General features: G+C 43.9%; 162 protein-coding genes, 3 tRNA genes and 1 pseudogene (1 of these 166 cut by a window edge). 122 read left to right on the top strand and 44 right to left on the bottom strand.

Features of this window, described 5'->3' with window-relative positions:
• The 14 genes from Q4492_RS05365 to Q4492_RS05430 all read left to right on the top strand — a co-directional run.
• On the top strand, positions 1 to 220 hold the final stretch of the coding sequence (locus Q4492_RS05365; RefSeq protein WP_303416235.1) for a V-type ATP synthase subunit D. It extends 383 nt beyond the left edge of the window; 220 of the gene's 603 nt are visible here — the last part of the coding sequence; the start codon falls outside the window, past its left edge; the stop codon is at positions 218 to 220.
• Complete coding sequence (locus tag Q4492_RS05370) at positions 217 to 2,013, top strand: V-type ATP synthase subunit I (protein WP_303416236.1); 1,797 nt, start codon at positions 217 to 219, stop codon at positions 2,011 to 2,013. The genes Q4492_RS05365 and Q4492_RS05370 overlap by 4 nt, the downstream gene beginning before the upstream one ends.
• Positions 2,001 to 2,447, top strand: coding sequence for an ATP synthase subunit C (locus tag Q4492_RS05375; RefSeq protein ID WP_067862529.1), 447 nt, complete (start codon positions 2,001 to 2,003; stop codon positions 2,445 to 2,447). The genes Q4492_RS05370 and Q4492_RS05375 overlap by 13 nt, the downstream gene beginning before the upstream one ends.
• 9 nt (positions 2,448 to 2,456) lie before the next feature.
• Entirely contained in the window at positions 2,457 to 3,140 is a 684-nt protein-coding gene (locus Q4492_RS05380; protein WP_303416237.1) for an ATPase, read from the top strand.
• Entirely contained in the window at positions 3,140 to 3,829 is a 690-nt protein-coding gene (locus tag Q4492_RS05385) for a DUF2764 family protein (protein ID WP_303416238.1), read from the top strand. The genes Q4492_RS05380 and Q4492_RS05385 overlap by 1 nt, the downstream gene beginning before the upstream one ends.
• Positions 3,829 to 5,640, top strand: coding sequence for a V-type ATP synthase subunit A (locus Q4492_RS05390; RefSeq protein WP_303416239.1), 1,812 nt, complete (start codon positions 3,829 to 3,831; stop codon positions 5,638 to 5,640). The genes Q4492_RS05385 and Q4492_RS05390 overlap by 1 nt, the downstream gene beginning before the upstream one ends.
• A gap of 188 nt (positions 5,641 to 5,828) precedes the next feature.
• Positions 5,829 to 8,681, top strand: coding sequence for a cache domain-containing protein (locus Q4492_RS05395; RefSeq protein WP_303416240.1), 2,853 nt, complete (start codon positions 5,829 to 5,831; stop codon positions 8,679 to 8,681).
• Between the two features lie 144 nt (positions 8,682 to 8,825).
• The gene (locus Q4492_RS05400) at positions 8,826 to 9,620 is read left to right on the top strand and encodes a hypothetical protein (RefSeq protein ID WP_303416241.1); all 795 of its coding nucleotides are present in this window, start codon (positions 8,826 to 8,828) and stop codon (positions 9,618 to 9,620) included.
• Positions 9,617 to 10,675 carry a 4Fe-4S binding protein gene (locus tag Q4492_RS05405; RefSeq protein ID WP_303416242.1) on the top strand — a complete coding sequence of 353 codons (1,059 nt, stop codon included), beginning with the start codon at positions 9,617 to 9,619 and terminating at the stop codon, positions 10,673 to 10,675. The genes Q4492_RS05400 and Q4492_RS05405 overlap by 4 nt, the downstream gene beginning before the upstream one ends.
• Entirely contained in the window at positions 10,672 to 11,391 is a 720-nt protein-coding gene (locus Q4492_RS05410; RefSeq protein ID WP_303416243.1) for a sulfite exporter TauE/SafE family protein, read from the top strand. Before Q4492_RS05405 ends, Q4492_RS05410 begins: the two co-directional genes overlap by 4 nt.
• The gene (locus Q4492_RS05415; RefSeq protein WP_303416244.1) at positions 11,388 to 11,996 is read left to right on the top strand and encodes a MotA/TolQ/ExbB proton channel family protein; all 609 of its coding nucleotides are present in this window, start codon (positions 11,388 to 11,390) and stop codon (positions 11,994 to 11,996) included. The genes Q4492_RS05410 and Q4492_RS05415 overlap by 4 nt, the downstream gene beginning before the upstream one ends.
• Positions 11,971 to 12,387, top strand: coding sequence for a biopolymer transporter ExbD (locus Q4492_RS05420; RefSeq protein ID WP_303416245.1), 417 nt, complete (start codon positions 11,971 to 11,973; stop codon positions 12,385 to 12,387). Before Q4492_RS05415 ends, Q4492_RS05420 begins: the two co-directional genes overlap by 26 nt.
• A complete protein-coding gene (locus tag Q4492_RS05425) occupies positions 12,387 to 13,121 on the top strand; it encodes an energy transducer TonB (RefSeq protein ID WP_303416246.1) in 735 nt (244 codons plus the stop codon). Before Q4492_RS05420 ends, Q4492_RS05425 begins: the two co-directional genes overlap by 1 nt.
• 466 nt (positions 13,122 to 13,587) lie before the next feature.
• Positions 13,588 to 13,848, top strand: a complete 261-nt coding sequence (locus Q4492_RS05430; RefSeq protein ID WP_067863284.1) for a hypothetical protein — start codon at positions 13,588 to 13,590, stop codon at positions 13,846 to 13,848.
• A gap of 183 nt (positions 13,849 to 14,031) precedes the next feature.
• Here the strand turns inward: Q4492_RS05430 and Q4492_RS05435 are convergent, their stop codons facing one another.
• Both Q4492_RS05435 and Q4492_RS05440 read right to left on the bottom strand, forming a co-directional pair.
• On the bottom strand, positions 14,032 to 16,194 hold the full coding sequence (locus tag Q4492_RS05435) for a TonB-dependent receptor (RefSeq protein ID WP_303416247.1): 2,163 nt from the start codon (positions 16,192 to 16,194) through the stop codon (positions 14,032 to 14,034).
• Between the two features lie 145 nt (positions 16,195 to 16,339).
• A complete protein-coding gene (locus tag Q4492_RS05440) occupies positions 16,340 to 16,879 on the bottom strand; it encodes an NUDIX hydrolase (protein WP_303416248.1) in 540 nt (179 codons plus the stop codon).
• 146 nt (positions 16,880 to 17,025) lie between these two features.
• Here Q4492_RS05440 and Q4492_RS05445 point away from each other — a divergent pair, with 146 nt between their 5' ends.
• Genes Q4492_RS05445 through Q4492_RS05460 form a run of 4 tightly spaced genes read left to right on the top strand, consistent with a single transcriptional unit; the run spans position 17,026 to position 18,692 of the window.
• Complete coding sequence (locus Q4492_RS05445; protein WP_303416249.1) at positions 17,026 to 17,631, top strand: CoA pyrophosphatase; 606 nt, start codon at positions 17,026 to 17,028, stop codon at positions 17,629 to 17,631.
• A gap of 11 nt (positions 17,632 to 17,642) precedes the next feature.
• Positions 17,643 to 18,167, top strand: a complete 525-nt coding sequence (locus Q4492_RS05450; RefSeq protein WP_303416250.1) for a gamma carbonic anhydrase family protein — start codon at positions 17,643 to 17,645, stop codon at positions 18,165 to 18,167.
• Positions 18,168 to 18,170: 3 nt separating this feature from the next.
• A complete protein-coding gene (locus tag Q4492_RS05455) occupies positions 18,171 to 18,362 on the top strand; it encodes a DUF1289 domain-containing protein (RefSeq protein ID WP_303416251.1) in 192 nt (63 codons plus the stop codon).
• Positions 18,363 to 18,380: 18 nt separating this feature from the next.
• Positions 18,381 to 18,692 carry an MTH1187 family thiamine-binding protein gene (locus tag Q4492_RS05460; RefSeq protein ID WP_303416252.1) on the top strand — a complete coding sequence of 104 codons (312 nt, stop codon included), beginning with the start codon at positions 18,381 to 18,383 and terminating at the stop codon, positions 18,690 to 18,692.
• Positions 18,693 to 18,737: 45 nt separating this feature from the next.
• Here the strand turns inward: Q4492_RS05460 and Q4492_RS05465 are convergent, their stop codons facing one another.
• Complete coding sequence (locus Q4492_RS05465) at positions 18,738 to 20,009, bottom strand: HlyC/CorC family transporter (protein WP_303416253.1); 1,272 nt, start codon at positions 20,007 to 20,009, stop codon at positions 18,738 to 18,740.
• Positions 20,010 to 20,133: 124 nt separating this feature from the next.
• Positions 20,134 to 20,919 carry an inner membrane protein YpjD gene (gene ccsA / locus Q4492_RS05470; RefSeq protein WP_303416254.1) on the bottom strand — a complete coding sequence of 262 codons (786 nt, stop codon included), beginning with the start codon at positions 20,917 to 20,919 and terminating at the stop codon, positions 20,134 to 20,136.
• Positions 20,920 to 21,157: 238 nt separating this feature from the next.
• On the opposite strand from ccsA, the gene ffh reads away from it, so the two are divergent.
• The 15 genes from ffh to Q4492_RS05545 all read left to right on the top strand — a co-directional run bounded on the left by ffh (position 21,158) and on the right by Q4492_RS05545 (position 36,125).
• Positions 21,158 to 22,561 (top strand): signal recognition particle protein, encoded by a 1,404-nt coding sequence (gene ffh / locus Q4492_RS05475; protein ID WP_303416255.1) that lies wholly within the window; start codon positions 21,158 to 21,160, stop codon positions 22,559 to 22,561.
• Between the two features lie 154 nt (positions 22,562 to 22,715).
• Positions 22,716 to 22,964 (top strand): 30S ribosomal protein S16, encoded by a 249-nt coding sequence (gene rpsP / locus Q4492_RS05480; RefSeq protein ID WP_067862491.1) that lies wholly within the window; start codon positions 22,716 to 22,718, stop codon positions 22,962 to 22,964.
• Positions 22,965 to 22,991: 27 nt separating this feature from the next.
• Positions 22,992 to 23,525: a ribosome maturation factor RimM gene (rimM, locus tag Q4492_RS05485; protein WP_303416256.1), complete on the top strand. Its 534-nt coding sequence runs from the start codon at positions 22,992 to 22,994 to the stop codon at positions 23,523 to 23,525.
• Positions 23,526 to 23,528: 3 nt separating this feature from the next.
• Positions 23,529 to 24,278: a tRNA (guanosine(37)-N1)-methyltransferase TrmD gene (trmD, locus tag Q4492_RS05490; RefSeq protein ID WP_303416257.1), complete on the top strand. Its 750-nt coding sequence runs from the start codon at positions 23,529 to 23,531 to the stop codon at positions 24,276 to 24,278.
• A 17-nt stretch (positions 24,279 to 24,295) separates the two neighbouring features.
• Positions 24,296 to 24,652 (top strand): 50S ribosomal protein L19, encoded by a 357-nt coding sequence (gene rplS, locus Q4492_RS05495; RefSeq protein WP_303416258.1) that lies wholly within the window; start codon positions 24,296 to 24,298, stop codon positions 24,650 to 24,652.
• Positions 24,653 to 24,836: 184 nt separating this feature from the next.
• Positions 24,837 to 26,267, top strand: coding sequence for a hypothetical protein (locus Q4492_RS05500; RefSeq protein ID WP_303416259.1), 1,431 nt, complete (start codon positions 24,837 to 24,839; stop codon positions 26,265 to 26,267).
• Between the two features lie 47 nt (positions 26,268 to 26,314).
• Positions 26,315 to 27,241, top strand: coding sequence for a site-specific tyrosine recombinase XerD (gene xerD, locus Q4492_RS05505; protein ID WP_303416260.1), 927 nt, complete (start codon positions 26,315 to 26,317; stop codon positions 27,239 to 27,241).
• A gap of 77 nt (positions 27,242 to 27,318) precedes the next feature.
• A complete protein-coding gene (locus tag Q4492_RS05510; RefSeq protein ID WP_303416261.1) occupies positions 27,319 to 28,056 on the top strand; it encodes a DsbC family protein in 738 nt (245 codons plus the stop codon).
• Between the two features lie 272 nt (positions 28,057 to 28,328).
• Positions 28,329 to 29,630 carry a homoserine dehydrogenase gene (locus Q4492_RS05515; RefSeq protein ID WP_303416262.1) on the top strand — a complete coding sequence of 434 codons (1,302 nt, stop codon included), beginning with the start codon at positions 28,329 to 28,331 and terminating at the stop codon, positions 29,628 to 29,630.
• 11 nt (positions 29,631 to 29,641) lie between these two features.
• Positions 29,642 to 31,036, top strand: coding sequence for a threonine synthase (gene thrC, locus Q4492_RS05520; RefSeq protein WP_303416263.1), 1,395 nt, complete (start codon positions 29,642 to 29,644; stop codon positions 31,034 to 31,036).
• 103 nt (positions 31,037 to 31,139) lie between these two features.
• The gene (locus Q4492_RS05525) at positions 31,140 to 32,066 is read left to right on the top strand and encodes a YdcF family protein (RefSeq protein WP_303416264.1); all 927 of its coding nucleotides are present in this window, start codon (positions 31,140 to 31,142) and stop codon (positions 32,064 to 32,066) included.
• Positions 32,066 to 33,805, top strand: a complete 1,740-nt coding sequence (recJ, locus tag Q4492_RS05530) for a single-stranded-DNA-specific exonuclease RecJ (protein WP_303416265.1) — start codon at positions 32,066 to 32,068, stop codon at positions 33,803 to 33,805. Before Q4492_RS05525 ends, recJ begins: the two co-directional genes overlap by 1 nt.
• 19 nt (positions 33,806 to 33,824) lie before the next feature.
• Complete coding sequence (locus Q4492_RS05535; RefSeq protein ID WP_067862474.1) at positions 33,825 to 34,007, top strand: hypothetical protein; 183 nt, start codon at positions 33,825 to 33,827, stop codon at positions 34,005 to 34,007.
• Between the two features lie 489 nt (positions 34,008 to 34,496).
• A complete protein-coding gene (locus Q4492_RS05540; RefSeq protein ID WP_303416266.1) occupies positions 34,497 to 35,120 on the top strand; it encodes a hypothetical protein in 624 nt (207 codons plus the stop codon).
• Positions 35,121 to 35,492: 372 nt separating this feature from the next.
• Positions 35,493 to 36,125 carry a hypothetical protein gene (locus Q4492_RS05545; RefSeq protein ID WP_303416267.1) on the top strand — a complete coding sequence of 211 codons (633 nt, stop codon included), beginning with the start codon at positions 35,493 to 35,495 and terminating at the stop codon, positions 36,123 to 36,125.
• Positions 36,126 to 36,794: 669 nt separating this feature from the next.
• On the opposite strand, the pseudogene Q4492_RS05550 reads toward Q4492_RS05545, so the two are convergent.
• Both Q4492_RS05550 and Q4492_RS05555 read right to left on the bottom strand, forming a co-directional pair.
• Positions 36,795 to 37,052: pseudogene (locus Q4492_RS05550) on the bottom strand (GNAT family N-acetyltransferase); the annotation flags it as partial.
• 118 nt (positions 37,053 to 37,170) lie between these two features.
• Positions 37,171 to 37,635: a hypothetical protein gene (locus tag Q4492_RS05555; RefSeq protein ID WP_303416268.1), complete on the bottom strand. Its 465-nt coding sequence runs from the start codon at positions 37,633 to 37,635 to the stop codon at positions 37,171 to 37,173.
• 542 nt (positions 37,636 to 38,177) lie between these two features.
• Here Q4492_RS05555 and Q4492_RS05560 point away from each other — a divergent pair.
• The 3 genes from Q4492_RS05560 to Q4492_RS05570 all read left to right on the top strand — a co-directional run bounded on the left by Q4492_RS05560 (position 38,178) and on the right by Q4492_RS05570 (position 39,215).
• On the top strand, positions 38,178 to 38,504 hold the full coding sequence (locus tag Q4492_RS05560) for a hypothetical protein (RefSeq protein ID WP_303416269.1): 327 nt from the start codon (positions 38,178 to 38,180) through the stop codon (positions 38,502 to 38,504).
• Between the two features lie 43 nt (positions 38,505 to 38,547).
• The gene (locus Q4492_RS05565) at positions 38,548 to 38,874 is read left to right on the top strand and encodes a hypothetical protein (RefSeq protein WP_303416270.1); all 327 of its coding nucleotides are present in this window, start codon (positions 38,548 to 38,550) and stop codon (positions 38,872 to 38,874) included.
• 104 nt (positions 38,875 to 38,978) lie between these two features.
• Complete coding sequence (locus Q4492_RS05570; RefSeq protein ID WP_303416271.1) at positions 38,979 to 39,215, top strand: hypothetical protein; 237 nt, start codon at positions 38,979 to 38,981, stop codon at positions 39,213 to 39,215.
• A gap of 147 nt (positions 39,216 to 39,362) precedes the next feature.
• Here Q4492_RS05570 and Q4492_RS05575 read toward each other — a convergent pair whose 3' ends face one another.
• On the bottom strand, positions 39,363 to 40,127 hold the full coding sequence (locus Q4492_RS05575; protein WP_303416272.1) for an HPP family protein: 765 nt from the start codon (positions 40,125 to 40,127) through the stop codon (positions 39,363 to 39,365).
• 190 nt (positions 40,128 to 40,317) lie between these two features.
• On the opposite strand from Q4492_RS05575, the gene Q4492_RS05580 reads away from it, so the two are divergent.
• The 4 genes from Q4492_RS05580 to Q4492_RS05595 all read left to right on the top strand — a co-directional run bounded on the left by Q4492_RS05580 (position 40,318) and on the right by Q4492_RS05595 (position 44,522).
• On the top strand, positions 40,318 to 41,169 hold the full coding sequence (locus tag Q4492_RS05580) for a LysR family transcriptional regulator (protein WP_303416273.1): 852 nt from the start codon (positions 40,318 to 40,320) through the stop codon (positions 41,167 to 41,169).
• A 94-nt stretch (positions 41,170 to 41,263) separates the two neighbouring features.
• Positions 41,264 to 41,728, top strand: a complete 465-nt coding sequence (locus Q4492_RS05585; protein WP_303416274.1) for an NADAR family protein — start codon at positions 41,264 to 41,266, stop codon at positions 41,726 to 41,728.
• 31 nt (positions 41,729 to 41,759) lie between these two features.
• Positions 41,760 to 42,626, top strand: a complete 867-nt coding sequence (gene nfo, locus Q4492_RS05590) for a deoxyribonuclease IV (protein ID WP_303416275.1) — start codon at positions 41,760 to 41,762, stop codon at positions 42,624 to 42,626.
• An 81-nt stretch (positions 42,627 to 42,707) separates the two neighbouring features.
• Positions 42,708 to 44,522, top strand: coding sequence for a bifunctional diguanylate cyclase/phosphodiesterase (locus Q4492_RS05595; protein WP_303416276.1), 1,815 nt, complete (start codon positions 42,708 to 42,710; stop codon positions 44,520 to 44,522).
• On the opposite strand, the gene Q4492_RS05600 is transcribed toward Q4492_RS05595, so the two are convergent.
• On the bottom strand, positions 44,519 to 46,240 hold the full coding sequence (locus Q4492_RS05600) for a SulP family inorganic anion transporter (RefSeq protein WP_303416277.1): 1,722 nt from the start codon (positions 46,238 to 46,240) through the stop codon (positions 44,519 to 44,521). The two genes, Q4492_RS05595 and Q4492_RS05600, sit on opposite strands and share 4 nt — an antisense overlap.
• Before the next feature lie 142 nt (positions 46,241 to 46,382).
• Here Q4492_RS05600 and Q4492_RS05605 point away from each other — a divergent pair, with 142 nt between their 5' ends.
• The 7 genes from Q4492_RS05605 to Q4492_RS05635 all read left to right on the top strand — a co-directional run bounded on the left by Q4492_RS05605 (position 46,383) and on the right by Q4492_RS05635 (position 53,949).
• Positions 46,383 to 47,021, top strand: coding sequence for an NUDIX domain-containing protein (locus tag Q4492_RS05605; protein WP_303416278.1), 639 nt, complete (start codon positions 46,383 to 46,385; stop codon positions 47,019 to 47,021).
• A gap of 61 nt (positions 47,022 to 47,082) precedes the next feature.
• Positions 47,083 to 47,526 carry a DUF1249 domain-containing protein gene (locus tag Q4492_RS05610; protein WP_303416279.1) on the top strand — a complete coding sequence of 148 codons (444 nt, stop codon included), beginning with the start codon at positions 47,083 to 47,085 and terminating at the stop codon, positions 47,524 to 47,526.
• Positions 47,519 to 48,289 (top strand): phosphodiesterase, encoded by a 771-nt coding sequence (locus tag Q4492_RS05615; RefSeq protein ID WP_303416280.1) that lies wholly within the window; start codon positions 47,519 to 47,521, stop codon positions 48,287 to 48,289. Before Q4492_RS05610 ends, Q4492_RS05615 begins: the two co-directional genes overlap by 8 nt.
• Before the next feature lie 59 nt (positions 48,290 to 48,348).
• The gene (locus Q4492_RS05620) at positions 48,349 to 48,960 is read left to right on the top strand and encodes a YqiA/YcfP family alpha/beta fold hydrolase (RefSeq protein ID WP_303416281.1); all 612 of its coding nucleotides are present in this window, start codon (positions 48,349 to 48,351) and stop codon (positions 48,958 to 48,960) included.
• 86 nt (positions 48,961 to 49,046) lie between these two features.
• Positions 49,047 to 50,939 (top strand): DNA topoisomerase IV subunit B, encoded by a 1,893-nt coding sequence (gene parE / locus Q4492_RS05625; protein WP_303416282.1) that lies wholly within the window; start codon positions 49,047 to 49,049, stop codon positions 50,937 to 50,939.
• A 118-nt stretch (positions 50,940 to 51,057) separates the two neighbouring features.
• Positions 51,058 to 53,334, top strand: a complete 2,277-nt coding sequence (parC, locus tag Q4492_RS05630) for a DNA topoisomerase IV subunit A (RefSeq protein WP_303416283.1) — start codon at positions 51,058 to 51,060, stop codon at positions 53,332 to 53,334.
• The gene (locus Q4492_RS05635) at positions 53,335 to 53,949 is read left to right on the top strand and encodes an SH3 domain-containing protein (RefSeq protein WP_303416284.1); all 615 of its coding nucleotides are present in this window, start codon (positions 53,335 to 53,337) and stop codon (positions 53,947 to 53,949) included. It begins immediately after the preceding gene.
• A 123-nt stretch (positions 53,950 to 54,072) separates the two neighbouring features.
• Here the strand turns inward: Q4492_RS05635 and Q4492_RS05640 are convergent, their stop codons facing one another.
• Positions 54,073 to 54,675, bottom strand: coding sequence for a cysteine hydrolase family protein (locus tag Q4492_RS05640; protein WP_303416285.1), 603 nt, complete (start codon positions 54,673 to 54,675; stop codon positions 54,073 to 54,075).
• Between the two features lie 131 nt (positions 54,676 to 54,806).
• On the opposite strand from Q4492_RS05640, the gene Q4492_RS05645 reads away from it, so the two are divergent.
• Entirely contained in the window at positions 54,807 to 55,751 is a 945-nt protein-coding gene (locus Q4492_RS05645; protein ID WP_303416286.1) for a GlxA family transcriptional regulator, read from the top strand.
• 18 nt (positions 55,752 to 55,769) lie between these two features.
• On the opposite strand, the gene Q4492_RS05650 is transcribed toward Q4492_RS05645, so the two are convergent.
• Entirely contained in the window at positions 55,770 to 57,335 is a 1,566-nt protein-coding gene (locus Q4492_RS05650) for a hypothetical protein (protein WP_303416287.1), read from the bottom strand.
• Between the two features lie 240 nt (positions 57,336 to 57,575).
• Here Q4492_RS05650 and Q4492_RS05655 point away from each other — a divergent pair, with 240 nt between their 5' ends.
• The 15 genes from Q4492_RS05655 (at position 57,576) to Q4492_RS05725 (ending at position 71,230) form a co-directional block, all read left to right on the top strand.
• A complete protein-coding gene (locus Q4492_RS05655; RefSeq protein WP_303416288.1) occupies positions 57,576 to 58,832 on the top strand; it encodes a glutamate-5-semialdehyde dehydrogenase in 1,257 nt (418 codons plus the stop codon).
• 7 nt (positions 58,833 to 58,839) lie between these two features.
• On the top strand, positions 58,840 to 59,490 hold the full coding sequence (nadD, locus tag Q4492_RS05660) for a nicotinate-nucleotide adenylyltransferase (protein WP_303416289.1): 651 nt from the start codon (positions 58,840 to 58,842) through the stop codon (positions 59,488 to 59,490).
• Positions 59,491 to 59,499: 9 nt separating this feature from the next.
• Positions 59,500 to 59,832 (top strand): ribosome silencing factor, encoded by a 333-nt coding sequence (rsfS, locus tag Q4492_RS05665; protein WP_303416290.1) that lies wholly within the window; start codon positions 59,500 to 59,502, stop codon positions 59,830 to 59,832.
• Positions 59,833 to 59,840: 8 nt separating this feature from the next.
• On the top strand, positions 59,841 to 60,308 hold the full coding sequence (rlmH, locus tag Q4492_RS05670; protein WP_303416291.1) for a 23S rRNA (pseudouridine(1915)-N(3))-methyltransferase RlmH: 468 nt from the start codon (positions 59,841 to 59,843) through the stop codon (positions 60,306 to 60,308).
• A 40-nt stretch (positions 60,309 to 60,348) separates the two neighbouring features.
• The gene (mrdA, locus tag Q4492_RS05675) at positions 60,349 to 62,244 is read left to right on the top strand and encodes a penicillin-binding protein 2 (protein ID WP_303416292.1); all 1,896 of its coding nucleotides are present in this window, start codon (positions 60,349 to 60,351) and stop codon (positions 62,242 to 62,244) included.
• Positions 62,234 to 63,379, top strand: coding sequence for a rod shape-determining protein RodA (rodA, locus tag Q4492_RS05680; RefSeq protein ID WP_303416293.1), 1,146 nt, complete (start codon positions 62,234 to 62,236; stop codon positions 63,377 to 63,379). The genes mrdA and rodA overlap by 11 nt, the downstream gene beginning before the upstream one ends.
• A gap of 100 nt (positions 63,380 to 63,479) precedes the next feature.
• Positions 63,480 to 64,691, top strand: a complete 1,212-nt coding sequence (gene mltB / locus Q4492_RS05685) for a lytic murein transglycosylase B (RefSeq protein WP_303416294.1) — start codon at positions 63,480 to 63,482, stop codon at positions 64,689 to 64,691.
• A gap of 8 nt (positions 64,692 to 64,699) precedes the next feature.
• Positions 64,700 to 65,530 carry a septal ring lytic transglycosylase RlpA family protein gene (locus Q4492_RS05690; protein WP_303416295.1) on the top strand — a complete coding sequence of 277 codons (831 nt, stop codon included), beginning with the start codon at positions 64,700 to 64,702 and terminating at the stop codon, positions 65,528 to 65,530.
• Between the two features lie 133 nt (positions 65,531 to 65,663).
• Positions 65,664 to 66,851 carry a D-alanyl-D-alanine carboxypeptidase family protein gene (locus tag Q4492_RS05695; RefSeq protein WP_303416296.1) on the top strand — a complete coding sequence of 396 codons (1,188 nt, stop codon included), beginning with the start codon at positions 65,664 to 65,666 and terminating at the stop codon, positions 66,849 to 66,851.
• Positions 66,852 to 66,974: 123 nt separating this feature from the next.
• Positions 66,975 to 67,829 (top strand): D-amino acid aminotransferase, encoded by an 855-nt coding sequence (locus Q4492_RS05700; protein ID WP_303416297.1) that lies wholly within the window; start codon positions 66,975 to 66,977, stop codon positions 67,827 to 67,829.
• 26 nt (positions 67,830 to 67,855) lie between these two features.
• A complete protein-coding gene (locus Q4492_RS05705) occupies positions 67,856 to 68,134 on the top strand; it encodes a YbeD family protein (RefSeq protein WP_303416298.1) in 279 nt (92 codons plus the stop codon).
• Entirely contained in the window at positions 68,134 to 68,781 is a 648-nt protein-coding gene (gene lipB, locus Q4492_RS05710; RefSeq protein WP_303416299.1) for a lipoyl(octanoyl) transferase LipB, read from the top strand. Before Q4492_RS05705 ends, lipB begins: the two co-directional genes overlap by 1 nt.
• 6 nt (positions 68,782 to 68,787) lie before the next feature.
• Positions 68,788 to 69,768, top strand: coding sequence for a lipoyl synthase (gene lipA, locus Q4492_RS05715; protein ID WP_067866075.1), 981 nt, complete (start codon positions 68,788 to 68,790; stop codon positions 69,766 to 69,768).
• Positions 69,769 to 70,083: 315 nt separating this feature from the next.
• Positions 70,084 to 70,518 (top strand): OsmC family protein, encoded by a 435-nt coding sequence (locus Q4492_RS05720; protein WP_303416300.1) that lies wholly within the window; start codon positions 70,084 to 70,086, stop codon positions 70,516 to 70,518.
• Between the two features lie 166 nt (positions 70,519 to 70,684).
• Entirely contained in the window at positions 70,685 to 71,230 is a 546-nt protein-coding gene (locus Q4492_RS05725) for a lysophospholipid acyltransferase family protein (protein ID WP_303416301.1), read from the top strand.
• A gap of 8 nt (positions 71,231 to 71,238) precedes the next feature.
• Here Q4492_RS05725 and Q4492_RS05730 read toward each other — a convergent pair whose 3' ends face one another.
• The 4 genes from Q4492_RS05730 to leuS all read right to left on the bottom strand — a co-directional run bounded on the left by Q4492_RS05730 (position 71,239) and on the right by leuS (position 75,850).
• Complete coding sequence (locus Q4492_RS05730; RefSeq protein ID WP_303416302.1) at positions 71,239 to 71,571, bottom strand: cytochrome c; 333 nt, start codon at positions 71,569 to 71,571, stop codon at positions 71,239 to 71,241.
• A gap of 119 nt (positions 71,572 to 71,690) precedes the next feature.
• Positions 71,691 to 72,725: a DNA polymerase III subunit delta gene (gene holA / locus Q4492_RS05735; RefSeq protein ID WP_303416303.1), complete on the bottom strand. Its 1,035-nt coding sequence runs from the start codon at positions 72,723 to 72,725 to the stop codon at positions 71,691 to 71,693.
• On the bottom strand, positions 72,722 to 73,234 hold the full coding sequence (lptE, locus tag Q4492_RS05740; RefSeq protein ID WP_303416304.1) for an LPS assembly lipoprotein LptE: 513 nt from the start codon (positions 73,232 to 73,234) through the stop codon (positions 72,722 to 72,724). Before lptE ends, holA begins: the two co-directional genes overlap by 4 nt.
• A gap of 27 nt (positions 73,235 to 73,261) precedes the next feature.
• Entirely contained in the window at positions 73,262 to 75,850 is a 2,589-nt protein-coding gene (leuS, locus tag Q4492_RS05745; protein WP_303416305.1) for a leucine--tRNA ligase, read from the bottom strand.
• A 136-nt stretch (positions 75,851 to 75,986) separates the two neighbouring features.
• On the opposite strand from leuS, the gene Q4492_RS05750 reads away from it, so the two are divergent.
• The gene (locus Q4492_RS05750; protein WP_303416306.1) at positions 75,987 to 76,523 is read left to right on the top strand and encodes a zinc ribbon-containing protein; all 537 of its coding nucleotides are present in this window, start codon (positions 75,987 to 75,989) and stop codon (positions 76,521 to 76,523) included.
• 13 nt (positions 76,524 to 76,536) lie between these two features.
• On the opposite strand, the gene lnt is transcribed toward Q4492_RS05750, so the two are convergent.
• The 5 genes from lnt to miaB are packed head-to-tail and all read right to left on the bottom strand — an operon-like array spanning position 76,537 to position 81,708.
• A complete protein-coding gene (lnt, locus tag Q4492_RS05755; protein ID WP_303416307.1) occupies positions 76,537 to 78,033 on the bottom strand; it encodes an apolipoprotein N-acyltransferase in 1,497 nt (498 codons plus the stop codon).
• Positions 78,034 to 78,038: 5 nt separating this feature from the next.
• Positions 78,039 to 78,875: an HlyC/CorC family transporter gene (locus Q4492_RS05760; RefSeq protein ID WP_303416308.1), complete on the bottom strand. Its 837-nt coding sequence runs from the start codon at positions 78,873 to 78,875 to the stop codon at positions 78,039 to 78,041.
• A gap of 21 nt (positions 78,876 to 78,896) precedes the next feature.
• Complete coding sequence (gene ybeY / locus Q4492_RS05765; RefSeq protein WP_303416309.1) at positions 78,897 to 79,352, bottom strand: rRNA maturation RNase YbeY; 456 nt, start codon at positions 79,350 to 79,352, stop codon at positions 78,897 to 78,899.
• Entirely contained in the window at positions 79,349 to 80,341 is a 993-nt protein-coding gene (locus tag Q4492_RS05770; protein ID WP_303416310.1) for a PhoH family protein, read from the bottom strand. The genes ybeY and Q4492_RS05770 overlap by 4 nt, the downstream gene beginning before the upstream one ends.
• Complete coding sequence (miaB, locus tag Q4492_RS05775; protein WP_303416311.1) at positions 80,338 to 81,708, bottom strand: tRNA (N6-isopentenyl adenosine(37)-C2)-methylthiotransferase MiaB; 1,371 nt, start codon at positions 81,706 to 81,708, stop codon at positions 80,338 to 80,340. The genes Q4492_RS05770 and miaB overlap by 4 nt, the downstream gene beginning before the upstream one ends.
• A 257-nt stretch (positions 81,709 to 81,965) precedes the next feature.
• On the opposite strand from miaB, the gene Q4492_RS05780 reads away from it, so the two are divergent.
• Both Q4492_RS05780 and Q4492_RS05785 read left to right on the top strand, forming a co-directional pair.
• Entirely contained in the window at positions 81,966 to 82,286 is a 321-nt protein-coding gene (locus Q4492_RS05780; RefSeq protein WP_303416312.1) for a DUF1820 family protein, read from the top strand.
• Between the two features lie 70 nt (positions 82,287 to 82,356).
• Positions 82,357 to 83,184, top strand: a complete 828-nt coding sequence (locus Q4492_RS05785) for a M48 family metallopeptidase (protein WP_303416313.1) — start codon at positions 82,357 to 82,359, stop codon at positions 83,182 to 83,184.
• A 53-nt stretch (positions 83,185 to 83,237) separates the two neighbouring features.
• On the opposite strand, the gene Q4492_RS05790 is transcribed toward Q4492_RS05785, so the two are convergent.
• From Q4492_RS05790 to epmB, 4 genes are all read right to left on the bottom strand, one after another.
• On the bottom strand, positions 83,238 to 83,489 hold the full coding sequence (locus Q4492_RS05790) for a TM2 domain-containing protein (protein WP_303416314.1): 252 nt from the start codon (positions 83,487 to 83,489) through the stop codon (positions 83,238 to 83,240).
• Positions 83,490 to 83,500: 11 nt separating this feature from the next.
• Complete coding sequence (locus Q4492_RS05795) at positions 83,501 to 83,809, bottom strand: TM2 domain-containing protein (protein ID WP_303416315.1); 309 nt, start codon at positions 83,807 to 83,809, stop codon at positions 83,501 to 83,503.
• Between the two features lie 103 nt (positions 83,810 to 83,912).
• Positions 83,913 to 85,073 (bottom strand): hypothetical protein, encoded by a 1,161-nt coding sequence (locus Q4492_RS05800; protein WP_303416316.1) that lies wholly within the window; start codon positions 85,071 to 85,073, stop codon positions 83,913 to 83,915.
• Between the two features lie 94 nt (positions 85,074 to 85,167).
• Positions 85,168 to 86,205: an EF-P beta-lysylation protein EpmB gene (epmB, locus tag Q4492_RS05805; RefSeq protein WP_303416317.1), complete on the bottom strand. Its 1,038-nt coding sequence runs from the start codon at positions 86,203 to 86,205 to the stop codon at positions 85,168 to 85,170.
• Positions 86,206 to 86,331: 126 nt separating this feature from the next.
• On the opposite strand from epmB, the gene efp reads away from it, so the two are divergent.
• Together efp and epmA are read left to right on the top strand one after the other, a co-directional pair.
• Entirely contained in the window at positions 86,332 to 86,895 is a 564-nt protein-coding gene (gene efp / locus Q4492_RS05810) for an elongation factor P (protein WP_067986493.1), read from the top strand.
• A gap of 97 nt (positions 86,896 to 86,992) precedes the next feature.
• The gene (gene epmA, locus Q4492_RS05815) at positions 86,993 to 87,961 is read left to right on the top strand and encodes an EF-P lysine aminoacylase EpmA (protein ID WP_303416318.1); all 969 of its coding nucleotides are present in this window, start codon (positions 86,993 to 86,995) and stop codon (positions 87,959 to 87,961) included.
• Between the two features lie 64 nt (positions 87,962 to 88,025).
• Here epmA and Q4492_RS05820 read toward each other — a convergent pair whose 3' ends face one another.
• The gene (locus tag Q4492_RS05820; RefSeq protein ID WP_303416319.1) at positions 88,026 to 89,177 is read right to left on the bottom strand and encodes a MalY/PatB family protein; all 1,152 of its coding nucleotides are present in this window, start codon (positions 89,175 to 89,177) and stop codon (positions 88,026 to 88,028) included.
• A 309-nt stretch (positions 89,178 to 89,486) separates the two neighbouring features.
• Here Q4492_RS05820 and Q4492_RS05825 point away from each other — a divergent pair, with 309 nt between their 5' ends.
• From Q4492_RS05825 to Q4492_RS05840, 4 genes are read left to right on the top strand one after another with little or no spacing between them, the layout of a single operon-like run.
• Positions 89,487 to 91,028 (top strand): 2-isopropylmalate synthase, encoded by a 1,542-nt coding sequence (locus Q4492_RS05825; RefSeq protein WP_303416320.1) that lies wholly within the window; start codon positions 89,487 to 89,489, stop codon positions 91,026 to 91,028.
• Positions 91,029 to 91,055: 27 nt separating this feature from the next.
• Complete coding sequence (locus Q4492_RS05830; RefSeq protein WP_303416321.1) at positions 91,056 to 91,979, top strand: hypothetical protein; 924 nt, start codon at positions 91,056 to 91,058, stop codon at positions 91,977 to 91,979.
• 1 nt (position 91,980) lies between these two features.
• Positions 91,981 to 92,433 carry a ribosomal protein S18-alanine N-acetyltransferase gene (gene rimI, locus Q4492_RS05835; RefSeq protein WP_303416322.1) on the top strand — a complete coding sequence of 151 codons (453 nt, stop codon included), beginning with the start codon at positions 91,981 to 91,983 and terminating at the stop codon, positions 92,431 to 92,433.
• Between the two features lie 32 nt (positions 92,434 to 92,465).
• Complete coding sequence (locus Q4492_RS05840) at positions 92,466 to 93,134, top strand: energy-coupling factor ABC transporter permease (RefSeq protein ID WP_303416323.1); 669 nt, start codon at positions 92,466 to 92,468, stop codon at positions 93,132 to 93,134.
• 14 nt (positions 93,135 to 93,148) lie between these two features.
• Here Q4492_RS05840 and Q4492_RS05845 read toward each other — a convergent pair whose 3' ends face one another.
• Both Q4492_RS05845 and Q4492_RS05850 read right to left on the bottom strand, forming a co-directional pair.
• Positions 93,149 to 93,679, bottom strand: coding sequence for a response regulator transcription factor (locus Q4492_RS05845; RefSeq protein WP_303416324.1), 531 nt, complete (start codon positions 93,677 to 93,679; stop codon positions 93,149 to 93,151).
• Positions 93,672 to 94,925 (bottom strand): ATP-binding protein, encoded by a 1,254-nt coding sequence (locus Q4492_RS05850; RefSeq protein WP_303416325.1) that lies wholly within the window; start codon positions 94,923 to 94,925, stop codon positions 93,672 to 93,674. The genes Q4492_RS05845 and Q4492_RS05850 overlap by 8 nt, the downstream gene beginning before the upstream one ends.
• Positions 94,926 to 95,187: 262 nt before the next feature.
• Between Q4492_RS05850 and Q4492_RS05855 the strand changes: the two genes are divergently transcribed.
• Positions 95,188 to 95,364 carry a CopG family transcriptional regulator gene (locus Q4492_RS05855; RefSeq protein ID WP_067866145.1) on the top strand — a complete coding sequence of 59 codons (177 nt, stop codon included), beginning with the start codon at positions 95,188 to 95,190 and terminating at the stop codon, positions 95,362 to 95,364.
• A gap of 8 nt (positions 95,365 to 95,372) precedes the next feature.
• Here Q4492_RS05855 and Q4492_RS05860 read toward each other — a convergent pair whose 3' ends face one another.
• Positions 95,373 to 97,115, bottom strand: a complete 1,743-nt coding sequence (locus tag Q4492_RS05860) for a SulP family inorganic anion transporter (RefSeq protein WP_303416326.1) — start codon at positions 97,113 to 97,115, stop codon at positions 95,373 to 95,375.
• Positions 97,116 to 97,215: 100 nt separating this feature from the next.
• On the opposite strand from Q4492_RS05860, the gene Q4492_RS05865 reads away from it, so the two are divergent.
• Entirely contained in the window at positions 97,216 to 97,551 is a 336-nt protein-coding gene (locus tag Q4492_RS05865) for a zinc ribbon domain-containing protein YjdM (protein WP_303416327.1), read from the top strand.
• A gap of 173 nt (positions 97,552 to 97,724) precedes the next feature.
• Here the strand turns inward: Q4492_RS05865 and arsJ are convergent, their stop codons facing one another.
• From arsJ to Q4492_RS05910, 9 genes are all read right to left on the bottom strand, one after another.
• Positions 97,725 to 98,975 carry an organoarsenical effux MFS transporter ArsJ gene (gene arsJ / locus Q4492_RS05870; protein ID WP_303416328.1) on the bottom strand — a complete coding sequence of 417 codons (1,251 nt, stop codon included), beginning with the start codon at positions 98,973 to 98,975 and terminating at the stop codon, positions 97,725 to 97,727.
• A 5-nt stretch (positions 98,976 to 98,980) separates the two neighbouring features.
• Positions 98,981 to 99,991: an ArsJ-associated glyceraldehyde-3-phosphate dehydrogenase gene (locus tag Q4492_RS05875; protein ID WP_303416329.1), complete on the bottom strand. Its 1,011-nt coding sequence runs from the start codon at positions 99,989 to 99,991 to the stop codon at positions 98,981 to 98,983.
• Between the two features lie 100 nt (positions 99,992 to 100,091).
• Positions 100,092 to 100,331, bottom strand: coding sequence for a thioredoxin family protein (locus Q4492_RS05880; protein ID WP_303416330.1), 240 nt, complete (start codon positions 100,329 to 100,331; stop codon positions 100,092 to 100,094).
• 8 nt (positions 100,332 to 100,339) lie between these two features.
• Positions 100,340 to 101,332 (bottom strand): permease, encoded by a 993-nt coding sequence (locus Q4492_RS05885; RefSeq protein WP_303416331.1) that lies wholly within the window; start codon positions 101,330 to 101,332, stop codon positions 100,340 to 100,342.
• Entirely contained in the window at positions 101,332 to 102,354 is a 1,023-nt protein-coding gene (arsB, locus tag Q4492_RS05890) for an ACR3 family arsenite efflux transporter (RefSeq protein ID WP_303416332.1), read from the bottom strand. Before arsB ends, Q4492_RS05885 begins: the two co-directional genes overlap by 1 nt.
• Before the next feature lie 41 nt (positions 102,355 to 102,395).
• Positions 102,396 to 102,743 (bottom strand): metalloregulator ArsR/SmtB family transcription factor, encoded by a 348-nt coding sequence (locus Q4492_RS05895; RefSeq protein WP_303416333.1) that lies wholly within the window; start codon positions 102,741 to 102,743, stop codon positions 102,396 to 102,398.
• Between the two features lie 275 nt (positions 102,744 to 103,018).
• Positions 103,019 to 103,984, bottom strand: a complete 966-nt coding sequence (locus Q4492_RS05900; protein ID WP_303416334.1) for a universal stress protein — start codon at positions 103,982 to 103,984, stop codon at positions 103,019 to 103,021.
• 12 nt (positions 103,985 to 103,996) lie between these two features.
• Positions 103,997 to 105,697, bottom strand: coding sequence for a cation:proton antiporter (locus Q4492_RS05905; protein ID WP_303416335.1), 1,701 nt, complete (start codon positions 105,695 to 105,697; stop codon positions 103,997 to 103,999).
• 237 nt (positions 105,698 to 105,934) lie between these two features.
• On the bottom strand, positions 105,935 to 107,662 hold the full coding sequence (locus tag Q4492_RS05910; protein ID WP_303416336.1) for a potassium/proton antiporter: 1,728 nt from the start codon (positions 107,660 to 107,662) through the stop codon (positions 105,935 to 105,937).
• 924 nt (positions 107,663 to 108,586) lie between these two features.
• On the opposite strand from Q4492_RS05910, the gene arsH reads away from it, so the two are divergent.
• Together arsH and arsC are read left to right on the top strand one after the other, a co-directional pair.
• Entirely contained in the window at positions 108,587 to 109,315 is a 729-nt protein-coding gene (arsH, locus tag Q4492_RS05915; RefSeq protein ID WP_303416337.1) for an arsenical resistance protein ArsH, read from the top strand.
• A 139-nt stretch (positions 109,316 to 109,454) separates the two neighbouring features.
• Positions 109,455 to 109,883, top strand: a complete 429-nt coding sequence (arsC, locus tag Q4492_RS05920; RefSeq protein WP_303416338.1) for an arsenate reductase (glutaredoxin) — start codon at positions 109,455 to 109,457, stop codon at positions 109,881 to 109,883.
• 124 nt (positions 109,884 to 110,007) lie between these two features.
• On the opposite strand, the gene Q4492_RS05925 is transcribed toward arsC, so the two are convergent.
• Positions 110,008 to 110,889 (bottom strand): LysR family transcriptional regulator, encoded by an 882-nt coding sequence (locus tag Q4492_RS05925; protein WP_303416388.1) that lies wholly within the window; start codon positions 110,887 to 110,889, stop codon positions 110,008 to 110,010.
• 97 nt (positions 110,890 to 110,986) lie between these two features.
• On the opposite strand from Q4492_RS05925, the gene Q4492_RS05930 reads away from it, so the two are divergent.
• The 8 genes from Q4492_RS05930 to Q4492_RS05965 all read left to right on the top strand — a co-directional run bounded on the left by Q4492_RS05930 (position 110,987) and on the right by Q4492_RS05965 (position 119,484).
• Complete coding sequence (locus Q4492_RS05930; RefSeq protein ID WP_303416339.1) at positions 110,987 to 112,162, top strand: MFS transporter; 1,176 nt, start codon at positions 110,987 to 110,989, stop codon at positions 112,160 to 112,162.
• A gap of 50 nt (positions 112,163 to 112,212) precedes the next feature.
• Entirely contained in the window at positions 112,213 to 113,127 is a 915-nt protein-coding gene (locus tag Q4492_RS05935) for a TIGR03571 family LLM class oxidoreductase (protein WP_303416340.1), read from the top strand.
• Positions 113,128 to 113,144: 17 nt separating this feature from the next.
• On the top strand, positions 113,145 to 113,948 hold the full coding sequence (dkgB, locus tag Q4492_RS05940) for a 2,5-didehydrogluconate reductase DkgB (RefSeq protein WP_303416341.1): 804 nt from the start codon (positions 113,145 to 113,147) through the stop codon (positions 113,946 to 113,948).
• Between the two features lie 18 nt (positions 113,949 to 113,966).
• Entirely contained in the window at positions 113,967 to 114,941 is a 975-nt protein-coding gene (locus tag Q4492_RS05945) for an alcohol dehydrogenase catalytic domain-containing protein (protein WP_303416342.1), read from the top strand.
• 144 nt (positions 114,942 to 115,085) lie between these two features.
• Positions 115,086 to 116,168, top strand: a complete 1,083-nt coding sequence (locus Q4492_RS05950; RefSeq protein ID WP_303416343.1) for an alkene reductase — start codon at positions 115,086 to 115,088, stop codon at positions 116,166 to 116,168.
• Between the two features lie 51 nt (positions 116,169 to 116,219).
• Entirely contained in the window at positions 116,220 to 116,540 is a 321-nt protein-coding gene (locus tag Q4492_RS05955; protein WP_303416344.1) for a putative quinol monooxygenase, read from the top strand.
• Between the two features lie 491 nt (positions 116,541 to 117,031).
• Positions 117,032 to 118,618, top strand: a complete 1,587-nt coding sequence (locus Q4492_RS05960) for a peptide chain release factor 3 (RefSeq protein WP_303416345.1) — start codon at positions 117,032 to 117,034, stop codon at positions 118,616 to 118,618.
• 68 nt (positions 118,619 to 118,686) lie between these two features.
• Entirely contained in the window at positions 118,687 to 119,484 is a 798-nt protein-coding gene (locus Q4492_RS05965) for a TatD family hydrolase (protein ID WP_303416346.1), read from the top strand.
• Here Q4492_RS05965 and Q4492_RS05970 read toward each other — a convergent pair.
• Together Q4492_RS05970 and Q4492_RS05975 are read right to left on the bottom strand one after the other, a co-directional pair.
• Positions 119,481 to 119,891 (bottom strand): hypothetical protein, encoded by a 411-nt coding sequence (locus tag Q4492_RS05970; RefSeq protein ID WP_303416347.1) that lies wholly within the window; start codon positions 119,889 to 119,891, stop codon positions 119,481 to 119,483. The genes Q4492_RS05965 and Q4492_RS05970 overlap by 4 nt on opposite strands.
• A gap of 24 nt (positions 119,892 to 119,915) precedes the next feature.
• Positions 119,916 to 121,826, bottom strand: a complete 1,911-nt coding sequence (locus tag Q4492_RS05975; protein WP_303416348.1) for a beta-ketoacyl synthase — start codon at positions 121,824 to 121,826, stop codon at positions 119,916 to 119,918.
• 218 nt (positions 121,827 to 122,044) lie between these two features.
• Here Q4492_RS05975 and Q4492_RS05980 point away from each other — a divergent pair, with 218 nt between their 5' ends.
• Complete coding sequence (locus Q4492_RS05980) at positions 122,045 to 122,704, top strand: OmpA family protein (RefSeq protein ID WP_303416349.1); 660 nt, start codon at positions 122,045 to 122,047, stop codon at positions 122,702 to 122,704.
• Positions 122,705 to 122,755: 51 nt separating this feature from the next.
• Here Q4492_RS05980 and Q4492_RS05985 read toward each other — a convergent pair whose 3' ends face one another.
• On the bottom strand, positions 122,756 to 123,970 hold the full coding sequence (locus Q4492_RS05985) for a flagellar assembly protein T N-terminal domain-containing protein (protein WP_303416350.1): 1,215 nt from the start codon (positions 123,968 to 123,970) through the stop codon (positions 122,756 to 122,758).
• 163 nt (positions 123,971 to 124,133) lie between these two features.
• Here Q4492_RS05985 and Q4492_RS05990 point away from each other — a divergent pair, with 163 nt between their 5' ends.
• Both Q4492_RS05990 and Q4492_RS05995 read left to right on the top strand, forming a co-directional pair.
• Positions 124,134 to 124,865, top strand: a complete 732-nt coding sequence (locus Q4492_RS05990; RefSeq protein ID WP_303416351.1) for a FlgO family outer membrane protein — start codon at positions 124,134 to 124,136, stop codon at positions 124,863 to 124,865.
• Positions 124,866 to 124,867: 2 nt separating this feature from the next.
• Complete coding sequence (locus tag Q4492_RS05995; protein ID WP_303416352.1) at positions 124,868 to 125,353, top strand: LPP20 family lipoprotein; 486 nt, start codon at positions 124,868 to 124,870, stop codon at positions 125,351 to 125,353.
• A gap of 36 nt (positions 125,354 to 125,389) precedes the next feature.
• Here the strand turns inward: Q4492_RS05995 and Q4492_RS06000 are convergent, their stop codons facing one another.
• The 3 genes from Q4492_RS06000 to map are packed head-to-tail and all read right to left on the bottom strand — an operon-like array spanning position 125,390 to position 129,214.
• Positions 125,390 to 125,683 (bottom strand): DUF1244 domain-containing protein, encoded by a 294-nt coding sequence (locus Q4492_RS06000; protein ID WP_303416353.1) that lies wholly within the window; start codon positions 125,681 to 125,683, stop codon positions 125,390 to 125,392.
• Between the two features lie 13 nt (positions 125,684 to 125,696).
• Positions 125,697 to 128,396, bottom strand: coding sequence for a [protein-PII] uridylyltransferase (locus Q4492_RS06005; protein WP_303416354.1), 2,700 nt, complete (start codon positions 128,394 to 128,396; stop codon positions 125,697 to 125,699).
• Positions 128,397 to 128,443: 47 nt separating this feature from the next.
• On the bottom strand, positions 128,444 to 129,214 hold the full coding sequence (map, locus tag Q4492_RS06010) for a type I methionyl aminopeptidase (RefSeq protein ID WP_303416355.1): 771 nt from the start codon (positions 129,212 to 129,214) through the stop codon (positions 128,444 to 128,446).
• Positions 129,215 to 129,458: 244 nt separating this feature from the next.
• On the opposite strand from map, the gene rpsB reads away from it, so the two are divergent.
• The 26 genes from rpsB to rpoS all read left to right on the top strand — a co-directional run bounded on the left by rpsB (position 129,459) and on the right by rpoS (position 157,110).
• The gene (rpsB, locus tag Q4492_RS06015; RefSeq protein ID WP_067866207.1) at positions 129,459 to 130,199 is read left to right on the top strand and encodes a 30S ribosomal protein S2; all 741 of its coding nucleotides are present in this window, start codon (positions 129,459 to 129,461) and stop codon (positions 130,197 to 130,199) included.
• A gap of 111 nt (positions 130,200 to 130,310) precedes the next feature.
• Complete coding sequence (gene tsf, locus Q4492_RS06020) at positions 130,311 to 131,171, top strand: translation elongation factor Ts (RefSeq protein WP_303416356.1); 861 nt, start codon at positions 130,311 to 130,313, stop codon at positions 131,169 to 131,171.
• A 97-nt stretch (positions 131,172 to 131,268) separates the two neighbouring features.
• Positions 131,269 to 132,027, top strand: coding sequence for a UMP kinase (gene pyrH / locus Q4492_RS06025; RefSeq protein WP_303416357.1), 759 nt, complete (start codon positions 131,269 to 131,271; stop codon positions 132,025 to 132,027).
• On the top strand, positions 132,017 to 132,574 hold the full coding sequence (frr, locus tag Q4492_RS06030) for a ribosome recycling factor (protein ID WP_303416358.1): 558 nt from the start codon (positions 132,017 to 132,019) through the stop codon (positions 132,572 to 132,574). The genes pyrH and frr overlap by 11 nt, the downstream gene beginning before the upstream one ends.
• Before the next feature lie 40 nt (positions 132,575 to 132,614).
• The gene (gene uppS / locus Q4492_RS06035; protein WP_303416359.1) at positions 132,615 to 133,376 is read left to right on the top strand and encodes a polyprenyl diphosphate synthase; all 762 of its coding nucleotides are present in this window, start codon (positions 132,615 to 132,617) and stop codon (positions 133,374 to 133,376) included.
• A complete protein-coding gene (locus Q4492_RS06040; protein WP_303416360.1) occupies positions 133,369 to 134,181 on the top strand; it encodes a phosphatidate cytidylyltransferase in 813 nt (270 codons plus the stop codon). Before uppS ends, Q4492_RS06040 begins: the two co-directional genes overlap by 8 nt.
• Position 134,182: 1 nt before the next feature.
• Positions 134,183 to 135,544 carry a sigma E protease regulator RseP gene (gene rseP, locus Q4492_RS06045; protein ID WP_303416361.1) on the top strand — a complete coding sequence of 454 codons (1,362 nt, stop codon included), beginning with the start codon at positions 134,183 to 134,185 and terminating at the stop codon, positions 135,542 to 135,544.
• A gap of 48 nt (positions 135,545 to 135,592) precedes the next feature.
• Positions 135,593 to 137,911 carry an outer membrane protein assembly factor BamA gene (bamA, locus tag Q4492_RS06050; RefSeq protein ID WP_303416362.1) on the top strand — a complete coding sequence of 773 codons (2,319 nt, stop codon included), beginning with the start codon at positions 135,593 to 135,595 and terminating at the stop codon, positions 137,909 to 137,911.
• Between the two features lie 10 nt (positions 137,912 to 137,921).
• A complete protein-coding gene (locus Q4492_RS06055) occupies positions 137,922 to 138,419 on the top strand; it encodes an OmpH family outer membrane protein (RefSeq protein ID WP_303416363.1) in 498 nt (165 codons plus the stop codon).
• Between the two features lie 14 nt (positions 138,420 to 138,433).
• A complete protein-coding gene (lpxD, locus tag Q4492_RS06060; protein ID WP_303416364.1) occupies positions 138,434 to 139,471 on the top strand; it encodes a UDP-3-O-(3-hydroxymyristoyl)glucosamine N-acyltransferase in 1,038 nt (345 codons plus the stop codon).
• Between the two features lie 3 nt (positions 139,472 to 139,474).
• Positions 139,475 to 139,912, top strand: coding sequence for a 3-hydroxyacyl-ACP dehydratase FabZ (gene fabZ, locus Q4492_RS06065; protein ID WP_303416365.1), 438 nt, complete (start codon positions 139,475 to 139,477; stop codon positions 139,910 to 139,912).
• Between the two features lie 3 nt (positions 139,913 to 139,915).
• A complete protein-coding gene (lpxA, locus tag Q4492_RS06070; protein ID WP_303416366.1) occupies positions 139,916 to 140,686 on the top strand; it encodes an acyl-ACP--UDP-N-acetylglucosamine O-acyltransferase in 771 nt (256 codons plus the stop codon).
• Between the two features lie 8 nt (positions 140,687 to 140,694).
• A complete protein-coding gene (lpxB, locus tag Q4492_RS06075) occupies positions 140,695 to 141,852 on the top strand; it encodes a lipid-A-disaccharide synthase (protein WP_303416367.1) in 1,158 nt (385 codons plus the stop codon).
• Positions 141,852 to 142,451, top strand: a complete 600-nt coding sequence (rnhB, locus tag Q4492_RS06080) for a ribonuclease HII (RefSeq protein WP_303416368.1) — start codon at positions 141,852 to 141,854, stop codon at positions 142,449 to 142,451. Before lpxB ends, rnhB begins: the two co-directional genes overlap by 1 nt.
• A gap of 23 nt (positions 142,452 to 142,474) precedes the next feature.
• Entirely contained in the window at positions 142,475 to 145,981 is a 3,507-nt protein-coding gene (gene dnaE, locus Q4492_RS06085) for a DNA polymerase III subunit alpha (protein WP_303416369.1), read from the top strand.
• A 67-nt stretch (positions 145,982 to 146,048) separates the two neighbouring features.
• Positions 146,049 to 147,011 (top strand): acetyl-CoA carboxylase carboxyl transferase subunit alpha, encoded by a 963-nt coding sequence (gene accA / locus Q4492_RS06090; RefSeq protein WP_303416370.1) that lies wholly within the window; start codon positions 146,049 to 146,051, stop codon positions 147,009 to 147,011.
• A complete protein-coding gene (gene tilS, locus Q4492_RS06095; RefSeq protein WP_303416371.1) occupies positions 147,001 to 148,341 on the top strand; it encodes a tRNA lysidine(34) synthetase TilS in 1,341 nt (446 codons plus the stop codon). The genes accA and tilS overlap by 11 nt, the downstream gene beginning before the upstream one ends.
• 69 nt (positions 148,342 to 148,410) lie before the next feature.
• Positions 148,411 to 150,036 carry a CTP synthase gene (locus Q4492_RS06100; protein WP_303416372.1) on the top strand — a complete coding sequence of 542 codons (1,626 nt, stop codon included), beginning with the start codon at positions 148,411 to 148,413 and terminating at the stop codon, positions 150,034 to 150,036.
• 58 nt (positions 150,037 to 150,094) lie between these two features.
• Positions 150,095 to 151,390, top strand: coding sequence for a phosphopyruvate hydratase (gene eno / locus Q4492_RS06105; protein WP_303416373.1), 1,296 nt, complete (start codon positions 150,095 to 150,097; stop codon positions 151,388 to 151,390).
• 72 nt (positions 151,391 to 151,462) lie between these two features.
• A complete protein-coding gene (gene ftsB / locus Q4492_RS06110) occupies positions 151,463 to 151,753 on the top strand; it encodes a cell division protein FtsB (RefSeq protein WP_303416374.1) in 291 nt (96 codons plus the stop codon).
• Between the two features lie 3 nt (positions 151,754 to 151,756).
• The gene (gene truD / locus Q4492_RS06115; RefSeq protein WP_303416375.1) at positions 151,757 to 152,791 is read left to right on the top strand and encodes a tRNA pseudouridine(13) synthase TruD; all 1,035 of its coding nucleotides are present in this window, start codon (positions 151,757 to 151,759) and stop codon (positions 152,789 to 152,791) included.
• Positions 152,792 to 152,801: 10 nt separating this feature from the next.
• Entirely contained in the window at positions 152,802 to 153,551 is a 750-nt protein-coding gene (surE, locus tag Q4492_RS06120; protein ID WP_303416376.1) for a 5'/3'-nucleotidase SurE, read from the top strand.
• A 26-nt stretch (positions 153,552 to 153,577) separates the two neighbouring features.
• The gene (locus Q4492_RS06125; RefSeq protein ID WP_303416389.1) at positions 153,578 to 154,216 is read left to right on the top strand and encodes a protein-L-isoaspartate(D-aspartate) O-methyltransferase; all 639 of its coding nucleotides are present in this window, start codon (positions 153,578 to 153,580) and stop codon (positions 154,214 to 154,216) included.
• Between the two features lie 9 nt (positions 154,217 to 154,225).
• Complete coding sequence (locus tag Q4492_RS06130) at positions 154,226 to 155,167, top strand: DUF368 domain-containing protein (RefSeq protein ID WP_303416377.1); 942 nt, start codon at positions 154,226 to 154,228, stop codon at positions 155,165 to 155,167.
• Positions 155,168 to 155,204: 37 nt separating this feature from the next.
• Positions 155,205 to 156,047, top strand: coding sequence for a peptidoglycan DD-metalloendopeptidase family protein (locus Q4492_RS06135; protein WP_303416378.1), 843 nt, complete (start codon positions 155,205 to 155,207; stop codon positions 156,045 to 156,047).
• A 55-nt stretch (positions 156,048 to 156,102) separates the two neighbouring features.
• Positions 156,103 to 157,110, top strand: a complete 1,008-nt coding sequence (gene rpoS, locus Q4492_RS06140; protein WP_303416379.1) for an RNA polymerase sigma factor RpoS — start codon at positions 156,103 to 156,105, stop codon at positions 157,108 to 157,110.
• Between the two features lie 53 nt (positions 157,111 to 157,163).
• Here the strand turns inward: rpoS and mutS are convergent, their stop codons facing one another.
• Complete coding sequence (gene mutS, locus Q4492_RS06145; RefSeq protein ID WP_303416380.1) at positions 157,164 to 159,731, bottom strand: DNA mismatch repair protein MutS; 2,568 nt, start codon at positions 159,729 to 159,731, stop codon at positions 157,164 to 157,166.
• Between the two features lie 183 nt (positions 159,732 to 159,914).
• Here mutS and pncC point away from each other — a divergent pair, with 183 nt between their 5' ends.
• From pncC to Q4492_RS06190, 9 genes are all read left to right on the top strand, one after another.
• Complete coding sequence (pncC, locus tag Q4492_RS06150; RefSeq protein WP_303416381.1) at positions 159,915 to 160,391, top strand: nicotinamide-nucleotide amidase; 477 nt, start codon at positions 159,915 to 159,917, stop codon at positions 160,389 to 160,391.
• A gap of 90 nt (positions 160,392 to 160,481) precedes the next feature.
• On the top strand, positions 160,482 to 161,522 hold the full coding sequence (gene recA / locus Q4492_RS06155; protein WP_303416382.1) for a recombinase RecA: 1,041 nt from the start codon (positions 160,482 to 160,484) through the stop codon (positions 161,520 to 161,522).
• Positions 161,523 to 161,574: 52 nt separating this feature from the next.
• On the top strand, positions 161,575 to 162,075 hold the full coding sequence (locus tag Q4492_RS06160; protein WP_303416383.1) for a regulatory protein RecX: 501 nt from the start codon (positions 161,575 to 161,577) through the stop codon (positions 162,073 to 162,075).
• Between the two features lie 203 nt (positions 162,076 to 162,278).
• Complete coding sequence (gene alaS, locus Q4492_RS06165) at positions 162,279 to 164,873, top strand: alanine--tRNA ligase (protein ID WP_303416390.1); 2,595 nt, start codon at positions 162,279 to 162,281, stop codon at positions 164,871 to 164,873.
• 21 nt (positions 164,874 to 164,894) lie between these two features.
• A complete protein-coding gene (locus Q4492_RS06170; RefSeq protein ID WP_303416384.1) occupies positions 164,895 to 166,136 on the top strand; it encodes an aspartate kinase in 1,242 nt (413 codons plus the stop codon).
• Positions 166,137 to 166,278: 142 nt separating this feature from the next.
• Positions 166,279 to 166,464 (top strand): carbon storage regulator CsrA, encoded by a 186-nt coding sequence (csrA, locus tag Q4492_RS06175; RefSeq protein WP_067867177.1) that lies wholly within the window; start codon positions 166,279 to 166,281, stop codon positions 166,462 to 166,464.
• 60 nt (positions 166,465 to 166,524) lie between these two features.
• Positions 166,525 to 166,614 (top strand) — tRNA-Ser (locus Q4492_RS06180).
• A gap of 9 nt (positions 166,615 to 166,623) precedes the next feature.
• A tRNA-Arg gene (locus tag Q4492_RS06185) sits at positions 166,624 to 166,700 on the top strand.
• 30 nt (positions 166,701 to 166,730) lie between these two features.
• Positions 166,731 to 166,804: transfer RNA gene (locus Q4492_RS06190), tRNA-Arg, on the top strand.
• Position 166,805 lies beyond the last annotated feature (1 nt).

Below are 166,805 nucleotides of genomic sequence, written 5' to 3' on the forward strand. Positions count from 1 at the left end.
ACGAACTGAGATCGAAGTTAAGATCTATCAACAACGGTTAGAGTTGCTAGAGCTAGGTTTACAAAAAACCACACAGCGGTTAAATCTGTTTGATAAGGTTCTGATTCCTGAAGCACAAAAAAATATACGCAAAATTAGAATAGCGCTTTCAGATGCCGAGCGTGCTGGTGTTGTGAGAGCAAAGATTGCCAAAAATAAACGCAGGAGGATGCAGTTGTGAGTATCCTAGCGTTAAAAAAAGCTACCTTAGTTGGGCTCACTGAAGATAAGGCGCAGGTTTTAGATCAGCTCCAATCTTTAGGTGTAATGCATATTATACCTTTACAGGAATTATCCTCTTCGGCCCCCTCTCGGCATACTGAAACAAACTTATTGAAGGTGAGCCCAGAGCAGCTATCTGAAAGTTTACATTATCTTTTAAATTGTAAACAAAAGCGGAAACAGGTTGTTAGTGAACGTCATTTTGACCTGCTATCTGTAGTTCAAGGTGTCGAGAAAAACCGCCGCTTACGTCTCGATCTTGTAGAACGATATGACTTCTTACAAAAAAGAATTAAAGATTTAACGCCTTGGGGAAGCTTTGAGTTACCGGAAGAGAATGAACTTTATGGGCAGCGCTTTTGGTTCTATTTAGTACCCAATTTCCGTATGAAAGAGCTTCAGGATGTTGAGCTCCCTTGGCAGGTGGTTCATCGAGATAACCGCCACAGTTATATCGCCGTTATCTCTGAAAAAGAGCCAGGTATCAATGTATTGCCTGTTGTTCGAACCCACACGGGTGCCGTGCCGCTGGTTCATCTCAAGCGAGAATTAGAGGATATTGAGATTGAACTTGAAACCGTTGAAGCTGAGCGTGAAGGTTATACGCGGTGGATATATTTGTTGCAGCGCTCCATTGCTGGGACTGATGATGCTGCACAGTTAGCGGAAGTCTCTAATCAAACATTAGATAGAGATGAAATTTTCGCAGTTCAAGGCTGGCTTGCTGATGAGCATTTAGCGCAACTCCAGTTATTAGCGCAAGAACAGTGTTTAGCGCTTCAAGTTGAGTCACCTAAAGAGGATGAGCTTCCTCCTACCTTGCTTGATAACCCTAGGGTGATAGCGGGTGGTGAAGAGGTGGTCAACTTCTTCCAGATGCCTGGCTACCGTAGCTGGGATCCTTCTCGTGTTGTTTTCTTCTCATTCGTTTCATTTTTTGCATTGATAATGTCGGATGCAGGTTACTCCTTACTGCTGGCCGCGATTTTGCTTTTCTATTGGCAACGTATGGGCACGACTGAAAGTGGTATGCGCCTGCGCGCTATGGGCTGTGCTTTAGCTATTGCTGGATTTATATGGGGTGTGGTTGTTGGCAGTTATTTTGGTGCTCAAGCCCCATTTGAATGGCTCCAAGGGCTTAAAATGTTAGATCTTAACGACTTTGATAGCATGATGTTGCTCTCGATTACCGTCGGTGCTATCCATCTGATATTAGGCAATTTGATGATGGCTTGGGTACGTAGGAAGTCGCTACAAGCTTGGGCCGCAATAGGCTGGGCAATCAGTATAGCAGTGGCCTTAGCCGGTTGGATTCAAGGCTTTACTGTTCTGCACTGGTTGTTTTTTGCCGCAGGATTAATGCTTGTTCTATGTTTCTCTTCTGCACGTAGTGGCTGGAGTGGGATGAGGCTTGTTGATGGTTTGTTAGCTTTAACAGGTATCACCAAGCTATTTGGCGATGTTTTAAGTTATTTGCGCTTATTTGCATTAGGTTTAGCTAGTGCTTCTCTTGCTATGACTTTTAATAAATTGGCTGTTGATGTTGCGGCTGCTTTGCCTGCAATTGGTCTTCTTTTTAAAGTGCTCATCCTTTTGGTAGGGCATCTTTTGAACTTTTTACTGACTGTAATCAGTGGAGTTATCCACGGTTTACGCCTTAATTTGATTGAATTTTATAACTGGAGTTTGGCTGATGAGGGTTATGCCTTTCAGCCGTTCGCTAAACAGGAGGTTTCACCTTGGATAACCTAATCATTGCTTTGGGTTGGGCTGGTTTGTATGGGCCTATGGCGTTAGGGGCTATTGGTAGCATGATTGGTTGTGCTCTTGCTGGGCAGGCCGCATGTGGTGCTTTATTAGAGACAGAAACAGGCCATGGCCGGTATATAGGTATTGCTGCAATGCCTTCATCACAGTCAATTTATGGGATTGTGGTGATGTTTGCTTTGAACCGTGAGATTACTGTTGATAATGCGCCCGGTTTAGCGGCAATAGGTTTGCTTTGTGGCTTAGCATTATTGTTCAGTGCTGCTTGGCAGGGGCGTTGCTGTGCTTCTGCAATTAATGTTGCAAAAATTCGTCCTGAAATCTTTGGTATGTCGTTAGCGCCTGCTGCAATTGTAGAAGGGTTTGCTGTTTTTGCGTTTATTTTTGCATTAGTTATCAGTGCCGGTGTGCCAGCCTAGGTGGTCAATATGAATAACGAGCATAAAACGCAAGCCTCTTCGGGTGTAGAGGAGCTGATTGAAAAGCTACGTCAGCAAGGGGTACAAAAAGGTCAACATGAAGCCGAACGTTTAGTTGAAGAGGCTGAACATCGTGCGGACTGGCTGCTTGCACAAGCGAAGCAGGAAGCTGATCTTATTTTAAGTAAAGCCAAGAAAGAGGCCGCACAGCTTAAGCAAGCCGGTGAAGATGCATTACGTATTGCTGTGCGAGATATGCATCTTGAGGTGAGAGAAACTTTATCACACTCTTTTACTGATCAAGTTGAGCGGTTAGTCGATACTCAAATGGATAACCCTGCCTTTATGCGTAGCCTAATTTTAGAGCTGGTGGCTAAGGTTAGTACTGATCAAGGTATTACACAGGCGAAAACGATTGATGTTTTACTGCCTGAAGACTTTATCGGTTTAGATGAGCTACGTAGAAATCCTAAAGAGTATCGCGAAGGTAAACTTAGTCAGTTTGTCCAGTCCTTAGCGGCTGAGCAGATGCGGGCAGGGGTTAATTTTGAACTGCATGAAGGTAAGGGCATAAGGGTCTGCTTGAGTGGTCAAGAAGTAGAGATTGATTTAAGTAGTGAGGCGGTTGCTAAGCTTCTATTGAAACATCTACAGCCTCGATTTAGGGCGATCATTGAGGGAGTGATTCGATAGTGTCGGATTACTATACGCTGATGACGGCGCTACCATGGCTGCCGGAACTGGAGCAGTGTACTCAGCTGCCTATTTCGCGGATTGCTTTAGATCGTCGGTTGACCATGTTGTCAGACGAAGACAGTGCGCAGTTGGCTAAAATTGAAGCGCTATTTCATCCGATTATTGATCATTACCTTAGGTTGACGGATAAAGATCTGATTGCTCAGTGGAAGGCCGATATGAGCAAGGTCGAGTCCCCGGTTATGTTGGAGTTGATTAACTATCAGATGGAGCTAAAAACTTTGCTGGCTGCTTTGAGATGTCGGGCCGCAGGTTTAGATGACCCTTCACAGTTTCATGGTGTCGGACGTTGGGTTCAATTGATCAAGAAGCATTGGTTTGAGCCGGGTTTTGGGTTGGATCGTGTATGCCCTCAGCTATTGCAGTTGCAGCGTTTAATGAGTAAAGAAAAGCCAATGCTGTTAGAGCAATATTATAATCAGCAACTATGGATGAGTTTACGTCAGACAGAGCATAGCCATCACTTTAGCTTTGAGGCGCTCGCCTGCTTTGTTTTGCGCTGGGCAATTGCCGAACGCTGTTTACGATATGACGGTGATAAAGCCGTAGGCGCGTTTAATAATTCGCGAAGTGTGTTGTTAGAACTTTCTGGTTTGAATCAGCAGTTATTACAGGGGAATAATTAGTGAATCAGCATATTACAGCGCAGGTTGTGGCGGTAAGGGACGACATTGTTACAATTAAATTGCTTAGAGGTGACGATGGTGATTATTTCCCTATTTTAAAGAATGAAATGGTTCATATTTGCCCTACACGACTTGGTAAGGGAGGGCGGCAAGAAGCGTTGCAGGCTGAGGTTCTCCGTGTACGTCATGGTGAGGCGGATGTGCAAGTTTTTGAGAATACCCGCGGGGTTGCTGTAGGTGATGATGTCACGCAAAGTGGGCATATGCTGTCAGTTACTTTAGGGCCCGGGCTGCTTGGACAAGTTTATGATGGTTTGCAAAATCCTCTTGAGAAGATAGCCTCGAAGCATGGTTTCTTCCTACCGCGAGGTTTGGAAGTTGATGGGATAGATCGACAACAGCATTGGGCTTTTCAGCCTTGCGTGAAGATTGGCGATAAAGTGGAAGCGGGTGATGTTATTGGTCATGTGCAAGAGGGGCGCTTCAAACACCACATCATGGCGCCTTTTGATCTACAAGATTGTGCTGAAGTGAGCTGGATCCAAGAGGGAACATTTACAGTCGATACGCCTGTTGCCCGTCTTCGCGTAACTGATGATGCAGAGGAGATGGAAGTCTCCATGCAGCAAAAATGGCCTGTTCGTGTACCGGTAAGCCAGCCATTGTTAAGAAGTGGTAAAAGTGTACGCCAATATCCTGATAAGCCGCTGTTAACATCAATACGATTAATCGATACTTTTTTCCCTATCGCCCGTGGCGGTACAGCATGTATTCCTGGCCCATTTGGTGCGGGTAAAACCGTACTACAAAGCCTTATTTCTCGTTTTTCTGATGTAGATATAGTGGTTATTGTTGCCTGTGGTGAGCGTGCGGGTGAGGTTGTTGAGACGATTACCGAGTTTCCAAATATGTCCGATCCTAAAGGTGGCTCACTTATGGATCGTACCGTTATTATTTGTAATACATCGTCAATGCCCGTAGCTGCACGAGAAGCATCAATTTATACAGGTATAACCATCAGCGAATACTATCGTCAGATGGGATATAACGTGCTTGTGATCGCCGACTCCACCTCTCGCTGGGCACAAGCTATGCGTGAAACCTCTGGTCGTTTAGAGGAGATTCCAGGTGAAGAGGCGTTCCCTGCGTATCTGGATTCTGCTATACGCGCACTTTATGAAAGAGCAGGTGTTATTCAGAATAATGCAGGTGATTTAGGAAGTCTGACTTTGATCGGTACGGTCTCTCCTGCGGGCGGTAACTTTGAGGAACCGGTTACTCAATCGACCTTAAGAACAGTTAAAGCATTTCTTGGCTTAAGTGCTGAACGTGCTTATAAACGTGCATATCCTGCGGTTGATCCTTTAATTTCGTGGTCTCGTTATTTAGATCAGATCTCTGTTTGGTATAAAGAGAATTTAGGTGAGGGCTGGGTTGATCAAGTCAAAGAGATGCAGCTTTTATTGAGGGAAGGAGAATCTGTTCAACAGATGATGCAAGTGACAGGGGAGGAAGGGGTAACGCTAGATGACTATGTTTTGTACCACAAGTCGATCTGCTTAGATCAAGTTTACCTTCAACAAGATGCATTTGATGATGTAGATATATCCGTGCCTTTGTTGAGACAAAAGGATACTTTTCAATTGCTACGTGCTTGTTTGTTCGCACCAGTAGTGTTTAAGGATAAAACGGAGGTCAGGGATCATTTTGTGAAACTGACAAGCTTGTTTAAGAACTTAAACTATAGCCGCTCTGGAAGCCCAGATTTTCGTCGGTATTATGAGGAGATTGAACGCTTTACAAAGCCCTAGTGGTTTTTGTTGATCTGAGTCAATAAATAAACCGACCATTCATCCTTAGTTTGAATAGCTTCTGGTAGAATCGGCCATTCGGGCCTGCATAAAGCAGATCTAAAACGCGTAGATGATGTGCGTTTCATAGGGTTGTGATCGTAGATACGAAACTAACTGCCTATATCGGATCGGTGTCTCAATAATTTATGCCTCAAAGTCAAATACATGCTTTTCCCCGATTCCTATTGCTTGGAACTGTAGCTATAGCTGTAGCTCTATTGGTGATTGTCGCCTCTCATTTCCTGATTAAAAATCACGAAGATAATAGGCAGCGTTTAGCTGCCCTTGAAGAGGAATTTCTACAAAAAGGCCAAGACCGTTTAGTGCTAGAGATTGACAGTGCGCAAGACTATATACGTTATGTGACGGCTCAAACTGAAAATGTGCTCAAAGAGCAAGCACGGGCTGAAGTATTAAAAGCCCATACCATAGCAACCACCATTTATGCGCGCGAGCATGACCGCCGACCTGAAGCTGAAGTTAAAACGTTAATTACCGAAGCCCTACGTGGTATTCGCTTTTTTAATGGCCGTGGTTATATCTTTATTGATGATAGCGCTGGCACCTGTATCCTATTACCGACCTCGCCTTCGGTTGAAGGCACCTCCCTCTACGACAGCCAAGATGATACGGGCCATTACATTATGCGGGGGTTGCTGTCTGCGGTTGATAATACACAAGGCGAAGGTTACTCCCGTTACCGTTGGTATCCTCCTCAAAACGAAGACCAGATGCTTGAAAAGCTGACGTTCGTGAAAAAATTTGAACCTTATGGTTGGGTGATAGGGGCGGGTGATTATCTTGCCCATATTGAAGGCGACCTAAAAAAACAGGCGATAGAGCGTTTGCAGGCGGTCCATTTCGGTAAATATGGTTATATTTTTGTCATGAGTCAGCAGGGCGAAATACTGTCGACGTCAGGGGTAAGTTATCAGGTTAGTGAACCTCTGAATAAAGAAGCCCAGTTATTAGAAAAACGGATTATCGCTAAGATCCGTAATAAGGCAAAGCAGGGCGGTGGCTTTATTCATTACGACTGGTTTCTGCCAAATGGTGAGGGGCCTTACCATAAAATATCCTTAGTAAAAAACATTGAAGCATTGGACCTGATCCTTATTGCAGGCTTTTACCCGAAGGAGGTTGAAGAGTTACTCCAGGAGCAGAAAGTATTGCTGGCTGAAACTCAGAAAGAGGACCGAGATCAACTGTATTTATTTCTTATATCGGTTGCCGTGATTGCGCTGACTCTGTCTTTTATCCTGTCTCAGTGGATGAAAAGAAAGTTCACGCAGTATCATCGTGATCTTGAGCAAAAGCAGAAAGAGCTTTACAACAATGCGGATCAATTAGAGTTAGCGTCACGGGTTTTTCATAATGCCAGTGAGGGCATTATGGTGACTAACGCCGACAATAGAATTATTGCAGTAAACGATGCATTCGCTGCGATCACAGGGTATAGCTCTGCTGATGTTATGAATAAAAATCCCAACTTTTTGCGCTCAGGACGGCATGATAAAGACTTTTATAGCAATATGTGGACTCAGATTAAAGAGTATGGGCATTGGAGTGGAGAGATTTGGAATCGTAGGAAAAATGGAGAAGTTTTCCCGCAATGGTTGGCAATTAGCACCTTTGTCGATGAGATGGATAATGTCCGCAACTATATAGCTTCGATCGCTGATTTGACGGAAAGAAAAGCTGTAGAGAAAAAGTTAGCGTACCTCTCTGATTATGACCCTTTGACAAACTTACCTAATCGGCGACTTGTTGGCCACAGAGTGGATCAAACGATCAGTGTTAGTAAGCAAAAAGGTGAGCAACACTTTGCGCTGCTTTATATAGATTTAGACCATTTTAAGAATATTAACGATAGTTTAGGGCATGGTTTTGGGGATGAAATCCTACAAAAAATAGCTAAACGTCTGAAGTCTTTACTCAGAGAAGGAGACACCGTAAGTCGTTTAAGTGGGGATGAGTTTGTGATCCTTATGTCAGAGTTAGACCACTTAGAGTCAGCGGTTAGTCTATCGGAACGTATTTTACATGAAGTCTCTAGGCCATTAGAAAATGATAGTCATTTAACGGTCACGCCAAGCATAGGTATTTCTGTTTACCCTAATGATGGATTAAGTTTTGATGAGCTATTAAGAAATGCTGATGCTGCTGTGCATTTTGCTAAAGCTCAAGGGCGCAATAACTATCAATTCTTTACCGCTGAGATGAATCATCAAGCATCTCAACGTTTGCATATTGAAACAGAGCTTCGTAAAGCGATAAAGAACAAAGAGTTTGAATTGTTTTACCAGCCTCAGTTGTGTTTGCAAGATAACCAGTTGGTTGGGTGTGAGGCTCTCATTCGTTGGCAGCACCCAATACAAGGATTGGTTTCACCGGATGCTTTTATTCCTCTATCAGAAGAGACTGGATTGATAATTCAGGTTGGCCGTTGGGTGCTAGAGCAAGCCTGTCTTCAAGCAGCCAAATGGTCAGAACAATATAATGCCAAGATCACGATGTCCGTAAATGTATCTGTACGGCAGTTTAGACCGGAACTGGTTGATGAGGTCCGTAGTGCTTTAAGTGAGTCGGGTCTCGCTGCAAATGCTCTTGTTATAGAAATTACAGAGAGCACATTGATGCAAAATGAAGAAGCGACTTTAGTGTTGCTTCAAGAGCTAAAGAATCTGGGTGTTCAACTGTCGTTAGATGATTTTGGTACGGGCTATTCAAGTATGGCCTACTTAAAACGTTTTAATCTGGATCAGCTCAAAATCGATCGCGCATTTATTAGTGATCTACCCCATGATAAAGATGATGCAGCTATCACATCGGCGATTATTGATGTGGCACATCATTTTGGTTTAGTTACCGTAGCAGAAGGTATTGAAACGATCGAACAGGTGAAGTTTCTGGCTGATGTCGGTTGTGTTGAGGGGCAAGGTTTCCTTTATGAAAAGCCGATTCCAGTTAAGGAGTTTGAACAGAAACACTTCTCTTAAAAAAATATTTAGGGGCTATATCTTATATAGCAGAGCCGTCATTTTCAGACTGTGACTAATTGTCACATGTGGCATTGGGTCACATTTATAATTACTCCTCTTTAGTTAAAATCGCCGCAATTCAACTCTTGTGGCTATTTTTCTATGAGTAAATATCTACCCTCTTTACTTCTCTTTGTAACTACCTCGTCAGTCGCTAATATCTATTGGCAACCGGTAGAGCAAACTCACTCTTCAGGTCATGGCCGTCAAGCTAAGCAGTTTCAGCTGATGGGTGAGCAGCCTGAGTTTAGTTCTGTTATCGAATTTATTCATTCGGATTTAGTGTCCGCTCCCTTAGATAAAAAGAACAGTATCGTTACACTGAAACCGACTGGGAAAGATAGTTATCACGCGCTAGTGGCTCGTCAAAAGAGTGATGATTTTCAGAGCCTAGCGGTTCGATATATTTATAACAACGGCCGTCCAGTTAGTACATCTCCCTCCGATCTTCTCGCTGTTGAATTGGGTGGTTTGCAAATAATCCCCTCTCCCTTGCCAAGAGAGCATTGGCGCTATGAAAGCTTAAAGACGTATAACTTTAATGTGGTTTTGGATGGCACTCCTTTGGCTGATCACCCTTTGCTCGCTACTACCACCTTAGGCAGTAATAAGGTGGTACATACCGATGATGAAGGCCGTGTGCAGCTGTTTATACCGGAAGATTTTCCAGAAATAGTGCCGCTTAAACGTGCCACCCCCGCTGCTGAACTGCAATTGTTTAGTGCGGTGGAGAAAGATGGCGTTACTTATGAGGCAAGTTTAACTACCGCTTACCACGCTAGCGAAACAAGTTGGAAAAGTGTCAGTTTAGGTGCAGGTGTTGCCTTTGCTGGCATTGTTTTTGGTTTTGTTATTAATCGCCGTTTACCTGAGCATAGCAGGAGAAAAGTGAAGTGAATACGTTGAAAAACCTAACGGTGCTGCGGCGTTTTGTGCAGTTATTTATGTTTATTTTCTTGGTTTATGGATCGACGGTTGTTGGTTTCTATGCGGCGGATAAGCTTTCCGGTGCTTTGCCATCATTAAGTTGCGCGTATGATTCTATGAACGCTGATTACTGTGCTCTTATTCCATTACAGCATCAGTTTCATCATCGTTTAGGGCCTGCAGTTGATAGCGGTGATTATTTGAAATTGTTGCTACCGGTGGGTACAACGATCGTTACTTTTTTAATGATGTTTGTACTTCTTAATAAGGCCTTTTGTGGTTGGGTCTGCCCTTTGGGTTTTTTCCAAGAGGTGATGGGGCTTATTGGTCAAAAGCTGGGATTGCGCCAAGTGAAAAGTTTGTCCCACGGTGCTGTGGATAAAGTAAGGCCTATTAAGTGGCTTATGCTCGGTGGATTAGTGTTTGGCCTACCAGCATTGACCAGTTTAGGTTTTCTGAGTGATGAGTGGGGTGATCCCTTCTGCCAAATATGTCCTAGCCGTATTCTGACTACACTGTTTACAGGCAGTGATGAGCAGTTGTTTGTTGATACTTCGACTCCTAGCTATATGGTGCTGTCTATCTTAGGTGATTTTATTTTTGGTTTGGTTATCGCTATGTCCATGACCTTACGTCAGCCGTTTTGCCGTATCTGTCCTTTGTTGGCGATGCATGCCGTGTTTCGCAAGATAGGTTTTGTTCGTTTAGTTAAGAAGGGGTCTTCGCGCTGTGATAAGTGCGGCCTTTGCGCTGAAGCTTGCCCTATGGATATAAAAGAGCTCCAGACAGATCACAATGCAACAGATAAAGCTAAAGATATCACCTTGCCTGACTGTACCTTATGCGGTCGTTGTGTCGAATTTTGTCCAGATAAAGATGTTCTGCAAATCCGTTACCTTAATATCCCGGTGTTTAGCGCTACTCCTCAGTATTTTAAGCGACGTAAAAAAGCCCAAACTCAATGGGAGAAAGTTAAGCTCATTGGTTTTGATCACTCTTTGGCTAAGCCGGTGAAAGTGAAATGATGAGCGCAGACCTATTGCAGTTAGGGTTTGTTGCTGCGACTTTCTCCGCTTTTTTAATCGGCCTTAGCTTTGGTACAGGGCCATGTAATCTAAGCTGCTTACCTTATTTAGGCCCTGTTTTACTTGGGCCTGGCGCTCAGCGACCTTTTGTCGAGGTGGTACTGCCTTTCATGTCCGGTCGTCTTTTGGGTTATCTATGCATGGGAACAAGTGCTGCATTGCTTGGCGGTATTATAAAGAGCTACCTTGCACATCCCTTAGTGTCTATTTTTGCTGCAGTCGTTAGCTTGTGGTTAGCACTAAAAATGTGGCGACAGGCAGGTGAAAAAAAATGTTCAAGTGCCGGTGTTCATCAACCTACTGCGCCTAAAAGTGACAATCTTATCGCTTCTGATGCACAGCCGCTTGATGCACGTAACGCATGGCAGTTGAGTATGCTTGGTTTCTCGTTGGCGTTAAATCCTTGTATCCCTCTACTTGGCTTGCTTGCTGCTGCTGCGCAAAGTGCAGATCCTGTTTGGGGAGGTGCTATTTCTCTTAGCTTTGGTTTAGGCGCCATCGTGATTCCTAGTTTATTAGTCCGTTACGGGGTGGCGTTATTGGGTAAGGAGTTGAGAAATCAATTGGTTCAGTGGCAAGCAGGATTAACACGCACCGGCGCATTAATGTTGGTTCTAGTAGCGGTTAATACGGCATGGCGAGGTATTCCAGGATGATGTGGATAGATAAAGGCGGACCTATAGTATGGATTTTGGTTGCCTATTCCGTTATTGGGTTTTCTATTTTGGCAGGGCGTTACTTACAACTCCTATTTACGCGACGGGTAAAGCTGGAACAGCCTATCTCACAGTGGAAGGAGAGCGCTGAAAAAAGAGTTGTTGTTAAATTACAGCAGAAACAAAAACGGCATGCTCATGGGCCTGAGCTTCGAGCGGCCGCTACCCATCTGATTTATAAAGAGATCAAGGTGTTTGAAACGGGCCTTAAAACTGTGTCTGTTCTAGCGAACACCGCACCTTTGTTGGGTTTGCTAGGTACTATTGCTGGCATGATAAAAGCGTTTCAAGTCATTGAAAATGCAGGTGGTAAGGTGGATGCGACCGCACTAGCAGGTGGTATATGGGAGGCGATGCTTACAACGGGTGTTGGGTTGGCTGTCGCCATTCCGCTATTAATCTTTCTGCACTTTCTTGAGTCCGCTCTGGCACGCTATCACTGGCGATTGCAAAAAGCGGCTGCGCTAGTATTAGATCATCATGATCTGGAGTCGTCGAGCGTTCCTGAGGTGGCTACGGATGAGGGGGCTGTTAGTGCGATATAAGTCTCCTGTTCAACAGCATGGGATCCTAAATTTAACCCCATTAATAGATATAGTTTTTCTTTTACTGGTGTTTTTTATGCTGACCGCGCACTTTGTTGATGAAAAGCAGATTGCGTTACAACTACCTAGCGCGGAAAGTGCGATGGATACCCATGTTGAGGACATTGTTACCGTGAGTATTGATGCGGCGGGAATCTATTTTATTGATGGAGAAGCCTTACATGCTCATATGTTGCGCGAGCGTTTGAAGGTGGAACAGGGTAAAAACCCTGAGATAATCTTGCAGTTAAAGGCCGATCAAGAGGTGAGTTATAGCAAGCTTGTTCATGTATTAGATAGTGCACGCTTGGTGGGAATATCTAGCATAGATATAGTTACAGAGTCTCTTTAATGTCTGTCCCGATTAAACCTTATCACCGCCTTCTTTTTGTCGTAGGCGTTCTTTTTTCACTTGGTATTCATGGGGTTGTTGGCTATAAACTGCAGGATACCAAAGTGGAGCAAACGCAGGAGTTAATGCCAAGTTATGCTGCTGTTCGCATCAATGTTTCCAAACCTATACCCGCCCCCGTACCTAACACCTCTGCGTTAGAAAAATCGGTAGTTCCTGTTGCCGAATTGCCACCTAAAATTGAAAAGCCAAAGCCAAAGCCAAAGCCAAAGCCAAAGCCAAAGCCAAAGCCAAAGCCAAAGCCAAAGCCAAAGCCAAAGCCAGCCGAACCGTTAAAGTCTAAGGATAATCAGGCTGCTCAGCCTCAGCCTCAGCCTCAGCCTCAGCCTCAGCCTCAGCTTGAGTCCATAGTGCCAAATGATCTACCTATTATAAGTAAGGCTGAGCAGCGGGATCGTTTGCTTGCTGAGTTGGTTCGGCGCATAGACAAAAATAAACAGTACCCCAGTCGTGCACTTAAGCGAGGGATTCAAGGGCGGGTGAGCTTCCGTTTAACCTTGAATAACGAGGGCTACCTGCAGAGTTTTGAGTGGATTGATGGAAACCGTTTGTTTTATAAAAGCACTTTAGCTTCGATCAAGCGATCTTTACCTATATCTATTCCTTCTGAGTTGTTAAATGGCGCTGCCTCGTTTAATTATGAGTTGGCGTTGCAGTATAAGATTCTCCGATAGCCTTGGCTGCGCTTTGTTTGTATCTTCCTTTTGAGATACTTGCTCCTTTCAGATTTATCCATCTAACAGATAGACGTTTTTATAGTTGAGCAGCTTCAGCTATTTCGGACTGTTTGTGCCTTATTTTAGTGATTACTTCTTTATTTAATCCCTCTTTTTATAAATTTACAGTTTATTTTTGATTTTTCATAAGTTAATTATGATTATTCGTATAATTACTTTTAATCATTATTCTTCTGTTTTTATTGAAATCTTTTCAAGTCAAAACAAACCTATAAAGTCCTTATATTTCAATGCCTTATATTCTTTTGAAGAAGAGAGTATTGCTCTTCTTGTTTTTTCTTTTTTTCTCTTATATTTCAATAGGTTACATGTCGATAATTATCTTAATTTATTTGTGATTTATCAATATAAAATATATAATTATCATTATAAATTAATGCTTATTCAAAAGGAGTAAATGAAAATGCAAGAAAAGGAAGTGAGGCTTTTATTTAAGGCGGGTGTGTTTGATTCATGCCAAGCAATGCCTATCTCTATGGCACGGGGATGGACGCTTAAATTTGTTACTAAACAGGAGGAGGTTTTTACACTTGAGCTTCAACGTTCTAAAAAAGAGCGAGAATTTAAAAGCTTAGATGGGGCGGCAGCCGTCGCTAAGCGAATTGGGTTTGAATGGTTGAAAGTTCAAATCGGTGATTTGGAATGGCAGGAAAAAGTTAAATAGATCGGTGTGTTTTTTGTAATAAAATTAAGGATCGGTGCTATTCAGATCACTCTTATTAAGTGAGGTCGGAATATTGATGCTCGCTTGGCTCTGATTTGAGTTAGACCGAGATTGTTTCTGAAAAGGGCTATAAAAAAAGCCATCTGTTACGATGACTTTTTGGTGGGGGTTTAAAGGTACGATTTAGAATTGATAACGATAACTCAGCATGGCTGATCGAGGCGCTCCAGGTGAAAAGGTTTTTTCACCACTAGTATCTTTTAGTGCTTCCACAGCGTAACGCTTATCAAATAGGTTTTGGATGTTTAGGCTGATATCGTGAGGACCTTTTGTGTAGCCAATATTAACGCTGGTGACAAAATCATAGCCGCCATATTTTTCGCTATTTGCGTTATCTAGATAATATTCGCCCCAGCTGTCGGCTTGTAAGCGTGCTTTTATGCCAGATGGGTGGGTATAGTTTGCATTGATGCTGTAGTAGTGTTTTGGCACAAAGGGTAGCTGATTACCTGAGCGGTCAAAGTTATCAGGAACGCCCATACTATAAACAATTTCAGAAAAGTCGTTATAGGTGTAGTCGCTATAGGCGTAATTGAATCCGAGTGATAACTCCCCAGGGAGTTGTTTCTCTAATACGTTTAATGCACCGCTAAACTCTATGCCCTTTTTATCTGTGCTACCTGCATTTTGGTAGATGCTTTCGCCGTTCGTGCGGACGTTAATAATCTCATCTTCTACTTCGCTGATATAGGCATTTAAGTCAAACTGCCATCTGGAGGCGCGACCTTTTAAGCCCACTTCAAAACTGCGGCTCGTTGAGTTTTTAAGATCTGAATTGCTCTCGAGCTCGCTTGCAAACGGCACTTGCTCACCTTGCGCCAAGTTACCGAACAGGGTGAGATTGTTATTGAGTTTATAACTAACACCAACGCGTGGTGAGAACAGATCAAAGCTATGTTGCATTTCACTGTTGCCGCCACTACCAGGAATTGTTAGATAACCGCCCATGCCATAGTTATATGAGGTATCGCTATTCCATGTTTCTTGTTCGACTTTGATATGATCAAACCTGAAACCTGCATCAATTAGTAATCTGTCGTTGGGGCGTAGGTTTTCCTGCAAGAAGAATCCGTAAACGGTATTTATTTCATTTTGTTCTTCTAGTAATTCACCCTTTCTATCAGATAGAGTGCTGACTAAGGTGGGGCCTGCTGTAACTATATCGGCGTAAGCATATTTTTGTGCGCCTATATTACGGTCTTGGCGATATGTAATACCGCCGACTAAATTGTCTTTACCTAGCAGATTATGAGCATAAGCAAGTTCTAAATCGGTCCCCCAGATATCAACTCCCGGCGTATCATTAATAATGCCCGTGACGGGATGGAAATGACTCCAGTGGTTATAGTAAACGCGTGGTTTCAATGTGATGGCGCCCAAATCTACATTTAGGCGGCTGTTGAAAAAGAAGATTTCAGAGTTCCGGGCAGAGTTTTTAAAGGCGTCGCTGTTATCTGTTTGTTTACCGGTGCGTTTGTACTCTTCAAACTGGCTTTCGTTCATGCTGCCGGGCAGATTGAGCTGCGCTTTTGTATAGCTGAATTCAGTCTCTAATTCGCTGTTGTCTGATGGGAGGAAGCCGCCCTTTATACTGAACTGGTTGGATTCAAAATCATTATGCTCGCGCCAATCATTATCTGCTTTTCGGTGGGATGCAGTAATGGCGAGTGCATTACCCTCCTCGGACATAAATGATTTACGTAGATGAAGGTTGCTCTGTCCGAATTCACCAGTACCCAGTTTTATTTGATCACGCCTATCATCAAAAACCGATTTTGAAATAATATGGATCGCACCACCGGTAGAGCCCGGTGCATAAATATTGCCTGGGCCTTTGCTGACCTCGATCTGTTCAATATCTTGGGTATCGATAAAATCCATACGCGTGAAGCTATCAGGATCGGTGATAGGTACACCATCCCTAAGCACCATGATCTCTCGTATACCGTACTGTGCTTTTAATCCTGCGCCACGGACTATCATGCGTGAGCTATAACCGCCGCTAGTAGATTCAATTAATACACCGGGTGTGCCTTTAAGTGCATTGGCAATGTTGGTCATATTCTCTTGTTCGAGTCGAGCTTGATCAACAATCGCAATGCTTTCAGGTACTTCAGCTGAGCTTCTTTCTGCTCGGGTAGCTGTGACCGTAATCGTATCTGGAATTATTTCGGGCGTTATTTTTGAGGCTGAGTCTTCATCGGCAAAAACCGAGAGAGGAGCAATCATTGCCGAAATGAGAATAGCTGTTTTTTTGGTGGGGAAGGGGGGCTGACATAGTGACATGTGATTTCCGTCCTAAATATATATTGGCGCGGAAAATAAGTGATTTTTAGTACGCTAACAATGTGGCACAGTGTCGCGCGGCATCCTGCCGCATGCGGCTGTTTGTCACGCTAATAGTGTTGCTATAGTCGGGCTTAAAGGGAAGTTAGTCTTTATTACTATCTATAGTTAGTTCTCTTAAAGGGAACTTTCCTTGTTTTTTATCTTCAAAGTAGAAGTTGAGGGCGTTTTTAATAGTGGAAAAGGCAAGGTCATCCCAAGGAATCTCCTTTTCGCTAAACAGTTCAACCTCAAGGGATTCATTGCTCGGTGCATATTCTGGCTTGTCTAAATGGGCGAGATAGATAAGTTGCACCTGATTAACGTGAACAATAGAGGTTAAGGTATAGAGATGGCTGATTTCGACATGAGCATTGGCTTCTTCATAAGTTTCTCGTAATGCTCCTTCCATAGTGGATTCATTGTTTTCCATAAATCCTGCGGGCAGTGTCCAGTAGCCTTTTCTGGGTTCAATTGCGCGTTTGCAGAGTAAGACCTTATCTTGATAAACCGGTAAACAGCCGGTGATAACTTTGGGATTCTGGTAATGAATTGTCTCGCAGTTATCACAAATATGACGCGGTAAATTGTCTTCGTCGGGGATGCCTAAGCGAAGAGGGTTTGCGCAATTGGAACAAAATTTCATCCTACATCCTTAAGCGTGCTGCTAGTGGTTTGCGAGTCTATAGATTATAAATATCGCAAAGAGATAGAGAGTCTATAAAATCTTACTTAATTTGTCGCTGTGCTTAAGGGTATGATTAAAGCCGAGTGAATAATAATGATATTTATATGATAACGACTATACGAAAACGTTTAACTGGATTAACTCCCGCTCGGTTTTCATCAAACCGACCGCAAGCCAGTGTGCTTATTGCATTAACGGATGATGATGATCCAGAAGTTATTCTAACTAAACGAGCCGCCACACTCTCAACCCATAGTGGGGAGATAGCATTTCCTGGCGGTAAATATGATGAGACCGATACAGATCTATTATTTACCGCGTTGCGTGAAGCTCATGAAGAGGTGGGTTTGCAGCCTTCATTGGTTGATGTTATCGGCCCTTTAGGGCAAGTGCTTTCTAAGCACGGTTTGCAGGTTACGCCTTGGGTGGGCGTTGTGCCTAAAACGGTTGAGCTGGTACCGAACTTAGGTGAACTTGATGAGATATTTAGTGTCCCGCTAAGTTTTTTCTTAGCGGATCAGCGTTACTCAACAGATGAGATACGCTTTAAGGGGAAATCACTTTATGTTCCCGCATGGGAGTATCAAGGGCATATTATTTGGGGCTTAACGGCTTATATGTTGGTTGAGCTTTTAAATGAAGGGTGCGGTGCTGATATTCCAATGAAACCGAGACCTGAATATGCAGTTAGACATTTTTTGCGTGAGTAGGAGAAGCTGTAATGTTGTATTCCCTTGAGGGGCAAAGTGTCAGATTAATAGGTAAAGAGCATTTTGTGGCAGAAAATGCGACGGTTATCGGTAATGTTGAGCTGCATGATTGCAGTAGTGTCTGGTTTAATGTGGTGATCCGTGGTGATAACGACCCCATTATCATCGGCTCAGGTTCAAATATTCAGGATGGTGCAGTTTTACATACTGATCCAGGATTTGCCTTACGTATAGGTTCAAATGTGACGGTGGGGCATCAGGCGATGTTGCATGGTTGTGAGGTGGGAGAGGGTTCTTTAATCGGTATTAATGCTGTTGTTTTGAATGGTGCAAAAATAGGCAAAGGCTGTTTGATTGGTGCGAATGCCTTAGTCACTGAGGGTATGCAAATTCCGGATTATTCGTTAGTGGTGGGATCACCTGCTAAAATAAAGCGCCCCTTATCTGTAGAACAGGTGGCTGAATTGACAAAGAATGCTGAGCATTATGTTGATAATATGCGCCGTTACAATCGTGGTTTAGAGCGACAAGAGTAAGTAATGACAGAACAGATAAACAAACCTATCCCAAATCCTTGTGTCGGTGTATGTGCGCTCGATGAAAATGACCTTTGTATTGCCTGTCAGCGTAGTGGTATCGAGATTGCTGAGTGGGGTGTTTACACTAACGAAGAGAAGGTCGATGTTTGGAAAAAGATCAAACAGCGAGAATCGGGCGATTTTTCAGAATAATTTTAGGGTCTGTTGGTTATGAATGTGATGATCGATATTTGTATTGTGCCTTTAGGGGTGGGCGTATCAGTCTCAAAATATGTAGCGGCCTGTCAGCGTGTTCTAAATGATGCCCATTTGAAACATGAAATGCATGCCTATGGTACCAATGTGGAAGGGGATTGGGATGAGGTGATGGCGGCGGTCAAACGTTGTCATGAGGTGGTGCATGAGATGGGCGCGCCACGGATAACAACCTCAATGCGTTTAGGCACTCGAACAGATCGTGAGCAGACGATGGATGATAAAGTTCAAAGCGTAAGGCAGAAGCTGGAGCGAGAAGAGGGTTGATTGAGCGCCAATTTTTAGCGGCGCTCAATCTTTATATTAAAGGGGTTAGTCTTCCTGCTCTTTTTTGAAAGCTATTATTCGAGCCGTCTTGATTACATTATCACTGATTTGCAGCGTTTCTATATGATAGTGCATTAACTGCAAGCAGACGTTAGCCTCAGGAATGGATTCCAAGGTTTCCGTAATCAAGCCGTTCATTGTTTTTGGGCCATCGGTAGGCAAGTTCCAATCCAATGCTTTGTTAACATCGCGAATATAGGCACTGCCTTCAATGTAATAGCTGCCATCTTCTTGCGGAAATATATCTTGGTCAGCCTCTCTAGGGCTAGACGATAACTCTCCGACAATCTCTTCGAGTATATCTTCTAATGTGACGATGCCTTGTATATCGCCATATTCATCAACCACTAGGCCTATACGTCTATTTTGCGATTGAAAGTGGACGAGCTGGGTTTCTAGTGGCGTACTTTCAGGTACAAAGTAGGGTTCCCGTATCACTTGAAGAATGGCTGCTTTTGTTACCTTCCCTTCATGGAATACCTGCGCAAGGTTGCGCATATGGAGAATACCCACCACTTTGTTTAGTTCACCTTGGTAAACAGGTAGGCGTGTATGCTCGGTATTGCTCAAACGGCCAATAATCGTATCAATATCATCATCTAGGTCGATTCCCATAACTTCGTTACGAGGGATCATGATGTCATTCACTGTTACTTCAGACAGCTCTAGTACGCCGAGCAGCATGCTTTGGTTATTTTGTGGAAGTAGAGCACCGGCCTCATTAACTAATGTTCTAAGCTCTTCAGTGCTCAGGTGGTGATTATTGTCACCGGTGACATTGACCCCAAATAAACGTAGGAAAGTGTTTGTAATGCCGTTTATCACCCATACTAGCGGGTAAGATATTTTAAGTAGAGGCGCAAGAAGATAAGACGCAGGGAAAGCGACTCTTTCCGGATAGAGCGCAGCCATTGTTTTTGGTGACACTTCCGCAAAGATAAGAATAATAACTGTTAGGCCAAAGGTGGCGATCATAATGCCGGTGTCGCCCCATAGGCGTACGCAAATAACGGTCGCGATAGCGGAGGCTAAGATATTAACAAAGTTATTACCTATCAGAATAACGCCAATCAGTCGGTCGGGGCGTTCTAGTAATTTGCTGGCTTTACGTGCTCCACGGTGCTTTTTCTTGACGAGATGTTTCAGTCTATATCGGTTAAGCGACATCATCCCGGTTTCTGAACTGGAGAAAAATGCAGAGCATAAAATTAAGAAACAGAGTATTCCAAGGAGAAATCCTATTGATGCGTCTTCCAAGACGGTATGCCTATCTTATGAATGGAGCGTCATTTTCAAATGTGGCCCCTGACCTGTCAAGGGCTATTACCCCTACATTTTGTCTATTTAGACGAATAGAGGTGGTTATCTGATAGAAGAGGGCTTAGATGAGTAATTCAATCACCATTTTGCTGCCAAAAAATCCGAGCGCGAGAGTGATAAAACTTGCAATAGTCCAGCGTACTGCTGTGTTGCTGCGCCAACCAAAGCTAATACGGCCAAATAATAAGGTTGCGTACAAAAACCAAGCACAGATAGAAAATGCAGTTTTGTGAACTAAGTGTTGTGCAAATAGATCTTCAAAAACAATAAAGCCCGTCACCATCGCAGCGGTTAATAAGACCAAACCAGTCCAAACCATCTCAAATAGCAAGCATTCCATTGTTTGTAGTGGTGGGAGGGATGAGACAAGTCCGCGAGTATGATGCTGTTTCAGTGCTGCTATTTGGAAGGAGAGCAATATAGCTTGTAGTGTTGCTACCGTAAAAATACTGTACGCCAAAATCGATAGCAAAATATGGACGATTACGCCGCCACTATAGATTTTTCCATCAGATACCCCAGTAGCCAGTGTGGCCAATGAAGCGATGGCGGCCATAGGAAAAACACCAATAAAAAGATTATCTATATTTTGGCGCAAGCTACTAAGAAGAACGATACTAGCGACGAGCCAAGAGATAAGTGAGCTAACACTAAAGAAGCTTAAGTTAATCCCATCTGGCTGGTGGAGTACGATATAAAGCGCCAAAGTATGGGAACATAAGCCAAGCACGCCTAGTAGTTGGTTGAAATAACGGGGCTGTTGGCGACTGCCGCGCATAACTTGCCACTGTAGGATTCCAGCAGCGCTATAAAGCATTACGGCAACAAGTGTTGATATAGCTAGCATCTAAGTCTCTTCTGTCCAGCGTTCAAGTAGAACAGTGTTATGGCATGAGGCGCTAGTTTGTCACAGATAGGCGCCGGATTAAAGAAGAGCAATAGAGATACAAAGAGTAATTTAAAGGGGCTGCTCAGGATGGCTCTTGTACGGTATAATGTATCGATAATTAACTTAGTTTATCTTTTTCCCTTAATAATATGCTTATCTATGAAGCGCTTTCGCAGGGGGAAAGTCGAGGCAGGACATGTTTGAGAATTTAACAGAACGACTTACGCACACGTTACGCTCAGTGACCGGTCAGGCGAAACTGACGGAAGATAATATTAAAAGTACTCTGCGTGAAGTGCGTATGGCGCTGCTCGAAGCGGATGTCGCACTCCCTGTCGTTAAAGAGTTTGTTAATAGCGTTAAAGAGCGTGCTGTAGGGACTGAAGTTACTAAAAGCCTGACCCCAGGGCAGGTATTTGTAAAGATCGTCAATGAAGAGATGGTCAAGGTCATGGGGGAGGCGAATGAAAAGCTGAACCTAGCGGTCGTACCTCCAGCGGTTGTTATGATGGCTGGTCTTCAAGGGGCGGGTAAAACCACCTCGGTGGCAAAACTAGGTCGTCACCTACGTGAACGGGAAAAGAAAAAGGTCTTAGTTGTTTCTGCTGACGTATATCGTCCGGCGGCTATCAAACAGCTTGAAACCCTTGCGGCTGAAGTTCAGGTTGATTTCTTCCCATCGTCCGCTGATCAAGATCCAGTTGATATAGCTAACGCGGCAATCGCTCATGCTCGTATTCAACACCATGATGTTGTCTTGGTTGATACGGCGGGTCGTTTGCATGTTGACGAAGATATGATGGGTGAGATTAAGCGCTTACATGAAGCGGTTAATCCGGTAGAAACCCTATTTGTTGTCGATGCGATGACAGGTCAAGATGCGGCAAATACCGCCAAAGCTTTTAACGAAGTATTACCTTTAACCGGTGTTATCCTTACCAAAACCGATGGTGATGCTCGCGGTGGTGCTGCTTTATCTGTACGTCAGATTACCGGTAAACCTATTAAGTTCTTAGGTGTTGGCGAAAAAGTTGATGCCTTAGAGCCTTTCCATCCTGATCGTGTTGCTTCCCGTATCTTAGGTATGGGTGATGTGCTTTCCTTAATTGAGGAAGCAGAGCAGAAAATTGATAAAGCCAAAGCGGAAAAATTTGCCCAGAAAATTAAAAAGGGTAAAGGCTTTGATCTAGAAGATTTCCGTGAACAGATTACCCAGATGAAAAATATGGGTGGTATGGCGGGCATGCTTGATAAACTTCCTGGCATGGGTCAACTGACTCAGGCGGCCAGTGCTGCAAACGCCGAGAAGGGTATGCATCAGATGGAAGCGATCATTAACTCAATGACCGCATTGGAACGTCGTAAGCCCGATATTATCTCAGGTTCCCGCAAAAAACGTATAGCTAAAGGCTCTGGAACCCAGATTCAGGATATTAATCGCCTGCTTAAACAGCATAAACAGATGTCGAAGATGATGAAAAAATTCAGCGGCAAAGGCGGTATGACCAAAATGATGCGCGGCATGAAAGGTATGTTACCGCCGGGCATGGGTGGTGGTCCTGGTGGTATGGGCGGCCCTGGTGGTTTCCCTGGGATGTAAGCCTTTTTAATTAATCGGCGAAAAGACTTTATTAGGGCGGGTAATTCTAGTAGAATTCCCGCCCTAATTTTTAATGGTTCAGTCTGCCTCAAAAACAGGCTGTTTTTCTAACTGTGGGCGATATTAAAACCCACTCAATAAAGGGATCTAACGCATGGTAACTATTCGTTTGTCTCGTGGTGGCGCTAAGAAGCGTCCGTTCTATCACATCTCAGTAGCAGACTCGCGTAATGCGCGTGACGGTCGCTTTATTGAGCGTGTGGGCTTTTTTAACCCAACAGCACGTGGTCAAGAGGAAGGTCTTCGTATCGATCTTGATCGTGTTGAATACTGGCAGAGTAAAGGCGCACAGCTATCTGAGCGCGTTGCTAAGCTAGTTAAAGAAGCTAAAGCAGCTAAGTAATTTTTAGGTTTTTGGTCAGGGTTAAAGATGAGCAGTGATCCAAGTAATGAACATATCATTGTCGGAACGATTTCTGCTGTCTATGGGATTAAGGGTTGGGTAAAAATTTACTCTAACACTGATCCAATAGAAAACATTTTTTCCTACAAACCGTGGTTGGTAAAAGTTAACGGTGTATTGAAGCCTCTCGAGGTGGAAACCGGTAAGCGCCATGGTAAAGGGCTAGTTGCAAAACTGGTTGGAGTAGACGATCGGGATGTGGCGCGTAAATATTGCGGGCTTGAAATCTCGGTTGATGCAAAGCAGCTTCCTAAATTGGACGCTGGTGAGTACTACTGGAGTCAGTTGCAAGACCTATTAGTTTATACCGAGTCCGATCAATTATTGGGCAAGGTAAGCCACCTGTTAGAAACTGGCTCAAATGATGTGCTAGTTGTGAAGGGAACGGCTGACAGTCTCGATCAAAGAGAGCGACTGTTGCCCTATCTTCCTGACCAGGTGATAAAAAATATTGACCTTGAAACAGGTACCATGCGGGTCGATTGGGACCCGGAATTCTGAACCATGTGGTTTGGTGTGGTAACTCTTTTTCCTGAAATGTTTGATGCAATTAGTTGCTACGGCGTTACAGGGCGAGGAGTAAAAAACGGTTTGATACAGATGCAGTGCTGGAATCCTCGGGATTTCACGCATGATAAGCATAAAACTGTAGATGACCGCCCTTATGGTGGCGGCCCAGGCATGTTGATGAAATTTCAACCGCTTAGGGATGCTATTCATGCGGCAAAAGACGCTGCGGGCGACGAGGTAAAAGTTATTTACCTATCCCCACAGGGACGACGTATGGATCATCAGGGTATGCAGGAGCTAGCTTCTCGCAAGAAGCTGATTCTGGTAGCAGGGCGCTATGAAGGTATTGATGAGCGCCTAATAGATGCAGAGATTGATGAAGAGTGGTCGCTAGGCGATTTTGTGCTTAGTGGTGGGGAATTACCCGCGATGACTATGATTGATGCAGTTTCTCGTTTGGTTCCTGGTGTTTTAGGACATCAAGATTCAGCTACTGAGGATTCGTTTTGTGATGGATTGCTAGATTGCCCGCACTACACTAGGCCGGAACAGTATGATGATATGCAGGTACCTGAAGTGTTGCTGAGCGGCAACCATAAAGAGATCAGACGCTGGCGTCTGAAACAACAGCTGGGAAGGACTTGGCAGCGCCGACCTGACCTGCTCGAATCTCTTGAGTTAAACGCTGAGCAAAAGTCATTGTTAACCGATTTTATCCGGGAGACCCAAGGGTCCGAAGGTTGAATGTTTAGGAGCAAGCGATGAGCGGCAAAAACCTAATTATTCAGCAGCTTGAAGCTGAACAAATGAATAAAGAAGTACCAGAATTTGCACCAGGTGATACTGTTGTAGTTCAGGTTAGAGTTGTAGAAGGCGAGCGTACTCGTCTGCAGGCGTTTGAAGGTGTAGTTCTAGGTAAGCGTAACCGCGGTCTGAACTCTGCTTTCACTGTGCGTAAAATTTCTCACGGTGTGGGTGTTGAGCGTACTTTCCAAACTTTCAGTGCTACCGTTGATAGCATCGAAGTTAAGCGTCGTGGTGCTGTACGTCAGGCTAAACTTTACTACTTGCGTGAGCGTAGTGGTAGATCTGCACGTATTAAAGAAAAATTGGGTTAATCACCTACTTTTTCTTTTATTAAAAAAGCGGCTTCGGTCGCTTTTTTTATGTCTAGTGTTTAACTGATCTTAATATCTGTTATAAAGATTGGACAGAGTTGAATATCCACGCCCATAATATTAGGGTTGAAAAGCGGCTAGTTTCGCAAGTTTTGGGTACAGGGAGTTAATCTTAGGTCAGCCTATGAAAAACAAAACCATCAAGCACATTGTTTCATTATGTTTAGTTATCCTAGTTCCCGTCTTACTATTTGCCGGAGCTTATGGATTTGTTTGGTGGAAAGTATCTGAGTTCGCAGATGACTTTGCTCGTGATATCTCTCCTTATGCTGATATGAAATACCAAGATATTTATATCGACCTATTTCAATCTGAGGTTGGTCTGCGTGGCATGAGTTTTATTCCTGCTGGCATGAAAGGCGAAATAGGGATTGATGCTACGACTTTAAAAGCGCCCTCGTGGGGATTTATCCTTAGTTTGAATGAGCAGTTGTCCAAAGGTGAGCTGCCAGAATCATTTAATATTGAGATTACAGGGATAGATCTTAACCTCCAAAGTGGTTATATGCAGGATTGGGGGCGAATGGCCGCCGATGCGCAGCGCCAAGTAGGTCCAAGTTACGACACTTTAGCTTGCGGTGATCTGCATTTCTTTTCGATCGTGGATGTTCGCAAAATGGGCTATAGCCGCATTCGTAGCGATCTCTCTATCCAATATACTTTTGACAAAGTAGACAAGCAGCTCAATTTTGATCTGCAAAGTAAAACTGCGCAGATGGCTGATGCGAGCATCTCTATGAATATTGGTGTCACAAGCGACACGTTAAATATGCAGACAATCGTGTTTGCTCAACCGCAGTTAAAAAGAATTAAAACCCGTTTTTATGACCGCGGATATAACGTCCGTAAAAACAAATTTTGTGCGGCTTTAAATAAAGAACCAGTACAGGATTATCGTCAGCGCTATGCTGAGATGTTAAATAGACGGCTAAATTATGAAGGTTGGACAGTCCCTAAACCTTTGTTTGATGCTATTGATAGTTTAAATAACCCCGGCGGTTCTTTTTATCTGCGTGTTGATATTCCACAAGGGTTCGGTATGCAGTCAATGGCATTAATTCAGCAACCAACGGACCTCTTGGATGCTTTAAATCCATATATGGAATTTAATGGTAAGGCTGTCTCTTGGGAGGGTGTTGCTTGGAATGAGCCTGATCCTGAGGGGGAGCGCTTACTGCATGAGTTGAATGTAGGTGCTGATGAGGTGCTGGAAGAACAAGTATCAAGCGCGCTTCCTGAAGAAGATGCAGAACATTTTGATATGAGTATAGCTATGCCTTCTCCTGTTTATGAGCGCCGTAATCAGCATGCTCTAAAACGATTGAAGCAGCAGGAAAATGAAAAAACCTTTAAGCCCGTCGAACTGTCGAATTTAGAGCCCCACTTAGGTGAGCCGGTGATTTTGTATACCTATTTTGGACGTAAAGTTGAAGGCCGTTTGATTGATGTGAATCCTGATGTGATTACCGTTGAGCATCGTTTAGTGGATGGTCGCGGAACTGCGACTTATCCGATCTCTCGGGATAAAATTCAAAGTGCGCGCCTTTATTATTAATTCCTCTTGCTGTTCTATGTATCTATCTTGTGTTGGATGGAGTGATTGTGTCGTCTTCCATTAAAGCTGCTGTTGTTCTAAGTGATAAAGATAGCCAGCTCATTGATACATATTTAGATGCTATTTGGATGGAAAAAGGCTTGAGTGAAAACACGCTTTCCTCCTATCGTCGAGACCTGAATCAGTTTGGTTTGTGGTTAAATCAGCGCGGAGGACACCTTATCTCCTGTGTTCGATCTGAGTTACAGCAGTATTTAGGCTGGCGAGTTAAAGAGCGCTTACGTGCGAGCTCTACAGCCCGAATGCTCTCATGCTTGAGAGGGTTTTATCGTTATCTGTTACGTGAAGAACTAATTAGTGAAGATCCGGTACTCTTAATAGATAGCCCGAAAAAGGGACGAAGTTTACCTAAAACATTGACGGAAGATGATGTTGAGCGCCTCTTAGATGCGCCGGAACTAAACGATCCTATCCACTTTCGTGATCGTGCTATGTTAGAAGTCCTTTATGCTACAGGGTTACGTGTTACTGAATTAGTCAGTTTGCAGTTATTTGAAGTAAATTTGAATCAAGGTGTGATTCGCGTAATGGGTAAGGGGGGCAAAGAGCGATTGGTCCCGTTAGGTGAAGAAGCGATTAGTTGGGTGCGGCGTTATTTAGTGCAGGTTCGGCCTATTCTATTGGGTGAGAATGTGAGTGATGTGCTGTTTCCTAGCCGGCGAGGGCAGCAGATGACACGGCAAACCTTTTGGCATCGTATAAAACATTACGCCTTGGTTGCGGGTGTTGATAAGCCGTTATCACCCCATGTAATTAGACATGCATTTGCGACACATCTGCTGAATCATGGGGCTGATCTTAGAGTGGTGCAGATGCTATTGGGACATAGTGATCTATCAACTACGCAAATTTATACCCATGTGGCCCAACAAAGATTACAGTCTTTGCATCAAACCCATCATCCGCGGGGTTAATTACTGGAACTTCGCCAGGAAAATAGAGTCCTAGATATAATACGCAATTAGGCAGTTGGAATAGTTAGAGGGAAATGATGAAAAAAATCTTAATATCGACCATGCTGTTAATGAGCAGTTTGAGTATTAATGCCCAAGCAGCAAGTCCTGAGGAGCTGATTACGCAGAACCTGCAAAAGGTTAATGCGCGTCTCCAAGTTGAGACCGTGGTCAAAGCTCCAGTGGATGGAATGTATGAGGTGTTATTGAACACTGGTGAAGTCCTCTATTCCGATGAGCAAGGCAAATATTTCTTATTAGGTAAGTTGTTTCAGTTTAGTGAGTCTGAAGGTTTTATTGATCTGACAGAACAGAAACAGAGCATTATCAGAAAAGAGACCCTTGCCAAAATCGATCCTGAACAAATGGTTGTCTACCCTGCTGAAGGCGAATTAAAAGCGACAATTAATGTGTTCACCGATGTGGATTGTCCTTACTGCCGTAAACTGCATGCCGAAGTGCCTAAATTGACTGCTATGGGTATCCAAGTTAATTATCTGGCTTTTCCTCGACAAGGTGCAGGCACTGCAACCTACAGAAACATGGTATCCATTTGGTGTGCTGAAAGTGCAGACGGCCGTCGGAAAGCGATGGATGCAGCTAAAGGTAACGGAGAGCTAACATCTAAAACTTGTGATAGCCCTGTGATGGAACAGTTTAATATGGGTCAAAGCATGGGGGTTACTGGTACTCCTGCCATTGTTCTATCTGATGGTAGTTTACTGCCTGGTTATGTCCCTGCGGCGCAATTAGCGAAAGCGTTAAAACTGCAGTAAGTTCGTTTATATTCTTAATAATAAGGGAGCCTAGGCTCCCTTATTTATTTGTTGCTACAGAATGATTGCAGAGATAGAGCTATTGCATTGTTTTGGCTATAATACTCGGCTCATTTTTACGGAACTTATGTAAGTGGATCAATTTGCCATGTTTCAATGTTTATTGGCTAAGTTGGTTTATCTGTTTCCGTTAGATTTCTAAATCACAGTTATGACTCAATAGGTATATATACTGTGAGAAATAGTTGTTCAACAGCATGCGAGGTGCAAGTTTGAAACCGGTCAAAGTAGGTATCTGTGGATTAGGTACAGTCGGTGGTGGCACATACAATGTGCTGAAGCGAAATGCCGAAGAGATTGCTCGTCGGGCAGGACGTAAAATCATAGTGGAAGAAATTGGTGCTCGTCACACTAATCCGGACTGTGATACCAAAGGTATACAGCTTACAGATGATGTTTTTGCGGTGGCTAAAAACCCAGAAATTGATGTAGTTGTTGAGTTGATCGGTGGTTATGACGTAGCAAAAGAACTTGTGCTGACAGCTATAGAGCACGGCAAACATGTTGTAACTGCGAACAAAGCCTTAATCGCTGTTCATGGTAATGAGATATTCGAAGCTGCGCAGAAAAAGAATGTCATGGTTGCATTTGAAGCATCGGTTGCCGGTGGTATCCCGATCATCAAAGCGATCCGTGAAGGTTTGTCTGCGAATAAGATTAATTGGTTAGCCGGTATTATTAATGGTACAGGCAACTTCATCATGACCGAAATGCGCGATAAAGGGCGTGATTTTGACGATGTACTCGCTGAAGCTCAAGCGCTGGGTTATGCAGAAGCTGATCCAACCTTTGATGTTGAAGGTATTGATGCGGCTCATAAGTTAACGATTTTAGCCTCTATCGCGTTTGGTATCCCTTTGCAGTTCGACAAAGCCTTTACTGAAGGCATCAGCAAAATTACTCGCGATGATGTGCAGTATGCTGAAGAGCTTGGCTACCGTATCAAACATTTAGGTGTTAGCCGTCATACGGATAAAGGTGTGGAGCTGCGAGTGCATCCAACACTGATTCCTGAGTCTGCGCTTATCGCTAATGTAAACGGTGTGATGAACGCAATTTTGGTTGATGGCGATGCGGTTGGCCAAACTATGTATTACGGGCCGGGTGCTGGCTCTGAGCCAACTGCTTCCGCTGTTGTGGCCGATATAGTCGATGTCGTTCGCACCTTGACTGCTGATCGTGATAATCGTGTACCTCATTTGGCCTTCCAGCCATCAGAGTTATCAGATGCACCGATTCTGCCAATGGAGCAGACAGAAACTGCCTACTATCTACGCATGAATGCCCAAGAGAAACCGGGTGTGCTGGCAATGATTACCAGTATTCTGGGTGGCGAAGGCATCAATATTGAAGCCATTATTCAGAAAGCGACAAGCGAAGACCAAGTGCCGGTTATTATTTTGACCCAGACTGTGGTTGAGCAGAAGATGAATGATGCAATTGCAAAAATCGAAGCGCTAGATGAGATTAACGGTAGTGTTACTCGTATTCGCGTTGAAAATTTTGGCCGTTAAGGAGTAATCCCGTGAAATATATCTCTACCCGGGGAAAAGCTCCGGCAATGAATTTTGAAGAGGTTCTTCTAGCTGGTTTAGCAAGTGATGGTGGCCTATATGTGCCAGAAACATTGCCTACTTTCAGCAAAGAGGAGATCGCCTCTTGGGTCGGTCTGCCATATAACGAATTGGCTTATAAAGTGATAAAGCCATTTGTGGATGACTGCGTAGCCGATGCAGATCTGAAGCAGATGATTGATGAGACCTATGCGGGTTTCAATCATATTGCTGTTGCACCGATGAAAGAGCTAGGCACTAATGAGTGGATCCTAGAACTTTTTCATGGCCCAACCTTGGCATTTAAAGACTTTGCACTTCAGTTGCTAGGTCGCTTGATGGATTACGCACTTGAAAAGCGTGGTGAACATTTAGTGATTATGGGTGCAACTTCAGGTGATACAGGTTCAGCGGCGATTGAAGGCTGCTGCCATAGTAAACATCTGGATATTTTTATTCTGCATCCGCATAACCGCGTATCAGAAGTGCAGCGTCGTCAGATGACAACCGTTATTAAAGACAATGTGTTTAATATTGCCTTAGAAGGTAACTTCGACGATTGTCAGCAGATGGTTAAAGATAGCTTTGCTAATCAAGACTTCCTTAAAGGGATGAAGCTAGGGGCAGTAAACTCGATCAATTGGGCGCGTATTATGTCCCAGATCGTTTATTACTTCTCAGCTTCGCTTGCTGTCGGTGGTCCAGAACGTGAAGTGAGCTTCTCTGTGCCTACAGGTAACTTTGGTGATATTTTTGCCGGTTATCTAGCTAAGCAGATGGGTTTGCCGATCAAGCAGTTGGTTGTGGCTACTAACCGTAACGATATTTTGCACCGTGTTATCTCCGGTAACGATATGTCCAAAGGTGAGTTGGTTCATACCTTATCACCGTCTATGGATATTATGGTGTCGTCAAACTTTGAACGTATGTTGTTTGATGTATACGGCAAAGATGGTGCAGCGATTGATGATCTAATGGCACGTTTCTCGAAAGAATCGGTTGAACTCGATTCTGACCGTTGGGATAAAGTGCGTGAACTGTTTGATAGCTGTGCCGTTGATGATGACGCGACCTGCGAAACAATCAAACAAGTCTACGCTGAGACAGAATACCTACTCGATCCGCATACAGCGATTGGTGTTAAAGCCGCGCGTGAATGCAACCGTGATAAGTCTGTACCGATGATCACTTTAGCGACTGCGCATCCGGTTAAGTTCCCTGAGCCTGTTGTTAAAGCGGGTTTAGAATCCCCTCAGTTGCCAGCCCATATGGTTGATCTTTTTGAGCGTGAAGAAAAGCTAGACGTGTTAGATAACGATCTAAATACCGTTCAGCAGTTTATCGCGAGTCATGTTCATTCAGAATAATTAATTGTTTGAATATGATACTCTCAAAACCCGACCTTGTTTGTGTCGGGTTTTTTGTATCTGGCGATTGATCTTTTTGTGTTAAAGCAAAGGAATAACTGCGATGACTGATCTGTTTTTTTACTTGTCGAAAATATTCTGGGTAGTGGTTCAGCCAGATCATTTTTTGCTACTCATGTTATTTGTTGGCTTACTACTTTGGCGCAGATTATTAGGGGTGTTAATGGTCTGGAGTTCAGTGTTAATTATGCTGGCTTTAAGTGTATTCCCGATCGCTAACTACCTTCTAGAGCCTTTAGAACAACGTTTTCCTAAGCCAGATCTTACTCAGCTTGAAGCGCCTATTGCCGGTATTATAGTGTTAGGTGGAGGTGAAGAAGCGGAGCTGTCCGCTGTACATAATATGCCTCAGTTCAACCGTGCTGCGGAAAGACTTATGATGTTACCGGCTCTGATGTTGCGTTATCCACAGGCTAAAGTTATTTTTACCGGTGGCTCAGGTTCATTATTAAAGCCTGAATATCGTGGTGGTGATGTGGCTAAGCAGTGGCTGACCGAGCAAGGTTTAGGTGCACGGCTTATTGTCGAAAGGGATTCACGAAATACCTTCCAAAATGCAATATATACCCGTGAAATTATTGATGAGCTTAAAAAAACAGATAAAGTAGATGATCTGGTTGGCGGTAAATGGCTGCTTGTGACCTCTGCATTTCACATGCCACGCTCTGTAGGGGTTTATCGTCAGGCGGGTGTTGATGTTATTCCTTACCCTGTTGATTTTAGACAGTTGAATAGTCAGATCCAGCTCAGTCTTAATGCCAATATGGCGGAGCTTAATCAGGTCGTTCGAGAATGGATCGGTTTAGGTGCCTATTATCTGACAGATAAAACTGCTGAGTTGTTTCCCCGTCCTTTAGATGTAAGCGCGTCAAAAACGTCGCAGCAAAATATAGATCAGTCAAAACCGGAACCTGAAAACTCCAACCTTTTACAACCTAAGCCTTTATTGGATGGAACAGCAGAAACTTAATGAAAGAACTGGTTATCACTCAACGTCAAGACACCGACTCTAACTTACCAATATTTAGGCAAACTAATCCCGTTCTTGCACGAATTTATGCCTCTCGTGGTATTCACGATTTAGAGGGGTTAGGGCGCAACTTAAAAGAGTTGCTGCCCGATAGCGGTTTAGCCGGTATGGATGCTGCCATAGAACGCTTAGTGGTTGCGCTTAAAAAGCGTGAAAAAATCATGATTATTGGCGACTTTGATTGTGATGGCGCAACCAGTACAGCGGTGGCGGTACTGGCTTTACGCATGATGGGAGCAGAGGATGTTTGTTACCTTGTTCCTAATCGTTTTGAATATGGTTACGGCCTAAGTCCCGAGATTGTGATGGAGGCGTTAAAGCAAGCCCCTGATCTATTGATTACTGTTGATAATGGTATCTCCAGTATTGAAGGGGTTGCCGCCGCTAACATCGCTAATTTAGATGTAATCGTGACGGATCATCACCTTGCTGGCCAAGAGCTTCCAGCGGCATATGCCATAGTGAACCCTAATCAGCCCGATTGCCGTTTTAGCGCTAAATCGACCTGCGGCGTAGGTGTTATCTTCTACGTGATGATCGCACTAAGGCGTAAACTGCAAGCGCTTAACTGGTTTGAGCAGCAGGGGTTAGCACTGCCTAACCTCGGCAGCCTTCTTGATCTTGTTGCCTTAGGCACTGTGGCTGATGTGGTTCCTTTAGAACAGAATAATCGTGTGCTGGTCTATCAAGGCTTACAGCGCATTAAAGCGGGTCGCTGTCGACCCGGTATCAAAGCCTTAATTGAACTATCAGGTCGCCAACAGCATAAAATAGCGTCCTCTGACTTAGGCTATGCTTTAGCGCCACGTTTAAACGCTGCGGGGCGTTTAGAAGATATGTCGATCGGTATTGAATGCCTATTGACTGAATCTGAGCAGCAAGCAAAAGAACTAGCTGCGACGCTAAATGACCTTAACCAAGAGCGCAAAGGCATAGAGCAGGAGATGCAACAACAAGCCTTAGATCTGTTGGCGCACCTTCAGCTAGATGATGAAGCCTTACCTTACGGGTTATCGCTTTATGAGCCAGAATGGCACCAAGGTGTGATCGGTATTTTAGCCTCCAGAATCAAAGAGAAAACCCATCGGCCTGTTATCGCGTTTGCTCAAGGTGATGAGGGAGAACTTAAAGGCTCGGCCCGTTCAATTCCCGGTTTTCATATTCGAGATGGCTTAGATGCGATCGCAGCGAAACACCCCGCACTTCTGCGTAAATTTGGCGGTCATGCCATGGCAGCAGGATTAACGATCAGTGATAAAGATCTAGGCTTATTTCAGCAAGCCTTTGATAGCGAAGTGAGACGGCAGTTATCAGATGCGGATCTACAACAACAAGTGATTACCGATGGTGCATTAAGTGCCAATGATATGACCATTGAGTTAGCTGAAATGCTCCGTGATGCCGGCCCTTGGGGTCATCAATTTCCAGAGCCATTGTTTGAGGGTGAGTTTTCACTCCTACAGCAACGAATTGTCGGCCATCGCCATCTGAAAATGGTATTGATGGAACCCGCTTCAGGATTAGCGGTAGATGCGATACAGTTTAATGCCGATATGGACCAATGGCCGGATGAATCGAAAACCCATGTACGGGTTATCTATCGTTTAGATGTAAACGAATTCCGTGGCCGCAAAAGCGTACAGATGCTAGTCGATCACCTATTAATCCCCGATCAGTAAAAAGAGTGGAATACTAATTATGAATGAATTTAACTTAGAAGAGCTAAACCTACTTTTAAGCGTATTTGAAAAAGCGGGTATCAGCACTGATCAAGGCGCAGAAGGTGAGATGCTACAACGCTTAAAAGCTGCCCAAGAAACCCGCCAAGAGCTAGAAAGTATGGACTTTGACGACTGCTTAGGCGGCGCCTGTAAGCTATAAGTAAGATACTATCCATTTGACCTGATCGCTCAGGTCAAATGGGTGCGCGCTATCGCCCCTGTACCTGATTATTGTCGACGCCCATCGGCCTGTGTAGGCGCTCACCCTTTGCCCGACGAGAATCAAAGCGAAAGGCTGACGAAAATTAAAAGGGGCAGAGCCCTTTAAATGTCTAATGTAGGAGCTCACCCTGTGAGCGAAGATACTTGTATTACCACCCTGCTTAGGTTAAAAATAGTTATAAATCAGACAGATGGATGTCTGGCATGGGTATATATACGCAGCCTTTTTATATGAGCTATGTATATCAATTGCTAATGCGCATGCTCGTTTTGTCACGGAAGAGTACGATTTAATTCTTTAGCTTCTCCTTCCTTTTCAAATAATTACATCTGTTTTTAATTAATAGCGCTGCGGGTAGATACACGGTCCCCTGTATATACAAATGTTAGGCATCACAAATATCATATCGCGTATTCAGGGAGACTTATGCAGGAATTTTTCAAGCAAGAATACATTCAAATAGGTTTTTATATAATTAGCCCGATAGCAACGTTCTTAGCTGTTGCAACTGCATATTTAGCTATTTATAGACAATCTAAACCCAATATTGTTGTTTACTATGAAACATCTGCAGCTGGATCAGTTATTGACTTAGTTATTTGTAATCATGGAAATGGTACCGCAAAAAATTTAGAGTTTTCTAAAGCATTACCTATAAATTGTTGGGGAATTGAAAACGCAGATAAAGTAAATAAATCAGATTTCTTCAACTCTAAAATACCGCTTCTAGCATCAGGAAAAGAATTACGTTATCAAGCAGGCCAATATGGTGGTTTAAGCTCAGTCATAAAAGAAAGCTACTCACTAGAAGTAACTTATACCTATAAGACACCGTTAAGGAGCAAAAAAGGTGTTGATTCTATAGTTCTCGATATTCGCTATATGAGTCAAATGCAATCTAAGAATAGTGCGGCTCTCGATTTATCAGATGCATTAAAAGGCCGTAATAACACTATATTTAAGGAACTTAATAAAAGTCTAAAATCGATTAACACAACACTAACTAGTATATCTAACAAATTAGATAGGAAAGATGAAAGTGATGCCTAACAAGTGGCTGTTGGCGGACGCACCTGCGCTGGCGCTCCGGTGCGCCGCAAAGCCAAAGCGTTAAATGAGCAATACCGTATTATTTGGCAGAGTTTCTAAAGACTCTGTTAGTTGGGATTGTGATGAATAGTGCTGCCCAAAGGTGGAGCTGGTAGGGTGGGTATCTTGCGTGCGAGGGAAGCGACCCTTACAATCAGTATGAAAAATGCGGGTAGTTAATAATAAATGTGCGAACATTTAGCGCTTTTATAGTAGTTTACGGCCGTCCCAGCCGCAATGATGCATTGCAGTAGTCCGAGTGGGTAGGCTAGAGTAAACGCGAATAGTCAGTTTGTTCCGCTTAGGCTCTTGATAATTAAACGAGGAAATAAGATGAAAACTGCTTTCACGTTTGTTGCCTTTTTATGTTTCACTCATACCACGGTGATGGCGTCGAATGCTGTCATTGATGATATACGTGCGAAAGGAGAGACATGTCGGGCAATGGCTCAAACGGCCGAAGGCCAGAAGCTCGCCCATCTGTGTTTGTCGAGTTGCGCACGCTATGGTGATACGTTAACTCAATATCCTGAATTGTTGAGTGATATTGGGGTGAAAAGATGCCATAGGGATTATGCGAGGGCGCAGAAAGGTTTGACGAAAACGCCACCGCCCGTTAATCGAACACAAAATGCCCCAGCAAAAGTGGAACCTGCTCGCACAACTATGCCGGATGTTGAAGGCCTATGGACGGGAATACTCAGAGGAGAGATGCGAGTGCGGGCTGATGCCCGTACCGACTGGCAACAGATTTGCCGAGGTACAGCGATGGTCATGGCGTTTGCCCATGATTCAACGGATACGATAGAGCAGCAAAAGCAGCGGCGGCTTGATCAAACCGCATTTTTTAAACAGCTTAAACGTAAAGATCAAGTGCGCTTGATTGGCATCACATACGATCCAGCTAGAGCCGGGCAGCAGCTTCATTGCCAAGCTGAGCGGGTTGAGATTATCGGCTCGAATTAAGCTTGCGTATTTTTCGAATAATTGGGGTCAGAGTTAAATTAAGTTTTCAACGTGTTGATATTTAGAGTTAATCAAGTATGACTTTACTCTGACTTCGAACTTAAAAAGCTTTACCCAATCACAATAACTTTTCTAAGTCGAAAACGCATAAGTCTTATGCTCTAAAAAAGTTACGTATTTATTCTAGCGAGCTAGTTTTTTTGTAGTAATATTCATAACCATTAACCGTGTTGAAAACAGATTTTCTGGGTAATATCGCATAACCTAACTTATTGACAGGCTAGCTCAATATAAGGGCAAAAGGGTATATTTATTACTTCAATACAATATATTAGGGCGTTTGCGCCTTATACTAAATGTTAAAGCGTCTGAGTTTTTAAGGGTAAAACATTTAAAATAAAGACTTGTTTAAAACCAAATTCAGTATTTAAAAACAGTAAAAAACAACCAGGCCTGGTAACTTTAGTATTGGTGTTTATAAAAAAGTGTAATGTTACAGGTTAAAAGTACAACAACCACTTCAAGCATCACGCTTTAACAAGCGCTTCCAGCCTGACGCCAAAGACTATGCGTTTTTTGTGCCACTCGCTGCGCTCAAATATTAACACAAAGATACTCCTGTTTTGGTGCAGCTGAAGCGGGCGTTAGTTTGCTAAAGGCAGCGGTTAACTAGCCTAAGCTTGCTCTCACATCAGCAATGGTGATGAAGAGTTTATTTTCAGCGTCTTCAAATGCTATGAAAACCATAGCGTTCTAGCAATTTTTCGCACCGTCTTTGGCATCAACGATAACAACTGGAAATGCAACGCTATCACTAGCAGCTAACAGCTTTCTGAGTGCATCGATAAGCAGCCATTCACCAAAGCCTTTCCCTTTATATCGGTCATCGACAGCAAGACGGGCAATCAGACCACCGGAGGTGGATGATGGGAAACGGTAAGTAAGGACAAGCACTTTTACGTGTTTCGGCAACACCTCTATGGGTGGGGATATTGCCCTTGTCTCTGTGTCGGGGAGACTATAGCCACTTCACTGGCAAAAAGCGCTAATGGTCAGTGTCATCAAAAAAAGTATTCACGTGAGCCATCATGCTGCCCACTACACCAACGCCAGGCTTACCGGCGTCCCGCTTAGCTTGTTGAAAACTGCTTAATCGCTGAATAATTTCGGCTCGCCAAACGGTTCGGGTGGGTGTGTTTTCTAGGTCAATAGATTCAATAATGCTGCAGCAGGTGCTGCGATCAATGTCATCACTTTTAGCGTCAGGATCACCTTGAGCCCATGTATATTCACTAGTGGCTTTCATTTGTATGGCCAAGGCTTGCAATAAGTGGTCGACATCAACTCGGGTAACAGCACCACATGAGTGGGGACTCATCTTAGGGTGCGTCTGTGGATTGTCTATTGCTGTTTTTTCTCGTGATTTTGCTTTTTGCACTAAGCCTACACCGGCGAATACCAGTAGTATCGCCAGCAATAGGAGCCAATCTAACTCGATATCTTTTAACATTCATTACCTTTTATACCGAGACCTTGGGAAAGTCAGTACGGTCAGTCAATTGTCTTATGTCGTTTTAACGACAGCCTTCCATATATTTCACTGCTGGATACCTTCCCCAAAGAAACTAGGGCAGACACTGCCTTTTTGTTTGCAGTAAGAAACTGCCCGACACTCAATGACAACCGAAGCACGCTTAGGGGGAAACTGAGCGCTGACTGTCAGGTAGAACGCTCTGCTCGCGTTTGCTCCGGCCTGACGTTCCTTATTTCAGTACTCATTGAGGGCTATTATGCGGTATCCGTCATATGTATTGGATGGCATAGGGTAGATGGTTTTTTATACATGTTTACTCCACTTTTACCGAATCATCAATGCCTGCGTCATAATCAAGCGTTTTTGTCCGCAAGCGAAAAAACCTAGGCGTCAAAAAATCTAGGGGCAGGTCGTGCTTGTTGCAACAGATGACTAACCTAGCTAGCAGCGGTATTCTTTATTCCCTTTTCGAATGATGTCTATGTCGCAAAGCCACTTATTTATAAGGAATTTTTGATGTGAAGAAAATCATGCTAACTACAGTGCTATCGGTAGTCTTTCTATCTATTGGTTTTATAGGTGGTTGGTGGGCAAATTCGCCAAGCTTTGATTTATTATGCTCAAAGCCATACGTGCATACTCTGGGTAAAGCTATTGAGGCTCAAGGTATGAGTATAGAGGCAGGCACAGAAATTGATTTAAGGTCTTGTGAATATGCTAATCGTTTTACTGTTAGTTTAACGTACGATAAAGGTGCCCATAGAGAGCTATTTATTCCTAAAAATAGTGCGCCAAATATTGGCAATCATGGCGCAAAACAATATAGCATTTCAGATATTAAATAATTCAGAGGGCGGTAGCCTGTATCTCTATTTATCCAGTAATGCTATGAAAAAACTAATTTTTGGCATATCTATTCTGTTCTTTATCGCTGCGCAGTCATACTTTATCTATGGCTTGCTGCAACCGGAAACTGCTGAATCTTTTCGACAGCTTTGGGCTAGCTTCGGTATAAAGCAAACGGCGTATTCGACGTTTGTTTTCCGTACGATTCAATGGTGGGTCGCTTTACCTATTTTATGTTTAGGCTTGGCGGTTTTTGCGTTGCTTCGCTCATCTAAGTTGTTTTTATTTATAACAATTTTGATAGGCTTTGTCGGGACCGTGGCGCTTTATTGGTCAGTCTATGCACCTGCGCTACTTGTGCAGCCTTGAGAGCTAAGTGTTTTTTGTCGTCTGTTTCGAGTTTTTAATGTAACTGAATACAGGGGTTAGGTGCGGTTAAATAAAAGCGCTTTAACATTTAAAAGGAATATTAGATGAAATCATTAATTTTTATATTGGTTGGTTTATACCTTTCGTGGCACTACACGGATCTAGCGTCTGATAGCAGTATTCAAAACGCATTAGCCCCCTTGGGTGTATTCATCTTTCTGATTTTATTGGCTATGTGGTTTGTTTCAAAAGGGGATCGTCGAGGAGGAACGGGTACGAGTGGCGGTTCTGGCGATTACAGTGGGGATAGTTGCTCTGGAGGAGATGGTGGTTGCGATTAGGGCTGCGACCGATAACACCTTTTTCATTAATATCCCTTTTATATCGATAAATAACGTATAGAGCCAGTAGTGACTTAAAAACCGGCAGCTTGGTTGAGCAGGTCTAAATATTTTTTAAAGGCCCCAATCTTTTGAGTGCATGCAGGTTTAGAGTTTTCCTCGCTTTCTTTTGATCGATAAGCGCCGAGCAAGCCTAGGTCGCTTGGCAATAAGTTGTTGCTGACGTGTTTTTGCATTGTTGCTGGCGGTGTTGTAAATGTTCATTAACTCTTCTGCGCTCACATCGATAAACATATCTTCTTTTTCTAGCGCACCGTAAAGATCTTCGATCTCAAATATATGTGTTTCATCGATTTTATTCGCTATTGCCGTGTTTAAAAATGATGGGTAGCGCCGCCAATAGAAGGCGTTATTGATGACAAAAGCCAGTATGAGTAGGGCGAGCAGATTGATGGCTAATGGATAGAGTAAAAACTCATATCCCATGGCGTGTATGCTGTTTCCGCCAACCACACAAGAGAGTGCGGTGGATCCCCCCGGTGGGTGCAGGCAGCGTAGGTAGTGCATAGTGATAATAGATACGCCAACGGCCACTGCTCCTGTAATAAACGATGAGCCAAACGCCTGAAAAAAACTGATACCAATAAATGCGGAGATAAGGTGGCCCATCAGAAAGGGCCAAGGTTGTGATAATGCACCATGGGGGACGGCGAACAATAGAACTGCGCTGGCGCCAATGGAGGAGAGCACCAATAAGGAATCCGGTATAGATAAAAAGGTACGCGAGAAATAAAAGACACTCAGCAGGGCCACAAAAGCCGTTACGCCTGAAATAAGGCGCTCAAAGTGGGAGGTTTTATTTGTTTCTATACCAATGAATTGAGCCGTATTACGATATAAAGAAGTGAGCATTTGGACAGTAGAGCCTTACAAAAATAATAGCTGTTTTAGAGAATAAAAGTAAAAGTACAACCTTGCCCTAAGAACAGTTCACTCTACATTTACCTAGTAACGGCGCCATTTTAATGATTAAAATAGCTTCATGTATAACGAATTTAAATGAGGTTTAAGTGCAATAATATTGCATTTAAAATCAGTAGAAATGGAAATTGATCAAGCTAGAACTTTTTTAGAGATTATTCACGCAGGGACATTTGCGCGTGCGGCAGAGCGATTACATGTTACCCAAACAACTGTGACTGCACGTGTACAAGCATTAGAAGCTGCGCTGAATTATAAGCTGTTTATTCGGAACCGAGCCGGTGCAAAGCTCACCCCACATGGTGAAGCTTTTGTTAAGCAGGCGAAAAATATGATTGAGGCTTGGGAGCAAGCTAAGCAGATCTGTGGACATGGGGAGTATCAAACCCAGCAAAGGTTAAATGTGGGAGGGGAGATAAGCCTATGGAATCCAATCTTAAGTGATTGGATTATCGCCTTGAATGAGGACTTGCCTAATTTAGTTATCAACAGCCGAGTGACAACAACTGATATGCTGTATCAAGCTCTGCAAAAGCAAGAGGTTGAGGCGATTATTGTCCATAGTCCTCGCTACTTGCCGGGGTTGGTTATCGAACAGGTGGCTGAAGAAAAGTTGATACATGTTGCGTCGACGACATGTTCAACACCTGATCTTTTTATTGATTGGGGTGAGGAGTTTTCCCTGCAATTTGATCGTTGTGTGCCTTTTAATCGCCGCTCAGCTATGCAGTTTTCCCTTGGCCCTATGGCACTAAAATACCTATTAGCTAAAGGCGGGAATGGATATTTTAGGACGCGGGTGGTTGATCGATATTTACAAAGCCAGCAATTAACTAAGGTCCGCGGTGCTACGGAATTCACATATCCCATTTATCTTGTTTATCACAAGAATATCGCTTTGCCAGAGGTTTTTGATCAGGCTAAAAAGCTCCTTTTAGAGAACGCGAAAACTTTCTCAAGTTGGTCTATTTAAGGGGCTATCGTATTTTGCTTATAAATTTAATGCTGCCTTTCTAAGGGCGGTTTATATACTATCTTTTGATGACTCTTGGAGATTAGGAACCCGCATGTTTTTTGGCAAAAAAGAGAAAAAACTCTTTACGTTAACAAGGACCGACCCCGAGCATCCGTTGGCCTCATACGCTAAGTATAGCTTTGAGCTGGATGGTCATGAGTGGCCGTCGGTAGAGCATTATTATCAAGCGATGAAGTTTGCTGATATGGATTATGTTGAGCAGATTCGTCTGGCGCCTACCCCAAAAGATGCGGCTGCATTGGGTAAAAGTAAAAAACATCAAAAGCGTAAGGATTGGGATAAAGTTAAATTGATCTTTATGACCCGTGGCACTTACATAAAATGCCGTACTTATCCTGAGGTGGCTCAAATTTTATTGAATACAGGTGAGATTGATATTGCCGATGTGAGTCAGTATGACTATTTCTGGGGTAGTGGGCGTGATATGCGTGCAAATAATGCTTTTGGCAAAATGCTGATGGATATTAGGGATAAGCTTCGAGAAGAGCTTAAGTAATCTTGCATAGTTTTATTGAGTATTATCCTAAATGAATCAACAGCCTTATTATATTGGTGCTCATGTGAGCGCCTCGGGTGGTGTGCAAAATGCACCGCTTAATGCGAAAAAGATTGCTGCTAATGCGTTTGCGTTCTTTACCAAAAATCAGCGGCGGTGGGTTTCTAAACCACTAGAAGAGAAAGCTATTAAGGCTTTTAAGGAGAACTGCGCAGCACTCAATATTTTTCCTGAGCAGATCCTTCCCCATGATTCCTATTTAATTAATTTAGGTCATCCAGAGGCGGAAGCTTTACAAAAATCCCGTGAGGCGTTTTTGGATGAGATTCACCGTTGTGAACAGTTGGGGCTGATTTATCTTAACTTTCACCCAGGTAGTCATCTTCGTACACTTTCAGAGTCCGAGTGCATTAGTAGAATTGCCGATTCTATTAATTGGGCGCTAGCACAAACTCAAGGGGTCACTGCGGTTATAGAAAACACGGCAGGTCAGGGCAGTAATTTAGGTTATAGCTTTGAACAGCTAGCTGAAATCATCGCTCAGGTTGAGGATAAATCACGTATAGGTGTCTGTATCGATACTTGCCACATGTTCGCCGCAGGTTACGATATTCTCACCTTAGAAAGTTGTGCTGAGGTATTTGATCAGTTCGCAAAAGTTGTGGGCTTTGAATACCTTAAAGGGATGCACCTGAATGATTCTAAAGGTGGATTAAACTCCCATCTTGATCGCCATCACAGTCTTGGCCAAGGTGAAATCGGTTTAGAGGTGTTTAAATTTATCATGTCTGATGACCGGTTTAGAGGGATTCCGCTAGTTCTTGAAACCATTGATGAAACAATCTGGGAAGCTGAGATTCAGATGCTAAGGCAGTTTGCCGCTGGGGTTTCGGTGTAAAGGGAATTAAACATTTTCACTCAAATGTAATATAGGGACGTTAGCCTACGCACTACCTTAAATAGTGTGATTGATTAACCTATGTTACGTGCAACTGATGAAGTAGGCGCAGAGATGCGTCGTAAGCTGTTGTTAGAGATTTTAGAGACAGAGTCTCTATATCCACACTTTCAGCCGATTGTTGATTTGAAAAAAAGCGAAGTTATTGGGCATGAGGCTTTAATACGAGGCCCTTCCGGCAGCGCAATGGCCTCCCCCGGCGCTCTTTTTCAAACAGCAATTGAAAATAACCTCTTACATACCTTAGAGCTGCTGTCTCGGCGTTGCTCCTTAGAGCATTTTGCTAAGTTAAAGCCGGGTGGCAAGCTGTTTCTGAATATTAGTGCCTCCTTATTGGGAACGCCTGAGCACACAGAAGGATTTACCTCTGAGTTGTTACAGGAGCTCGGTATATCTATTGCAGATATTGTTATTGAGCTGTCAGAACAACATCCGTTTGATAAGCAAGGGCTGACACATAATGCGGTTGAGTACTACCGCAATATGGGGTTTCAGGTTGCTGTAGATGATTTAGGCACCGGTTACTCTGGGTTAAAGCTTTGGTCTGAGCTCAATCCTGAATATGTAAAAATCGATCGTCACTTTGTCTCTCATATTGATACTGATCCGGTTAAACGTGAGTTTGTGCGGGCTATTTATAATATAAGCACCGCAACGGGCTGTAAGGTTATTGCCGAAGGGATAGAACGCAAGGAAGAGGTCGCAACCCTAATGGAGTTAGGTATTAATATAGGCCAAGGTTTTTATCTAGGTTACCCCAGTCCAGAGCCTCAACCTACATGGAGTGCTGAGGGTATTAGCGATCCGATTTGTAGTGAAGTCATGGTTAATATGGCTCAAGACGAAACAGCGATCTCTCTTTTACGTCAAACTCCAGCAGTTGCGCCAGAAGATACAGTGCTCTTTGTTAGTGAGCAATTTAGATTACACCCAGAAGTCGGTGCGCTGCCTGTTATAAGGGATGGTATCCCTTTAGGTGTAGTGAAAAAATCTGATCTATTGGAGCTGTTTTCTACCCAGTATGGCCGTGCGTTATATGAGAAAAAGCCGGCCTCACGTATTTTGAGTGAAGATGTTCTGCTTGTTGATAGCCAATTAAGTTTAGTGGAAGTCTCGCGCTTAGTGACAGATCAGGAAAGTAGTGCCTTGCAGCAAGATATTATTATTACTGAAAGTGATTGTTACTTAGGTATGGGGAATCTTCGTGATCTATTGAAGCGTTTAACCGCTTTGAAGATCCAAAATGCTCAGTATGCGAATCCTTTAACGTTATTACCTGGGAATGTGCCGATTAATAATGAGGTGGATTCTCTGCTAAAAAGCACCGCAGATTTCCATGTTGCTTATTTTGATCTCAATAACTTTAAACCCTTTAATGATTGCTATGGTTATTCGAAAGGTGACCAAGTGATCCGCTTATTGGGCGACCTGCTCACCCGTTTTATTAATAGCGATAAGAACTTTATTGGACATGTAGGTGGCGATGATTTTGTTGTGATTTTCCGCGCACCGGATTGGCAATTAAGCTGTGAACGTATTATTAGGGAGTTTGATCAAGAGGTAAGAGGGCTTTATCTACCTAAAGATCTTCAGACTGAAGGGATCTGGTCCACTGATCGAAAAGGTGTGCGCTCTTTCTTTCCATTGTTGGGTTTAGCTATCGGAGTTGTGCATCCAGACCCTTATAAATGCGACAGCTATCATGAGGTTGCTGAATTGGCGGCTATGGCTAAAAAAGAGGCAAAACGGGGGGTGGATAGTACTTTATTTGTTTCCCAACGCCGCTCTACCGGCGGCGATCTTAAAAAGTTACCGGTTGCATCATGTGGTATCTAAATGCCTGCAATCTCGCGCATCGCTTGGTCGGTTGTAAAATAGATGTTTCCAGGCGATAACCGTTTAATAAAATGGGTACTGTTTAGCTGATCCATAACAGGCCCTTTTACCTCAGCCACGTGTAATCTGACCCCTTCATCGCGAAGGTTAATAATTAAGTTCTCTAAGGTTTCTAGTGCGCTGGCATCAATAAAATTCACCGCAGTGCAGATGATAATGACATGTTTGATGCTTTTGTTGTCTGCGCATTGTTGCAAAATAAACTCTTCAACAAAGCGTGTATTAGCGAAGTAGAGGCTTTCATCTACACGTAGCGCTAGTGTGCTGCTGTCTGTAGTGACATCGTGTCGGTTAATATTTCTAAAATGTTCGCTGTTACCTACACGGCCTACAATGGCAATATGGGGCTGGCTCGATCGGTAAATAAGCAGGGCGATGGAGATCGCAATGCCCGATAAAATGCCAACTTCAACTCCAGTAAACAGAACTAAGAAGAAGGTGGCAGCTAAGGTTAAGGCGTCCGCTTTATTAAACTGCCAGCACTCTTTAAATGCGGCAATATTAATAAGTGGAATCACAGCCATTACGATTATAGCTCCGAGTACAGCTTTAGGTAGGTAGTAAAATAGTGGGGTAAAAAACGCCACAGTTATTGCTACTAATATAGCGCTAATTGCTGAAGCGATAGTCGTTTGGGCTCCTGCGCTATAGTTGACCATAGAGCGTCCAAATCCACCTGCCACAGGGTAGGTGCCGCTGAATGCAGAACCAATATTCGCCATACCAATCGCCACTAACTCTTTATTGGGGTTGATCCGTTCCTGTTTTTTACTGGCAAGAGCGGTGCCGACAGATACGCTTTCTAAGAATCCAATTAAGGCAATCAGCAGGGCGGGTGTAATCAACTGTTTCCATAGCTCTATATCAATATGAATGGCTTGGAAGTGGGGTAGTCCCTGTGGAATCATACCTACGGTTTTCACCGCTGATGCTTGATCAAGGTGAAAATACCAAACGACGATTGAACCCATGAGTAGCGCAAACATAGGGCCCGCTTTGCTAATCGGCTCGGCCAGCGCTTGTGGGCATTTAAGTTTAATCAGCTGCTTGCAGAGTGTATTTTTGCAGTACCACAAAATAATAAAAGCAACTAAGGAGAGTAAGGCTGTTGCTACATTGGTGTCAGTTAAGTGAGTGCTAATATCGACAAGGCTTTGGTCTATACGTTCGGCGCGGGCTAAGTCTAGCCCTAAAATATGCTTAACTTGGCTTAATGCGATAATAATAGCGGCTGCACTAGTGAAGCCTGTCAGCACTGAATGACTGATGAAATTTACAATACCGCCCAGCCTTATGCAGCGTAGAAATAGAAGGATCAATCCCACTAATAGGGATAAGTTTATAGCGGCATTTAGATACTCCGCACCACCTTGTGGGGCTATTTGGCTAACTGAGGTGTTTACCATAAGTGAGGCGATAGCGACCGGTCCTACAGCAAGGGAGCGGCTACTGCCCAATAGGGAATAGATAAACAAAGGTAAAATGCTAGCATAAAGACCGTATTCTGGTGGAAGCCCGGCAAGGATGGCGTAGGCCATAGACTGGGGAATTAATAATATAGCTACAATCACGCCAGCCATTAAGTCGCTGATAAAAGTTTGGCGTTGATAATTTTTTAACCAGCCTAGAATTGGAAAAACTTCGACCCAAAGTCGCATCTTATAATCTCAGTGACAGCGGTTAGAATTGGTATGCCAATAAAGAATAAGCATATATCAAGTAATTATATAGCTTGATCTAGCCATAAGGCTAGTGATTGCTATAGTGAATTTTTCTGTGGGTCGTAACGGGGATCAATATATGTCTGAAGATTTTACTTCGCAGGGTTGGGAGCCAACCTATCAGCAAAAAGATTTCAGCATTGATAAGCAAGAATCACTTTACGATGGTTTTTTTAAAATGCTGAAGCTTCATCTGACCCATAAAACATTTGCTGGTGATTCGATTAGTATCCAGCGGGAGTTGTTTTATCGTGACGATGCTGTTTGTGTTTTACTTTATGATGCGAACCAACAGGTGGTCGTGTTAGTCGAGCAGTTTCGTGTAGGGGTTTTTGATAATCCAGAGGGGCCTTGGTTGTTAGAGCTGGTGGCTGGGATTGTTGAACAGGGTGAAAGCGCAGAAGATGTGGCGCGGCGCGAGTCTGAGGAGGAGGCTGGAGCTCAGCTGGGAGAGGTGGTGAGTATTAGCCGTTTTGTCCCAAGCTCTGGGGGTACGCGTGAGTATATTGATCTGCTTTGTGCTAGTGTGGATTCGAGGGATGTAGAAGGAATTCATGGTCTTCCCCATGAAGGTGAAGATATAAAGGTACATAAGATCCCGGTTGATAAAGCGTTTGAATTAGTGAAGAGTGGTAAGATTAATAACGCACCGGCAATGATCGCATTACAGTGGTTGCAGCTAAATAAAGCAGAATTAGATCAACGTTGGTCTAATTAAGTTACAACCGTGTTCTAGTCCAATGAGGCTTGTGTCAATTTAAATACGATAGTTGAGATGTATGAAGCGTAAATATATTCCAGATCTAACAAGGCAGATGTCGCAATGTGAAGCTAACTATGTGCGCCTCATGAAGCTTCTGCCTGATCTGGATAGTTGTGATGAGAGAGAGTTCCAAGTTAGTTGGCCCGAGCATTCGGCCTATCTACGTCTTCGGGTTGATGAACGTTTTAAATACACATCTACAGTTTTGGTGAGTCACCGTTATGAAAAGTGTTCGCCTTGGTTGGAATCTCCGGGGTTGGTTGTCCGTCTCTACCATGATGCCTCTATGGCGGAAGTGATCTGTATGCAACGCCGAAAACAGTTAGAGGGTGTCTATCCCTACCCTAATCGTAATATGCACCTGCCTGATGAAAAGCTTCAGCTCAATGAATATTTAGGTGAGTGGTTAAATGAGTGCCTAAGCCATGGTCACTCTATGGAGACAGTATACAGTGGCTAGTGATCGTCCAATTAGGTTGCTGCAAGTGACCGATATGCATCTACAACAGGAGCCTTCTTGTTTGATGCGGGGAGCTAATGTAGAAGCTCGGTTTCAGCAAGTTATTCATCAAATAGAGCAAGAAAATGCAGATTTCCTCCTATTAACAGGGGATCTAACCCATCATGCTCCACCCGCTTATGATCGTTTATCGTCATGTTTACAAGGTTTGCCGTTCCCAGCCCATTGGATTCCGGGGAATCACGATTTAGTGGATGAAATGGCCCGTTTTTCTGATCTTGGTTATAACCAGAAAGTGATTGTAGGTGGTGATTGGCGCATTATCTTGTTGGATAGTACGTCCAATCCTGATGGTAAAGGAGGAGGGGCGTTGTCCGCAGAGGAGCTGGATTTTTTAAATACCCAGCTGGCGATACTGACTTCAGAACAACATGTTTTAGTGGTATTGCACCATCACCCTGTGTCGGTAGAAAGTGAATGGATGGATCAAATTGGTTTAGCAAACAAAGATCGACTGTGGGAATTATTAGCGCACTATTCTCAAGTTAAAGGGGTTGTTTTTGGTCATGTTCATCAAGAATTTCAGCAGCAGCGGGGCAATGTGAAGTTGTTGGCCTGTCCTGCCACGGCGCCACAATTTAAACCATTCTCTGTCTCTGCGGTTACAGAAGACGATCCCCGTTTTATGGGGCCTGCTTACCGTCGTATCCAGCTTTATGATGATGGCGAGATTCAATCAGAAGTGGTTCGGTTAAGATCCTAATTTAGATGGGTATTGCACCAATCTTTCCCCTCCGGTAAGTTCTTGTTCAGAGGACGAAAATGAATAAACCAATCTTTATTTACGTACATGGTTTTAATAGCTCGCCAAAGTCGATGAAAGCTCAGTTATTTTTGCAGTATATGCAAAATAAGGGCTGTGCCGATCAAGTGCTCGTGCCAACCTTATCGCATTGGCCTGCTGAGGCTATGGCGACATTAAAATCCTTAGTAGAGCAGCATCAGCAGCGGCCGGTGATATTATTGGGCAGTTCATTGGGTGGATACTACAGCATATGGTTAACTGAGCATTATGCTCATGTTCGTACTGTCTTAATTAATCCTTCCATTAGACCGTTTGAGCTACTACCCCAGTATTTAGGGGCGAATGAAAACCTTTATAGTGGCGAAAAATATGAGCTGACAGAGCAGCATTTAGCGCAATTGTTAGCGTTTAACTGTGAACAGATTAAGAAACCTGATTCATATCTATTGCTTGTTCAGACTGGGGATGAAACATTAGATTATCGTGAGGCTGTGGATAAGTTCTCTGAAACGCCGCAGTTTGTACAAGCGGGTGGTTGCCACGGTTTTGAACAGTTTGAAAACATGATCCCTAGTATTTTAGCTTTTGCTAAAGGGAGGATTGAGTTGCCAGACGTTAAGTTAGTATGAATTTAATCATCGTGAGTAAAGCTTAGTTTTGGTTATATGAGCTTTAGAGTGATACATAGCAAGCATAGCAACAGGAAATACGATTGATGTCCAAGCAATATGATGCTGGTTCCATTGAGGTCTTAAGTGGGTTAGATCCGGTAAGACGCCGCCCAGGGATGTATACCGAGACGGATCGCCCTAATCATCTAGCGCAAGAAGTTATCGATAACTCGGTGGATGAAGCTTTAGCTGGTCACGCCAAGCAGATCGATGTCGTTTTAAATAAGGACAACTCATTAAGCGTAACTGATGATGGTCGAGGTATGCCTGTCGATATTCACCCGGAAGAGGGGGTGAGTGGTGTGGAGCTGATTCTTTGTAAACTCCATGCGGGGGGTAAATTCAACAACGATAACTACAACTATTCCGGTGGTCTTCACGGGGTAGGTGTTTCAGTTGTTAATGCCCTGTCAAAACTGTTGGAAGTACAAGTGCGCCGCGATGGGCAAGTTTATCGAATTGGTTTTGCCGATGGTGAAAAAGTATCTGAGTTAGAAGTAATTGATACCTGTGGCAAACGTAATACAGGTTCGACCGTTCGCTTCCTTGCGGACCCTAAATATTTTGATTCACCTAAATATAGTGTCTCTCGTTTAAAGCATAATCTCCGAGCTAAAGCGGTACTGTGCCCAGGGTTAAAAGTAACTTTTACCGATCTTACTGGCGCTAAACGCGAGAAAGAGGAGTGGTACTACGAAGATGGTTTGATCGATTACCTAAAAGGTACGACTCAAGTTTTTGAATCTTTGCCTTTGGAGCCGTTTTCCGGATCCTTACAAGGTGAGGAGGACGCTGTGGAATGGGCGGTGCAGTGGCTACCTGAAGGTGGCGAAATGACCTGCGAAAGCTATGTGAACCTCATTCCTACGGCTCAAGGTGGTACTCATGTTAATGGGTTGCGTACAGGGCTTTTGGAGGCGATGCGTGAGTTCTGTGAGTTCCGTAGCTTACTGCCGCGGGGGGTTAAACTTACCGCTGATGATGTGTGGGATAAGTGCTGTTATGTGCTATCTGCGAAAATGCAGGATCCTCAGTTTGCGGGGCAGACAAAAGAGCGTCTATCTACCCGTCAAATTGCTGCCTTTATCTCAGGTACGATTAAAGACGCATTCTCTTTATGGCTTAACCGCCATGTAGAAGAGGGTGAGCAGTTAGCTGAAGTGATCATCGCTAATGCTCAAAAACGTATGCGCTCCAACAAAAAGGTGATCCGTAAAAAGGTTACCCAAGGCCCTGCTCTACCGGGTAAATTAGCCGATTGTTCGGGTGCAGATACTATGCAGTCAGAGCTGTTTCTGGTGGAGGGTGACTCTGCGGGTGGATCTGCAAAGCAAGCCCGTGAACGTGAGTTTCAGGCCATTATGCCCCTGCGCGGTAAGATTCTTAACTCGTGGGAGGTTGATCCTAGCGAGGTTCTTGGCTCCCAAGAAATTCACGATATATCGGTTGCTATAGGCGTGGAACCGGGCTCGGATGATTTAGAAGGGCTGCGCTACGGTAAGGTCTGTATTTTAGCGGATGCGGACTCGGATGGTTTGCACATCGCGACACTTCTATGTGCGCTTTTTGTTAGGCATTTTAAACACCTTGTTAGTGAAGGGCATGTTTTTGTGGCTATGCCGCCACTCTATCGTATTGATGTGGCGAAAGAGGTCTATTACGCGCTAGATGATGCGGAACGTGATGGCATTATGGAGCGTATTCGTGCGGAGCGTAAGAACGCTAAGATCGGCGTACAGCGCTTTAAAGGCTTGGGTGAGATGAACCCTTTGCAGCTACGAGAAACAACGATGTCACCGGATACTCGCCGTTTAGTTCAATTGACGGTGGCTCCAGGTGATGGCACGAACGAGATGATGGATATGCTGCTGGCTAAGAAGCGTTCTGGTGATCGTAAAGAGTGGCTGCAGAGTAAAGGTAACTTGGCGGATATTTAAACCTGCACATTTAGGTTTAATAGTGACTGTCAGAGGAGTGATTTAAAACAGTGGTTGTTTCAGTTTTAAGCCTTCACTCATTAATGAAACAGATATTGATAAGCGGTAACAGGTAGATATGACGGTACAAACAACGTTCGAAGATGGCCATGAGCGCATAGCACTTAAAGACTTTACAGAAAAAGCGTATCTGGATTACTCCATGTACGTCATTCTGGATCGTGCGCTACCTCATATTGGCGACGGCATGAAACCTGTACAACGCCGAATAGTTTATGCAATGTCGGAGCTGGGTTTAAAAGCGACGGCGAAGTATAAAAAATCAGCCCGTACAGTGGGTGACGTACTAGGTAAATTCCATCCCCATGGCGACTCTGCGTGTTATGAAGCGATGGTTTTGATGGCACAGCCGTTTAGTTATCGCTATCCCTTAGTTGATGGTCAGGGTAACTGGGGTTCACAGGATGATCCTAAGTCATTCGCGGCCATGCGTTATACCGAATCACGTTTGTCTCCTTACGCAGAAGTCCTTCTGGCTGAAGTGGCGCAAGGAACAGTGGAGTGGGCGCCTAACTTCGATGGCACAATGCAGGAGCCGATGATTCTACCGGCCCGCCTACCTAATGTACTGCTCAATGGTACAACAGGTATTGCTGTTGGTATGGCGACTGACATTCTTCCCCATAACTTGAATGAAGTGACCCGAGCCTGTATTCACCTGTTAGATAACCCTCGTGCAGACCTTGATGAGCTTTGTGAGTTTGTTCCAGGCCCTGATATGCCAACGGATGCTGAGATTATCACCTCGCGTCGTGATCTTCGACAGATCTATGAGACAGGCCGTGGCTCTGTACGCATGCGTGCAGTTTATGACAAAGAGCAGGGTGAAATAGTTGTCACTGCACTACCCCATCAGGTATCTGGGGCTAAAATTCTGGAGCAGATTGCGGCGCAGATGCAGCAGAAAAAACTGCCGATGGTCAGCGACCTGCGTGATGAATCAGATCATGAGAATCCAACCCGTCTTGTGATTATTCCTCGCTCTAATCGTGTGGATGTTGAACAGTTGATGGCGCACCTGTTTGCCTCAACTGATTTAGAGCGTACTTATCGTGTCAATATGAACATGATCGGTGTTGATGGTAAACCGCAAGTTAAAAACCTACGCCAGATTTTGGTTGAGTGGTTGGGCTGGCGAACCGATATAGTTCGCAAACGTCTACAACACCGATTAGAGAAAGTATTGGATCGGTTGCATATCCTTGAAGGTTTAATGGTGGCCTACCTCAATATTGATGAGGTTATCGCCATTATCCGTCACGAAGATCATCCCAAAGCTGAGTTGGTTAAGCGTTTTGGGCTGACGGAAGTTCAAGCGGATGCGATTCTGGATTTGAAATTGCGTCATTTGGCTAAGCTGGAAGAGTTTAAAATTCAGTCTGAGCAAAATGAACTGGATGAAGAGCGTCAAAAGCTGGAAGCCATTCTTGGTTCTGACAGCAAGATGCGTAAGCTGATTAAGCAAGAGCTAAAAGAAGCAGCAGAGATCTATGGCGATGATCGCCGCTCACCGATTGTTGCCCGCGAAGAAGCGCAAGCGTTCAGTGAGAAAGACCTACTAACCTCAGATCCTGTGACAGTCGTTATCTCGAAACAGGGGTGGGTCCGTGCGGCAAAAGGCCATGATATTGATGGTGCGGGTTTAAATTATAAATCCGGTGATGCCTTTAAGCTTGAGTGTAAAGGCCGAACGAATCTGCCGACGATTCTGTTTGATACGACCGGACGAAGTTTTACGGTTGATACGCATAATCTACCGTCTGCCCGAGGGCAGGGCGAGCCGATTACTGGCCGTATTACCTTGCCAAAAGGCTCTACCATTGATGCAGCAATCGCGGGTAAAGACAGCGATAAGGTCTTAATGGCATCGGATGCGGGTTATGGTTTTATCACTAAGATTAGTGACCTCACCAGTAAAACTAAAAATGGTAAAGCGGCACTCACGCTGCCTAAAAATGCTCAGATCTTAGCGCCCACACTTGTGAGTGATACCTCAAACCTATTGGCAGCAGTGACCAATGAGGGGCGTCTCTTGGTCTTCCCTGTGGCGGAGTTACCGGAGCTAGTGAAAGGTAAAGGGAATAAAATTATTAATATTCCTTCTGCACGAGCAGCAAGCAGAGAGGAGCTGGTGGTTGCCATTGCTATTTTATCGGCGGATGACACCTTACTCGTGCATGCGGGTCGACAACATCTGAAACTGAAACCTTCAGATATTGAGCATTATCGTGGTGAACGTGGCCGACGGGGCAATAAGCTTCCACGGGGTTACCAACGGGTGGATAGTTTAGATGTTGAGCGCGCAGAAGTTGAACCAGTAGAAACGGTGGAATAAGTGCGATTGTGTAAAATTTTTCTAGGTTGTTGGTTTGCCCTGTTTGCTAGTAGCGCTTTGGCTGTGGACTTTTATGTGGTTACGGTGGATGCGCTAAATGTTAGGCAGGGGCCCGATTATACTTGGAATGTAATTGCCAAAGCGCCGCAAAATCAGTTAGTGCTGGAAACCCGCCGAGAGGGTGCTTGGTCAGAAGTTTTTTATCAAAATGCCAACAAAGCTAATGTTAAAGGCTGGGTGTATAGCAAATATATTCAGCCTCAAACATTAACACCAGAGACAGGAAAATCGGCTAAGTTTGCTATAAAAGTTACGGCAGAACAGCCTGTATGTGAGGGTCGTTCGATGATTACTGGAGGCTCTCTATGCTATTTGGATGTTAGTTTTAATGTCCAAAGTAAAACCGTTTCTCAAGAGCGCATAACCGTTAGCTGTTGGGCTGATTTTGTTGTGCCAGGTCGAGAGAGTGTAACGCCTGTACAGGCGACGGTGACGAAAAACTACCTGTTAGACCGTGGTGGCGTTGGGGATACCGTACGTTTAAAGGCAGGGCTTAAACAGCAGTTAGATTTAACAAACTTGAATGTTGCTTACTATAATTGCAGCGTTAACTGACATGGATTGTAATTAAGCCGCTTTGATTGCATTGCCTGTTCAGATGATTAAGAGCTAACCTCGATTAGGTTAGCTCTTGCTACGCTGATTTAGAAATATGCATCAGCGAGGTTTATCTCTTAGTTAGTCAGGTACATTGCTGACAGCGGGAACAACTGCGGATGGCAGATCTGACAGTGCTGCCAGTGCAGCTTCTTGGATTTGAGCCGCTGGAACATCTTTTCCTGTTACTTTTGAAGGTAGGGCTCTTGTCGCTGTTGCTGATGCGACGACTGTCGGGTTGTAACCTAATGTAAACGCTGCACGAGCGGTTGAATTCACGCACATGTGAGACATAAATCCGACCAATATCAGATTCTTAACCCCAGTTTTTTCAAGTAATTCATTGAGCTCTGTTTGTGCAAATGAATTAGGATAGTTTTTAGTGATTACTGCTTCACCCTCTATAGGTGCTACTACCTCAGCAATTTGACCAATATGTTCATTTACATCGTAAGGTGTGCCTGGGCCTGCATCGTGTCTGATGTGGTAGATAGGTCTGCCTGCTTTACGGAAACGCTCTAAAAGCTTTCTACATTCAACTAAGGCTTCTTCTACACCCTCCAGTTTCATTATCCCTTCGCAATAGGTGTTTTGCGCATCAATAATAATCAGAGCGGATTCTTGTACTGAGCTTGCTTCATGTCCTAGACCAGCAAGATCGCGAATAGTGCTTAAGCTTGTCATATAAAATACCCTATCAATTGTTATGGCTGATTTAGTTTTATGTATGGAATAATCATTGGCTTATCGCTGTCTATTATTCGATGATTTTAAATCATATACTGGGGGCATAATTGGCATAAAAGAGGTTGTATATGACAATAAAGCGGATTGAAATAGGTATAGTGCATTATCCTGGTGCTTTATTGTCGGCAGTTCAGGGTATCGCTGAGCAGTTCTATCTGGCGAATCAGATCTGTCAGCAGCATGAGTTGGGTGAAGTGTTTAGTACTTCAATTTGCGTGAGTCAGCAGCTTGATGATGTTGATCATCATGGGGCATTTAAACCGCTTAATATTATTGTTTTACCACCCTGTTTAGATGACAGTTATTATCTTAAGCCGCAGCCCTCTTTATTAGCTTGGTTAAAGCAGCAGCATAAAAATGGGGCCATAATTTGTTCTGTGTGTGCGGGGGCTTTTGTCTTGGCTGAAACGGGTCTATTGGATGGCCGTAAAGTGACGACTCATTGGGCGTTAGCGGATGATTTTGCTAAGCGCTTTCCTAATGTCATGCTTGAGACAAACAAGTTACTAATAAACGATACCGATATTATTACAGCGGGTGGTTTGATGAGCTGGATCGATTTGGGACTGGAGTTGGTTGCGCAATTCACAAACTCAAAAGTGATGCGGCAGCTAGGGAAGTTTCTGATCGTTGATACGGGGCCGCGAGAGCAAAGTTATTATCAGAGCTTTTCGCCAAAATTAGACCATGGTGATGAGGCTATCATTAAAGCTCAGCACCAGTTGCAGCGTAATTTTAAGAATACGATTGTTATTCAACAGCTTGCTGAACATTCCCATTTAACTGGGCGGACATTTTTACGGCGTTTTGTGAAAGCCACGGGGCTGAAGCCTACTCAATATTTGCAGCGTCTTCGTATTCAAAAAGCGTGTGAAATTATTGAGACAAGCACGACCTCTTTTGAGAACGTTGCAGCAGAAGTCGGTTATGAAGATTTAAGTGCTTTTAGGAAAACCTTTACTAAAATTACCGGCCAGACACCTAAAGAGTTTAAGAAACGCTTTGTAAAATAACGCGTTTTACAGTAGCTATCAGGACTTTTTGAAGATTTTTGTCAGAAGATGGTTTGCTTGTTTTTGTAAGAGTGCTTGATGCTTTGGTGTGACTTTAAGCAGCAATACTTTATCTTCATCTTCTCGGCGAATATCCGCTTGTTCCAGCAAGGCGCGTTTTAGTAAAGGCGCTTCGGTCAGGGCTGTATGGCTAATTAGTTCGTTGCTGTTTGTGGTGCGGGTGAGGAAATGAGCTTCCTCTTTGACTAAAGGATATTTGTCATAATGCCCACGTGATAGGGACATTTGTAGGCTAAGAACAGGCTGAAAACCTTTAATTCTTGCTTGGTTGAATCCTTTATATAAGAGACTAAAAAGTATGGCTGCGCATAGTGCGTTTATGCCATGACTATCGTTGCTGTCTCGTAATTCAAAACGTAGCAGTATGTCGTTATTTTCTAGCTGTTCAGACTCGCCATTATAAATTCGCGCGACCTGTTTAGCTAAATGTAAGTAGACATTGAGCAGGGTCGCTTTTTCATCAGGGGGCATATTATCTGAGCTGGCTGTATTGCTATCTATGTAGAACAGGTAAATGGCATCTTGAGGTGCTAGAAATAACTCCAACTCATCTTCAAATGAATAGAGCCCAAGCTGGATCTCTTTTCGCTCGCGCGTTTCATCCGACATTGATTCTTTGAATAGCGGATTTTTGGTTTTTGTTGGGCTTTCGTCGGCATTGCCCTGTTTTTTATCAATAAGCTCCTCTTCAACGGAGAACTCATCTGGGCTTGCAGTATCTTCAGCGGGCTCTAAATCTTGTGGGTGATGCTCGAATTTTGGCATCTGCGGAGCATTACTATGTTCCGGTTTGAGTAGATCAACAAGAGATTCGGTGTGCAGTTGGTCGTCTTGTGCGGCGTCGTTGTAAGAGTCCGCTTCCTCTTCCGGTTGCGTTACCGTTTCTCGCCGGGGGTGGACATTAGCAGTGGTTTCAGGAGTTGTATCTACTTCCTTCAATGCTGATTCTGTGCCGCTTTCTGTCGATATAGGTGTGTCTTTGCTTGAGAGGGGGCTTTCTTCTGTCGCATTAATGTCGCTAAAGCGCCCTTCATTTTGTATAGCTAAAGATTCAGAGAATGTTAGACCGGATAAACGATCAGATGCGGGGTCGTCCGGTGTTTGCTCCTCCTGTTCATCGGCTGCTGGATAGTGCCCAAAGTACCAAATAGCGAGTAATGACAAGAGAGCTATTACACAAGCTAGAAAGAGTAGAGGCCAGAACTGACTGCGTAGAGCTTTTTTGAGTGGGTCAGGGGTTAGCCATAAAGTGACTGTAGCAATGGTTTTCTCTTGCTGTATAAGTCGCTGTTGTAATTTTATGTCGTTTGCTTCGCCGGATCTGGCGATAATTACCCCGGATTGATCGGCTACTTGTAAACCTTTGATATAGGGAATCTGTTGCAGTTCATTTAAAAGGTAATTAAGGCTGACGCGATCATTTGAGAGGAGTAGCGGGCGAATTAAAATATCGCTTTGCTGGGCAAGTGCCTGACCTAAATGTTGGGTTTCACTTTCAGCTTGCCTCGCAGTAGAGAACTGCATGAAAAGGATGCCAAGGCTTAACCCTGAAAATAGAATTAAGCCGACAATAACCAGAAGGTTTTGTCTTGAACGGTTGTTTTTGAATCGGCTTAATGTCACAGGGCAAAATTAGCTCAAAATAGATCGAAAGTCAGATAATAACAGTTCATAACGGCGAGTGTGAATATCAATTGCATTCTGACCATGACCCCGCGTTGTCAGGCAGGTATAATACTGGGCTTAATGATAGGAAGGACGGCGATGAACGTACAAGAATATATGATCGAATTAGGCGAGAACGCACGTGATGCGGCTCGTTTAGTAGCAAAAGCAGATACTAACCTGAAAAATCAGGCTCTGTTGGCCATGGCTGATGCAATCGATAGTAGCCGACCGGAACTACATGCAGCGAATGCTATAGACCTAGAAGGTGGTCGTAATAACGGTTTAGATTCAGCGATGTTAGACCGTTTGGAGCTAACTGATGCTCGAATCGATACAATGATCGAAGGTCTTCGTCAGGTGGCGACACTGCCTGATCCTGTTGGCGCGATTAATGATCTTAAATACCTGCCAAGTGGTATTCAGGTGGGTAAAATGCGTGTGCCTCTCGGTGTCATTGGTATTATTTATGAGTCTCGTCCTAATGTAACGGTTGAGGCGGCAAGTTTGTGTCTTAAATCGGGGAACGCAACGATTTTGCGTGGTGGTTCCGAAGCGATTAATTCCAACCGAGCTGTCGCTAACTGTATCAAAAAAGGTTTAAAGCTAGCAGGTTTGCCTGAAAATGCGGTGCAAGTCGTTGAAACGACTGATCGTGAGGCGGTAGGGCAGATGATTACTATGCCTGAATATATAGATGTTATTGTGCCGCGTGGTGGTAAAGGGCTGATTGAGCGCGTTAGTCGCGATGCGAAAGTTGCTGTTATCAAACACCTTGATGGTATCTGCCATGTTTATATTGATGATCAGGCTGATGCGGGTAAAGCGGTTAATATTGCGTTAAATGCTAAAACTCACCGCTATGGCACCTGTAATACGATGGAAACGCTGTTGGTGAATAGCTCGATTGCTGAGGAAATTCTATCTGAGCTGTCTGAACGTTATCAGGCCGCGGGTGTCGAATTGAGAGGCTGTGAGCGTACCCGTAAGCTGCTTCCGCATATTAAATTAGCGACAGAAGAGGATTGGAGTACTGAGTACCTTGCTCCTGTTTTGTCGATTAAATTGGTTGATAGCATGGATGAAGCTATTCTCCATATTAATCGTTATGGGTCGCACCATACGGATTCAATCGTGACTGAAAACTACACTAAATCACGGGCATTCCTACGTGAAGTGGATTCCAGTTCGGTGATGGTGAATGCATCAACGCGTTTTGCGGATGGTTTTGAATATGGTTTAGGGGCTGAGATCGGTATCTCTACTGATAAGATCCATGCCCGTGGCCCAGTGGGTCTTGATGGATTGACCTCAGAAAAATATGTTGTTCTAGGTGATGGTCATATCAGGCAGTAATGATCATATGAGCGTTAATGCTTACGTGTTTATGGGTGGAACCTTTGATCCTATCCATAATGGCCATTTAAGAACGGCTTTAGAACTTCAACAATGGATGGGAGTAGAGAAGGTATGTTTAATTCCTTCTAGAGATCCTGTTCATCGTAAAACGCCAGGTCGAACAGCTGAACAGCGGCTGGAAATGGTTGAGTTAGCGGTGGCTGATGAGCCTGCTTTAGCAGTGGATAAGCGAGAAGTGCTGTCCACTCAACCATCATACTCATTGCATACATTGGAATCGTTGCGTCGTGAGTTAGGCGAAAACGTATCACTTTGTATGATAATGGGGATGGATGCCTATCAGACATTACCCCATTGGCATGAGTGGCGGCGTTTTACGGATTTTGCACATCTGCTGGTGGTCAAGCGGCCTGGTTACAGCTTGCCCCAATGTGATGTGCTGAATGAATTTACAGAAAAACACCAAACGACAAGTTTACAGCAAGTGTTATCGACCCCTGCTGGTTGTGTGCTTTTCCATGAGCTGACACCTATTGGGGTTTCAGCGACTCAGATTCGCCAAACTATAGCGCAAGGGCACTCCCCGCGTTATCTGTTTCCAGATCAAGTTTGGCAATATATCCAAGACAACCGTCTTTACGGTTTAACTAATTGAAGCGAAATAATGCAAACTGAAAAAGTAATTGAGATTGTTCATAACGCCCTTGAAGATATGAAAGCAAAAGAGATCGTGGATCTTGATGTGCGAGGCCGCTCAACCGTTACCGATTATATGGTTATAGCTAGTGGTACCTCTAAACGTCATGTGGGAGCTATTGCCGAAGAGGTCGGAATCCAAATTAAAGCGGCAGGTCTTCTACCTTTAGGTTCAGAAGGGCAAAGTGTTAGTGATTGGATACTGGTCGACTTAGGTGATGTGGTTGTCCATATTATGATGCCTGATGCGCGTGAGTTTTATGATTTAGAGCGCCTATGGGGCGTTGAAAAAGACGCATAAAACTTTTTATGAAAATTCGGATCATAGCTATTGGTGGAAAGATGCCTTCATGGGTTAATGAAGGTTATCGTGAGTATGAAAAGCGTCTGCCGAATGACTTTCAATTAGAGATGATTGAATTGCCTTTAGGCCACCGCGGTAAAAGCAGTGATATAGCTAAAGCAAAAAAGCAGGAGGGTGACCAAATGCTTGCGGCTATTCCTAAAGGGGATCGGGTTATTGCTTTAGAGGTGCTTGGCAAAAACTGGTCAACGGAGCAACTTGCTGCTCAAGTGGAAGATTGGCGTATGGATGGGCGTAATATTAGCTTGTTGATAGGTGGACCTGATGGTTTAGATAGCCGTTGTTCCGCTATTGCGGATCAAAAGTGGTCCCTTTCTGCATTAACTCTACCCCATCCGTTGGTTCGTGTGATGTTAGCTGAGCAACTTTATCGTGCTTGGACTGTCATTCAAGGGCACCCCTACCATAAATAATGTTTATTAATTTACCTATAGAGAAGAAGCGCTGACGTATATGGGAGCAGAACGCTTAAAAGATCACTCAAAAGAGAGTCGCACATTTAAAGTGCGTGCCGTTTTGGCCTTTTTTGTTGTGGTTGTGATGTTGTGTGTACTCGTTGGCCGACTCTATTACCTCCAGGTTGTAGAGCATGATCGCTACGCCGCTATGTCGGAAGCTAATCGTGTTCAATTGCAACCGGTGCCGCCGACCCGGGGGCTTATTTATGATCGTAACGGTGTATTGCTGGCTGATAACCGGCCTAGCTATAGCGTTACTATTTTAAAAGAGGAGGTGGAAGATCTAGACACCACCTTAACTGAACTACGCTCTTTAATCCCTATGACTGAGCGTGAGGTTGAGAGTTTTAAAAAACGTTTAAAGCAACGTCGTCGTCCTTTTGAATCTATTCCGGTGCGTTTTCGTTTAACTGAGGATGAGATTGCTAAGATCTCAGTGAACTATCACCGTTTACCCGGCGTGCGAGTGGAGGCGGAGCTGATCCGTTACTACCCTTATGGTAAATCTTTGGTGCATGCGATGGGGTATGTCGGACGTATCAATGAGAAAGAACTTGGTCGTGTTGATCCTACTAATTACGCTGCAACCCATTACATAGGTAAGCTGGGTATTGAGAAGTTTTATGAAGATGAACTTCATGGCGAAGTGGGGTTCCAGAAAGTAGAAACAAATGCGCGTGGGCGCGTTATGCGTGTATTGGAGCGCCGTGATCCAAGGCCTGGTAAAGATATTGTTTTAAACCTTGATCTGCGTTTACAGCAAATAACTGAAAAATTGATAGAAGGATATCGCGCATCTATAGTCGCGATTGAACCTAAAACAGGTGGGATTTTAGCACTGGTATCTACACCCGCTTATGATCCAAATATGTTTGTTACGGGGATCTCTTCAAAAAACTATAACGCTTTGCGTGAATCTCCTGACCTACCTTTATTTAACCGCGCGATCCGCGGTCGCTATCCCCCAGGTTCAACTATTAAGCCTATGATCGCATTGTCAGCGATTGATAGTGGCATTGTGACGCCAAGTTATACGATTTTTGATCCCGGTTGGTATTCGTTGACCCATGGCGGTCGTAAATACCGAGACTGGAAAAAAGTGGGTCATGGTCGGGTTAATATGTACGACGCGATTGCCCAATCATGTGACACTTGGTTTTACGATGTATCTCATAAGATGGGGGTAGACCCCATGTCAAAATATTTAGGTATGTTTGGTTTTGGTCAAGTAACAAGTCTTGACCTTCCTGAAGCTTTAGGTGCTATTTTGCCCTCAAAAGAGTGGAAGCGAAAAGCCCGTAAAACACCCTGGTATACAGGTGATTCCCTTAACATGAGTATTGGGCAGGGGTTCTTTGTTGCGACCCCTCTACAGTTGGCAACGGCAATGGCCGTTATTGCTAATCGTGGTGAGTGGGTGCCTCCGCATATGCTCAAGGGGACGAAAAAGATCAATGATGCAGGGGCCGAGGTATTAGAGCCTGCTGATTTCTCTGACGGCAAACCAACCCCCGCCGATGTTGTGTTAAATGATGATAAGCATTGGGATGATATTATCAAAGGTATGCGCGATGTTATGCATTCCAAACATGGTACCGCCAGACGGTCGGGTGCTAATTCCAGTTATGAGATTGCAGGTAAAACAGGGACAGCTCAAGTGGTTGGTATTAAACAGGATGCGGTTTATGACGCTGAAAAATTAGCAGAAATTCACCGTGACCATGCCTTGTTTGTTGCCTTTGCGCCGGTTGATGACCCTAAAATTGCTATCGCCGTTATCGTTGAAAATGGTGGCGGTGGCTCAAGTACTGCAGCACCTATTGCGCGTAAGATCCTTGATGCGTATCTCTTAGGTACAGATCCATTAGTTGAGGATCAAGATGATAAATAATCGCGAGTTTGAGCGTTATATGCCAGAAGCGCATGACCATCTGCGTCAAAGGCCTAGTCTTTGGAGTTACACGCGCTTAGATGGTTGGCTGTTGTTGCTTCTTTTTTTATTGTGTGGATTTGGTTTATTTATTCTATATAGCGCTTCAGGCCAAGATATAGGCTATGTCACGCGCCAAGCGATACGTATGGGTGCGGGTTTTGTTGTGATGGTTTTTTTAGCCCAGTTAACGCCACGTTTTTTTGGCCGCTGGGCTCTTTGGCTCTATGTTATAGGCGTACTATTACTGGTATGCGTAATGCTATTTGGGGTTGGCGCTAAAGGTGCACAACGCTGGATAGCTTTACCTGGGTTCAGATTCCAGCCTGCTGAAATTATGAAGTTGATTCTGCCCCTAACGGTTGCCTATTACTTGGCCCATCGCTCTCTTCCGCCTAGTTTTAGGCATATATTTATTAGTTTAGTGCTGATTGCTGTACCGACTGTGCTGATTATGAAACAGCCCGATTTAGGTACATCCCTACTGATCGCCGCATCTGGGGTGTTTGTTCTTTTACTGTCGGGTATTTTGTGGCGATATATTTTTATAGCTGTAGGTGTTGGAGCCGCGGCATTGCCTGGTTTGTGGGCAGTGATGAAAGATTATCAGAGGCAGCGTGTTCTTACCTTTCTTGATCCGGAGAGCGACCCGTTAGGTTCAGGTTGGAATATTATTCAATCCAAGACGGCTATAGGTTCGGGAGGCATTGATGGCAAAGGTTGGCTAAGTGGCACACAATCCCAGTTAGATTTTTTGCCTGAATCCCATACGGATTTTATTATTGCAGTGGTTGCTGAGGAACTTGGCTTCATTGGTGTACTCATACTTTTAACCTTGTATGTGTTGATCATTGCTAGAGGGCTGGTGATAGCCGCAAGGGCTCCGGATAGTTTCGGACGTTTGTTAGCTGGCAGTTTAACCTTAACGTTCTTTGTGTATGTTTTTGTAAATATAGGTATGGTTAGTGGTTTGTTACCGGTTGTGGGTGTGCCACTTCCTATGGTTAGCTATGGGGGGACATCTATTGTTACGCTTATGGCTGGATTTGGAATGATCATGTCGGTTTATAGCTATAGAACCATGCTTTTAAAGTAAGGATTAGCAAGCGGTATAGTTTAGGTTGTATAAACCTGTGTTAACTGGATCAAGTATCTGAGTTGTGATCTGTTTATGGATTTTTTATTGGGAGTTTAGAGTGAATCAGTCTTTATTATTTACGGTTATTTTGGCGGCCAGTCTGTCTCTCAATGGTTGTGCAACTTCAACGGAGCAATCTGTTGCAACTCAAGATGAAGGTTCGTCGAACAGTGAGGTTAAAAAACAGACGCTAACCCCAAGTAAGGAGGCTGTCGTAACGCCGGTAACGCAAACTAAGAAAGTCGTTGCTGCCCCAGAGAAGCCTGTAAAAGAGTCTGTAGAGAAGGTCGCTGAGCCTTTGTTATCGGGTTCCTATGCAGATTACCCTCAGGCTCAAGCCTTTATCGATGAGATGAAAGCGGAAGGTTTTAGTGAAGCTTATTTAAAAGGTGTTTTGGGCGAAGCGAAAAGGCAGCAATCCATTTTAACGGCGATCTCACGCCCAGCAGAAAAAAGCTTAAATTGGGGTGAGTACCGTAAGATCTTTATACAGCCAAAACGTATAAAGCAGGGCGTTCAGTTTTGGCAAGAAAATCAAGCCGCGTTAGCTTTAGCTGAAAAAACCTATGGGGTTCCCGCTGAAGTTATTGTTTCTATTATTGGTGTAGAAACCCGTTACGGTCGTATTATGGGTAGTTATCGAGTTTTAGATGCGGTGGCGACCCTTGGTTTTGATTATCCAAGACGTAGTGAGTTTTTTCTGGGGCAGTTGAAAGAGTATCTACGTTTGGTGCGTGAAGAAAAAACTGATGTTACCGCGCATAAAGGTTCTTATGCGGGAGCTATGGGATATGGGCAGTTTATTCCATCCAGTTACCGTAGTTTTGCTATAGATTTTGATAATGATGGTCATCGTGATATCTGGAACAATAAGACAGATGCTATAGGCAGTGTAGCTAACTATTTTGCTGAACATGGTTGGGCAAAAGGTGAGCCAGTCATTAGTGGGGTTTCTTTTAGCCAAACGGCGGATGAGGCATGGTTTAGTAAAGGCCGGAAAGGATTGATTCCTGAGTTGACGATTGCTGATTGGCAGCAAAGAGGGGTAGAGCCTGAGTTGACGTTGTCGCCTGAAGGTAAAGCTATTCTAATGAGATTAGAGATAGGTGAAGATGCTCAATATTGGTTAGGTTTACATAACTTTTATGTGATCACTCGCTATAATCACAGCAAGCTTTATGCAATGGCGGTTTATCGTTTAAGTGAGCAGATTAAAATGGCTTATGAGAAATCGCTTTCAGAAAAAACTGTAACGCAAACTAAAAAGTAGAGTGGACTATGTATAACAGGCTCTTTGTTTTTAGTTTGATTGTGTTACTCGCTGGCTGTTCCTCTACGAGTGAAAATAGTGGCCGCTATTCCATGAAGCACGATAAAGCGCCAGATGCCCCCGTTGATGTGTCGCATGTGAAGGATGCAGTGCCTCAGGTAGAACCTAAAAGCAGAGGCGGAAATAAAAGCCCGTATACTGTACTAGGTAAACAATATTATGTAATGCCGAGCGCTAATGGTTACACCGCTACGGGAACAGCATCTTGGTACGGACGTAAATTTCATGGCCATCAAACCTCCAATGGTGAGGTTTATGATATGTATAAAATGTCTGCTGCACATAAAAGTTTGCCACTACCAACTTACTTGCGGGTAACTAATTTAGCTAATGGTCGTCAAGTTATCGTTAGGGTAAATGATCGAGGGCCGTTTCATGATGATCGTTTGATCGATCTTTCTTATGCGGCCGCTTCCAAGCTGGATATGCTCAGTAAAGGCACCGCTCATGTAAAAATTGAAGCGCTTGATCCGCGCGCTTGGCAAAACTCAGAGAACCTTATCTCTTCGCCGGTTGTGAATCATCAAGTTTCTGTGGCGGGGAGATATTTACAGGTAGGTGCGTATTCTAGCCGCGCATCTGCTGAGTATGTTGAAAGTCAGTTAAGACCTATTTTGACCGATCTTGCGGTGATTATTCGTCCACTGACTAATCAGCAGGGAACTGTTTTACATAGAGTCCAAATAGGCCCGCTGAAAAGTACGACCTCTTTGGCAGATTTAACTCAGAAGGTAGAACAAATGGGCTATGCAACTCCGCACTTGGTAGACTTCCCTTAATAGCTTAAGTAGAGTTACCTACGGCGTTAAGTGGACTTAAAGTAACTATGAAAATTAAGTGTGTTATCGCTACTATATTGCAGTATCAGTAGTGGCCTCACTTAGATTTCTTTAATGATTGTTTTGGATGAACATGTTTAATAAGGTTTGGTTTAAAAAGGTGTTTTTAAATAAAGTTTCAAAAGTATTTAGTCTGCTATTTTTGACTATTGCGGTTGTCAATTTTTCATCTGCCGCAAGTTTGATTCCAGCAGAACCTCAGATCGCAGCGACTGCGTACCTTGTTATCGATGCCGATACAGGCAAAATTATTGCCGCTAAAAATGAAAATGAGCGATTTGCCCCCGCCAGCTTGACGAAAATGATGACGGCTTACATCCTCGAATACGAATTGAGTAAAGGGAATGTAAGTACTGATGATCTAGTATTGATCAGTGAAAAAGCGTGGCGTACCCAAGGCTCGCGTATGTTTATTCGTGAGGGTACGCAAGTCCGTTTAGGTGATCTGATGAAAGGGATCGTTATTCAATCGGGTAACGACGCATCGGTTGCGGTAGCTGAACATATAGCGGGTAGTGAAGCTGCTTTTGCTGATTTGATGAATCAGCATGCCAAACTATTAGGTATGAAGAATACAAACTTTATGAATGCCACCGGCCTTCCTGCTGAGGGACACGAATCTTCTGCTTTTGATTTGGCCTTATTAGCTAAAGCAATAATTCAAGATTTCCCTGAGCATTATGGGATCTACTCGGAAAAATATTTTACATATAACAAAATTCGCCAACCTAACCGTAATAAGCTTCTATGGCGCGATAAAACAGTCGATGGGTTAAAAACTGGCCATACAGATGCTGCTGGTTACTGTCTTGTTGCTTCAGCTAAGCGTGATGGCATGCGTTTGATTTCGGTAGTACTCGGCACTAGTGATGAAGAGGCCCGTGCTCGTGAGAGCCAGAAGCTACTTTCTTATGCTTTCCGTTACTATAGAACTCATCAGCTTTATAAAAGTAATGTTGTCTTGAATACCGCTAAAGTTTGGTCGGGTACTCAAGATCAATTACGTATCGGAATTTCTGATCCACTATCGGTAACTATCCCACGCGGTCAAGCGGATAAGCTGCAAGCGATAATGGATGTGGATAGAGTTATTACTGCACCTATAATGAAAGGTCAGGAGTTAGGTAAAGTACGTGTAACCTTAGATGGTGATTTAGTAACGGAAGTGCCTTTAGTTGCAATGGATGCAATTCCTGAAGCAGGCCTGTTAAAACGTATTTGGCACGCGATACTTTTATTCTTTACTAGCCTAATCGGGTAACTGTTTTTAGCGCTAGTCCTTTAATAATTGCATGGATGCCCGCATCTATATTAAATACTGAAGAGCTGTATGTAGCTTTGGTTCGGTTTTTAATATTGATGCGGGTGTTTGCGTTTAGGTTATATGAATACAGTCTATCTCAATGGTGAGTTTTTGCCGGCAGAGGAAGCCAAGGTTTCGGTATTCGATCGTGGTTTTCTGTTTGGCGATAGTGTTTATGAGGTGATCCCTTTTTATCAAGGGGTCGGTTTTCGTTTGCAAGCGCATCTTGACCGTTTACATCACAGTTTAAGAGCGGTGCGTATTAAAAATGAGCAGCATTGGGAAGAAATTTTAGAGTCCCTTGTTGCGCGTAATGGCGGCGGTAATCTATCTGTTTATCTGCAAGTCACGCGCGGTAGTGCAGGTAAACGAAGCCACGCTTACGATGATTCACTAGAGCCTACAGTATTTGCGTGTTGCACACCGATAAAAGATGTCTGGAAAGCGGGTGTTGATAGTGTTGTCCCGCTAAAAGCTATAGTGACGGAAGATTTACGCTGGCATCGCTGTGATATTAAATCAACCTGTCTACTGCCTAATATTTTAGTGTTGCAGCAAGCGAAAGATGAAGGGGCTCAAGAGGCGCTTTTCTCACGTAATGATAAGCTGACAGAAGGTTCTGCTTGTAACCTATTTTTGGTTAAACGCGGCGTTATTTATACACCTAAGCGTAGTTCTGAGATATTAGGGGGAATTACGCGTGAGCTGATTCTTGAATTGGCAGATAAACATGCTATTCAGTTTCAAGAAGTGGATATTGATTATCAGCAGTTACTTGTTGCTGATGAAGTTTGGGTTTCTAGCTCGACGCGCGGGATTGTGCCAGTGGTAGAAGTCGATGGGCATAAGATCGGAAAGGGGCAGTCTGGGCCTGTATGGCAAAAAATGTTTGAGCTTTTCGCAGATTTCCAACGTAAGTTAATGACGGGACTGTGATAGTTAGTGATTAGTGGTATGAATAGATGACAGATAAGCAGCAAGAACCACCTAAAATTGAATTTCCATGTCCTAACTACCCTATTAAGGTGGTAGGCAGAAATGACGATGACTTTCGTGATTTTGTGATCGAGATTGTACAGGTGCATGTGCCTGATTTTGATTTTACCTCGGTTACTCTTCAGGACAGTCGGAATGGTACCTTTCAGTCTGTACGGTTTACTATTACCGCTCAAGGTGTAGAACAGCTTGCTGCACTACATGAAGCATTAATTGCTTCAGAGCGTGTAAAGATGGTGATTTGATGCTTTCAGATCAGCTAATTGTACGAGATTTAGGTTTACTGCCTTATGAACCCACTTGGCAGCGGATGCAGTCCTTCACCAACGAGCGTGGTGAAGATGTAGTTGATGAGATCTGGTCTTTGCAGCATGAACCTGTGTTTACGCAGGGGCAGGCGGGTAAAGAGGAACATTTGTTAAACACAGGTGATATTCCTGTAGTACAAGTGGATCGGGGTGGGCAGGTGACGTACCACGGCCCAGGACAGGCTATAATCTACCTAATGCTGAACCTTAAGCGTAAAAAGTTAGGTGTGCGTGAGCTTGTTTCTATAATGGAAGAGGCGGTTGTTGATACGCTTAACGAATTTCAAATTGACGCTTACCCAAAACCTGATGCACCTGGGGTCTATGTTGAGGGTAGTAAGATCGCTTCTTTAGGTTTGAGAGTTAGACGGGGCTGTTCTTTTCATGGATTAGCACTAAACCTCGCGATGGACTTAGAACCTTTTTTAAGAATAAACCCATGCGGCTATGCGGGTATGGAGATGACACAGTTAGGTATGTTGGTAGAAGACCTTGATCAGGCCGATGCTACCCAGCATTTACTTAACCATTTGATTAGTAAACTCGGGTATGCAGAAGTGACCCGAAAAACCACTCTGGATTGAGTCTAAATGTCTGAACATAATAAAGCTACGGCGAAAAAACGAGTAGAGCAGGGCGTTAAATTACGTGGTGCTGATAAAGTCGATCGTATTCCAGTAAAGGTGATCCCAACTGAGAAAAGCGACATGCTACGTAAGCCAGAATGGTTGCGTGTCAGGATGGGTTCAAATGCTGAAGTACAACGGATTAAAGACAAGCTGAGAAAGCATAAGTTGGCTTCAGTTTGTGAAGAAGCAAGTTGTCCGAACCTAGGTGAGTGCTTTAGTCACGGTACCGCGACCTTTATGATCATGGGAGATATCTGTACACGTCGTTGTCCGTTCTGCGATGTGGCCCATGGCCGTCCAAATGAGCTTGATAGAAATGAGCCTAAAGAGTTAGCGGATGCTATCGCTGATATGGGGCTTCGTTATGTAGTCGTAACCTCAGTAGATCGTGATGATCTACGTGATGGTGGTGCTCAGCATTTTGCAGATTGCGTACGTGAGACCCGCGGACAAGTACCGAGTATTGAGATGGAGATCTTAGTACCTGATTTTCGTGGCCGTATGGATATAGCGATTGATATTCTTACTGAAACGCCACCCGATGTTCTTAATCATAATATGGAAACGGTGCCGCGCCTTTACAAAGCGGTACGCCCAGGATCTGATTATGAGTGGTCTTTACGTCTGCTGAAAAAATATAAAGCCAAAAATCCAAACGTTCGAACTAAGTCAGGGTTAATGGTGGGTATTGGTGAAACCAATGAAGAGATTATTCAAGTAATGAAAGATCTTCGTGCCCATGATGTAGACATGCTGACTATAGGGCAATATCTACAACCGAGCGGTAATCATCTTAAGTTGGAGCGTTATGTAACTCCCGCGGAATTTGATGAGTTTGCTCGGATTGCAAAAGAACTCGGTTTTACTCATGCGGCTTGTGGCCCGCTAGTACGCTCCTCATATCATGCGGACTTACAGGCTAAAGGCGAAAAAGTTAGTTAGAGCCGTAAATAGGGCTCTCTTTATCGGTATGCCCTGCATAAAGACCGTCTCCCACATATGTACCTTATGTGGGAGGCTTCCTTCCTCTTATGTTTTCTATCCAATGTGAGACTTTCCATAAAGGCGTCCTAAGCCGGAGAGGCTTATAGATTGATCAAAACAGCTTTTCTTTGAACCTTCTGTGATTAAGTAACGCTTAGTCTTTCATATCAATGAAATCGTATTATTCTACGTTGTTGATCGCTTCTATATTGTTTTTTACTTTATTAATAATTAAATTAGTATTATCTAATTTAATTATTATGGAGCAGTTCAATGGGTACAAAAACAATCACTGTTATGGCTAATATGGGCTCAGGTTGTGCGATAACTGCGGATATTCGAGAGCATCATGTAGTGATTGATCAGCCAACGGCTAATGGTGGTGGTAATCAAGGGCCAACACCTTTAGAGTATTTTTTGTTCTCATTAGCGGGTTGTATCGGCAGTATTGGGCATATTGCTGCGGGTCAGCAGAAGATTGATCTTAGAGCCATGAGTATTAAAGTTGAAGCTGACCTTAATTCAATGGGCTTACTGGGAAAGCCTACTGAGGATCGTACTGGATTTCAGCAGATTCGCGTTGAAGCTACTATTGATGCTGATCTAACTGACGCTGAGAAGCTGGCGTTTTTAAATGAAGTTTGTGAGCGTTGCCCATTACATGACAACATAAAACTAGCGACTGATGTTGTGCACTGTCTTGTTTAAGTACAAGTTTCATCGCTAAGGCCAGAGAGCTGGGTGTTTTCATCTAGCTCTTTATCCAATCGACCTAACTGTTTGCAGACAATGCCTGTAAAATCCTTCATTATTCCTATTGTTTGAATTTATCTATTTTTAATAAATAGGGGTCTTTAGGATGTGGCGTAATACTATGTTTACAACGCCTGTTATTAGTTCGCTTTTACGATTTTTTTCTCTAGTTTTGCTTAAAATATGTGGCTGGAAGGTGAAAGGCTCTTTTCCAAAAGATATGAAGCAGTGTGTATTAATTGCTGCGCCACATACGACTAATTGGGATATGCCGTTTTCTTTGATGATCGCTTTTGCATTGAGGATGCCGCTGCATTGGGTTGGTAAATCAAGTATTTTTAAATTTCCATTTGGTTTTTTGATGCGTTGGATGGGAGGAATACCGGTCGACCGTGTGAAAAAAAATAATATGGTTGATGCGACCGTTGAGAAATTTAAAACTTATCCAGATCTGAAAATTATGATGGCCCCTGAAGGAACTCGATCTCAAGTAACCCACTGGAAATCAGGTTTTTATCATATAGCGGATGGCGCAGGGGTGCCTATTGTTTTGGGTTTTATAGATTATAAAAATAAACGCGGAGGGATTTTAGGCGTATTTCATACACAGGGTAATTATGAAGATGATTTAAAATTGATCCAAAAATACTATCAGCCTTATATGTGATAAAGGCTTTACCTATTAAGATGTCTTTCAATAAGGTTTACCGTGTACTCAGATACAGCCTCAGCTTGATTGTCCGATAGCTGGGTGAATGTGGTCATGCCGTGTTTAGGCGAGGCTTTGTTGAACTTGATCATCAGCATGACTTTATAAGGTTTTAAGTTTTTTTCCCCAGTATAGCGTTCCATATTGGCGCCGGGGCCTTTCAGCTCGTGACAATTTTTGCAGTAATAGTTATAGAGCTCTTCTCCCGACTGCATGTTCTCAGGGGTCGTTTCCCCATCGCAGCCACTCAGTAAAATGGTCGTTAGGATCAGTGTAGATGCCCGTTGAGATAAGTGCATAGGTAATTATACGCCTTGTGATTTTATAGTTATCATAGTTAATTTTGTCAGGTTGAGCTAATAGATCAAGGGTATAAACTGCAAGCGGTGAATGCTATCCGGCTGTTTTACACTAGGTTTTAATATGTGCAGGCATTGAGAAGGGTTAATGGTTGCCCTGCTAGCGTAAGCGAGATGGAGGTGAGAAGTAGCCAAGCATCACCCGATGCAAGCCCTTTAACAATTTTATCGACTTCGGCACATTGCTGTAGAGCTAAGTTTATCTGTTCAGTTGAAATGCGCTGAGCTGTTTTACGGACAAGAGGTTTACGTTTCCCCCATATTCTTTCCCGTTGGCATACGGCATCGAACGATTGACCATTATGTTGAGCTTGTTGGATAGCAGATAAGCTACGTAGCTCTTTTGAGAGTGCCCATAGAGCAACCGGTGGCTCTGTACCATCCTGCTTAAGCGCCTGAAGTATTTTACAGCAGCGAGCGGCTTGGCCATTTAATGCTGCATCGATCAGACCATAAATATCATATCGAGAGCTATCAGATACTGAGTCGATAACATCGTCAGCGGTAACAACTTGATGAGGGAAGAGTAGGCTTAGTTTATTGATCTCTTGTTTTGCTGCAAGCAGATTGCCTTCAATACGGTCACATAAGAGTTGTATTGCTTCTTCATTCAGTTGTAGGTCTATTTGTGCAGCTCGTTGTCTAATCCAATTAGGTAACTGTTCTGTTTCTACGGGCCAGATCTCTATGATAATTCCGCATTTATCGATGGCTTTGAACCATGCGCTCTTTTTGGCGCTACCATCTAGCTTATTTGCGGTGATTAAAAGGATATTGTCTGGTGCGGGATTATTAAGATAGCTTTGTAGTAGCTCACTGGATTTCTTATTCAGCTTTTGACTACCTAAACGGAGCTCGATAATTTTCTTTTCAGCGAATAGAGATAAAGCGTTGGCGCATTCGAGAAGATATTCCCAGTTAAAACTACCATCTACATGGAGTACTTCACGTTCATTAAAGCCTTGTTGCTGTATGCGGCTACGGAGCAAATCTGAGCTTTCTTCTAAAATAAGCGGCTCATCGCCGGTAATAAAATATACCGGCGCTAGGCCTTTTTTTAGCTGAGCCTCTAGCTGCTCCGGACGTAGCTTCATTCTGACTTATTATTACTGGCTAGATAGCGACGTAATATAGTTTGTGCAATTGAATCGTATAACTCGCCACGTAGAAGTTCTTCTTGCTCTGAACTTGCTGCCGCAGCGTCTGTGTCATAAGTGTAGATTCGCTCGCGCTGAATTTTGATGTTTTGCGTAAGAGGCTGTCCTTGCTTATCGGTTAGAAGCATAGTCACCTCAGCAGAGATCTCATATTCATCTACATCAGCACTGCTACTAATGGTCGCTGCACGGCGTTTATAGCGAAAGTTTGAAAGACGAATCTGGTAGTTCGCATTATCAATTTCACTGATGCCATTAAACTTCATGTTCTGTCGCAGGCTACGGAGTAACTGATTATTAGTGTTACCTGGTATAAGTGTTACGAGTTTCTTATCTTCGGATACGTCTTGTAGTCCTCGAAGTTGGAAACCGCAGGCAGATAAAAGGCTGAATAGGGTTAGTATCAACACGAACTGCCCTATTAATGTTTTCCACTGTTTAATCATGTTTACTCCTTAACCAGCGATTTCGCTTTAACCTACAACAATGTTAACTAAGCGGCCAGGTACAACAATTTTTTTACGGATTGTTTTATCTACCATATGCTTTTGTACGTTTTCATCGGCTAAGGCGGTATGAAGAATCATATCTTCATCTGCATCAGCAGCAACATTGATTTTGGCTCTTACCTTACCGTTGACTTGGATAACGAGTTGCACTGTATCTTGGATAAGCGCTGATTCGTCTATCGTTGGCCATGGGGCGGTAAGTACTTCAGAGTGACCTAGTTCCTGCCACAGCTGATGACTAATATGAGGCACTATAGGTGATAGAAGTAGGACCGCAGCTTCAAGCGCTTCTTGCATAACTGCGCGGCCTTGTTCGCTAATATCAACGAATTTAGCCACTGTGTTAGACAGCTCCATAACCGCAGCAATTGCAGTGTTGAACGTTTGGCGACGCTCCATATCATCACTTACTTTTTGAATAGTAGAATGAACTTTACGGCGCAGTTCTTTCTGCACATCAGTCAAATTGTCTTTGTCGATCGCAGCCGATGAGCCACCTACATTTAGGTGATCATGGACTTGCTTCCAAAGACGTTTAAGGAAACGGTGAGCACCTTCTACACCGGTATCTGACCATTCTAAAGATTGCTCAGGTGGTGCAGCAAACATCATAAATAAACGCACAGTATCTGCGCCGTATTTATCGATCATAATCTGTGGATCGATGCCGTTATTCTTTGATTTTGACATTTTAGACATGCCGTCGTGCTTAAGGCTTTGGCCTGTAGTGCGATGGGTTGCACTGATCACACGGCTTTTTTCATCGGTCTGAATATCAACTTCATTTGGGGCAACCCAAACTTTTCCACCTTTATCATCTTCGTAGCAGAAACTATCGGCTAGAACCATACCTTGGCAAAGAAGACGTTTAAATGGCTCATCACTGTCTACAAGTCCTTCATCACGCATTAACTTATGGAAAAAGCGTGAGTAAAGTAGGTGAAGAATAGCGTGTTCAATACCGCCGATATATTGATCGACAGGAAGCCAATAATTCGCTTTTTCCGGCTCAAGCATGGCGTTATCACTGCTACGTGAAGCATAGCGTGCGTAATACCATGATGATTCCATAAAGGTATCAAATGTATCGGTTTCTCGTTCTGCGGGACCGCCACATTTAGGGCAGGTGGTATTAATGAAGCTTTCCATTTTTTTGATTGGAGAGCCGCTACCATCAAACTCAACATCAGTAGGAAGAACAACGGGTAGTTGCTCTTCAGGTACGGGAAGTGCTCCGCAGCTTGGGCAGTTAATCACAGGGATCGGTGCGCCCCAGTAACGTTGGCGAGATACGCCCCAGTCACGTAAGCGGAAGTTAACCGTGACCTTACCTTTACCTTTAGCTTCTAGATCAGCTGCGATCGCTTTAAAGGCAACGTCAAATTCTAAATCATTATAGTTGCCAGAGTTAACTAAGGCGCCTTTTTCTGTATAGGCTTCAACACTTAGATCAACGGCAGAATCGTCTAGTGGACGGATAACTTGTTTGATCTCTAGACCATATTTGGTTGCAAACTCCCAATCACGCTGGTCGTGGCCAGGTACAGACATGACTGCGCCTGAGCCATAATCCATCAAGACAAAGTTAGCAGTCCAAACAGGTACTTCTTTACCTGTAAGAGGGTGTATAGCGTTAATGCCTAGCGCCATACCTTTCTTTTCCATCGTTGCCATATCAGCTTCGGCAACTTTAATATTTTTGCACTCATCAATAAATGTAGCGAGCTCTGAGTTGTTTGCAGCTGCTTGTTGGGCAAGCGGGTGTTGTGCTGCAACAGCAACGTAGGTAACGCCCATTAGCGTGTCTGGTCGTGTTGTGAATACTTCTAGTGGACCGTAATTAGCAACATCAAAGGTAAGTTCAACCCCTTCAGAGCGACCGATCCAGTTTTTCTGCATCGTACGAACTTGCTCTGGCCACTCATCAAGTTTGTCTAAGTCCGACAGTAACTGATCAGCGTAGTCTGTGATTTTAAGGAACCACTGCGGGATTTTTTTACGTTCGACTAATGCGCCAGAACGCCAGCCTCGACCATCAATAACCTGTTCGTTGGCTAGAACCGTTTGGTCAACTGGATCCCAGTTTACTTCTGCTTCTTTTTTGTAAACGAGGCCTTTATCCATCAACTTAGTAAAGAACCACTGTTCCCAGCGGTAGTATTCTGGATGACAAGTAGCGAGTTCGCGGTTCCAGTCATAACCAAAACCCATAAGTTGCAGCTGGTTACGCATGTAATCAATGTTTTCGTAGGTCCATTTAGCTGGCGCTACGTTATTTTTCATCGCCGCGTTTTCAGCAGGCAGGCCAAATGCGTCCCAACCCATAGGTTGCAGAACATTCTTACCTTGCATACGCTGGTAACGGGAAACTACATCTCCGATAGTGTAGTTACGAACATGACCCATATGGAGTCGACCGCTAGGGTACGGAAACATGGATAGGCAGTAGAATTTTTCTTTCTGCAGATCCTCTTCGCACTTAAAGCTATCGTTATCTTTCCAATGTTGCTGGACCTGTGGCTCAATCTTTTGTGGGCGGTATTGTTCGTTCATGTTCGTAAATCGTGATGCCTTTGATAGAAAAACCGGCATCTTTTGATGCCGGTTAATAAAAGTTTGCTTATTGGGGTATAGCATACAATATATACAGGTAAGCAAACAGAGTTTCCGCTCATAACGAGGTGGTTTTATGTCGCAAAATAATGATAAGCAAAATAAATTAGCTTCTGAGGACTACGATAGGGTCTTGTTACGTCTTACTAAAGACCTAGAGAATTCAAAAGCGGGCTCTTGGGATCTTTTGCAAGAGAAAATCCATGATGCAGTAGAGCTTGAGTTGGCAGCAGAGGAGATGACCCGCGATGAGCTTGATCTACTGAAAGCTTATTTAGCTAGAGATCTGAAGCAGCTAGGTTATTACGCTAATGAAACAGGTGAAGGTTTAGCTGCATGGCTAGGTTTTGATCTGAATATATTAGAACAGACATTGATTGAGCAGTTGAGATTAATTGCAGATCAAACACGTATAGGGCAAGAGCAGCTTCGAGAACGTTTAGATCATACTGATCAGCAGTATATGGCGGGAGAGTTGGCCACAGTAGGCACGCTTGAATGCCTTAATTGTGGGACTCAATTTAATTTATATAAAACTGAAAAGCTCAAACCTTGTTCTGAGTGTGAGCAAGGTTATTTCAAGCGCGTGTCAGCGCCTTGGCCTCACAAGTAAGCTTTAAATGGGCTTACCTGAAATTGGGATAGCGCTTAGCGTTATCTTGATTTCTGCGTTGCCCCATAGATAGAACAGTTAAACCAAGCGCTAGTAGTAACACTGGTAGTGATCCGTAACGCTGAAAAGGGGTTTCCCCTTCCATGCTGTGCGCTGTCCCTCGTAAAACGGCTGCCCGAAATTGTGGTAGTTGGTCTACTATGCTGCCTTCCGAATCAATCAGCGCTGTAATGCCATTGTTGGTTCCACGTATTACCCAGCGGCCATTTTCAACCGCTCTTACACGAGCGATTTGTAGATGTTGTGCGGGTGCAATGGATCTACCAAACCAAGTGTCATTGGAGACGGTGAGTATGATATCTGCGTGCTTTGATGCTTTTCGTACCAGCTCTGGGTAAGCGATCTCATAACAAATGGCAGCACTGAGTTTGACTTGACCAACTTTTAATAAAGGCTGCTGCGCTTTAGGGAGTGAGAAGCTAGACATAGGTAGATTAAAAAAATCAAAAAGCCCTCGAATATAGTTTTCCATAGGTACGTATTCACCAAAAGGAACAAGGCGCTGTTTATGGTAAATACCGCTGCCGCTTGTCAGTACGGCTAGGCTGTTGTGGATAAGGTAGCCCTTAGGATGGTTCTGATCGGGTATAGCGCTAGGCAGGCCACTGATTAATGTAGTGCCTTTTGTATCTAAATCGTTGAGTAGCTCAGCCAGAGGTGTTGCTGCATATCTGAACAGCGAAGGAATGGCTGTTTCCGGCCAGAGCACTAGCTGTGCATCTAAATGGTCTCTTGTGAGCGTTTCATATTGAGTGAGTATATCTTCACGGTAGTTTGTATCCCACTTAACCGCCTGCGCAATATTAGGTTGGACTATAGCCACTGAAAGCGTTTCTTCGTTAGGTGTTGTCCATTGCAGTGGTAATAAGTAGCTGCCGATTAGGGGGAGAGGGGCAATGAGCAGGGGGAGTAGTTTTCGTGATCTTAACAGTTCTGCAATAGCTAGCGCTGTGATTAATATAGCGGCGCTGGCTAACCATATCCCGCCTAAAGAAAGGGTATTCTGGTAAGGGGTATCTAAGGATGCGTTACCTAAATATAACCAAGGGAATCCGGTAAATAACCAGCTTCTTAGCCATTCAAAGAGTAGCCATAAGCCAACAAAGCTAGCGGCTAAGAATCTAGCAGAAAAGAGTTTTTTCCAGAGATAAAGTTGCACGCTAAAAAGTAGAGCGAGAGCTGCTACAAAGAGTGCGGTTAAGCCGATCGCTATAGGTAAAGGCGTTTGGCTATGTTCTGAAATGCTAACAAAAACCCATGATACACCACTACCAAAAAAGCCTAACCCGAAGGCCCAGCCAAGTAGTGCGCTTTGTTTATTGTTTTTTTTGTAGCTTGAAAGGTAAAGAATAGCCGGCGGAAAAAGCGCTAAATAGGGGATATTGAAAGGGGCTAAGCTAGGGGCAATCAGTGCCCCTGCAATTAAACATATAATAAATTGCAGAGGCATAGTGCTTACTCTTCTCTTGAAACCTGTAGTAGTCGAATGCGTCGAGTATCAGCGGATAGGATTTTAAAGTGAAAACCGTCTATCTGTACCGATTCATCTTTTTTTGGAAGATGGCCGAACTGTTGAGTAACTATACCGCCAATGGTATCAAACTCTTCATCGGGGAAGGAGATAGAGAAGTAGTCATTAAAATCATCAATCGGTGTTAAAGCTTTTACAATAAACGCGTTGTCATCGAAAGGTTTGATGTTGCCATCATCTTCTTCGCTGTCGTGTTCATCTTCAATTTCGCCAACAATCTGTTCCAGCACGTCTTCGATGGTGATTAAGCCTGAAACGCCGCCGTATTCATCCATAACAACAGCCATATGATTGCGAGTCACACGGAACTCTTTAAGCAAAACATTTAAACGCTTGGATTCAGGGATAAAAGTAACGTTACGGAGCTTACTTTTTAGATCAAATTGCTCAAGGTTTCCTTCAAGTATTAAGGGTAATAAATCTTTAGCTAGCAAGATCCCTTGTACTTCATCGGGTGTTTCCCCGATAACCGGAAAGCGGGAGTGGGCGCTAGATATAATAATAGGTAGAAATTCTTTCGGTGTTTGGTCCGCTTCAACGACAACCATTTGGGAGCGTGGAATCATAACGTCGCGAACTTGCATGTCAGCGACTTGCATCGCTCCCTCCATAATAGTGAGGGCTTCGCTGTCTAGTAGGTTGTCATCGGAGGCCTGACGTAAATCGGTTAACAGGTCTTCTCGGCTTCTTGGTTCATCACTAAATGCATGGGTTAGTTTGTCGAACCAGCCTTTGTTTTGTCCCGATCGATCTTCGCTCATGGTGTTTATGTTCGTCCTTAGTTAGTTTTCTTCCCGGTAGGGATCAGCAATATCTATGCTGGCAAGAATCTTTTTTTCAAGGCTTTCCATCTCTTCAGCCTCAGCGTCATTTATATGATCGAAACCGATAAGATGCAAGCAGCCGTGTACAACCATGTGGGCCCAATGGTCGAATGGCGCTTTGTTTTGCTCATGTGCTTCTTTCTCAACGACATCGGCACAGATAACTAGGTCACCTAGTAGCTGCAGTGGAATACCTTCTGGTACTTCAAATGGGAAAGATAACACATTAGTGGGTTTATCTTTGCCTCGGTAGGTGTTGTTGAGTGTCTGGCTCTCTTCGGGAGAGACTATACGTATGCATAGCTCACCCTCTTTAATTTGAGTCGATAAAGCGGCTTCTGCCCATTTATTGAATTGAGCTTCAGATGGCAGCGTTCCTTCAATTTCATATTGTACGTCGCAGTCAAAACTCATAAAGGTTTATCCTGAGAGCTGTCTTGTTTTTCGAAACGATCGTAGGCACGCACTATATGTTGAACTAAGGGGTGGCGAACAACGTCCTTAGCGGTGAATTGTGTGAACCCTATATCTTTTACCCCATCTAACACTTGCATGGCATGGATTAAGCCGGATCGAGTACCTTTTGGTAGATCGACTTGGGTAATATCACCAGTGATCACAGCGGTTGTGCCGAATCCAATACGGGTCAGGAACATCTTCATCTGTTCTCTTGTGGTATTTTGGCTTTCATCAAGAATAACAAAAGAGTTGTTGAGTGTTCGACCACGCATAAATGCAAGTGGCGCGACCTCAATCACATTCCTTTCTATTAATTTACCTACTCGTTCAAAGCCGAGCATCTCGTAGAGAGCGTCGTATAAAGGGCGCAGATAAGGGTCGACTTTTTGACTGAGATCGCCCGGTAGAAAGCCTAGCTTTTCGCCCGCTTCGACGGCAGGACGAACCAATAGAATACGGTCAACTTCTTCACGCTCAAGGGCATCTACAGCACAAGCCACCGCTAAATAGGTTTTACCTGTCCCAGCAGGGCCAATACCAAAGTTAATGTCGTGTTGTAGAATAGAGCGGACATAGCCTTGTTGGTTTTCACCGCGAGGACGGATTAATACTTTTTTGGTGCGGATGCTGATATCGATATCTGTTACTGCTGGGTTGCTCGTTATCTGCTCTATACCGCTTTGCTGGATCAGTAGATGAATTTGATCGGGTGATAAGCGCTTCTCTTGAACGGCGTCTTTATAAAGGTTTTCCAGCATTCCAGATACTGTTTTGATAATGTCGATATCGCCGAGCAGTTGGAAATGGTTACCGTGGTTGCGGATCTCAACCCCTAAGCGTTTTTCCAATAATTTGAGGTGCTCATTAAATGGCCCACAAAGGTTTGCCAAAAAATCGGCATTTTCTGGTTCAAGTGTCAGTTTTATTGATTGTGCAGTGCTCAAGCTAAGCCCGCCTTTTGTGGGAAGTTATCGTCTAGTTCCGAACATAGTAGCTCACCTACTAGGGAGTTAGCGTATGCGTCGACGATAGTTACATCGGCAAAATGACCGATTAGATCTGGATTATCGCAGCGGAAGTTCACTACACGATTATTTTCTGTTCTGCCTGACAGTAGTCCGGGATCTTTTTTAGAGTAGCCGTTGACGAGGATACGTTGTGTCGTACCGACCATCTTGCGACTGATCTGCTGTGCGTTTTGAACAATACGGGTTTGCAGTATTTTTAGTCGCTGTTTTTTAGTTTCGTCATCGATATTATCGGGTAGATCTGAAGCGGGAGTGCCGGGACGACGGCTGTAGATAAAGCTATAGCTGTTATCAAACCCTATATCTTCGATCAGTTTCATTGTGGCTTCGAAATCGGCATCAGATTCATTTGGGAAGCCAATAATAAAGTCAGAGGATATTTCAATATCAGGACGTACTTTACGGATACTGCGGATTTTAGACTTATACTCCAGTGCAGTGTGGCCTCGCTTCATCGCCATTAAGATCTTATCAGAGCCACTTTGTACTGGTAGATGAAGAAAACTCACCAGTTCAGGTACTTCTGCATAGGCTTCGACAAGGCTATCTGTAAACTCGACAGGATGGCTGGTGGTAAACCGAATACGGTCAATACCATCAACTGCGGCAACGCAGCGAATGAGTTCAGCTAGATCAGCTGTATCCCCGTCATGGGTTTCGCCGCGATAAGCATTTACGTTTTGGCCAAGTAAATTGACTTCGCGTACACCTTGCTCCGCTAGCTCGACACACTCTGTAATGACATCATCTAGCGGTCGACTGACTTCCTCACCGCGGGTGTATGGGACTACGCAGAACGTACAATATTTTGAACAGCCTTCCATAACGGAAACAAAGGCTTCAGCCCCTTCTACTTTAGGTGCGGGAAGGTGGTCAAATTTTTCGATCTCAGGGAAGGAAACGTCCACAATACCAACGCCGCCTGCATCTGATTCATTAATCATTTCGGGTAGGCGGTGCAAGGTCTGCGGGCCAAAAATCATATCCACATAAGGGGCACGCTTGAGGATATTGTTACCCTCTTGGCTTGCGACACAGCCACCAATACCTATCTTTATATCAGGATTTTTTGCTTTCAGTTTGCGCCAGCGTCCTAATTGATGGAACACTTTTTCTTGCGCCTTTTCACGAATAGAACAGGTGTTAAGCAACAGAACATCTGCCTCATTAGCATCTTCTGTTAGCTCTAGTTCATGACTTTCTCCCAGAAGGTCAGCCATACGCGCAGAGTCGTATTCGTTCATCTGACAACCGTGAGTCTTAATAAATAGCTTCTTCGCCATTGTTCACCTGTATCTAGCGTGTATCGTTGGATTGTCAATAAAGTGACAAGCCTATCAAAGGACCGGGCATTATACTGAAGCGACTAGATAATGAACAGGTTGAAGAGTGGTTGAGGTTAGGCTTTTTTTATCCAGTTGCTTTAGCTTCTGATATAGCGTGGTATATCTTGAAAAAGAGGATCCTGCCCTTACTTTAAGGAGGCAGTTAGTTCTTTTATAGACTCAGTTTTTGATAAAAATATAGCAAAAGGTAGGCTATGGCTAAGGGTGATCGTCTTTATCGTGTTATTTTTGTAAATGAAGATCAAGTGTTTGAGATTTATGCGGAACATGTTTATCAAAGTGATATGTGGGGTTTTTTAGAGGTCGAAGGCTTTGTATTTGGCAACCGCTCTGAATTGGTCGTTGATCCTAGCGAGGAGAAACTAAAGGCAAAATTCAGCGGTGTTAAACGCTCTTTTATTCCATTCAATGGGATTATTAGAATCGATGAAGTCGAGCAAGAAGGTGTGGCAAAAATCACTGAAGCTAAAGGCGTCGTGGCGGCATTTCCTATGCCGCCAGCACCGAAAAGGTAAGAATTAGTTAATATCCACAACTGAGCACTTCATGGTGATATTTATCGCCTTATTACTAAAGGTTTATATTATGTCTTACGGCGATTCTAACAGTTATCAACTCCCTGATTCACATGACCAGCAGGTAAAATCTTTTATGCGCTGGTTGCTGTTAGGTATAGCCCTTTTTATAGGCTTAGTTGTGGCCGTTATCTGGTTTGCTGATCGTTTGCTGATCCATGTGCCATTAAGTGCTGAAGCGCGTTTTGTTAAACCATATGAATCCCTATTTGAAAAATACAATACCCTTGACGCGGAGGAGCAGCGTGTAGAGCGATATTTACAGAATATTGTGGATGATCTCTCCGCTAAAAGTGGGTTTGATGAGCCTGTTCGCATAAACGTTCATTACCTCGACACGCTAGAGATCAACGCGTTTGCGACCTTAGGGGGTAATATTTTTGTTTTACGTGGATTGGTGGAGGCGATGCCCAATGAAAATGCACTTGCAATGGTGCTGGCCCATGAGATCGCACATGTAAAACATAGAGACCCTATTGTGAGCGTGAGTCGTGGCCTTGCTTTACAGGTGGCTTATAGTTTTTTTGCCGGTGATCCCGGCACCGTTTTTAATACAGGTTCTGAGTTGGGAATGCTGGTGTTTAGTCGGGGGCAGGAGGAAAGCGCTGATTTAGCCGCGTTAGATACATTGCAGCGCCATTATGGGCATGTTGCGGGTGCGACGACGTTTTTCACTATTATGCAGGAACAATATGCAGCGAAAGATGAAACTGAAAAGCTGCCGACATGGTTGCTTAGTCATCCAAAACTGCAGCACCGGATTGATACGATCAATGCACGGATCGATATGAAAAATTGGTACAAAGGCCAAGCGGTACCGGAGCAAGTAAATTTGTAATTGAAAGGAAGGTGGCGTTACGTGCTGTATAAGACACGTAGCGCCGAGTTGTATTAGGCTGGCTTGATCGTATGACCGTTTTTGTCTTTGAAAGATCCAACAGCGATCATGATGAAGTCTACAAGCGACCAGATGCCTAACCCACCTAATGTCAGCAGCATAAGTATGCCTGTACCAACTTTTCCTACATAAAAGCGATGAACGCCTAATACGCCTAAAAAGAAGCAAAGTAACAAAGTAGGAACGAAGCCTTTTTCGCTAACGATAACTTCAGGTGCTGCATTTACTGTTGTTGGTTCGGTCATTTTTCTTATCCTTAAAATGGGGTTTTTAGCTTTTGGCCGGGGTAGCAAACGTACTTTCCTTGGCCGTCTTTAAATGATCCTGTTAGGAGCATAATGGTAATAATAAATGTGTGGATACTATCTATCGCAAAGCAAGCGCCAGCCCAGAGCAGTTCACCGTTGGCGTAAAAATAGATGGTCAATACAAAGAGACTAAAATCGATGATGCCTTCAATATATCGGCCAAGATAGAAGTGATGTATACCCATAACACCAAAAATTGCGGAGATAGAAACGGCAATAGCGTAACTTTTTGGTGAGGCTTGAGGGGAGGGCTGCATTCGCGTTTCCTTTGATATCCATATACGCGACGTTCGTATAAGTGCTTTTGATGCTATTGAACATCACTGTTGTCGTCAAGTTAAGATGTTGATTTTTTACATTTTATATAACTAAATCAACTTGTTGTAAGGTTCCAGTATCGCCGCTCTCTGTTAAAAATAGTCCTGTTGCGCGTACTTTACCTGCTATTTCGTCACTATTAGGCCCTGCATTAAGATCCCAATCAGTATCGGTGTAACCTAAATAGAGTGCGCCTACATCTTTTTCTGCCAAGGTAAACAAACTGCTACTACCATCATCATGTTGAACCCAGATACGTAATTTATCCCAAGCGTCATCATTTTCATCAATAAAACCATTGTGATCATCATCATAAGCGGCAAGTTCTTTGAAACCGTTGCCACTGGATGCACCAAATAACTCGCTGCCATCATCAATTTGGCCATTACCATTATGATCAAGTGCGATGTAGCCACTCTGTTCAGATAGTTGGTGAATTAATTCTTGATCACCGTCCATATCTATATCAAAACTAATTTTATTGGCTGTTAATTCTGCTGCTTGACCAGAAAAGTTTATTACTAATGGGTCTTTCAGTGCAGCGCCCATACGTATATGTAGACTTTCGCTTTCACTGGCTGAGCGGCTTAGGTTGAGTTGTAGATCTAAATCGATCACTTTGCCATCCGCTGTTCTCACTTGTCCTTTAGCTTGGAATTGTAGTTGCTCTTGGTGTTCGGTGGTTTCCGTGTAGCGGTAATCTAAACCATATTCAACAGCGCCTACCTCTGTAGCGAGCGATATAGCGGATGGTGTCGAGCTACTCTCTGAGGACGGGTTTTCTATGTTTCCGCTATTAGTGCTTGTATTGGATAGGTCGAGTACGCCGCTGTGGAAGGTTTTTCCTGTTAGATGTTCATAAATTTTTTTTAACAACTCTATCTTCATTTTATCTTCAGGCGTGAGTTCAAAGAGACTCGTGCTATCTCTGCCTGTGATATTAGTCAGTAGCTGGTCTAGCGTATATTTTCCAACGTTCTCTCGTGCAGCGTCTTGCCTGAGATCTGAATAGGTAGGCGTTTCTGTGATCTGGTTTGTTGTTTCTGTTCGTGTTTGTTCTGTATGTGTTCCTGCGATGAGATTGTTTTTACTGAAATTGCTCCCTGTAAGCACGTAGCCTTCAGTAAGTTGTTCCCTGATATGAGTGTATGTTTGGCTGTTAGTTTGTGTATCAAATGAGATATCTGAGGCAGAAATACGCATAAAATCACCTTTTGCACTTAGATAATTTGTTATCGGCAGTATTCTTGGTTTCAGAAGATCTATTTTTGAAGCAAAGCGGTTTTGTTATCTAAGGCTAAGGCTTTAATAAAGTTTTTGAGCCTTTACCTGGGATTTCGCGAGCTAACCTAGGTAGCAGGTAACCTGGGAGTATATTTTGCAGTTTTTCAAATAGTGCAAGGGCTTCCGTATCGCTAATGTTGAAATGTGCGGCTCCCTGAACGGGATCTAAGGTGAAAAGGTAGTAAGGTAAAACACCATAGTGAAAAAGGGTTTCGCTTAGCTCTTGTAATGTATCAACGCTGTCATTGACGCCTTTTAATAGCACTGCTTGGTTAAGTACGGTTACCTGAGCACTTTTTAGTGCTGTGACTATCTTAACTGTCTGCTCGTCTAGTTCATTTGGATGATTTGCGTGTAAAACCATCACGGTATCAAAGCGGCACTCTTTCAGGATTCTTGTCAGTGATGTTGTTACTCTTTGGGGGATCACAATAGGTAAGCGAGTGTGGATACGCAGCCGTTTTAAGTGCGGGATCTGCTCAAGATCTTTAATCATGCGGGCTAAGCGTTCATCGCTAGTGGCTAGCGGATCACCGCCTGAAAAGATAACTTCACTGATGCTCGGGTCGGCTGTCAAATAAGCCAGTATCTCTTGCCATTGTTCAGGGCCTAAACGGTTTTCCTGATAAGGAAAGTGCCGGCGGAAACAGTATCTGCAGTTGATTGCGCAAGCGCCGCTGAGGATGAGTAGCACACGGCCTTTGTATTTATGAATTAAGCCATCACGATGATTAGCGCTCATCTCCGCTAATGGGTCGATAACGTAGCCGGGAATAGCGTCTAACTCGGCATCTAAAGGTAAAATCTGTCGTAGTAATGGATCCTGTGGGTCCCCTTTTTTTATTTTGGCTAGGTAAGGTTCGGGTACTTTAAGGGGAAATTCATTTGCACCAGCGATGGCCCCATCAAGGTAGCTTTCAGAAAGCTCTAGCCTTTGTAATAATGCTTTAGGGCTGTTAATAGTATGGCTTAATAGGTGCTGCCACGGAGTGTTTTCGCCAATCTGAATCGCTGTTTCACTGATTTTGGTCGTTTTTGGGACAGAATTCATAGTGTTTTTCGGCAGAATGGCAGCTGGAAGTTGCTCGCATTCTCCTTTCTAGTAGAATGTCTGTCAATTTTACTGCTGACAGCGATGTTAGTTGAATAGCAAATTATAAGAGATGCGTAGGACATTATGGCGAATTTTTCTTCTAACCAGTTCAAGAACGGTATGAAAGTAATGATCGATGGTGATCCATGTTCAATGGTTGACGTTGAATTTGTGAAGCCGGGTAAAGGACAAGCATTTACACGTGTTAAGTTGCGTAACTTAATGTCGGGTCGTATTTGGGAGCGTACTTTCAAATCGGGTGAAAGTGTTGAAGCAGCAGATGTTATGGATACGACAATGGAGTATTCATACTACGATGGTGAGCTTTGGTACTTTATGGATCCGAATACCTTTGAGCAGGTGGGTGCGGATGAAAATGCTGTGTCTGATGCTAAACCATGGTTAAAAGAGCAGGATTCCGTCACGGTAACTTTGTTTAACGGTAATCCAATTGCTGTGATGCCAGCTAATTTCGTTGAGTTAGAGGTTGTTGAAACTGATCCAGGCCTAAAAGGCGATACTGCACAAGGTGGATCTAAACCGGCAACTTTAGCTACTGGTGCGATTGTTCGTGTTCCGTTGTTTATCAATCAAGGCGAAGTGCTGAAAATTGATACACGTACAGGTGAATATGTTTCTCGTGCGTAATTGATCGAATCGTTAGTAAAAACGGCAGCTTAGGCTGCCGTTTTTATTGGTGCGGGATTTTATGGTTTGTTTTTGTGTAATGATTAAGTGAGAGAGTATGAGTGACTGGCGGCCATCGGCAACAATTGAAAACTTGCGTCATCGGGCGCAGCTTTTTGATCATATTCGCGACTTTTTTAAGCAATTAGATGTGCTAGAAGTTGATACGCCAGTGATGTCGCAGTGTGCCGTAAGTGATCCTTTTATCGATAGTTTTGAGCTTAACTATTGTCCCGTCGTTGGTGTTGATGAGCAAACCTATTATCTTCAAACATCACCTGAATATGCGATGAAACGTCTACTGGCTGCGGGTAGTGGCGCTATCTATCAAATGAGCAAAGTGTTTCGCAATGGTGAGTATGGCAGCCGCCACAACCCTGAGTTTACTATGTTGGAGTGGTATCAGCCCGGTTATGATGATCATCAGTTAATGGATGAAGTAGAAGCGTTAGTGGTACCTATTTTGGGCTTAAAAAGTATAGAGAGAATTACCTACTCAGACCTTTTTATGCGTTATTTAGGTTTTCGCCCAGAGCTGGTGGGAGTTGATCGTTTGGTTGCTGAAACCAAAAAATATGTGGATATAACGCTGCAAGATGATGACCCTGATACGTGGTTGAACCTTTTGATCTCCCATGTAATTGAGCCTCAGCTAAAAAAGGTCGCTGCGATTTTCGTCACTGAATACCCAGCCTCTCAAGCTGCGCTTGCGAAGGTGCGGAAAAATAGTGCTGGTGGATGGGTTGCGGCGCGGTTTGAGTTGTTTGTGAACGGTGTTGAATTGGCTAATGGCTATCATGAGCTGACCGATCCACAAGAACAACAGAAGCGTTTGCAGATTGATCAAACACACCGAGAGCGATTGCAGCTTCCGCAGCGCCCCTTAGATTATCGCTTAGTCGAGGCGCTGGAAGCAGGCTTGCCCGATTGTGCTGGAGTTGCCTTAGGTGTTGATCGCTTATTAATGCTTGCATTAAATGCGGGTTCTATTGCTGAGGTCATCCCTTTTGATTATTCAAAAGCTTAGTGAGTTAGATGGCGAATAAGGGTGGCTCACTTACCGAGTGTGACTTTTCCCTATGCTCTTCGCTTTAAGTTGGCAACTCATTAAGTAAGGCCGTTTTAATACGGTGTACGGCTTCTTCTAATGTACTTCTTGGGCAACCAAAATTTAAGCGCATATAGTTCTCGTCACCAAAGTCACGGCCTGGAGACATGCCAACCCCCGCTTGTTCAAAAAAATGTGCAGGGTTAGTTAACTTAGCACCGGATACATCGATCCATGCAAGATAGGTTGCTTCGATAGGGAGTAGTTTAAGTCCAGGGATCGAGTTGATCTCCTTTTGCAGATAATCACGGTTGCTGCGTAGGTAGTCGAGCTGTTTTTTGTTCCACTCATCCCCATCTTTATAAGCGGCCATTGTCGCGGTATAGCCGAGTAGATTGACATCAGGGACTATGCCTTTGCGCACGTTTATGAACTGCTGGCGTAATTTTTTATCTTTGATAATGGCAAAAGAGCAGCCAAGCCCTGCGATATTGTAGGTTTTGCTGGGTGCCATGAGGGTAATGGTGCGTTGAGCAATCTCTTCATTTAGTGAAGCGAGAGGGGTATGTTTTAATCCCGTTTCTAAGATAAGGTCGCAATGGATTTCATCGGAACAGACATAAAGGTTATGTTTGATAATAAGGCTGGCAAGTGCTTCGAGTTCCTCTTGTCTGTAAACCGTTCCCCCTGGATTATGAGGGTTGCAAAAGAGAAGTAAGCGAGTGCGATCAGTTAAGTTCTTTTCTAGTGCCTCTAAGTCAAGGATAAAGCGTTGATCCACTTTTTTCAGTGGGACTGTGCATACCTCTCTATTGGATAGTCGCGGCGATGAAATAAATGGGGGATAGATAGGTTTTGGTGAGATGACGCTATCACCACTTTTACCAACCGCACGACAGGCAAGGTTTAGTCCGCATACAAGTCCGGGTAGCCAGATGATTGAGTCTGCATCTATTTCCCAATGATATAAGGTTTGCATACGCTGTATGACTAGCTGGTTTAATTCGCTAGGAACGACGGTATAACCAAAAATACCATGATCTATACGCTCCTTCAGTGCGTTGATTACGCATGGAGGAGACATGAAGTCAGTATCGGCAACCCACATTGGCAAAATGTCGCTATCACCGTACTTTTCCCACTTTTGGCTGGCGGTTCCTTTTCGGTTTATTGGGCGATCGAATTCTTTATCCATGATGATCTTCTTTTGTTGTATTAAGAGGTAAACATTGGTTGCAAAACATAGCTCCGGCGCTATAGTGGGTGGTCACTGGGTAACCACGCATATCCCTACTTTTATAGCCAAGTAATAGGCTATATAAAGAGTATTACAACGCAGATTGCTATTTCCATAAGATAGCCAGTTTTAGCTATTAAAAACTATTTTTTGGAACTTAGAGTATAGTTCTCTAGTGCCCTTTTTTGTCCAGTTTTTGTAAAGAATTTAGAGAGTGGCGATAATAGTAAATATTGATCGCTGGTGAGTTGGTTTGGAGCGCTCCTAATGAATAATGATAATCGTGTAATTATATTTGATACAACCTTACGTGACGGTGAGCAAAGTCCTGGTGCGTCCATGACTCGTGACGAGAAACTGCGTATTGCCATGCAGTTAGAGAAGATGCGAGTCGATGTGATTGAGGCTGGTTTTGCTATTGCCAGTCAAGGGGACTTTGAATCGGTTAAGGCGATTGCTGATACAGTAACTGGAAGTCGTATCTGTTCATTATCCCGTGCTTTAGATGCCGATATTGATCGTGCAGGCGAAGCGCTACAAAATGCGGCAATGGGGCGTATCCATACCTTTATTGCAACCTCGCCTATTCATATGAAGTACAAGCTTCAGATGCAGCCTGATCAAGTGGTAGAACAAGCGGTTAAAGCGGTTACTCGAGCACGTAATTTGATTGACGATGTTGAGTTCTCATTAGAAGATGCCAGCCGTTCTGAACTTGATTTTATGTGTCGAATCATCGAAAAAGTGATTGATGCGGGTGCTCGCACTATTAATATCCCAGATACTGTAGGTTATGCAGTTCCGGGTGAGTTTGCGAATACTATAGGACAGCTGATTCAACGTATCCCTAATGCGGATAAAGCGGTTTTTTCAGTGCACTGTCATAATGATTTAGGCTTGGCTGTGGCTAACTCTCTTGCTGCGGTGGGAGCCGGTGCGCGTCAGGTTGAATGTACGATTAATGGTTTAGGTGAGCGGGCAGGTAATGCTTCGCTTGAAGAGATCGTTATGGCGATTCGGACACGTAAAGATTCTTTGGGTGTTTCGACTAATATAGATACCACTCAGATTGTTCCAGCTTCTCGCTTAGTTTCTAGTGTTACTGGTTTTCCTGTGCAGCCAAATAAGGCAATTGTGGGGGCTAACGCGTTTGCCCATGAATCAGGTATTCATCAGGATGGTGTACTTAAGCACCGTGAAACTTATGAGATTATGACAGCTCAGGATGTGGGCTGGAATACTAACCGCATGGTGTTGGGTAAGCACTCTGGGCGTGCTGCATTCCGTAGTCGTTTAGAGGAGTTAGGTACATCGCTGTCCTCTGACCTTGAATTGAATAATGCCTTTTCGCGTTTTAAAGAGCTTGCCGATAAAAAGCATGAGATCTTTGATGAGGATCTGGTTGCTCTAGTGAGTGATACACGTGCAGCAGCAAGCAGCGAGCAATTCAAACTAAGCAGTTTGTCGGTGGTATCACAAACAGGTGAAACGCCAACAGCGACTATAGTGATACAAGTCGGTGATCAAGAGAAAACGGCAGAAGCTGAAGGGAGTGGTCCAGTGGATGCGACGTTTAAAGCGATCGAATCTATCGCTAACTCGGGTGCTAGTTTACAGATCTATTCGGTGAATGCCGTTACTGAAGGCACTGACTCTCAAGGTGAAGTAACTGTTCGTCTTGAAAAAGGTGGGCGTATCGTTAATGGTTTAGGCGCAGACACTGATATTATTATCGCTTCAGCTAAGGCTTATATCCATGCGCTGAACATGCTTGAAGCAAACGTTCAGAAAGCGCATCCCCAAGTATAACAAACAGTGAAGGTTTAGATCGTCAATATGGAGCAAGAGCAGCTTCGTCATCAATATTTAGAGGCCCTAGGGGTCTCTAGTTGGCTGCCTTGTGCTGTATTACCTAATGCTGCTGATTCGGCGGAGTGGGTATCTGATTTTAGATATCCAGCGCCAGATATTCCTTTTGAGTCTGATCGGGTCGCAAGTGCTCGTTCGGCTTTGGGGCAGCAGGGGGCGTCTAAAGGTAGTTCTTCACCTCAAACTCAAACCCGTGGTTCTACCGCTTCTGTGGCAACTGCTCAGCAAGGGATGTCACAAGCTAGAGCTGCTTTAGGACTAGCCGTTGCTGAGCCTGCTGAGAAAACAGCAGCGCCATCTCCTTCTGTTCAGACACCTTCGCTATCACCAGCTGTATCCGCACCTTCGTCACCTATTGTTGAGGTGGGAGTGAGTGAGGATGATGCCGCCGCAAGTGTACAGGTAGATACTGATCTTGAGCCACCACGATTTAAGTTAGCTTATTTCAGGGTTGGAGAGTTGTTAGTGATTGATAGTGTACCTCCTCAAGGAGGGCATTTTGGGGATAACTATCAAGCATTGGCCATCGCAATTGCGGCTGCTCTTGGTTTTAGGGGTGAGCAAGGATCCGCTTTTATGCTGCCTTGGCCTATGTTTGCAAGCAAAACCTTAGATCAAGGCTATAAACAGGCCGCTATTGCGGTACAGCATAAGTTGAGTAAGGAGTTACAGGCGCATCCTGTTAAAGCAGTTTTACTATTTGGTGAGATCGCTGTTCAAATGGTAATGGAGCGTCAAGAGCCACTTGAGCAGCTGAAAGGTATCTGTTTTGAGGTACGGGCGGGTATTAAAGCCATAGCGAGTCATAGTTTGACCGAAGCGATGCAGTTACCTGGCATTAAAAAACAGCTTTGGACCGATTTGCAGCCGTTATTAGCAAAGCTTCCATAACATGATGGCGATTATTCAACCGCTTACGGCCGCCAATTTATCGGCACTTATCCAATTGGAAAACGAGTGTTTTGTAGGGGGGTGGTCTCAAACTCAACTTGTCAGACAGCTGGAACATCCGCGTGGAATCTCTTTAGGGATATTTGCGCCAGATCTTGTCGGGTTTATTTTGCTGAGCACTTTGTTGGATGAGGCTGAGTTATTGCAGATCGCTGTTGATTCTCAACATCGCGGTGAAGGGTTAGGCCAGCAGCTGTTAGCCGCTTGTATGCCCTTACTTGAAGAGCAGCAAATAAAGCGTTTGATGTTGGAGGTTCGAGAGTCAAACCTTGCAGCGCGATCGTTGTATAATAGTTTTGGATTTATTGAAGACGGTCGGCGTAAAGGTTACTACGTTTCGTTAGAGTCTCCTACGGTTCGAGAAGATGCGCTCCTGCTTAGTTTAATGCTGTAACAATCTTAAGCACACTGATATGAAGATATATTATGAGTTTCACTAATGGATTAATAACGGCTCCTTGGTTGTTTCTAGGGGGAGTGGTTTATCTTTTTGCTTTAGGGTTTGCTTTACGCAATACCCCTTGGCGTGTCTTCTTAGATAATAAAACCTTACAGCACATGCTGGGTGGAGCAACCGTTTTATTGGTGGTTCTCTGGTCTATGCGGGCAGGAATTTCGCCGGGTTTAGGGATTCATTTTTTAGGCGTGACGATGATGACACTAGTTTTTGGTTGGGATCTAGCGATCTTATCAGGGACTGTGGCTTTGTTAAGTATGGGAATCATCGGTCGAGAAAGCTGGGATAGTTTGTTTTTAAGTGGCGTGTGTTCCATTCTTTGCCCTGTGGCTATTACCTGTTTCGTTCATAGGTTTGTGGATAAAAAGCTAAGTAAGAACTTTTTTGTCTTTCTTTTTCTTTGTGGCTTTTTCGGAGCCGGTTTATCTTCCGCTGGAGCAGGGTTGCTTGCGAGCTCGGTGTTAGTTTTAGATGGTGTGTACAGTCTGGAAAAGGTTTTCTTAGAGTATCTACGTTATTTGCCGCTTATTATGTTTCCTGAGGGGCTGATGAATGGGATTATTTTGACCGGGATGTTGGTTTTTCATCCTGATTGGGTGAGAGGCTTTGATGCTAAAGCTTATATTGATGATCAATAAGGTTCGCTTAGTGATTAACGTTTGACGGGACGTTTAGCTAATTTCCGTTGTAAGGTTCTACGGTGCATCCCTAACGCGCGTGCCGTGGCTGATATATTGCCTTCATGTTCGTTAAGTACTTTTTGAATATGTTCCCATTCCAAGCGATTAACTGACATAGGTTGTTCAGTAACTTCACGCTCAGCATCGGCTTCCACTTGATCTAAGGCGGCTAAGATTTGCTCAGCGTCAGCTGGCTTGGGTAAGTACTGTGTTGCTCCAAGTTTAATCGCTTCTACTGCGGTCGCTATGCTGGCGTAGCCGGTTAGCATTAGAATCCGCATCTCTGCATTTTTTTCTTTCAGGTGAGGGATAATACTTAAACCTGAACTACCCTCCATTTTTAGGTCGACAGTTGCTAAGTCCGGTATCCAATTCTCGATCAGCAGTGCTGTATCTTCCGCACTTCGTGCGACTTGAACATCAAACCCCCTGCGAGTCATGGCACGGGATAGAACCCGGGTAAATGTTGGATCGTCATCGACAATAAGGAAGCGCTTAGTCATGTTTTTTCCTTATTGGGAGAGTAACTTCTGTTAATGTCCCCCCTTCGGAATGGTTATATAAACGAACATCACCATCATAACGGGCTAGCGTTGTGGCGGTTAAGAATAGGCCAATGCCTAATCCTTTGCCTTTAGTGGTAATAAACGGCTTGCCTAAGTTATCACTTTGTTCAAGGCTAATACCGGGTCCCCAATCATGAATGCGGAAGTAGGTTTGTTGTTGATCCCAATCTAATTCTATTTGAAGATTTTTTGGGTTTGCATCCGCTGCATTATTGAGCAGATTCAGTAATGATTGTTTGAGTGATGTTGTGCAGCTGAGATAGGGTGCATCACCTAGTCCCATCACTGTATAGCTCTTGCTGACCTCAGGGCGCTGCACCATTAGTTGCTCTAAAGTGTCCTCAATAAGCTCAGTTGCTGGGATCCACTGTGTTGTCGAATGTTCATCTTTAACACTTTGAGTCATCTGCTTTAAGCGATCGGCACAGATCTCCGTTTGCTGGTAAAGCAATTGGAGGTCTTCTTGTAATTCGGGGTTTTGCTTATGTTCATATTCAAGTTCTTTTAGTAGCACTTGCATAGTGCTCAAGGGAGTGCCGAGTTCGTGTGCGGTGCCTGCAGCCATGGTTGCTAATGATAATAGCTGTTGATCCTGGATATGCTTTTCTCTTTCTTGTTCCAGCTTTTCCTGCTGGTGTTGCATGGATTGGCGCATTCTAACAATGAAGTAAGTAATCACTAACACTGTCAGTAAAAAGTTAATCCACATGCCTACAATATGTATATCAAAAAGCTCCATAACACGGTGCTGGTGGCTGTCACCTAGTTTGAAAATGGGTTCGTAGTAGAACAGTAAGGAGCTATAAATGACGACGATCATAAGAGCGATAAGCCACACATATCGTTTAGAGAGTGTCGCTGAGGCAATAATAAGCGGGACTAGTAATAAAAAGATAAAGGGGTTTGTTGCGCCCCCGGTATGAAATAGTAGAGCGCCATATAATGACATCTCGGCTATAAGCTGAGTAAAAAATTCAGGTTCAGTAACCGGCCAAGGTGAAAAAAGTCGTGCGTAGGTGATTAAGTTTAGGAGGGCTAAAGTTCCTAAGGTTGAGCTGATTTTCCAAACATTTAAATCTGCGTGTAAGCCATAAATAGCGAAGATAACAGCAAGACACTGACCAAACAGTGTGACTGAACGAATATAAGAAAGCTGTAATAGATTGTCGCGATGATTAGCCATAACGATATTATACCCCAGAGAGGGTTAAGTAAGGCGAGGCAAAATGTCGCAGTTAGGCGGTTTTTTATACCTAGGATAGGGGTAGAGTATTTTTCTACTTCTATAAATTTAGATTTAGGTATAGGTTGTGAAATAGAGAAGGGATTAGGGTTTTTGATTGGCGAAAAGGGGGAGATTGCCATTTTCCCTGTAGTGATAGACTTCCTTTATTTTTGGCTGGATATTATAATCAAATTATAATATCCAGCCAACGGAAACGAATATGGAATCTAAAACTGCTCGCTTTACTGTTCTGCTCGATCCAAGAAAGAAGAAAGCTTTTGAGCAATTATGTGCGTCGCAAGATTTAACCCCTTCCCAAGTTGTTCGTCAACTTATGCGAGGTTACCTTGAGCAGCATGGCGTTGATTATTTGAGTAAAGCTGAGGATGATAGCTAAACCTCAGACTAATCCTTTTTGCCATCTGGTTGGTTACTCGTATCTTCAAAGTATTGGCGGCTAGCGTCTAAAAAGTTGTTCATGATTAATCGGTCATCCTGCTTAATATCGTTCATTTTGAGCAGTTTGCTAATCGCCTGAGTAAAATCACTAAAGAAGTACTCTTCACCTACTAAACTGACAATTCCTGCTTTTTTGAGTTTGCGCTCTACGCGTTTGTTCGCGCCTGACATTAAAACAATGACATTACGTTTATGCAGTGCGCTAATGACCTCTTCTAATGTTTGTAATCCTGTAGCGTCAATAAAGGGAACCCATTTAAGACGAATGATCAAATATTGAGGGTCTGTATGGGTGTTCGCGAGTGATCGCTCAAGTGTTTCAACTGCACCAAAGAAGAAAGGCCCTTCTACAGAGTAAACAAGGACTGAGTCAGGAAGTTTTTGGGTGCCTAAGTGAGTCAGTTCTGCATGAATATCACTAGATTCAGAGACGGATACTTCCACGCTGGATGCCATTCGGCGTAAAAAATGCAATGTGGCAATAATAACGCCAATATTGACTGCAATAACAAGGTCTGCAAAAACGGTAAGGAAAAAGGTAACCAGTAAAATAACAACATCAGCGCGGGGAGCTTTTGTCATGATTTTTGTGAAGTGTCTGACTTCACTCATATTCCAAGCAACCACAAATAAAATAGCTGAGAGAACACAAAGAGGAATATCACTGGCCAGTGGCGCTAATAAAACCAAAATAATGACCAAAACAGCAGAGTGAACAATACCGGCAATAGGGCTGTTACCACCGTTACGGATATTGGTTGCTGTACGGGCAATAGCGCCTGTTGCTGCAAATCCACCAAATAAAGGGGTGAGTACGTTAGCTATGCCTTGGCCAACAAGTTCCTGATTTGAGTCGTGTCGTGTACCTGACATGCCATCGGCGACGACAGCTGAGAGTAAGGATTCAATTGCGCCAAGCATAGCTATAGTGAATGCCGGACCAATTAAGGAGATGACTTGCGGCCAAGTGAAAGAGGGGACTGAAAACTCAGGTAGTCCTTGTGGTATCCCGCCGAATGCACTTCCTATTGTACGTACATCTTCGAATTGAAATATTGCTTGGGTAAGGGTGATAACAATCAAAGCAACTAAAGGACCCGGAACTTTTTTTAATCCAGGTATATGTGCTGTGATAATAACCAAAAATAGGGATAAAATGGCTAAAGCGGTAGTGGCTAAATGGAAATCGGGTAGTAAGTTGAAGAGGCTTATGGCCTTCTCGTGAAAGTGTTGGCCGTCGACTTTAGCTAAGCCAAAAAAATCCTGCCATTGGCCTACCCAGATGATGACAGCGATGCCTGCGGTGAAACCCACAATAACAGGGTCGGGGATAAACTTTATAATGCTTCCCAACCGAGCAACGCCCAAAGCGATGAGAATAAAACCGGCCATTAACGTTGCTATTTGCAGCCCAGACACACCGTATTCGGCGGTGATTCCCGCCAAAATAACGATGAAAGCACCCGTGGGGCCTGCGATCTGCAATCGGCTCCCACCGAAAATAGAAACCGCCAAGCCCGCGATTATGGCTGTATAAATACCCTGTTCCGGCTTGACGCCTGAAGCGATCGCAAATGCCATTGCTAGAGGCAGTGCTACGACGCCAACAATGGTTCCAGCAACAATATTTCTTAACCAGTTTTTATGCGAAAATAGTCCCGCTTGAAAGGCATCTCTGATCGCGATCATATGCTGTATACACTCTAGTAAATCTATTATCATGTGATTATAATAAAATTGTAATGACAAAAGAAGTGATTATCCAAATTTCACCCTAAGAGAGGTCGTAATGAGTCTGCCTAATTGCCCAAAATGTGAGTCTGCCTACGTATATCAAGATCAAGAGATGCTGATCTGCCCTGAGTGTGCTTATGAATGGAATCCGAATGATAGCGGAGAAGAGGAAGCGGTAACCCTTAAGGATGCGAATGGTAATTTATTGGCGGAAGGGGACAAAGTTACTCTGATTAAAGATTTAAAAGTGAAGGGCTCATCTCAAGTACTTAAGATCGGCACAAAGGCTTCAATTAAACGTTTTGTCGATGGCGATCATGATATTGATTGTAAAGTAGATGGTGTTGGCGACATGATGTTGAAATCGAAATTTGTTAAAAAAGCATCGTAATGACTTATAAGAGTCGCGCTTAGGCGGCTTTTAGATTTTCTTTGCATATGATTTTGGAATGAGATTATTTAGCAAAGCGATCTTAGGGGAAAATGACTTAGCAGTGGCATTTTTCTGGATGAAGGCTAGCCAGTTTTATATTGGCTAGCCTTTTTATTAATTGGTGGGATATTCTAGTATTGGATGTTGTTTACCAACGGTTTTGATGTCTGATTTTTAGGTAAGCCTAGAGAAATAAGCGCTGTTAAAATAATAAAAGCGCTAGATATCCATAAGCATGCAGCCATTCCAAAATCTTGATAAATCCAGCCCGATAGCACTGTGCCTATCAGTCTACCCATCGCATTGGCCATATAATAAAAACCAACATCTAGTGATACACGGTCGCCACTGGCATAGCTGACAATTAAATAACTGTGTAAGGCAGAGTTGACGGCAAAGAGCGCCCCAAACGCAAGTAATCCGCTAATCAGAACGATCTGTACATTCCAGTCATAGGTTAAGGCAAGGGCGATAATAGCAGGTGTGATGCTTAGCGCTAATGCCCAAGCAATTGCATGCCTTCCATCAGGCATAAGGTCTTTGTTTTTTCCTGTGATTTTAGGGGCAAGGCTCTGAACTATGCCATAGCCGATGACCCAAAGCGCTAAAAAACCGCCCACATACCAATGATCCCAAGCAAAGGTGTTGGCAAGGAAAACAGGTAAGGCGACAACAAACCATATATCTCGTGCGCCAAAAAGAAACATGCGTGCTGCAGATAGGTAATTAACCGCTCTGCTTTTGGAAAATATAGCTGTGAACTTCGGTTTACTTTTGGCCTTTCCTAAATGCTGTTTAAGGCTGATTAGGCTCAATATCCATACGCCAGTTAATGCAATGGCCATAGTTAATATGGCACCCGCAAAGCCTAAAAGACTTAGCAATGTACCGCCCAGAAAAAAGCCTATACCTTTTAGAGCATTTTTCGAACCGGTTAAAATAGCTACCCATCTATATAACTGGCTTTCAGTGCTTTTTGAATCAGGAACCAATAATTTAATAGCGCTCTTTGCGCTCATTTTATTTAGATCTTTAGCTATACCTGACAGTGCTTGTGCTCCCATAACCCAAGGAACTGTCAACAAACTGGTTGGAACCAGTAGCATCGCGAGAGCGACTATCTGTATAAAGAGACCTATATTCATGGTCCTGTTTAGACCTAGCCTCGCGCCCAGCCATCCGCCAATTAAGTTGGTGATTACACCAAAAACCTCATAGAAGATGAATAGCATTGCGATTTCCAGCGGGCTATAGCCTAGCCCGTAAAAATACAAAATAACCAACATTCTTAAGGCGCCATCGGTCAGGGTAAATGCCCAATAATTACCCGTGACGATTATATATTGGCGAACTTGAGGAGATAGCTGCGCGAGTAATTGCATCTCAGTTACTCTTTGTCTGAGCGGCCAACGAGGCGAACGAGCTCAACCGTACGATTTGCATAGCCCCACTCATTGTCATACCAAGCATAAAGTTTAACTTGGGTACCATTGATAACCATAGTTGATAGCGCATCAATGATGCTAGAGCGAGGATCTGTTTTGTAATCAATTGATACTAAGGGGCGCTCTTCATAACCGAGAATTCCTTTTAACTCGCTCTCGGCCGCTTCTTTGAGTAATTGATTAACTTCTGTCTCAGTTGTGGATTTTCCGACTTCAAATACACAATCAGTTAAAGATGCATTAGCTAATGGAATACGTACCGCATGGCCATTAAGCTTACCTTTAAGTTCAGGGAATATATGAGTGATCGCTGTTGCAGAACCGGTAGTTGTCGGTATCAGGCTCATGCCGCAGGCCCTAGCACGACGTAGATCTTTATGAGGCGCATCTAAGATGGTTTGCGTATTCGTTATATCGTGAATGGTGGTCATGGAGCCGTGTACTATGCCAAGCTTTTCATGAATCACTTTAACAACGGGGGCTAAGCAGTTTGTTGTGCAGGAAGCAGCCGTCACAATTGAGTGTATAGTCTTGTCATATAAGTGCTGATTGACGCCCATAACCACATTGAGCACGCCTTCTTCCTTGACCGGTGCGGTGACAACAATGCGTTTTACACCTTGTTTTAAGTAATCCTGTAAAGCGGCTTTCGATTTCATTTTACCGCTAGCTTCAATGACTACATCACAGTTGGACCAGTCTGTATCAGCGATCGCTTTGTTTTGGGTGCAATGAATAGGTTTGTCGTTAATAACTATATCTGAACCTTCGGCGCGGGCCTCATGGTGCCAGCGGCCGTGCACAGAATCGAAGGTGATCAGGTGAGCGAGTGTTGCAGCATCACCCGCAGGATCATTAAATTGAACAAATTCTACATCATCCCAATCAAATGCAGCACGAAACGATAGCCGTCCCATACGTCCTAAGCCATTGATACCTACTTTAATCGTCATAAAAACCTCAAATCGAATAACGTCTATAAATTAATGCTAAATGTGTCGAAGTTAATGTGCTGCTTTCTTGTATTGATGCACTATGTTTAACGTCGCTGGTTCACCCTTCGCTTAACCATGCTTGGATTTGTTCTGTATGTGGTATCGAGCCGGAGTGAACGAGTTGCTCATCTACAACGACGGCAGGTGTGCTCATTACCCCGTAAGCCATGATAACTTGCGGATCTGTCTCTTTTGTTACATTCACAGAAACGCCTTGTTCAAGCGCAAGCTTGTTGATTAATTCAGCCGTTTTAGTACATTTTTTGCAGCCGCTACCTAGTACTTTTATCTGTTTCATAGATCACCTTATAAAAAAGAAGAGAATGCATTAAATAGCCATCCAACCACAGTGAATGACACGAGTAATAAGAAAAATACGGTGGCTAATAGTCGCCACTGCATGACCTGTTTAAGTAGAATGAATTCAGGGAAGCTTGCGGCAACAGTACTCATACAAAAGGCCAGTGTTGTTCCTATAGGTAAGCCATTAATAATTAAACTTTCCATTACAGGAATGACACCCGTTGCATTGGAATACAGCGGGATACCTAATAAAACCGCTGCGGGAACTGACCACCATTGACCATCTCCGAGGTATTGCTCTATCCAGCCGTCGGGAACAAAACCATGCAGCGCGGCACCCAACCCAACACCGATAATGACCCATTTCCAAACGCGGCCAAAAATCTCGAACGTTTCATCTTTCGCAAATTGATGGCGTTCTGAAAATGGCATAACTACTGGTGTACCTTCATTTTGAGGCTGGTCTTTTTGCTGTCCCTGGACAAGGGCTTTTGCAGCAAAGGACTGTAACCAGCGCTCCGCTTTAATGCTATCAAGGAAAAAACCACCGATTGTGCCTACGCAGATCCCTATGGCGACATAGAGCAGAGTGAACTTCCAACCGAGCAAACTCATCAGTAGTAAGATTGCTACTTCATTAATTAGTGGTGAAGTGAGAAGGAACGACATAGTGATGCCTAAGGGGATACCTGCTGAGGTAAAACCAAGAAATACAGGTATGCTTGAGCAGGAGCAAAAAGGTGTAATCGCGCCAAAACCTGATCCTAGTAGATAGCCTACACCACGGTTTTTTCCCGAAAGGTAATCTCTAACGCGTTCTATATTTAACGACGCGCGCAGGAGCGCAATAAAGTAAATCATGACGATGAGTAGCGCGTAGATCTTGGTTACATCTTCGATAAAAAAGTGTACGGCATCGCCCAATTTTGAATCAGGGGATAAGTTCAAGATTGAATAGGTTAACCAGTCAGCTAATTGTGTAAATATTGCAAACATTAGATCTCTCCAAACCAATGTCTAGTGCGGTTAGCGAACCAAACTAGACTAAGCATAACGGGAACTTCGACGAGCACGCCGACCACGGTTGCCAGTGCTGCGCCTGAGTGGAGGCCGAATAGTGAGATTGCGACAGCGACGGCTAATTCAAAAAAATTAGATGTGCTAATCATGCAGGCAGGTGCTGCAATGTTGTGAGGAAGCTTCATCTTTTTAGCCCATAAATAAGCAAGGGCAAAAATACCATAGGTTTGAATCAGCAAAGGGATCGCGATTAAAGCAATGACCTCCGGTTGAGATAGAATGATCTCTGCCTGAAAGCCAAATAATAATATAACCGTTGCTAGTAGCCCGATCATTGACCAAGGTTTTAGGCTTGCCAGCAAGGTATTCAGTTTGGAATGGTCGTTTTTGTTGTCAATGCTTCTGCGGGTCAATACTCCCGCAACAAGCGGAATGACAACATAGAGAACTACGGATAGAAGGAGAGTATTCCAAGGTACAGCTATATCTGTAACACCTAAAAGAAATCCTGCTATAGGAGCAAAAGCGAAAATCATAATCAGGTCATTAATGGAGACTTGTACTAATGTGTAATTGGGGTCACCTTTAGTTAGTTGGCTCCAAACAAAAACCATAGCGGTGCAGGGCGCAACGCCTAGCAGAATCATGCCTGCGATATATTCAGTTGCTGTTTGTGGATCTACCCAGCTGGCGAAGAGAACTTTAAAAAATAACCAACCAAGAAAGGCCATAGTAAAAGGTTTAATCAACCAATTTATGACTAAGGTGAGTATCAGCCCTTTAGGTCTTGTACCAATATCTTTAATTGACGAGAAATCAATTTGCACCATCATTGGATAAATCATAATCCAGATGAGTACCGCTACGATTAAATTTACATGCGCAAATTCTAAGGTAGCAATGAGTTCGAAGAGGTCAGGGAATATATTGCCTAAAACTACGCCAGCGATAATGCAAAAGCCTACCCAAACAGATAAGTAACGTTCAAAAATGCCCATCAGAATCCTCGTTCTTTAATGTTGCTTATTACAGACTAGCTTTATGCACAGCATTGGCGTGTGCGTTCAGGACGGTCGCCCATTTTATGAAGACGAATTTGATTTTCTTCAATAAATGCGGAGTTATTGTTTAGCGTTTCCGTTAAGACCTTTTTCGCCCAAGAAGGGAGTGCCTGATTAATGCTATAAAACACCCATTGCCCTTGGCGGCGATCAGTGAGTAAGTCGCAATTTCTCAACTGTGCCAAGTGTCTAGAGATCTTTGGCTGGCTTTCATCTAAGGCTTGCATAAGCTCGCACACACACAGCTCTTGCTCAGATTCAATTAATAGTAGGCAGCGAAGGCGTGTCTCGTCTGAAAGGCACTTATAAAACTGGGTAGGGGACATGGAAATTTTAAACTCCTATTATCATGCTGTGGTTATCGTATATGATATTCTATATATATGTAAATACATATATGTGAAAAAGTGTATATTTGGAGCAAGAAGGGTCGCCTGCGAGTGTAGGTTCATCTAACTGATCTCTTTTCACTAAAGAGGGTAGGCGACGATGCGACGTTTTATGGGGAAAGGCTTTAGACGATGTTAGATCCTTAGGTCAAGGAAAAGTGGCTGGTATCGGTAGCCACTTTTCTTGTACTTCGCCTGATGGTGCTCAGTTGCTAGAGTTTAGGGGAGATAAACCCTTCCGGTTTAATTGCGAGGACTGAGCACTTAAGCTGAGATAGAACGGTTTCTGCTGTATTTCCAATGAGTACGCCGGCAATGCCTGAGCGAGCAACGGTTCCCATGACAACTAAATCTATATCCATTTCTGTTGCTAGTTTTGGAATTTCCTCGCCTGCAATACCTCTGACAATATGGGAGTGGGGGGAGACGTATTTATAGGATTCGTCACCTAGTTGTTGCTTCATAGTACTTAAAAGTGAATCCATATTTTGTGTGCGCAAGCGGTGTTCAGATTCAAATAATTTTTGTTCTATTTTGTCGGGCTGTTCAGCCCATAAACTAATAAATCCTGCTTGCGGAACATCGTAAACATTCACTATATCGAGGGAGGTAAAATCTGATAAGGATAGAGAGCTGGCAAGGTCAACAATCATATTGTTAAGATTGTCGTTGCTCTCATTTTGGTTGTCAGTGTCAAAATCAACAGCAGCCATAATACGCTGATAGTTCTCCTTCTCTTCGTCTTTCTTCATTAGCCAGACTGGGCATGGGCACTGACGTAATAGATGCATATCATCACTGACGATTAAATGGTCAAGCCAGTTATATTCGTCAGCCTCTTTGATGACTAAGTCAAAGTTGTGAGATTGGACTGCACGTATGCTTTCGACATATTTCTTACCGGATTTTATGAGAACGTTGAGGTTAATCTCTTTCTCTAAGGATTCCGTGAGTTCTTGCAGGTTGGCGTCTTCTCGCTCTTTAATCATTTTTTGGAGTCGATTTTCATCAATACCAATGCCTTTTGCGTACATTGGTAAAGAGGTATTCGTTTGCATAGAGAGCAATGTTAAATTGGCTTGATTGTTTTTAGCTAAAGAGACTGCACGTGTTAATGAAGCCGATGGTTCATCGTTCTGATTGCTCATGACATACAAAATATTTTGAAATCTATTCATGCTGATCTCCTTTTAATCTCTTTGCTTATTGGCTTGAGCGTCAGGGCTTTCAAGTAGGAGTTCAGAAGCTCTGTCAGCAGCATCTTGGAAAGGTTCTAAGATGAGGTCTACACCAAGTAACTCTAACTCTTCTGTTTCTAGCTTGCTTTGTGACACTGTTGCCAATTTCCCTGTAAAGCCTGCAGAACGTGTTAATTGAATGATGGTTTTTCGAGTATCTTCAGATGAAAGTCCCGTATGGTGGTGGGGAATCGTTGTGACAATCCAGCGTGCATGCCGGAGAGGTAGTTCGGTTATAAATTCGGCATCAGTGACATCACCATACTGAGTATCTAACCCGATTTTATTCCAATGTTTGATCGTGGCAGGGTTAAAGTCGAGCCCTAAAACCTTGACCCCTTTCTCTCTAAGCCGCATCGCTATAGCGGTGCCTAAACGGCCTAACCCAAAGATAATAATAGGGTAGCTGCCACTGGCGTGAGTTTCCTCGGGCTGTTCTCGTGGTGCTCCTCTGCGCTCAAATATACCTAAAACGGGTTCAAGCAGCGTGTATAGCTGGTGGGAGTAGGTGATCATATAGGTTGATGCCGCAATAGTGACGATACCGACAAGTGTAACTAGACCTAGAATATCTTGCTGTAGGTGTCCTAAGCTGATCCCCATCGCAATAAAAATCAGTGAGAATTCACTAATCTGTGCCACGGTTAAGCCAGCGAGAAAGCCTGTTCTCTTACGGTAGCCCATAAGGCCCATAATAATTAAAACAATCAGAGGGTTTCCTATAAGAACAAACAGTGAAAATATCGCTGCGCCCGTTATATGGGAACCAAGGAGAGATAGATCCAGCGTTGCACCTAGTGCAATAAAGAAAAACAGCAGAAGAAAGTCTCGTAGTGGTGCGAGCCTTGCTGCAATACTTTCACGGTAAGGTGTAGAGGCGAGTGCCACACCCGCAAGCAGGCCGCCGACTTCCATGCCTAGGCCTACAAAATTGCCTATTGCTGCGAATAATGTTGCTTGAGCTATAGCATAAATAACTAATAGTTCGGGAATTTTTGCGAGTTTCTCGGTAAGTGGGTTGGCAATATAGCGGACAAAAATAATAACAAATAAAAGTAAGCTGAAGCCGGAGATCGCTACATTCCAAGCTGATGCATCACTGGCATTTCCGTGGCTATCTCCTATACCTATTGCGGCGAGCACAATCATTGCTACGACCACCACTAGATCTTGGACAATTAGAAAGCCGAGTGCGATTTGACCATGTAATGAGTCAATCTCCCTTTTGTCTGACAAGAGCTTAACAATAATAATAGTCGATGAGAACGTGAGTGCGACTGCAACGTAGAGGCTCGTCGTATGGCCCAGTCCAAGCCCAAGTCCTATAAAGTAGCCAATAATGGAGGTGAACGCGACTTGGCCGAGGCCTGTCATTAATGAGACACCACCTATAGAGCGAATAAGCTTTACATCAAGCTTAATACCAACAAGAAATAGGAGTATGGCAATCCCTAGCTCTGAAAGAAGGGTGATCTGCTCTTTGGAATGAACAATATCAAGAATGGATGGGCCCGCAATTAAACCGACAGCGATAAAACTCACGATTAGCGGCTGTCTCATCAATAAACCGATGAAACCTATTACGGTAGCCAAGACCATCAAAGCAGTAATTTCGGTGAAGGTTGATTGGGTTATTAATTCGACTAGACTCATATATTAAAACTCATTCCTTGTATTTGTAATTTATGCTGTTGCCTGTTTTTCTATTCTTTTTTGGGTGGAATTCCTATTAAGGAAATACTGGTTTTATGCAGTGATTTCTACCGTTAATAACATGAGTTAAAGTAATCATGTTGGCTGGCGAATACAATTGACGCCGGTTAAAGAAACAGAGGATAGATAACTAAAATAGAGTATCTATACATCTTTGCTTGCTTTAGATTGTTTTTGTTAGGCACTCAATTTAAGTCCAACAGAAACAATCCGAATACCATCCGTTTCTTTGACGATAATTTTTACAAGTCCAAGTTGAACTCGGTCGCCTACAACGGGCGTACCGTGGAACTGTTTGGTTAAGTACTGTTCAACGGTCATTTCCGCATTTATTGGGTCGAGCTCAAAACTATACTCTTTAGCTAAATCAGCCATTTTGGCGTTAGGTAATAAAGCAAACTCACCAAAAAAGCGTTTAGCTTTAAGCATAGGTGATTGAGTGTCTGGAGCAAAAGTACGTCCTAAAGCTGCTCTTGCCTCACTTGTTGCCAAAATCATTACTTGGTCTTCAGGTATAAGTTTTTGCTCTTCTGTATTGCTTATTAACCGCCCGTGCCTAATGACACCCACCATCTGGCAAGTATCAGTTAAGGGTATATTCGTAGCTGATGTACCAATAACACTGCTTCCCGCTGTTATAGGGTAGATTAAGAGATCTTTATCTAAGTCATGTTTGATAGTGAGATGTAAATAATTGGGCTCGGGTGATGTTGGGGGAAGCTCAATTTTTAGCCATCTCGCCATAGGCGCAATAGTCCAGCCTTGAAGTACCAATGATATAAGTACAACGAAGAAGACTAGATCAAAATATGTTTGTGTATGTTCTAAACCCGCTAAGGATGGGAACAGCGCCAAGATAATAGGGACCGCACCACGTAACCCGCACCAACCGATAAAGACTTGTTCCCTCCACGGGAAATGGAAAGGTAGTAAAGACACCGCTACAGCGAGAGGTCTGGCAATAAAAATAAGCACAAATGCGATAGCGATAGCGGGAATAATGATCGGTATCATATGGCTTGGTGTGATGAGCAAACCGAGCATCAAAAACATACCAATTTGGCTTAACCATGCTATACCGTCATGGAAACGATGAATCTCGTTACTGTAAATAAGTGGGGTATTACCAATGATAACGCCCGCTATAAAGATTGCGAGAAAGCCACTGCCATTAAGTAGGTTGGTTACGCCAAAGATGCAGATGCCGCCGGCTAAAGCGAGAAGTGGATAGAGTGATGATGGAAGTGGCAAACGCTTAAGTAGCTGAGCGACTATATGGCCACCCGCGAAGCCGAAAGCTAGACCTAGCCCCATCTGACTGAGTAGCTCGCTCGCAATTGTCCAGCCTTGGCTACTACTATCGCTAAGTTGAAGTAGTTGCACTAAGGTGATCGTTAAAAAGATCGCTATTGGGTCATTAGATCCTGACTCTATCTCTAGGGTTGCGCTTGTCCGTTCTTTTAAATCTAAACCAGCGCTTCTTATTAAGCCAAAGACTGCTGCAGCGTCAGTCGATCCAACGATGGCGCCTATTAATAGCCCATCGAGGAGCGGTAAGCCTAAAATAATATGCGCGGCATAGCCTGTTATGCCTGCAGTGGCGATAACACCAACGGTGGCTAATGAGAGTGCGGGTTTTAGACTGACACGAAAGCTCTGTGTTTTTGTGCCGAGCCCACCATCAAAGATAATAATGGCAAGCGCGATATTGCCGAAGAGAAAGGCCACATTAAAATCGTCAAACTTAATACCACCGATTCCATCTTCCCCTGCAAGCATACCTAATACTAAGAAAACCAATAAAACAGGCGCGCCAATACGACGAGTCAGTACGCTGGCAACAACACATAGCATTACCAGTAAGCCGGATAAGAAAATGTATTGATAGGTTAGGTCGATGGTCATGCAGTGCCCTTAGTCAAAATTTGTATAGTGGTGGTTTGTAGATTGGCCGACACTCATTAGTGTGATTGATATGAGCGTTATTCCCTGCGTTACTTTGTGGTTCCTCCTTTTTTGCGTATACGGTTCAGTTTTTGTGATGGGGTTGGGACAAAATAGATATAAATGCGCTGCTAAATTTAGAACCTGCATAGGTGTTACACAGATGACTAAGGGTATTGTTTCAGCATTTATTATTGTTTTAGGTGATACGCCTGCAAGCGCTAAAGCCCCAAAAGGGTAAGATCATTATTAACTGATCTGTTTCTAATTACTTATGGGCCCAGTTGAATATTTCAAGGACCTGAGTGGTTATTAATATGCCTATTCTAGCATTTAAATACGGCGCCACAATATGCTTTATAGGGTGGAAGGGAAATCTCAGGGGCTTTATATAAAAGTTTTTATTATTTGATCTGTTTACTTATTTTGTTGGTGTGAACGTGAAATTAACTACAGATGGCCTGCCAGCCTTTGATTTAGTGTTTATTGTTTTCTCTTGGGTAGTTGAATAGATTATGTTTAGTATCTTTTTAGTGATATTTGCCCTTTATTTCTAGGAAATAAATATCTTGATTTGATACTAAAGAATAGGGTGTGTATTCGAGTTAATTTTTTCTATTCGCGTGTTAGAGGGGGTCTGTTTTATCGTTGATAGCGTGTTAAATACTTTCTCCTAATCCGTCTAAATCGGCTTCAGAACTCATTTGCTCGATTGCAAAAAAAAGAATGGAAATATTTTACGCAAGGAGGTGAACGTTTACATTTATTCTTGAGTAAGATAAAAGGCTGTTATTCGTTTAAGAGAATGTAATGGCGTCGTAGGTTGTTTTCTCTGCGGCATTGTAAAACAGGTCTCGTGTATAGAAGTAAAAGGTATTGGCTGATATGAGTGAAGTAAACCTAGAGAGCCCCTCGCTACCCAATATAGATGATGCGTTGCTGGATCTACCATCGTTTGGAAAGTGTATCGGAAAGCAGAGTGAGCATGCGCCGCGTTTGTTATTACTCTATGGGTCTTTACGAGAGCGTTCTTTTAGTCGTTTGGTCATTGAGGAGTCTGCACGGTTATTAACTCGTTTTGGCGCGGAGGTGAAAATTTTTAACCCTGAGGGATTACCTCAGGTGGATGCTGCAGATGAAAATCATCCTAAAGTGCAAGAGTTGCGGGAATTGATGATGTGGTCTGAGGGCCAAGTGTGGTGCTCTCCTGAGCGTCATGGTGCGATGACCAGCATATTTAAAAGCCAGTTGGATTGGGTGCCTTTAAATATGGGAGGGGTTAGGCCGACACAAGGCAAAACGCTTGCTGTTATGCAGGTTTGTGGTGGTTCGCAATCGTTTAATGTTGTGAATCAACTTCGCGTGCTAGGTCGATGGATGCGGATGGTTACTATACCGAATCAGTCCTCTGTTCCTAAGGCGTACCTAGAATTTGATGACAACAATAGAATGAAGCCGTCGCCTTACTACAACCGTATTGTGGATGTTATGGAAGAGTTAATGAAATTCACTTTATTGCTACGTGATAATAAAGACTATTTTGTGGATCGTTATTCTGAGCGTGTAGAAACTGCCGAGCAAGTGAGTGAGCGGGTTAACCAGCGATCGTTATAAATGTGGAGTCTAGGGTTGATTGATCCCTGTTTTTGTTCTGCCGTTTGCGAATGTAGTAGTGTGCAAAGGGTTGAGTATGACGGATGATCGATCATGCAGAGGCAAAGGAATTTTGGTAAATGATGCGTAGAGATAAACGATGATAGTTATCCATCACAATCCAGACTGCGGTACATCGAGAAATGTGCTTAAAATCATCCAAGACTCAGGCTATTCACCGGTAGTGATTGAGTACATTAAAGAGGGCTGGACTAAAGCTCAGTTGCAAGGCTTGCTTGCAGCTGCTGATTTAACCCCACGTCAGGCCCTTAGAACAACTAAGTCTCCTGCGGAAGCCTTAGGTTTGTTAGATGAAGCTGTCTCGGATGAGGTGATTTTTAGCGCAATGTTAGAGCACCCCATTCTAGTCAATAGACCTATAGTGTGTAGCCCAAAAGGCGTTAAGCTGTGCCGTCCGAGTGAAGTCGTGCTTGATCTTTTAGACCGCTGGCCCACAGGTCCCTATTACAAAGAAGATGGGCAACAAGTTTTAGATACCTTAGGGCAACGGTTTATTTCGAGCCAGTAAAGCCTTTTTTCTGGGGCCGCCTTCTACGCTTAACCTTCTGCAATCAAGTTGGTGGGGGGATTTCCTACGTTCAAAGACTCAGTGTTTCTATTTCTGCGAGGCAAGCCGGCTTGATTTCACTGCCTTACAGCTGTATTCGAGGATGGATATAGTCTAGAAACGCAGTAATTCGACTGGAAAGGGTGGTGTTACGGTAGTAGACCGCATGTACCAACTCGCGGTTACTTGGGCTGGTGATATGATTATCTAGCACTTTAACCAGCCGTCCGTTGGCCAAGTCTTCACAAATCATAAACTCGGATAGCAGTGCCAAGCCTTGTCCAGCCAAGCAAAGTTGGCGAATGGTCTCACCGCTGCTACTGCTTAGGGTTGGGGACAGTGCAACATGACGGGTAAGGGGCCAGCGATTCAGGTGGGGTGCATCGGCAAAGCCAATGATTTTGTGCTGTTCTAGCGCTTCGGGGGTTTCCGGTGTGCCTTGTTGAGCAAGATATGAAGGCGAGGCGACGATATGCAACGGGCTGCGTCCGAGAAAACGGGCATGCAAGTTTGAATCCTGTAGGGTACCAATGCGAATTGCCAGATCCGTCTTGCGCTCAATCAGATCAATGATGTTTTCATTGGCTACAAGTTCTAACTCGATCTTTGGATGGCACTCACAAAAGCCTGCTACCAGTGGGACTAACTGGTGCAGGATAAAAGGAGTAGCGGCGTCCACTCTGAGCCGACCTGCCGGTATACCTTTTAAGGTTCTGATCTTTTCTTCCGCCTCTGCCAGCTGATGCAGCCCGTTTCTGACCAGCTCGGTAAAAATGCGGCCTTCTTCAGTGAGTTCCAGCTTGCGGGTGGTGCGATTCAGCAATGTGCAGTCTAAATCCTTTTCTAGTCGGCTGACAGCGCGCGACACCTTGGCAACTTGAATATCTAGGATGCGGGCGGCGGCTGAGAAGCTGCCGCTATCAATTACGGTTAGCAGAATCTCAAGATCTTCAGTACGGGATATTATTGCCATATATGTAAAGGTATTTTGTCACTGATGCTGTTTTTGTAAAAGATAGCAGTAGGCATACTCCGTAGCAACTAAAACATACAAGGAGATTGAAATGCCTATTGCTCTTTTTGCGCTGACACTCAGCGCATTTGCAATCGGTACCACCGAGTTCGTGATTGTTGGTTTGGTACCTACTATCGCCCAAGACCTGGGCGTTTCCCTACCTTCTGCGGGACTGTTAGTCAGTCTTTATGCATTGGGTGTTGCTATTGGGGCGCCTGTCCTTACAGCCCTGACTGGGCGCTGGCAGCGTAAAAATGTGCTGCTGGCGGTAATGTTATTGTTCGTAGTTGGTAACCTGCTGGCTTGGATGGCCCCTACCTACAGCTCACTGATCACTGCGCGTATCTTGACTGGCTTGGCCCATGGGGTGTTTTTCTCAATTGGATCAACCATCGCAACTAGTTTGGTGCCACGTGAAAAAGAGGCCAGTGCTATCGCTATCATGTTTACTGGCTTGACTGTTGCATTGGTCACTGGTGTGCCTTTGGGGACCTGGATTGGTCAGAACTTTGGCTGGCGTGCGACCTTCATGGTTGTGGCTGCTCTAGGGTTAATTGCGCTGATCGGTAGTGCATTGCTTGTGCCAAAGAATCTCAAACAGGCCCCGCCTGCACGTATTGCCCAGCAGCTAAGCGTATTGACTCAACCACGCCTGCTGCTGGTCTATGCCATGACTGCGGTTGGTTACGGTGGCACTTTTACCGCTTTCACCTTCCTTGCTCCGATTTTGGAACAGGTGTCCGGCTTTGAATCGGGTGCTATAGGCCTAATCATGCTGGTCTACGGTGTATCGGTTGCCGTTGGTAATATTTGGGGTGGTCGTATGGCGGATCGTATGGGGCCGATCAAGGCATTACATATAATCTTTACTGCACTAGCGCTTGTACTGTTAGCGTTTACCTTTACCGCCGGAAATCAGATTGCTGCTGTTATCACCATTTTAATTTGGGGAGCCTTTGCCTTCGGCAATGTACCTGGCTTGCAAGTGTATGTAGTTCAATTGGCAGAGAAGTACACACCGCAGGCAGTTGATGTGGCCTCGGGGCTGAATATCGCAGCGTTCAATGTCGGTATTGCATTGGGTTCGATCCTCGGAGGGGTTGTAATAGAAAGAATGACACTGATGGATACCGCTTGGATTGGAGCACTGATCGTTGCATTGGCACTCGTGCTTACTCGACTGTCCGGTTTTCTCGACAAGCGTGACCAGCTACAGACCATCTGAAGACACGAGAGTGCAAGGGCGAAGCCTAGCTTCGCTCGGGAGTTGTTTAAATGAATCTTGAAAAACTGACTCAGGGCGGCTTTTCCATCGGTGTGGAACTGCCTCTAGATAATGACTGGTCAGCAAGCGGCGATGCTAATCGAAAGCGTGATGGACGCCCCTTTGGTGTTCCGGATATGCAGCATCATGCAGAGTTGATTAAACAGGCTGATGATCTTGGGTTCCGTGCCGCTTGGGTGCGTGATGTACCCTTGTATGACCCTGATTTTGGTGATGCTGCACAAATATTCGAAACCTTTACCTATCTGGGTTATTTAGCGTCCCATACCCAAAATATTCTACTGGGAACGGCGGCTGTGGTATTGCCATTGCGTAATCCATGGTTAGTGCGTAAGGCTGCCGTAACGGTACAAACGTTAAGTAATCAGCGTTTGTTGTTGGGGGTTGCTAGTGGTGACCGTCCTAGTGAGTATCCTGTTTTCGGCGTTGATTTTCATAGTCGGGGTGAAAGCTTCCGTCAGGCTGTAGAAATTCTGCGTGGGGAACAGGACAACAAATTGGCCAGTGGTATGCGGGTATTACCGGATGCACCGCAGCCTCCTTTACTGGTTGCCGGTTTAGCCCAGCAAAGCCCCGCTTGGGTTGGGGATAATATGCAGGGCTGGTTGGCCTATCCGGGCGCCCCTGAGGACCATGTTAAACGCGTTGGGTTATGGCGTGACGTTGCCGGAGACAAACCTTATATCAGCTTTATTCATCTTGATCTTGTGGATAACCCGGACGCACCGATTAGGCGCCATCGTTTTGGTGTCAGTACCGGTGTGAAAGGATTGATTCAAGAACTGGAATCCATGAACGCAGCGGGGGTGGATCATATTGGATTACATTTCCGTCGTAACCAGCGACCGCTGGACGAAACCTTTGAACAGATCGGTAAATCAGTATTGCCGCTGTTTCATACCTAAAATAGGAGTTATACAACATGAAAACGATACCATCTTTGGGAATGGGGACCTTCCGACTGGAAGGAGAAGTGGCTTACAACGCTGTTAAAATGGCGTTGGAAACAGGCTATCGTCATATTGATACGGCGCAGATCTACGGTAACGAAGCTGAAGTAGGTCAGGCGATTGCCGACAGTGGTTTGGCTCGGGATGAGTTTTTTCTGACCACTAAGGTTTGGCTAGACAACCTAGGAATGGAGGTCTTCAAATCCAGTGTTGAAGAAAGTCTTCGCAAGCTGCAGGTCGAAGCGGTTGATCTACTGTTGATTCATTGGCCGGATGTCAGTGGCAAAGTTGAAATGGACAGCTACCTTGAGCAACTGCTTGAAGTACAACGGAAAGGACTGACTCGATTGATTGGTGTATCCAATTTTACGAATGCACAACTGGACGAAGCTGTTGAGATTCTGGGTGCTGATGCGATTTTTACTAACCAGGTTGAAGTTCATCCTTACCTGCAAAACCGCCGCGTTATTGATCATTGCCAAGCAAAAGGCATTCAGGTGACCGGCTTTATGCCGCTGGCCGTTGGCAAGGTAATGCAGGACAAAGTACTACAGGCTATTGCGGCCACTCATAACGTGACTGTGGCTGAGGTCGTACTGGCTTGGCAGCTACAGCAGAACCTTGTCACCATTCCATCATCCACCAAACGCGTGAACCTAGAAACCAACTTGAAATCTGTAGAGCTTGTTTTGAGCGATGACGAGATGGCGAAAATTGCCCTCTTGGATAAAGGTGAACGTATTGCCAACCCTGAATTTTCCCCAGAGTGGGATTAAGTAGGAGATAAACTAAGTATGAGTACCATTGAGCCATTGCCGGAACAGATGAAAGCTTGGGTTTGGTCTAAGGAGGCTCGTGTGATCAGCTTATCAGATCAGGCCGTTCCGACATTGGCTCAGCACGATGTCTTGATTATGAACAAGGCGGTTGGACTGAATCCCGTCGACTGGAAGTTTATTGAGACCGATTTGGGTGATCGCTGGTCGCATGGGCATATTCCTGGCGTAGATGGTGCAGGAGTTGTGATCGCGGTTGGTGATGCGTCCAATCAGCATTGGTTGGGAGCCGCTGTGTGCTATCACCAGTCACTATACCGTAGCGGTAGCTTTGCCGAATACACGGCAATTGATGCCCGTACCCTGATTCGTTTACCGAAGCAAATGACTTGGATGGGCGCTGCAGCATTCCCTTGTCCAGTGATGACTGCTTGGCAGGCTATCGAAAAGGTACCAGTCCAGCAGGGAGTAGATATTCTGATTACCGGCGCTGGGGGGGCCGTTGGACGTATATTGGTTCAATTGGCGCGTGCACGTGGCTTCAAGGTGACGGCGCAAGCATCGCGTAAACGCCACAGCGAATTGTCTGAATTGGGGGCGGATTTATGTATCGAGTCGACAGAGCAACTGGCGCAGCCCTTCTATGCGATCTTCGATACTGTCAGTGCTGAGCATGCGGAGCGGCTGGCTTCAGGTGTGGAGGCCAACGGGCATCTGGTCTGCATTATGGGGCGGCTGGAAAAGGCGGCTGTACCGGTATTTTCCACTGCTATATCCCAGCATGAAGTGGCGCTTAATGCTTTGCATGGCACAGGTTCAGTTGTACAGTGGCAACGTTTTACTCAGATGGGTGAAAAGCTGCTCAATCAGTTTTATCAGGGTGAGCTTAAAGGGCCTGATATTCATGTAGTTAAATTCGATCAGTTGGCAGAGGCGTTGCGGGAGTTTAAGAGCAATCGTAAGGCCCTCAAATACACTATTGAACTGGCATAGGAACGCTTTTCTGTTCTATTTTATAACGGTTCTAAGGTGGATCAGGCGCACGGGGCAACTGGGGTTTGATATAATGCCCATGTGCTTTATTTATCAGCTTTTAACCTCAAGGCTTAATGCAAAAATCTAATAGCGAGGATTAATATGGCAGATCTTTTTACACCGGTTCAGCTCGGTGCTCTAACACTGGATAATCGTGTACTGATGGCGCCTTTGACGCGTACTCGCGCTGATGCAGACCATGTTCCCACTGATCTTATGGTCGAACACTATGCCCAGCGTGCTTCAGCGGGCTTGATCATTGCCGAAGCCACCATGGCAATGGAAGGTAACTCGGCATTTTGGCGTGAACCTGGTATCTACTCCGAGGCTCAGGTTTCTGGCTGGAAGAAAGTCACTGACGCCGTACATGCCAAGGGTGGCAAAATTTTCTTGCAGATCTGGCATGGCGGTCGCGCTTGCCATCCCTTGCTGAATGAAGGTCGTGTACCGGTCGCGCCGAGTGCTATGGCTATCACCAATGATGAAGTTCACACGCCAGAAGGGAAGAAGGCTTATACCGTCCCCCGTGAACTGGGTGATGAAGAGATTCCGGCCATTATCGAAGGTTTTCAAGTGGCAGCGGAAAATGCTAAGAGAGCCGGTTTTGATGGTGTTGAAGTACACGGCGCGAATGGTTATTTACTGGATGAGTTCTTGCGTGATGGCGCCAACCACCGTAAAGGTCCTTATGGTGGCCCGATCGAAAATCGTGCTCGTTTGCTGCTAGAAGTTCTAGACGTTGTAACTCAAGTTTGGGGCAGCGACTGTGTTGGTGTGCGTCTGTCGCCGTTGAATAGCTTCAACAGCATGAAAGACAGTGACCCAATTGCGCTGGTTACTTGGTTGGCCAAGCGCCTAAATGACTTTGATCTGGCATATTTACACCTTATGCGTGCTGATTTCCTTGGTGAACAGCAGGCCGACGTGGTGACGCCTGTACGTGAATACTACCGCGGCCATTTGATGCTGAATATGGGCTATACCGGTGTCGAAGCCAACACTGTTATCGCTTCAGGTCAAGCCGATAGTATCGCGTTTGGTGTGCCCTTTATCGCCAATCCTGATCTGCCGGAGCGTTTGCGGAATGATGTAGAACTGAATCAGGCAGACCCTGCTACTTTTTATACTCAGGGCCCCGAAGGCTATATTGACTATCCGATTATCAGTGAATTGGCAAACGCCTGAGGCCGGTGCGGAGGTCTTTAGCCCCCCAGCTTATAGGAGAGATGAATTTAGATGATCCATGTTATCGCCACAATAAAAACAAACCAAGGGTGCAAAAATAAAGTGCTGGAAGCGTTGCTCGCAATTCAACCTAAAGTGCTTTTGGAAGAGGGTTGTCACCAGTATGAGCCACTGGATGATGTGCAAAGCGAACTGCCTAGGCAAGTGTCGTTTCGATCAGACACTATAGTGCTTATAGAACAGTGGGAATCTGTTGAGAATCTTAAAACTCATCTAGCAACACCTCTTTTGAAACAGTATCAGAAAATGGTGGGAGACTGGGTGCAGAACGTCAGTTTACAAGTTTTAAAAAGCGTCGATAAATTATTGTAGTTTTTTAAGGGGATTGACGGTTTAAAGCAGTAGGTGTTGAATCTTTGGAGGTTTTTTGCTGCTATTTTAGCAAATAATAATATGACATGGGTTCTAGCTCTATTGCTGCCTGTCGACCTATACTGCTTATGCTTTACTTGTTTCTTTTTTTGGGGTGGAGTGATTTGTTGCTCGTCTTGACGATGTTAAAGAAATAACTTTTAATCCCCTCCAATACTCGGTATCCCGGCCAACGGCAACTACAACACATCATGTGTGTAAGTCGACAGACGATCATCGTTTTTTGTAGCAAGGAGTGTGTGGTTTAGCCCTAGTTGTTCATGAGCGGGGCGTTAATGGTAACCAATTAAATAATCATTGATTGTTTATAAAGTCCAGATCAGCGAAAATAGCCGCCAATTACGATTAACATAATGGATGTCACACGCAAGGCGCCAAAAAGGGGCTTTCTCAATGTGTACCGCTCCGGTCTAAACTAAAAGAATTTATTAATGGCTGATCAGCATTTTCTCGATGAAGTAAACAAACGCAGAACCTTCGCTATTATCTCGCATCCTGATGCGGGTAAAACGACGATTACTGAAAAGTTGTTGTTGTTCGGACAGCTTATTCAGCAAGCGGGTACGGTTAAAGGTAAAAAAAGTGATCGCCATGCTACCTCTGACTGGATGTCTATGGAGCAGGAACGTGGTATTTCTATCACCTCCTCTGTTATGCAGTTTCCCTATAATGGGCGCATGGTTAACCTGCTGGATACGCCGGGCCACGAGGACTTTTCAGAAGATACCTATCGTACATTAACGGCTGTAGATTCAGCGTTAATGGTAGTGGATGGGGCTAAAGGTGTTGAGGCGCGAACCATTAAGTTGATGGATGTTTGTCGTCTGCGAGATACACCAATTTTTTCGTTTGTGAACAAAGTTGACCGTGAGATTCGTGATCCAATTGATCTGTTGGATGAGATCGAAGAGGTGCTTAAGATTGAATCAGCGCCGATCACATGGCCAATAGAAGTCGGGCCTCGTTTTAAAGGAATCTATAACCTTTATACCGATACCATCCATGTCTTTACTCCGGGTCAAGGCAATACTATTCCTGATGATATTCGTATAGAGGGTTTAGAGAGTGATGAAGCTAAAACGTTGTTAGGTGAGCTTTATGATGACTTTCTTGAAGAGATTGAACTCGTTCGTGGGGCAACTCATCAATATGATCAAGAGGCGTTTTTAGCGGGTAAGCTGACCCCAGTATTTTTTGGTACAGCTTTGGCTAACTTTGGTGTGCGTGAAATGTTGAATGATTTTGTGAAGTGGGCGCCAGCGCCGATTGCACGATCTACCATTACACGCCCTGTTGATCCTGCAGAAGATAAGTTCAGCGGTTTTATCTTTAAAATTCAGGCGAATATGGATCCAAAACATCGTGACCGTATCGCCTTTATGCGTATCTGCTCTGGTAAATATACTAAGGGTATGAAAATGCGCCATAGTCGTATCAATAAAGATGTCAAAATTGCCGATGCGGTAACCTTTATAGCGGGTGACCGTGAAAACGTTGAAGAGGCGTGGTCAGGCGATATCATTGGTTTGCATAACCATGGAACGATCCAGATCGGTGATACATTTACTGCGGGCGAGGATCTGAAATTTACCGGTATTCCTCATTTCGCGCCAGAGATGTTTCGTCGTGTGCGTCCTTTAGATCCTCTTAAAATGAAGCAGCTGCAGAAAGGCTTGCAGCAGCTATCCGAAGAGGGGGCTGTGCAGCTTTTTCAGCCGTTTAAAAACAACGACCTTATTTTAGGGGCCGTTGGTCAATTGCAGTTTGATGTTGTTGTTTTCCGCTTAAAGGATGAATACAAAGTCGACTGTAAGTATGAGCCTATTAGTGTTCAAACTGCGCGTTGGGCTGACTGTGAAGATGAAAAAATTCTGGCAGAGTTCCAGAAGAAAAATCATGATAACTTGGCGCTTGATGGTAGTGGTTTGTTGACCTATCTTGCACCGACACGGGTTAATTTAAGTTTGGCTGAAGAGCGCTGGCCGGATGTTGCTTTTAGAGCAACGCGCGAACACTGATTGTTTCGTAGTTTGTAAAGGCTTGGCGTAAACTTGCGTCCAAGCCTTCCTCCTATTACTCTGCTTTGATGCAGCTTATTGATACCCATTGTCATATCGATTTCCCACAGTTTGAGTCGTCTCGAACTGAGGTGTTAACGCGTGCCGCTGAAGCGGGTATCCGTCATATTATTGTTCCTGGTGTTAATGCGGCGGGTTGGGGTGGTATTGAAGCCTTATTTTTAGCCCATTGTAAGAATAGGCCTCGTCTTCATATGGCGCTAGGATTGCACCCTTGTTTCCTTCATGGACACCAGTCTCAAGATCTTGAGCAGTTGGAACAACTGTTATCGTCTAAACCTGTATGCGCTGTTGGTGAAATAGGCCTGGATCTCTTTATCCCGCAGGCGGATCTGGATGAACAACTCAGATTTTTAAAACCCCAGTTGGCGCTGGCTGAAAAGTATCAGCTTCCTGTTTTATTACATGTTAGAAAGGCCCACGATCAGATGCTTAAGCAGCTTAGGTTATTTAAGCTTACTCGAGGTGGGATTGTGCATGCTTTTTCCGGGAGTGAGCAGCAGGCTCATCAGTATATTGAACTTGGGTTTAAGTTAGGACTTGGTGGGACTGTGACTTATGAGCGTGCACAGAAATTAAGACGTACAGTGCAAGCTATAGCGGTAGAACATTTTGTTTTAGAGACTGATGCGCCGGATATGCCGTTGAGTGGCTATCAAGGTAAGCCTAATGAGCCTTGTCGAGTATTGGATGTTGCCAAGGTCGTTGCGGATCTGAAGGACTGTACGCTAGAGGAGGTTGCTGCAATCACCTCTCAGCAGGCGTTGCAGCTTTTTAATATAGATCAGTCAAGCGTTGTCGATTAACTGCCAGAGTCAAATAGATCGTTTAGGATGCTGGAGAGTGTGTTCCAGACTAGATCAGTCGTGTCGTTTTTAGGTACTTTAAAAAATCGACCCTCATTGCCCACGGGTGTTGCTTTATAACTCCCATCGTTGGGGTTCATGATCATCAACATTAAGGATACCGGATAATTCGGGCCTTTGACTTCTTGGTTGTAAGCCTTTTCGATGGGATACAGTTCGCCACGAGAGGAAACAACCTTAGTCATATCTTTGCAGCGTTTACTGTCCCCTTCACAAAAGAATCGGTATTTAGTATCGATCAAGTAATAGCTAGTATCTGTTTCAGCTTGGAAATCCGGTGTTATAGCATCCATATTAATACAGCCATTAAGACCTATGATTGCTATTAGGGTGATGAAAAAACGCATCGCCAGTTCCTTATAAATTATTAGTTAGCAGATATCGTCAAAAGGGTTATCAATATCCAAGTTAATAGGATTGCTGTAACCCGGCATAGTGATCTGTTTATCACTAATGCTAAGGTCTTCGCCCTGAAGGACATTATGATCATACAAATAGATCGGCTTAGCGTCTCCATGAAGAGAGGCTTGGTCGTATGCAGTAGCTGCCATACGCGTTTTGTCGAGTTTTGTTTGGTAAGCCAATAGCTGAGATTTGCTGTAGCGCTTGTTCAGCATGTTACTTACAATGTGAGGGGCGAGCACAGGTGCAGATGCGTTATTGCCACCAAAACCTTTTGAATTTAAGAAAACGGTATCCACTCCTTGGCTTCCAACCTCAATATGCTGGTTGCTCAAGAATAGATTACTTTGATGTACATCGCTGGCGAATTCATCTGTAGTTAAAATACCGGGAATGTAGCCGTACTTCCAAGTACCTAAAGATAAGCTAAGCTGGTCTCCTCCGGCGGTGCCTTGAGAGTGTCCAATATAGGATTTAATAGCAGCAACCGGCCAGTTTTGTATGCCAAAGGCTTTTGCCGTTTCGTTAATCACATGGGATTCAGTCACGCGATTTTGTGGTGTACTAGTACCGTGAGCTTGGACAAAGCTCCTTTGCTGTAAGGACTCTTCGCCAAGCATTTTTCGAACAAGGGCTGCGGATTTGGCTAAAGTGATGTAATTGCCAATACCTGGTGCGGAGATCGATTTTTTATGTCCATCCGCGCTTACAAATACTTCTGGAACTGCGCCATATATTTCCGCGCCTAATTCAATGGCTAAATCATCGCTCATCAAAAGAACAAATTGGCTGCTTTCACCTATAGTGAAACCGCAGTTATTGCCGAATGGACGGCAGGCTTTGCGGTAATCATCAGCTGTGAGTTCTGATAGATTGTCGAGTGCTAAAAGATCTTTGTCTTCCGCGAGTGCTCCCATGGCTTTGAAGCCTTCAATGACTTCTGGGATTACTGGCGCGTCACTCCCGCCCACGAGGACGACTTTACGGCGTCCTGAGCGAATATCATTGACGCCGCTGCGAAGGTTGTAGAGAAACGTTGCACAAGCACCTAGTGCGCCTCCAGTGGTGCCTACATTGCCTAAGATGTAGGCATTAACAAAATCGGCAGGCATCTGTGCATAGCCTAATGGCATCTGTTTGGATGTTGTGCGCTTCCCTATAGCAGGGAACTTTGTAAGTCCGCCAAAACCAAAATCATCAAGCTGGCCTATAGAGTTACTGGCATAAACCGCAATCTGATCCGGTGCAACGCTGTTGGCTATCGTTTCGAAAGGGATGCCTGTCGAAGAGAGCGCATCGGATGCTGCAAAAACAGTCATCTGAAGGTTGCGAGGATGGTTGCGCGATTGGTAAAGCTTGCCTGGTTCGAAGCCTGAAGGTAACTGACCGGCAGACTGGACAGGGGCAACTTTGTTATCGGGTAAGATAACATCCATTTTTGATGAAACATGGATGTCGAACTGCCCAGGTGCGGTTTCAGTGACTGACCAATTAGAAGGTATCTCTAATGGCATCTGTCTTTTGCGGAGGTGGAATCTGAGTGATCCATCTCCGCAATTTAGAGTGGCAGCTTTGTTAAACATAACGTGGTTTACATCAAAGCTACTTTTTTCAATTCGGCGAATTAAAGTGCTATCAAGCAACTGTTTTTGCAGATCTTTGATTAATTCGGTCGCATTGCACTCAATGCCATCCTGATTTTTATATTTTCCATCAGATGATGTGGCAAGACCTGTCAATATAGCTAGGTCCGTGAGTGTCTCTTGGCGCGAATGCTCGTCGAGTTTCTCTATAATTAATCGGCGATATGCATGGTGAAAAGAAGCGCGCCCAGCAGGGTTTATACCACCAAAACCAACAATGACAGGAAGCTGGGACAATTGAATCTCCTAAAAACGAGTACTACGTAAAATTAACTTATGTTCAATACAGTGAGTGGAGTTTATATGAAACTGCATTGTTGGAACAATACGATTATTTTATCGGTGTTTCGCATGACTGACTAGCGGCAAGTTAGTATTTATCTATTTTTTAGTCAGTGTTTATTCAGCCATAGTAGAGTTATTATGGTGCAATAGTCATTTCTTTGGAGTTAGTTATGAAAAAACTGTTCGCAGTTTGTGTTGCCGGCGTTCTGTTGGGTGGGTGTCAAACAATCGATCCATATACAGGAGAGGAGAAAGTAGGAGGCACAACTAAAGGCGCAGGTATAGGTGCTATTGCCGGTGCTGTGCTGGGTGCAGCTGTTTCCAGTAAATCTGATCGTGGTAAAGGTGCTTTAACAGGTGCTTTGGTGGGTGGCGCTGTTGGTGGTGGTATTGGTTACTACATGGATCAACAGGAGGCACTTCTGCGTCAAGAGCTGCAAGGTACTGGGGTTCAAGTTGAGCGTATTGGTGATTCAATTCGTTTGATTATGCCAGGGAACATTACGTTTGCGCTTAATTCTGATCAGATAGCGAATAATTTTTATCCCGTTTTAGATTCTGTTGTAAAAGTCTTAGTTAAGTTTGATAAAACTGAGATGAATGTGGATGGCTTTACTGATAGTACAGGGTCATTTGAGTATAACCAGCAGTTGTCTGAGCGACGTGCGGCCCGTGTAGCTGACTACTTGGCGAGCTCGGGTATCTCTCGTCTTAGAGTGAATGCGCGTGGTTTTGGTGAGCGTTACCCCGTAGCAGATAACACTACTGAAGCCGGCCGTTCTCAAAACCGCCGTGTTGAAATTAATATCAGTGGTACGCGTACGGACTAAGTTAAATGATGACTCCCTTGTATTGGCAGGGGAGTCGTTCTTTAGGTGTGATTAACGTGCGATCGCTAAGTCTCCCGTCCGTATATTATATGTGGCGGCGGGTGAGCTGATGTGACCTGATGAAAAGCCCATTTGTACATCATCAATAATTAAGGTTTGTTGGGTGTTGGTTAATTGGGTGTTGCTGTTCATTTGTGGTGTAAAAATAGTTGAACTGCGGTAGATAGTGAGCTTGTCACCACGCTTTAAACCATGCTGTTTACCTGCACTGATCCAGATGGTTCGATCTTCAACTTGAGTTATACGAGCACTAAAAGGTTCGCAGCGCAGTTCTGCGGATATTTCTGATGCAATTTTATCTTCGAGCACTTTTACCTTCTGACCGTAGTCTTGCTTAATAAACCCTGGTGTAGCAAACCCCGTTGTTATTGTCCGATCAAGACTCCATAGGCCTGCGGTCTGGTAGTGCTTTTGCGAAACAAGTTGACCTGAGAAACCGTCATGTATAAATAGGTCGATTTCAAAATTCCGTAGGTGTCTTTTACTTTTGAAATCGAGTCTGTTGTAAAGATCCATAAAGTAGTTATTTTCGGCATGAGTGCGAGGATCAACCATAGAGATATCACGGATAACGCCGGAAATTACATAGTTGACGTCGAGCTGACCGATCGTGCTTAGCATGCTTGTTAGCTTGCCGCTATCTAGTTGTGATGAGCTAGCTTGGCTAGGATTAGGGTAGAGGTTAATTAAACCCGCATTGTAGGTGATCGTTTGTGATTTGCTATTAAAGCGTTGGCTTAATTGTGCAGGTAGTGTGCTGCTAATATTATGGAGTCCGCCCAGATTAGCTTGGCTTAATTGTTGAAGCGGAAAAGCGGCAAAGGCTATGGTTTTTTTGTAATTGTTACTACTTCCGTTGCTGCAGCCTTCATCAATCTCTACATTTGCTTTGATTCGAATATGCAGTGTTGAGCCAATGATTTTCTCATCTAGTATTTCGATATTTGAAACTTGGCCCAAAGAGCTGATCTGCATATTGTCTATCTCAAGAATGCCATCTCGTACGACTTGACTGCTAGACACATAAACAGCTGCCTGCATAGATGCTTGTTGAGAAGCATCCCTGATTGCGGCCTCTCTGGCAGCGGTAATATTTTTGTTGGCAATAATAGCTTGCCCCTCGGCCTCAATGACAACTGCTTGGGCTATAGAAGTTAAAGATAGAAATAAGCTAACAATAAGAAAATTCAGCGTTTTATTAAACATATCTGCCTAATGACCGATTACTAAAAGAGGTCGAGTAAATAATTAATCGTTTTCAGAACAGTATTTTATTGTGTGCCTGTTGTAAACGGTTTAAGTCGACTCCCTATGCTTGGTGGATTATGTTAGATTGTCGAGCTTAACCTTTTGAGTTTGGAATATCAGGATGAAAAAGATTTTACTGCTGTTAATGGTTTGCTTTTTAAGCGGATGCTTTCAGCAGGTTAATACCCAAGATAAGCAGCCTGAAAAGGTGCATATTGAAAGTATGAGTCCTGAGGTTGTTGAGCAGTTGCATCAACTAGAGAAAGCGCATATTGCGGAGAAAGAGGCACTGCTGGAAAAAGAGCGATCGATGTTGCAGCGCCAAGTTGTACAAGTTGAGACTTTGCCAAATGGGTTGGATCCTATTAGTGAAGCGGTGTCTCAAATGGCTGTGCAGATGAATGCTGGCTTGCAGGAAAATCGAGTAAAGCGCTTCCCTGTTGCGGTTATTCCATTCACTAACTTACACAATGGTAGGAAAGTTGGTCGTTTTGGTGAGCGATTAGAGCAAGGATTTATCTATCAATTGCAGCAGCACGGTTATAATCTTGTTGATTATCGTGCGGCTGGGCTCACGACTTCGACCAAGCAGCCGTTATCGAAACAAAATCTTTCGGGATTGCGTACGCGTTTTAAGGTTTATTTCTTAGTGACAGGGACTTATGCCCAACACTCAGATGGCTTAGTGATCAATGCGCGTGTTATTGATACAACGACGCGACAAGTATTGGCGACAGGTCAAACCCACATTCCTAACGAACGTTTAGAGGGTGCTATTCCAGGGTATGATCCATTGGAGGCTCTAAATCAGGGGCTTATTATTGAAAATCGCGGTGGTCCTGTTGGTAGGTGATAATGAAAAGAATAATAAGTAAATCTCTAAAGCTGACTGCTTTTGCGCTGTTTTTTCCTATGTTTCTAGTTATTCAAGGTTGTGAAACGGTTGTGGAATCTACGGTTGAGGTGGTGGATGCGTTACCTGATATTAATTTTCCACCGCGTGTGGAGGAGCCGAAAGCGCCAAACTGGGTGCGTGCAACAGGTTATGCCCCTATAAGTTTACAGCCTGGCCAAACGCAGCAGCATAAAGTACTGATGGCTATGCGGGCATCTAAGTTGCGTGCTTACCAAGAGTTGGCAGGTGTTGTTCATGGTCAATATATGTTCGGCACGACAACGGTTAAAGATATGGTTTTACAAAGCGATCAATTTAAAACCGCTATATCCGGTATAGTGCGCGGTGCGAGAGTGGTGAAGACCTTCCCTGTACAGGAAGATACATACGCCACTACCCTTGAGGTGGATATGAATCAAGTGCAACGTGCGTGGGTCAGTAACTAAAACTCTACTGAATCGGTTGATCAGTAGAGTGTTTAGCTATTTGTTTTGCGTAGCTTCAAACGCTGCCATCTGTTCTGGGGTTGCTTTCGCTTGATATTTCTCTTTCCAGCTATCGTAGGGTTCTCCGTAAACTAACTCTCTCGCTGCTTCGTAATCGATCTCTTCACCTCGTTCCTCAGCTTCCGCTTTGTACCATTTGCTTAGGCAGTTGCGGCAAAAGCCCGCAAGAATCATTAAATCGATGTTTTGTACATCCTTCCTTTCATCTAAGTGGGCCAATAGGCGACGAAAGACGGCAGCTTCTATCTCGTTTTGTTTATTCTGATCCATATTGCTCTCAACCCTATTGTTCATGCTGGATAGTTTCATCTAACTGATGGCATATATCTTCTTGCAACTTTTGGCACACATCGGGATCGGAAAGGGGCGTTCCTTCTTCATCAGTGATAAAAAAGAAATCCTCTACTTTTTCGCCGACACTTGTAATTCTGGCCTTTCTAACCGAGAGGTTATGTTCGGCAAAAATGCCACCTATGCGGGCTAAAAGGCCAGGTCTGTCAGGTGTTATAACCTCTAAAACGGTCTGTTGAGAAATTGAGTCGTTGCTTAAATACACTTGTGTAGGTGTCGCAAAGAGTTTCATTTGGCGAGGGACGCGCCGTTGAATGATCTCTGGATAGTCGTCTGGATCATCAAGCTCTTCAATCAGGCGTTCTTTTATCTGAGATAGATGGTCTGGGTTTTCTGATAGGGGAGTGTTGTCATCAGAGAGTACTGTGTAGGTATTCAAAACTTCACCGCAATCAGTAACTATGATGCGTGCATCTTGAATGTTGAGGTGTAGCTGGTCCATTGTTGAAACGGTGGCTGCAAACAGGTTTTTGAAATCTTGGCTGTAGATGAAGATTTCAGTTGCTCCCTCAAATACTCGGTGTGATGTTTGTCTTATTAAAACGAGAGGTTCGTGGGGCCTATCATGTTCAATAATTGCCTTTGTGTGCTCGGCAATGCTTTGTGAGGTTTCACGTAGGAAATAATCATCCCCAATGGATTCCCATAGCTCTTTGAACGCGTCTGCTTCCACACCTTGGCGCTTGAGAATAACGAGCGCTTCGTTTTGTATCTGCTCAATGCGGTCTTCTTTGTTGATTGGGTTTTCTAAGCCGCGCCTTAATGCGCGTTTAGTATCTGTGTACAGCTTGCGCATTAAGGTTGCACGCCAGCTGTTCCAGAGCGTCTGGTTTGTAGCGTTAATATCGGCAATAGTTAATACATAAAGGTAGTCTAAGTGGACAACGTCACAGACTTGTTTGGCGAACCTATGGATGACTTCTGGGTCTGATATGTCTTTTCGTTGGGCTGTCATCGACATTAGCAGATGGTTTCTGACTAACCATGCAACGAGGTGACTGTCCCATTTGCCTAAGTGGTGCTTTTCGCAAAAAGACATTGCATCTTCTGCCCCTAAATCAGAGTGATCTCCACCTCGACCTTTTGCTATATCGTGGAAAAGTGCTGCAATATAGAGAAGTTCAACCTTTGGAAGTTGGTTGACTATTCTGTGAGCTATAGGGAATTCTTCTCGTGCGTCGTTGTGTCTGAATTGTCTACAGTTTTGAATGACCTTCATGGTATGTGCATCAACGGTATAGATATGAAATAGGTCGTGCTGCATCTGACCTATGATTTTACCGAATGCAGGTAAATATCGTCCTAAGATACCGTAACGGGTCATGAGTTTAAGCTGAGTAGAGACGCGTTCAGGTGAGCGCATCAATTCCATAAATAGACTGGTGTTACGTATATCGTTTCTGAAGTCGTCATCTACTCGATGGCGATTGGCGCGCAGAAGTCGGATTGTAGATGCTCTAACACCTGCTATATTTTCGTTTTGCGCGAGTAGTACAAACAGCTCCATTAATGCAAAAGGGTGATGCTCGAAAACCTTGTCGTAAGTGACTTCTATGAAGTCGTTGTGGATCTGAAAGCGGTTGTTTAGAGGTTTGATGACCTGTTCTTCGTCGGCACGAAGGATCGCTTCATCGAAGTGCTGTAACAGTAAGCCGTTGAAGACCGACATTGCCATTGCTATGCGGTAATACTTGCTCATAAACTGTTCAACAGCTAGCTTTCCATCTTTGTCTTGGTAACCAAAGAAACTGGCTAATTCGCGCTGGTGATCAAATAAAAGGCGGTCCTCACGTCGTTTACATAGCATGTGTAGTGCGTATCTTACTGACCAGAGGTAGAGCTCACCTTTGTTTAAAATATCTAGTTCTGATTCGGTTAGAAAGCCATCTTCTACTAAGTCGCGAATATATGTAGAACCAAAATGCCGTTTGGCGACCCATCCGATGGTCTGGAGGTCGCGTAAGCCTCCCGGAGAGTTTTTGAGGTTAGGTTCTAAATTGTATTCTGTGTTATTTGTTTTTGAGTGACGGTCTTTCTGTTCTTTCGATTTGGCAAGGAAAAACTCTTTATCGGTCCAAGCGCCTTCAGAGGTGACTTTGTCGTACATCTCTGAGTGTAAACCTTCATTGCCGATAAGTGTTCTGGACTCAATTAGGTTGGTTGCGATGGTGATGTCATTTTGAGCTTCGTTGTAGCATTCACTTAGTGTGCGGACGCTAGAACCTATATCTAAATTTATATCCCATAGAAACGTTAAAAAACCACTGATTGAGTCGTGATGCTCTTCAGGGTTTAGTTCGTCGCTTAACAGTATCAGCAAATCAATATCAGAATGAGGGTGTAGCTCTCCGCGGCCATAACCTCCAACAGCAATCAGTGCGATTTGGTTTTGAGGCCATTCGAACTGTTCCCAAGCTGTTTGTAGAATGCGATCAATCTCCCATGCGCGTCCATAGACAAGTTTTCTGATGTCTTCGCCAGCTTTGAAGCGCTCATCAAGGTTTTGATTAATCTCTTTTAGTGCATCTTTATAAACAGGAATTTGGGATGTTGCTGAAGCGAGTTTATTTTTGAAATCGCTGAGATTGATAATCTCTGTTTCGGCAAGCTGCTGTTGTAAAGTAATTGGCATTGCATACGACCTTTTATTGAATGCGGCACTAATTTTATAGGTGTAGATTAAATTGTATCATCAGGTCTGAGTGTTAATATTTCATAACCATCGGCCGTCACCAATATAGTGTGTTCCCATTGTGCGGAAAGGCGGCGATCGGATGTTTCCACGGTCCAACCATCTTTCTTTGAAAGCTTAACTTGGCGTTTGCCCGCGTTAATCATCGGTTCAATAGTGAAGATCATCCCTTCTTCTAAGATCTCGCCAGTGTCGGGTCTGCCATAATGTAATACTTGAGGTTCTTCGTGGAACTCCGCGCCTATGCCATGTCCGCAGTATTCGCGTACAACGGTGTAATGGTTTTGTTCCGCATAGGTTTGTATGGTGTGACCAATATCGCCTAGACGAGCACCTGGTTTGACCAATCGAATCCCTCTGTACATGCATTCTAGTGTTACATCGACCAGTCTACGTGCATGTGGAAGCTCCTTGCCAACAAAGAACATCTTGCTTGTATCGCCATGATAGCCGTCCTTAATGACTGTAATATCAATATTAATAATATCGTTATTTTTTAGGGGCTTATCATTGGGGATGCCATGGCAAACGACTTGGTTTACCGATGTGCAGATTGATTTTGGAAAACCATGGTAATTGAGTGGTGCGGGAATAGCTTGCTGTTCGTTGACAATGTAGTCGTGACAGATCTGATTGAGTTCGTCGGTGGTGACGCCGACTTTTACAAAAGGTTCAATCATGACTAAAACATCGGCAGCTAAACGGCCTGCGATGCGCATTTTTTCGATCTCTTCTGGGGTTTTAATCTTGATGCTCATAGCTGCCGGAATATCCTTCTAATTCTTGTGAGTACTGTATGTAAAAAATAACTGGATGGGGATTGTATCAATCAACTGAGGTTAAAAGAAATAAGCTTTATCTCTATGGGCAGTTATGGTATAAATCCGCGCTCAATTTGCATAAGCAAAAATGTCACACACGTGCCGACACAATATTCAGGGTGCCTTAGGGTTGAATGTTGGGGTTCGTGGAGGTCTAACCCAAAACATTTAGGAAAAAACAATGGCTAAAACTACTATGCGTGACCTGCTTAAAGCAGGCGTTCACTTCGGTCACCAGACTCGTTACTGGAACCCGAAAATGTCAAAATTCATTTTCGGTGCTCGTAACAAAATCCATATCATCAACCTAGAGCACACACTTCCTGCTCTTAATGGTGCATTGGATAGCATCCAGAATATGGCATCTAACAAAAATAAAGTTCTTTTTGTTGGTACAAAACGTGCAGCAAGCAAAATCATTAAAGAAGAAGCTAGCCGTGCATCTATGCCATACGTTAACCACCGTTGGTTGGGTGGTATGCTGACTAACTACAAGACTATTCGTCAGTCTATCCGTCGTCTTCGTGATCTAGAATCACAGAGCCAAGACGGTACGTTTGAAAAGCTAACTAAGAAAGAAGCTTTGATGCGTCAGCGTGAAATGGAAAAGCTAGAGCGTTCTATCGGTGGTATTAAAGAGATGGGCGGCCTGCCTGATGCTCTTTTTGTAATCGATGTGGATCATGAGCGTATCGCTGTAAATGAAGCAAACAAGCTAGGTATCCCTGTTATCGGTGTTGTTGATACTAACAGTAATCCTGATGGTATTGACGTTATTATTCCTGGTAACGATGATGCGTTGCGCGCTATTCAGATTTACGTTAAGTCTGCTGCTGATGCATGCCTTGAAGGTTCAGGTGCTGGTGCTGGCGACAAAAACGAATTCGTAGAAGTTGAAGAGACTCCAGCTGCGGCTGAGTAATCGGACTGTAAACACAGTCAATTATTCTCTTTGATGACTTAAAGAGGGGGCTAGGCCCCCTTTTTTGGATTTTTTGATTAACCCACGACTATTTTATTAGGGGTATCGATAATGGCGAAGATTTCCGCTGCAATGGTTAAAGATCTGCGTGACCGTACAGGTCTAGGCATGATGGAATGTAAAAAAGCACTTCAGGGTACTGATGGTGATGTAGATAAAGCGATTGAAGAAATGCGTAAAGCATCAGGTATGAAAGCAGCTAAAAAAGCTGGTCGTACTGCTGCTGAAGGTGTTGTTCTAGTTAAGGTCGCTGATGATAATAGCTACGCTGTTGCTGTAGAGGTTAACTCTGAAACTGATTTCGCTGCGCGCGATGAAGGTTTCTTAGCGTTTTCAAATGTTGTTCTTGATAAAGCATTTGCTGGTAAAGAAACAAACGTTGAAACTTTGATGGCTGGTGAATTGAACGATGCACGTGATGCATTAGTTCAGAAAATCGGTGAAAACATTGGCGTACGCCGTGTGTTCTTAGTTGAAGGTGGTGTTGTCGCTGCCTATGTTCATAGTAATAACAAAATTGCTGCAATGGTTCAGCTTGAAGGCGGTAACGCTGAAACAGCTAAAGATATTGCTATGCACGTGACTGCTGTTAATCCTCAGGTTGTAAGTAAAGATGATATGCCTGAAGATGTAGTTGCTAAAGAGAAAGAAATTATTCTTGCTCAGCCAGATATGGCTAGTAAGCCAGCAGAAATTGCTGAGAAAATGGTTGTTGGTCGTATCAATAAATTCTTGGCAGAGAATAGCTTGGTAGAGCAAGCGTTCGTTAAAAATCCTGAGCTTAAAGTGGGCCAGGTTGCTAAAGATGCTGGTGCGACAGTTAAATCCTTTACTCGTATAGAAGTGGGTGAAGGCATTGAAGTTGAAGAAGTGGATTTTGCTGCTGAAGTTGCTGCTCAGTTGAAAGGCTAACTTGCTGTAAAACCTTCCGATTGCGCATGTTCTGCATGCGCAATCTTCCCTTTTCCTGATACACTATCCTGATCTCAATTTCTGCGGAGATAGACGGATGCCATCTACCGAAAAACGATCCAAGTATAAACGTATTCTGCTCAAGTTGAGCGGTGAAGCCCTGATGGGCGAAGAAAGCTTTGGTATTGATTCCAATGTCCTCAATCGAATGGCGCTTGAAATTGGCCAGTTGGTTGGAATAGGTGTGCAAGTGGGTATGGTGATCGGTGGCGGGAATTTATTCCGCGGTGCCGCACTCAATGCTGCTGGCTTAGATCGAGTTACTGGCGATCACATGGGAATGTTAGCTACGGTTATGAATGCATTAGCTATGCGCGATGCTTTAGAACGTAGCAATATTAATACACGTGTTATGTCTGCAATTCCTATGAGTGGTGTCGTTGATCATTATGATCGTCGTAACGCGATACGTTACTTGAATCAGGGTGATGTAGTTATTTTTGCCGCGGGCACAGGTAACCCATTTTTCACTACAGATTCTGCCGCTTGTTTACGTGGTATAGAAATTGACGCAGACGTTGTGTTAAAAGCGACAAAAGTTGATGGTGTATATACTGCCGACCCAGTGAAAGATCCAACAGCGCGCCGATACCTTCATTTAAATTATGATGAAGTTCTGGAGCAGCAGTTAGGAGTGATGGATCTGACGGCGATATGTTTAACGCGCGATCATAATATGCCTGTTCGTGTATTTAATATGAATAAATCAGGTGCTTTGGCTAACCTTGTTGTTGGTGGTAATGAAGGCACGTTGATTGATTGCAGTGAAACGGTTGGAGAAAAATATGCTGAATGAAATTACTCAGGATGCTTCCGAACGCATGCAGAAGAGCTTAGATGCTCTAGTAAATAATTTTAAAAAGATTCGTACTGGGCGCGCACATCCAAGTATTTTGGAAGGTGTGCAGGTTTCCTATTACGGATCTGATGTGCCTTTAAGTCAGGTTGCTAATATCTCGGTTGAAGATGGTCGTACACTGTCTATTGTGCCTTGGGAAAAACCAATGGTGCCTGTGATTGAAAAAGCCATTATGACATCGAATCTGGGGCTTAATCCTGCTACGGCCGGTGAAAATATCCGTGTCCCTATGCCGCCTTTGACAGAAGAAACACGTAAGGGCTACATAAAGCAGGCTCGTTCAGAAGCTGAGAATGCGCGTGTATCTGTACGTAATGTTCGTCGTGATGCTAATGGTGATTTGAAGGATCTTCTGAAAGAGAAGGAGATTACTGAGGATGATCAACGCCGTGGTGAAGATCAGATTCAGAAGATTACGGATAAGTATGTTGCTGAAGTGGATGCACTTTTGGAACAGAAAGAAAAAGATCTAATGGAAATTTGATCGTAGCAGCGGTGCTGTAAAGTGCCGCTGAACTTATGTCATGAAATCTACTAATAGCTCGTCTAGTCTAGCTGCGAAAACGCCGCGACATATTGCCATTATAATGGATGGTAATAATCGCTGGGCGAAAGAGCGGCGCTTGCCCGGTCTTGCCGGACATAAGGCTGGTGTTGACTGCGTCCGTTCCACTATCGAAGGCTGTATTGAGTCTGGTGTGGAAGTGTTGACGCTTTTTGCGTTTAGTTCTGAAAATTGGAAACGTCCACCCCTTGAAGTTAAAGGGTTGATGGAATTATTTAAATTAGCTTTAGATCGCGAAGCTAAACGGTTACTGAAAAACAATATTCGTTTGCGAGTGATTGGGGATAAGTCTGCTTTTAGCGCTTCTCTACAGAAAAAAATTGAAAAAGTTGAGGTGCTGACCGAAAAATGCACAGGCCTTCAGCTAAATATTGCAGCAAACTATGGTGGTCGCTGGGATATAGTTAATGCCGCTCAACGAGTCGCTGAGCAGTGTGTGCAAAATAAAATATCGCCTGCTGATATTACTGAAGAGTTGTTTTCTGCAGCGGTAACGCTTGATGAACTGCCTGAGCCTGATCTTTGTATCCGCACAGGTGGTGAAAAGCGCATAAGTAATTTTCTTATTTGGCAATTCGCATATACCGAACTTTATTTCTCTGATGCTTATTGGCCAGATTTCGATAAATCTCACCTATTGGCTGCTATTGATGATTTTGGTCGTCGGCAGCGTCGTTTTGGGCGTACTAGTGAGCAAGTAGAGGCTGAGATGAATGCTTAAACAACGCATAATTACGGCGATGGTTCTTGCGCCTCTGGCGTTGTTTGGTGTTTTTGGTCTTCCTTTCTCCTCCTTTGTCTTTTTAATGGATACTGTCATATTGTTGGCTGCATGGGAATGGGCGAATCTCGCTGGTTTTCAAAAGCTTGGGGCGAAATTAGTCTATGTATGCCTTGTGGCTGTCGTTGTAGGTTTGTGCCACTATCAATATCAAAATATAGATGTCTTTTATGTTTTTTCTCTTGCTGTTGCCTTTTGGTTTGTTGCGCTCTTTTGGGTGTATAGATTTCCGCGTGTATCTAGTTGGGGCCCAGTCTTAGCGCGAGGTATGATTGGTTTTATTGTTCTTCTGCCTTGTTGGTTTGCGTTTGTTGAAATGAAGTCCGTAGAACAGGGTGATCAGTTGATTCTTCTACTGTTATTGCTTGTCTGGGGAGCGGATGTAGGTGCTTATTTTGCGGGCAAGCGTTTTGGCCGAACAAAATTGGCGCCCAGTGTGAGCCCTGGAAAGACGCGTGAGGGATTGTATGGCGGCTTAGTCGCGTGCTTAGCTGTTGCGGTTATTTATAGTTTTATTGCTGGGGTGGCATCAGTCAGTATATTTCCTTTAGTTATTATGGCGCTGCTGACGGGGTTGATTTCAGTCTTAGGCGATCTTTTTGAGAGTATGTTAAAACGTCATCGAGGCATTAAGGATAGTAGTCAATTGTTGCCTGGGCATGGGGGGGTACTGGACCGTATCGATAGCATTACCGCCGCTTCGCCATTGTTTATCTTAGGAATGCAGTATTGGGTGTTTGTGTAATATGGAATTTCTGCATACTGTTTTTATCACCATTCTAACCTTAGGTATTTTGGTTACTATTCATGAATGGGGACATTTTTATGTTGCGCGTAGATGCGGCATTAAGGTCTTAAAGTTTTCAATCGGTTTTGGTAAAGCTTTATATACTTGGCGTGATAAGCAGGGCACTGAATTTGCAATTGCTGCTATCCCGTTGGGTGGTTATGTGAAAATGCTAGATGAGGGAGAGGCTGAGGTTCCTCCTGAACAGTTAGATCAAGCATTTAATCGTAAACCTGTCTTGCAGCGGATGGCTGTTGTGGTTGCGGGGCCTGCAGTTAATCTTATCTTTGCTGTTCTTGCTTATTGGTTTATGTATCAATCGGGTGTTTCTACAGTCGTGCCTGTAGTGGGTACGCTTATCGAAGGCTCTATTGCGGATACAGCTAATATACCTGTGAATAGTGAAATTTTATCTGTTGATGGTGATGAAACCCTATCTTGGGATGAAGTAAATTTAAAACTAGCTTCTCGCGTTGGTGAAAGTGGTTCTTTAGTGCTCACTGTGCGGCCAGTGGATAAAGTTAATGCTGTACCTGAAGAGTATGCTGTAGATCTGAAGAAGTGGCATATTGACCTTGAAAATGAGTCGCCATTAACTGCATTGGGTCTGATTCCTTGGCGACCAGAGGTGCCGGCAATTATTGGTCGTTTAGTTGAGGATGGGCGAGCTAAAGCCGCAGGGCTTCAACTAGGTGACAAAGTAGTAAGTGTAAATGCAGATGTAGTTGATGATTGGTATTCTTTAGTTGATGTGGTGAGAGCGAGTCCTAATACGCCGTTAACGCTTCAAGTTCAGCGTGGTGTGGATTTGCGCGAACTGGTTTTATCTCCTGCACTTAAAGTGGATGAAACGGGCGAATCTTATGGCTATATAGGAGCGGCTGCGCAGCCTGTAGATTGGCCACAAGAGTATAAACGTGAGCTTCATTATGGTTTTTTTGATGCTGTGGTTAAGGCATTTAACAAAACTTTACAGATGATTTCTTTGACCCTTGATTCTATCTGGAAGATGATTGAAGGGGTAATATCAGTAAAAAACTTGAGTGGGCCTATAACCATTGCTAAAGTGGCCAGTGCTTCTGCTGCCTCTGGCTTAGAATCCTATGTGAGTTTTTTAGCTTATCTGAGTATTAGCTTAGGTATATTGAATTTATTGCCGATCCCTGTGTTGGATGGCGGGCACCTTCTTTACTACACAATTGAGTTGTTGAGAGGGAAGCCAGTCAGTGAACGAGTTCAATTTTTAGGATTGAAGATAGGGATGGCAATGCTGTTAACGCTTATGTTGGTAGCTCTGTTTAACGACTTTATGCGATTGTGATATTAAGTTACAGTCGGTTTTATTTTTATAATGGGTAAGAAGTACTTCATGAAACGCGCCATTGGACTTCTGGTTACGCTTTTTCTTTGGGCCTCATTGGCTCAAGCAAACACATCATCTTTCGTGGTTGAAGATATTCGCTTGGAGGGGTTGCAGCGAGTATCGCCAGGTATAGTTTTTAGAAACTTCCCTATTACCGCAGGGGATCAGGTCGATCCTTTGGTTCTAGCGGATGCTTCACGGAAGCTGTTTGAATCTGGTTATTTTGATGATATCGAATTGTTACGTGATGACTCTGTTCTGATTTTACAGCTTCAGGAGAGGCCATCGGTCAGTTTGATTCGATTGGATGGTAACAAAGTTCTTGAATCTGATGCGTTGTTAGATGGTCTTAAGCAGACCGGCTTGCAAGAGGGTGATGTTTTTAAGCGTTCCACCTTGGAGCAGATTAAGCAGGATATTGTTCGAGTATACTCATCACAAGGGCGTTATGGTGCAAACGTTGAAACTGATGTTGAAACGCTACCGGGTAATCGTGTTGCTCTAAATATACATATTAAAGAGGGACAGGTTGCGACGATTCAGCATATAAATATTGTTGGTAACAGTGTTTATACTGATGAAGAATTAACTGATCTGTTTTCCTTGAAGCTACCTAATTTCTGGTCTTTCTTTAAAAAGGATGACCGTTACGCTAGACAAAAACTATCTGCGGATATCGAGCGTCTTCGCTCCTATTATCTGGATAGTGGTTATGTGAATTTTTCCATTGATTCCACGCAAGTTTCAATTACACCTGATAAAAAACATGTCTATATAACCGTTAATGTCACTGAAGGTGAAAAATATACTGTTCGCGATGTAGATATTGCAGGCGAGATGGTTGTACCTGAAGCTGAATTGAAGAAAGTTATTCGCGTTGAGAAAGGTCAGACTTTTTCTAGACGCTTAATTACTGAGTCACAAGAAGCGCTGAGTAATAAAATTGGCGATGTAGGTTACATGTTTGCGAACGTATCTCCTGCGCCTGAGTTACATGATGATAATACTGTTACCGTTAAGTTTTTCCTTGATCCGGGTAAACGTACCTATGTGCGTAGGATTGCTATCAGAGGTAATACGCGTACGGCAGATGATGTTATTCGTCAGCACTTAAAGCAGATGGAAGCGGCAGTTGCATCGAATGAGTTGATTGAACAATCTAAGCTGCGATTGGAAAAAACAGGATATTTTAAGGCTGTTAGTGTCGAAACTATCCCTGTTCCAGGGAGTACAGACCTTGTTGATGTGCAGTATTCAGTTGAAGAGCAACAATCGGGTTCCTTCTCTGCAAGTTTAGGTTTCTCTCAAACCTCAGGTATCATTCTGGGCTTCCAGCTGCAGCAGGATAACTTCTTAGGTACAGGTAAAAAAGTCGGTATAGGTATCTCCAATAGTGATACTTTAACGGAATATTCATATAGTTTTGTTGATCCGTACTATACGGTAGATGGCGTAAGCCGAGGTTTTAACCTTTACTACCGTGAACGTGACTTTGACGAAGATAATACGAGTGCCTTCTCAACCGATGAGATTGGTGGTGGTGTTAACTTTGGTTATCCTATTGATGATTATCAGCGTTTGAATTTTGGTCTAAATGTTGAACAGGTCACCATCAATACAAACGCTTCTGAAACGCCTGATGAGATTAATCAGTATCTGCTGGATGAAGGAAATGATTATTTCAATATGAGCTTCACGGGTTCGTGGAGTAGTAACCACCTTAATAGGGGGTATTTCCCAACTAAAGGTTATTCCCAAAGCGCATCTCTTGAGGTCAGTATCCCTGGAAGCGATCTAAGCTATTACAAGGCGTTGTATAATGCTAAATGGTATCGCCCTCTAACTGAAGATCGTAATTGGGTACTCTCAATGAAAGGGCGTCTTGGTTATGGTGGTGAGCTGGGTGACAACGAATACCCGTTTTATAAACATTTTTATGCAGGTGGTTTGAAAACGGTTCGAGGGTACGAGCAGAATACATTAGGGCCTCGTGATACTAACGATGATCCTTTTGGTGGTGATGTATTGATTACCGGTGGTGTTGAGCTTATTTTCCCAATGCCGTTTGTTAAAGATAAATCCTCATGGCGTACGCTTTTCTTCTTTGATGCGGGTAACGTGTTTGATACTAGTTGCTCATCTGCCTCCTTGGCGGGCAACTGTGAAGATGGTGTGAAGTTGGATGAACTACGTTATTCTGCAGGCATTGGTTTGAGTTGGCTTACACCTATAGGCCCGTTATCAGTTGCTTTAGCAACACAGTTAAATGATAAAGCGGGCGATGATACGGAAGTATTCCAATTCGCATTAGGTCAGACTTTCTAAGGGATAAGATATGAATTTTAAAGCGTTGTTAGGTTTTGTTTTAGTTGCAAGTATGAGTTTCTCGGTACATGCAGAGAAAATAGCGGTACTGGGTGTGCAGCAAGCCTTGTTAGCTTCGTCTGCGGCAGCTGACTTTCGTGAGAAGCTTAAAAGTGAGTTTTCTAAAGAGGAGCGTTCACTTTTAGACTTAGAGAAACAAGTGAAAACAGCTCGTGATAAAGTTACAAAGAATAAAGATTTAGCTTCAGCTGACGAGCTGAATAAAATGAAAATACAGTTTCAAAAGGTCTTCGCGGAATATCAACGTAATGGACAAGCGCTACAGCAGAAAAGAATGGAACGGGAGCAAGCTTTCGTCCAAGAGATGCGCCCTAAACTTGATAAAGTGATCCGAGCGCTTATTGAAAAAGAAGGCTATGATGTGGTTTTAGCAAAGCAGGCAACTCTTTTTGCAAAGAAAGAGGTTGATATTACGCCGCGCGTTGTTGAACTTTTAAATAAGCAATAGGCTTATATGGGTTCATGAAAAATCATCATTACACGCTTAGTGATATTGCGACGTTTCTTTCGGCAGAGTTTGTTGGTAATGCTGATTATAAATTGAGCTCAGTATCTACATTGCAGTCGGCATCGTCGGCTCAGCTCTCTTTTATAGCAAATAATCGCTATCAGAAGTATTTGCGTACAACCCAAGCTGGCGCAGTGATTCTGTCGCCAGCAGATCTGGAAAACTATTCAGGCAATGCTATTTTAGTTGATGATCCTTATTTGGCTTACGCTAAAATAAGCCACCTGTTTTCTTCAGCTCAAAAACTATCACAAGAGATATCACCTTCTGCACATGTTCATCCTTCGGCCGTTGTTAGTAAAACGGCCTCTGTGGCTGCCGGAGCTCATATAGGCCCCAATTGTACAATTGGAGATAATGTTACTGTCGGGGCTAATTCGGTCGTAGGCGCAGGATCAAGTGTTGCAGATAATACTGTGATCAATGCTAATGTGACGATCTACCATAATGTGAAAATAGGCGCTAACTGCCTAATTCATGGCGGTGTGGTTTTGGGGGCGGATGGATTCGGGTTTGCTAAAGATGGCGACGACTGGGTTAAAATTGCTCAGTTAGGCGGTGTCTGCATAGGTAATAATGTTGAAATCGGCGCGGGCACAACCATTGATCGTGGTGCTTTAGACGATACTGTTATCGAAGATGGTGTGATTTTAGATAATCAGATTCAAATCGCTCATAATGTTACAATTGGCAAAAATAGTGCATTAGCTGCTTGTACTGCAGTGGCTGGTAGCACTAAAATTGGCGCCCAGTGCACAATTGCTGGAGCTTGCGGAATTACAGGTCATTTGTCGATTGCGGATGGCTCGCATATTACTGCAATGTCGCTTATTACAAAATCCATATTGAAGCCGGGTGTATATTCATCAGGTACGGGAATGTTACCGAATAAAATGTGGAAAAAAAATGTTGTTCGTTTTCGACAGCTGGATCAAATGGCGCGTCGAATTAAGTCTATTGAAGACGAGATTATTGAGATTAAGGGTTCGTAAGAAATGATGGATGTGAATGAAATTCGGGAATATCTTCCGCATCGTTATCCTTTCCTTTTGGTGGATAGGGTGTTGGAGTTAGAAAAAGGAACGTCCATTGTTGCGATTAAAAACGTTACAGTTAACGAACCCTTTTTTAATGGACATTTCCCCGACTATCCTGTGATGCCTGGTGTTTTAATTGTTGAAGCCATGGCACAAGCTGCAGGCCTTCTCGGTTTTAAAACAATGGATAAAACGCCACAAGATGGATCTATCTATTATTTTGTGGGTGCGGATAAGCTACGCTTTAAACGTCCTGTAGTTCCAGGAGACCAGTTAAAGTTAGAAGCGACTGTTGTATCTGAGCGTCGAGGTATTTGGAAATTTGATGTGCGTTCATCTGTCGACGGTGATACGGTAAGTACTGCAACTATTTTGTGTGCTGATAGAAAGGTTTAAGTCTTGATCGATTCTCGTGCTGTTATAGATCCCTCTGCAAAGCTGGCCAGTGATGTTGTTGTAGGGCCATGGTCTCTTATTGGACCTGATGTCGAAATCGGTGCGGGTACAGTTGTTGGGCCTCACGTTGTTATAAAAGGCCCAACGACAATTGGCAAAAACAATAAGATTTTCCAATTTGCTTCGGTGGGTGAAGATTGCCAAGATAAGAAGTATGCAGGTGAGCCGACCAAATTGGTTATCGGTGATAATAATATCATTCGAGAAGGCGTAACTATTCACCGAGGTACTGTGCAGGATGCCGGGGTTACTCAAGTAGGTAGTGATAACCTTTTTATGGCCTATGCCCACGTGGCACATGATTGCATTGTTGGTGATCATGTCATTATGGCTAATAATACTGCTATTGCTGGGCATGTTCATGTTGGTGATTGGGCTGTTCTTGGTGGGTTTACTGCTGTACATCAGTTTTGTCATATTGGTGCGCATGTCATGTGCGGGACTAGTACTGTAGTGCTTAAAGATATTCCTGATTACATTATGGCCAATGGTAATACGGCAGCCCCTCATGGTATTAATGTTGAAGGTTTGAGGCGAAGAGGTTTTTCAGCTGATGCTATTGCCAATTTACGCCGCGCCTACAAGATTATTTACCGTAAAAAATTGACTATTGCTCAAGCGCTAGTTGAGTTACGGGAGCTTGCGGAAAGCTGTCCCGAAGTCCTATCTTTGATTCACTCTATTGAATTATCAAGCCGCGGCATTATTCGCTAGGAGAAACTATGCCGAATCCTCTGCGAATAGGCATTGTTGCGGGAGAAGCCTCAGGTGATATTTTAGGCGCGGGGCTTATCCGATCACTTAAAACCAGATTTCCAGATCTTATCGTTGAAGGTATAGGTGGTGAGCTTATGCAGGCTGAGGGCTGTATATCTCGTTACCCGATGGAACGTTTATCTGTGATGGGGTTAGTTGAAGTTCTTGGTCGATTGTTTGAGTTGCTTAAAGCCCGTAAAGCGCTTATCCAATATTTTATCGATAATCCCCCAGATGTTTTTATTGGTATTGATGCGCCAGACTTTACCCTCCATATGGAAGGTCGTTTAAAAGCGGCAGGGATTCCAACGGTTCATTATGTAAGCCCCTCTGTTTGGGCGTGGAAACGTAAGCGTATTTTTAAAATAAAGCAAACAACGGATTTAGTGTTAGCTTTGTTTCCCTTTGAACCTGCTTGTTACCAAGAAACAGGCCAGAGAATTGAGTTTGTTGGTCACCCATTGGCTGATCAGATTGTAAATGATCCCTCCCTTCGAGACCCTCGAGCTCTATTTGATATTAGCGAGACCCAGCGAGTTGTCGCGTTATTACCAGGTAGTAGAGGGAGTGAGATAAAATATCTGGCAGAGCCCTTTTTACAAACAGCAAGATGGTTAACTGAAAAAGAGCCTGATTTGCTTTTTCTTTTGCCAGCGGCTAATAAGCAACGATTCAATGAGCTTGAAGCTTTACTCGACGAAGGCTTTTCTGAGCTTAATGTTAGATTAGTGCTGCAGCAATCTAGGCAAGTGATGGCTGCTGCTGATGTTATCTTAATCGCTTCAGGTACGGCTACGCTCGAGGCGACTATCTTGAAAAAACCGATGGTTGTCGCCTATAAAATGGCATCATTAACTTATGCTATTTATTCGCGAATGATTAAATCTCGTCATATATCACTACCTAATTTGCTGGCTGATGAAACTTTAGTTCCAGAGGTTTTACAGGATGATGTGACCCCCAGCATTTTAGGCGAGTCGCTATTAAAAGCTCTGAATGATCACTCTTATATTGATTATGTGCAGAAGCGTTTTGAAGATGTTTATACTCAGCTACATCAAGATGCTGATGAGCGAGCCGCATCTGCGATCGTTCAACTGCTTAAGGACAAAGGGGCGCTGTAATGGATAGTTTGGGTTTTGATTTTGGCGATGGGAAGCGGGTAGCCGGTGTGGATGAGGTGGGTCGAGGTCCACTGGTCGGTAATGTCGTAGCTGCTGCTGTTATTCTAGATCCATCGAAACCGATTGTAGGTTTAGCCGATTCAAAAAAATTATCTGAGAAACGTCGAGAATCACTTGATCTTGAAATAAGAGAGAAGGCACTTGCTTGGTGTATTGCTTCTGCATCCCCTGTGGAAATTGACGAGCTGAATATTCTGCATGCAACAATGTTAGCTATGCAGAGAGCTGTCCAGGGATTAGATATAGCGCCTGAATTTGCTTTTATTGATGGTAATCGTTGTCCCCAGTTATTATGCCCAAGTGAAGCTGTGGTTAAAGGGGATAGTAAAGTTGCTGAGATCAGCGCTGCGTCTATTATTGCTAAAGTTGCACGTGATAAGGAGATGCAGGAGCTTGATGTTTTACATCCAGAATATGGGTTTGCTAAGCATAAAGGTTATCCGACTGTTCTTCATTTAGAGGCATTAAAAAAGCATGGCCCGTTAGTTCAGCACAGACGTTCTTTTAAACCTGTACGTCAGTTATTAGAAGAAAATTAACTTAACCCATTAGATTGAGCACCATGTCAGAGCTAGCCTTAAACGATCCTAAATTTATTCATCTACGTGTACATACTGAGTTTTCCTTAGTAGATGGATTAGTGCGTGTTAAAGAGCTTATTGCAGCCGCAAAAGCGAATAATATGCCTGCTGTAGCGATGACAGACCAAACTAATCTTTTTGCTTTAATTAAATTTTTTAAAGCAGCCACAGGTAGTGGTATTAAACCACTATGTGGGGCGGATCTTTGGGTTGAAAATACGGATGAACCTGGAGGCGAGCCTTATCGATTAACCTTCTTAGTGAGAAACTCTGAAGGTTATCTGAATCTCATGGAGCTGATCTCCCAAGCTTATTCTGAAGGGCAAAATATCATTCATGATATGGCGCTGGTTAAAAAAGAATGGGTTGTGGATAAGTCTGAGGGTTTAATCGTACTCTCGGGTGGTAAGCGGGGAGAAATTGGCCGTTCCATTCTGGCTGAAAATGGTCAGGCTGGTGATATTTTACAATATTGGATGGATGTATTTCCTGATTCTTTTTACTTGGAAGTACAACGTACAGGCCGAAGTGGTGATGAGCAGGTGGTTCACGGTTCAGTTGCTTTAGCTAAACAGTATAACTGTCCAGTTGTTGCGACCAATGAAGTCATGTTTATTAAGCCTGAAGACTTTGAGGCCCATGAGGTTCGCGTTTGCATAAACCAAGGACGAGCTTTTGAAGACCCTACTCGCCCTAAAGATTATAGTGAAGAGCAGTATTTCCGTTCTCAAGATGAAATGGCGGAGCTTTTTAGTGATATTCCATCGGCTGTTAGCAATACAGTAGCTATAGCGAAACGTTGTAATATTGAAATTGAAATGGGGACTTACTACCTGCCGAAATATCCCATTCCTGAAGGGATGTTGATGGATGATTATTTTCGCAAGGTCTCCTATGACGGTTTAGAAGAGCGTTTAGCCATTCTTCTTGATCGTGATGATCCTGAATATGACGCTAAACGTCAGCTATATGTTGATCGGCTTGAATTCGAGCTTGAGATCATCATTCAGATGGGTTTCCCCGGCTATTTCCTTATCGTGATGGACTTTATTAAATGGGGTAAGGAGAACGGTGTACCTGTAGGGCCCGGTCGAGGTTCTGGTGCGGGCTCATTGGTGGCTTATGTACAAAAGATCACTGATCTAGATCCACTTGAATACGACTTGCTGTTTGAGCGATTCCTAAATCCTGAACGTGTTTCTATGCCGGATTTCGATATCGATTTCTGTATGGATAACCGGGATAGGGTGATTGACTATGTGGCCAGAACTTACGGCCGTGATGCGGTATCTCAGATTGTTACTTTCGGTACTATGGCGGCCAAAGCGGTTGTCCGCGATGTAGCGCGTGTGCAAGGTAAGCCTTTTGGTTTGGCGGATCGCCTATCTAAGCTTATCCCGTTTGAAGTTGGGATAACGCTGAAGAAAGCGATGGAACAGGAGCCGATGTTAAGTGACTTTGTGAACTCGAGTGCTGAGGCGCAAGAGATCATGGAGATGGCTTATAAGCTGGAAGGGATTACTCGAAATGTGGGTAAGCATGCGGGTGGTGTGGTTATCGCTCCAACCAAACTGACCGATTTTGCTGCAACTTATTGTGATGAAGAAGGTAAAGGCCTTGTTACCCAGTTTGATAAGGGCGACGTTGAAGAAGCGGGTTTGGTTAAATTCGACTTTTTAGGACTGAGAACGCTGACAATTATTGATTGGGCGTTACAAACGATCAATAACATTCGAGAGAAAAATAATGAAGCGCCTCTCGATATAGCGTTAATTGATTTAGAAGATAGAAAAACATTTGATCTTCTGCAGTCGGCTGAAACTACTGCTGTGTTCCAGTTAGAGTCGAGTGGTATGAAGGATCTTGTCCGCCGCTTATTACCCTCTCGTTTTGAAGATATTGTCGCACTTGTTGCACTCTTTCGTCCGGGGCCTTTGCAGTCGGGCATGGTTGATGACTTTATCAACCGTAAGCATGGCCGTGCCGAGATGGCTTGGCCGCATCCAGATTACCAATTAGATAGTTTGCAGCCAGTATTAGAGCCGACTTACGGTATTATCCTTTACCAAGAGCAGGTTATGCAGATTGCTCAGGTTATGGCTGGATATACCCTTGGTGGGGCCGATATGTTGCGTCGTGCTATGGGTAAGAAAAAGCCTGAGGAGATGGCGAAGCAGCGCGCTTTGTTTTTAGAGGGCTCTGAAGCTAATGGTATTGATAAAGACCTAGCAGGTAATATCTTTGATCTTGTAGAGAAGTTTGCGGGTTATGGTTTTAACAAATCCCACTCCGCCGCCTACGCGCTTGTCTCCTATCAGACTGCGTGGCTGAAAACCCATTACCCTGCTCCTTTTATGGCTGCAGTGCTTTCTTCTGATATGCAGAACACTGACAAAGTAGTGATCTTCGTTGAAGAATGCCGTCAGATGAAGATTGCACCAACCTTGCCTGATGTTAATAGTGGCGATTATATGTTCACTGTTAATGATGATGGCGACATCGTTTATGGATTAGGGGCTATTAAAGGGGTTGGTGAAGGGCCGATTGAAGCGATTGTTGAAGCAAGAGCTTCAGGAGAAGAGTTTAAAGATCTGTTTGATTTCTGTCAGCGTGTTGGGGCAAAGAAATTAAATAAACGGGTGCTTGAAGCACTGGTTCGATCGGGTGCGCTGGATAAATTAGGTGCTGAACGTGCTGTGTTATGGAAAGCTATTCCTGATGCCTTGCAGGCTGCCGACCAAACCGCTAAAAATCAAGATGCGGGAATGTTTGACCTATTTGGCGAGGCAGAGGCTGAGTTAGAACGTGATCCTTATGAAGAATATAAAGGTGTTAGGCCTTGGACTGATAAGGAGCGTCTAACGGGGGAGAAAGATACCTTAGGTTTATATTTAACAGGCCACCCAATTGATGAATATGCAGGAGAGCTTAAGCATTTTGTTAGTAAGCGTATTGTTGAGCTGCAACCTGCCCGTGGGCAAGCACAAAAAATTGCTGGTTTGGTTGTAGAGATTAGGCTTAAAAAGACCAAAAAAGGGGATAATCTCTGTTTTGTGACTTTAGATGATCGTAGCGCCCGTATTGATGTGACGCTTTTTGGGGATACCTATGATGAAGTTAGGGAGTCTGTGCAAAAGGATGTAGTTCTGATCGTAGAGGGGGAAGTAGCAGAAGACCACTTCTCGGGCGGTTTGAAAGTGCGTGTTAATAAAGTGTTAACGATTCCTCAGGCACGCTCACAATATGCATCAGGTGTTCAGGTGGTTGCAACGGCGGATCATTTTACCGGTAGAAAGTTAAAAGAGTTCGAAAGTTTACTTAATACCTACAAGATTGGCGGTCAATTGCCGGTCAAAGTACGTTATAAACGAGCAGATGCTGAGGCAGTACTTACCTTGGGTGATAATTGGAGGGTACAAGCCAGTGATGAGCTACTTATTGCATTAATGGAGCGTTTTGGTCACGAATCAGTCTCTTTGAGTTACTAGGTCTGGTTCTTAAAGCTGCAAAAAGGTACACTTTGCACAATTTTTCACTTAAGCATAGATGAGTCATATGAATCCTAACTATCTGGATTTTGAGCAGCCGATTGCGGAGCTGCAGGCAAAAATTGAAGAACTTCGTTTGGTTGGAGATGATACTGCCGAGTTAAATATCTCTGAAGAGATCTCTCGCCTTGAAGGTAAGAGTCGTGCTTTGACGGAATCAATCTTTTCAGACCTTTCTGCATGGCAAGTGTCTCAGCTAGCACGTCATCCTCAGCGGCCCTATACATTAGATTACATTGAATATATTTTTGATGAATTTGATGAGATACATGGCGATCGTCATTTTGCGGATGATCAGGCTATTGTTGGTGGTACAGCACGCCTTGATGGCAAGCCCGTTATGATCATTGGGCACCAAAAAGGGCGTGGCGTTCGTGAACGTCAAAAACGTAACTTTGGTATGCCGCGTCCTGAAGGCTATCGTAAAGCATTGCGCCTGATGGAGATGGCTGAACGTTTTAAAATGCCTATTCTTACCTTCATTGATACACCGGGCGCTTATCCTGGTATTGATGCTGAAGAGCGTGGCCAGTCAGAAGCTATAGCGTTTAACTTGGCTAAAATGTCACAATTTAAAACACCCATTATCTCTACCGTGATCGGTGAAGGTGGATCTGGTGGTGCGTTGGCGATTGGTGTATGTGATGAGCTTATGATGATGAGCTACTCTACTTACTCCGTTATATCTCCTGAAGGTTGTGCATCGATTCTTTGGAAGAGTGCTGACCGTGCAGCTGATGCAGCGAAAGCGATGGGTATTACATCTGAGCGTTTGCATGAACTAGGCCTTGTAGATCAAATTATTAACGAGCCATTGGGTGGTGCACATCGTGACCCAGCTCTAACTGCTGCAAACTTAAAACGTCACTTATTAGGTGTTTTAGATCACTTGGATGAGTTACCGACTGATGAATTGCTTGAACGACGTTATAAGCGTCTGATGGCTTATGGTTTTGGCGGTGAAGAGTAACCCTGAAGCGGTTGCTGTCCTCAAAAAATGTGAGCGCCAATTTTCAAATGCGCTCACAGTTATTTCTTCTTCAAATATAGAGCGTTTCCTTATTGCTCATAGTGGTGGTTTAGACTCTCAGGTCTTGCTAGTGCTAGCTTCTCGCTTGTTACCTTCCTCTAAGATACATGTTGTCCATATTAATCATCATTTACAAAATGAGGCTGATAGTTGGGCTGCTTTTTCGTGTGTTCAGGCTTCTATGCTTTCTCTTGCTCATGAAGTGGTTGATGTTTTTCCTGAAAACTCATCTGAAAACGCTGCGCGAGATGCTCGATACACTGCATTTGAGCAGGTAATAAGGCCTAGGGATTTGTTGTTAATGGGGCATCATGCCGATGATCAGGCTGAAACCCTTTTATTTAGAATGCTGCGTGGAGCTGGATTGCTGGGGTTGTCGGGCATGGCTGCGATGCGTTCTTTGGGGGAAGGGGCTCTGTTTCGTCCATTGCTTAAGTTGAGTCGTGCAGAGTTGGAGCAGGTTGCTGATCTATTGGAACTTGAATATATAGATGACCCGAGCAATCAGGATGAGAGTTACGATCGAAACTTTTTGCGTCATCGTGTGATGCCGTTGTTAAAGCAACGCTGGCCTCATGTGTTGACTCAGTGGCAGAAAAGCGCCGAGCTTATGGCTGAATCGCACTCTTTGCTAGAGTCCTATCTGGAATCTGACCTTTTAGACTGTACCGATCAATGGGGATGCTTAGATTTACAGAAGTTAGAAGGCTTTGAGCCGAACAAGCGTCGAGCGTTATTGCGTCATTGGATCTATGTGAAAACAGGTATTCGAATTAATCAGGAGCAGCTGCAAGTGATTTTTACTGATGTTGTGCTTGCTAAGATTGATGCGAATCCTGTTTATATTTTGGGTGAATATAAGTTGCGGCGGTTTTTAGGTGCACTTTATGTAGATCGTGATGATCTATCCTTGCCTAACTTGTTGTGTGATGGTCTCCCAGCTGAGCGCGAAGGGGAGTACGATCTGGGTGAGGGAACATTGTATATATCCGCTGCGACAATGGGGCTTAAATCCTTATCTGGTGTTGTGGTAAAGCGCCGTAAAGGTGGAGAGCGCTGTCGCCCTCAAGGTAAAAAACACTCAGTCTCTGTTAAAAAACTATTACAAGAAGCAGCGATACCGCCTTGGTATAGGGAGCATTGGCCGTTGCTTTATGTCGGTGATCAGTTGGTTGCAGTGCCTAGTATTTGCGTTTGTGAGGGATGGTACTCAGAAAAGTCTGGCTTTTCTGTTTTATGGTGCTCCTTTTCATTGTCTGAGCGCTGCTAATTTGCTATCTTATAGCGCCATCTCCAACTTAAAATTTCCTCGTTTAATACACGATCAGACAGGTTCTGCATGACGCGATATATCTTCGTCACAGGCGGTGTTGTGTCCTCATTGGGCAAAGGCATCGCATCCGCATCTCTAGCTGCCATTTTGGAAGCCAGAGGGCTGAAAGTAACTATGTTGAAACTGGACCCATATATCAATGTGGATCCAGGGACTATGAGCCCTATTCAACACGGTGAAGTTTTTGTAACAGAGGATGGTGCAGAAACCGACCTCGACCTTGGTCACTACGAACGTTTTATTCGTACGACTATGAGTAAACGTAATAATTTCACTGCCGGGCGTATCTATCAGCATGTACTCCGTAAAGAGCGCCGTGGTGATTATCTTGGTGGTACAGTACAGGTTATTCCTCATATTACCGATGAGATTAAGCGTCGCGTTATTGAGGGTGCTGGTGATGCTGATGTTGCCTTGGTAGAGATTGGCGGCACTGTTGGTGATATTGAATCGCTACCGTTTATGGAAGCTGTTCGCCAACTTAAAGCGGAACTCGGTTCATCTCGCGCTATGTTTATGCACTTAACCTTAGTGCCTTATATTGCTACTGCGGGTGAGATCAAAACTAAGCCGTCTCAGCATTCGGTTAAAGAGCTTCGTTCAATCGGTATTCAACCGGACATCTTGGTATGTCGGTCTGATTTTGCGATACCCGATTCATCGCGCCGTAAACTATCCCTGTTTACTAACGTGGAAGAGCGGGCGGTTATTTCGCTACCTGATGCCGATACTATCTACAACATTCCTCGTATGCTGTCAGAACAGCATCTTGATGACATCGTGATAGAGCGTTTTAATCTTGAATGTGGTGAAGCTAATCTTGATGAATGGGATCGTGTAGCTGATGCACACTTGAATCCAGAAGGTGAAGTTAAGATTGCCATGGTTGGTAAATACATGGAGCTTCTGGATGCTTATAAATCATTGATCGAGGCGCTTTCCCATGCGGGTATCGCCTTGAAGAGACGAGTTAAAATTGAGTGTATCGATTCTGAACGTGTAGAGCGTGAAGGGGTGGGTATTCTTAGTGATGTTAATGCCATTCTTGTGCCTGGCGGTTTTGGTGAGCGAGGCGTTGAAGGGAAGATCAGTGCTGTTCGTTATGCGCGTGAAAACAAGGTTCCATACTTAGGTATCTGTTTAGGTATGCAAGTAGCAGTGATTGAATTTGCGCGTAATGTTGCAGGTCTGGAAAATGCTACTTCGACTGAGTTTGATGCTCAGGCTGAGTATCCGGTTGTTGGTTTGATTACTGAGTGGAGAACATCTGAAGGTGATGTGGAAACGCGTGGTGAAACTGATGATCTAGGTGGAACAATGCGTTTGGGCGCCCAAATTTGTCATTTGGCTGAAGGATCTACGGCGGCTAAAGCTTATGGTTCTACAGAGGTAACTGAACGTCACCGCCATCGTTACGAAGTGAATAACAATTACGTCTCTAAATTAGAAGATGCTGGCCTACGTATCTCTGGACGTTCAGTTGATGGTGAGTTGGTCGAAGTCGTAGAAGTAGCGGATCATCCTTGGTTTGTGGCTTGTCAGTTCCATCCTGAGTTCACGTCAACTCCTCGTGATGGTCACGGGCTGTTTACCGGTTTTATTCAGGCTGCGATAGACCAACAAGCTAATTGAAAAATTATGGACGGGGGCTAAAGCCCCCTGAACGAAAAATTTCTGGAGTTTTTTACCCATGACACAGATTGCTAACATTAAAGCCCGCGAAGTATTGGATTCTCGTGGAAACCCAACTGTAGAAGCTGACGTTATCCTAGCGTCAGGTGTTGTTGGTTCAGCCTGTGCCCCATCTGGTGCATCAACAGGCTCTCGTGAAGCACTTGAACTTCGTGATGGTGATAAAGCGCGTTACTTGGGTAAAGGCGTATTGAAAGCAGTTGCTGCAGTCAACGGTGTTATCCGTGAAGCGCTAATTGGAATGGATGTTACTGATCAGCGTGCGCTTGATAATAAAATGCTTGAGCTGGATGGTACCGAAAATAAAGAAAACCTTGGCGCAAACGCTATCTTGGCGGTTTCTTTGGCGGCGGCTAAAGCAGCGGCTGTAGAGAAAGGTATTCCTCTTTATGCGCACATTGCAGATGTGAACGGCACGCCAGGACAGTACTCTTTGCCTGTGCCTATGATGAATATTCTGAATGGCGGTGAGCACGCGGATAATAACGTAGATATCCAAGAGTTTATGGTGCAGCCTGTTAATTTTGATAAGTTCTCTGAAGGTTTGCGTTGTGGTGCAGAGATTTTTCATGCATTGAAAGCGGTTTTAAAAGCCAAAGGCTTGAATACAGCGGTCGGTGATGAAGGTGGTTTTGCGCCTAATCTAGCGTCCAATGAAGAAGCGCTGGTTGTTATTAAAGAAGCGGTCTCAAATGCAGGTTATGAGTTAGGTAAAGATGTAACTCTAGCTTTAGATTGCGCCGCATCTGAATTTTATAAAGATGGTAAATACGATCTTGCTGGCGAAGGTAAGGTTTTTGATTCCGAAGGTTTTAGTGATTACCTTGCGGTTCTTACTGAAAACTATCCAATCGTTTCTGTTGAAGATGGTTTGGATGAGTCAGACTGGGAAGGTTGGGCTTATCTGACTAAAAGAATTGGCGATAAAGTTCAATTGGTTGGTGATGACCTGTTTGTAACTAATACTAAAATATTGAGCCGTGGTATTGAGCAGAGTATTGGTAACTCAATACTGATTAAATTTAACCAGATTGGTTCTTTGTCAGAAACGCTTGATGCTATCAAAATGGCTAAAGATGCTGGATTTACTGCGGTTATCTCACATCGCTCAGGCGAAACAGAAGATACCACTATTGCTGATTTGGCTGTGGGTACGGCTGCTGGGCAGATTAAGACAGGTTCACTATGCCGTTCTGATCGTGTTGCTAAGTACAATCGCTTGCTTCGTATAGAAGAAGAGTTAGGTGCAGGTGCTATCTATAATGGTCTGAAAGAAATTAAAGGGCAGGGCTAACGTAGTTGTTTGCTCAATAGTCTGATATAAAAAGAGGGCTGTTTGCCCTCTTTTTTTGCTTAAAGAATATCTATGTATCGCTGGTTAATTACTTTACTTATTATTCTCTTGTTGGGACTGCAATACCGATTGTGGTTCGGAGAGGTTAATGTGCGTGATATTTGGGATTTAAATGCCAAGATTGAACTGCAGAAAAGTATTAATCAGGAATTGATCCAAAGAAATAGTGAGCTAGAAGCTGAAGTTCAAGATTTAAAGAAAGGAAAAGCAGCGTTAGAAGAGCGTGCCCGTAGCGAATTGGGCATGATACGTGATGGCGAAACTTTTTTTCAGTTGGTTGAGCCTGCAGAAGAGACTAAATAACACGTGATAAGCCTACCGACAGATTTTAAATATTTATACGGCGTTCCAGAGAGCGAAGCGGTTATTCGTTCAACCCCTGAAGATTTTCAAGTTATAGAGCAGCTTGGCTTTGAACCCGAAGGGCAGGGAGAACACGTATTTTTATATATCCGCAAATGTGGAGAGAATACAGATTGGGTTGCACGTCAGTTAGCTAACTTTGCTCAAGTTAGTCCACGTGATGTGAGTTATGCCGGCAAAAAAGATAGGCATGCGGTTACTGAACAGTGGTTTTGTATTAAATTCCCTATTAAGCGCAATCTAAACTGGAAGCTGTTTGGTGGTGATAGCATTGAGGTGCTTAAGGCGGTACGCCATCCGCGAAAACTTCGCTTAGGTACGCTAAAAGGGAATACATTTAGACTCTGCTTACGACAAGTTACGGATATGGATGCGTTGAAGCGTCGTGTGGCTGTTATTGAAAAAGAGGGTGTGCCCAACTATTTCGGTGAGCAGCGTTTTGGTTTTGATTTTGGTAATTTATATAAAGGCATAGCCCTATTAAAAGGGGAGATTCAGGAGCGGCAGCGGAATAAAAAAGGTATCTATATTTCTGCAGTCCGTTCATGGTTGTTTAATCAGCTTTTGTCTTCACGTATAGAAAGCGGCTTGTGGAATAGCTTAATGGATGGTGATGCTTTGATGATCTCCGGAAGCCAGAGCTGTTTTGTTGAAGAAAAATCGAACGATGAGCTGCAACAGCGCCTTAATAGTGGCGCTATTACGCTTACGGGGCCTTTGTGGGGGCGTGGCGATATGTTACCCCAAGGTGAGGCCGAGGAGTGGGAACGCTCTACTCTTCTACAATGGAAAGATGTTTCCGACCTTTTAGAGACCTTAAGTTTAAATCAGGAGCGAAGAGCTTTGAAGCTGCAGCCTGAAAACCTTAAGCTAGAACAAATAAGCGAGACAGAGTGTTGGATTGAGTTTGGTTTGATGTCCGGTGCTTTCGCAACAAGTGTACTTAGAGAGCTGTGTTCAACTTCTGTGTCAGAGTAACGACGGATATATGAAGATATTAATCTCAAATGATGATGGTGTTTATGCTCCTGGGTTGTCGGCGTTAGTCCGAGCCTTGTCTGATTTAGGGGAGGTTTTAGTTGTCGCTCCGGATAGAAACCGTAGCGCCGCGAGTAACTCTTTAACCCTTGATAGACCATTGGAAATTGTTCACCACGAAAATGGATTTTATAGTATCAATGGCACGCCGACCGATTGTGTTCATATTGGTGGGTCTGGAGTATTAGGCATGGAGCCGGATATTGTAGTGTCGGGGATCAATGCGGGTCCTAATCTTGGTGATGATGTTATCTACTCAGGAACGGTTGCTGCGGCGATGGAAGGGCGGCATTTTCGTTATCCTGCTATTGCTATATCATCAGGCAGCTTTCATCCAGCTTCCTATGAGGCAGCCGCACAAGTAGCCAAAGATATAGTGGCTAATATTCAGCAGTTGAATGTTGCGCCGAGGACTATTTTGAATGTTAATGTGCCTGACTGCTCTGTGGATGAATTTAGCGGTATTCATGTGACCCGTTTAGGGCATAGGTCATGTGCAGATAAGCCTATAGCAACTCATGATCCCCGTGGCAAAGTGCGTTACTGGGTTGCGGGTGCAGGTCTTGCTGCTGATAGAGAGCCCGGTACTGACTTTTATGCGTTAGATGAGCGTTGTGTATCTATTACGCCTTTACATGTGGATATGACGGAATATTCAGGTATGGATAATGTAGGTGATTGGTTGGAGCGTAGTTTTTGAACGATCAGCAATTACGTGGGATAGGAATGACCTCACAGCGAACTCGAGACCGATTAATTAACCGGTTAAGAGAGCAGGGTATAGTTAATGAATCTGTACTCGAAGTGATGCGTCAGACGCCTAGACATATTTTTATTGATGAGGCTTTATCGCATCGTGCGTATGAAGATACGGCTTTGCCTATTGGTTTTAATCAGACCATATCGCAGCCTTTTATTGTGGCGCGTATGACCGAAACCTTATTGGCGGATGGACCTTTAGATAAAGTGTTAGAAGTAGGTACCGGTTCAGGGTATCAAACATCTATTTTGGCGCCTTTAGTGTCCGAATTGTTTAGTGTAGAGCGAATTCGTCCTTTACAAGAAAAAGCGCGAGAGCGGCTAAAGCTGCTAGGGCTCAGAAATGTCCACCTTAAGCATACCGATGGAGGCATGGGGTGGTCAGTCAAAGCACCATTTGATGGGATATTGGCTGCCTGTGCTCCGGAAGAGGTTCCAGAAGAGTTGAAACAGCAGTTGGCTATTGGTGGAAGGCTGATTATTCCTGTAGGTGGAAGTGATAGTCAGGAGCTTAAGTTGGTTATACGTCTCTCAGAAGATGAGTTTTCAACAGAAGTACTTGAGTGTGTGAAATTTGTTCCATTATTAAGCGGTACTGTACGTTAGGGAGTTTAGATGCAAGAAGGGCGTTCACTGCGTGATTATATTGCGCTGTCGGGTAAAGGTATGATGATGGGGGCTGCAGATGCAGTGCCTGGCGTGTCTGGAGGCACGATCGCCTTTATGATGGGAATATATGAAGAGCTTATATTTTCATTAAAGCAGTTTGGACCAGCAGCTGTATTGATGTTGTTTAGAGAGGGGCCTGTTGCTGTATGGAAACATGTAAATGGCTCGTTTCTTTTAACACTGATTTCCGGAATACTATTTAGTTTATTAACTATCTCTCATGTTGTTCTCTATTGGTTGGCGGAATATCCGGAATTACTTTGGTCTTTTTTCTTCGGCCTGATCTTGGCTTCAGTATGGTCAGTCTGTCGGCATATAGATCTATGGGATCGTAATACTTATACCTCTTTTATTGTTGGGGTGGTTACGGCTTACTTTGTTACATCGATGTCCCCTACAAGCTTGGAGGTAACACCTCTGTTTATCTTTTTGTCTGGTATGGTGGCGATCTGTGCAATGATTCTTCCTGGTATCTCAGGAAGTTTTATTCTTTTGCTCTTAGGTATGTATGCGCCGATCTTGATGGCTATTAAAAATCTAGAACTGCTTACCTTAAGCCTATTTGCTGGTGGCTGTGTTGTCGGGTTGTTAAGCTTTTCCCGCGTGCTGAGTTGGATGTTTAGTTCTTTTAAAACCACCACCTTTGCTCTGTTGGGTGGCTTCATGTTGGGCTCACTTAATAAAGTGTGGCCTTGGAAATATACAACAGCCTATACCATTAATCGTCATGGAGAGGAGATACCCTTAGTGCAAGAAAATATCTCTCCGTTTTCTTTTGAGTCGCTTACGGGTGAACCCGCGTTATTAATGTATTCTCTATTATTGATGTTTGTAGGGGTTCTGATGGTTGTAGTGATTGAAAAAATGGGGCGAAAATCAGAGGTATAGTATTGTGCTGCTAAGATGGTTTTTAGCGTTTACTATAATGGGATCGCTTGTAGCATGTGGTGGACACACTTATGCGCCCGTTAGTGAACGTGCTGTGCCTGCAGCTATCCATCCGAATACAGCAGAATACATTGTTAAAAAAGGGGATACGCTTTATTCCATAGCGTTTCGTTACGGGATGGATTATCGGCAATTGGCTGCCTTGAATGGCATTGGCAGCCATTACAGTATTTATCCTGGACAGCCTTTAAGATTAAAGCCAGCAACGGTACCTTCTAAAGAGTCGATCGTTCGCGACTCTTCAATAGTGGCTCCTAAGCCTATAATTACGTCTACTCGACAGACTGTTGCCGCGAATAAGCCTGTATCAAAACCTAAGCCTCAATCCCAGGCCGCAACGAAAAGACCGATTAAGAGCACAGCAAAGCCTTCATCTTCTACGGCTAAGCCGCCAGTAAAAACAACGACTACGAATAAAAAGCCCGAAATTAAAACAACTTCTTCAGGTAAAATTTACTGGAAATGGCCGGCCAACGGTAAGGTTTTAAATACATTTAAAACAAGTGGTGTTATTAATAAAGGGATAGATCTTGCTGGGTCCAGAGGTCTAGCGATTAAAGCGGCAGCGTCAGGTAAGGTAGTCTATGCAGGTAATGGCTTGTTAGGTTATGGAAATCTCGTAATTATTGATCACAATCAGCAATTTTTGAGTGCATATGCACATAATAGTCGTGTTTTAGTAAAAGAAAATGATATGGTTAAAACAGGCCAGAAAATTGCTGAGATGGGTAGCAGTGGTGCGGATAGAGTCATGTTGCATTTTGAAATACGGCGTGATGGGAAACCGGTTGATCCACTTAGATATTTGCCCAAGCGATAGCCAATAATAATAAAAAAATCTGTTTTTTTAGAATGCGACGGTTAGGGAACGGGTTATGGAGAATATGGATAACGACTGCAAATTGGATTTGCAGGGTGCAGCTGTAAGTGATCAGCCGCTTCAAGAAGAACCGGATCAAACAACTGTAGCGTCCGTAGAAAAAAAGGAGCTTTTAAATAGTGGACGGGGGCGGGGTAGTATTGCCCACAAAGATTTATTAAATGCTAAAAATTTGGATGCAACACAGCTTTATCTGAATGAAATTGGCTTTTCTCCACTTTTGAGCGCTGAGGAAGAGGTTTATTTCTCTCGTTTATCACTTAAGGGAGATGAGGCTGCACGTAAACGAATGATCGAGAGCAACTTGAGATTAGTTGTTAAGATTTCTCGCCGTTACATCAATAGAGGTCTTACCCTGTTAGATCTTATTGAGGAGGGGAATTTAGGGTTGATTCGTGCGGTTGAAAAATTTGACCCTGAACGAGGCTTCCGTTTTTCAACTTATGCTACATGGTGGATACGTCAAACTATTGAACGAGCGATTATGAATCAAACTCGTACAATTAGGCTGCCGATTCATGTGGTTAAAGAGTTAAACGTCTATCTTCGAGCTGCGAGAGAGTTAGCGCAAAAGTTAGATCATGAGCCATCAGCTGAAGAAATTGCTGAGTTGGTGGATAAGCCTGTTGAGAACGTAGAGCGTATGTTGGGTCTCAATGAGCGTGTAACTTCAATTGATACCCCGATGGGTAAAGATTCAGACAAATCTTTACTTGATACTATACCTGATACCATTTCGACAGATCCTGCTACTTTACTTCAGAACTCCAATATCAGTGGGAATCTTGATAACTGGTTGAATGGTTTACCTGAGAAGCATGCTGAAGTTTTATCTAGGCGTTTTGGGCTTCGTGGTTATGAAATGAGTACTTTAGAAGAAGTAGGGCGAGAAATTGGTTTGACGCGTGAACGTGTTCGTCAAATTCAAGTTGAAGCGCTGCGTAAACTGCGTGATATTGTAGAAAAAAATGGCTTAAGTGGAGAAGATCTACTTCAGCAATAGATTGTTTTGTACCCCGATTAAAAAAAACCGCCATGGGCGGTTTTTTTTTGTATTTATTTAACGAGTTCCTTTAGTTCGTATAAAAGCTCCAGTGCCTGTCGTGGAGAAAGGTCATCAGGAGATATCTTTTTCAGCTCTTTTACGGCTTTGTGAGTCGGTGCGGAAAACATATCGTTCTGAACCGGCGGTGGTGGCGTTGTCATCTGCGCTGCGACAGTAACATCTTGTTCTAGCTGCAGTAGTTTTGTTTTTGCCTGCTGTATTACTTGTAGCGGTACGCCAGCTAGTTGAGCAACTTGTAAACCATAACTTTGACTTGCAGGACCCTCTTTAACTTCATGAAGGAAGACAATGTGATCATTGTGTTCCACTGCAGTTAAATGAACATTGAATACGCTTGGCGCTTGTTCTGGCAAGCTGGTCAATTCGAAGTAGTGGGTTGCAAAGAGTGTAAAGGCACGGGTTTCTCGGGCAAGGTTTTCTGCACATGCCCACGCGAGGGATAAACCATCAAAGGTGCTGGTGCCTCGGCCCACTTCATCCATTAATACTAAGCTGCGATCCGTTGCATTATGCATAATGTTGGCGGTTTCTGTCATTTCCACCATAAATGTGGATCGACCGCCGGCCAGATCGTCTGAAGAGCCCATGCGGGTAAATATTCGATCTACAATGCCGATTGTTGCTGCGCTCGCGGGTACATAGCTTCCTATGTGGGCCAGTAAAGTGATAAGCGCTGCTTGGCGCATATAGGTTGATTTACCACCCATGTTTGGCCCTGTGATAATGAGCATCTTGCGCTTAGTATCAAGTTCTAAATCATTAGAAACAAAAGGGTCGTCTAAAACGCTTTCAACAACTGGGTGGCGACCTCGCTGGATTTTAATTTGCGGCTCATCTGTCAAAATCGGTGGAACATAGTCAAGTGTTGAGGCGCGTTCTGCTAAATTGTTTAGCGTGTCTAGCTCCGCTATAGCAGTTGAAGAATCCTGTAATTCGGCGAGTTCTGCCGCTAAGGTTTCAAGTAGCTCATCATAAAGTGCTTTTTCCCGTGATAGAGCCCGGCTTTTAGCGGAGAGTGCTTTATCTTCAAACTCTTTGAGTTCTGGTGTGATATAGCGTTCGGCATTTTTTAAGGTTTGGCGGCGGATATATTCCGCTGGGAGTTCTGCTTTTTGGGCTTTGCCTATCTCAATAAAGTAGCCATGAACTCGATTATAACCAACCTTGAGCGTTGTGATGCCAGTACGTTCACGCTCGCGACGCTCGAGTTCAATTAAATAGGCGCCCGCATTTTCGCTTAAGCCACGTAATTCGTCGAGTTCGCTGTCGTAACCTGCGGCTATTACGCCCCCATCACGGATGATGACGGGCGGGTTGTCGATAATCGCTCGGCTAAGTAAATCTGCTAAAGCAGGGAATTCACTGATTGTTTCTGCTAATTCTGTAACTCTAGGGGCTGAGCTTTCGTGTAGTTTACTTTGTAAACTGGGTAATATATTTAATGAGTTACGTAGTCTTTCTAAGTCACGTGGCCGCGCTGAGCGTAAAGCTATGCGGGCTAAAATTCGCTCGCTATCACCTATTTTTTTAAGGTCTTGTTCAATGCTTTCAAAACGATATTCATCTTGTAACCATTGTATAGATGCTTGTCGTGCTAAAAGGGTGCTTCTGTCTTGCAAAGGTCTATGCAACCAGCGTCTCAATAAGCGACTTCCCATCGGGGTTCGGCATTTATCGATCACTTGAGCAAGTGTGTTATCAAAGCTGCCCGATAGATTTTGATCTATTTCTAAATTCTTACGAGTGGCGGCATCAAGGGCCACACAATCGTTGTGGTGCTCAACTTGGATACGACGAATATGGGGGAGTGCGGTTCTTTGGGTGTCTTTAGCGTATTGAAGTAAGCACCCTGCAGCGCTGATGGCCACGCTATGTTGTTCGCACCCAAAGCCGCCTAGATCTTTGACTTTAAATTGTTGGCATAAAAGATTATGAGCGGTATCGGTTTCAAAATGCCAAGATGCTTGAGGGCGTAAACTTTTGCGTGTAGCCAGTAGTGTGCCGAGCGTTGTTTCTTCGTTATATAAGGTTTCAGAGGGACGTAAACGCTCAAGTTCACTTAATAATGAATCTTGTGTATTAACTTCCAGTAAACTAAAGCGGCCAGAGGTTATATCAACAATAGCTAAACCGTAAATATCGTCAATATGGTTGATCGCTACGAGTAAGTTGTCTCTATTTTCGTCGAGTAGAGCTTCGTCGCTGACGGTTCCTGGAGTGATAATTCTGGCGACTGCGCGTTCTACGGGACCTTTACTCGTTGCTGGATCACCAATTTGTTCACAGATTACAACGGATTCACCAGCGCGAACAATTTTTCCTACGTAAGTTTCTGCAGCGTGATAGGGAATACCGGCCATAGGGATCGGTTCCCCTCCGGATTTACCACGTGCTGTTAAGGATATATCGAGTAGTTCAGAGGCTTTTTTTGCATCATCATAGAAAAGCTCATAAAAGTCTCCCATCCGGTAAAATACAAGTTGGTTGGGGTGTTGAGCCTTAATGCGTAGATATTGCTGCATCATAGGTGTATGGGTTGGGGATGCTTTGGTAACCATCTGATTATACTGTCTATTTTGAGGTAAATTAGTTCTGCTTAGGTGCAGATATTAGAGGCATTGTACGTTAAATGGATATGACAACATAGATGCGATTATATATGTGTTCGTGTCTTTTTTTGTGTTGTTTTAGTGAGAAATGAGAATAATAAAAGAGATAAGTTGTGGATAACTGGAGTCTATATGCAACAGCTAGTATGTGAGATTGCTAAGAAAGCGATCGAAAAGAAAGTAATGATAGCGACTGCAGAATCATGCACCGGTGGTTGGATTGCTCAAGAGATAACAGCCGTGGCGGGTAGTTCTGAGTGGTTTGATCGTGGCTTTGTTACTTACAGTAATCAGTCGAAGCACGAGATGTTAGGGGTTTCGGAGCACACCTTGGCACAGTATGGAGCGGTTTCTGAGGAAGTGGTCATTGAGATGGCTGAAGGTGTTCTTTTAAATAGTTCGGCGCAGCTATCGGTCGTTACAAGTGGGATAGCGGGACCGGGGGGTGGTAGTGCAGAAAAGCCGGTTGGTACGGTGTGGTTTGCATGGGCGGTGCATGATAAGCCGACCCGAACGGCAGTTTTTCAGTTTAATGGCGATCGTGAATCCGTTCGAAAACAAGCGGTTAGGGTGGCGCTTGAGGGAATTTTACAGAACTTGGCCATCTGAGGGTTGCAATCCAGAAATGTTATGAAATAATACTGTCCATACATACAGTATATTTCAACGTAATGTGAAATGACTTAGACAGGGTTTAAGATGGACGCGAATCGTAAAAAAGCGCTTGATGCAGCATTAGGGCAGATTGAAAGACAGTTTGGTAAAGGCGCAGTCATGCGTATGGGGGATCAGCCAAGAGAAGCGATTCCTGCTGTATCGACAGGTTCTTTAGGGCTGGATATCGCTCTGGGTATAGGTGGTTTACCTTATGGTCGAATCGTAGAAATCTATGGTCCAGAATCCTCAGGTAAAACTACATTAACGTTACAAGTTATTGCTGAAGCGCAAAAAGACGGTAAGACCTGTGCTTTCGTTGATGCTGAACACGCATTAGACCCTATCTATGCTGAAAAACTAGGTGTTGATGTCGATAATCTTTTGGTCTCTCAACCAGATACGGGTGAGCAGGCTTTAGAAATTACCGATATGCTTGTTCGCTCTAACGCTGTTGATGTGATTATTGTTGACTCTGTTGCGGCGTTAACGCCAAAAGCAGAAATTGAAGGTGATATGGGTGATACTCATGTTGGTTTACAGGCGCGTCTAATGTCTCAAGCGCTACGTAAATTGACGGGTAATGTAAAAAATTCAAATTGCTTGTTGGTATTTATCAATCAGATCCGTATGAAAATTGGTGTGATGTTTGGTAACCCAGAAACTACAACAGGGGGTAATGCACTTAAGTTTTACTCCTCTGTTCGGTTAGATATCCGTCGTACCGGTGCTGTTAAGTTGGGTGATGAGGTTATTGGTAACGAGACGCGCGTTAAAGTTGTGAAGAACAAAGTAGCACCTCCTTTCCGCCAAGCTGAATTCCAGATCATGTATGGTAAAGGTATCTATCATATGGGTGAGGTAATTGATTTAGGCGTTAAAGAGAAGTTAGTCGATAAATCGGGTGCTTGGTATGCTTATAACGGCGATAAAATTGGTCAAGGTAAGGCTAATGCTGCGAAGTATTTAGAAGAAAATCGTGAAATCGCTAATGAGATTGAAACTGAGTTGCGTAAACGTTTATTGGCGGCAGAACCAGAAGTAAAAGAAGAAAGTGATTCTTCAGAAAATCTTGACCTTATTTAACAATATGCTCGGTTAAGATTAAGACCTCCTTCACTTAGTGATGGAGGTTTTTTTGTTTAAGGTCCTAGATTTTGAAGGCAATTTAATGGATAGAGAGATTACTAAAAAAGATCTATGGAATAGAGCGATAGGTTTACTTTCACGGCGTGAATACTCTAAAGGTGAGCTGAGAGATAAATTATCGTTAATGTCGACGGAGCTTGATATTGAGTCTGTTTTATCAGATTTAGAAGCGGCGGGGTATCAATCTGACACTCGGTTTGTTGAAAGCTTTTTACGGATGAGGATTTCTCAAGGTCATGGTTTGATGCGTATCCGCTTTGATCTAAAGCGGAAGGGGGTTGAGGAGTATTTGATTGAAGATGCTGTGCATGCAAATGATGTGGATTGGTTTGAACTAGCTGTAGATCTGTATAAACGAAAGTATGCGCTATCATCGAAAGTGTTAGATTATAAAGAGCGCGCACGAAGAGTTCGTTTTATGAGTCAGCGTGGTTTCTCATTTGATGAAATTCAATATGCTGAAAATGAAGTGTTAAAAAATACAAATTAACGCGTAAATTGGGTATACGCGTTATAGATCCCCATTAATTGTTCTATTAATGGTCATTAATTCAAAAATATTCGAACAATTTCAGTACAGGATATATACTATGGCGCCCATATTTGTGGTTACTTTTTTCTGTCATGGCTATTAGACGGTCATTTGGCAGGTTTACTGGAACGGACACGCAAACGGTTCATCTAATGAAATACATGACAAGCGCTGAAATTCGCCAAGCTTTTTTAGAATATTTTAATAAGCAGGGCCATGAAATTGTAGCAAGTAGCTCACTAATTCCTGCCAATGATCCTACATTGATGTTTACCAATGCAGGAATGGTTCAGTTTAAAGATGTTTTCCTTGGTAGCGATAAACGTAGTTATTCGCGTGCTACTAGTTCTCAGCGTTGTGTGCGTGCTGGTGGTAAGCATAATGACTTGGAAAATGTGGGCTATACCGCTCGCCATCATACATTTTTTGAGATGTTGGGTAATTTTAGCTTTGGTGACTATTTTAAGCGTGATGCTATTCAGTTTGCTTGGAGCTTTCTCACTGAAGTGATGGGGCTGCCAAAAGAGCGATTATGGGTCACGGTCCATCATTCAGATGCTGAAGCTGAGAAAATTTGGAAAGATGAGATCGGTGTTGATCCTGAGCGTTTTTCTAAATTGGATGAAGATAATTTTTGGTCTATGGGCGATACCGGTCCTTGCGGTCCTTGTACTGAGATCTTTTTTGATCATGGTGATGATGTTTGGGGTGGACCTCCAGGCAGCCCTGAAGAAGATGGTGATCGTTACATCGAAATCTGGAACGTTGTATTTATGCAATACAACCGCAGTGCTGACGGTGAAATGACGCCGTTACCTAAGCCATCCGTTGATACGGGGATGGGTTTAGAACGTATCGCGGCGATCATGCAGGGCGTTCATTCAAACTATGAGATTGATTTGTTTCAGAGCTTACTTAAGTCAACGGCAGAGGCTGTAGGCGTGAGTGATCTTGATAATAAATCATTACGTGTAATTGCCGATCATATTCGTTCTTGTTCGTTTCTTATTGTTGATGGTGTTTTGCCTTCTAACGAAGGTGCCGGTTATGTATTGCGACGTATTATCCGTCGCGCTGTTCGTCACGGTAATAAGTTGGGGGCAAGTGGTCCTTTCTTTAATCAATTAGTGGCAGCGCTTGTTAAGGAAATGGGCGAAGCCTATCCCGAATTAAAAGAGAAACAGTCTCAAGTGGAGCGCGTTCTTCTGAAAGAGGAAGAGCAGTTCGCGAAGACGTTAGATCACGGTATGCGTTTACTACAGGAAGCGATTGAGCAGTTAGATGGCTCAGAAATTCCAGGTGAAACGATCTTTAAGTTATATGACACTTATGGTTTCCCATTTGACTTAACTGCCGATGTTGCACGTGAACATGAGCTAAGTGTTGATGAAGCAGGTTTTGAGCGGGCAATGGAAGCCCAGCGTGAACGTGCGCGTGCAGCTGGAAAGTTCTCAGTAGATTATAACGATGCGATCCGTCTTGACGGTTCGACTGACTTTACTGGCTATGAACGATTGAATGATTCAGCCACAGTTGTTGCGTTATTTTCTGACGGAAGTGAAGTGCAGCAGCTTGCTGAAGGTCAGCAGGGTGTTGTTGTGCTGGATAAAACACCGTTCTACGCTGAATCGGGTGGTCAAGTAGGTGATAGCGGCATTTTAACGTCAAATACTGCTCGTTTTGATGTGGCTGACTGCACTAAAGAGGGTAAAAATCACCTCCATCATGGTGTATTAACGTCAGGTTCATTGACTGTAGGTGATCATATTTCACCAGAAGTAGACGCGGTACGCCGTCAAGCGATTGCCTTGAATCATTCAGCTACCCATCTATTGCATGCGGCACTTTCCACTGTATTGGGAGACCATGTGCAGCAAAAAGGCTCTCTTAATGATGATGAGCGTTTGCGCTTTGATTTTTCTCATTTTGAAGCGATGACGGCTGAGCAGATAAGTGAAGTTGAGCGTCTTGTTAATGAGCAGATTCGCCGGAATTCAGAAGTTGTTACTGAAATCATGGCAATAGATGCAGCTAAAGAGAAAGGCGCAGCGGCATTGTTCGGTGAAAAATACGATGAGACCGTTAGAGTCCTATCTATGGGAGGGGATTTCTCCATCGAGCTTTGTGGTGGTACTCATGCTAAGCGTACTGGTGATATAGGTTTATTAAAAATCGTATCTGAAAGCGGTGTGGCTGCAGGCGTTAGACGTATTGAAGCGGTCACAGGTGCAGGGGCTTTTAACTGGTTGAACGAAACAGATTTAACTTTGTCTACTGTTTCAGCGTTAGTTAAAGGTTCGCGCGAATCTGTTATTGATAAAGTTAAAGGTTTGTCTGAGCGAAATCGTCAGTTAGAAAAAGAGCTGGAGCAATTGAAAGCTAAATTGGCTTCTGCGGCGGGCTCAGATCTTCTTGGTTCTGCAATCGAGGTCAATGGCGTTAAAGTGCTTGCGGCTCAATTAGAAGGTGTAGAAGCCAAAGCACTACGTGACACGATTGATCAGTTGAAAAACAAATTAGGTAGTGGCGTGGTCGTATTAGCTACTGTGCAGGATGGAAAGATCGCTTTAGCAGCCGGTGTTACTAAAGAACTGACAAGCCAAATTAAAGCGGGCGATATCATCAAAGACCTGACGGGTAAAATTGGTGGTAAAGGCGGTGGTCGTCCTGATTTTGCGCAGGGTGGTGGTACGGATTTAAATGCATTGTCTGCTGCGCTTGATTCAGTAGAAGATCTTGTTAAGGCAGCGGTTTAATCTGCTCGTAGGGTATTAATTATGGCGCTGTATGTACAAAAATACGGTGGTACATCCGTAGGTAGTGTTGAGCGGATTGAAGCTGTGGCTGAAAAAGTACAAGGCTTCAAGCAGCAGGGGCATGACATTGTTGTTGTTGTGTCTGCGATGAGTGGTGAAACTAATCGTCTTATCGGCTTAGCTAAAGAGATACAACCGCAAACACCAAATCCTCGTGAGATGGATGTGCTGCTCTCTACAGGTGAGCAGGTAACTATAGCTCTACTCTGTATGGCGCTAGAGAAAAGAGGCGTTCCTGCGCGTTCTTATACGGGTAGTCAGGTTAAAATTCTGACTGATTCTTCCCATATGAAAGCGCGGATAGAGGATATAGAAGTCTCATCTATGCAAGCTGATTTAGCTGAGGGGCGTGTCATTGTTGTTGCCGGTTTCCAAGGTGTTGATGTTGACGGCAATATCACGACTTTAGGTCGCGGTGGTTCTGATACGACGGGTGTTGCGCTAGCTGCGGCATTAAAAGCTGATGAATGTCAGATCTATACGGACGTTGATGGCGTATACACTACCGATCCTAGAGTTGTTAGTGGGGCGCAGCGCTTAGATGTGATTACCTTTGAAGAGATGCTAGAGATGGCCAGTCTTGGTTCAAAGGTGTTACAGATTCGTGCAGTTGAGTTTGCTGGGAAGTATAAGGTTCCTTTGAGGGTGCTGCATAGTTTTCAAGATGGGCCAGGTACGTTGATTACCATAGAGGATGAGTCAACCGTGGAAAAACCAATTATTTCAGGCATTGCGTTTAATCGTGATGAAGCAAAACTAACCGTTATGGGGGTGCCTGATATACCAGGTGTGGCTTCCAAAATATTAGGTCCAGTTAGTCGTGCAAATATAGAAGTTGATGTGATCGTGCAGAATGTTGCTGCGGATAACACAACGGATTTTACTTTCACTGTGCATCGCAATGATTACGATGTTGCGCGTAGCGTGCTTGAGAAGGCCTCAGAGGCGCTTGGGGCCCGTGAGGTGGTGGGAGATAACAAAATTGCCAAAGTTTCTATTGTGGGCGTTGGTATGCGCTCTCATGCGGGAGTGGCAAGTAAAATGTTTGATGCTTTGGCAGAAGAGAATATTAATATTCAGATGATATCTACCTCTGAAATTAAGGTTTCTGTTGTTATTGCTGAGAAATATCTAGAACTGGCGGTACGTGCTTTGCACTCTGTTTTTGAGCTAGATGCGAACAACTCTGTAAGTGAAAAATAGAACTTATAGTGAGAAGCTAGTCTATAGTTAGGTTAGCGTTATTATATGGGCAGCGTATTGGCAGGGTATTGGATGAATGCCGGTGTGTAGGTTGTTTTTTTTGAGCAAGCTGGCCTTGGATGTACAAAGGAGATTCTAAAGCATGTTAATTCTTACTCGTCGTGTAGGCGAAACTTTAATGGTTGGTGACGAAGTCACTGTTACAGTCCTTGGTGTGAAGGGTAATCAGGTTCGTATAGGTGTAAATGCGCCTAAAGATGTGTCTGTTCACCGGGAAGAAATCTATCAGCGTATCCAGCGTGAGAAGGAAGAAGAGGGAAATCAGTAATAAATTTCAAATCTTTTCTTTCCTTTTTAAAATCAGTTAGGTATATTACGCGCCGTTGTTGGTGAGCTGGCCGAGTGGCTGAAGGCGCGCCCCTGCTAAGGGCGTATAGGAGAAATCTTATCTAGGGTTCGAATCCCTAGCTCACCGCCATTTGATTAAGCGCCCGTAGCTCAGCTGGATAGAGTACCTGGCTACGAACCAGGCGGTCAGAGGTTCGAATCCTCTCGGGCGCGCCAATCAAATACAACGGTCTTACTTTTTGGAATGCGCCCGTAGCTCAGCTGGATAGAGTACCTGGCTACGAACCAGGCGGTCAGAGGTTCGAATCCTCTCGGGCGCGC

The organism is Neptuniibacter sp. 1_MG-2023, assembly GCF_030547185.1.
In the GTDB taxonomy this organism is placed as follows: domain Bacteria; phylum Pseudomonadota; class Gammaproteobacteria; order Pseudomonadales; family Balneatricaceae; genus Neptuniibacter.

Coding starts and splice junctions, on each gene's coding strand:
- Q4492_RS05905 (WP_303416335.1), bottom strand. CDS start 105,697: ATGAGTCTAGTCGAATTAATAACCCAATCAACCTTCACCGAAATTACT.
- Q4492_RS05555 (WP_303416268.1), bottom strand. CDS start 37,635: ATGTTAAAAGATATCGAGTTAGATTGGCTCCTATTGCTGGCGATACTA.
- Q4492_RS06125 (WP_303416389.1), top strand. CDS start 153,578: ATGACCTCACAGCGAACTCGAGACCGATTAATTAACCGGTTAAGAGAG.
- lpxD (WP_303416364.1), top strand. CDS start 138,434: ATGAAAAATCATCATTACACGCTTAGTGATATTGCGACGTTTCTTTCG.
- Q4492_RS05570 (WP_303416271.1), top strand. CDS start 38,979: ATGAAATCATTAATTTTTATATTGGTTGGTTTATACCTTTCGTGGCAC.
- trmD (WP_303416257.1), top strand. CDS start 23,529: ATGTGGTTTGGTGTGGTAACTCTTTTTCCTGAAATGTTTGATGCAATT.
- Q4492_RS05780 (WP_303416312.1), top strand. CDS start 81,966: ATGGCTAAGGGTGATCGTCTTTATCGTGTTATTTTTGTAAATGAAGAT.
- Q4492_RS05430 (WP_067863284.1), top strand. CDS start 13,588: ATGCAAGAAAAGGAAGTGAGGCTTTTATTTAAGGCGGGTGTGTTTGAT.
- Q4492_RS05795 (WP_303416315.1), bottom strand. CDS start 83,809: ATGCAGCCCTCCCCTCAAGCCTCACCAAAAAGTTACGCTATTGCCGTT.
- fabZ (WP_303416365.1), top strand. CDS start 139,475: ATGATGGATGTGAATGAAATTCGGGAATATCTTCCGCATCGTTATCCT.
- Q4492_RS05790 (WP_303416314.1), bottom strand. CDS start 83,489: ATGACCGAACCAACAACAGTAAATGCAGCACCTGAAGTTATCGTTAGC.
- Q4492_RS05730 (WP_303416302.1), bottom strand. CDS start 71,571: ATGCACTTATCTCAACGGGCATCTACACTGATCCTAACGACCATTTTA.
- Q4492_RS06000 (WP_303416353.1), bottom strand. CDS start 125,683: ATGGATCAGAATAAACAAAACGAGATAGAAGCTGCCGTCTTTCGTCGC.
- Q4492_RS05950 (WP_303416343.1), top strand. CDS start 115,086: ATGGCAGATCTTTTTACACCGGTTCAGCTCGGTGCTCTAACACTGGAT.
- accA (WP_303416370.1), top strand. CDS start 146,049: ATGAATCCTAACTATCTGGATTTTGAGCAGCCGATTGCGGAGCTGCAG.
- Q4492_RS05600 (WP_303416277.1), bottom strand. CDS start 46,240: ATGCGACTTTGGGTCGAAGTTTTTCCAATTCTAGGCTGGTTAAAAAAT.
- Q4492_RS05645 (WP_303416286.1), top strand. CDS start 54,807: ATGACAATAAAGCGGATTGAAATAGGTATAGTGCATTATCCTGGTGCT.
- Q4492_RS05695 (WP_303416296.1), top strand. CDS start 65,664: ATGTTTAATAAGGTTTGGTTTAAAAAGGTGTTTTTAAATAAAGTTTCA.
- Q4492_RS05575 (WP_303416272.1), bottom strand. CDS start 40,127: ATGCTCACTTCTTTATATCGTAATACGGCTCAATTCATTGGTATAGAA.
- Q4492_RS05500 (WP_303416259.1), top strand. CDS start 24,837: ATGAAAAACAAAACCATCAAGCACATTGTTTCATTATGTTTAGTTATC.
- lnt (WP_303416307.1), bottom strand. CDS start 78,033: ATGCCTCTGCAATTTATTATATGTTTAATTGCAGGGGCACTGATTGCC.
- Q4492_RS05945 (WP_303416342.1), top strand. CDS start 113,967: ATGAGTACCATTGAGCCATTGCCGGAACAGATGAAAGCTTGGGTTTGG.
- ccsA (WP_303416254.1), bottom strand. CDS start 20,919: ATGCTAGCTATATCAACACTTGTTGCCGTAATGCTTTATAGCGCTGCT.
- pyrH (WP_303416357.1), top strand. CDS start 131,269: ATGCCATCTACCGAAAAACGATCCAAGTATAAACGTATTCTGCTCAAG.
- Q4492_RS05585 (WP_303416274.1), top strand. CDS start 41,264: ATGTTTTTTGGCAAAAAAGAGAAAAAACTCTTTACGTTAACAAGGACC.
- Q4492_RS05900 (WP_303416334.1), bottom strand. CDS start 103,984: ATGAATAGATTTCAAAATATTTTGTATGTCATGAGCAATCAGAACGAT.
- eno (WP_303416373.1), top strand. CDS start 150,095: ATGACACAGATTGCTAACATTAAAGCCCGCGAAGTATTGGATTCTCGT.
- Q4492_RS06100 (WP_303416372.1), top strand. CDS start 148,411: ATGACGCGATATATCTTCGTCACAGGCGGTGTTGTGTCCTCATTGGGC.
- arsB (WP_303416332.1), bottom strand. CDS start 102,354: ATGGGCATTTTTGAACGTTACTTATCTGTTTGGGTAGGCTTTTGCATT.
- rplS (WP_303416258.1), top strand. CDS start 24,296: ATGAGCGGCAAAAACCTAATTATTCAGCAGCTTGAAGCTGAACAAATG.
- arsC (WP_303416338.1), top strand. CDS start 109,455: ATGATAGTTATCCATCACAATCCAGACTGCGGTACATCGAGAAATGTG.
- rimI (WP_303416322.1), top strand. CDS start 91,981: ATGATGGCGATTATTCAACCGCTTACGGCCGCCAATTTATCGGCACTT.
- Q4492_RS05595 (WP_303416276.1), top strand. CDS start 42,708: ATGTTACGTGCAACTGATGAAGTAGGCGCAGAGATGCGTCGTAAGCTG.
- rnhB (WP_303416368.1), top strand. CDS start 141,852: ATGGATAGTTTGGGTTTTGATTTTGGCGATGGGAAGCGGGTAGCCGGT.
- ffh (WP_303416255.1), top strand. CDS start 21,158: ATGTTTGAGAATTTAACAGAACGACTTACGCACACGTTACGCTCAGTG.
- leuS (WP_303416305.1), bottom strand. CDS start 75,850: ATGAACGAACAATACCGCCCACAAAAGATTGAGCCACAGGTCCAGCAA.
- mutS (WP_303416380.1), bottom strand. CDS start 159,731: ATGGTTACCAAAGCATCCCCAACCCATACACCTATGATGCAGCAATAT.
- Q4492_RS05935 (WP_303416340.1), top strand. CDS start 112,213: ATGAATCTTGAAAAACTGACTCAGGGCGGCTTTTCCATCGGTGTGGAA.
- epmB (WP_303416317.1), bottom strand. CDS start 86,205: ATGAATTCTGTCCCAAAAACGACCAAAATCAGTGAAACAGCGATTCAG.
- Q4492_RS05910 (WP_303416336.1), bottom strand. CDS start 107,662: ATGACCATCGACCTAACCTATCAATACATTTTCTTATCCGGCTTACTG.
- Q4492_RS05880 (WP_303416330.1), bottom strand. CDS start 100,331: ATGAAACAGATAAAAGTACTAGGTAGCGGCTGCAAAAAATGTACTAAA.
- rpsB (WP_067866207.1), top strand. CDS start 129,459: ATGGCTAAAACTACTATGCGTGACCTGCTTAAAGCAGGCGTTCACTTC.
- Q4492_RS05955 (WP_303416344.1), top strand. CDS start 116,220: ATGATCCATGTTATCGCCACAATAAAAACAAACCAAGGGTGCAAAAAT.
- Q4492_RS06040 (WP_303416360.1), top strand. CDS start 133,369: ATGCTTAAACAACGCATAATTACGGCGATGGTTCTTGCGCCTCTGGCG.
- rpsP (WP_067862491.1), top strand. CDS start 22,716: ATGGTAACTATTCGTTTGTCTCGTGGTGGCGCTAAGAAGCGTCCGTTC.
- Q4492_RS05535 (WP_067862474.1), top strand. CDS start 33,825: ATGAATGAATTTAACTTAGAAGAGCTAAACCTACTTTTAAGCGTATTT.
- arsH (WP_303416337.1), top strand. CDS start 108,587: ATGAGTGAAGTAAACCTAGAGAGCCCCTCGCTACCCAATATAGATGAT.
- Q4492_RS05460 (WP_303416252.1), top strand. CDS start 18,381: ATGAATGTGATGATCGATATTTGTATTGTGCCTTTAGGGGTGGGCGTA.
- Q4492_RS05650 (WP_303416287.1), bottom strand. CDS start 57,335: ATGCAGTTCTCTACTGCGAGGCAAGCTGAAAGTGAAACCCAACATTTA.
- Q4492_RS05620 (WP_303416281.1), top strand. CDS start 48,349: ATGAATAAACCAATCTTTATTTACGTACATGGTTTTAATAGCTCGCCA.
- Q4492_RS05640 (WP_303416285.1), bottom strand. CDS start 54,675: ATGACAAGCTTAAGCACTATTCGCGATCTTGCTGGTCTAGGACATGAA.
- pncC (WP_303416381.1), top strand. CDS start 159,915: ATGCAACAGCTAGTATGTGAGATTGCTAAGAAAGCGATCGAAAAGAAA.
- map (WP_303416355.1), bottom strand. CDS start 129,214: ATGAGCATCAAGATTAAAACCCCAGAAGAGATCGAAAAAATGCGCATC.
- Q4492_RS05400 (WP_303416241.1), top strand. CDS start 8,826: ATGAGTAAATATCTACCCTCTTTACTTCTCTTTGTAACTACCTCGTCA.
- Q4492_RS05980 (WP_303416349.1), top strand. CDS start 122,045: ATGAAAAAACTGTTCGCAGTTTGTGTTGCCGGCGTTCTGTTGGGTGGG.
- Q4492_RS06130 (WP_303416377.1), top strand. CDS start 154,226: ATGCAAGAAGGGCGTTCACTGCGTGATTATATTGCGCTGTCGGGTAAA.
- Q4492_RS05700 (WP_303416297.1), top strand. CDS start 66,975: ATGAATACAGTCTATCTCAATGGTGAGTTTTTGCCGGCAGAGGAAGCC.
- Q4492_RS05410 (WP_303416243.1), top strand. CDS start 10,672: ATGATGAGCGCAGACCTATTGCAGTTAGGGTTTGTTGCTGCGACTTTC.
- Q4492_RS05785 (WP_303416313.1), top strand. CDS start 82,357: ATGTCTTACGGCGATTCTAACAGTTATCAACTCCCTGATTCACATGAC.
- Q4492_RS05865 (WP_303416327.1), top strand. CDS start 97,216: ATGAGTCTGCCTAATTGCCCAAAATGTGAGTCTGCCTACGTATATCAA.
- lipB (WP_303416299.1), top strand. CDS start 68,134: ATGCTTTCAGATCAGCTAATTGTACGAGATTTAGGTTTACTGCCTTAT.
- Q4492_RS05995 (WP_303416352.1), top strand. CDS start 124,868: ATGAAAAGAATAATAAGTAAATCTCTAAAGCTGACTGCTTTTGCGCTG.
- Q4492_RS05725 (WP_303416301.1), top strand. CDS start 70,685: ATGTTTACAACGCCTGTTATTAGTTCGCTTTTACGATTTTTTTCTCTA.
- holA (WP_303416303.1), bottom strand. CDS start 72,725: ATGAAGCTACGTCCGGAGCAGCTAGAGGCTCAGCTAAAAAAAGGCCTA.
- nfo (WP_303416275.1), top strand. CDS start 41,760: ATGAATCAACAGCCTTATTATATTGGTGCTCATGTGAGCGCCTCGGGT.
- tsf (WP_303416356.1), top strand. CDS start 130,311: ATGGCGAAGATTTCCGCTGCAATGGTTAAAGATCTGCGTGACCGTACA.
- lipA (WP_067866075.1), top strand. CDS start 68,788: ATGTCTGAACATAATAAAGCTACGGCGAAAAAACGAGTAGAGCAGGGC.
- Q4492_RS05960 (WP_303416345.1), top strand. CDS start 117,032: ATGGCTGATCAGCATTTTCTCGATGAAGTAAACAAACGCAGAACCTTC.
- Q4492_RS06055 (WP_303416363.1), top strand. CDS start 137,922: ATGAATTTTAAAGCGTTGTTAGGTTTTGTTTTAGTTGCAAGTATGAGT.
- Q4492_RS05395 (WP_303416240.1), top strand. CDS start 5,829: ATGCCTCAAAGTCAAATACATGCTTTTCCCCGATTCCTATTGCTTGGA.
- Q4492_RS05990 (WP_303416351.1), top strand. CDS start 124,134: ATGAAAAAGATTTTACTGCTGTTAATGGTTTGCTTTTTAAGCGGATGC.
- Q4492_RS05435 (WP_303416247.1), bottom strand. CDS start 16,194: ATGTCACTATGTCAGCCCCCCTTCCCCACCAAAAAAACAGCTATTCTC.
- Q4492_RS05705 (WP_303416298.1), top strand. CDS start 67,856: ATGACAGATAAGCAGCAAGAACCACCTAAAATTGAATTTCCATGTCCT.
- rsfS (WP_303416290.1), top strand. CDS start 59,500: ATGCAAACTGAAAAAGTAATTGAGATTGTTCATAACGCCCTTGAAGAT.
- Q4492_RS05840 (WP_303416323.1), top strand. CDS start 92,466: ATGAGTTTCACTAATGGATTAATAACGGCTCCTTGGTTGTTTCTAGGG.
- Q4492_RS05445 (WP_303416249.1), top strand. CDS start 17,026: ATGATAACGACTATACGAAAACGTTTAACTGGATTAACTCCCGCTCGG.
- dkgB (WP_303416341.1), top strand. CDS start 113,145: ATGAAAACGATACCATCTTTGGGAATGGGGACCTTCCGACTGGAAGGA.
- rseP (WP_303416361.1), top strand. CDS start 134,183: ATGGAATTTCTGCATACTGTTTTTATCACCATTCTAACCTTAGGTATT.
- Q4492_RS05855 (WP_067866145.1), top strand. CDS start 95,188: ATGGAATCTAAAACTGCTCGCTTTACTGTTCTGCTCGATCCAAGAAAG.
- Q4492_RS05450 (WP_303416250.1), top strand. CDS start 17,643: ATGTTGTATTCCCTTGAGGGGCAAAGTGTCAGATTAATAGGTAAAGAG.
- Q4492_RS05845 (WP_303416324.1), bottom strand. CDS start 93,679: ATGACTAAGCGCTTCCTTATTGTCGATGACGATCCAACATTTACCCGG.
- Q4492_RS05415 (WP_303416244.1), top strand. CDS start 11,388: ATGATGTGGATAGATAAAGGCGGACCTATAGTATGGATTTTGGTTGCC.
- rpoS (WP_303416379.1), top strand. CDS start 156,103: ATGGAGAATATGGATAACGACTGCAAATTGGATTTGCAGGGTGCAGCT.
- Q4492_RS06135 (WP_303416378.1), top strand. CDS start 155,205: ATGGGATCGCTTGTAGCATGTGGTGGACACACTTATGCGCCCGTTAGT.
- Q4492_RS05830 (WP_303416321.1), top strand. CDS start 91,056: ATGGAGCAAGAGCAGCTTCGTCATCAATATTTAGAGGCCCTAGGGGTC.
- lpxB (WP_303416367.1), top strand. CDS start 140,695: ATGCCGAATCCTCTGCGAATAGGCATTGTTGCGGGAGAAGCCTCAGGT.
- Q4492_RS05885 (WP_303416331.1), bottom strand. CDS start 101,332: ATGTTTGCAATATTTACACAATTAGCTGACTGGTTAACCTATTCAATC.
- Q4492_RS05820 (WP_303416319.1), bottom strand. CDS start 89,177: ATGGATAAAGAATTCGATCGCCCAATAAACCGAAAAGGAACCGCCAGC.
- ybeY (WP_303416309.1), bottom strand. CDS start 79,352: ATGAGTTTTGACTGCGACGTACAATATGAAATTGAAGGAACGCTGCCA.
- Q4492_RS05540 (WP_303416266.1), top strand. CDS start 34,497: ATGCAGGAATTTTTCAAGCAAGAATACATTCAAATAGGTTTTTATATA.
- nadD (WP_303416289.1), top strand. CDS start 58,840: ATGAGCGTTAATGCTTACGTGTTTATGGGTGGAACCTTTGATCCTATC.
- uppS (WP_303416359.1), top strand. CDS start 132,615: ATGAAATCTACTAATAGCTCGTCTAGTCTAGCTGCGAAAACGCCGCGA.
- Q4492_RS05750 (WP_303416306.1), top strand. CDS start 75,987: ATGTCGCAAAATAATGATAAGCAAAATAAATTAGCTTCTGAGGACTAC.
- bamA (WP_303416362.1), top strand. CDS start 135,593: ATGAAACGCGCCATTGGACTTCTGGTTACGCTTTTTCTTTGGGCCTCA.
- mrdA (WP_303416292.1), top strand. CDS start 60,349: ATGGGAGCAGAACGCTTAAAAGATCACTCAAAAGAGAGTCGCACATTT.
- Q4492_RS05850 (WP_303416325.1), bottom strand. CDS start 94,925: ATGGCTAATCATCGCGACAATCTATTACAGCTTTCTTATATTCGTTCA.
- Q4492_RS05580 (WP_303416273.1), top strand. CDS start 40,318: ATGGAAATTGATCAAGCTAGAACTTTTTTAGAGATTATTCACGCAGGG.
- parE (WP_303416282.1), top strand. CDS start 49,047: ATGTCCAAGCAATATGATGCTGGTTCCATTGAGGTCTTAAGTGGGTTA.
- Q4492_RS05420 (WP_303416245.1), top strand. CDS start 11,971: ATGAGGGGGCTGTTAGTGCGATATAAGTCTCCTGTTCAACAGCATGGG.
- rodA (WP_303416293.1), top strand. CDS start 62,234: ATGATAAATAATCGCGAGTTTGAGCGTTATATGCCAGAAGCGCATGAC.
- Q4492_RS05610 (WP_303416279.1), top strand. CDS start 47,083: ATGAAGCGTAAATATATTCCAGATCTAACAAGGCAGATGTCGCAATGT.
- alaS (WP_303416390.1), top strand. CDS start 162,279: ATGACAAGCGCTGAAATTCGCCAAGCTTTTTTAGAATATTTTAATAAG.
- dnaE (WP_303416369.1), top strand. CDS start 142,475: ATGTCAGAGCTAGCCTTAAACGATCCTAAATTTATTCATCTACGTGTA.
- epmA (WP_303416318.1), top strand. CDS start 86,993: ATGAGTGACTGGCGGCCATCGGCAACAATTGAAAACTTGCGTCATCGG.
- frr (WP_303416358.1), top strand. CDS start 132,017: ATGCTGAATGAAATTACTCAGGATGCTTCCGAACGCATGCAGAAGAGC.
- Q4492_RS06170 (WP_303416384.1), top strand. CDS start 164,895: ATGGCGCTGTATGTACAAAAATACGGTGGTACATCCGTAGGTAGTGTT.
- csrA (WP_067867177.1), top strand. CDS start 166,279: ATGTTAATTCTTACTCGTCGTGTAGGCGAAACTTTAATGGTTGGTGAC.
- arsJ (WP_303416328.1), bottom strand. CDS start 98,975: ATGCAATTACTCGCGCAGCTATCTCCTCAAGTTCGCCAATATATAATC.
- Q4492_RS05970 (WP_303416347.1), bottom strand. CDS start 119,891: ATGCGTTTTTTCATCACCCTAATAGCAATCATAGGTCTTAATGGCTGT.
- Q4492_RS05860 (WP_303416326.1), bottom strand. CDS start 97,115: ATGATCGCGATCAGAGATGCCTTTCAAGCGGGACTATTTTCGCATAAA.
- Q4492_RS06005 (WP_303416354.1), bottom strand. CDS start 128,396: ATGCCAATTACTTTACAACAGCAGCTTGCCGAAACAGAGATTATCAAT.
- Q4492_RS05800 (WP_303416316.1), bottom strand. CDS start 85,073: ATGCGTATTTCTGCCTCAGATATCTCATTTGATACACAAACTAACAGC.
- Q4492_RS05455 (WP_303416251.1), top strand. CDS start 18,171: ATGACAGAACAGATAAACAAACCTATCCCAAATCCTTGTGTCGGTGTA.
- Q4492_RS05930 (WP_303416339.1), top strand. CDS start 110,987: ATGCCTATTGCTCTTTTTGCGCTGACACTCAGCGCATTTGCAATCGGT.
- Q4492_RS05545 (WP_303416267.1), top strand. CDS start 35,493: ATGAAAACTGCTTTCACGTTTGTTGCCTTTTTATGTTTCACTCATACC.
- Q4492_RS05510 (WP_303416261.1), top strand. CDS start 27,319: ATGAAAAAAATCTTAATATCGACCATGCTGTTAATGAGCAGTTTGAGT.
- Q4492_RS05690 (WP_303416295.1), top strand. CDS start 64,700: ATGTATAACAGGCTCTTTGTTTTTAGTTTGATTGTGTTACTCGCTGGC.
- Q4492_RS05380 (WP_303416237.1), top strand. CDS start 2,457: ATGAATAACGAGCATAAAACGCAAGCCTCTTCGGGTGTAGAGGAGCTG.
- efp (WP_067986493.1), top strand. CDS start 86,332: ATGGCGAATTTTTCTTCTAACCAGTTCAAGAACGGTATGAAAGTAATG.
- Q4492_RS05565 (WP_303416270.1), top strand. CDS start 38,548: ATGAAAAAACTAATTTTTGGCATATCTATTCTGTTCTTTATCGCTGCG.
- Q4492_RS05760 (WP_303416308.1), bottom strand. CDS start 78,875: ATGAGCGAAGATCGATCGGGACAAAACAAAGGCTGGTTCGACAAACTA.
- recA (WP_303416382.1), top strand. CDS start 160,482: ATGGACGCGAATCGTAAAAAAGCGCTTGATGCAGCATTAGGGCAGATT.
- ftsB (WP_303416374.1), top strand. CDS start 151,463: ATGTATCGCTGGTTAATTACTTTACTTATTATTCTCTTGTTGGGACTG.
- Q4492_RS05985 (WP_303416350.1), bottom strand. CDS start 123,970: ATGTTTAATAAAACGCTGAATTTTCTTATTGTTAGCTTATTTCTATCT.
- rlmH (WP_303416291.1), top strand. CDS start 59,841: ATGAAAATTCGGATCATAGCTATTGGTGGAAAGATGCCTTCATGGGTT.
- recJ (WP_303416265.1), top strand. CDS start 32,066: ATGAAAGAACTGGTTATCACTCAACGTCAAGACACCGACTCTAACTTA.
- Q4492_RS05440 (WP_303416248.1), bottom strand. CDS start 16,879: ATGAAATTTTGTTCCAATTGCGCAAACCCTCTTCGCTTAGGCATCCCC.
- Q4492_RS05605 (WP_303416278.1), top strand. CDS start 46,383: ATGTCTGAAGATTTTACTTCGCAGGGTTGGGAGCCAACCTATCAGCAA.
- Q4492_RS05875 (WP_303416329.1), bottom strand. CDS start 99,991: ATGACGATTAAAGTAGGTATCAATGGCTTAGGACGTATGGGACGGCTA.
- Q4492_RS05425 (WP_303416246.1), top strand. CDS start 12,387: ATGTCTGTCCCGATTAAACCTTATCACCGCCTTCTTTTTGTCGTAGGC.
- Q4492_RS05965 (WP_303416346.1), top strand. CDS start 118,687: ATGCAGCTTATTGATACCCATTGTCATATCGATTTCCCACAGTTTGAG.
- miaB (WP_303416311.1), bottom strand. CDS start 81,708: ATGGCGAAGAAGCTATTTATTAAGACTCACGGTTGTCAGATGAACGAA.
- surE (WP_303416376.1), top strand. CDS start 152,802: ATGAAGATATTAATCTCAAATGATGATGGTGTTTATGCTCCTGGGTTG.
- Q4492_RS05895 (WP_303416333.1), bottom strand. CDS start 102,743: ATGTCCCCTACCCAGTTTTATAAGTGCCTTTCAGACGAGACACGCCTT.
- Q4492_RS05720 (WP_303416300.1), top strand. CDS start 70,084: ATGGGTACAAAAACAATCACTGTTATGGCTAATATGGGCTCAGGTTGT.
- Q4492_RS05655 (WP_303416288.1), top strand. CDS start 57,576: ATGAACGTACAAGAATATATGATCGAATTAGGCGAGAACGCACGTGAT.
- Q4492_RS05825 (WP_303416320.1), top strand. CDS start 89,487: ATGAATAATGATAATCGTGTAATTATATTTGATACAACCTTACGTGAC.
- lptE (WP_303416304.1), bottom strand. CDS start 73,234: ATGATTAAACAGTGGAAAACATTAATAGGGCAGTTCGTGTTGATACTA.
- parC (WP_303416283.1), top strand. CDS start 51,058: ATGACGGTACAAACAACGTTCGAAGATGGCCATGAGCGCATAGCACTT.
- rimM (WP_303416256.1), top strand. CDS start 22,992: ATGAGCAGTGATCCAAGTAATGAACATATCATTGTCGGAACGATTTCT.
- Q4492_RS05525 (WP_303416264.1), top strand. CDS start 31,140: ATGACTGATCTGTTTTTTTACTTGTCGAAAATATTCTGGGTAGTGGTT.